The following is a 171,870-nucleotide window of genomic DNA, read 5'->3' on the forward strand; positions in this document are numbered from 1 at the left end:
CCTGCGCATTTGCTTCGGGAGGCGGATATTCATTTTTAAAAGCGTATTCTTGATGCCGTCCGTTTCCGGCCGTGAATCTCCCGCCCCTGAAAATTCGGGCGTTCCTCCCTTTTTTTTTGCCCTCTCTCAACCTTTTTTCACTGATGCCCGGCATTTGAGCGCTTGAACCGTGACAATCCATTGATTTTTCGAAACCGGGAAGTTTTTCACTGATGATAATGTTAATAGAATGTTAAGATAAGACCTATTGACAAAAATCCATATAATGAATATTTCATTTTTCAGAAAGGAGCAAAGAAGGAGAGCTGATGAAAAGAATTTTACTTAATGTCATCATTATCGTAGCAATGGTCTTACTAATAAGATGTGCTCATTATGCGTCAGACCCTGATCCCTCGAATTCTTCTGATACATACACAGATTTTAAAGATCTGGCTGAACATGAAGACCCCGATGATTATCATATATCGTACAATAAGCGAAAGGGGAGCCCCGTATTGATCATGTCGCCGCACGGAGGGAGAATTGAGGGCGGGGTGAGCGAGATCGTCCGCTCTTTCAGGGATGATTATTCAACCTACCTGTTTGAGGGATTAAAAGCGCATGATAACCAGACTCTTCATATTACGAGCACCAAGTTCGATGAGCCTTCAGCAGTCGAAAGCATTAAGCAGCACCATTATGTTATCGCAGTTCACGGTTATAAAGGCGACGAGAAAAATACTCTTGTCGGAGGAAGCGACCGGAAGCGGGCGAAAAAATTGGTGAGAGCTCTCAAACGAAACGGATTTCCTGCAGAATTGGCAACCTCAAAAACCGGTCTGGCCGGGGTTGACACCGAAAATATCAATAACCAGGCTCAAACCGGGCTTAGTATACAGCTTGAGATCAGCAGAGAACAGCGGGAAGCGTTTTTTGATAATTTTGATTACCGCGAAAGGGAATTCACAAAAACGGAGGAATTTTACCGGTTTGTCCGTACGATAAAAAGAGTGATCAATCAAGAGTATTCGTGAGCTTAAAAAAAGACAAACCAGTGAAAGGTGAGTAAACTGAAAAAAAAGGAGGTTTGTCCCTTGGCAAAACATCACTTTTATTTAAAAGCAAATTGGCCCGGAAATCGCAATGACGTCGGCGATATTAAAAGCGGCCGGCTGGAAACGGCTGTGTCCATTCCTAAGGAAATGGACGGACCCGGAGAAGGCACAAATCCTGATGAAATGCTGCTTGGAGCGGCCGCGACCTGTTATATTATAACGCTTGCGGCGATGATGGAAAGAAGCGGTCTGGATAAAGAAGATCTACATATGGAATCTGAAGGAATTGTAGACGTCACGAACGGTGTGTTCACGTACCAGAAAATCATTCACCGCCCGTTTATATTATTAAAGCCGGATGCAGCCGAAACGGACTTTACGCTCGCCAGGAAGTTAGCGCAAAAAGCGGAGTCCTCCTGTATGATTTCACGAGCGATCCAAGGAAACGTGGAGATGGAGCTTGAGGTTGAAGTAAAAGCTGCCCGCGCTTGACGAGTTCAAACGGTCAGCTCCGGGCCGTTTGATTTTTTTTAGCTATTTGAGACTTGGAACGGTTCAGCAGGATGACGCCTGTGATGACAAAAATAAGCCCGATCATCATTTTGGCTGTCATGGCTTCCTTAAAAACAAAAAAGCCGACAATTGCCGTTAAAGCCGTGCCGACACCTGACCATGTCGCGTATGCGGCGGATAAATCAAGGCTTTTCAAAGAGAAGCTCAAAAACATAAAAGAGGCTCCGATTCCGGCAATGACGCCGAGAGCGGGCCATAAGTGCGTAAAACCGTCCGACAGCTTCAGCATCGTGCTTCCGAACACTTCTGATACAATGGCTAATGCCAGGCAGAGTAATCCTTTCATATCATGCTTCTCCTTTCTACCAATTCATCAGAATGACACCGGCTAATAAGAATACAAGTCCGATGACGGCCTGCTTGTCCAGTTTTTCATGAAACCATTTCGCTCCGATAATGGATGCGAGCACCGTTCCGGCTCCGCTCCATGTTGCATAGGATAAGCTGAGCGGAATGAGATTCAGTGTCAGTGAAAGCATATAAAAGGCCAATGAATAGCCTGCCACTACAAGCGCGCTCGGCAAAAACCGCGTAAATCCGCGGGAGACCTTCAGCATGGCCGCGCCGATTGACTCTGATAAAATAGCAATTGTGAGGAAGATATAACCCAGAATCATATCAAATCCCCCTCTCATCATAATCCTTATGCCTTTTGTTTAAGGCAGTAAAATAAAATAATATCCGAACTTTGCCCGCCAAGTCAAGACATTAGGCCTATATAAAAAGGCCCCTGAAAGGAGCCCTTTTTGATTGTCTTAGTAGTAATACGGATAGTAAGGGTAGCCGTAACCTCCGTACAAATACGGATTGAACAAAGCGCTTCCGACAAGCCCCCCGACAAGCCCTCCGACAAACGGTCCGCCGTAAAAACCAAACGGCCGTCCGAACCCGCCAAACCAAGGGCGGCCAAACCAAGGCCGGCCAAAACCAAAACCCGGCCGCCCGAAGCCGAATCCGAATCCGGGACGCCCGAACCCGAAGCCCGGCCGTCCAAACCCAAATCCGGGCCGTCCAAACTGTCTCATATCACTATCTGCTTCGTATGTGTATTCTTCATTCATAATTTAGGTACCTCCAAGAATAAATTTGAGATGATAACAGAGTATTCAGCCCACCAATTTTTGATTGGGCGTTTATCAAAAAATAAAGGAGTGAGCTTTTGTGGGCCTGTATCAGTCCGATTGGTCAAAAAAACCTCCGCACACACACGCATACCGGGCTGTTACGGATGTAGTGCAGGGGCATTACCATGTGATCGAAGGCTTTTCGCAGCCGGAGAACGGCAGCAATACAGATGAGCATACACATTTCTATACGGGCATCACCTCGTTTGAAAACGGCCATTTTCATAGGTATTACGGCATTTCCGGCCCTGCCATCCCGAGGGTTGACGGAACACATTACCATGAGCTTTCAGAGACCACCTTTGCCGCCTACAATGAGCCGATTCAGATCCAGCACGGCGGCGTCGTTTACGATCCGCGGGAGAAAGGACGGAAAACGCACCGCCATACGCTCAAAGGAAAAACGAGAGAGGTTGTCGGAAACGAGCCGATCGGGTGGTAGCGGATGTTTAGCGCTCAGGAAAAAGGGCAAAATGGATAGGTGCCTGAAGAAATGAATGCTATAATTAGGGGGAGATTTATAAAAGAGAGTGATACATATTGAAAAATAAAAAACAGCCTGTCGTCATACTCGTCGGACCGACGGCAGTCGGAAAAACAAAACTAAGCATCGGACTCGCGAAAATGCTGAATGCGGAAATCATCAGCGGAGATTCCATGCAGGTATATAAAGGGATGGACATCGGAACGGCCAAAGTCACCGAAGAAGAGACAGAAGGCGTGCCGCATCACCTGATTGATATTTTGGAGCCGTCCGACACTTTTTCAACGGCGGATTATCAGAAAATGGTAAGGGGAAAAATCACCGAGATTGCCGGTAGAGGAAAGCTGCCGATGATTGTCGGGGGGACGGGTCTGTACATTCAGTCCGTGCTGTATGACTATACGTTCACGGAAAACTCCGGCGACCCTGTATTCCGGGAGCGCATGGAGAAACTGGCGGCTGAAGAAGGGGCGGAAGCGCTTCATGCCAAGCTTGCGGCAGCCGACCCGGAAGCGGCGGCAGCCATTCATCAAAACAATACGCGAAGAGTCATCCGCGCGCTCGAAATCCTGCATGTATCGGGAAAAACAATGTCAGAGCATCTTAAAACCCAAAAACGGGAGCTGCTTTACAATGCGGTTCTTATCGGTCTTACAATGGACAGAGAAGTGCTGTACGGCCGGATTAACGAGCGCGTTGACCTGATGCTGGAAACCGGCCTTCTTGACGAAGTAAAGCGGCTGTATGATATGAATATCCGGGACAGCCAATCGATTCAGGCAATCGGCTATAAAGAGCTGTATGAATATCTTGATGGAAAAGTGCCGCTCCCTCAGGCTGTGGAGCAATTAAAACAAAATTCAAGGCGATATGCGAAACGCCAGCTGACCTGGTTTCGCAATAAAATGCCCGTTTCATGGACAGATATGACGCCGCCTGTTGATATTGAGCAGAAAAAAAAGGAAATTTTCGAGTGCATAGCAGGAAAACTGGAAATTTAATCGAAACAGTATTGTATTGAGAACCAAGGAGGACGAAACATGAAACCGATTAATATTCAAGATCAGTTTTTGAATCAAATCCGAAAAGACAATACGTTCGTCACGGTGTTTTTACTCAACGGCTTTCAGCTTCGCGGCCAGGTAAAAGGCTTTGACAACTTTACCGTTTTGCTCGAAACGGAGGGGAAGCAGCAGCTTATTTATAAACATGCCATCTCCACGTTCGCCCCGCAAAAAAACGTCCAGCTTGAGCTTGAATAGACTTTTTGACAAAGACCATGAACAATGGTCTTTTTCTATGCGCGTCTGTATATTGCAGGCCGTATATCGGAAAGATAAAAGGGGGTACGGAAAATCGTGTTCGAAAGTGAAAATGAACTGAGAAGAATCAGGATTACGCTCGTTTGGATCGCTGTTTTTTTGCTGTTTGGAGCTTGCAGCAATCACGAGACGGTGGTGACGGATGATGACGGCGGCTTGGCGGATGCCGAACCGCAGACAGAAGGCGTGGTGCAGCTGGAACATAATCGTTTCGGCATTGTCGAGGACGGTTACTTAAAAATATACCGCTATGATGAAAAAACGGATAAAATCGAACTGAAAAAAGAAACGGCGCTGGATGAGCTTGAATAAATTTCACAAGCGTTCGAATTTACAAAGCGGGCCGCACAAGCTACACTAAGTACTGACATTGATCATGCAGAGGGTGAGACGATTGAAACACAAGGTGATAATCAACCATTGGGAAGAAACTTGTGAAGATGATTCCTGCTATGAATATGGAACCAGCATCATCGTTGACGGCAAAGAACTGATCAGAGAGGCTTCCATCACAAGCGCTCTGAAAGCCGTACTGAAAGAAATCGGTGCTGATGTGGAGATTGAAGAAACCGTTGAAAGCGAAAAAAAATGTGATTCTTACAAAAAATAAGAATAAAAGTCTAGACTACTAAGCAGTTTTTTTTCATGTTATGATAGACATCGGCTTACACATGACACCTTGAGTAGGATGAGAGATGATTCTCGTTCTGCTCTCTTTTTTGGGCGTTAATCGGGCCGGAGCCAAAGTCCGCTCTTTCAAAAATATGAATTTTTTATAAATCGATCTCAATATGTTGTGTTTTTCTGAGAGGTTAGTATACTATATATAGTGTTAAGAGATTCATTATTTTTGATAGGTCGTGATAAGGATGGTTCAAATCATATTTGATTCAAAGACAGGGAATGTTCAGCGTTTTGTGAATAAAACAGACTTTCAGCTGATCCGCAAGGTGGACGAAACGGACCACGTGGACACTCCGTTTGTTTTGGTCACCTACACGACAAACTTCGGTCAGGTACCGGCATCAACACAATCATTTCTCGAAAAATACGCCCATCTCTTATTAGGAGTCGCTGCGAGCGGCAACAAAGTATGGGGCGATAACTTTGCAAAAAGCGCCGATACCATCTCTAGACAATATCAGGTGCCGATCTTGCACAAATTTGAACTCAGCGGCACATCTAAAGACGTTGAATTGTTTACTCAGGAGGTAGAAAGAGTTGTCACAAAATCAAGTGCCAAAATGGATCCAGTTAAATAACGAAATCATGATCCAACAAGATGGAAAATTCCAGTTTGATAAAGATAAAGAGGCTGTACATAGCTATTTTGTAGACTATATCAATCAAAACACAGTTTTCTTTCACGATTTAAAAGAGAAGCTGGATTATTTGATTGAAAACCAATACTACGAAGAGGAATTCTTAAGCCTTTATTCTTTTGAAGACATTAAAGAAGTGTTTAAGACAGCTTACGCTAAGAAGTTTCGTTTTCCTTCCTTCATGAGTGCGTTTAAATTCTATAATGACTATGCTTTGAAAACGAATGACAAGAAAAAAATCCTCGAGCGTTATGAGGACCGGATCTCAATTGTTGCGCTGTTCTTCGCAAACGGCGACACTGAGAAAGCAAAAGAATATGTGAATCTGATGATCAATCAGGAATATCAGCCGAGCACACCGACATTTTTGAATGCCGGCAGAAAACGCCGCGGAGAACTTGTGAGCTGTTTCTTGCTCGAAGTCAATGATTCCTTAAACGACATTTCAAGAGCGATCGATATTTCCATGCAGCTGTCTAAACTGGGCGGCGGGGTTTCTCTTAATCTGTCCAAGCTTCGCGCGAAAGGTGAAGCGATTAAAGATGTTGAAAACGCCACAAAAGGTGTTGTAGGCGTCATGAAGCTTCTTGATAATGCGTTCCGTTATGCTGACCAAATGGGGCAAAGACAAGGCTCTGGCGCGGCGTACTTAAACATTTTCCACCGCGATATCAATGACTTTCTTGATACGAAAAAGATTTCTGCGGATGAAGATGTGCGTGTCAAAACGCTTTCTATCGGTGTCGTCATTCCGGATAAGTTCGTTGAGCTTGCACGTGAGGACAAAGCGGCTTATGTATTCTATCCGCACACGATTTATAAAGAATACGGCCAGCATATGGATGAGATGGACATGACGGCGATGTATGAGGAGCTTGTCGACAACCCGCGTGTCAAAAAAGAAAAAGTGAATGCGCGCAAATTGCTTGAAAAGCTTGCCGTTCTCCGTTCTGAGTCAGGTTATCCGTACATTATGTTCCAGGATAACGTAAACAAAGAGCATGCGAATAACCACGTATCAAAAGTGAAATTCTCGAACCTTTGCTCTGAAGTGCTTCAGGCGTCACAGGTTTCGGCTTACACAGATTATGACGAGGAAGACGAAATCGGCCTGGACATTTCCTGCAACCTTGGTTCATTAAATATTTTGAATGTCATGAAACATAAATCGATTGAGCGCACGGTGAAACTCGCGACGGATTCCCTGACTCATGTATCTGAGACGACGGATATCCGCAACGCGCCGGCAGTCAGACGCGCGAACAAAGCGATGAAGTCGATCGGTTTAGGCGCCATGAACCTTCACGGCTACCTGGCCCAAAACGGCATCGCTTATGAAAGCCCGGAAGCAAGAGATTTCGCGAATACGTTCTTTATGATGGTGAACTTTTATTCCATCCAGCGTTCTGCTGAGCTTGCGAAAGAAAAAGGCGAAACGTTTGAGCATTATGAAGGCTCCACTTATGCAACGGGAGAATATTTCAATAAATACATCGAAAAAGAGTTCTCACCGGCATACGAAAAAATCGCTGCGCTCTTTGAAGGCATGCACATCCCGACAATCGAAGACTGGAAAGAGCTGAAGGCGTTTGTCGCTGAAAACGGCATGTACCACAGCTACAGACTGTGCATCGCGCCGACAGGCTCCATTTCCTATGTCCAATCCAGCACGGCGTCCGTTATGCCGATCATGGAACGGATCGAAGAAAGAACATACGGAAATTCAAAAACGTATTACCCGATGCCGGGGTTAGCGTCTAATAACTGGTTCTTCTACAAAGAAGCTTATGATATGGACATGTTCAAAGTGGTGGATATGATCGCGACAATCCAGCAGCATATCGATCAGGGAATCAGCTTTACCCTGTTTTTGAAAGATACGATGACAACTCGTGATCTGAACCGTATTGATCTGTATGCCCACCATAGAGGCATCAAAACCATTTACTATGCAAGAACGAAAGATACCGGGCAGGACAGCTGTCTTTCTTGTGTCGTTTGATTAAAGGAGAGTTAACAGTGACAAAAATTTATGACGCAGCAAACTGGTCAAAGCATGAAGATGATTTCACCCAAATGTTTTACAACCAAAACGTAAAGCAGTTTTGGCTTCCGGAAGAGATCGCATTAAACGGCGATCTTCTTACTTGGAAGTATTTGGGTAAAAATGAGCAGGATACGTACATGAAGGTGCTCGCCGGCCTGACACTGCTTGATACAGAGCAGGGGAACACGGGCATGCCGATTGTGGCCGAGCACGTCGAGGGCCATCAGCGAAAAGCGGTTCTTAATTTCATGGCGATGATGGAAAACGCGGTGCACGCAAAATCATATTCAAATATTTTTATGACGCTTGCTCCGACTGAAACGATCAACGAAGTATTTGAATGGGTTAAACAAAATAAATATTTGCAGAAAAAAGCGCAAATGATTGTCGGGCTTTACAAAGCCATTCAAAAAGATGATGAAATTTCACTGTTTAAAGCGATGGTCGCATCGGTTTACTTAGAAAGCTTCCTTTTCTACAGCGGTTTCTATTATCCGTTATATTTCTACGGACAGGGAAAACTGATGCAAAGCGGCGAGATCATCAACCTGATTCTTCGTGATGAAGCGATCCACGGTGTATATGTCGGACTGCTGGCACAGGAAATATACAATAAACAAACAGAAGCGAAAAAAGCGGAACTTCGCGAATTTGCGGTTGAGCTTTTAGAAGAGCTTTATCACAATGAGCTTGAATATACAGAGGATCTCTACGACCAAGTCGGGCTGTCTCATGACGTAAAGAAATTCATCCGCTATAACGCCAATAAAGCTTTGATGAACTTAGGGTTCGATCCTTACTTTGAAGAAGAGGATATTAATCCGATCGTATTAAACGGATTAAACACCAAAACAAAATCACATGATTTCTTCTCCATGAAAGGGAACGGCTACAAAAAGGCGACGGTAGAACCGATTAAGGACGAAGATTTTTATTTTGGCCAAGATGAAGAGCAGATATAATATCTGCTCTTTTGGCTTGAGTGGAGAGGTAAGACAGGAGGAACGGGCATGAATAAAATGGATGAAATCATCTTGGCTGCACCGCGGAGTGACGTCTTTCAAAACGAAATGCTGACATTTCAGGGAGTCAACAGCCAGGATGAACGTATCATAAAAATTATGGCTCAGATTGAGGCGCATTTTTTTGAAATCAGAAGAGGCGACGCGGAAGAGGACCCGCGATTTAAACAGCCGATTCCGTATGTCGTCATCCGCCGTGATGATGAGGTATTTGTGTATGAGCGGCTCGCGGGCGGAGGGGAATCGCGCCTCCATAATAAGCTTTCTCTCGGCTTCGGCGGACACATGAACCCTATGGAAGGGGCGGCTTCATTTTCGGAAGTGCTGAAACAGAACACCGACCGGGAGCTGGCGGAAGAACTGTACATTCGCGAGGAGGACAAACAAAACATTGTCACACTCGGCCTGATCAATGATGATGAAAACGATGTAGGGAAGGTGCATATCGGCATCCTTTCTGCGCTCCAGTTAGCGTCTGCAGCACAAGTCGAAGTGAAAGAAAAAGATCAAATCGCCGGGTGCTGGATGAAACTGAGCGAACTGAAAGAGGAAAATGTGTATCAGCGTCTTGAAGCTTGGTCTCAGTTTGTCGCCGATATACTTCAATAACAAAAAACCCCCGTTCGTCCCAAAAAAGGGAGAGCAGGGGTTTTTTCATTTAGTCTTGCACAATGAAGGCATCAAATCCGGCTTTTTCGGCCCGCGCTGCCAACGCTTCAGCATAATCTCTGGAAGAGAATGCGCCGATCTGCACTTTGAATAAGCCGCCTTTTGGAAGCACAATCGCGTCAAAACCTTTAGACACCGCATCGGCGGCAAGCGCATCAGCATTTGCTTTCACTTTGAATGCGCCGATTTGCACTTTATATAAGTCAGCCTTTTTTTTTAGACCGAAAGCTTGCTCCAAGCCCTTGGCATGTCCTCTTGCAAGGCTTTCAATAAAACTGGCTGTTTTCAGTTTGTTTGCATCAGCTGACGTATCAACAAAACCATTCTCCGTCAAAATCGCCGGCATACTTGTCTCCCGCAGCACATGGAAGTTGGCTGTTTTTTTTCCGCGGTCATTAAAACCCGATGCTTGAATTACTTGCGTGTGGACGGCTGATTGGTAAGTCGAGGTCGGCGCTCCGACACCGGGGTAAATATAGCTTTCGAATCCGGTTCCGCCTCCTGAGTTAATATGAATGGATAAAAAATAATCTGCGCCCCAGCTGTTGGCGGCATCCGTTCTTTCCGTCAGGCTGACCGTCTTATCGCTTGTCCTGCTCATCGTGACAGAAACTCCTTCATACTCATTCGTCAGAATCGTGCGCAAAGCCAGCGCGATCTCCAGCGTGACCGCTTTTTCCTGAAGTCCGTTTCCGGTTGCACCTGAATCAGTTCCGCCATGACCGGGGTCTATAAAAATTTTAACCATTCTCCATCACCTCATTACAGCATATGATGATATTCAAAAGGTGCTTGTACGGCTGTCATTCATGAAAAAAATGAGAAATACACCCAACATTTCCCGGAAAATAAAAATAAATGGTTTGTCCTCCCGTTTTTGCTGAATACAATAAGAAATGAAAAATATTTCTCGGGAAAGCGCAGGATTCAACATCATTCCCGAAGAGAACGGAAAAAGTGACAGATAAAGAGGAAAACGGGCCTCATGATGATAGGCGGATGTCACAGAACCGCTTCATCATGAGTAAGATAAAGAGAGAACAGAGAGGTGAGCATGTTGGAGCGCGCTGTAACCTATAAAAATAACGGACAAATTAACATCATTCTTAATGGCCAAAAGCAAGTGCTGACAAATGCAGAAGCTGAGGCGGAATATCAGGCCGCCCTGCAAAAAAATGAAGCCAAGCACAGCATTCTGAAAGAAATTGAAAAAGAAATGAACACATTAGTGGGTATGGAAGAAATGAAACGCAACATTAAAGAAATTTACGCGTGGATATTCGTCAACCAAAAACGGGCCGAACAAGGGCTGAAAGTCGGAAAACAAGCTCTTCATATGATGTTCAAAGGGAACCCCGGCACCGGGAAAACCACCGTCGCGAGACTGATCGGCAAGCTTTTCTTCGAGATGAACGTTCTTTCCAAAGGACATCTGATCGAAGCGGAACGTGCCGATCTCGTCGGTGAATACATCGGACACACGGCGCAAAAAACGAGAGATCTGATTAAAAAATCGCTTGGGGGCATTTTATTCATTGATGAAGCATACTCACTTGCAAGAGGCGGAGAAAAGGATTTCGGTAAAGAGGCGATTGATACGCTTGTCAAACATATGGAAGACAAACAGCATGAATTTATTCTGATCCTGGCAGGGTACTCGAGAGAAATGACACATTTCCTGTCATTAAATCCCGGTCTGCAATCGCGCTTCCCTATCAGCATCGATTTTCCGGATTACTCTGTCACTCAGCTGATGGACATCGCAAAGCGCATGATAGCAGAGCGGGAGTATCAATTAAGCCAGGAAGCCGAGTGGAAGTTAAAAGATTACTTAATGACAGTGAAAAGCACGACAAGCCCCATTAAATTCAGCAACGGGCGCTTTGTCAGAAACGTGATTGAAAAATCAATCCGCGCTCAGGCCATGAGACTTTTAATGGGAGACCAATACTTAAAAAACGATTTAATGACGATCAAGAGCCAGGATTTACTTATAAAAGATGAGGCGGCAGCTCACGAATAGACCTCTCAGCCGGTTTGAGGGGTCTCTTTTTTATTTCTCTCTTTAAAACCCGCCGGATGTGTGGTATACGCCCTGCGGGTTTGGTATGATAGTACTACTGCCCAATACGACACAGAAAGGAACATCCATTTGAACGAACAGGAAGGAAAAATAGAAACGGTCATTTTGGTCGGCTGCCAGCTTCCGCACATGACAGATGAGCACTTTGAACATTCCATGGAAGAGCTTGCTTCATTGACAAAAACGGCTGACGGAACGGTGCTGACCCGGATTACGCAAAAACGGAACAGAGCGGATGCCGCTACATACATAGGCAAGGGGAAAGTAGACGAGCTGAAGGCGCTGTGTGAAGAGCTTGAAGCGGATCTGGTTATTTTTAATGATGAACTGTCACCGAGCCAGCTTAAATCACTCGCCACTGCAATTGAAGCGAAGATCATCGATCGCACGCAGCTTATTTTGGATATATTCGCAAAAAGGGCGAAGACGAGAGAAGGAAAGCTTCAGATCGAATTGGCCCAGCTTCAATACGCGCTGCCGCGTCTGAGCGGACAAGGAATCAATCTCTCAAGACAAGGCGGCGGAATCGGGACGAGAGGGCCCGGTGAGACAAAGCTTGAAACAGACCGGCGCCACATTAGAAACCGCATACACGAAATTAACGTGCAGCTGTCAACGGTTATCCGCCACAGAAGCCGTTATCGGGAGAGACGCAAAAAGAACGGCGTGCTTCAGGCTGCACTCGTCGGTTATACCAATGCAGGAAAATCAACGTGGTTCAATCAATTAACAAGCTCAGACAGCTATGAAGAAGATCTGCTGTTTGCAACACTTGATCCGATGACGAGAAAGATGGCGCTCCCAAGCGGCTACAGCGTCCTTTTGTCTGATACGGTCGGTTTCATTCAGGATCTGCCGACGACGCTGATTGCCGCTTTCCGTTCAACGCTTGAGGAAGTGAAGGAAGCAGACTTGATCATTCATGTCATTGATTCATCCAATGAAGATTATGCCGGGCATGAACAGACTGTCCTCGGTCTGTTAAAAGAGCTTGAGGCAGATGATATTCCGGTGCTGACCGCTTATAACAAACGTGACGAGACACTTCCTGACTTCATCCCGACAGCGGGAGAAGGCCACATCATGATCAGCGCCAGAATCGCCGGGGATGAAGCAAAACTAAAAGCGGAAATCGAAGCTTATTTGCGCCGAGAGCTGATGATGCCGTATGAAGTTCATGTGCCTGCCGCTGAAGGCAAATTGATGTCACGCATCAAATCAGAGACCATGATCGACAGCCTTTATTTTAATGAAGAAAATGAACGCTACGAAGTCTCAGGTTATGTACAGGAAGAACAAAGCATACTCGGAGAATTGAAGAAATTCATGTAAGGAAGGTATACACAACATGTTTGACACACTGACCCACGGCGCTCTTTTACAAAAAACCGCCGAAGAAACAGAAGCGGAAATCTCCGCCGTTCATAAAAGAATAGAAGAAATCAGTGAACGGAATGAATGGAGAGTCCTGCAAAGCTACAGAAAACATAAAGTAAGCGATACGCATTTTACGCCTTCAACCGGATACGGTTATGATGACGTCGGACGAGATACACTGGAGAAGATCTATGCTGATGTGTTCGGAGGAGAGGCGGGACTTGTGCGGCCGCAAATCATTTCGGGTACGCATGCGATTTCAATCGCGCTCTTCGGTGTGCTGAGACCCGGGGACGAATTGCTTTATATCACAGGCAAGCCTTACGATACACTCGAGGAAATCGTCGGAGTAAGAGGCGGGGAGTATTCAGGCTCGCTTAAGGAATTTCAAATCGGATACAATGCAGTCGATTTAACATCAGAAGGCAGAGTGGACTTTGAAGCAGTCCGGGCTGCAATCCAACCGAATACAAAAGTGATCGGCATCCAGCGTTCAAAAGGATACGCGAATCGTCCGTCTTTCAGAATAAATGAAATTGAAGAGATGATTCGTTTCGTAAAGGAAATCAAAGAAGATGTCATTGTTTTTGTGGACAATTGCTACGGAGAATTTGCAGAAGAGCGGGAACCCTGCCACGTCGGAGCGGATCTTATGGCCGGCTCCCTGATTAAAAACCCGGGCGGCGGCCTTGCTAAAACGGGCGGCTATCTTGTAGGGAAAGCCAAGTGGATTGAGGCCTGCTCTTACCGGATGACCTCCCCGGGAATCGGAAGTGAAGCCGGGGCTTCGCTTTATTCACTGCAGGAAATGTATCAAGGTTTCTTTCTCGCTCCGCATGTAGTGGCGCAAAGCTTGAAGGGAGCGGTATTTACCGCCCGTTTTCTTGAAAAGCTCGGCTTTACGTCAAACCCTGCATGGAATGCGCCGAGAACGGATCTGATTCAATCAGTTGAGTTTCAGGACCCTGATAAGATGATCGCTTTTTGCCAGGCGATACAATATGCTTCACCGATTAATGCGCATGTGACGCCTTATCCGAGCTATATGCCGGGATATGAAGACGATGTCATTATGGCAGCGGGCACTTTCGTACAGGGAGCAAGCATTGAATTATCAGCAGATGGACCTATCAGACCGCCTTATGTCGCGTATGTCCAAGGAGGATTAACCTACGCGCACGTGAAAAATGCGATTTGCAGCGCCGTAAATGCTTTAATGGAAAAAGAGCTGATTTAGGCCGGTTGCAATTTTCAAAGAATTTGATGTTAAGATTCCTTACATTGTATTGACACAAAATATAACATCACCTATAATGAGACTAAGATAAGAAAAGGAGGAAATTGAGATGAGTGATAACATTCGCCGCTCAATGCCTTTATTTCCAATTGGAATTGTCATGCAGTTAACAGAACTTTCTGCCCGGCAAATTCGATATTATGAGGAAAATGGATTGATATTTCCAGCGAGAAGCGAAGGAAATAGACGATTATTTTCATTCCATGATGTAGATAAACTGTTAGAAATCAAAAATCTGATTGAACAAGGCGTCAATATGGCGGGGATCAAACAAATTCTGGATAAGGCATCTGCCGAACCGGAAGAAAAATCCGAAAAAACCGCCAAACCGATGAAGCACAATCTGTCTGATGACGAACTCAGAAAGCTTCTGAAAAACGAACTGATGCAGGCAGGCCGTTTCCAGCGGGGAAATACTTTCCGCCAAGGTGACATGTCCCGATTCTTTCATTAATCCGTTAGCAACTGTTTTGCTATATACATTTACCTTTTAGAGGAGGAGTTTTACGAAATGGCAAAGTACACAAGAGAAGACATCGTAAAATTAGTAAATGAGGAAAACGTAAAGTATATCCGCCTTCAATTCACAGACATTCTCGGAACGATTAAAAACGTGGAAATTCCTGTGAGCCAGCTTGAAAAAGCACTTGATAATAAATGCATGTTCGACGGTTCTTCCATCGAAGGTTTCGTCCGTATCGAAGAGTCTGATATGTACTTATATCCTGATCTGAACACTTTTGTAATCTTCCCGTGGACGGCTGAAAAAGGTAAAGTAGCACGCTTCATCTGTGACATTTACAATCCGGACGGCACGCCGTTCGAAGGTGACCCGCGTAACAACCTCAAACGGATTCTGAAAGAAATGAAAGAACTCGGTTTCAGCGATTTCAATCTTGGACCTGAGCCTGAATTCTTCCTGTTTAAATTAGATGAAAAAGGCGAACCGACGCTTGAATTGAACGATAAAGGCGGATACTTCGACCTGGCTCCGACTGACTTGGGAGAAAACTGCCGCCGCGATATCGTGCTTGAGCTTGAAGAAATGGGCTTTGAAATCGAAGCATCTCACCATGAAGTTGCTCCGGGTCAGCACGAAATCGATTTTAAATATGCCGGTGCCATCCGTTCTTGTGACGACATCCAAACTTTCAAACTGGTTGTCAAAACGATCGCCCGCAAACACGGTCTGCATGCGACATTCATGCCAAAACCGCTGTTCGGCGTAAACGGTTCCGGTATGCACTGCAACCTATCACTCTTTAAAGATAACGTTAACGCATTCTTTGATAAAGACGCTGATCTTCAGCTGAGTGAAACAGCAAAACATTTCATTGCCGGTATCGTAAAACACGCGACAAGCTTTACGGCTGTCACAAACCCGACAGTGAACTCTTACAAACGCCTTGTTCCGGGCTATGAAGCACCTTGCTACGTGGCATGGAGCGCGCAAAACAGAAGCCCGCTGATCCGTATCCCGGCTTCCCGCGGCATCAGCACGCGTGTTGAAGTCCGCAGCGTAGACCCGGCGGCAAACCCGTACTTGGCGTTAAGCGTATTGCTTGCAGCAGGCCTTGACGGAATCAAAAACAAACTTGAAGCACCGGCTCCGATTGACCGCAACATCTACGTCATGAGCAAAGAAGAGCGCATGGAAAACGGCATCGTAGATCTTCCGGCGACACTGGCGGAAGCTCTCGACGAATTCAAATCAAACGAAGTCATGGTTGCAGCGCTCGGCGAGCACCTGTTCGAACACTTCATCGAAGCAAAAGAAATCGAATGGGATATGTTCCGCACGCAAGTTCACCCTTGGGAGCGCGAACAATACATGTCTCAGTATTAATCTCTCAATCCCTTGGCACTATTGGTGTCAGGGGATTTTTTGATTTTGTCATAAGATTAAGAGGTCGATATTTTGGTCCTTGACCAAAATATGACCAAAAAAAATTGAAGTTATGAATCTAACTCCATAATTGAGGACACGTATTTATTGTAATCCCTTATTCGGTTTAGGATGAAGGCTACATGAAGCCAATTATGCTCTAAAATGAACCGGCCATTTTTATTTTCAATAGGAAGGAGCAGGAAATTCATCAATTTTGATACGAAGTAAACTATAAGGTTTCTGTCGTAAGTCTTCTCCATAATGAAATCTAGCCTGCCGATGTAATTGGTTCACGATGACGTATAAGTATCCATCCGGACCAATCGAAAAAGTATCCGGCCATAAAATTCTCGGATCATGTGCGATGGTTTCCATTGTGCCATTCGGCAGCATCTTTCGAATACTATTGTTCTCGTAATCTCCGGCATAAACGGCTCCTTTTGCATCTGTAATCATTCCATCAGACGCGCCTTTTTCTCCCCAATACGCCACATGATAAAGTAAATCCATGTCCGATATATTTCTATCTCTCAGGGCTTCTGTTGAGATAGAGAACAAATGGCGGCTGGTCAGGGGACAAAAAAATAATACCTTTCCGTCGGGAGAGATCGCAATACCGTCGGATGCCAGCCTAAATGGGGAAGTTGAACCATCCTTGTTACGATTCATCAAAATTTTGCCTTCTACTTTCGGTACAAAAGAGGAATCCGGTGAAGTTGGATTTGCTCCATTTAACCGTCTAAATGCGTTTCCGGTTTCTAAATTAACGACGATAATAGCTCCTGGTCCTTTGGAAGAAGAATCCGTTATATAGGCATAACCTGCAGTTCCGACACGAAAATCAAATCGGACATCATTCAGGTAAGTTGTTGGAAGGACAACATCTTCTGTAAAGGTATACACTCTTCTGATTGTATTGGTTTTTAAATCAACAGCGACTAATTTTGCCCCGCCTTTAATTGGTTCAGAAAAATTGGGTGCCGCTGTATCTAGTATCCAAATCGTTCCTCTTCCATCAGCAACTACACTTTGGACACTGATGAAAGTCATTTTGATATTCTCAAGGTTAACCAAATTGGTTTGTAAATCAGGATAAGGCTGCAATTTATCCCCAATTATTTCCGCAACCGTAAATTTAACATCGTCTCCCCATTTCGGAAAACAAATGAATATACGACCGGTTTCTGAGACAGTAACACCGGTAGGCATAGCTCCATAAAATGCATAAACCAGTTCTAAATCACCAAAATATTTTTCAAAAGGCAGCATAGGTTTCATAATATCCTCCTCAACCAATTAAACGGGATATCACTTATATATGATTCGCATTTTTTCAAGTGCATGTTTCTTAATAAGTTTTACTAAACAAAAAATGATGGAAGTGCTTATCATTTAATAAATCAGTCAGGTGACACATGGGGTTTTTACTTAACGTCTGTCGAAGGAGCCGGCAATTACAACATGGTATGTCCTTTGATCGGTTTTAAATTTTCTGAAAAAAGAGTTGAAAAAGCAGAAAAGATTTTATAATATGAAATCAAGTTAGTTTGTTCGATCAACAAACTAATAAACCACTTTAATTGTCCTTCATGTAAAGGTCTTAAATGGAAGGGGGATAAGAGGCTCAATTTAATTGGAGGTATATATAAAACGAAAGCCAAGCTTTTATTCTGTTCACTATGATGAAAATGCTCTGTGAAAGTAAACCGCTATCATTTTTTTGAAAGCGCTTTTATAAAGCCTTCACTGGCCGATAAAATTGAAGAAATGTTATACCATTCATCATGTTCCTTATGTAAAGGATCGAAAAGGGGAGGAAATCATGCTCAGTGAAAATGTAAAGAAGATCAGCATGGTTGAAAAAGTTGGATATGCGTCTGGAGATTTTGCATGTAATTTAATTTATGCAACAGTGTCTACTTATCTTTTGTTCTTCTATACAGATATATTTGGTTTACCGGCAGCAACAGCCGGTACGATGTTTTTAGTGGTTAGAATCATCGACGCTCTCGCTGATCCTTTTATCGGAACGATAGTAGACAGAACAAATAGCAGGTTTGGACGCTTCAGACCGTATCTTTTATTCGGTGCTTTTCCATTTGTCATATTGGCAATACTCTGTTTTACAACCCCGGATTTTTCGGATATGGGGAAATTAATATATGCCTATATCACCTATGTCGGCTTGTCGCTTACATACACAATGATAAACGTGCCATATGGCGCGTTAACATCTGCAATGACCCGAAATAATCAAGAAGTTGTTAGTATAACGTCTGTCCGTATGTTATTTGCGAATCTTGGGGGACTTGTCGTTGCATTTTTTGTTCCCTTACTGGCTGCTTATTTAAGCGATACTTTCGGCAGCGAATCTCTTGGCTGGCAGCTAACCATGGGTATTATGGGAGTTATAGGCGGGTGCCTTTTAATCTTTTGTTTTAAAAGCACAAAAGAGCGTGTCACGCTTCAAAAATCTGAAGAAAAAATTAAATTATCGGATATATTTGAGCAATTTCGTGTTAATCGGCCTCTAGTTGTATTAAGTATTTTCTTTATTATTATTTTTGGAGTGAATTCAATCAGTAATTCGGTTGGCATCTATTACGTAACGTATAATTTAGAAAGAGCGGATTTAGTGAAGTGGTACGGTTTGTTGGGAAGTTTGCCTGCTTTGGTCATTTTACCGTTTATTCCAAAGCTTCATCAATTATTAGGGAAGAAGAAATTACTAAACTATGCATTATTACTGAATATGATCGGCCTCTTAGCTTTACTGTTTGTTCCGCCAAGTAATGTATTCCTGATACTTTCCTTTCGATTGCTGGCCGCTGCAGGAAGTCTCACTGCCGGGGGATATATGTGGGCGCTTATTCCTGAAACAATCGAATATGGAGAGTATAAGACCGGGAAAAGAATGGGCGGTCTCATATACGCTATTATCGGATTTTTCTTTAAATTCGGCATGGCCTTGGGAGGGGTTGTACCGGGTTTGGTTCTAGATCAGTTTGGATATGTGGCAAATCAGGTGCAAACGCCGGAGGCATTGACGGGAATTTTAATTACAGCAACCATTATTCCCGTGTTCTTACTGGTTCTGGCCATGATTGATATTAATTTCTATAACTTAGATGAGAAAAAATATAAAAACATGGTGCGAGAATTAGAGAATAGAGACAAAGTTTATTTAGATCATATCGATGACTTTAAAGCTTAAAAAATGATGAGTCAAAATAAACTGCTGAGGAGGAGTTCAAAATGAAGATTATCAATCCAGTACTTAAAGGATTCAACCCCGATCCGAGTATTTGCAGGGTGGGAGAGGATTATTATATCGCTGTATCTACATTTGAGTGGTTTCCGGGAGTCCAGATACACCACTCAAAAGATTTAGTCAATTGGCACTTAGTTGCACATCCATTACAGAGAGTTTCGCAATTAGACATGAAAGGAAATCCTAATTCAGGCGGGGTCTGGGCACCATGTTTAAGTTACAGTGACGGAAAGTTTTGGCTGATCTATACGGATGTTAAGGTCGTAGATGGCGCCTGGAAAGATTGCCACAATTATTTAGTGACTTGTGACACGATTGATGGTGATTGGGGGGAGCCGATCACATTAAACAGCTCGGGGTTTGATGCTTCTTTGTTCCACGATACGGATGGGAAAAAATATTTATTAAATATGTTATGGGATCAGCGTATTGATCGGCACTCCTTTGGAGGCATTGTCATGCAGGAATATTCTGATAAGGAGCAAAAACTGATCGGTAAACCGAAAGTGATATTTAAAGGAACTGAAAGAAAGCTGACGGAAGCGCCGCATCTTTATCATATCGGGAACTATTATTATTTATTAACCGCAGAAGGAGGAACGCGGTTCGAACATGCTGCTACAATTGCCCGTTCTGCAAATATCGAGGGTCCATATGAAGTTCATCCCGATAACCCAATCTTAACGTCATGGCATGCGCCGGAAAACCCATTGCAAAAATGCGGGCATGCATCTATTGTTTACACACATACAGATGAGTGGTATTTAGCTCATTTAACGGGACGTCCCATTCATCCGGACGATGATTCAATTTTTCAGCAGAGAGGATATTGTCCTTTGGGCAGAGAAACAGCTATTCAAAAGCTCTATTGGAAAGATGGCTGGCCTTATGTAGAAGGCGGAAAAGAAGGGAGCTTGGAGGTGGATGCGCCTTCTATACCTGAAACCATATTTGAAGACACGTATCCGGAAGTTGATGAATTTGAGGATGCAGCATTAAATATTAATTTTCAAACGTTAAGAATCCCTTTTACGGAGAAATTAGGTTCATTAACTCAAGCGCCAAATCATTTACGATTATACGGCCATGAATCCTTAACTTCGACATTTACTCAGGCATTTGTAGCCAGACGCTGGCAAAGTCTCCATTTTGAAGCGGAAACGGCTGTTGCGTTTTATCCGGAAAATTTTCAGCAAGCCGCTGGTTTGGTGAACTATTACAATACAGAGAACTGGACGGCTCTTCAAGTCACGCATGATGAAGAACTTGGCCGTATTATTGAATTAACGATATGTGATAACTTTTCTTTTTCACAACCGTTAAAAAATAAAATTGTGATTCCCCGTGAAGTCAAGTATATCTATTTAAAAGTGAATATTGAAAACGAAAAATATTATTATTTCTATTCATTTAACAAAGAAGATTGGCACAAAATCGACATTGCATTGGAATCGAAAAAATTATCAGATGATTACATCCGCGGCGGGGGATTCTTTACAGGAGCTTTTGTAGGGATGCAATGCCAAGATACGAGCGGTCATCATATTCCGGCCGACTTCAGATATTTCCGTTATAAAGAAAAATGAATGTCCGCATGAAAAAGGAGCTTTCTATTTTGGAACTCCTTTTTCATATTAGAATGTGCCTGTGTGGAAAAACACGTCAGATATGCTCCCATTCAGGATGAAAATAACAAAACAAAAAACCCATCTTTAAAGATGAGCGTAAAACATAGAAGTTTATACATTTCAGTTATGAACCATGTCGAGAAAATGATCAATAACAATAGAGGACATTCCTAAAGCGGGTGCATTTTTTCCTAAGAAAGATGGTAATAGTTCATAGCTATTGTCTAGGTGGGAATAAACCCTGGACGACACTTCGCTTTTAATTGAATGTAAAACCATAGGATGCGATTCAATGATGCTGTTTCTTAAAATGATGGCTTGCGGATTGAATGTATTCAAAATATTGGTCAGGCCTATTCCTAAATAGAAACCAAAATTCTGTAATGCATGTAAAGTTCCAATATCTTTCAGATGGGCGAGGTCTATGATATCTTGAGTGGACACTTTTTTCTCCTTAGTTTGAAGAGATTTTATTAAAGCCTTTTCTGAAGCATACAATTCCCAGCAGCCTCGGTTTCCGCAACTGCATTTCGGACCATTAAAGTCTATTGTCATATGTCCCATTTCTCCAGAGAATCCGCCAACCCCTCTGTATAAATCATTGTTTATAATAACGCCGATTCCTATCCCTGTACCGATACTTGCATAAATCATGTTATCGTGATTTATGGCAGCACCAAATACTTTTTCTCCATATGCGCCGGCATTTGCTTCATTTTCAATAAAAACGGGCACATTGAACTTCTTTTGGATGAAAGATTTTAAGTCAATATCTCTCCAGTTGGAGTTCGGAGCGAAAACAATTTTTTGATTTTTATCAATTAACCCGGGAACGCATATGCCTATACCAATAAGCCCGTACGGAGATTGCGGCATATTTGCAATAAAGTGATGAATCATCTCAATTAAAATATCTTTAGTGATTTCTGGAGAATTGCATTCCAAATGGTGGTGTTGGTCAAGGACGATCGTCCCTTCAAGATCTGTTAAAATGCCATTAATATAATCCACGCCAACATCTATTCCTACGGAGTATCCTGCTTTTTTATTAAAAACAAGCATGACTGGTCTTCTGCCGCCGCTTGATTGTCCCTGACCTATTTCAAATACGAGGTTTTCTTTCATTAATGTGTTTACCTGTGACGAAACAGTTGATTTATTTAATCCGGTCATTTCAGATAATTTTGCTCTTGAAATAGGAGAATTCTTAAGTATTTCGTTTAGTAATAACTTTTGGTTAACTTTTTTGACAAAGGCTTGATCAGCGATATCCACTTCATCCACTCCATTTGTATAATCTTTAAATTAAGTTGAACGTTCTGTGTTATCGTGCGAAACGCAGTACATAGCGAATCCAACCTTTATTATATCTAATGTGTTCGTAAAAAACTAAAAAAAATATTGAAAATACTGATGAGGTTATATAAGATGAAAATAAGTTAGTTTGTTTAGGCAACAAACTAATATATAACATGACATAAAAGCATCTGTATTTGAATGATCATGTTTAGAATTTATTTTTAAGGGGGAAATCACACGTGGCTCAGTCTCATTCTGGTTCAGTCGGCTATTTTGAAAGCGTAAACAAAGTGATTTACGAAGGGAAAGATTCCACTAATCCTTTGGCATTTAAATATTATAATCCTCAAGAAGTAATCGGCGGAAAGACAATGAAAGAGCATTTGCGATTTTCTATTGCCTATTGGCATACATTTACCGCTGACGGCACAGACATGTTTGGCGCAGCTACGATGCAGAGACCGTGGGATCACTATAAAGGCATGGATCTGGCGAGAGCGAGGGTAGATGCAGCGTTTGAGATGTTTGAAAAACTGGATGCGCCATTTTTTGCTTTTCATGACCGGGATATCGCACCGGAAGGAAGTACGTTAAAAGAGACGAATCAAAATCTGGATATAATCGTGGACATGATAAAAGACTACATGAGAACAAGCGGCGTTAAGCTATTATGGAATACTGCAAATATGTTCACGAATCCCCGTTTCGTCCATGGTGCCGCGACTTCTTGTAATGCAGATGTATTTGCGTATGCCGCAGCCCAAGTAAAAAAAGGATTAGAAACAGCAAAAGAGCTTGGCGCTGAGAACTATGTATTTTGGGGCGGACGTGAAGGGTACGAAACTTTGTTAAATACAGATTTAAAATTTGAGCTTGATAATATGGCCAGATTTATGCATATGGCAGTGGATTATGCGAAGGAAATCGGGTATACAGGGCAGTTTTTGATTGAACCAAAACCAAAAGAGCCGACCACCCATCAATATGATACGGACGCAGCAACAACCATTGCCTTTTTAAAGCAATACGGCTTAGACAATCATTTTAAATTAAATCTCGAAGCCAATCATGCCACATTAGCCGGGCATACATTCGAACATGAATTACGCATGGCGAGAGTGCATGGCCTTCTCGGCTCTGTTGACGCGAATCAGGGTGATCCGCTTTTAGGCTGGGACACAGATGAATTTCCGACAGATTTATATTCTGCGACATTAGCAATGTACGAAATCCTGCAAAATGGCGGTCTTGGAAGCGGAGGATTAAACTTTGACGCAAAGGTCAGGAGATCTTCTTTTGAGCCTGATGATTTACTATATGCCCATGTTGCAGGGATGGATACATTTGCAAGAGGATTGAAAGTCGTACACAAGTTAATCGAAGATCGTGTGTTTGAAGATGTGATTCAACACCGTTACCGCAGCTTTACTGAAGGGATTGGTCTTGAAATTGCAGAAGGAAGAGCTGATTTTAAGACACTTGAGCAATATGCGCTGAACAATCAGCCAATTAAAAACGAATCAGGGAGACAGGAACGGCTAAAAGCGATATTAAACCAATACATTTTACAGGTATAACCAAATGAAAAAAGAAGCTCCAGATCCCGCTGTAAAAAGATGCAGGCAGCCAAGTTCCCAATTGCCCGTCATGAAGTTACTGTTATGGCGGGTCATTTCAATGGGGATCTATTTAGAGAGGAAGGAGTGAAAAAATGAAGTATGTCATTGGAATAGACCTTGGAACGAGTGCCGTTAAAACCATTTTAGTCAATCAAAACGGCAAGGTTTGTGCAGAAGCGTCCAAAAGTTATCCGCTCATCCAAGAGAAGGCGGGATATAGTGAGCAAAATCCTGAAGACTGGGTGCAGCAAACGATTCATGCATTGGCTGAGTTGGTTTCTAAATCCAACGTTCAAGCTAAGGATATTGACGGAATAAGCTATTCAGGACAAATGCATGGGTTAGTCCTGCTTGACCAAGATCGGCAGGTGCTGCGTCATGCGATTCTTTGGAATGATACCAGAACGGCGCCTCAATGCAGCAGGATAACCGAGACATTTGGCGATCATCTGCTTGATATCACAAAAAATCGTGTCCTTGAAGGGTTTACATTACCTAAAATGTTATGGGTAAAGGAACATGAGCCTGAATTTTTTAACAAAACCGCTGTTTTTCTGCTTCCGAAAGACTATGTGAGATTCCGCATGACCGGCGCCGTTCACACCGAATACTCCGATGCGGCAGGAACGTTACTTTTACATATGACCCGCAAAGAGTGGAGCGATGAGATTTGCAATCAATTTGGTATTTCAGCAGAAATTTGTCCTCCGCTGGTTGAATCCCATGACTGTGTAGGATCGCTGCTTCCGAGCGTTGCGGCGAAGACAGGGCTGCTCGAAAAAACAAAAGTATACGCTGGGGGAGCAGATAATGCTTGCGGTGCTGTCGGAGCCGGTATTCTTTCTTCGGGAAAAACATTATGCAGTATCGGGACGTCAGGAGTCATACTTTCCTGTGAAGAAGACAAAGAAAGGGACTTTAAAGGGAAAGTGCACTTTTTTAATCATGGAAAGAAGGATTCTTTTTATACGATGGGAGTTACGCTCGCTGCAGGGTACAGTTTGGACTGGTTTAAAAGAACGTTTGCGCCGAACGAATCGTTTGAACAATTATTGCAGGGCGTGGAATCTGTTCCGATAGGAGCAAATGGACTGCTGTACACTCCTTACTTGGTCGGTGAAAGAACTCCGCATGCTGATTCATCTATTCGGGGAAGCTTGATCGGAATGGACGGAGCCCATAAAAGAGAGCACTTTTTGAGGGCGATAATGGAAGGCATCACATTCTCTTTATATGAATCAATTGAGCTATTCCGCGAAGCGGGAAAATCAGTTGATACGGTTGTCTCTATTGGCGGGGGAGCTAAAAATGAAACGTGGCTTCAAATGCAGGCTGATATTTTCAATACGAGGGTGGTTAAGTTAGAAAATGAACAAGGTCCGGCCATGGGGGCTGCGATGTTAGCCGCCTTCGGAAGCGGGTGGTTTGACTCTCTTGAAGAATGTGCAGAGCAGTTCATTCATGAAGCAGCTGAATTTTATCCAAAAGAACAAAATGTTCAAAAATATAAAACATTATTCGAGTTGTATAAGAACATTTACGCTCACACAAAAGATCTCAATACAGCTTTAAAGAGCTTTCGACAAACCTAATTTTCAGGAGGTCAGTTGAGGGATATCAAAGCAACGGCAGCGCTAATGTAACTTCAAATGTGTTAGCTATTGAAGGAAACTGATAAGCATTCTTGTAAGTTGTGACTGCATCAGTCTAAACTCATATGACGATGAATTGAGAAGTATACACACAAATAATCCCCTCACATTGCGTGAAGGGACTCAACTTCAGGAGTTCCTTAGAAAATGAAGAAAGAACCTCGCCAAATTGGCCAGGTTCTTTTTATATTGCACAAAAACAGACACGGTGATATAATCAGAACACGCACGCTTTTTGTGTGAAAGGTCATAGTTATCCATCTTATATTATGATTATATCATGCTGAAAAGCTCTTGTCAAATTTTTTTGAAGGGGAGATATAGAATGAGTTCTTTGGTTCTCGGCATTCACGAAATTGAAAAAACACAGCCTTTGCTCATTGGAGGAAAAGGGTTACATTTAGGGGAATTATCAAAAATTCAAGGAATACAAGTACCGGAAGGATTTTGTGTCACAACCGCAGGATATCAAAAAGCCATTGAACAAAACGAAACGTTACAAGCGCTGTTGGATCAACTGACCATGCTGAAAGCGGAGAATCGCAATCAAATTAGTGAAGTCAGCAAAAAAATCCGGCAAACCATTATGGAAGCAGAAATTCCTTCAGATGTAGTCAAAGCAGTCGCTTGCCATCTCTCCCGGTTCGGCGAAGAACATGCCTATGCCGTACGTTCCAGTGCGACAGCTGAGGATTTACCGCATGCCTCTTTTGCCGGTCAACAAGACACCTATTTAAATATTACCGGCCTCGATGCGATCTTGCAGCATATCAGTAAATGTTGGGCGTCCCTATTTACGGATCGCGCGGTCATTTACCGTATGCAAAATGGATTTGATCACAGCCAAGTTTATTTATCCGTTATCATCCAAAGGATGGTGTTCCCTCAGGCTTCGGGGATTTTATTTACCGCTGATCCGATGACCGGAAACCGAAAGCTGCTATCCATTGATGCCGGTTTTGGACTTGGTGAAGCACTTGTCTCCGGCTTAGTCTCTGCCGATTGTTATAAAGTACAGGACGGGCAAATCGTCGATAAGAGAATAGAAACTAAAAAATTGGCTATCTATGGACGAAAAGAAGGCGGAACGGAAACACAGGAGATCGCTCTTGATCAGCAAAAGATTCAAACACTGACTGATGAACAAATTTTACAGCTGGCACGTATCGGGAGACAGATCGAAGCTCATTTCGGCCAGCCGCAAGATATCGAATGGTGTTTGGACCGCGATACTTTTTATATTGTCCAAAGTCGTCCGATCACAACGTTATACCCCGTTCCTGAAGCGCACGATCAAGAAAATCACGTCTATATCTCTGTCGGTCATCAGCAAATGATGACGGATCCCATAAAACCCCTTGGATTGTCTTTTTTTCTGTTGACGACTGCTGCACCCATGCGTAAAGCCGGCGGAAGGCTATTTGTCGATGTCACACATCAACTGGCATCCCCTAATGTCAGAGAAGTTTTCTTAAAAGGTATGGGGCAGCACGATCCGCTCTTAAAAGACGCACTTATGACCATAATAGAGCGGCATGATTTCATTAAGCCGATACATGATAAAACGGCGCCGATTCCCGGCAAAGGCAATGCAGATATGCCGGATCAAGCTGAAAACGATCCTGCAATTGTTTCTGATTTGATTAAGAGCAGTCAGGCATCGATAGAAGAGTTAAATCAAAACATCCAGACGAAATCAGGATCTGATTTATTTCGTTTTATTTTGGAAGATATCCAGGAATTAAAGAATATTTTATTTAATCCAAAAAGTTCGGTGCTGATTCGAACTGCAATGGATGCTTCATCATGGATTAACGAAAAAATGAACGAGTGGTTAGGTGAAAAAAACGCAGCAGATACGCTTTCTCAATCTGTACCCCATAATATTACTTCAGAAATGGGGCTTGCGCTATTGGACGTCGCCGATGTGATCCGTCCTTATCCAGAAGTAATTGCCTATTTAGAGAATGTAAAAGATGATCACTTTTTGGATGGGCTGGTGAAGTTTGAAGGCGGGCGGGAAACCCATGACGCTATCTATGCTTATCTCAACAAGTACGGAATGCGATGTGCCGGAGAAATTGATATCACAAGAACTCGATGGAGCGAAAAACCAATTGCACTTGTCCCTATGATTCTTAATAATCTCAAAAACTTTGAGCCAAATGCCAGCCAGCGGAAATTTGAGCAGGGGCGGCAGGAGGCGTTGAAGAAAGAACAAGAGTTATTAGACCGATTGAAGCAATTACCGGACGGTGAACAAAAAGCCAGAGAAACTAAACGAATGATCCAAATCATCCGGAACTTCAGCGGATTCAGAGAATATCCAAAATACGGCATGATCAGCCGCTACTTCGTTTATAAGCAGGCTTTACTGAAAGAAGCCGAACAACTCGCAAAAGCGGGGGTTATTCATGAAAAAGAAGACATATACTATCTCACTTTTGAAGAACTTCAGGAAGTCGTACGCACAAATAAATTGGATTACCAAATCATCAGCACACGAAAAGGCGAGTACAAAGTATATGAAAAACTATCTCCGCCGCGTGTTATCACGTCTGACGGTGAAATCGTTACAGGCGAGTACAAACGAGAAAATCTCCCGGCCGGAGCGATTGCCGGGCTGCCCGTTTCCTCGGGAGTCATAGAGGGCCGGGCACGGGTTATTTTAAACATGGAAGATGCCGATTTGGAAGATGGGGATATATTAGTTACCCCCTATACTGATCCCAGCTGGACACCATTGTTTGTGTCCATAAAAGGCCTGGTCACTGAAGTTGGCGGACTGATGACCCATGGAGCGGTTATCGCGCGTGAATACGGCTTACCTGCAGTTGTTGGAGTTGAAAATGCAACCCAATTGATAAAAGATGGGCAGCGAATCCGCGTTCATGGAACAGAAGGCTCTATTGAAATATTATAATAGCGAGTGTGTGCACGTCACCAGCTATTTCCCGCATATTAACTGACAAATACCGAACAAAAAGAAAAGCCGGAACCTTTCAGAAGAGGAATCCGGTTTTTTATGTGAAAATGATTTAATGTGAGAACACCGCATTTTGTGGGCGGACCCTTACAAAAAAGATTCAGTGACTAAATCTAACGATGACAATTTTATAAAGGTGAGTAATATCCTTTTTAAGTTCACAGCCTCTGTAATCCTGATGAATTAAAAATGCCTTAGTTTTTTAACAACTATTTAGGGGTTTTGTTCATGAACAAGTCTTTATTCTGAATTGAATTGTTCGCCTTATTCTTCATAGCGGCAATATTGGCGCAGGCAGGGGAGAAAACTCTCCCGCTTACCAGAGTGAAAATAAAAAATGTTTATCTTAGATAGATTTTTTTAAAAAGTAAAAACGCCATAAAACTTCTTATGGCGTCTGTCCGAACTAAGGGATGCAATGTTTGGGAGACGAATATAAATCGTCAATGTGCTAGAAAAGGAATGCAGCACCTACAATGATTAACAAAATGAACAGCACAACGATCAATACGAAAGAACTTCCACCGTAATTTCCACCGTAGTTCCCCATATTATTGCCACCTCCTGTTGTTAGGATAGTACATAATATGCCGGACGATAAATTTCGACATAGATTTAAGTCTAAATAAGAAAAAATGGATATTAAGCCTAAAATGAAGAGCTTCTAAGAATATGAAATAATGGAAAGAGAGAAATGGATGGGACGGGTTGCTGTTTAAAGAGGAGGGATATGGCTCAACATGCAATAAAACTGTGTATGAAAGTGGTGAGCCATGAAGTTACTTCATCATGCAGAGCCACATACGAAGAGGTACAGGGAAATTATAGTTAACGAAAATATTCATCATTTCCCGGGCAAGCGCAGTATACGACAAATCAAAACAAATCACAAAGGGACAGAAGGTACGATACAAGGAGGCTGCTTGCGGGTTTGTGGTGCAGATAAAGTTTCCGTTTCAAAAAGGTCATATGTTTATTCGACACTTTACTTTTATTTCTGCAGAATGCTTGGAAAAGAAAGTCGGCAAAACTGCCGACTTTCCTAACGGAATTTAGATCTCAACAGATCTAAAGAAACCATCGACACTATCACCGGTGCCGCTATCATATTTCAGGATGTATTCTCCTTTTTGGTTAACGCTGAATTCTTGAATGAACGTTTTCCCCGCATTTAGTGTCGTAGAGGATAAGAGTGTATTCCCATTAGGATAATTAATGGTGAATTTGAAAGATTTGCTGCCGTCATTCGCTACAAAAACTCTGATTTTTCCTGGAGAGCTGCCTTGATAGTTGAATGAAATCTTACCGGTACCGCCAGAAAAAGGCTGACACGCAATATACGGAGCGTCACATGACCAACCGGCAGGTTTCATGACTTTATCTTGATTCGGCAAAGATTTTGCAGAAACATCTGCAGCCCCCATTAGCGGAATTAACCCAAAAGCAAGAGCGCCGGCAATAATTTTCTTTTTCATTCGTATTCCTCCTCTTAATAGTGAATGTGATACAGCTATAAATTTACAATATTTATAAAACAATTCCTTCTTTTTCAAGCTGAAAGAAGAAGAAAAAATTTAAAGAGGACAAATAAATGTAACAAATTAACAATTCATACACTGCAGTAAACTGGTCAATGCATGAAGATGATTTTACGCTAATGTTTTACAAGGCGATCTTCTCACTGTGAGTTAAAGAACAAGACGATTGTTAACCCTGTGCGGGTACGTAACAACTGGAAGAAAGTAAATTCCCGGGCAAGGAGTATTTCTTTAACCCGAAACTTTTATAAAGCATTAACGTATTACTTTATAAAGGTAAATAAGGAGGCTTCTGAATGGGATTAAAAAATTTCTTTAATACTGAGTTAAAATGCTCTATCTGCGGAAAAACATTAAAATCAGGGGATGAGATAACAGCTTATCTTACACTTCCGAGTGAGAAGAAGATGCCTGTGGGGAGAATGGACAAAGTGTTAAGCAAACACTCTGATAAGGTCTGCTGTAAAAAGTGCAGTGAGTAGGTTTTTAGTGTTATGAGGAACCTCTGGCGGGTTTCCTCATAACAAATATCAACCAATTAAATTAGAAAAAAGCGAAATTGTGATGATTAAAGTAGATAAAGAACTGAGGGATACCAAAGGGATCATTTTTCGTTTACTTTGCTTTTTTGAAGGTTTGTTTAGCTCGTGGATCACTGCACCCCATAAAAGCGTGGATGCTAAAATGATAAGACTCATATGTAACAACACTCCCTTGTTTTTAAGAATTTTACCATATTTATCATAAGGATGTCGATAGAACGAACATCTCTATAAAAAGAAGATTTTTATCTAAAATTGTTGAGAGATTCAGTGAACTATTATGTAGATTAAATTGAGCCTCAAATTACTCAGTGAAGAGAACAGGCGTTTTATTGAATATCAGATGAAGCGATAGAAGGGTTTATCAGGGTCACAAAGTATATGGTAATTCGCGTATTATGCGGTTGGGTGGAAAAATTAAGCTTTCTGCGTGGTATCTTGAAGTGACAGGAGGTGAACGGCATAAATGTGTCAGAGTAAAAAGAGCACTTCCAACCCTAATAAGGAAAGGAATTGAGAATTGAAATTAGAACGTTTGTTATCAATCATTTTCAAGCTCTTACATAATGAAATTTTATCTGCTTCCAGTTTAGCTGATGAATTTCAAGTATCAACGCGGACAATTTATAGAGACATCGAAGCGATTTGTGCAGCTGGAATACCAGTCGTTTCATACCAAGGGGCTAACGGCGGTTTTGGGATAATGAGAGGATACAAATTTGATAAAAGTTTAATCGGTTCTCATGATGTATTGAATTTAATTACAGTATTAAGCAGTTTGTCGAGTGTTTTTGAAGATAAAGAAGTTGAACACACGATAGATAGATTAAAATCTCTGGATACAAGCGAAAACAGCGGGACTTTGTATGTTAACTTGGAAAGCCTTAGAACAGAACCGAATTCATTAATCCGGCTGCGAAAAGCTATACAGGAAAAAAAGGCAGTACGCTTTGATTATGTCAGTAATAAAAATGAATTTACATCACGTGAAGTAGAACCTATCCACCTTCATTATAAGTTTCGTAATTGGTATGTATATGGCTTCTGCAGAGAACGTCAAGATGATAGAGAATTTAGAGTATCACGTATGATGAATATAACGCTTACTCAAGAAGAGTTTTTGCGCAGTCACAAAGTGAAAGATGAACCATCTTATTCAGAATCCGACCTAGGAGGGTTTGCGGATGTAGTCATTTGGGTTAATCCTAATTCCATAGCTAAAGTATTAGATCAATTTCAGAACGCTTCAAAAGTCATGAACAGAGATGGAAGTATGACGTTTACAATCTCTGTGTATCGGCCTCAGCATGCCGGATGGCTTAAATCAATTCTTTTGAGCTTTGGCAGTGGCGCTAAAATTATAAAACCGCTGGAACTGCAATCAATTTTAATGGATGAAGCCGAAAAAATAATGAAAATTTATAAAGATGTATGACAATCTGCTGTCATATATCTTTTTTTATAATCACAAGTATCAACTTTAAAGGAGAGATGTTAAATGAACCATGCGAAAAATATGTATCAGTATCATGTGTGGGCGAATAAAGCGTTATTAGAAAGAATAAAGGAATTACCAAGTAATGTCCTTTATGAAGAGGTTCACAGTTCATATCCTACAATTGCTCAAACGTTCAGTCACATCTGCGCGGTGGATGTTATGTGGCTGCAAGTGCTTAAAGGAATAGACATGCAGGAAGCATTGGAAGGTTCTGTGGCTTATGCGGAAAGAGCTCATTTATATTCTGCAGATGAATTTGCGGCGTCTTATGAAGAACTGGCTTCACAGTTTGAAGAATGGATGAATAGCCAAACAGATTTAGAACAAAAAATGAACTTAAATAATCCTTGGTTAGGTTACAGAGAAACTGCTTACTCAGAAATTTTATTCCATGTTGCCAATCACGGAACTTATCATCGGGGCAGCATAACAACTATGTTAAGACAGCAGGGCTACGCTTCGGCAATGAATGACCTTGCATTATATTGGTATCAGGGTTAGTTCAGAGAGTACTTGCAAAATGAATAACCGCTGAATGGTCTGTAGAGCTTCTTTTCTGAACTAAATGACAAAGTCTCATTCAGTCTGGGTGGGGCGCAGAGCAAGAATAGAGATTAAAGGCTGCCGTATCATTCCCGGCAGCCTTAATGATTAGGAAGTAAAATCGATAACCATGCGGCCGGTCACTTTACCTTGCTCCATTTCTTCAAAAATATCATTCACATCTTCGATCGGGCGTTTTGTCACTTTAGGTACAACTTTACCGTCCGCAGCAAATTGAAAAGCTTCCTTCAGGTCTTCTCTGGTACCCACTAATGAACCTACTACCTGAATTCCATCTAACACGAGACGGGGAATATCTAAATCCATTTTGTCCACCGGTAAACCGACGGCGACTACGCGAGCTCCTGCTTTTACAACATCAATCGCTTGATTGAAAGGGGTTTTAGAGACAGCCGTGATGACCACTGCATCAAGCCCTAAATCGTTAGTCACTTCTTTTGCTTTAGCGACGGGGTCTTCGTTTAAACTGTTTACAACCGCATCAGCGCCTAAGCTCTTAGCAAAATTCAATTTTTCATCGCTAATGTCGAAAGCAATCACTTTAGCGTTAAAGACGTTTTTTGCATATTGAACAGCCAGGTTGCCTAAACCGCCGACTCCAAATACACCGATCCATTGACCTGGTTTAATTTCACTGACTTTAACCGCTTTATAAGTTGTTACACCTGCACAAGTAATGCTGCTTGCTGCTGCAGGATCCAAATTTTCCGGCACCTTTATTGCATAATCGACCGCTACGATTGCTTCTTCAGCCATTGCGCCGTCAACTGTATAGCCGGCATTTTTTACATCACGGCACAAGGTTTCACGGCCTGTTAAGCAATATTCGCAGCGGCCGCAGCTTTCAAACATCCAGGCAATAGAGACGCGGTCGCCCTTTTTCAGGCTTGTTACGCCTTCACCAATCTCAGTCACAATGCCTATTCCCTCATGACCTAAAGTGACGCCGGTAACATCCCCGAAATCAGCATTTTTAACATGCAAGTCAGTATGACATACACCGCAGTATTCCATCTTAACTTTGGCTTCACCATGTCGCAAAGGACGTAATTCTTTTTGTACGATCGCTATACTTTTGTCTTTTGTTGCTACTACAGCTTTCAAATCATACACCCCTTTCAAATATTAGCAGAAAATTTTTACTTATCTTACAATTTAGCATACTGCTCTTATTTTGAAAACCCTTACATTTTTGCAGGCAAGTGTCTCTACAAAAATTGAGGGAGCTATGAAGGGAGGATTCTATGGATGATTTGTCATCTCCAAATGCACAGAATGCTTTGCTTTTGTGGTCATAATCTTTCTATAGATATTTGACTTGCACTGCAGAGAATTACACTGGCAGGATATGAGTTTACCTTTAGTGAAAAGAATTTCACGGGTAATCATTTGAACTTGAGCTCGGCTGATAAGGTGAATGGTGATGCAAACAGAAATCATTACTTATTGATCACAAAAGAAGCAGGCTGCGGAGACGTGTGGATTAAAGGCTTTTACGGATCCGAACACGATGAGCCGGATGCAGATTGGTGAGCGATACACAGTCAAGGTATTTCCTTGACCTTTTTTATGGGTATACTGATAATTAAAAGTAATCATAGTATACTAAAGTTACAATAAAAGTAACGAAATACAAATTTTAAGGAGTTGCATAAAATCATTCTTTTAAAGAGAAGGGGATCAGGTTGGATCAGTTAATAAATCCTACGAAACATTCTTTTTATTTTAGGCTAAGTAAACATGACTGTTATAAAGTTAGAACAGGAAAGTGCTCCTTAGATTTAACTGATAAGGAATTTAATCCTTTAGAAGGCGAAGAGCATGAATATGCATTAAAATGCAGAAGATTGGCTGCGCACTACATAAAACCGGACATGCATAAAAAACATTCAGGAATATATGCAAGCGTAAATGCTTGCGGTCATATTTCGTTTAGTGATGGTCAGCACAGGATGTGTATCTGCAAAAGGTCAGGTGTCGATAAATTACTTATTCATTTATCAAACAACGGAGATTATATATGTCATATATGCCAGGACAAAAACAAAAAATTAACAGTTAAAGAAAAATTGAAGCAAAGGTTTTTTAAAAAGGATTCGAATAAACTTGCAAGAGAAAATGATTTTATTGATGATGAGTTTTTTGATTAAACCAATCTTTTATTTCAAATGGAGGGGTACATTTGGGTATACTCAACTTTTTCAAGAACAAAGTTAAAAATGAACAAAATGAGAATAAAAATAATAATATGAACACTGTTGGCGTTAATAACGAAACAGAGATGGTATCGAAAAAAGAAAATTTCCCAATCTTGATTCAAGAGACAGGCTTCTCAAGGAAATATGAAGAAAAGTCTGCATTTTTCGAGTATATAGACTTTAAGGTTGCAGGAACATCACACTATCAAAAAGATATTAAGAAAGCCATCAAGACTGAGGATGAAGACAGCTTTTTCTTCGATGAAAAATATGATGGTATGACAAATAAAGAGATTCTAGAATCAACTTTTGATGAGCCGATATTTATTTATCATAATTCCCTTTTCTCAAATTGTGAATTGCGGTTAGAAGAGAACAACAAGTACGATCCGGAAGCTATAGCTGTCTATGTAAATGATTGCAAAGTAGGACATGTTCCTCGAAAGAATTTTCAAGAAGGCAAGAAATACATTTACGATCAGTTAAAGAGTGGTATAAGGCACCCGATATCAGCAAGTTTGTATGGAGGGAAATATAAAGTTAACCGCGATGATACAAAGATTGAAACAGGAGAAACAGATTATAAAATTGAATGTCAAATAGTGATTAAAACAGACAAATAGACAATAAAACTACGATAATTGTAAGTGCGAAGTAAATGAACGGGGCGGTGACTTGAAGCTGAATTCAACAAGATTAAAGAGCTATACCTACACATTGGCTTTTTCAAGTTTGTCGTATGGTTTGATTTTCGGGCTATATATGTTTGTATACTCGGGTTTTATGCCAATTGCATTGGTTACTGTAGTTATCATTGCTTTTTACGCATTCATTACTTACTTTTTGTTTGCTGTTCCTGTGCAACTATGGCTAAGAAAGAAGCCTAAAAAGTTTAGTTTGGTTCATCTTTTCATTTATACCGCAGTCGCTTTTTTAGCTGTGTTCTTGTTCTGGCACATAGGTAATCCGTCAATTGATTTCACGGTTTTCAGAAGTTTCATTTATTACATAATGAGCATTGCTGCTGCGTTCATATATTGGTACTGGGACTCTATATTTCTGAGAAATTACAATGTTCACCGGAAGTAAAGCTGATGTTCCCAAAAGAAAGCGGGTGAGGAAAAATGGAATACATTGAGTTGACTAGGGACAATATTGATGACAATCATATTTGCTGTGCGTTAGGTACGAAACAATATGAGGATGCGGTAAATGAAAAGAAGAGCTGGCTCAAAGATCGGATGAGTGATGGCTTGGTGTTCTACCGCCTAAACGAACGGGCCAAAATTTTTATTGAATATTTACCTGCAGAAGAAGCGTGGGTCCCGGTAAGCGCACCTAATTTTATGTTTATTAATTGCCTTTGGGTCTCAGGTAAATATAAGAATAACGGACATGCGAAACACTTGTTAGAAAAATGTGTGTCAGATGCAAAATCCCGCGGTATGGATGGGATAGTTCATATAGTGGGGAAGAAAAAACTCCCTTATTTAAGTGATAAGCATTTCTTCGAGCATATGGGATTTGCTGTGCAAGATGAAGCAGAACCCTATTTTCAGTTGGTGTCACTGACGTGGAAGGAACATGCACATCCTCCTGTATTTAAAAAACAGGTGAAAAGTAATTCCGTTAATGATGAGGGAATCATAATATTTTATACAGCTCAATGCCCATTTGCAGTCGGAGTGTTAAAGGATTTAAAGGAACTGACTGAAAAGAAAGGGCTTCATTTTCAGGCCCTGAGAATAACGTCAAAAGATATGGCGCAAAAATCCCCGGCAGTTTGGACGACTTTCAGCGTGTTTTATAATGGGACATTTCTCACTCATGAGATGATGAGCGTAAATAAGTTTGAAAAAATACTGAATAAGCTTTTAATGGCTTAACTTTGTTTTATTACTATTGCTCGTTTCTATATTCGATACTGAGGGTTTTTCAGGAAAATTGTTCAGTACTTTACATTGCGGGCGGCAAATGAATGATTATTGTTTTTGACAAAGATGATAACACCCATCATTATAGTAAAAATAGATTGTGATAAGTTCTTCAACAAACGAAGAAGTTCTTTTCAAAGGTCGATAACAATGAAACAGGAGACTGCAAATGCAAAAAATTGAAACCCATCGCTTAATTTTAAGAAATTTTACCGAGAAAGATGCGCAAGGTCTGTTGGAATATTCGGCACATCCGAGAGTGAATTGCTTTCTTGATGACAGAATATCTACGTTAGAAGAAGCTGCCGTAAACGTTCAAAAAAGAAGCCGAGATGACTCTTATATTGCAGTTTGTTTAAAAGACAGTAATGATCTAGTCGGAGAACTATTTTATTTAAAAGAAGAGCCAGATACCTATTCCGTTTGTTGGAATTTTAATGCCCGTTTTGAAGGGATGGGATACGCAAGTGAAAGTGCGAAGGCTTTCTTTGAGTATCTCTTTATGCAAAAAGAAGCAAGAAGGCTTTATGCATATGTTGAAGATGATAACTGCAGGTCACAAAAACTATGTGAGAGATTAGGAATGCGTAAAGAAGGTTATTTTCTTGAGTTTATTTCATTTACTGCCCACGAGGATGGAACACCTAAATATTAAAACACTTACCAATACGCATTGCTAAAGAAAGAATGGTTAAAACAAAAACATAGTTAATAGAATTTGTGGGGAAATAACCTCTCCTTTACTGAAAAAACCCTGCTGAAAGCAGGTTTTTTTGTATTTAGGTTACCTAGTAACGATCAAAAAGATTCAGCTTGAAGGTTGGGAAAAACATGAAAATCATTATAGCAATGTTGTAAAATTATAGAGAGGATGATTGTGATGGACATTTTGCAGTTTAGCGACAGAAGGTGCAGGAAGTAATTCGAATCAGCAATGTTCAATTCATTTTGATGAATTTAAAGAAGCGCTTGAGAATGGAAAAGTGGTTGATAATCAAAATGTGAAAAGCAGGTCAGAGGCAACCTATTTTACGGTGAGACCGGAAATATTCTCTTCATCTTCTGATGCTGTTCAAAGCTGACACCTCTTGATGCTTATGTATAAGAAAATAATACCATTGAAATATATGTAACATCAATGAATAAGGTTGGAAACGGAGGGGTTCAAAGTTGGTGCGATCTTGTGTAAAAGAAAGGATCAGGATGAATGTGACCAGCATCCACCCTGACCAATGGGGTTCACAGTGTTCTATTTCATTGTATTCCAATCGGAATAATATTACAAGGGTGAAAAAGAAATAAGCGGAATGTTTTCGGCTTCTTCTGTCTCTGGAGCGGGAAACGGAAAGTGAGATGTTTGAATGAAAATAAATGATTATCTGAAGGAAAGGTTTCCGACTTTAAAATTAGTGCCCGGCATTTATCATCAATGGGACGTGGGAATTCATTTTTCTCTCGGCGGCAATATGTATCAATTTAATGAAAGCGGTGCTTTGAATCTTGAGTATTTTCAGCTTGTTCATCATCAAACCGCCGCACTTTTCAATGAGCTGTTTGAACATAGTGATGACATGTTCCTTGTTGCCAACATATATAAGCATAAAACTCAAGGTAATCACGCGAGAAAATTAAAGGTTTATCAGCCGTTTCTGAAGTGTAAGGATGATTTATATCGGATTCAGGTGAAGACCTGCCCCTGTCCGTTTGAAGAAGATGATGCAGAAGAATATGAAATGCAGCAGTTTTCTTTATTATGTAAACGGAAAGATCTGCGTATTCCCCAATTACTTAAGGCAGCCGTCCACGAAGATTTTCCGCTGAAGCCAAGGTTCGGGGGCTGTTCCGTTAGGTATCCCGATGTTTTCTTTGTGAATATGACAAAAGATATTATTTTCTTTCTGTATGATGACAGAGGGTGTGAAGTCATCGCTCTTGATGCCGGAAGAATACGAAAGCTTTATGATCAATATCACGATTGGATTGAATTGGACTGAAAACGAACACATGAATTCGAATCCGCTTGTGCCGGCTTTGTTCTTGCCTAGTACGGCTGCATGAGTATAATGGGCAGAATTGAAGGGCGCCGGAAACTTTTTTTCCTCTTATACCGGCCTTCTGCATGTTAAGCTTCTGTATTTATTTTGAATGAATTCCTATTTATAAAACGGCTGAATAGAATAACATAAAAGCTTTTTTACACAGTGCAGGAGGAGAGAAATGTGAGGGCTGAACACCGTGATTGTATGGAAATTGGAATTTATTCATTTGCAGAATTATATCCCGATCCTCTGACAGGGAAAACAGTCAGCGCAAAGCAGCGGATAGATGAATTGATAAAGCTGGCGAAACTGGCTGACGACGCAGGGCTTGATGTATTCGGTGTAGGCGAGCATCATCGTCTTGATTATGCGGTATCTTCGCCGCCGGCCATCTTATCAGCGATTTCACAGATCACTGAAAATATTAAGCTGACCAGTGCCACGACTGTATTATCCACCGCAGATCCCGTCCGTTTATTTGAGGATTTTGCAACGCTTGATTTGATTTCAGACGGCCGGGCGGAAATCATTGCGGGACGGGGCGCATTTTTAGACTCGTTTCCTCTTTTCGGTTATGATGTAGGCCATTATAAAGAACTGTTTGAAGAACACATTAACCTTTTTTTAAAACTAAATTCCGGGGAAGAATCGGTTACCTGGAAAGGACGTTACCGACCGCCGCTGCGCGAGGCAGAAATTTCTCCTCGGCCTTTTCGCGGAAGCATTCCGCTATGGTTAGGTGTTTCGGGGACTCCGGAAAGCGCAGAACGAGCCGGGCGTGCAGGTGCGGGTTTGGCATTAGCTGTACTGAGCGGTGATCCGATGTCATCTAAGCCGCTTGTTGACAAATACCGAGAAGCGGCTTTTAAAGCCGGTCATCCTCCGGAAAATGTGAAGGTTGCCGTAACCGGACATATGTTCATTTCAAAAACGAATGAACAGGCAATACAAGAATTTTACCCGTATCATTCAAATTACTGGTCTCACGTTCATTCATATCACGGGATCGATGAGCCTTTAACGAAGGAAGATTTTGAGCGGGCGTCCGGAAAAGAAACAGCTTTATTTGTGGGAAGTTCACAGCAGATCATTGAAAAAATCATGCATCAATATGAGTTGTTCGGGCATCAGCGATTTCTCGCGCAAATCGATATAGGAGGTATGCCGTTTAAAAAAGCCGCGGAAAACATCGAACGATTAGCAGCGGAAGTAGCACCGGTTATCCGAAAAGAAACCGGCAAATCCAGCGAATGAAGTTCTGAGCAAAAGGGGCGGGCCGGTTTTTGGCAATCGCGGATTCGACAACAGAATCGGCCCGGCTTTTTCTTTATGATTATAAAAAACAAAGGGGAAAGCGCGAACCTCATTGCTTTTTTCTATCAAGAAAAGGAAGGTCATTTCATCCTCTATCGTGAAGTGTATATACCGAAAGGTTTTTATTAACAAAAGAGGGAGGATGATGCAGTAATGAAGGGTTTAGTCAAAGCTGCAGTTTTAACTGTTACTCTTGGGATTGGAGGCGCTTTCTATTCAAGTGATGCATCTGCGCACGGGTATATAAAAGAGCCCGTCAGCAGAGCGTACATGGGAGCTTTAGAGAAACAAACATTGGGCTGGACGGCCGCTGGGCAGAAATATGGCTCCGTCATTGATAATCCTCAGTCTGTAGAAGGGCCGAAAGGATTTCCGGCTGCAGGTCCGCCGGATGGAAGAATTGCGTCTGCAAATGGGGGATCGGGACAAATTGACTTCGGTTTAGACAAGCAGACTGCAGATTATTGGGTAAAACAAAACATCCGCGGCGGTTTTAACACCTTTACTTGGTACTACACGGCTCCTCATGCGACATCAAAGTGGCACTATTATATCACCAAGAAAAACTGGAATCCGAATAAACCTTTGTCAAGAGATGAATTTGAATTAATCGGAACGGTAAACCACGACGGTTCCAAGGCAGATACGAATCTGACTCATAAGATTTTTGTGCCGACTGATCGAAGCGGGTATCATGTCATTTTGGGGGTATGGGACGTTGCGGATACTTCCAATGCCTTCTATAACGTCATCGATGTAAATCTTACACAATAATCTATGAATTACTGATCGGCTGCATGTTGATTCATCGGCCGATCTTTTTAGTTTTAATGTGTGAAGGAAAGGGGAAAAACAGCAGAGCGCCATAAACATTTCATTTATGGCGCCGTACGATCATGGAGGTGCTGCTGACATGGATGCGGAGGTAAGAGGATTCTTAATAACCGCCGAGGAAAGAAGCCCCAACGATGATTAATAAAATGAATAGCACCACGATTAACGCAAAGGAGCTACCATAACCACCTGAGAATCCCATATAATCTCACCTCCTAAAGAGGATTAATACATACTATGCCGAAATGAAAAGTTTGATAGGGATGCTAGTTTACTTTTTGAAAAAAGGTTTTTTAGTCTATATTTCCTCCACATGGCCATCCGTTAAAATGAGTAAAAGCAGGAATCGTACTGCTTCCTGTAATAGAAACGGATAGGCTCATATATTGAGCAGTTGCGAAGAGGATGCGCAGTTGGCTTGTTTTTTTAAAAATGAAAATGTAACACACGCTATTAGGATTGGACCCTTTTGATTCAACGGAACAGGCTGAAGAAATGATTGGTTGGTTTCAAGAGCAGTAGCATGAAAAGAGGGAATGTGATGAGGAATAGAGAAAAAAGATGCGAAGGGCATAATCGGAACCATGTATCAAAACGGACTGCCTGATAATATACGCGTATACTCCATTCAGAATGGGAACGTTAACGATCTAAATAGAAGAACTTCAAGTGTTCTGCGGTAAATAAAAAAAGCCGATGAAGGCTTAAAATTGATTAGACGCTGTAAAGCATTCTTTTTGCTGTGCTTTCTGCAGACGGAGTTTGATTGTAAGAAACGATTCCGATCATCACTAACAAGATGATGAACACCAATATGCTCCACAACATTATTTTTAAAGACTTTGACATGGCATACCCTCACTTTGAAAGACTTACCGGGGCTGCGATCGGAGCCCGCACTTCAAGTATAGTCGTTATAACGGTGAAAAATGTGCAGTATCCCGTTATTAAAATAAAAACTTGCGGGCGCTGCCGCAAGTTTTCTCTGTATTAAGGTCTGTGGAATTCAATATGCTGATTATCACGATCGAACCATCCTCTGAATGCCCAATTGATCCAGCCCCCGTCTCCTTTGTTATCAAAGGAACCGTCTTCGAAGACCCAGATTCCGTAAGTAATGCCGTCATAAACGGCTGATCCGTAAAATTGAACGCCGTTAAAGCGGTCTTCATATTCTTGATTTAAATTGAACACCATGACGTTGTACTTCTGTCCTGATGCGTAAAATGTTGTTTCCATGACATTTTTTACCCAGCCGGTTCGGTTTTGATCTGACTTAACCGCTTCAGCAATGCGATCTGAAATTCCGAGAACATCTACGTTTACGTTCAGCCCGGCATCAACACCTGCTGCTTTTACGTTTTGGCCTGCTGTTTGGGGTAATTTACTTTCTAACGGATTTGCAACGGGTGAAACGTGAGGCGCGTTTGCATGTTCAGACTGACTGGCTGCTGAGGCACTGGCTGTGAAAGGAATTGTTAGAGATAAAGCTAAGCATGATCCGACTATTGTTCTGGCGATTTTCATGTCTATGACCTCCTGAGGAAATTTTTAAAAATTGTTGCAAATTCATGGTATCGCAGAGAAATTGACCAAGCAAAGAGTAGATTTTCTCAAAAGTCATGTCATTCTATTTGTGTTGTTTTCTGTAAATGAAATACTTTTCATTAGGCGAAAAGGGAAGAAAATAATAGAGTCTTTTTATGTATTGTGATAGGATGACCGGATTTTGGGTGAAAATAGCCCGGAGAAACGCCATAATAAGAAAAACACCCGGGGTTTACCGGGTGTAAAAAGTGTTGATATGTCAAGTCAGCAGCATTTTTTACATTTATTGCATTTTCTTTTATAAACAACGATGTAATCATAATCAAGATGCTTTTTATCTTGTTTCTTCTTTTGTTTAGGCTGCTTTGGCTGGTGATCATAATGTCCGTTCATACCCATATCCATACCCATATCCATACTCATATTCCTCCTTTTTTCATCTGACGGTAGTATTCTATGACAGAAAGCATGGATGGCTTGGACAAATGAAACGGTATGCTGAAAAAGAGGCATCTCATTCGGTATAAAAAACAGGATCATACCCGCCCGATAGAAAAGAGAGGAGATGATCCTGATATTGAGACCCTATTTGATAACCGCAATTGCAATGCCGTACCCTTTTTCAGCACTGTATAAGGCCGTCAGTTTCAATACCTTCCAGCCTTCCGCGGCTTTAGTCCCGATTCCGTTATGAGCCGTGATATAATCTCCCGGGCTGACCGTACTGTCGACCCGTACGTAATGCCGGCCGTTGAGTCCGACAATATGCCATTCGTCTCTGGCCGCGCGTGCTTCATAGTCAGCTTCAAGAGCCGGACTGCAGTCCGGGTTTTGTTTCGGTACGCGTACCGTTTCTCCTGTTTCTTCGTCAGTCACATTTTCGTATATGAAACCGCCGAACTCATTTGTCAAAAAGCGGCTTTGCCATCCGAAGCTTGCGGCTCCTGAGATAAAAGCGGCTGTTTCTGAAATGACGCCGAGCATATAATCTCCGACGTGAGCCGGTTCAATTTTTTCGCCTTTCACTGTGACGATCGTCCCGGCGGGAATCGTCTGGCCGGTTACACTTTCAAAATATTCTCCGTACCCTGACAGGGAAGAGGTGACAGCTCCGGCGAACGTACCGTGGCCGCCCGCTGAATCCAGTTTCCATTTGATGGACTGATGCCCTCCGGCAACCGTGTATGGTTCTTCCAATGTAATGCTTTCTGATGACAGAATCGTTCTGGAGACTTTGCCGCCTGTAATATGGACATTGTTTGAAGCGGCGATAAATGCCCTTGAACCTTCAGAACTTGAACCTCCGGAAGAGCTGATGATCGCATTTCTGTCACCCCTGGCCGTAATATCGCCTGTTCCCGCAATAACGGCGCTTGTCGGGTTGAATGCAAAACCGGAGCTGGTCGCGAGCTGTGCGCCTCCCTTTAAATTGACAGGGATCTGCTCATAAGTCTGTCCTTTTATAGATGCGGCCGCGCTGTAACCTTCCGCTTGCACCCCGAGAATGACAGCCTGACTGTTAGGGGACGTAATTCCGACGGAACCGCCGTCTCCGATCATTGTACCGTTCATAATATTTACGTTATATTGGCCTCCGCCGATTGAGATGCCTTTAGGAGAAGACTTGTATATATCAAAATTTAAAATTTTAACATAATCGGTTTTATTAGATCCGCCGGATATATTGATGTCAACCCCGGCTTGTGTAAAGCCGCGTATTTTAATGCCGTTGATCGTAATATTTTGACTGCGGTATTGAAGAGCCACGACTGGATTCCCGCCATAGTCGTATGAGGGATCACCAATAGCTGTGAATCCGTTTACATTAACGTTTTTATAGGCAGAGATGACCAGCGCCCTCGGGGTCACACCGTCATAGAGAGCATTGAATACCGGTTCAATCGCGGTGCAATCGGTTAAAGTAACATCATAAGCCGTCGTGCTTTCGGGATCTGAGGCCTGATGATGGCCGATATGACGAATATCAAATGAACGTACATCACGATACGAAACATGACCGATAATATGAACATTTTGAGAAGCCGGCCACAGGCTGTGCGCCTTTACCTCAATCCCGCGGATATTTCCGCTCGTATAGTTATTTAAAAGCCACACATGTTTAGAGCCGTCGTCAATTTCAATGCCGTTCGAGTTTGCGCTGCCCTCAGCATGCTCTGTGCCGCGGGGGTTTCCGGAATGGCAGTTGGAAATGAAAATATATTCGCTGTAATGGGTGGTAATGCCGTCGTCTCCGGCGCCGTATGCCACACAGTTATCAATCCATATATAACGGCAGCCGTCTTTCGTCCATTCTGTTTCAGGCAAATGATCGTAAGTCGGAGATGTAATATCTATACCATGCAGACCCGCGTTAACCGTTTCAACATTCTTAATCCAGCCGTATTGCACATTAGCAAACGTTAAACAGCTGGAAAACTGTCCTCCGGGGTTCCTGACTCCGCATTGACGATCAGGATTCCAGTCTAAAGTCATGTTCTGGACAAAAATATTACGGTTTCCATTTTCGTAATCATCGTTAGTAACGACCCATTCGTATGCGGGAGTGTCCTCATGAAGCTTAAGCACGGTAATCCCTTGTCCCTCACCGGAAATGGTAGTCCAGGAGGGGAGTTTTATCCCTTGAACCAAAAATTCTCCTGCGGGAACATTTACTTTGACCCGGCCGTTCCCGATCGCTCTCCGAAAGGCTTCCGTATTGTCCCGGCCGTCAGGGACCGCTCCGTAATCCTCCACATTCACTTCCCGGGTGATTTTATTCATAAGCATTTCGTATTCTGTATCAAGCCGTTCTTTTAAAAGTGAGGTGACCATTCCTTCCGCCGTCACCCGGGCATCTGCGACCTCAAGATTATCATCCGTTGCGGAATGCTTAATAAAATTCTGCATCCTTGCTTTGAGATGCTCCAATTCAGAGGGATGTGCAGGGCGAGACTGCAATGGGGCGTTTAAAGACGGATCAGGAAAGTTTTTAAATTGAACCATTCTAAAGACACCTCTTTCTTTTGATATAAGCGCCTGAGGAAAGGGACAGAAAAGAATCGCGCGCCCTTTAAGCGCTTATTCTTCAAATTCTTTATTCAGAACGAAATTCCTTTTGAAACCAAGGTGAAATTTAAAAAAAGCTCTGTTGAAAGAAGGATATAAAGCTTTACATTATTGCAATTGAAACTGTCATGTGAAAATGGAGGAAAAAACTGATAGGAGGGGTCCTCATTTTAGGTTTATTCTCATTGTCTTCGCCGTGCTTCCTCTTCGGCTGCATATACACCAAAATCAACATTCTTATCAGTTAAATGGTATAATGGGGCACGGATTGGTCATCAATACGACTGAAATAGGGAAGCAAAAGGAGCAGCGAACATGACTTTACAAATCAAAATTAAATATTCAGATGATACGCAAACGAGAATCAGTAAAATTGAACAGGGCGATTGGATTGACCTGCGGGCAGCTGAAGATATAACATTCAAAAAAGGTGAATTCAAACTTATCCCGCTTGGAGTTGCGATGGAACTGCCGGAAGGATACGAGGCGCATGTCGTTCCGCGTTCAAGTACATATAAGCATTTCGGTATCATTCAGACAAATTCAATGGGAGTCATTGATGAATCATATAAAGGCGACAATGACTTCTGGTTTTTTCCTGCATTCGCTCTTCGGGATACCGACATTTCCAAGGGGGAGCGGATCTGCCAATTCAGAATCATGAAGAAAATGCCTGAAGTGGAGCTGATCGAAGTAGACAAACTCGGAAACAATGACCGGGGCGGACTGGGATCAACAGGCACGAAATAAAACGAAAAAAAAGACTGCTTAACAGCAGTCTTTTTTTATGGAAACAACAGTTACATTCAATTTGTTTCGGGGATTCTTAAATTGGGAAATCAAACAAAACTAAGGAGAAGGGTTTCATTTTTATCATTTAAGCTTTCCGTCTCTTTGAACAGAAAGACTTTCTTAGGTTAAAGGATAGAGGTTGTTTTGATGTTTTTATTCTTCAAGATGAACGGAGGTTTTGTCCAACGTATATAATATTGTGACAAAAGTGTAAACAAAAGAAAGGATGATGTTATGGAAAAAAGGGTTAGAAGAGTAGACCGTAAAGCAGCTGGCAAAGAGGCAGAGCAGAAGAAACCGTCCAAAGTCACCCTGTTCTGCCGTTCGCTTCAAAGGCTGAAGCATTTGTATTGTAACATAAACATACAAATGCCATCAATAACCAAAAAAGGAATTTTAGTTTTAATTTTACCGTTTTTGCTTCTGCCGTTCTTTCGGGCTGATGCCGCTTCAGATATTTACGGCAGTTTCGAGGAATTAAAGCTGAATGAAGATCCTTCCGATTTTTCCATTTCAACGCGGGAGCATGACCCTTCTGTCCTCATATTAGCTATACACGGCGGAGGCATAGAGCCGGGGACCAGTGAGTTAGCCAGAGAAATTGCCGAAAACCGGAGTTTATATTTATTTGAAGGGTTAAAATCAGCCGGTAATGCGGCTCTGCATTTGACAAGTTCGCATTTCGATGAACCTAAGGCCGTGCAAATGGTGAAAGAGCACTCTAATGTCATTTCATTGCACGGTTACGGCAGTGATGATAAAAAGATAAAAATCGGCGGTACAGACAGAGAACGAGCCGAACTTTTGACCGATGTGCTGAAACGGCACGGGTATCCTGCCGTTCTTCTTGGTATAAATGATAAATATGCAGGCGTCAGTCCGAACAACCTTGCCAATCAATCTTCATCCGGATTGAGTATCCAAATCGAAATGAGCACCGGCTTCAGAACATCACTATTTGACACTTTTACGCTGAAAAGCAGAGCATCCACACAAAATAAGACCTTTTATCAATTCACAAAAACGATTTCTGATTTTATCAGTGACAATTATTAATAAGCACGCCTATTTTGTCGGCGGGGCTTTTTCTTTTGAAATTTATGAAACTTTAAGTTCTTAAGATCGTATACATAATTGACAGGATGAAAGAAAAGAGGTGGGCAAATGAAAGTGATGATCGGGTCTATCATTCTTCTTGTCATCATCGGATTCGGTTTATGGCTGATGCTTAGTCCAATCTTTAAACAAGTGGGAAGCGGAGCCAAAAAATTAAAAAAGTCATGGGAGGAAGAAGATCAGCATGAGCGAAAATAAGCGCGGAAACACAAAAAAAATTCTCGGCGGTGTGATTATAGGTGCAGCCCTTTTAATTGCGGGCGTCACAGCGTCACTATTCATTGAAAAAATACCGAACGGTTATGTCGGGGTTGTATACTCACCGAATGGCGGGGTAAAATCCGACACATTGGACCAAGGCTGGCACTTAGTCGGATTATTTAATAAAGTAACGGAATACCCGGTGCGTATGCAGACAGTGAATAATGAAAATATAAAAGTGGCAACCTCTGACGGTAAAAATATTGAAATGGATATCGCTTACAACTATGTCGTGCAGCCTGATAAAGTAGTCGATCTGTTTAACAAATTCGGGGCGGTAGATGTGGAAACGATCGAAAATACATATTTAAAAACAAGGCTGTGGGATGCGGCGCGAAAATCAATCAGCAAATACTCGGTTATTGACACATACGGGCAAAAATCTGCAGAAGCCGCTGCCGATGTTCAAAAGAGATTTGCTGATGATATGAAGAGTCTTGGATTTTTAATTGATGATCTGACGCTTGGCGTACCAAAGCCGGATAAAGCCACACAGGAAGCCATCGATGCAAGGGTGAAGTCTTCACAGGAACTTGAACGGACACAAACTGAAATTAAAATAGCCGAAGCCGAAGCGAAAAAGAAAAAAATTGAAGCGGAAGGGATCGCTGACTATAACGAAATCATAAAGAAATCAATGTCCGATGAAATGATCAAATATAAATGGATTGAAAAATGGGACGGAAAAACGCCGAAAGCGACAGGCACAGACTCACTGCTGCAGCTGCCGCTGGACGATCAGAAGCAAAAGTAAATAGAGAAGGAGGCGATTGCCTCCTTTTTATGTTTTTTCCTGAGGGTCTTTTTCCGGCACTAATTCTTCAGACGCCTCGGTTTGATAGCTCCATAGCGTGCTATCCGTCTCTGTTGTGTCCTGGTAATCTTCGGGGAGTACATATTGCTGCAAATACCGGTGAAAAAATGCCTCAAAAACAGAAATGCAAAGTGCAGAGATAACCGATGCCGCGGCAGGAGAGACATTAAACCCGCCAATGTTCATCAGGAATATCCATAATATAATGAATGAAATTCCGAAATCAGCTGCAACGGCTGTGAAATTGCTTGTTCTCGGCAGAATCATGCAATCACCCGCAAAATAAGTGATTAAACTTAAGATCACTGTAATAAACAGAACGTTTAAAAAGGTTACTTGGTACATAAGATCCAGAACAATGTACAGTAAAGCAAGTGTGAGCGCCGTTTTAGAAGCGAAAGCAATTACGTGTTTCATTTGAACCACCTTCGTTATTTCGTTTAGTCTTCATTGTAAGCAATCCGCAAATTTTTAAACTGGTATATAGTGGTTATAAAGTAAAATGTGAATAGACATCACAGGATTCACAAGTTAAAATATGTAAAAAGGGGGATGCAAATGAAAAAATATTGGATATGTATTGCTGTTTTTTTATTATGTTTTAGCGGAATACACTCAGCTAAAGCGGCTACCACTGAATTCGGATCAAAAACAAGCTTCACTTTGGAGGGAAACGCAAAAGAGTTTCATATTGAAAATCCGGGGACTGTAGCTGCCGACGATTATTTTTTAGGCTATAAGTTCACCATAATGAACAACTCTTCGTGCGGTTTAAGCATGAAACTCCAGCGGATGGCGCTGAACGGAAATTTTTATACATTAAGTTCTAAAAACTACAGCGGCAGCTGGCTAAACCTCAGTGCCCAGGATAAAAAATCAATTGATCCGTATCACAAATACAGGATTCTGGTTGAAAGTTCTTCAAACGTCTGTGGTCCCGTCTATATTAAAGGGTTTTACGGTGTAGAATATTATCATTTTGATTGAAAATAGATACTCGCTAAAGGCAGCGGGTTTTTTTATATTTATATTTAACTTATTGCACTATGTACTAAATATTCATAGTTGAATTTTTGACGTACCTGCCCAAAGAAAAGATAAAAAATCAAATTCATCACGCACAAATATATAAAAAGTTGAAAAATGGATGAAAAGTTTCTTGAGGGAAACATTATTAGTTGACTTCAAAAGTGTGATGTCGGATAATAAGAATGTAAGTTTTTCCTCCTTAGCAGATTCGTTTCTTAAGCCAGGGCGAATCTGCTTTTTTTATGCAAAAAAACCCCTCTGTAAGGGGTTTTTTACGATAAATGAAGTTTAATAGAATTAATGGACGGCTCTGAATACGCCGATCACTTTTCCCAAAATGCTTACGTTTTGCAGGATAATCGGCTCCATCGTCGGATTTTCCGGCTGCAGCCGAACATAATTGTCTTCTTTATAGAAGCGCTTAACCGTCGCTTCATCATCTTCGGTCATAGCTACGACGATTTCTCCGTTATTGGCCGTGTTCTGCTGTTTGACAATGACGTAATCTTTGTCAAAAATGCCGGCGTCAATCATACTTTCTCCCATGATTTCTAACATAAAGACATGTTCGCCCGGAGGAACCATCCGGTCAGGAAGCGGAAAATACTCGTCGATATTTTCAACAGCCGTAATCGGAATACCCGCCGTCACTTTCCCGATGACCGGAACGTTTACGACCTGGCTTTTCGGAATATGGACTTCTTCTTCATCCAATACCTCAATCGCCCTCGGTTTAGTAGGGTCCCGTCTGATCAGGCCTTTTGTCTCCAGCCGCGCCAAATGGCCGTGCACGGTTGAACTGGAAGCCAGTCCTACTGCTTCTCCTATCTCTCTTACAGAAGGCGGATATCCTTTCGTTTTTACCTCTTCTTTAATAAAACGCAGGATATCAAGCTGCCTTTTTGATAGCTTCGTCATATTTCGCACCTCAAAACGTCGATTTTTAAGTAGATTATAGCATGATTTTCCTGACAGTACAAACATAGGTTCGAAAAAAACGATTGACAGAAACATTTGTTCGTATATACTGAAAGATATAAAAAGCGAACAAACATTCTTATCGGAGGTTATTTACATGGCGAAAGAATCTATCATATTTGTCGGGCTGTTTACTGCGATTTTAAGTGCCGCTATTTTACTTGTCTCATGTGCGGGAAATGATCAGTCCCTCAGCCAATATGTTAAAATAAAGGTTCAGGACGGCGATACACTCTGGTCACTTGCGGATCATGTAGCAGAAAAGAAACACATTAATAAAGAAGATTTCATTGAGTGGGTGACGGAGAATAATCATCTCCAAACTGCTGATATAAAGCCCGGAGACGAACTTATTCTTCCGGTTAAGAAGAAGCATCCGGCCGTATATCAGCTGGCCATTGTCAATTAGAGAGGAAAGAGAGAAATGAAGGCGCTCATTTATGCCCGCGTAAGCACAAACAAAGAACAGCAGCAAACGTCATTAAAAAGACAGGAAGAAGAGCTCAGTGAGATCGCTGCTGCAAACGGCATGGAAGTCGTGAAAGTCATTTCTGAGAAAGCCAGCGGTTATGAAATGGATCGCGACGGAGTATTTGAAATGCTTGATGAAATTAAAAAATCACATATTGACGCGATATTGGTGCAGGACGAAACGAGATTGGGAAGAGGAAACGCCAAGATTGCGCTTTTGCATTGTATTTACAGGGAGAACGTAAAGATATATACGACGGCTCATAAAGGTGAACTGGAGCTTTCCGAAGCTGATTCGATGGTACTTGAAATCGTCAGTATTGTTGAGGAATATCAAAGGAAAATTCACAATATGAAAATCCGGCGGGGAATGAAAAGAGCCGTGAAAAACGGCTACAAACCTGAACGGAATCTGAAAAACAGACATGAAAACAGCGGAAAAGAAAAAAAAGAGGTTCCGGTTTCGGAAATTATCAGGCTGAGAGCCAACAAGCTTACCTTTGCAGAAATCGCAGCGACCCTAAGAGGATTCGGCTATGACGTGTCCAAAGCCACGGTTCACCGGCGGTTTCAGGAATATACCGCAGACACAGAAGGCAGCTGACGCGCATCAGTTGTAAAAAAGACTGCGTTTTAGTAGTATATAATCAACACGCACCAAAGGAGCTTATTATGATTTCTAAAGAAAAAATCGCAAGAATTAACGAATTGGCTCAAAAAGCTAAATCAAACACGATAACGGATGAGGAAAAAGCTGAACAGCAAAAGCTTCGCCAGGAGTATTTGAAAGGATTCCGCTCCTCAATGAAAAATACGTTAAAGAGCGTAAAAGTGATTGATCCGGAAGGCAACGATGTCACCCCTGAAAAATTAAAAAGAGAACAACAGAAAAATAATCTTCACTAAACAGAAAGAATACGGCAATACGTATTCTTTTTTCGTATATACTAATATCAGGATGTGCTTTACGACAATTTTCAACAAGTTTATCTCAAATTTAAGCTGAAAGAGTTGAGAAAAAGTCAGCATCGCTTTATGATGAAAAGGTACAACAATAAGGAAGGGGATTATAATGGATACAATTGAAAAGAAATCAGTTGCCACCATTCGTACACTATCTATAGACGCAATTGAAAAAGCGAATTCCGGACACCCGGGCATGCCGATGGGAGCCGCTCCGATGGCATACACGCTGTGGACGAAATTTATGAATGTAAATCCGCAGAATCCGGGCTGGTTTAACCGCGACCGCTTTGTTTTATCAGCAGGCCACGGTTCAATGCTTTTATACAGCATGCTGCATTTAAGCGGATATGACCTCAGCATTGAAGACTTGAAACAGTTCCGTCAATGGGGAAGCAAAACACCGGGACATCCGGAGTTCGGGCATACAGCCGGAGTAGACGCAACGACCGGGCCGCTTGGACAGGGTATTGCAATGGCAGTGGGAATGGCAATTGCAGAACGCCATCTGGCTGAGACATATAACCGTGATTCATTCAACGTAGTTGATCATTATACATACAGTATTTGCGGAGACGGCGATTTAATGGAAGGCATTTCTTCCGAAGCCGCTTCTCTTGCAGGCCATCTTGAATTAGGCCGCCTGATCGTATTATACGATTCTAATGACATTTCCTTAGACGGCGATTTAGACCGCTCTTTCTCTGAAAATGTAAAGCAGCGTTTTGAAGCAATGAACTGGGAAGTTCTTTATGTTGAGGACGGAAACAACATCGCTGAATTGACGGCTGCCATTGAAAAAGCGCGCCAGAATGATAAAAAACCGACTTTGATTGAAGTGAAAACCACGATCGGTTTCGGTTCTCCAAACCGCGCGGGCACATCCGGCGTCCACGGTGCTCCGTTAGGACTAGAAGAGAGCAAGCTGACAAAAGAAGCGTATGCTTGGACGTTTGAAGAAGATTTTTATGTTCCGGAAGAAGTATACGGGCATTTCAATCAAGCTGTAAAAGAAGCCGGCTCGAAAAAAGAACAGGAATGGAATGAACTGTTCGCGGCTTATAAAGAAAAATATCCTGAACTTGCTGAACAGCTGTCACTCGGCATAAAAGGCGAGCTTCCTAAAGACTGGGATCAGGAAGTTCCCGTTTATGAAAAAGGCAGCAGCCTTGCTTCCCGCGCATCTTCAGGTGAGGTGCTGAACGGGATCGCCAAGAAAATTCCTTTCTTTGTCGGGGGATCTGCTGACCTTGCGGGTTCAAATAAAACGACAATCAAAAATGGAGGAGACTTCACGGCCAAAGACTACGCCGGGAAAAACTTCTGGTTCGGTGTCCGTGAATTTGCGATGGGCGCTGCATTAAACGGAATGGCGCTTCACGGCGGCCTCCGCGTATTTGGCGGCACATTCTTTGTATTCTCTGATTATTTAAGACCTGCCATTCGTCTGGCATCATTGATGGGACTCCCTGTCACTTATGTATTCACGCATGACAGTATTGCCGTAGGAGAAGACGGGCCGACTCACGAACCGATTGAGCAGCTTGCTTCTTTACGCGCACTTCCTAACCTATCTGTGATCAGACCTGCTGACGGAAATGAAACCGCAGCTGCATGGAAGGTTGCCGTTCAAAGCCAAGATCATCCGACAGCTCTTGTATTGACACGCCAAAACCTGCCGACGATTGATCAGCAGGCTGAAGAAGCGTATGCGGGCGTGGAAAAAGGGGCTTATATCGTTTCCAAAGCCCAAACGGAATCACCGGCCGCTCTTCTTTTAGCGACAGGTTCTGAAGTCGGACTTGCGATCGAAGCTCAAGCGAAACTGGCTGAAGAAAACATTCACGTATCTGTAGTCAGCATGCCGAGCTGGGACCGCTTTGAAAAACAATCGGCTGAGTACAAAAACAGCGTGCTTCCTCCGAATGTGACGAAACGTCTTGCGATCGAAATGGGTTCAAGCTTCGGATGGGGCAAATTTACCGGTCTTGAAGGAGACGTTCTCGCAATTGACCGTTTCGGTGCTTCAGCTCCGGGAGAAACAATTATGAAAGAATACGGGTTTACTGCAGAAAACGTAGTTGACCGCGTGAAAAAACTTCTAAACAAATAACGAGACAAAAGAGGATGAGTCAAATCATCCTCTTTTTCCTGTTTATGCGACAAAAATAGAAGGGGCGGCGTAACAGTAATAGACAATTCTTTCTTTTCTCCTTTTGTATAATAGAAAGCAATAACGAAGCGCTCTAAAAGGGGATGAGGAAATGGAACGTCATTACTATACGCACCTGATAAAGGATGAGTTTGCGAACCACTACTTCGGGCGGGAAACGGCTATGTTTGAGTTGTTTCGAGACTATCATTGGACAGATCTGACACCCCAGGAATATCAAATGACAGAAAAGCAAGTTCAATATATAACGGAACCGATTCCGGTGATACATATGCATCAGCGGCTCCAGCTGCATTTAAACCGAATGAGTTACAGCCGTTTGGATTCCATTTACCGGCTTACACTGCCCGGAGAAAAGGGCCGCGCCACCTTCATGATGAAAGACAGTTTAATTGAGATTGCGGCTTCGGGAGATTATGAGGCGGAAACGATTTTCTTTGAGATTCTGCGTAAAATCAGCCCCTGTTTTCTTGCAATGGATTTCAAGACACGGCGCTACGGGTGGTTAAATCCGGTCAGAGAAAGAAATTTTGTCTAAAAACGAGGAAAAAGAGATGTAAATGTTGTATAATAGCCTTTGGTTTAGTACACTTTAAACTAGACAACATGAAGGAGGAAATAAAATGACTTTATGGGTTGGCATCCTAGTGGGCGTTGTCGCATTGCTCATAGGTGTTGCACTCGGGTTTTTTATTGCTCGTAAATATATGATGAGCTATTTGAAAAAGAATCCGCCTATTAATGAACAAATGTTACGCATGATGATGATGCAAATGGGAATGAAACCTTCTCAAAAGAAAATTAATCAAATGATGAAAGCCATGAATAATCAAGCGAAATAATACGTACAGATTATGATATAGAGATACATGGTTATAAAAATAAAAAACCCGGAGAGGGTTTTTTATTTTGGCGTCATGTTTCACCCCAACTGCCGGTGTGCAGTTCTTTTTGGTATTGTATGAGAAGGTGGTCAAGCTCCTGGCTGAGTTCTATCGTAATGTTTGATGTCATTCCGTTTGTCATGACGATTTTAAGCAGCTCTGCCCGTTTTTTTTCAATTTCATTTAATAGATGCTCTCTAATCACAGGGATATATCCTTTCATACATAAATCTTTCACCTGAGTCGCTATTATTATATCCACATTTATACTGTTTTTCAAATAAGAAGGAGTATAATATCTCGATGTCAAATTAAATTATATAAGCTTTTTCTATAAAAAGTAATCCTTCTCGGGAAAGTGTTAAAAAAATGAAATGATTTTGTCATAACTCGAAGGGAGTGTGTCATCGTGAGTTTTAATTACTTTCTGACGTTTGGGGCCGGATTTCTGTCTTTCATTTCTCCATGCTGTCTGCCGCTGTACCCCGCCTTTTTATCTTACATAACTGGTGTCAGTATGGACGAGGTGAAAACAGAAAAGGTGATGCTGCAAAAGCGTGGCCTCGTGCATACACTTTGTTTTTTGCTTGGTTTCTCCGTGATTTTTATCGCATTGGGATATGGAACTTCGTTTATCGGCAGTTTTTTTACCCAATATCATGAAGCAATCCGCCAGTTTGGCGCTATCATGCTGATCCTTTTCGGGCTGATTACTGCTGGCGTGTTTCAGCCGAAATTCATGATGAAAGAGCGGCGCATTCACTTTAAGCGCCGTCCGGAGGGGTTTATCGGTTCGGTTCTGATCGGTCTTGCGTTTGCAGCCGGATGGTCGCCGTGCAGCGGGCCTATTTTAGGAGCCGTGTTTTCGCTGGCAAATACAAATCCTTCTTCAGCAGTGCCGTATATGTTTTTATATGTTCTCGGATTTGCGATTCCTTTTCTTGTTCTTTCATTTTTTATTACCAGAATGAATTGGATTCGCAAGCATCAGCTGCTGATCATGAAAATCGGCGGCATTCTTATGATTCTGATCGGAGTTATGCTGTTTTTTAACTGGATGAGCTACATTCTGATCGTTCTGTCAAATCTTTTCGGAGGATTTACGGGTCTGTAACGGATTAATAACTTTTGAACTATTATATACCCTTTCGTTTTTGGTACAATAAGACTAGTTAATGTTAAATATGTGGAGGGGAATATGACACGAGTTTTAGTTGTAGATGACGCCAAGTTCATGAGGGTGAAAATCAGAGAGATTCTGGAATCGGCAAATTACACAGTGGCCGGGGAAGCGGCTGACGGGGAGGAAGCCCTGGCAGTATATCAAAAAATCCGTCCCGACCTGGTGACAATGGATATTACCATGCCGGTCAAAAACGGTATACAGGCGCTGCAGGATATTTTAGCTTTTGACCCGAAAGCCCGGATCATCATGTGCACCGCCATGCGGCAGCAGCGGATCGTTCTGGAAGCGATTGAATTAGGCGCTAAAGACTTTATCGTTAAACCGTTTGAAGCATCTAAAGTGCTGGAGGCCGTAGGCCGGGTAACGGGAACGTAAACGTGTTCTCTTTTCAAATTGGTTTTTTTTATGTTTTTGGAGTATAGTATATAGTATCAAACTCCGTGCAAGCAAAGGAATGATAAAGATGATGATTATAATTTCATCCGTTATTGCAGCGGCCATGGCAATTTCCGTGATGATCGTCAGGATTAAAGCCTCCGACAAGCCCGCTTCACCTAAAAAAATAATTCTCCCGCCGATTTTCATGAGTACGGGAGCGCTTATGTTCCTTTTTCCGATTTTCAGAGTGACGGGCGAAGAATTTTTGGAGGCCATTACGCTGGGCGTGATCTTCTCTATTTTTCTGATTAAAACATCTAAATTTGAGATTAAAAATAATGAAATCTATTTAAAACGGTCAAAAGCGTTTGTGTTTATCCTGATTGGTTTGCTGGTTATCAGAATCGCTATGAAATCCATTTTGAGCACGACGATTGATTACGGAGCTTTAAGCGGAATGTTTTGGATTCTGGCTTTCGGAATGATTGTCCCGTGGCGCATCGCGATGTTTATGTCTTACCGCAAACTTTCTAATGAACTGAAGACCGCTGATATTCAGATGAATTAAAACCTTTCCGGCGGACGGAAAGGTTTTTTATTTGAGCAGGGCTTGATAAGGAGTAAGATCAATCTGTTTTTCGCGGAGATGCTTTTTTAAAAATTGATGATCACGCTTAGGAGTGGCGAGTATGTAACCCCTGATGATTAAATCACGGTTTATTTGTTCAGCTTCCTCCGCTAAGGAAAGTTCACCGATTTTTCCGGCGATTTTCGCTTTGGCTACATCCCGAAAGAGCTCCGGTACGGGAGCGACCAATTCATCCAAAAACGCCTTGTCACCCGCATTCCATAAGTGCCTGCTTTTTTCAATATAATAGTCCTGCCAATCCAGTTCTGACCGGCCGTCTTCTTTCGGTAAGCGTTTTAAAAATTTTCGAAACATAAAAAACCCGCCGATAGACAGCAATCCGATCATCACGATGACCCAAAATAAAATAAACCACATAAACCAGCCTTCTAGCATTGTTCTATCTCCTCCTTACTTTAACCATATTGTAAACGAAGACAGAATAGAAGAACACATGAAAAAAAGAATAGAAAAAATGATAGATGTCCAGTCATTCCGGTTGCTAGAACATATTCTATCGTATAGTGATTCTGCTATTTGGCCATGGGAGATTCACTTTGAGGGTATATGACTGATATGACCGGACAAAAAAGCCGCTTTCATTGAGGGATGAAAGCGGCTTTTTTATGTTATAGAGGAAATTGAAAGGAAAATGAGGCAGGAGTCTCATTTGGCTCCTTGTTCATGGAGACGGTCAGAATTTGGTTGGTGAAATCAGTGAAAATATGTTTGTCATTCAGATAAAAAGGAAGCACCATTTGTTTGTTTAACGTCCGTTCAAGCGTTTTAACAGAGAGCATAAACTCATTTCCCGAAAGGGTGACGGTGATCGCCTGCACCTGCTTCAGCGCCGTCAGGTCGGCTTCAATGATATATTGACGGCTTGTTTCATATAGATCGATCGGCAGCGTCTCGTCATACCAAGCATACGGGTCCTCGTAAAACTGCCGCAGCCATTCTTCCGTATCATCAAATTCTTCAGCGTTTTTTGAGTGATTCATGGAAGCATTCCTCCATATTAAAAAGCCTTGCTATAACGTATGCAGAAGCTTTGAATGGGTGAATGGCACAAAAAAACAGACACCGGGGTCTGTTTTACATATCGTGGCTTGTATTATGTTTTTGTCTTGTATGGTTGCGGTTTTTCACTTTTTTGCTTCCGCTCAGCGGTTCCGGCTGGCCGGGGTTATGGCCCTTCGGAGCATTTTTATGCATATCTTTACTTGTGTTTTTATTTGTCATGTTAAAGCCTCCTTTTTAAGGTGTTCCGGCTATTGGTTTGTTTTTCTTTTTTTATTGTTCTGCCGTTCTTCTTCCGTCAGGACGAGCTGGTCATTTTCTATATAACCCGCGCCTTTGCCTTGGCTTTTCGCATCATTCATGCCGTTAATTACATGATTGGCTTTCCGTTTTACCATGATCATCACCTCAACATTAATATGGCTCTTTACAGCCCGTTGTATGAGGCGGAAAATCGGACAAAATTTACCGAAAATCATGCTGATAAGACGATCTTATTGTATTTAATAAAAACATTGATATTTACTTATGTATGATTTTATACTAAGATGAAATTGTGAGAAAATTGTGATGGAATGTGAACATTCATCTAAAGAACGATCTTGATCATTGAAGGGGGATTTTGGAGAATGACAAATCAGCAAAAAGTCGCAACACAAGACGTTTTCCAAGCAAGAAAAACATTTTCTTCAAATGGGAAAACATATAACTACTATTCATTAAAAGCATTGGAAGACGCAGGGGTCGGCAATGTTTCAAAACTTCCTTATTCTATTAAGGTTCTTTTGGAATCCGTTTTGCGTCAGGTAGACGGACGCGTCATTACAAAAGAACATGTTGAAAATTTAGCAAGATGGGGTACTGCTGAATTAAAAGATATCGATGTGCCGTTTAAACCGTCACGGGTTATTCTGCAGGACTTTACCGGCGTTCCGGCCGTAGTTGACCTGGCATCTTTAAGAAAAGCCATGGCCTCTGTCGGCGGAGACCCTGATAAAATCAATCCTGAAATTCCGGTTGACCTGGTCATTGACCACTCCGTACAAGTTGACAAAGCCGGTACGGAAGATGCGTTAGCCATTAATATGGACTTAGAATTCGAAAGAAATGCAGAACGTTATAAATTTTTAAGCTGGGCAAAGAAAGCGTTTAACAATTATCAGGCCGTTCCGCCTGCAACAGGTATCGTTCACCAGGTAAACCTTGAGTTTTTGGCAAGTGTTGTCCATACGAAAGAGGAAGACGGAGAACTTGTGACATATCCTGATACTTTGGTGGGAACAGATTCCCATACAACAATGATTAACGGAATCGGCGTCCTCGGCTGGGGTGTCGGCGGTATTGAGGCGGAAGCGGGAATGCTCGGCCAGCCTTCATATTTCCCTGTTCCTGAGGTCATCGGCGCGAAACTTGTCGGGAAATTGCCTAACGGAACGACGGCGACTGACTTGGCGCTGAAAGTCACTCAAGTGCTGCGTGAAAAAGGCGTAGTCAATAAATTTGTTGAATTCTTCGGTCCTGGTGTTGCTGAGCTTCCGCTTGCGGATCGGGCGACTATTGCCAATATGGCGCCGGAATACGGAGCGACTTGCGGATTCTTCCCGGTTGACGAGGAAGCACTTTCTTACTTGCGTCTGACCGGCCGTGAAGAAGAGCAGATCGATATTGTGGAAGCATACTGCCGCAACAACGGTTTATTCTATACGCCTGACGCGGAAGAGCCGATTTTTACAGACGTTGTGGAAATTGATCTGTCTAAAATCGAAGCGAACCTTTCAGGCCCGAAACGTCCGCAGGATTTAATCCCGCTTTCCGTTATGCAGGAAACGTTTAAAAAACATCTTGTCAGCCCGGCCGGAAACCAAGGATTCGGAGCGGATGCTGCTGAAGAGAACAAAGAAATTTCTTTTAAACTTAACAGCGGCGAAGAAGCGGTTATGAAAACAGGGGCGATTGCAATCGCCGCTATTACAAGCTGTACGAATACATCAAACCCTTATGTATTAATCGGTGCCGGATTGGTAGCCAAAAAAGCGGTAGAATTAGGATTGAAAGTGCCGAATTATGTGAAAACTTCACTTGCACCGGGGTCTAAGGTTGTTACTGGATACTTAGTCAACTCAGGCCTGCTTCCTTACATGAAGGAGCTCGGCTTTAACCTTGTAGGGTATGGCTGTACGACATGTATCGGGAACTCCGGCCCGCTTTCTCCAGAGATTGAAGAAGCGGTTGCTAAAAATGATCTCCTGATCACTTCTGTCCTGTCGGGTAACAGAAACTTTGAAGGCCGGATCCATCCGCTTGTCAAAGGAAACTACCTTGCGTCACCGCCGCTTGTTGTCGCATATGCATTGGCAGGAACTGTAAACATCAACCTGAAAACGGATCCGATCGGTGTCGGAAATGACGGACAAAATGTTTATTTCGATGACATCTGGCCGTCCATGGATGAAATCAATTCTCTCGTCAAACAGACTGTTACGCCGGAATTATTCCGCAAAGAGTATGAAACGGTATTTGACGACAACCAGCGCTGGAACGAAATCGAAACGACGGATGAAGCGCTGTATAAGTGGGACCAGGATTCCACTTACATTCAAAACCCGCCGTTCTTTGAGGAAATGTCTGTAGAGCCGGGAAAAGTTGAGCCTTTAAGAGGACTTCGCGTTGTCGGCAAATTCGGAGATTCCGTGACGACTGACCACATTTCTCCGGCCGGAGCGATCGGAAAAGACACACCGGCGGGCAAATACCTGCAGGAAAAAGGCGTTTCTCCTCGTGACTTTAACTCTTACGGCTCACGCCGCGGAAACCATGAAGTCATGATGAGAGGAACATTCGCCAATATCCGAATTAAAAACCAAATCGCACCGGGTACAGAAGGCGGATACACAACACATTGGCCTACCGGGGAAGTGACATCTATTTATGATGCCTGCATGCGGTATAAAGAAGATAAAACGGGTCTTGTCGTTCTGGCCGGAAAAGATTACGGAATGGGCTCTTCACGTGACTGGGCTGCAAAAGGAACAAACCTGCTCGGCATCAGAACAGTCATTGCCGAAAGCTTTGAAAGAATTCACAGAAGCAACCTCGTCTTCATGGGTGTGCTGCCGCTCCAGTTCAAACAGGGTGAAAACGCGGATACACTCGGCTTAACCGGTAAGGAAGTCATTGAGGTGGATGTTGATGAATCTGTACGTCCGCGCGACTTGCTGACTGTCAGAGCAATCAGTGAAGACGGTACGGTAAAAACGTTTGAAGTCGTTGTCCGTTTTGACAGTGAAGTGGAAATTGATTACTATCGCCACGGCGGCATTTTACAAATGGTGCTTCGCGATAAAATGAAACAGTAGCAGAATGAACAAAGGAGAGAAAGCAGTCTGCTTTCTCTCTTTTTATGCGGGAGGCCTTAAGATGCTTGCGAAATGGCTGGGCGGAATGTTACTTATCGGGTTGTTAGTGTATGCGGGCTGGAATATTTATTCTGTGCAAAAAAGTCCGAAAGAAGGGACAGAAGAAGGGATGAAAGCCCCTGACTTTACACTTGATACATTGTCAGGAAAAAGTATCTCCCTTTCTGATTATAAAGGAAAAAAAGTGCTCCTCAATTTCTGGGCGACGTGGTGCAAGCCGTGCAGAATGGAAATGCCCGATATGCAGGAGCTGCAGAAAGAATATCCTGATATTGCGGTAGCAGCCGTTAATTTTACATCCTCTGAAAAAAATATACAGGCTGTGAAATCATTTGCTGATCATTATCAGCTGACCTTTCCTATTCTGATTGACAAAAGCGGAATTAACGGGGATTTCAACGTGCTTTCTTATCCGACAACATACATATTAGACGAAAAAGGAACCATTCAGCACATTCGCGTAGGCACGATGACAAAAAAAGAAATGAAAGAAAAACTGGATCTCAAATAGAGGTTCAGTTTTTTTATTGTAAAGGGCTTAGGTTTTGAAAAATTGGAAAAAATGAATGAAAACACGGAGGTGAGAAGATTGAAAAAAATGCGAAAACGTTCTTTTCATGAATTGGTTATGGAAAATAAACGTGAGCTGATGACCAATACGGAATATTTGAATCAGCTTGAAGAAAAGCTGGAGCAGCGGTTCAAACAAAAATAACCTTTAATTTGCAGTCATGTTTACACCTCCTTTTGCAAAATATACTCTTAAGGAGGGATGAACATGGGCATAAACAAGAAAGACGGCCAGCCGCAATACGCTCCGAGCCACTTAGGGACAAAACCCGTTAAATATAAACGCAATAAAGGGGAAAAGTTTCATGACAAGTCAAACGGACATCCGATTGTCATGCAGACGAAAGGCGAATAACATCATCAAAGGAGAGCAGACATTATGACAAACAATGATCAAAAACCGAATCCGGATGACCGTTCCGATAACGTTGAAAAGCTGCAGGATATGGTGCAGAATACAATTGAAAATATAGAAGAAGCGAAAGAATCAATGGAATTTGCGACAGATGAGGAAAAACAGCGCATTCAAGAGAAGAATGCCAGACGCAATGAAAGCATTGAATCGTTCCGCAGTGAAATTCAGGATGAATCGGCTGCAAGAGAAAACGGCTATCAATCATAATAAAAACCAGGGAAACCTGGTTTTTTTCTCTTTCCGGCTCGTTGTGATAAAATGGGGCTAATCTGATAAAAAGGGAGCAGAGAACGTTGCGTGTGTCAAAAAAAGAAATAGAAGTGCGTTATGCGGAAACAGATCAAATGGGCATCGTCTATCATGCCAATTACTTAGTCTGGATGGAGGTCGGCAGAACGGCGCTGATTAAGGAACTCGGATTCCTTTACAAAGATATGGAAGATAGAGGAGTGCTGTCCCCTGTATTGGATATCAGCATTTCTTATAAAAAGCCGCTCCGCTACGGAGAAACGGCTGTCGTACATACTTGGATTGAAGAATATAACGGATTTAAAACCGTTTACGGCTACCACATCTATAATCCGGATCAAGAACTTGCCATCAAAGCGACATCCTCTCATATATGCGTTGATAAAGAGAGCTTCAAACCGATTCAGTTTCGCAAGGCTTTTCCTGATTGGCATGCCGCTTACGAAAAGGCAAAAAAATAAGGAGCGGCTGCAGTTATGGCATTTGGAATTACGCGTAAGGAACTGGAAAGATGGAAGCGGGATGTATCGGAAGGTAAAATCGCTTTTTTAACGCATTACTGGCTGGACGACCGCTTTCCGGAGGCTAAGACCGTGACGAAGGCCGGTTCAAGCGATCTCAATAAACTGATCAGATGGGGAGCGGAGTACGGGCTGAAGCCGGAGTGGATTCACCATAAAAATGAATTTCCCCACTTTGACCTGCTCGGTGATACGCAAAGAAGCATATTAGAAAAAGAACGTCTGACTGATCATCTCAAAAGGTTCAGGCTGTAAAAAAAAGAACGCATCCGCTGCGTTCTTTTTTTTACACGTAATCAAATACCGGCTCTTCTGCCTGATCTGAATATGTGACTGACAAATCGTGATTATCAAAGTACCATAAGTCGCTTTCTTCAATAAAAAAGGTAATGCCTTCAACTTCCGTGCTGGTGCCGATGTTCATCGGCCGGTCTTTTAAAATGCCGAGAGAAAAGCCTTTCTGAACGTTGCTGCATCCCCCGTAACGGACAAAGAAACGGACATGGTCGCCTGTTTCCAGATCGAGCTCTTCTTTGTACCAATCCAGCGCGCCTTTCGTTACTTTCATGTTCATCCGGAACACTCCCTTTTTGTTTCTCATATAAAGAAATTATCTCTATTATAAACGCATATGGCATTTTGATGTCAAAATTGAAGTTTCATCAAAACCATTTGATCTTCGGTTCTGTTTTGTTTATAATCCGTTTGATGTTTGCCCTGTGTCTGTAGATAACAAACGCGGTCAAGAGCGTCACTACGATTAATAAATAAGGGTCTTTTACAAACAGACAGTAAATAATCGTATAAATCCCTGTTAACATTGAAGACAGAGAAACAAATTTCGTAAGGAATAAAAATACGAAAAATACTGCAACCATCGTAACGAATAACAGCGGAGCATAAAACAGCAGGACGCCCCCTGATGTGGCTACGGCTTTGCCTCCTTTAAACTTTGCGAACACCGGGAATACATGGCCGATCACTGCTGCCACCCCTGCGAGAAGAGGATGAATGGGGACGTGCAGTAAATATGGGAGCGCTGCGGCCAGGGTGCCTTTTAAAATATCGGCTGCGACGACGACAGATCCCGCTTTAACGCCAAGCGTGCGAAAAGCATTTGTAGCGCCCAAATTGCCGCTTCCGTGTTCTCTAATATCGATCCCTTTCGCAAGTTTGCCTACGACTAAACCTGACGGGATGCTGCCTATTACATAGGCCAAAATAATCAATAAAGCAATCAACATCTACATTTCTCCTTTTCAATGTCCCTTCACTCTATTTTAACACGAGTTGTTACCGTCTGATGACAAGTTTTTTGAGAATTAAGCTGACAAAGCGCTTTTTTTGATTCCGGCGAAGCGGTCATGTACAATATATCAAAAGGAGATGGTAAAGATGCAAAATCCTTCAAAATCAGAGATTAAAGAAATTCTGGACCGGAGCAAACGGATCGCAGTCGTCGGGCTGTCAGACCGTCCCGATCGGACTTCTTACATGGTTTCCAAAGCGATGCAGGATGAAGGGTATGAAATTATTCCCGTCAACCCAACGATTGATGAGGCGCTTGGCGTTAAAGCCGTTGCTTCATTAAAAGACGTGGAGGGGCCGATTGATATCGTGAATGTGTTCAGACGCTCTGAGCAGCTTCCCGGCGTTGCTGAAGAATTTTTACAGACGGACGCTCCCGTTTTTTGGGCGCAGCAGGGCCTTGCAAATGAAGAAGCGTATCGCATGATTACAGACAAAGGACGGACGGCTGTTATGGATTTATGTATAAAAGTCGCCCGCGCTGTTATAAAATAGGAACAAAAAAGGCAAAAATCCTTGGCAAATCAGGGGTTTTTGCTTTTTTATTGAAAGAATACTCTTTGCGTATGATGATGAAACAGATACAATAAAGCATGAACAGCTTTTTTAGAAACCCCTTTATACAGGGGTTTGCAGTCTGTTTGCGATGGCCGGCATAAAGCTATATAATAGAAAGCGAACTCATGTTCTTATCTGCCGAAAAGGGCACCAAAAAGATGAAAAGCCGTTCGAATGTATGTCTTGCGGCCTAAAAAAACGAGCCATTCGCTTAAATATGTTGCGAAATCAAGCATATTGGTTATAATTGTGAGTCCGAGGAGAATTGGACCGAAGCTTGCGCATACTAAAAAACAAAGACATGAAATCATTTAAAAAAGAGAATGATTAAGAGCAGGTTTTTTGAAAGGGGTTTGTACGTTTGGCTAGAAAACAGCAATTTGATTACAACGAAGATGCCATACAGGTGCTTGAAGGCCTGGAAGCCGTCAGAAAACGACCGGGAATGTACATCGGTTCGACGGACGCACGCGGCCTGCACCATCTGGTATATGAGATCGTCGACAATTCCGTCGATGAAGTTCTTGCCGGCTACGGAGATCATATTATCGTAACGATACATAAGGACAACAGCATCTCTGTACAGGACAGAGGACGCGGAATGCCGACCGGGATGCATAAGCTCGGAAAGCCGACGCCGGAAGTTATTTTCACCGTGCTGCATGCCGGGGGGAAATTCGGACAGGGCGGCTATAAAACAAGCGGCGGTCTGCATGGTGTCGGCGCATCTGTCGTAAACGCATTATCGGAGTGGCTGACAGTTACTATTGAGCGTGACGGATATGTTTATAAACAGCGGTTTGAAAACGGCGGCAAGCCCGTGACTTCACTTGAAAAAATCGGAACGACCAAAAAAACGGGAACGCTTACCCATTTTAAACCTGATCCGTCAATGTTCAGCGCAACGGTTTATAATTTTGACACGCTGTCAGAACGTCTGCGCGAATCGGCTTTCTTGTTAAAAGGTTTGAAAATAGAATTAATTGATGAACGGAACGGCGTAAAAGAAGTATTTTATTATGAGAACGGAATTGAAGCATTTGTCGCTTATTTAAACGAGGAAAAAGACGCTTTATGCGAAGTCGTTTCCTTTGAAGGCGAGCATCATGATATTGAAGTCGATTTCGCGTTTCAGTTTAATGACGGGTATTCAGAAAATATGCTGTCATTCGTTAATAACGTCAGAACAAAGGACGGCGGCACCCACGAATCAGGAGCCAAAACGGCAATGACAAGAGCGTTTAACGAGTATGCGCGAAAGGTCGCCCTTTTAAAAGAGAAAGACAAGAACCTTGAAGGCGCCGATATCAGGGAAGGTTTGTCCGCAATCATTTCCGTGCGTATCCCGGAGGAACTGCTGCAATTTGAAGGCCAGACGAAAGGGAAGCTCGGCACAAGTGAGGCGAGATCCGCCGCGGATGCCGTCATTTCTGAGAATCTTGCTTATTTCTTGGAAGAAAACCGCGATACGGCAACCCTGCTTGTCAAAAAAGCGATTAAAGCAAGTCAGGCCCGTGAAGCGGCCCGTAAAGCGAGAGAAGAAGCGAGAAGCGGCAAAAAGCGCAAAAAATCAGAAGCGACGCTGAGCGGAAAACTTACACCGGCCGGTTCCAGAAATCCGGCGAAGAATGAATTGTATCTTGTGGAGGGAGACTCTGCGGGAGGTTCTGCAAAACAGGGAAGAGACCGGAAATTCCAAGCCGTGCTGCCCCTTCGCGGAAAGGTCATCAATACAGAGAAAGCAAAGCTTGCAGACATCTTCAAAAATGAAGAAATCAATACGATTATTCATGCGATCGGCGGCGGTGTCGGCGCAGATTTTGATATAGACGACATCAACTATGACAAGATCATCATCATGACGGACGCGGATACCGACGGCGCGCACATTCAAGTCTTGCTGTTAACGTTTTTCTACCGCTATATGAAACCTTTAATCGAGCATGGAAAAGTCTTCATCGCCCTTCCGCCTCTTTACAAAGTGAGCAAAGGAAGCGGCAAGAAAGAGATTATTGAATATGCTTGGTCCGACGAAGAAATGGACGGCGTTTTAAAGAAAGTCGGCAAAGGGTATACCATCCAGCGCTATAAAGGTCTGGGAGAAATGAACGCAGACCAGCTCTGGGAAACGACGATGAATCCCGAATCGCGAACGCTCGTCAGAGTCAAAATCGACGATGCGGCACGGGTAGAGCGCCGTGTAACGACATTAATGGGAGACAAAGTAGAACCGAGAAGAAAATGGATTGAAAAGAATGTTGCCTTCGGATTAGATGAGGAAAGCAATATTTTGGAAAATGAAAACTTGTCGGTCGCTGAGGAGGTTTAATAGTGGCACAGCCAGAATTATTTCATGATTTACCGTTAGAAGAAGTAATCGGCGACCGTTTCGGACGCTACAGTAAATACATTATTCAAGACAGGGCGCTGCCCGACGCTCGTGACGGTTTAAAGCCGGTGCAGCGGAGAATTTTATACGCCATGCACGCAGACGGAAATACATTCGATAAAAATTTCCGTAAAGCGGCGAAAACGGTCGGAAACGTTATCGGTAATTATCATCCGCACGGTGACAGCTCCGTTTATGAAGCGATGGTGCGGATGAGCCAGGATTGGAAAGTGCGGAATGTGCTGATTGAGATGCACGGCAACAATGGAAGCATTGACGGTGATCCGCCGGCTGCCATGCGTTATACGGAAGCGAGATTATCTTCTATCGCGTCAGAGCTTTTGCGTGATATTGATAAAAATACGGTTGAATTCGTTCCGAACTTTGATGACACCAGTAAAGAGCCGGTTGTTTTGCCCGCCATGTTCCCTAACTTGCTTGTCAACGGATCCACCGGGATTTCAGCGGGCTATGCGACTGATATTCCCCCTCATCATCTGGGTGAGGTCATTGATGCCGTCATTAAACGGATTGAATCTCCGGATTGCACCGTCGATGACTTGATGCAGGTGATTAAAGGGCCTGACTTTCCGACAGGAGGCATTATTCAAGGAGTCGACGGCATTCGGAAGGCTTATGAAACCGGTAAAGGCAAAATTATTATCCGCGGCAAGGCTGAAGTGGAATCCGTAAGAGGCGGACGGGAGCAAATCGTCATTACAGAAATTCCGTTTGAAGTAAACAAAGCCAATCTCGTTAAGAAAATGGACGAATACCGCATAGACAAAAAAGTCGAAGGCATTTCTGAAGTCAGGGATGAAACTGACCGCACGGGGCTCCGGGTGGTCGTTGAGTTAAAGAAAGAAGCCGATGCAAAAGGCATCCTGAATTTCTTATATAAAAACACTGATCTGCAGACAACATATAACTTTAATATGGTCGCCATACATAACCGCCGGCCGATGCTGATGAGTCTTACGGCCATCCTGGATGCGTATATTTCCCATCAGAAGGAAGTGGTGACAAACCGCTCCGTCTTTGAATTACAAAAAGCAAAAGAGCGGCATCACATCGTTGAAGGACTGATGAAGGCGCTGTCTGTGTTAGATGAGGTCATAGCGGTCATCCGGGCAAGCAGCGACAAGAAAGATGCGAAACAAAACTTAATTTCTAAATTCGCATTTACGGAGCCGCAGGCCGAAGCGATCGTATCCTTGCAACTGTATCGTCTGACAAACACGGATATTACGGCGCTAAAAGAGGAAGCGGAAGAGCTCAGCAAGAAAATTCAGGAGCTCGAAGCCATTTTAAGTCATGATAAAAAGCTGTTAAAAGTCATTACAAGCAGCCTGAAAAAATTGAAAAAGACCTATGCTGACAGCAGACGGTCTGTCATTGAAGAAAAGATTGAGGAAATTAAAATCAATCTTGAAGTCATGGTTGCCTCTGAGGACGTATATGTGACAGTCACAAAAGACGGCTATGTAAAACGAACAAGCCAGCGGTCATTTGCCGCTTCTAACGGCCAGGATTTCGGTATGAAGGATACTGACAGACTGATTCACCAATTTGAAATGAATACAACGGATGTTCTCCTGCTCTTTACCAATAAGGGAAGCTATGTTTATTGCCCGGTTCACCAGCTTCCCGATATCAGGTGGAAAGACATGGGGCAGCACGTAACGAACATCATCACGATTGACCGTGATGAAACCATCGTGAAAGCTATACCGGTAAAAGAATTTGATCCATCTTCATATTTATTGTTCATGACGAAAAACGGCATGGTGAAAAGAACTGAAATGACGCATTACAAAGCGCAGCGTTACTCGAAAGCGCTTGTTGCCCTTAACCTTAAAGGGGATGATGAGCTGATTGATGTTCATGTCACAGACGGCGGCAGCCAGCTGTTTATCGCCACCCGCCTCGGGTACGGTTTATGGTTCGGTGAAGATGAAGTAAATGTAGTCGGTGCCCGTGCGGCCGGCGTAAAGGGCATAAATTTAAAAGACGGTGATACCGTCGTATCAGGGCAAATTCTGCATGAAACAGATTCGCTCGTCCTCGTCACACAGCGGGGAGCGATCAAACGGATGAACCTATCTGAATTCGAAAAAACATCCAGGGCGAAACGCGGTGTCATCATGCTGCGTGAGCTTAAAAAGAACCCGCATCGGGCAGTCGGCGTATTCGCGTGCGCTTTAGCCGACATGATCGCTGCGGAAACAGAAAAAGGCGAGAGAATCGAAATCGCCGTGAAGTCCTTGCGGTCGAATGACCGATACAGCAACGGCTCCTTCTTTACCGATGAAGATGAGACAGGGCCGGTAACAGATGTATGGCGTATCCCTGCATACGATGTTTAAGAGTAAAAATAAAAAACCTCCGCTCATTGAGCGGAGGTTTTACTATTTAGCTTTCATGGCTGCCGAATAAGTCAGTGATAGCGTGAATGACTTCGATTCCCTGCCATACAAATAAATTCAACGCAGTGAATGAAAACAACCCTAAAATCACCATTCGTAAGATAAACAACATGTTTAACAACCTCCTCATTTTATGTTACATAGATAGGCGATGTTGAACATGAAGCTCATCGAAATACGAGGACTGATAAAATTTAGCGATTAAAAAGCTTTTCTTTCGCTGTCTTCTCCAGGAGGCGGGGCGTCTCCTGTCTGATATCACGATCAGTGAGACAGAAGCGGCAAAAAGCGCCGTCAAGATATATGAGCCCGTCAGCGATTTTTTCTCATCATCAGCATTTTGGCCGGCCTTCATTTCGTGCATTTCCTGCTGGTCGGCTACCGCTTTAAAATGATGAGCGGTATCAAACGCATGGGGAATGGAGAGCAAATGAAAGCTTGCAATCGCTAAAAATAAAATAGAGGCTTTTAAAAACAAGATTTTTTTCAAATGTTCTCCTCCCTTCATAAGTCTGAATATTTTTATTATAATACCCTAATTTAAATGTAAAGTAAACACATTTATTAAATTTAAAAAATTATTATCCTGGTTAAGTATATACCATTCCATCCATCTTTTCATCTCTTTTTTCTTAAAGACCTATTTGTTATGATATGCACGCATTCCTTATAACGTGACAACATTTTTCAGGCTGTAAGATAAAAAACGGGGCATGACAGCAAAAGATGTGATGAAGAAACCGAAACATTTTCTTAAAAAAACTTCTCAACCACTGTTGTTGTGATATAATAATACCCGTTGTGTTAAAAGATCTAACATATGCAGCAAAAATGACAGTAAAAGATATGTAAAAGGGAGGTTAAACATGGAGGCTTTCATCAGTGAAATCATAAATGTTCCAAATGATTTTATTTGGAAGTATCTTGTTTATATTTTAGTCGGGATCGGATTGTACTTTACGTTCCGTTTTCGCTTTATTCAATTCCAGTACTTTTTTGAAATGTTCAGAATCGTCGGGGAGAAGCCGCAAGGAAATAAAGGAGTGTCTTCAATGCAGGCATTCTTTATCTCAGCCGCTTCTCGTGTCGGAACCGGAAACTTGACCGGCGTCGCGCTGGCGATTGCAACAGGCGGTCCCGGCGCAGTATTTTGGATGTGGATCGTAGCGATTGTCGGTATGGCTTCCAGCTTTGTGGAAAGCACTTTGGCGCAGCTGTATAAAGTGCGTTCCGGTGACGAATTCCGCGGCGGTCCGGCATATTACATGGCAAAGGGTCTGGGCGCCCGCTGGCTCGGTATTTTATTCGCCGTATTGATTACCGTTTCTTTCGGACTTATCTTTAACGCCGTGCAGTCAAATACGATTTCTGTGGCGTTTGACGAAGCGTTCCATGTGAATAAAACAGTTATCGCAATCATTTTAGCTGTATTAACGGCTTTCATTATATTCGGCGGTCTGAAGCGTGTTGTTTCCGTCTCGCAATTAATCGTTCCGGTTATGGCGGGAATGTATATTCTGATCGCGCTGTATGTCGTGATTGTAAATATCTCGGCGGTACCTGAGCTGCTTGTTACGATTGTGAAAAATGCGTTCGGTTTTGAGCAGATCGTCGGCGGAAGCTTAGGAAGCATCATTATTATCGGAGCGCAGCGCGGCCTGTTTTCAAACGAAGCGGGAATGGGAAGCGCGCCGAATGCGGCAGCAGCTGCACATGTGTCGCATCCGGCTAAGCAGGGATTAATTCAGACCCTCGGCGTGTTCTTTGATACGTTTATCGTTTGTACATCGACTGCTTTTATCATTTTATTGTACAGCTTTACGCCTAAAGGCGACGGCATCCAAGTGACGCAAGCCGCACTGCAGCACCATCTCGGCGGATGGGCGCCGACATTTATTGCGATTGCGATGTTTTTATTCGCATTCAGCTCAGTCGTCGGCAACTATTACTATGGTGAAACGAATATCGAATTTATTAAAACAAGCAAAACATGGCTTAATATTTACCGCGTATTCGTCGTAGTGATGGTGGTATACGGATGTTTGGCTGACTTCCAGATCGTCTGGGACATGGCAAACTTGTTTATGGGACTCTTGGCTCTCATTAACTTAGTGGCAATCTTACTGCTGAGTAATGTAGCCTACAAGATCTATAAGGATTATGCCGCTCAGCGCAAAAAAGGTCTTGATCCTGTATTCAAAGCCGAGAATACCCCGGAGCTCCAGCATATTGAAACATGGGCGGAAGAAGAAGGTACAAGCCCTGAACGTAAGACTGCTAACTGAGGAAACATGCATACAATTTTCAAAAAAACCCCTTACATTTTGTTGTGAGGGGTTTTTTATGTGAAAAACCGGGTTATTTTTACTGAAAACAGATTTTTTTGAATTTATTGTATTTTTCTCTTGTGTATGTAAGGGCTTTCATATAAAGTTTAACTAAACCGGTTTACCAAACCGATTTAGTCTTAAAGGAAAGGAGTATTGATGTGGCTTCTGATTATGGCATTTTTACGATCGGTGATGCGATGATCACCTTAAATCCCGCAAGCACAGGACCTTTGCGTTTTGTTACCCATTTTGAACGAAAAGCAGGAGGAGCTGAACTGAATTTTGCGATTGCATGCGCCAGATTGAACCTGCACTCAAAGTGGGTCAGCAGACTGGGGAAGGATGAGTTCGGCAGAGTGATTTATCAGTTTGCCAAAGGAGAAGGAATTGATGTGACTGACGTCTCCTATGTTGAAGGCTTTCCTACATCTTTAAATGTCAAAGAGATCAGAAATGACGGTTCAGGCAAGACGTTTTACTATCGTTTCAATTCACCAATTCTGACTCTTGCACCGGAAGATATAACAGAGAATATGTTTGCCGGCATTCACATCGTTCATCTTACCGGTGTGTTCCTCGCACTTGATAAGAAAAATCTTGAAATTGCTGAAAGAGTGCTTTCCATCGCCAAAGCAAGAAAGATTCCCGTATCTTTTGATCCGAATATCAGGCTGAAGCTGTGGACGATTGAGGAGGCGCGTGCGGCATTTCATCAAATCTTTCCGCATACTGATATTCTTCTGGCGGGCCGGGACGAAATGAAACAGCTGACAGGTATAGGAGAAAATGAAGCATTAGCCCGGTTTGCAGAGAGCTATTCAATCAGTCAGCTTGTTATAAAAGACGGTGAAGCAGGTTCTGCGCTGTATCATGATCATAAGTGGGTTCACAAAGAGGCTTTCCTGGTTGCGCCTGTTGACACGGTAGGAGCGGGTGACGGCTTTAATGCCGGCTACCTGTACAGTTATTTGCATGGTTTTGAACCGGAAAAACGTCTGGAGTTTGCAAATGCAGTCGGTGCGCTCGTCACCACAGTTTCCGGTGACAATGAAGGGCTTCCCTGCCTAGAAGAGGTTTTGTCATTTGTAAACAAAGAGACTGTGATTGAACGGTAGCAAGCACAACTTAAAAAGCGGGTGAAAAAATGAAAGCGGTTCAAGTACGGAAAGCATTTGATCTGAGGGTGACGGAATGTGAGAAACCGTCTGTTGTCCACGCGGATGATGTTCTTGTCAAGGTGAAGCGGGTCGGAATTTGCGGATCAGATTTGCATATTTATCATGGGACAAATCCGTTAGCTTCCCTGCCGAGAGTAATCGGACATGAAGTCACAGGGGAAGTCGCAAAGACCGGTTCTCATGTCCGGCGTTTCAAGCCGGGTGACCGGGTAGTGATTGAACCGATATCTTATTGCGGAACATGCTATGCCTGCCGGAAAGGACGTCCGAACGTCTGCAAAGCGCTTTCGGTGTTCGGCGTTCATGAAGATGGCGGGATGCGGGAATATATCGTGCTTCCGGAAAAGCTGCTGCATGCTGTTTCGCCCGATCTGCCTTGGGAGGAAGCGGTCATGGCAGAACCATATACGATCGGCGCCCAGGCCGTTTGGAGAGGCCGTGTCGAGAAGGAAGATACCGTTTTGATTCAAGGAGCGGGACCAATCGGAATCTGCATATTAAAAATGGCAAAGTTCAAAGGCGCTTCCGTCATGATAACCGACTTGAATGATGAACGCTTAGCATTCGCTGAAAAAAACGGTGCGGACGTTACTGTCAACGCGCAAAAAGAAGATCCCGTTTTGCGGGTGAACGAATGGACAAAAAATGAAGGCGCCAATGTCGTCATTGATGCTGTCTGTCTCCCCTCAACGTTTGAAACGTCCATTGACGCGGTGTCTCCGGCCGGTCATGTGGTTGTGCTAGGTTTTGATGAGAGGACTGCCGGCATTTCTCAGCTTCCGATCACAAAAAAGGAAGTCACGATCACCGGTTCAAGATTGCAGACGAATCAGTTTCCGTACATTACAGACTTACTGAATAAAGGCCTGTTAACGCATGGCGGTCTTATTACACATACATTTTCAGCAGATGACGTCCATCAAGCATTTCAGTTGATCGAACAGCACCCGGGCAAGGTGGGAAAAGCAATCATTACGTTTGATTAAAGGAGGAGCGAGAATGCTGCCTAAGTACGCCATTTACGAAAAACTTCTGCATGCACAAGTGGTGGCTGTCATAAGGGGACAAAACAGCCAAGAGGCGCTTGAAGTTTCAAAAGCGGCCATTTCAGGAGGTATCAGCGCCATTGAGCTTACATACACAACTCCTGAAGTGGAAGATGTCTTTAAGGAACTCCGGCATCAAGATATTCTTCTTGGAGCCGGTTCTGTAATGGATACCGAAACAGCGAGACACGCCATTTTATCAGGCGCCTCATTTATCGTCAGCTCTCATTTTGTAAAAGAGATAGCATCTCTATGCAACCAGTACAGCGTACCGTATCTTCCGGGATGCATGAGCGTGTCTGATATGGCTTTGGCGCTCGAAGCCGGATGTGATGTGGTAAAGCTGTTCCCCGCTAATTCGTTTAATCCCTCATTTATCAAGTCGGTCAACGGCCCTCTGCCGAATGTCCGCATTATGCCGACCGGGGGTATCTCATTAAACAGCATGAATGACTGGCTTTCTGCCGGAGCGGTCGCGGTCGGAGTGGGAAGTGACTTGATAAAAGCATATCAAAAGGGCGGCTATGAAGCTGCCGTATCCCTCAGCAAAGAATACGTCTGCCGAAAAAACGAATATACGGGGGTGTAACATGAATATCACGTTTCGCTGGTATGGCCAAGGTAATGATACGGTGACTCTTGAACATGTCAGACAAATTCCCGGGGTCAAAGGCATCGTCTGGGCTCTTCACCAGAAGCCCGCGGGCGAAGTATGGGAAAAGGAGGACATTGAAGCGGAAGTCAGATTCATTCAATCCTATGGGTTTCATGCAGAGGTCGTGGAAAGCGTGAATGTTCATGAAGCCATTAAACTCGGCCATGAAGAACGCGGACAATATATCGAACACTATAAACAGACCATTCGCAATCTGTCCGAATTCGGCGTGAAAGTCATCTGTTACAATTTCATGCCGATATTTGACTGGACGCGTACCGATATGTTCCGCGCGCTGGAGGATGGGTCAACCGCTTTGTTTTTTGAAAAAGCGAAAGTGGAAAGTCTGCCTCCGGAGGAACTGATCCGCACGGTTGAGAAATCTTCTGATTTGACGCTTCCCGGGTGGGAGCCGGAGAAAATGGCCCGGATCAAGGAACTGTTTGAGGCCTATCAAACGGTCGGTGAAAAACAGCTTTGGGCCAATCTAGAATTCTTTTTACATGAAATCCTTCCTGTAGCGGAGGAACACGGCATTCAAATGGCCATTCATCCGGATGATCCGCCCTGGTCAATTTTTGGCCTGCCCCGTATTATCACCGGTGAGAAAAGTTATGAAAAGCTGCGAGAGATTTCAGATTCACCCGCCAACTGTATTACGTTGTGCACGGGTTCGATGGGAGCGGATCCCGCCAATGATATGGTGAAGATCGCCAAACACTATGCGGGAGCTGCGCCGTTTGCCCATATACGAAATGTGAAAATCTATGATAACGGTGATTTTACGGAAACTTCGCATCTTACCAGTGATGGGTCCATTGATATTACCGGTGTGGTAAAAGAATTGCACGGCCAAGGCTACAAAGGATATGTACGGCCTGATCACGGCCGTCATATCTGGGGCGAACAATGCCGGCCGGGCTATGGTTTATATGATCGTGCCTTAGGAATTATGTACTTGAACGGACTGTGGGATGCGTTCTCGTCTCATGAGAAAGAGGTGGAAGGATGAGACCGATTCATGAACGTTTATCAGGAAGAACCGCTGTCATAACAGGCGGGAGCGGTGTTCTCTGTTCAGCAATGGCAAAGGAGCTTTCACGGCAGGGGATGAAAATTGCGATCGTCAGCCGGAATGCTGATAAAGCAGAGCGTGCGGCGGGCGAGATTGCTGACGCTGGAGGAACCGCGGTTTCTGTACCGGCTGATGTTTCAGCCCGTGATTCGCTCGAAAAGGCAAAAGACGAGATTATCAGCCGGTTCGGTTCTGTCAATCTTTTAATTAACGGAGCCGGGGGAAACCACCCGGATGCGATCACTGCCAATGAGACGTATGAAGAGGATGAGCAGAGCCCATCATTTTTTGATATGGACGAAACGGGATTTTCCAGCGTATTTTCAAGCAACTTTACCGGTGCATTTCTGGCATCGCAAGTGTTTGGAAAAGACCTTTTGAAGGCGGAATGTCCCGCGATTATTAATATTTCTTCTATGAGCGCGTATACACCGATGACAAAGGTGCCTGCCTACAGCGCGGCTAAGGCGGCGGTTCAGAATTTTACGATGTGGATGGCTGTTCATTTCGCAAAAAAAGGGCTGCGGGTGAATGCCATCGCTCCGGGTTTCTTTTTGACTGCGCAAAACCGTGAGTTGTTATTACAGGAAGATGGAAGTCTGACAGACCGATCCAATAAGATTATGGCACATACACCGATGAAACGTTTCGGGAAACCGGAAGACCTTCTGGGAACGCTCCTGTGGCTTTCGGATGATTCATGCTCAGGCTTTGTCACCGGGGTCACCGTTCCCGTCGACGGAGGTTTTATGGCTTATTCCGGAGTGTGACAGAATCCATGTCCCTGTCAGATTGTAAACGATTTACTTCTGTCTTATACTAGTGAAAAATGAAGACAGACGGGGATGAGTCTATGAAAACCATTACAATTTCTGATGTGGCGAAATATGCAAACGTATCTAAAAGCACCGTATCTCAATTTTTAAATCAGCGCTATGACTATATGAGCGAGAAAACGAAACAAAAAATAGAAGCGGCCATTCAAGAGCTGAACTATCAGCCGAATTTCGTCGCCCGCAGCTTAAAACAGAAATCAACATTTACGGTAGGTGTGGTGGTGGCTAATATTCTTCACACCTTTTCCACTCAGGTCATCAGGGCGGTTGAAGACTATTTTCATGAACAAGGATTTCATATTATTGTCTGCAATGCGGATGATGAACCGGAAAAAGAAAAGAAATATATTGAAATGCTCAGGGCCAAGCAGGTGGACGGAATTATTATTTTTCCGACGGGCGAAAATCTCTCTTTATATGAAAAGATGAAACGCGATACGTTTCCGGTTGTGTTTATGGACAGAACCATTGAAGAACTCGGGATTCCGACAGTGATGCTTGATAACCATCATGCAGCCGGTCTTGCCGTTGACCGGTTTATCGAGAGCGGCATTAAGAGAATCGCGATTATTACGACGTCCATTATTCGGGAAATCAGTCCGAGGGTAGAGCGGATTGAAGGGTATAAAAAGGCGCTTGACCGCCACGGAATGATGGTGCGGAATGAATATATCAAAACAGCCGATGCGGCTGATATTTCCAATATTTTGTCAGAGCTGTTCTCACTTCAGGAGCCTCCGAAAGCGATATTGGCGGCAAACGATATTGTTCTTGTTGAGGTGCTGAAGTATATGAAGGAGCATGATATGACAATTCCTGATAAGGCAGCCGTCATCGGAATTGATGAAGTTCCTTTTGCGGGTTTTTTTACTCCGCCGATTACGACGATCGTCCAGCCTGCGGCAGAAATGGCTCGAAAAGCGGGAAGCCTTCTTCTTCGCCAGATACAAGAAAAAGATAGCGGTGAAAAACGGATTCACCGCTATAAACCGGCGCTTCTCGCAAGGCAATCCGGATAACCGGTTTCATTGCATTGCATAAACCGGTTTACTCCGGCAATTTAAATATCTGAATATTATGAAATAAGAGGGAGGGATTTTATGTTCTCAAAGGATAGATTCCCTATTATTCTTCTTTTATTTTCAGCCGGGGTGATTAACTATTTAGACCGCTCAGCGCTGTCTATTGCAGCGCCGTTCATACAGCAGGATCTCACATTGTCTGCAACCCAAATGGGGCTGATTTTCAGCAGTTTTTCTGTCGGATACGCTGTGTTTAACTTTCTCGGCGGTGTTGCATCTGACCGGTACGGGGCTAAATTGACATTGTGTACGGCGATGATCGTTTGGTCTCTTTTCAGCGGGGCGGTTGCGCTTGCTTTCGGATTTGTAAGTCTTTTGATTATCCGTGTTTTATTCGGTATGGGCGAGGGGCCGCTGTCGGCTGCCATAAGCAAAATGGTCAACAATTGGTTTCCTCCGTCTCAGCGCGCCACGGTCATCGGCCTGACAAACAGCGGCACGCCGCTCGGCGGAGCGATTTCCGGCCCGATTGTCGGGATGATTGCTGTGGCATTCAGCTGGAAGGTTTCCTTTGTCCTGATCATGATCGTGGGTTTAGTCTGGGCGTTTATCTGGTTTAAATTTGTCAAAGAACGGCCGGCACAGACGGAAGACGCCCCGGCAATGAAAGCGGCGATTCAATCGCATGAGCAGCATATCCCGATGACCTTTTATTTGAAACAAAAAACGGTTCTCTTCACGGCTTTTGCCTTTTTCGCCTACAATTACATCTTATTTTTCTTCTTAACATGGTTTCCGAGCTATCTGGTGAAAGAACGCGGTTTAAGTGTTGAATTTATGAGCGTGGTGACTGTTATTCCCTGGATTCTTGGATTTATCGGTTTGGCGGCAGGCGGAATGATTTCTGATTATGTATACAAAAAAACCGCCGGAAAAGGGGTTTTGTTCTCACGGAAAGTCATTCTTGTCACTTGCCTGTTCGCTTCCGCTGTACTGATCGGATTTGCCGGACTTGTTACCACTACCGTAAGTGCCGTTATTCTCGTTGCTTTATCAGTCTTCTTTTTATATATAACGGGCTCTATCTATTGGGCGGTGATTCACGATGTGGTTGATCAAAGGAATGTCGGGTCAGTCGGCGGCTTTATGCATTTTCTTGCAAACACGGCCGGTATTATCGGGCCTGCTTTAACCGGCTTTATCGCGGATAAAAGCGGATCATTCTCAGGGGCGTTTTTGCTTGCAGGCGGATTAGCCGTTTTGGCCTCGGCTGCGGTAATCCGTTTCGTGCGCCCGATTATCATTCAAACCGCTTCTGAAGATAAAAAAGATACGATACCTTATTCGTAAGTCATCAAAGCCACTGAGGCTGTCCTGCCGATAACGGGATGGCCTTTTCGTTCTGCCGCTTGATCTGTTCCTATGATAATATAGGAATTGTTTACAAAAGAAGGGAAGAGGAGGGGGCATGAAACAGAAGCCGATATATGTCGAAATCAATATTGCATCTGATATAGAAACGCTTTGGGAATATACGCAAAACCCGCATCTTCATAAGGAATGGGATCTGCGTTTTTCTGACATTACATATCTTCATAGGCTGCCAGATGAACCGCAGAGATTTCTATATGAAACACGAATCGGTTTTGGGCTGAAGGTATCCGGCACAGGCGAATCAATAGGTGACATAAGGCCTCGCTCGTCAGAAAGAGTGTCTTCGCTCGCTTTTGTCTCTGATCATCCGCTGTCACTTATAAAAGAAGGCAGGGGCTACTGGAAGTATATAGAGCGGGATAACGGACAAACCTCATTTTTGACTCAATATCAATATGAAACGGCCCGCGGTCTGCCGGGAAGTTGGATAGACCGGTTTTTATTTCGTCCTCTGCTAAGCTGGGCTACCGCATGGAGCTTTGATGCGTTGCGGCTTTGGATAGAACAAAACAGACATCCAAAGATATCAGTCCGTTTCGGATTTGTCTATGTCTGTATGTGCCTCGTATTCAGTCTGTATTGGTTTTTTCAAGGCTTTCATGATGGCTGTGCCGATGCAGAGATCGTGAGGGGAGCGCTGGAGACAGGGTTAGGGGTATTATGGCTGCTTCCCATGCGGAGAAAGTGGCTGATTCACGCCGGGCAGTCAGTCTTCTTTTGTGTAACGGCACTGTTATATTCCGGCGGCGGATTCTTGATCTCTTTAGGAGTCCTTACGATAGCCGGCATGATTCTTAAGCTCAAGCTGCCGAGCGCCTGGCATACAAAACGAAAGAGAGAAGTGAAATGACGGATTCAATGTATGAAAAAGCGATTACTCATTATCAATCACTGCACCCGATGCTGCAGAAACGGTACAGATTTGACGGATCACGCACGTTTTGCGGAGAAGGCGTTATGTCAGAAATAAAGGGAGGTTCTTTTCTTGTCAGAATGCTTTTAAAGACCGGTGTTTTTTTCAGATGTTTTTTCTCAGAGAGGGGAAACGATATCCCTTTCACTATTGAAAACAAAAACAGGCAAAATGGCGTGGAATGGAATCGTACCTTTTTCTTTAAAGGCAAAACGCGTTTTTTTGATGCGGTCATGGAATATGATGAGCGGGAAAACAGAATTCTTGATTACTTCGGCAAACCTCACATCCTACTGTCTGAACTGCATTTAGAAGCGTCTTCAGACGGAGGGCTTGTTATTACATCCGGAAGGCAGTGGCTCCTGATAGGCGGAAAGAAAATCCCGCTTCCGGCATGGCTGTGCGGGAATTCAACCGTTTATGAGGCTTATGATGAGGAAATGAATTGCTTCAGCATAAAGGTTCATGTGAAAAACCGGATACTCGGCACGCTTTTCTCTTACCGGGGGACTTTCCGGGAAACAGAGGGAGAAACATGCTGAAGCGTCATCTCATGGTCAGTGTGATTTGCTTTTTTGGATTTGCGGCGGCTGAAGCTCCGCATATATCAGCTGCTGAGACGTTTGTTTTATTTTCCGTACTTTTTTTCGTTCCCGCTGTATTCTGCTTTGCTTTTCGGCCGTCAAAGACCTTAGAGAATGTGTTGTTACGGAGTTATCCTGTTGCCGCTTTATGTGCGGTGCTTGCGTTTGTCACAGGCTTCAGTTTTTTTGCCTTTGTGTGGCTCATTTATACGCTTGGACTGGCACTGTATGCTGTCCGGCGGCTGATGAAAACAAATATTCACAGAACAGAAGAGATGTCTGTTATGGCGGGTTTCATTTATTTGGCCGGGGGCGGATTCTGGTTCTTCGCATATGTCCTTGAGATTCCCGTCATGAATTTCGGCCCGCTTATCGTTCTGCTGACGGCGGTGCACTTTCACTATTCCGCTTTTCTCATTCCGATCTTTAACGGATTGCTCGGCAGGATCATACGGGAGAAACGCGTACTTTACCGGTGGAGCACGGTCATTATTTTGATTTCGCCGCTCCTTATTGCCTTGGGGATTACATTTTCAAAGACACTTGATGTGATTGCTGTCGCTCTGTACCTGGCGGGTCTGTATGTAAATGCATATCTCGTCTTTAAGGCGCCGTTTGTTACGAAAACAGGCAGGATCTTGATCAGGAGTTCTTCGGCTGTGTTAATGATCACAATTGCTTTTTCTTTGATATATTCGTACGGTGTCTACCGCGAGGAGGCAACGCTCACGATCAGCCAGATGATTTGGATTCATGGGGCCGTCAATGCATTCGGTGTTATCCTGCCGGCTTTGGCGGGGTGGAGAATAGAAAATCCTAGACCGTTCGATGAGAACAGTGAAAGAACGTTCAGCAGAATTTACGGGAAGGGACCGATAGGCAAAGATTTTTTGACTGACATTCATGCAGCAAATGACATCCATTATACCGGCCTTCAGGATCAGCTGAGAGAACTGCATTCTGAAGACTTTTCAACTGAAAAGCTGGCGCCGGCCGTTATTTCCTTTTATGAAAAGACAATTGATTATGACATCATGGCAAAAGTGACGTGGAGCGGATGGTTTCGCCCGTTCGCGCGCGTGTACGAGCCGTTCAGCAGAAGAGCGGGGCAGATTCATCTGTCCATGAATCCGGATTGGTATATCATGCACAGTGATATTATAGGAGTTGACTCTGACAAAGACGGCAGAAAAAATGTCCGGGCGTGGATCAGAACAAATGAAAAGCAGGAAACCGTTTTTACTGCGCTGTATTCAGCGTACAGGGCAAAAGGGGAAGGATACATGAATATCTCTCTTCCGCTGCCGTACGGCCAAATGACGGGCATTTTAAAGCCTTATGCGCGTAAGCAGAATCTTGTTTTGACAAGCAGACGGCGAAAAAGCGGAGCGGGTGATGAAGGGATTTATCTCCAGACGAAATGGGGGACGTGTCATCTCCCGCTGGCAGAGACATTTCTTATTTCAGCCCAGAGCGAAACAAGCCTGAAGGCCGTTCATCATATGTGGCTGTTCGGACTGAAATTTTTAACTGTGCATTATCGGATCACTCATGCTTCCGCAGGTAACCGAAGCAAATAACAAGCTGCAGAGCCGTCTGTTCATCAGGCGGTTTTTTCTCATGCAAAGATTCCTACATTGAGCGGCATGATGATGGCAGCCGGGCAGATGTCCCTGCTGAAAATCTTGTTTTTGTCCATTTTAGCCCATGGCATGATTTTTACGGCAATGTTTGGCTTCACGACGGCATATTGGAATGTCGATTGAGTCTGTTCCGGCGGGCATGAGAGCAACATCGATGGGGCATACCAGGCGCTTTATGCACTCGGTATTTTCGGGGGACCTTGGTTGCGGGATTTTTTAATGATTGGCTGGGCTCAGAGCCGGATTTTATTTCGCGGCAGTGCTCTGGCTGGCGGCTGTTCAAGCTTGCTTTTGCGTTAGGTTTTTCAGCTGAATCAAAACTAACGCTGTAAACATTTTTATACGTGTAACTGCAATAACACAATGTGCGATTATTGCAGTTATAAATTTCTCTTCTTTGTCTCAATAACTAAAGTATACTTGATTTATGAGACTTATAATTCATTCCTCTTCATAACTTCCTAGAATATATATTATGTAAACTAGAAATTGTGAAGAGAATATAAAAGTGGATACATATTCTAACAGCATCCCCTTTTTTGTAAGGTAATATTAAAAAACCTCTACGTCCTTAATAAATTAAATTCGTCATAAAGGTTTTTCAGTTTGAGTATTTTCATCGGTTATGTCACTTGTTGCTGGTCTTAAGTTCACGCCATCGTATGCCAGACTTTCCACACTTGCAGCTTTCTGCAGGATGTAATGATCAAAAAAGTTCTTCGTATAGTCTGTAACAAGATTTCGCATCTCCGTGGCATCCCGTTCGCCTCTAAGTTCCTCATTCACACTGGTAAACACGATGTCACAGTAATCTAAATGCGCAGCACGATCAACAGAGAAATAATAGGTATCCATGCTATTGTTAGCGCCAATGATCGCATTCATGTTATAGTTCGGTTCAGAAAACAGCAGCAAAAAGGGTTTCTTAAGGTCGCTGCCCTGAAGGCCGAACGCTCCGCTGTCCAATCCAATCCCGCAGGCAAACCGGTCGTCGTCCCGGCAAACAATCGCCGTCGTAGCTCCGCCATAAGAATGTCCGACTATGCCCATGCCGATGTCAAGCAACAATCTGTCCTTAAAGATGGAATTCAGCTCTCCAGAGTCCAGTTTGACAAGATAATCGGCTGCATACCTTACATCTTCCGCCTGCAATTCACAATACTTTGTTAACTTGCCAAGAATCGGCAGTGTAAACACGTTATGGCACATCTCAATGGCAGTTTCATCGTCAGGACGCATCTCCATCTTACCAGCCAACGCCAGCATCTCCGGATCTTCAGAAAACGCCAAAATGGCATCAGAAAAATCCTTTGATACATTAAACAGGCGCCCATCTTTACGCTTATACATCGTGCTATTCTGATGGCCGATGCTTACCGCCACATATCCCATGCTTGCCAAGTCTGTACAGATCACTGTGCCCCATTCTGGAGAACCGCCTCCGCCGCAAACATAGAATAACACCGGATAACGCTTTTCTTTCCCGGAGAGAGCAAGGTCGTCGTAACATTGGGTCTTGATATCTATAGAGTAAGCATCCTTCAACGCAGTGAGAATCGGCTGCTCATCAAGCATTTCGCAGACTTCAGAAAACATGTACGTTGATGTAGTCTTTCCTTCGCTGCTGTCGGACGGATAGTACACAAACGCCGTCAGTTCTCTTTTTGTATGATCTGATGCCGTGTACTCAAAATCCATTTGGGTGCGGCCGACAGTATAGCCGCCAATTGGCTCTGGAAATGCGTCATACCTTTTCATTCTCTTGTTCCCCCTTAAGTAATAAAAGTGGCGGATGTGAAATACATACATTGCGCGACAAACGCTTTTCAAAACTGTGAAACGATTACATTATATGTTCAGTGAATCATATCTACTCCTTCACGTAAACCTCCATGTATTGCTGTTTAAGATGATAAAAGCGGACATCGTTGCTGATGTCCGCCTAAAGCTTAACTAATGGGGTTCTGTTCCCCAAATCAGTTTTCCTTGATGATATGTGGTATTCCCGTTATTTTTTATGTGAAGCTGCGGGCGGATTTGGTTGCTGTTCACACTCCCATCCCCTGCTTTGTATTGTACGGAAATGCCTTTTTCCTGTGCGGGGTTATCTTGTGCTGGCGTTTCAGGGGCGTCCTTCGTTGAATCTTTGCTGCCGCGAATGTTTTCTCTTACGAATGTTCCTGAAGCAGTTAAATCTGTAAGCGGCCAGCCGCCTGTTTTAGATGCTCCCGGCTTTAAAGCCGAAGATGATTCCTGCTTATCAGAAAGATTCCAGTTCACCCAGCTGATGTTCTTGCTTTCGAGATAATTCAGCCATTCCCGCGACTGGTCAAGGAATACACCGCCATTTCCAGACGCGTCGCTTGTTCCCCATTCCGTCACGAAAATAGGCGCTCCTTTGCTGAGTGCATAGTTTGCTTTATCCCGTAAAGATTGGCCGTGTGTGCCGGCATAAAAATGAAGCGCGTACATGACGTTTGCATCTTTTAGCTGGTCATCGGCAGCATCATTCACATCTTGGCTCCATGTACCGGTTCCGACAATGATGATGTTGTCTGGATCATTTTTGCGGATAGCGGAAATCACTTCTTCCGCATACGGTTTAATATCACGCTTCCAGTTCACGTCACCGTTTGGTTCGTTTGCAATTTCATAAATGACGTTTGGCGTGTTTCCGTAAAGACTTGACATTTCCTTAAAAAAATCTTTTGCCTTCTCTTTATTTTGGTTTGGGTTGCCGTCATTTAAGATATGCCAGTCAATGATGACATATATCCCAAGTTCTTTTGCCGCTTCAACCGCTTCTTTTACTTTATTTTTCACGGAAGGGTTGTCAATATAACCGCCATCTGCGGTATACATCGCCGCGCGGAAAACGGTTATGCCCCAATCGTCTCTCAGCCATTTTAAGCTGTCTTTATTGACAAAATCGCCATACCATTGCAATCCATGTGAACTGATCCCTTTCAATTGTACCGCTTTGCCGTCCCGGTTTACGAGCTGTGTTCCTTTTATGCTAAGCTGCCCATTCTTGGCTGCTGGCGTTTTTGTCCCTGCTGCAGATGCCGGCGAAGCCTGCAAGCCGCCCATTGTCAATACCGTAATCAATAAACACGTAATAAAAATAGAAATTGACCGTTTCATATCTGATCTTTTCCTCCTTCGCATCATTTTGGCTCTTCACTTCTTATGAGCTCGAACTCATTGTAAAAATCTTTCTCATGATTGTCTATCAACCTAATTTCTTGTTTTTGGGAGGTTTAAAAGCCTGTCAATTTGCTCTAACTCTATTGAATAAGACACACCTGACACATATAGAACAAAGAAAACTGGACTGAATCGGGACTTTACACGTTATTTTTCAATCGAATCGAAAAATTAAATGTATTTCCGACGTAGACGCGCTAAATGTGATGAGTCTCAATATGGCATTGAATCTTATGATTGTAATAAGACGAGCCCTTGCCCGTCCTTGTTAATTTAAGGTTGATGTAAGGTTCGGATTAATACGGGTTAAGGTTGGAGTTGTACAATAAGATTGTACTTCAGTGTGGGATTCAGCCAGAAGAATTCCCCCTTCAATAAATCATAGAGGTGAAAAGGTTTGAGAGAAAATAAAATTTTGTCTTCATTATGTTACTTCAGTATATTTTTTGCGCCGTTTCTGTTTCCGATTATCGTCTATTTCTTAAGCCGGGACGATGTGAAAGAACATGCGAAAAAATCTTTATGGACGCATCTGATTCCTTATTTGATTTTTGGAATTGGCATCATCGCTTCAGGTCTACTCGGTATGAATGATATCAGACATGCCGGGCCTTTCCTGCTTGCGACTTATGCTGTTACATTCCTTGTGGCGATCTATTTTTTCATTTGGAACATTGTCAAAGGAATCAAAGTGTTTTCGGAATAATAGGAAAAAACGGTTCTGTTATTAATCAGCAGAACCGTTTTTTGTATAGCTATTATGATAATTGTATATCTATCGTTGTCCCTTCTCCCGCGGTGCTGTGAATGGTGATGTCCCCTCCGTGCTTTTGGATAATATCCTTTGCTATGGCCATTCCAAGACCAGAGCCTGCATGCGTCGTTCCTGTATTTGTCCCCCTGTAATAGCGATCAAACACTTTTTCCAGCTCCTCTTCTTCTATCCCTTTGCCGTTGTCCTTAATTGTCACATGAGTTCGTTCTTTTTGTTCAAGCTGTACAACGATCTTCACATCGGGATCATTGTGAACGAGGGCATTTAAAATGAGATTCGTGACCGCTCTCCGAATCAATATCGCATCAAGGCTCAGCATCAGCTTTTCCAGGTTCGTTTGAAGCTCAATGGACTTATCCGCATATCTGGAATCGTTTAAAATATCAATTAACGTTTCCCGCAGAAGCGATACAAGGTTTACCCGTTCTTTATTTAACATCACATCGTTGTTTTTCAGCCTTGTCGTTAAATTTAAATCTTCCATCACATCTTTCATATAGAGGGATTTACTCTCAATGATCCGGGCGTAATCTCTGATCTGTTCGACTGTGAGATGATAATTCGGATCTTTGATGATTTCTGCATAGCCTTGAATAGATGCTAATGGTGTTTTAATGTCATGAGAAATATGACTGATCCACTCTTCACGCATTTGCTCTAATTTATCTTTTTCTTTTTTGCTTAAAGATAGTTGTTCCGATAAGTGATTGACATTATAGAACACATCTTTATAAATGCCTTTGGATTTCATTTTGATCGTATAATCTCCATTAGCTAACCGCTGGATTCCTTGAATGACACGGCCGAGCGGTTTTGTGAGCTGCCGGCTGAATAGATAGCCAATGAGTAACGCGATTAATGCATCTATTGATAATAATATGATGGTTCCTGCATTGAACTTCGTCACAAATTCCTTGGTATCATATGAGAGGACAAATTTTCCGAGAGAGGGATTTTTAAACCCTATAAAGTAACTGTACTCCTTGCCGTTTACTTTTTTTCCGCCGGCGTAAATGGTTGATAATAATTGTTTATCCTTATATTTATGTAAATTTACAATTTCAATAGGCGTATATTTTTTCTTCAGTCCTTTAGGTTCTCTATCATGATAAACATCCTGTCCGTTTTCATCTAATATTTGAATCCATGCATTCTGCTCTTTTAAAGCTTTTTGGCCCTCTTTGTTTACTGTGATACCATTGTTCGATAACGTGACATATTGTCGGAATGATCTTGTGAAAGTTTCCGGTGTACTTTCTTCATCATGTTGGGTGTTCGCCTGGAAAACGAGCCAAAACATAAAAATAAATAAATTAATGAAGACTGTAATGATGGTCACTATGATGACAGATACCATGTATCTGCCTGTTAATCGCCAATTCATCCTTACGCATCCTTTACAACAAATTTGTAGCCTAACCCTTTCACAGTGACGAGAAAGACTGGTTTTGATGGGATGTTTTCTATTTTCTCACGGAGCCTGCGTATATGAACCATCACCGTGTTGTCAGAACCGAAAAAGTCTTCTCCCCATACAGCTTGATAGAGTGTTTCTTTACTGATCACCCGATTGGGATGCTGCAGAAAATAGGTCATAAGCATAAGTTCTTTAGGTGTTAACTCAATAGCCGCTCCATTTTTGGTGAGCTCGGCTTGTTGTTGGTTTAATTCAAATGTCCCTTTTTTTATCACGGTTCCGGTTTGAGAAGGCTGTAAGTAAGAGACCCGTCTCAGCTGCGCTTTGACCCGGTATGCGACTTCTTTAGGGCTGAAAGGTTTTGTAATGTAGTCGTCCCCGCCGATGGCAAGTCCTACAATTTTATCCGTTTCCTCCCCCTTTGCAGACAAAAAGATGATAGGAATGTGTGAAATGTCCCTTATTTGCTTGCAGATATCATAGCCTTCACCGTCTGGCAGCATGATATCCAATATCACAAGATCGGGATTTTCTTGATGAAATTGAGCCAATCCGTCACGGGCAGTTGAAGCGGTCACTACGCGATCAATGCCTTCTCTTATTAATACGGTTTTGATCAGTTCCAAAATTTCTTTTTCATCGTCTATGATTAATACTTTGCTGTGAAGCCGTGACATATATTGATCACTCCTTGAAGTCATTGTCATTATTATACCCAATGTCCGTGTATCGTTAAAAAACCAACACTTCTCTTCCACAGAAAATAAGCCAATTTTCTTTTTCGAGTAAGAAAATTGGCTTATTGCGATGCTGATGTCTCTAACGCTTTACAACAAATGTTGTCACGCTTTGAGCCGGCAGATGGGCCCAAAAATGATTATCCGTTACTTTGAGATCCGTTCCAGGTTGAAGATTGCTGCTGCTGCTCGTGATCCATCTGGATACTTGCGAAGCAGATCCATTCTGCAACACGAAGTTTTGGTTGACCCCTGTGTTATTTTTATTAATGGCAACAATCACAACTTTATTGTCTCCTTTATAGGCTGACACATAAACATTCGGCTCAGGATTTTTCGTTGCATCAATCCTTACATAGCCAGGGCGCACAAATTTTGAGAAATGAGCCATATTGTATCCGCGTTTGCTGATCATCCCATCTTCTTTCATCGGGCCGTATGATCTGCGGATGTACCACCACACATAAGCTTGAAAATCTCCCTCTACCATTGAATGATGAATATGCTCTGAAACACCTAAAGCCTCAGGCCATCGATCTGCCGAGTTGTTATCACTGTTCGGATAGTATACTTCCGTCATCCAAAGGTCCTTCCCCGCTCCTTTTTGTTTGAAAAGAGGATAAGGAAACTGACTGACCTGAGTGCCGTACAGGTGGGTTCCGAGGATATCCATATTCCTAAGCGCCTGCGGATCGTTCAAAATGGGGTCCGATATATTTTTCAGGTATTGAAATGATTCCGGCGCAATCACACGGGCATTAATGGAACCGGCATTCTCTCTCATGAAACGCAGGATTTCTTGAGGCGTCCACCATGTCCATTCGTGAGCGTAATCAGGCTCGTTCTGCATAGAAATCGCATACAGATTCACACCATTACTCTTCATGAAATTAACGAAATCGTTAAGATGCTGCGCGTATGCAGCGTACTTATCGTATCTCAGCCGCTTAGCTGATGTGTCACCATTATGATTGAAAGTCTCAACCATATCGTTTGGCGGATTCCAAGGGGAAGCAAAAACGATTGCTCCATGTTTGATCGCACTCTTTGCAGTCTCCACTTCTTTGTACCAATTATTTCTATTTTCATCTACATGAATTCTTAAGACCGAAAAACCTAACTGATTCTGCCCATTGCCAAAAGCGGTCTCCCGTTGAGCCGCAGTCAAGTCTCCAATCCAAGCCGGGTGGTTCATTCCTCCAAAACCGCGAATCACTTGTCTTTCTGCAGATATATTAACTGTTGCATCACTTGCTGCTGAAACTTCAGTAACTCCCGGTCCTAACAGCATGACGGACAGCATTGTGAAACATACAAATAATACACAAATTAGGTTTTTTATGCTCGGCATCATTTTTTCCTCTCCTTCATTTGTCTTTTATGGACTTAGAAAACGTACCTTTGCTTATCTTTGTGTAAACTGCCAGTAATCAACATTAAACAAGTTTCCTGTACCAGTTCCGGTAAATACAAAGAATACGTTGTGAACACCGGATGCGCCGCTTACCGCAGTTTCTATTTCTCTCCAGGATTGCGTTCCGCCTGTGGAAGGGACATTCAAGGTTCCGACAAGCTTACCGTTTGCACTGTCTAGTCGCACTTCTATTTTTCCGCCAAGAGCGGACGCTACATTTGCTTTAAACGTCCTTGCACCGCCTGACCCGAAGTCTGCATTTCCAACAGCAATCCAGTCTCCGTTATGAATGTTTGTGACATGTTGATTATTGACCGGCCCGCCGGGTGCAGAGGAATTCTCGGTCAAAATCCGTCCGTTCCAGGCAAACGTTTCCGCTTCTACCCGGTGATATGGATTCAAGTTGGATAGCTGTTTGACACCTGCAAAATTTGCCGCTACCTCTTGCAGGGAGCCATCAGGATTATGCACAAGCTTATTTATATGGGGAGAACGGTATCCTTTGCCGGCCCCGTAAAGAGCGGAGCTGACAGTTTGAGTATGATACACCACATACCACTCGTTTTTAAAATTGAAAACAGCATGGTGATTGTTTCCGCCGCCTCCGAAAAATGCTCCCGGATTTTTCAGAAAGTGCCCTCTATACGAAAAAGAATTCATAGGACTTGAGCTGGTCATGTAGCCGATCTCACCTGGAGGTTTATCGGCCGGGTGCGCGCCCCCGAAATTGATACAATAGGAATAGTAATATTTTCCGTTATACTTATGCATTCCCGAATCTTCAAACATAAAAGGCGCATCAATCGCAGATGCACTTCCGGCAACACTGGTCATATCAGGCCCTAATTTCATGACTCTTGCTGTTTTAGGATTGGCCCATTGTCCCTGCGTTGGATTTGAACCGCCCGGAACGCCTCCGCCGGCATATAGGTAACCGGTACCGTCATCATCTACGAATACTGCCGGATCAAAAAGCCATACAACACCGGACATTCCTGGTGTACTTGGCGTCACCAGCGGTTTTCCGATCGGATCTGTCCATGGGCCGGTCGGGCTGTCTGCGGTGAGAACCCCGATACCCCCGCCGCCGTTTGCGAAATAAAGGAAAAATTTATCCTTACCGTTGATCTTTTTCACCGCGGCTGACGGGGCCCATGATGCTCCTGCCCATTTGGCAATCCCCCGGCCGCCATTCACCCCATTGGCACCCGCTGCGGGAATCGCTCCGTGATCTGTCCAGTTCACCATATCCGCTGAAGATATGACGGATATTTTATTCAAATTGGCAAATGAATTATCCTTAATCGTTCCGTCGCTATTATATTCATAGTCATCGCTTGACATATAGATGTAGACTCTTCCGTTATAGGTCAGCGCAAACGGATCCGCGCCCAGATGATGGTCGATAAGCGGATTTGAATTCCCAACATGTTTTGCAATTGGAGTGCTTACCGCATTCGCATATTCCCCAGGTAAACAGCTCAATAATAAAGCAAGAACAAATAAACATACGCTGCACTTTTTCATCAGCTTAACATCCTCCTGTTTCCGCATATTAGGTTTTTAAAAAATATGATAACAACAGGTCATGAAGAATGCGTAAAATGAATGATTTTCAGAGTGAAAACGTTGCAAATATCTGACCCTCTTTTATGAAAAATGCCGCCGATTGCAGTCAGCGGCATTTTGCCCTGAATCACTTACATTTTGTCAAACTTCGTGTCGCCAGCAAACGATCCTATTGACAGTTGTTCTTCAAGAACAAGTCCGTGATGATGCCGTTCTTCAATCCTTTTGATAAGAGATCGAATTGTATCCGTATTTTCTTCAATATTGTGAGGGTCAAAGATCGTCACATGGTCTCCTTTTAATTTGTACTCAAGGTAATGCTGTGCGGTTGATTGCTTCCATCCTCTATCGGTCAACTCGCCGCATAGAAAATGATGAATGTTGGCGTTCACCGCGCCGGAATTGATCAGTTTATTGTGATATGTGAGATAGCTTCTGATTTTATCCTTAATGGAAGGAATGGTTAATAATTCTCTGTAATAATCCGGAATGATATCCAGATTCCGATGAATGATCTCTTCGGTTTCCTCTTCCGAAAAATAATTCACCGAAACGGCTCTTTTAGAATCAAGCATCATAATGTCCGATACGATGCGTCCGCGCTTCTCCAAGGCTTTGGCAACCTCAAAAGCCAAATTCGATCCCGAGGAGTAACCGAGTAAAACAAAAGGCCCTTGTTCCTGAATGCCTATCATGCTTTCTGCATACCGGTCGACGATCTCTTGCTCGTAAGACGGCTCTTCTAAGAAATCAGCGGCATAGACGGTGCAGCGGCCGTCTAGTCTTTTCGCCATTTCATTATAGACCAGCCCGTACCCGATTAAAGGCGGGAAACAGAACAAAGGGATTGAACCGTTCTGATTCATCTTGACGAATACGTTATCCGTCTTGGACTCGAAAACTGCCGCTTGAATGGCGCGTGCCATTGTTTCGATGGTAGGAAAATCGTATACGGCTTGATAATGCATTTTGATTCCCATACGGTCGTTGATTTGATGAATAACTTGCAATACTTTGAGCGAATGGCCGCCAACGTCAAAGAAGTTATCTTTAATTCCCGGGTCACTGAGAGCTAAAATGTTCTTCCATATCTCGGCCAGCTGCTTTTCAATTAACGTTCCGGGCGCTTCGTATTCGGTTCCGGTGAGCCTATTTCCCTCAGGAGCCGGCAAAGCTTTTCGATCGATTTTTCCATTTGCGGTTATCGGCATCTTCTCCATTTGAACAAAGTAAGCCGGTATCATATAAGCGGGCAGTTTGTTCAGTAAATGACGCTTCAGCTGCGCCGTATTTAATGAATCGTCTCCTGACAAGTAGGCGCACAGCTGCTTTGAGCCCTCTTCTTCAATCGCGATGACGACCGCTTCTTTGACAGATTCCGATTGCAATAAAGCCGCTTCGACCTCGCCAATTTCAATCCGGTAGCCCCGGATTTTCACCTGATGATCAATTCTTCCCAAATACTCGATATTGCCGTCAGGCAGCCACCGGGCGACATCTCCCGTTTTGTACATTTTTTCGCCTGCGGCAAACGGGTGTTCAACAAATTTCTCAGCCGTTAATTCCGGGCGGTTCAAATATCCTCTGGCCAGTCCCTCTCCTGCCACATAGAGCTCGCCCGGTATGCCCATTATCTGAATGCGTTGATATTCGTCCAAAATATACGCTTGCAGAGTAGGAATAGGTTGTCCGATGTTGCTTCTGCCCTCGTTGATTTCCCGTTCCGTGATTTCTTTATATGTGACATGAACGGTGGTTTCGGTGATGCCGTACATATTGATTAATTCTGTTAAAGGATATTTAAGCTTCCAGTCTTTCAAGAAGGATGGATTTAACGCCTCTCCGCCAAATATGATTTTTCGGATGTTTAAATTGGATTGGGGATCTGCTCTCTCCTCCTGCATCAGTTGATAAAAATAACTTGGCGTTTGATTTAAAATGGTCACAGCTTCCGATTTTAACAATTGTAAATACCTTTCCGGGTTTTTGGCTATTTGTTTCGGAACAATCACTAATTTGCCTCCATACAGCAGCGCTCCGTACATTTCCCATACTGAAAAATCAAAGCAGAAGGAATGAAACAAAGTCCAAGTGTCCGATGTGTTAAAATCAAAAACATTTTTGTTGTTAAATAACAGACGAACCACGTTTTTATGTTCAATGAGCGTGCCTTTCGGATTCCCCGTAGTTCCTGATGTATAAATCACGTAGGCTAATTGATTTGGCATCACGCTCAGATTGAGATTAGATGGTTCGGCGTCGTATGATGACGGATCGTCAAGGAAGACAGTATGACTTTGATAATCGGTACCTTCCAGAAGATGATGTTGCAATAATAAGATAGAGACGTTAGAATCCTCAAGCATATAATGGATGCGTTCTTTCGGATAATCCGGATCGATCGGTACGTAAACGCCCCCGGCTTTCAAAATAGCAAGGATGCCTATCACCATCTCCGGTGAACGCTCCGCCATAATGCCGACAAGCTCCTCGGCCTGAAGTCCTTTGGCAACCAAGGTTCGGGCCAGCTGATTGGCGCGTTCATTTACTACCCGATATGTCAGCTTCTTATCTTCAAAAACAATCGCTGCTTGCTCCGGCGTTCGCTTCGCTTGTTCTTCAAACAATTGATGAATCGTCTTTTCCTTTGGATACTCAGCCGCCGTATCGTTGAACTTATCTATCAGAAGCGATCGCTCATCCGCTGTTACGATATCTAGGTCTTGTACGCGAACTTTCTGATCGTCCGCCATTTGCTTCATGATTTGCATGAAATGCGTCTGCATCCGTTCGACACTTGCTTGATCATAAACATCGCGGTTGTATACAAAACGAATGTCAATTTCTCCATTCGGCATCACGATAAAAGTAAAGTCGTAATGTGTATGTTCTTCCATATGAAAATCGAGAATGTCTAATGCGTTGTCATCCTCCTTCATATGTTCTATTTGTTTCTCAACCGGGTAATTCTCAAATACCATAATATGATTGATCAACTGCTGCTTTTGCTCAGTTTGAGCCTGAATGTCATACAACGGAAATGTATCATATTTTTGAGAAGCCAGTGCCCGCTCCTGGTTCACTTTCAATACTTGTGCAGCTGTCATTTCAGGCTGCGTATGAATACGTACGGGAATGGTATTGATAAATAAACCGACCATGGTTTCAATTCCCGGAATTTCTGCCGGTCTGCCGGATACGACCGTGCCGAAGACGACATCCTGACTCCCATTGTATCTTTGCAGCAATAAGCCCCATGCTGTTTGTATCCATGTATTGACGGTGACTTGCTGGCGGCTTGCGGCCCGTTTGATTTCGTCTGAGAGCTGCTTTCCTAAATGAAACGTATGCTCTCCTTTTTCGTATCCTTTCGTCTGGTTCGTCTGGCCGGAAGGTTGTTCTTGTAACAAAACAGTTTGCCCTTCATAACCTTCCAAGTAATTACGCCAATAGGCTGACGCCTGTTTGTGATCTTGTTGATCGAGCCATTCGATATATCGGCTGTATGGAGTGACGGCTCCCCGCTTCGGCTGCGGCTGCCTTTGTTCGAGTATCGCATAATAGGTTTCAAACACTTCTTTCGTAACAAGAGGCAAACACCAGCCATCCATTAAAATATGATGAAAGCTCCATATCAATCGCGCTTGGTCTTCCTCTGTCCGCAGGATCGATACGCGCATTAAAGCATCCCGGGTGAGATTGAATCCCCGCGCCTTATCTCTTCTAGCAAAATCGGCAATAAACTCGCTGCGCTGATGACTGTTCATGCTGCGAATATCTTCAACAGCCGTTTCAATCGGCTTTTGCCGGAATACAATCTGCAAAGGCTGATCTTTCCATTCTGTATAAAAAAGAGTCCGAAGAATGTCATATTTTTCGGCCAGATGCGCTAAACTCATCCTGAATGCATCGATATCCAAGAAACCTTTCAGATCAAAAGCGGCTTGTTCAAAGTAAGCTTCGGAAGCCGAATCGATCAAGCTGTGGAATAACATTCCTTTCTGCATCGGGGTTAATGGGTATATATTTTCAATGTCACCGTCACCGAGATGACTCGTTTGCTGCACAAATTGATCCAGTTCACCGATCGTTATACCTTTTAACGAAATGTCGCTTGGCGTCAGGTGAATTTGATCTTGAGCATCACAATGTGCGATGACTTGCTGCAGGCTGCTTTTTAAGAGATCGGCACAGGCTTCCATTGTTTCTCTTTGATATTGTTTACCGCTATAGCTGATGGCCAGCGACAATCGGCCTTCTGAAATCATGCCGTTGATATCAAGTGTATAGGTCAAGGGACGATTGTCACTGGCTGTTTTCCCGCTTGAGTAAGGGGATACCTCCATCTTGCCGTTCCGGACATCTTGATCAAATTGACCCAAATAATTGAAACGTATTTCCGGATGTCTGGTCCATTCATGTGCCTTCGGGTGATCGGACAAATATTTGATCAGGCCGTAACCTATTCCTTTTTGGGGGATCTGACGCAAATTTTCTTTCACTGTTTTAATCCGCTCCGGGATATCCTGATCAGCTTTGATTTGAAGCGAAACCGGATATAGGCTTGTGAACCATCCCACTGTACGCGAAATATCGAGATCCGGAATGATAGACTCTCTGCCGTGTCCTTCAAGGTGAATGAGAATGTCTTCATATCCGGTCCAACGATGAACAGCAATTCCCAGACCGGTCAGTAATAAATCGTTCATATCGGTCGAATAAGCCCTGTGAGCGTTTTTTAATAAACGTTCGGTTTCCTCGACGGTCCATTGAACAATGACCGTTTCCTTGTCTTTGGCCAGACCGGTCTCCTGTCCATTGTCCTTTGGCAATGTATGTTGCGGATTATGTTTCTGTCTGAACCAGTATTGATTTTCCGCTTCGAATTCCTGACTTTCTGCATAACGATTCAACTGTTCAGCCCATAACAGGTAAGAGTCCGTTTTCTTCGGAAGCCGGATCGCTTCTCCGTTTTGAAGCTGCTCATAAGCTGCCGCTATATCCTCAAGTAAAATCCTCCACGATACGCCGTCGATGACCAGATGATGAACCGCAATCAGCAAATGATCTCCCTCTTGACACCGGAACAATCCCAGTTTCATGAGCGGTCCTTCCGCTAAATGAATGGATTGCTGAATCTCATTTGAAATGGTTTCTATCGTCTGGGACACATTTTTTTCTTCGCGTAATGAGATCACTTCAAGGCTGAACAGATCACCTTCTTCGATCCCCCGATTTCGGGCTTCATATCCATCTTCTGTCGGAACATAGACCATGCGCAAAGCATCGTGATGCTCTGTGATCTTCTTCATGACTTCCCGAAGCTTGGATTCATCCAGTCCCTCTTTCCAATAAAGCATAATCGCTTGATTGTAATGGTGTAATTCCGGGTATTTCTGGTCGAAAAACCAATGCTGAATCGGTGTCAGCAGTGCACGGCCTTTGATTTCTCCTTGTTCTGCGATTCGGGTTACCGGCTCTACGTATGGAACAAGCTCGGAGATGGTTGGGTATTTAAACAAGTGTTTGATTTCAAACTTATACCCGGCTTGGTATAATCTTGAGGACACTTGAATCGACTTAATGGAATCGCCCCCCAATTCGAAGAAATGATCTGAGATTCCGACCCGTTCTAAGCCTAAGACCGACTCCCACACCGCGGCCAGTATTTTTTCCAGTTCTGTTCGAGGAGCTTCATAGTTCATGCCTGTAAGATTCTCTCTTGGAGAAGGAAGGGATTTACGGTCTATTTTCCCGTTGAAAGTAAGCGGCATCTCTTCCAGCTGAACGAAATACGCAGGTATCATATAGGATGGAAGCTGCCGGGACAGCTCTTCACGGAGCTCGCCTGCAGTTAAAGCATGTTGTGCGGTATAATAGGCGCACAAGGATGTTTCCCCATCGATTTCCCGGGCGATGACGATGGCTTCTTTGATCGCCGGCAGCTGAAAAAAAGCGCCTTCGACTTCGCCGATTTCAATGCGGTAACCGCGGATTTTCACCTGGTGATCAATCCGGCCCAAATACTCGATATTGCCGTCCGGCAGCCATCTTGCCAAGTCTCCCGTCCGGTATATCCGTTCTCCTGATGCAATCGGATGGTTTACAAACTTCTCGGCCGTCAGTTCGGGACGATTCAAGTAGCCCCTTGCAAGCCCATCGCCCGCTATGCACAGTTCTCCCGCCACACCGATCGGCTGCATATGTTCCAAATCAGCATGTAATATATACAATTGAATGTTGGAAATCGGTTTGCCTATCGGAATCGTTGCATATGTTTCTTCCGTCTGGCAATCAAAGTATGATACATCAATTGTTGCCTCAGTCGGTCCGTACAAGTTGATGATTTGAGCCTGGCTCACCGACGTGATGATGCGTTTGAAGCCTGCGACATGTACAGGCTTCAAAGCCTCACCGCTTGCAAACACATGTCTTAATGACGCTAATTTTTGTTTCAACATCCCGCTTGGCTTCTGATCCATGGATTCCAGGAAGGCATGCAGCATCGCCGGTACAAAATGCAGTGTGCTGACGCCTTTTTGTGCAATTGTATCTAAAATCAGCTCGGGATTCTTTTCTCCTCCGCTTGGCAGCAGCACCAGTTTAGAACCTGCCATTGTCCACCAGAACAGTTCCCACACTGATACATCAAAGGTGATCGCAGTTTTTTGCAGAATCGCATCCCGCTCATCCAGAGGGTATTTTTCCTGCATCCACACCAGCCGATTGATGACCGACCGGTGCTCAACCATAACCCCTTTCGGCTTGCCCGTTGAACCCGATGTATAAATAACATAGGCCAGATGATCCGGACCAGCAGCCGGCTCTACATTCGACCCGTCTTCACAAAAGTTTTGGGGATCTTTCATATCCAGCACTTTTCCCGTAAAAGGTACTCTCTCTTGCGAGTGATTCTGCACCAGTAACAACTTCGTATCCGAATCCTCCAATATGTATCGAACCCGTTCCTCGGGATAGCCCGGGTCAATCGGTACATACGCCCCGCCGGCTTTCAAGATCCCGAAGATCCCTACAATCATATCCAGGGAGCGTTCGGCCATAATCCCGACCGGCTGATCCGGCTGCACGCCTTCAGATTGCAGTGTCCGAGCGAGTTGATTCGCCTTTTCATTCAATTCCCGGTACGTCAGACGGCTATCCTCGTAGACAACAGCCGTTTGATCAGGGGTGCGTTCCGCTTGTTCCTCCAAAAATTGATGAATCGTTTTTTCTCTTGGATACTCTGCAGCCGTTTGATTATAGGCGATGAGTTGATTTGTCTCTGAGTCTGACAGAATATTAAGCTGTCGGATCATAAGGTCGGGTTGGAATAACAAACTTGAAAAAACCCGGTTTACATGTTCGATCACTTGCATCATATACTGGCGATCATAAGCTTGTTCATTATAAGTTAACTTTAAATGAATCGAATCATTTTCGATGGAAAACTGAAATAACGTATCAGCAGCAGCCGTTTCTATAAAACGAATGGGATGAAGCTGATCTAGTGATACGATCGTATGGATCATTGGCAAATGATTTGAATCGTAGTTCAGATTTAATGGACCGGCCATTTTATCGAAAGGAACGTGCTGATTTAAGATGGCTCCGTTCAGCGTATGCTTGAATTCATTAAATATGGATTTAAATGTGCTGTCCGCATTTATGTTTTGTTTGATTAACATGACTTGATCTAAACGAAGGTCTTCATCGGTTTCGTCTTCAAAGGTCGGTACACCTACAATAACGCCCTCTTCCCCCGTATATTTGTACAAAAGACACTCGATTCCGACCAGGAGAACCATATAAACGGCCATTGGCGATTTATTCGTCATCTTCATGATGCGCAGGGATACATCGGAGCTCAATGAACTGTGAATACGGTTGGGTGCACTCGGCGCATCGTGCTCTATTGTTGAGTCCGACATTTGAAACGAAGGGATTGCACTGGGACGATCTTCCGCATCGAACATGCTGCTCCAGAACAACTCCTGTTGCTTGAATTCTGACATTAATATCCCTCCAGTGAGTTTTAGCCGGCTGACCGCTGTCCCCGTAAAAACATCATGCCGGGGACAGCCGGTACCGGCCGTTTTTAGAAATTCAATTCGATTTCGTTTGCAAAGTGTTCACTTTTATTTACTTTCTCACTTAATTGAATTTCTTTTAAAGGAATCGATGGGTCTTTTATGATCGCCGACAGAATCATGGCGTAATCCTTGCTCAGCGTAGCGATGGTTTTCTGTTTAAACAGCTTCGTGCAGTACTCAAAGCTTCCTTGAATCTCGTGCGGATTCATCACGAAAGTCAGCTGTAAATCAAATTTGGCCGCCGTATTTGTTTGTTCATATGGTCTGACCGCGAGAGAGTCCAATTCGATATCCGTTTGTTCCGTATTTTGCAGAACAAACATCGTATCGAATAACGGATTACGGCTTAAGTCCCGTTTCACTCCCAGTTTCTCAACTAATTCTTCAAAAGGATATTCTTGATTTTCATAAGCTTTCAGCATCGTTTCTTTTGTTTCCGTTACATAGTCCATAAAGGTCTTTTCTCCAGCCGGGGCAGTACGGATGGCCAGCGTATTCACAAACATCCCGATAATATGCTGTAAATCTTCATGCATTCTTCCCGCAATAGGCGTACCGACGACGATATCTTCCTGACCGCTGTATTTGGCCAGCAGTATGTTATAGGCTGACAGCAAGATCATGTAAGCGGTCGATCCGGTCAATTCTTCCATCTGTTTAATCCCCTGGACCACAGTCTCATCGAGAGCGAAATTGTATCGCTTGCCTTCAAAGCTTCGAATTCGCGGTCTGGCAAAATCTTTCGGCAGCTCAAATGGCGGGAGTTCCTCATGAAATACATTCAGCCAATAGTTCTCCTGCCTTTTGATGCGTGCCCTCTGCTCCGCCTGCTGCTGCCATACAGTGTAATCTTTGTATTGAATCCGGAGCGGGGTTAATTCTTTGCCGTCATACAATTGAATCAGTTCTTCAACAAAAATATTCATAGAAGCGCCGTCTGAAACGATATGATGCATGTCAAACATGAAAACATGTCTGTCCTGTTCTAATTCGATGAGTCCGGCCCGAAGCAATGGAGCCTGACTGAGATCGAAAGGCCGCACGAAATTGCGGAACAGCTCCTCGACCTGCTTATCAGCTGCTTTGTACCTTTCTATAGAGAAATCCGCCTGCGGCTTGATCACCTGCACCAGCTCTCCCCGGACCATTTCAAATCCGGTTCGTAGCGATTCATGGCGCTGGATCAGACTTTGGAACGCAGATTGTAAACGATTCATGTCCATCCTGCCTTCCAATGTCAAAATCCCCGGCATGTTGTAACTTAGTTCTCCGCCTTCAATTTGTGTAGACAGGTAAACCATCTTTTGTACGGAAGATACAGGATAAACATCTTTGGCTTCTGCAACAGGGATTTCATCCGGTCCGCTGGTTTCCGCGCCTGCAATGACCCTCGCCATTTCTTCAACCGTCGGGTATTGAAACACTTCTCTCAATGAAATGCTTTTGCCGAATTGCTTATGGATCTTGGTAACGAGCGTCATCCCCCGTAACGAATGCCCGCCGAGATCGAAAAAGTTATCTTTGACGCCGACTTGTTCTAACTTCAATACTTCTTTCCAGATGTGAACCAGCTGCTCTTCCGGTTTTGTCCTTGGAGCAACATAGTCAATCCCGGTCTGCAAGCCTGCTTCAGGCAGCGGTAACGCGCTGCGATTCACTTTTCCATTGGAGGTTAACGGCATTTGTTCCAGTTGCATCAGGTATGAAGGAACCATGTAGCCTGGTATTTGATCGGAGAGTTTTTCTTTAAGCTGATTGATCGGCAGTGACTTCTCCCCTGTAAAATAGGCATATAAATCGCTTTGTCCCTCTGCATTTTCTCTTGCCAGGATCACCGCTTCTTGTACATGCTCGATGTTGAGAAGAGCGGCTTCCACCTCGCCAAGTTCGATCCGGTAACCGCGAATTTTGACCTGATGATCCTTTCTTCCGGCATATTCAATGTTTCCATCCGGCAGGTAACGGGCAAGATCGCCTGTTTTATACATCCGCTCTCCGATTACAAACGGATCGGCCACAAACTTTTCACCCGTTAATTCAGGCAAGTTCAGATACCCTCGTCCTACTCCGTCTCCGGCGATGCACAGCTCGCCCTTTACACCTATAGGCAGCATCCGGTCATGGGAATCAACAATATACACACGGTTGTTGCCCAGCGGCTTGCCGATCGGCACGTAACCGCCGTCGTCAGCGGATGCCAATGTCTCCGGTACGATATGGAAGACCGATGCATCCACGCAGGTTTCCGTCGGACCGTATACATTGGTTATGAGCGGCATTGATGACCCGTTCGAAGCGAACAATTCAAGCAATTGCGCCACCGTCGCCTGCGGGAGCGCTTCTCCTCCAATAAGCATGTGCCGGATCGTTACCCCATGAAGGCTGTCTGCAGCGATAAGCAATTGCAAATGTGACGGTGTTCCGTCTGTTACGTCAATGCGGTGGGTGCGATAATAGTTTGACAAGGCATAACCGTCTGATACTGATGCTTTAGGGACGATATACAGTGCATGTCCCCCTAACAGTGCCGCGAAAATTTGCTTGACCGATGCGTCGAAATAGTACGGTGCCAACAGAGACACACGCAATCCCGAATCATAAGCACCGTACACTTGTCCGCGCAGCCCCTCCATCAAATGAAGTACCTGGCGATGCTCAATCAGCGTGCCTTTTGGCTTGCCGGTTGTGCCTGATGTGTAAATCACATACGCCAAGTGATCCGGTCCGGCTGCCGTCACCAGATTCGAGCCATCCCCGCTGTTCATTCGTTCGTCGTTCAGCAGTAAAATTTCTCCGGCAAAGGATACACGATCTTGTAAATGGGGCTGTGCCAGCAGAACCTTTGCTCCTGAATCCTCCAGAATATAGCGGATGCGTTCCTGCGGGCTGTCCGGATCCATCGGCACATACGCGCCCCCGGCTTTCAGGATCGCCATAATCCCCACGATCATTTCCAGAGAACGTTCTGCCAGAATACCCACAGGCTGGTCAGGCTGCACGCCTTCGCTTCTTAAAATCCGCGCCAGGCGGTTGGCCCGCTCATTCAGCTCACGGTATGTGAATCGGCTTTTCTCGTAAACTGCGGCCGTAAGTTCCGGCGTACGCTCCGCCTGCTCCTCGAACAATTGGTGAATTGTTTTGTCCCTTGGGCAGTCTATTGCCGGTTGGCCCCATCTCTCCACAATCTGCTCTTTCTCCTTCGCGGTGATCATCTCCAGCGATGAAAGCGGCGCCTGCGGATCATTGGCAATCGCCTCGATCAATTGGATAAAGTGCTTTGCCATGCGTTCCGCAGTTTCCTGCTTGTACAGCGCTGCCGCGTAACTGATCATACCTGTAATTCCGTCTTCATTTTCTGCCGCTTGGAACGTCAGGTCGAACTTCGCCATCGCATGGTTGTCCGGATAAGGGGTAAAACGCACATCATCGAGGCTCAATTCTCCACGTTCTGTGTTTTGCCATATGAACATCGTGTCAAACAGCGGATGGCGGCTGAAATCCCGGGACACATTCAGCTTGTCCACCAGTTCGTCGAATGGATACTCCTGATTTTCGTACGCTTTTAATGTATGCTCTTTGACTTCCTGCACGTACTCCCGGAATGTTTTTTCCCCAATCGGTTTCGTTCGTATCGCCAGCGTGCCCACGAACATGCCGATTAAGCTTTCCAAATCCGAATGGGTTCTTCCGGCAATCGGGCTGCCTACTACGATGTCTTCTTGCCCGCTGTATTTGGCAAGCATGGTCGTATAAGCAGCCAGCAGCACCATGTACAGTGTGCTTTCGCTCTTCACCGCCAAGCCTTTCAGCTGTTCCGTCAGCTCCGGTCCGATAACAAACTCGATTTGTCCTCCTTCAAAGCTCCGCGCAGCCGGTCTTCCGTAGTCGGTTGGCATATCCAGCACCGGAACCTCTCCGCTGAACACATCCAGCCAATACGCTTCCTGTTTCTTCATCCGTTCGCTTTGCATATCCGCCAGCTGCCACGCCGCATAATCTTTATATTGAATCCGCAATGGCGGCAACTCTTTTCCTTCATATAATGAAACGAACTCTTCAATCAAATTCTTGATAGATACGCCGTCTGAAATGATATGATGCATGTCAAACAGCAGCAAATGGCGGTCTTTTGCAAGCTCGATCAGTCCTACCCGCAGCAGCGGTGCTTTCTCCAAGTCAAATGCCCGCACAAACCCATGAACGAGGGCTTCCGCCTGTTCTTCTTTCGCCTGAGTGAATTCCACTGCAAATCGGACGTCGTCATAGATCCGCTGCACCGGTTCTCCATCTATCAGTTCAAAGCCGGTACGCAGCGTTTCATGGCGCTGAATCAGCTTGCAGATCGCCTTCTCGACAAGTTCCCGATCCAGAGCTCCATCGGCCCTCATGACACTCGGCATGTTGTAGCTCAGCTCTCCGCCTTTCAGCTGATTCAAAATGTACAGCCGTTTTTGCGCCGAGGAGACGGCATAGTATTCTTTTGCGTCAACGGCCGGGATAGATGTATATGCTGTGTGTTTCATTCCGGTAATCGTTTCTGCCATTTCTTCAATTGTTGGCGACCGGAACACTTCCCGCAGCGGCAGGCTGACCCCCATCTCTTTGTGCAGCTTCGCCGTCAGAGTCGTTGCCCGCAGCGAGTGACCGCCGATGTCGAAGAAGTTATCTTTCACGCCGATACGCGGAAGTCCAAGCACCTCTTTCCAGATATGCGCCACCTGCGCTTCCGCCGCTGTACGGGGAGCAACGTATTCGCCCCCTGTTTGCACGCCTCCTTCTGGTGCTGGCAATGCTTTGCGGTCGACTTTTCCGTTTGCCGTGAGCGGCAAACGCTCTAGTTGGATAAAGTACGACGGGATCATATACCCCGGCAGTTCCTGCGACAGCGCTATTCGCAGCTCGCTCACCATCAGCTCGGTGTTCGCTGAAAAGTATGCGCATAGCTGCTTTTCTCCGGCTCCGTCTTCAAGAGCGGTGACTACTGCTTCCTGTACATACTCTATCTTTAAGAGCTGAGCTTCCACCTCGCCGAGTTCGATCCTGTATCCTCGAATTTTCACCTGATGATCGATCCGGCCCAAATATTCGATGTTACCGTCCGGCAGCCATCTCGCCAGATCGCCCGTCCGGTACATCCGTTTGCCGGGTTCGAACGGATGATCCACGAACTTCTCCGCAGTCAGCTCCGGACGGTTCAGGTACCCCCTCGCCAGTCCGTCGCCTGCGATGCAAAGCTCTCCCGGTACTCCGACTGGCTGTAGACGCATTGATCCCGGTGCCATCATATACAGCTGTATATTCGAGATCGGCTTGCCGATCGGCACCGATGCATACGCTTGGTTCGCTTCGCAGTTGAAGTACGACACATCGACCGTTGCTTCCGTCGGGCCGTACAGGTTGATCAGTCGGGCGCCGTTCATAGGCGTAATAAGGCTATGGAATCTTGCCGTATGTGCCGGCATTAAAGCCTCGCCGCTTGCAAACACTTGCCGCAACGTACGCAGCTTGCTTGTCTGTACGCTCGCCGTCTGTGCTTCCGCAAACTTCAGGAAGGCGTGCAGCATCGCCGGGACGAAATGCATTGTCGTGATACTTTGCTCTTCTATTGTGTTCCAAATCACTTCGGGGTCTTTCTCTCCGCCGAGCGGAAGCAGGCACACCTTCGCACCGGTCAAAGCCCACCAGAACAGCTCCCATACCGAGACGTCGAAGGTGATCGCTGTCTTTTGTAAAATCGTATCGCCGCTGCCGATCGGATAAGCCTTTTGCATCCACATCAACCGGTTTATAACCGGACGATGTTCAACCATAACCCCCTTGGGCTTGCCGGTCGATCCGGACGTGTAAATTACATATGCCCTATCGTCCGCACGGGACAGCGGCTCCAAGTTAGAAACGTCATCATCGTAAACGGAAGTATCATCGAGATCGATGACCGTTCCTGCAAAAGCAACCCGTTCTTTCACGTGACGCTGTGACAGCAGCAGGGTCGCTCCTGAATCTTCAAGGATGTAGCGGATGCGTTCCTCTGGGTAATCTGGGTCGATTGGCACATAAGCGCCTCCCGCTTTCAGGATTGCATAAATCCCGACCATCATTTCTAGAGAACGCTCAGTCATGATCGCAACAAGCTGGTCGGCCTGTAGGCCTTCAGCTCGTAAAGTGCGTGCTAGTTGATTGGCCCGTTCATTTAACTCAAGGTATGTCATACGCTGCTCCTCGAATATAACCGCCTCATGGTCCGGCGTCCGGAGTGTTTGTTCCTCGAACAGCTGATGAATCGTTTGTTCACGTGGGTAATGCATTTCGTTAGACTGAAAACGGCCGTGCAGCTGTTCTTTTTCTTGCTGCGTCAGAAGTTCCATTTCTTCTATTTTGACAGACGGCTGCTGCAAAATTTGGTGAATGAGCTGTTCAAAATGTCCGCGAATCCGCTCTGCCTCTGATTGTCCATATTCATTTTGGTTGAAATCAAAATGAACGGTGAGTTGTTCGCCAGGGATGACAACTACATTAAAATCGTAATGGGTATGTTCTTCTATATGGAAATTCACGATATTTAAATCCGCAGCATCATGGCCCTTTTCGACTTGCTGCTCTATCGGATAATTTTCAAAGATCAGTATATGATCAATTAAGTTTTGCTTTTGTTCCGTTTGGGCCTGAATTTCGTATAAAGGATAGGTATCGTATGCTTGGGAAGCCAGAGCGTTTTGTTGAACCATTTGCATCGTATCAGCAAAAGTGCAGTCCTCATCGCAGCGGATGCGAACCGGAATGGTATTGATGAACAGGCCGATCATCTGTTCTACATCAGGAATTTCCGCCGGCCTTCCCGACACGACACTGCCAAAGACAACGTCTGCTGACCCGCTGTATTTCTGTAATAAAACTCCCCATAACGTTTGGATCAACGTGTTTAATGTAACCTGATGCTGATTTGCGATCTGCTGTAATTGTTTTGTCTGTTCGTGATCAAATCGGCAGATCACATTGGCATAGGCGTATTCTTTTTGTTCATGCTGCTCTATTTTATGAAGAAGCGTGGTTTCACCTGTATATCCTTCAAGATACCCGCTCCAGTACCGCTTTGCCGCTCCCTGATCTTGGCGGTCAAGCCACTCGATATAGTCGCTGTAAGGAGCTGCCGATGACGGTTCTGGTTCCCTGCCTTCCTGTAAGGCGCGATAATGATCAAACACTTCCTTCGTGATAAGAGACAGGCACCAGCCATCCATCACAATATGATGGAAGCTCCAAATCAAATGATATTTGCGGTCTTCCATACGGAAAATCGCTATACGCATCAGCGGACCCCGAGCCAAGTCAAATCCTTTTGCCTTATCTTCTCTTTGATAGGCTGCGATTGCATCCTCTCTCAGGTGCTCCTCTATATCACGCAAATCTGCAAAATGAATTTGCGGTGTTTGCGTTTTATAGACAATTTGTAAAGGAGTATCGTTCCAGCCGCTGTAAAAACGGGTTCTGAGCACGGCGTATGTTTCAAATAATTGTTTAAGGCTTGCTTTAAACCAATCAATCTTTAATTCTCCCTGCAAATCGAACGATGCTTGTTCAAAATAAGAACTTGAGGCCTCGTCCAGCAGGCTGTGGAAGAGCATTCCTTTCTGCATCGGAGTGAGCGGATACACGTTTTCAACCTCACCTGCATGCGGCAGTTGAATGAGGAGCTGATCCAATTCGTCAATGGACATGCCTTTTAACAAAATATCGCTTGGCGTCAGTTCCGATTGTTCTTTATGAACGCAATGCGTAATGATTGTCCGCAGGCGGCTTTGAATCGTTTCCGATAACCGCATGATCGTTTCTTTTGCGTACTGTTTGCTGCTGTAGCTGATCGTAAGCTTCAGCCGGCCGTCGGTGATCATTCCGTTTATATTCAATACATACGGTCTTTCTTGATTTCCGCTTGAGTCTGAACCGCAAGAATAAGAAGATAATTGAACCCCATGCTGCTGTAAATCTTGGTCAAACTGTCCAAGGTAGTTAAAGCTGATCTCAGGATTGAGTTTCGATGGCATTCCGCCGCTTAAGTACCTTGCTATTCCATATCCGATCCCTTTATGCGGAATTTGGCGCAATCCTTCTTTGGTCGTCTTGATATAATCAGAGATCTCTTTGCCCGGATACGCGTGCAGCACAACCGGATACAGACTTGTAAACCACCCGACCGTGCGGGAGATATCTATATCTTGTATAATCTGTTCTCGGCCGTGTCCCTCTAAATGAATCGGAATTTGTTCCAGTCCTGACCAATGCGATATGGAAAGACCGAGAGAAGTTAAGAGCAAATCGTTTATTTCCGTGTTATAAGCGCGATTCGCTTGTTTTAATAGCAGCTCCGTTTCCACTTTCGTCCATTCCACAGTTGCTGTTTCACTGTCTTTTGCAGTTGTATGGGTTTCATGAAAATCTTTAGGCAGCTGTTTGACTTCGGTTTGTTCGATCTTTGTCCAATATTCCTGTTCCTGTTTTATGGTTTCACTTTTCGCATATTCTGAAAGTCTCTTAGCCCATAATTGGAAAGAGTCTGTTTTTTGCGGCAGTTGAATCACTCGCCCATTCTCTGCTTGCTTGTAGCCGCTAACGATATCTTCCAGTAAAATGCGCCATGAAATCCCGTCTATAATCAAATGATGGATGGCGATGAGCAGATGATCTCCATTTGCGCATTGAAACAACCCGGCTTTCATTAACGGCCCATCACTTAAACGCATACTGCTTTGTATCTCATCAGCTTTGGCTTCAATTGTCCGTCCCGGATCGGAATCTTCTTTCAGATTCAGGACTTCTAAGCGGTACAGTCCGCTTTGGGCGATTTCTTCATTCTGTGCCTCGCAGCCATTTTCCGTAGTCCGGAACGTCATGCGGAGCGCATCGTGATGTTCAGCAAGTTTTTGCAGGGTTTGACGAAGCTGCGTTTCCTGAAAACCTTCCGGCGCATGCAGCATGACGGCTTGATTATAATAATGCTGATCTGTCGTTATTTGTTCGAAAAACCAATGCTGAATAGGAGTCAGGCTGACTTTTCCTTTGACCTCACCTTGATCGGCTATACGCAGATTCTGCTTGATATGCGGACTCAATTCTGCAATTGTTGCATATTGAAACAAGTCTTTGATTTCCATTTTGTATCCTTGCTGATTTAATCTGGAGGATACTTGAATGGATTTAATGGAATCTCCGCCAAGGTCAAAGAAATTATCAAGAATACTGACGTTTTCAGCGCCTAATACCGATTCCCAGGCAGAAACTAATATTTCTTCCGCTTTTGTTCGGGGAGCTTTATACTCTGCTCTGTCCTGCAGCTCGAAATCCGGAGCCGGCAGCCCTTTTTTGTTTATTTTTCCGTTAGAAGTTAAAGGCATTTCATCAAGCTCGATAAAATAAGCCGGAACCATATAACTTGCAAGGGTATGAGACAATTGTTTCCGGAGCCGGGCAGCCGTTGTTTGCCCGCCGCTTACGTAATATGCACACAATTGTTTAAACCCGTGGACATCCTCTCTGGCTGTAACGACAGCTTCCTTGATCGCTTCTTCTTGAAGCAGTGCCGCCTCGATCTCGCCTAATTCGATACGATAGCCTCTGATTTTCACTTGTTCATCTATTCTGCCCGCATATTCAATGTTTCCGTCCGCCAGCCACTTCGCCAAATCTCCGGTCTTATACATCTTCGCTCCGGGTTCAAACGGGTCATCGACAAATTTCTCTGCCGTTAATTCGGGACGATTCAAATATCCTCTTGCCACACCGGCGCCGCTGATATAGATTTCTCCCGGCACTCCGATCGGTGCGGGTTTCATATTCTCATCAAGAACGTAAATGCTCGTGTTTGCCGCAGCGGTTCCGATCGGTACCGATTCCCGTCTGTCCTTTGCGGCATCATAACGGTAAATCATGCAGCCGACAACGGTTTCCGTCGGTCCGTACTCATTGCATATTTCAACCCGGCCTTCGAACTGTTCATGAATGCTGCGGGCTAACCGGGTGCTTAAGTTTTCCCCGCCCACAATCATTCTTCGGACAGCCGTTTGATCGGCAATGTTCATTTCTTTCAAAACCTGCAAATGGGCCGGAGTCAATTTAATGATATCCACCCTCGGGTCCCGCACAATCGATTCAAGCAGAGCTGTTTTATCTTCTCCGTCATAGACGATGATTGCATTTCCTGTGACAAGCGGCGTGAAAATAGAAGTCACCGTCAGATCAAAAGAAATTGACGAATACAATGGGAAGTTGGCTTTCTCGCCTTTTACATAAACCTCTTTCGCCCACCAAATATAATTGGTCAAGCCTCGGTGCTCGATTAGTACGCCTTTTGGCCGGCCTGTGGAACCTGACGTATAAATGACATAGGCCAAATGGCTCACATCATTTATCGGAGCAAGGTCAGAGCCATCTTGGTGATAAGAACTTTCATCATCAAGTAAAACCGTGACGCCTTCATAGGCAAGCTGTTTCCTGACGTCCTGCTGCATTAAAACGATTCCGGCTTGGGAGTCATCCAGCATATACCGGATGCGGTCTTGCGGATATTCCGGATCTATAGGGACATAGGCTCCCCCTGATTTTAAAACGGCAAGGATTCCGACCACCGATTCGATGCTGTTTCTCGTGATGATGGCTACAGGCTGATCCGTCTGGACTCCTTTCGCTCTTAACGTTCGCGCCAGTCGGTTGGCCCGCTTATTGAGCTCTCCGTACGTGAGCTGCCTGTCCTTATCAATGACGGCTGCTTGATCGGGCGTACGCTGCGATTGCTCTTCAAATAATTGATGAACCGGCGTCTGCGGAAACGGCGCGGCCGTGTCGTTAAGTGTCTGCAGAAGGGTTCTTCTTTCGCCTTCCGTTAACAATTCCGCTTGATCCACCCGGATATCCGCATTTGTCACGACTTGTTGCAGGATTTGCATGAAATGTTCCCGAACCCGCTCTATGCTTGCCCGATCATACACATTTGCATTGTATTCAAAAGAGATATTCATCTCGTCGCCCGGTATAACGGTCAAATTAAAATCGTAGTTGGTCTGTTCTTCCATTTGCACGTTGGAAATTTTGATGGATGTTCCGTTTTGGCGGCCTATGCTTTCCATATACTGATCAACCGGATAATTTTCGAATATCATTAAATGTGTAATTAAATCTTGCTTTTGCGTTGTACGCGCTTGAATATCGTACAGCGGGTGCGTCTCAAATTGTTGAGACGCTACAGCCCTTTCTTGCGCCTCTTTCATAAGCTCGGCAAACGTTGTCCCGGTTTCACACCGGAATCGGACGGGAATGGTGTTAATCAATAAGCCGATCATGGTTTCCACGTTTGGAATTCCAGCAGGTCTTCCGGATACAACACTTCCAAACACAACGTCCCGGCTGCGGTTATATTTCTGCAGCAAAACCGCCCATGCCGTCTGCAGCAGCGTGTTCAGCGTGACATGATGCTGGCCTGCCGTCCGCTTCATTTTCGAAGTGAGATCGGAGCTTATGTCACACGTCACTTTTTCAGGAACGTATCGTCCGTCTTCCGCTGCATGGTGATCCTTAGGAAGGCCGGTTTGCTCCTCATATCCCTCCAAGTATTGATCCCAATAAGCCGTGGCCTTTTTCGCATCTTGCCGGCCGAGCCATTCAATATATTGACTGTACGGAGTAATTGATGATTGTTCAGGCTGCTTTTGCTGAAGCAAGGCAAAGTAATTCTCGAATATTTCTTTTGTAATCAGCGGCAGGCACCAGCCGTCCATCAAAATATGGTGGAAGCTCCAGATAAAACGGTATGTCTTTTCATCCGTACGAAGGATGAATAGCCGCATTAACGCGCCTTTTTCTAAGTCGAACCCCCGCATCTTATCTTCTCTGGCATACTGCTGAATCATCGCTTCTTTTTGTGATTCCTTCATCTCTCGTATGTCATTGAATTGAAAACCGATTTTTTTCGTTTTGAATATAATTTGGAGCGGCTGATCCTTCCAGCCTCTGTAAAAATTCGTGCGGAAAATATCATATTTTTGCGATAAGCCGTCCAAGCTTTTTGAAAATGAATCAATCTCCAGATCTCCATGCAGATCAAACATCGTTTGCTGAAAATAAGCACCTGAATTCGGATCAAATAAGCTGTGAAACAGCATGCCCTTCTGCATCGGCGTTAATGGATAAATATTTTCCGCTTCGCCTAATTCACGCGTCTGCTCCAAAAGCTGTTCCAGTTCGTCGATTGAGATATCTTTTAACAGGATGTCACTTGGTGTGAGAGAAGTCTGCTGCCGGCTTATGCAATGCGCAATGACTTCTTGCAGACTTTCTTTCAACCCCCGGGCAAATTGCTCCATAGTAGATCTTTCGTATTGTTTGCTGCTGTAGCTCAGTGTCAGTGATAATGTCCCTTCGGTAATCATGCCGTTCAAATCAAGCACAGCCGTTCTCTCTTGGTTTTCGTTCATCGATAACCCTGTGGAATATGGCGATATGCGCAAAGCCTGATGCTTCAGGTCTTGGTCAAATTGTCCCAAATAGTTAAACGATATCTCCGGATTCAGCTGCAGGCTGTCGGCTTCCGGGTGCCCGGATATATATTTGATGATGCTGTAATTCATTCCTTTATCAGGGATGCGGCGCAGCCCTTCTTTTACGATCTTGATCCGCTGCGACAGATCTTTTCCGGCTTCCATCCTCAGGACGACAGGGTACTGGCTTGTGAACCATCCTATCGTGCGGGAAATGTCAGCATCCGGAATAATCGGTTCTCTCCCGTGGCCTTCCAAATTCACGACAATGTCTTCCGTGCCTGTCCACTTGTGAACGGCCAGCCCTAACGAAGTCAGCAGCAGATCGTTGATATCCGTGTTGTAGGCGCGGTTCGCTTGTTTTAATAATTGCTCCGTTTCCTCTTTTGTCCATTGAATCGTCACTTCTTCGCTGTCACTTAATAACGATCCTTCGCTGATAGTGTCCTTAGGCAATGGCTGAGGCTTTATGCTTGAAAGCTCAGTCCAATAAGCAATCTCCTCTTTCATGTCGGTTTCCGCTGCATGCTTGGACAATTGATCGGCCCAGAATGGAAACGAATCTGTTTTTTGCGGGAGCTGGATCGTTTGTCCGCGTTCTGCCTGCTCATAACCGCTTGCAAAATCTTCGAGCAAAATACGCCAGGATACTCCGTCAATCAGCAAATGATGAATTGCAATCAGCAAATGATCTCCGTCCGGACATTGGAACAAACCGAGCTTCATCAATGGCCCTTTGTCTAATACCATGCTGCTTTGAATCTCATTCGCTTTATCAGCAATCGCTTGAGCCGGATCGGTTTTCCCTTTATAATTCATCACTTCCAGATGGTATAGTTCACTTTCATCTGTTCCTGTAATTCGCGGAGCGTATCCATCCGGCGTTTTTTCAAAAATCATCCTCAAGGCATCGTGATGCGACGCGATCTGTTCCATCGTCCGGCGAAGAGGAGCCTCTTTAAAGCATTCCGCCGAATATAACATGACGGCCTGATTGTAATGGTGTGCATGCGGCATGTTTTGTTCAAAAAACCAATGCTGAATCGGGGTCAGCTTGGTTCCGCCATTCACTTCTCCTTGATCAGCCACCCTGCTGACCGGCGCTACAAACTGACTAAGTTCAGCAATCGAGGGGTGTTTAAACAAATGCTTCATATCAACCTTGTATCCGGCTTGATACAATCTGGATGACACCTGAATTGACTTAATCGAATCTCCGCCAAAATCAAAGAAATTATCCAGAATTCCTATACGTTCTGCCCCTAATACTTCTTGCCAGATAGACGCCAGCAGTTCTTCTATTGTGTTCCGCGGGGCTATGTATTCGTATTCCGCCCGCGTATTTTCGTCAGCAGCAGGCAAAGCTTTCAGATCAATCTTCCCATTGGAAGTGAGCGGAATGCGTTCCAATGGGATAAAGCGGGAGGGAATCATATAATTCGGCAGTTCCCGGGATAATTCTTTTCTGAACTGCGCAGCGGTCAAAGAAGGCTCGCCGACATAATAGGCATACAATTGTTTGGCCCCGTCTGCGTCTTCCCGCGCGGCGACTGCGGCTTCATGAACGTTTTCCAGATTGAACATGGCTGCCTCTACCTCGCCGATCTCAATCCGGTAGCCGCGAATTTTCACTTGATGATCAATCCGCCCTAAATATTCGATTCTTCCATCCGGCAGCCATCTGGCGAGATCCCCAGTTTTATACATCTTTTGACCAGGGACATGCAGATGCTCCACAAATTTTTCCTCCGTCAATTCAGGACGATTGAGGTAGCCGCGGGCCACTCCCGCTCCTCCGACATACAGCTCTCCCGGTACGCCGATCGGCTGGATTTGATGGTGCGCTCCTAAAATATAAGCTTGATGGTTGGCCACCGGGCTGCCGATTGTAATCTGTTCATCAGCGGACTGAACAGGGTGAAATGTAGATACCACGCTGTTTTCTGTCGGTCCGTATTCATTATTGATCCGAATGCGAGGCTGCAGAGAATGCAGCTTCTCAACCGTATCTGTTTCCAGCTGCTCACCGCCTACAACAACATGCTGAACATGGATGAAGTCCTCTGTGTTCATCTGTTCGATCATCGTTTTCAGAAGACGGGGAGAAGTTGAGAAATGAGTAATTCTCTCTTGTTTTATGGCATTTTGAATGGCGAAAGTTTCTTTATTCTCTTCATTAGGCAATAGGTGCAAAGTTGCCCCTGAGATGAGCGGGCCGAAGAAATTTAAAATGAACGCATCAAAAACATACGGGTACAAGACAAGCACGCGATCCGCCGGAGAATGCTTAAAAAACGCCTTCTTCCATTGGAGCGAATTCACAATGCCGCCGTGTTCAACCATGACTCCTTTCGGCTTTCCTGTTGTACCCGACGTATAAATGACATAGGCTAAATGGCTGTGTCCCGCTACTGGTGATAACAATGAGCTATCGGCATGGTATGATGTTTCATCATTCAAATCAATCACCGGGCCGTCAAAGGTGAGACTGTTTTTTAAATGACGCTGAACAAGGAGAACGTCTGCATCCGCATCATGAAGCAAATATTGAAGCCGCTCTTTTGGATATTCAGGATCCAGGGGCACATAAGCGCCCCCTGCCTTCCAAACGGCTATAATGGATACGATCATCTCTAATGAACGATCGGCGAGAATGGCGACTAACGTATCAGGTTGAACCCCGCAATTACGCAATGTTCTTGCCAAACGGTTCGCCTTCTCATTCAGTTCCCTGTACGTCAAATGGTCGTTTTTAAACTTGACGGCCGCATGCTCAGGTGTTCTTTCTGTTTGCTCTTCAAATAATTGATAGACTGTTCTGCTCCCGGAGAAATCTCTGACGGTATCGTTAAAATCAAACAATAGCTTCTGTTTTTCCGCTTCCGGTAAGATCTCTGCCGTATGGATCGCGGCTTGAGGCTGAAACAGGATCACAGACAGCAGCTGATCCAAATGGGATACAATTTGATTGATATAGCGCTCATCGTACAGGTTGCCGTTATAAAAAAGCTTCAAATGAATCCCGTTGTTCTCCAAATCAAAGTGAAACAGCGTATCGGCTGCAGTATCTTCTTTAAATTGCAAGGAATGAATTTCGTTAAGTGAAACGACGGTATGAATGAACGGCAGATGCTCGTCATTGTATTGCACGCTCAGATGCTGAACCATTTTTCTAAACGGCAGGTTTTGATTTTTCAGAGAATCATTAACGGCTTCTTTCAGCTGTCCGAATACGGTTTTAAATGTACTCTCGTTTGAAAGCGTATTTTTTAAGAGGACAATGTTGTTAACGGCTGACTGGCCGGCTTTTTGCTTCGATACCGTCGGAATGCCAAGAATCAGGCTCGTTTGATCCGTATATTTATATAACAAGCATTCAATACCCGCCAATAAAATCAGATAGGCCGCCATATCGGAATGATTCGCCATTGTCATGATTCTTTGAGATACTTCCGGAGATAAGGAACGGCAGATGCATTTTTCCTGGTAGCCGGTACGGGCCAACGACGCTTTATCCGCTGCTTTAAAGTAAGGGAATGCGCTTAGTCCGTCTTCTTCATCAAACAGGTTTTCCCAGTACGTTTCTTGGTTTTTAAATACCGACATTGGAGCACCTCATTTTATATAATTTAAAGAAATAATGCTTTTCCCTAAAAGTTCAATTGAATAGAATCAAGCGCGTTCTCTTCTTCCTCATTGCTGCCGCTCAATCCGATATGTTCGATTAGAATGCTTGGCTGTTCCAAAATCGCCGATAGGATGTGTAAGTAGTCGTTTGATAAAACCTCGATTCTGCTTTTCTTAAACAGTTTTTTCGAATATTCAAACAGTCCGTGATAGTTGTCGCGGTCCGCCTGAATCGACAAGGTCAAATCGAATTTCGCAACCGGATGATGAAATGGATACGGCTTGAGTTGAAGAGAATCGAAAGTCAATTCAGCATGATCGAGATTTTGCAGCACAAACATCGTATCGAATAAAGGATTGCGGCTTGAATCTTTTGGAAGATGCAGATGCTGAATTAATTCTTCCAACGGATAGTCTTGATTTTTATAGGCGTTCAGCATGTTTTCTTTTACTTCGTTTAAGTAGGCATCAAATGTTTTACGGCCCGCCGGGTGATTGCGAATGACTAACGTATTGACGAACATTCCCACGACCGGCTCTACATCCAAATGAGTCCGCCCGGCAGATGGCGTTCCTACGATAATATCTTCTTGTCCGCTGTATTTGGATAAAAGAATCGTATAGGCTGCCAATAAAATCATATACAGTGTTGCTCCTGTGTCTTCTTCCATTTGGCTTAAACGCTGTTTCAAGTGTTCTGGTATAAGAAATTCAAATGATTCGCCTTCGTAATCGCGTATGGCAGGTCTCTCATAATCCGCAGGCATATCCAGTACAGGAATATCACCGTGAAACTGATCCAGCCAATACGCTTCCTGGCTCTTGATGTTCCGTTTCTGAATGTCCGATTGCTGCCAAACTGCAAAGTCTTTATATTGAATAGAGAGCGGGTCCGGTTCGTTCCCCTCGTAGATTCGGCTTAAATCTTTCATCAGAATATTGACGGACACGCCGTCAGAAATGATATGATGCATATCAACCACAAGCACGTGCCGCGCAGGTTCAATTTCAATCAGTCCGGCCCGCATCAGCGGCGGTTTGGCTAAGTCAAACGCTTTGATGAAATCCAGCACACGGTCTTCCGCTTCTTCTTCGCTTGCTTGAATCCGTTCTATCGTAAAGTCGACGTTCTGATGAATACGCTGTGCCGGCTCGCCTTCATATAAATCAAAGCTGGTCCGCAACGCTTCATGACGCGCGATTAATTTTCGGAAAGCGGCGTTTAACCGTTCGGGATCGATCGTCCCTTCCACATTCATGGCACCCGTCATATTGTAAGTCAGCTCGCCGCCTTCTGTGTGACTTAACAAATACATCCGCCTCTGAGCTGAAGAAACCGGATAATATGGCATTTCCTTTGCAGCCGGAATCGGTACATATCGATTTTTGTCCATGTGTAACGCCTTGTCAGCCAATTGTTCAATGGTAGGAAACTTGAATATGTCTTTGAGAGACAGATTCACATCCAGCTCTTTGTGAATTCTGGCGGCTAAGGCAGCCGCTCGAATGGAGTTGCCTCCGAGATCAAAGAAATTATGTTTGATCCCCGCATGGCTTATTCCGAGCACTTCCTTCCATAAATCTGTCAGTTTGGATTCCGTCTCATTACCCGGCGGAACATATTCAGCTGTCAGCTGAAGACTCGCTTCTGGTGCTGGCAGTGCCTTGCGGTTTATTTTCCCATTGGACGTTAACGGCATATGCTCCAGATGGACAAAATAGGACGGAACCATGTAGTCTGGAAGCTCCGATGACAATTGTTCCCTAAGCTGCGCAGCCGCTATAGGCTTGTCGCTTACGTAATACGCGCATAATTGTTTTAAGCCGTCTTCTTCTTCTTTCACCGTAACTGCGGCTTTTTGCACCGCTTCCGCGTTATGCATTGCTGCTTCAATTTCACCAAGCTCGATTCGGTATCCCCTGATTTTGACTTGTTCATCAACGCGTCCGATATATACAAGATTTCCGTCCTTCAACCGCTTAGCCAAATCCCCTGATTTGTATATCTTCGCTCCCGGGACATACGGGTTTTCAACAAATTTCTCTGCCGTTAAATCCGGACGGTTCCAATACCCTCTGGCAACACCCGGTCCGCTGATATATATTTCGCCGATTACCCCGATCGGAACCAGGTTTCTGCTTGCATCGGCCACATAAATATCCGTGTTGGCAGCCGGAGTGCCGATCGGTACAAATTCCCGCTTGTCCCGTTCTGCGTCGAAGTGATAAATCATACATCCGACGACAGCTTCCGTCGGTCCGTATTCATTGAAAATGTCCAGCCGGCCTTTAAACTGCTCGCTGACACTTTTGGCCAGACGGGTGCTTAAATTTTCTCCGCCGACAATCATTTTCCGTATTGCCGTGCCGCCAGCGATATTCATCTCCTTGATGACGTGCAGATGTGCCGGGGTCAATTTGATCATGTCTATTCTTGAGTCCCGCATAATCTCAGAAAGCACAGCGCTTTTGTCTTCGCCGTCAAAGACAATGATGGTATTTCCCGTAACCAGCGGTGTAAATATCGAGGTCACAGTCAGATCGAAAGAGATGGAAGAGTATAATGGGAAGTTGGTTTTCTCACCTCTTACATAAACCTCTTTCGCCCACCAAATATAATCAGCCAGTCCCTGATGCTCAATGAGGACACCTTTTGGATTTCCCGTGGAACCTGACGTATAGATCATGTAGGCCAAATCATGCGCATCGCTGTCCGATTCAAGATTCGAGTGATCCTCATGGTATGAGTTTTCCTCATCCAAAAGCACAACGTCACCATCATACGGTAATTGATCCAGCAGGCTGCGCTGTGTCAACACAACCTCCGCCCTTGAATCTCTCAGCATATATTGGATCCGATCTTCCGGATATTCAGGATCAATGGGCACGTATGCGCCGCCGGCTTTCAGAACAGCCAAAATTCCGACAATCAGTTCGATCCGATGCGGGCAGATGATGGCAACGAATTGATCCGCTTGTACGCCTTTTGTCCGTAACGTCCGCGCCAATCGGTTCGCCCGTTCATTGAGCTGTCTGTACGTATACCGCTCATTGCCAAAAATAACGGCTTTATGATCGGGACTCTGTTCCGCTTGCATTTCAAACCATCGGGTTACTGTTTCGTTATGCGGATACGGCGTCTTTGTGCCATTACACTCCGTCAGCAGTTGATGCCGTTCGGTTTCAGACAGCATAGGAACGGAAGACAATGTCATCTCCGGCTGCTCAACAAGACTGTTTAAAATGGCAGTATAGTGTTTGGTGATCTGTTCAATGGTGTCTTTTGTGAATCGTCCCGGTTTATAATCAAAATGCATCTCTATCTGTTGACCGGCATCTTCGATCGTGAGCATCAAATCATACAAAGAGACCCCTGGATTTCGTTCTTTCACTTTAAATGTACATTCATTGTGCCGGATTTCATGAAATTCAATGTTTTGAAACACAAACATCGTGTTAAACATAGACTGTCCGGTTGTTTCCCGTTGCACATTTAATTTCTCCACAAGCCGATCGAATGGATAGTCTTGGTTTTCGAAAGCGTCAAGCGTCTGCCGCTTTACTTCTTCCAGATAATCCGTAAACGTTCTATTGGCGTGCGGCTTCGTCCGGATTCCAATGGTTTGTATGAAAATACCGATGATCTTTTCGATATCCGGATGATTTCTTCCTGAAGCAGGCGTGCCAACGACAATGTCTTCTTGTCCCGTATATTTATGAAGCAGCACATTATAGGCGGCCAGAAGCACCGTATAGAGAGTGGTTTCCGCCTTTTGCGCCAAATCTTGAAGCGAGCGGATGACATCCGGCTGTAAGGAGCATGTCACACGCTGTCCCTCAGAAGACCGTTCTGCCGCTTTTGAGCCGTCTGTCGGCAGGTCAAGGATGGGAATTTCGTCTTGAAATTGTTCCAGCCAATATGTCTCCTGCCGCTTCATGGCATCCTCATTCAGCCGTTGGTTTTGCCATTCTGCGAAATCTTTATATTCAAATTCAATGTCTGGTAATGGTTTCTGATGATATAAAGCCAGCAATTCATTTGTAAGGATGTTGACGGAATAACCGTCCGAAATGATATGATGCATATCGATGAGCAGTTCGGCCTGCTCGTTTTCAATCTTGATCAGCTCCGCACGAACTAACGGAGCTTGGTCCAGGCGGAACGGTTTTACAAACCGGTCTGAATAGGCATCAAATTCGTCCCGGCTCATTGTCCGGACATGAACGTTAAAATCAACTTCGTTTTCAAGTTTCTGAACGATATCGCCATCTATAATGTCGAAATACGTGCGAAACGCTTCGTGCCGCTGCATCACTTGTTGAAGAGATGAGATCAGGGCTTGCTCATCGTACTTCCCTGTTATTGATATTTGGCCGAACATATTTTGCGCCAGCTGATCCGGTTCCAGCTGGTGCAGGAAATATACTCTTTGCTGCGCCGGCGATGTCGGGTAATACGCTTTTTTCTCGGCAGCCTTCATCGGGAGGTGCACGACTTTTGTTTCGTTCTGAATGAAATGTGCTAATTCTTTAACAGTCTGGTGATTGAAAAATTGTCCGATGGAAACCTTTTGATGAAATGTCTTCTGAACTTTGGAAAGCATAAGCGTCGCCTGGAGCGAGTTTCCTCCCAGAGCCAGGAAGCGATCTGATCTGCCGACCCGTTCAAGGCCGAAAAGTTCCTCCCAAATCCGCGCCAGCTGCCGCTCCGTTTCATTTACCGGCGCCTCATAGGCTTCAGTGAAATTTGCTGTATTGCTTCCTATTGAAGAGACCCGCTTCTGGTGTTCGGCATAAAGTGCTTGTAAATCATACTGTTCTTCATCGGAAAACAGCATCATGGCGTCAAGAGGGATTGAATCTCCCTCAACCATTTTTTGCAGCAATTTTGTAAAACCCGCTCCCCACTTTTTCATGATTTCCGGACTGATGACGTTCGTATTAAAGTCGAAATCAAGAACATATTCTTGATGCGCGTCTGTTATGTTAAGAAATAAATCGTACAGGGTGCATTTTACCGGGTATGCAACGGGCTCCGCTTCCGCCTTTCCGAAATGCAGCTTTCGAAAAGGCCTGTCTAAATTAAAGATAATACGCATATCCGGCACTTGATCGTGCGGAAGCTCTCTGGCCACCAGTGTCATCGGGACGGCTTGGTGCCGCATTGCAAGATTCACGCTTTCTTTCATACTGCCAAGATAACCGGATAAAGTGCTTTCTGAAGAAGACGTGTTCTTCACCGGAATCATATTGACGCAATTTCCAACCAGATCATGCTGTTTCATATGCGATTGACCTGCAGCGGGGATCCCGATCACAAGGCCTGACTGTTTGGTAAGCCGGTGCAGAAAAAGATGAAATGCACCCAGCATCGTCACAAATACGCTATTTTTCATCTGAATGCTTAATGACCTTAAAGCCTCGCTCAATGGCCGTCCAAGCCTGACGGTACACCGGTCTCCCTCATACCCCTTCGGATAACGGACAGAACCTGCGCTCGGCAGAATTGGCTGCTGTATCGGTTCAGAGAAATGACGCCGCCAATACCGGACCCCTTCTTCATAATGGCCGCTGTCAATCTGTGCCTGCTGCCAGTCTAAGTATTGGTGAAACGAAACATCTGCCTCTTTCGGTGAAATCGGCTTTCCTTGTACAATTGCCGCGTAGTTGCTCTCCAGTTCTTGAACAAAAACGGCGATTGACCATCCATCGGCAATGATATGATGGAACGTGAGCACAATCAGATGTTCATTGTGAGCCGCAGTAAGCACATGGATTCTAAACAAAGGCTTTTGTTCATGGAAATGAAACGGCCGCTTGGCATCTTCTGTCAGCCATTTTTGAATTTCCGACTCCCGATGTTCATGCGGGTGACCGGTAAAATCAATGACTGGTATTTCTATATTCATCCGTTCCTGCACTTGCTGTACCTCGTCATCGGGATGAATCACTGTACGTAAAGCTTCATGACGGTCAACGATATGCCGGACGGCTTGTTTTAATGGCGTATGCTGCAGTTCGCCCTCCACTTTCAGCATAATGGACTGGTTTAAAGCGGCGGAAGCTTCATTCCCGTAATGGGATGCCATAACCAACTGCTTTTGTTCAGGTGAAAGCTCGCGCGTCCCGGACTTTTTACGGCCTCCGCCATCAGGGGAGTCCGGGCCTTCCGGAATAAATCCGCCTCGGCGAAGATCCTCCACCGTGTCTTTCACCGCTTGAATAATATTTTCGATATCATCTGCGGTATGCGCGACGGACAAGAAGCAGTTACGTCCTTCCCACACATAGACACCTTTATAGTTGAGATGGTAAAAGAACAAGTCATTATCAAGCGATGAGACAAACCGGAATAAAGAACCGAATCGAACCATGCGGATAGGCACTTGCGCTTGTTCGAAGCAGCGATTCAGCTCATCGACCAAGTAGGCTGTTTTTTGATTAAGCTGCTCATACAGATGTTCTCCCTCGGTTTGTAAATGGCGAAGGACGGCTAATGACATCCTCATGGTAAGCGGGTGAGTATTGAAGGTGCCGGCCACAAACGTGCGTTTCGCCTCGTCTTGCGGGTAGGAATCGTCCCCATACTGCCAGGTACCCCCGTCGATCGCATTCATGAACTCAGCTTTTCCGGCAACTACCCCTAACGGCTGTCCGCCGCCGATGATTTTTCCGTAGGTCACTAAATCAGCCTGAATGCCGAACCATTCCTGTGCGCCGCCGAGACCGATCCGAAATCCGGTAATAATTTCATCCATAATCAGAGCTGTTCCGGATTGCTGCGTGATCGCCCGCAATTCTTTCAAAAATGCCCGCGGCTGCAAATCCGGTCTGCGGCTTTGTACCGGTTCCACCAGTACGGCTGCCAATTCATCACCAAGACTGCGGATCACGTCCAGCGAATCGGGATTGTTGTAATGTAAAATAATCAAATCATCCATAAAGCTTTGCAGTATACCCGGAGCCAGCGGATTCGCAGACGCAGCTCCGCCTTTTGTGCCGGCAACCCCTAATACGCCGTCAAACGTGCCGTGATAAGATCCCGAGAACGCCACGACTTTCTTTCTTCCTGTTGCCGCCCGCGCCAAACGCAGGGCAACCATGACGGCCTCTGTTCCGGAATTATAGAAAGCGACCCTTTCCACCCCGGTACATGTGCGGATCCGGTCGGCAACTTCACCGGCGACATCTGACATCGGGCCGAGCGGAGGCAATGATGAACGGGTTGAATCATCGATAACCTGTGTAATAAAGGAAGGATGATGCCCGAAAAGGTTAACTCCGAACCCCATGGTGATATCGATATATTCATTTCCGTCAATATCCCACATTTTAGAACCGTCAGATCGTTCGGCGATAATCGGGTATACGATTTCCTTCCAATACGAACGGAAGCTGGACAAGTTGCGGTTGTTTGCATGAGCAAATCGGGTGTTGTCCGTATATTGTTTGGAACCTTTCGTTTTATCTGCGTATTTCTTGATGAAATCTTCTAAGTATTGTTTTTGCCGTGCGGTATAGTGTCCCTGATCATGCAGGTTCTGAGGCTGGAAAGGAACATAGGGTTTCGCTTCTTGAGCCGCTTTCTTTTCTGCAGTGACGGCCGGAGGCCCCTGCTTGACAGAAGGAATTGATTTCTCTTGCGCTTTAGCGTATTCTTTCTCATCGGAATGATGTCCGCTGTTTCTCAACAAATTAAAGCTATTTAATTGAGCTTGCAAGGTATCCTGAATTAATTGATTCTGAGAAGCGATTATTTTTTCGAGCATATGCTCTTGATGACCTTCTCTGCGATCCGATTCAGACTGTGCTTCTGAAATGACCTGTATTTCCTGCGCCGGAACATTCTCTTGAGGCGGAGCGGATGCAAAGGACGATGGAACGGTCTCAGCCAAGTAATCTATGACACTTTGAAGGTTGTTCATCGTATCAAAAAAACGATCCATCGGGATGTCTGCCCCAAATTCGTCCGCGATGGCTTTTTTGACCTGTGACAGCATGATGGAATCCATCCCGAGCCCGATAAAATGAGCATTCAGATCGAGTTCCTCCGCTCTGATCCCCGAAGCATTGCTGATTACAGATTTCAGGAAGGATTCAATGTGCGCCTTCGATTGATTGATATTCAATGCCGCTTCTCCTCTCTTTTCGTCCTCGTTTAAGCGCAATTGGTCAGCTTCAGCCCAGCATCGGCTCCGTTCAAACGGATACAGGGGCAATGGCGTCTTTTGTACAGTTTCACCGGAATAAAGCGCGCGCCAATCGATAACGGCTCCTTGCACAAATAATTCGGCGGCGCGATGCAGCCATGTGATCCGTTCATCTTGCGTACGTAAACGCTGCTTAATCAGTGCGGCTGCTTGTTTATTCAGCTCTTCTTTATGAGCGGGCAGCATTTCCTTCATATTCTTGTAGCCGATGTATACACCGGGAAGGTTTCTGTCTCCCTGAATCAGGCGGGTCAGCTTATCCGATAGTTCTTGTTTACCGGATACAATCATGGCAATGCCATGATCCAAATGAGCCCTGCCCGTACTGGCTGTATAGCAAATGGACTTTAATGAAGCTTGGCTGTCATCCCATACATATTGCCGGTACTGCTGAGTGAGTTCATAGAGTGATTTTTCAGTATGAGCGGATAAAACAAATAGGTGCGGCCCATGTTCATCCTCGGGCGCATACTCACTTTGAGAAATATATTCTTCCAATACCACATGAGCGTTTGTTCCGCTAAAGCCAAATGAGCTGACTCCGCCTCGCAGCGGCTCATCACCGGATGTGAACGCTGCAGCTTCCTGGTTTACGTAAAATGGTGAAGAGTGAAAATGAATGAGCGGATTAGGTTCATTAAAGTGCACTAATGGCGGATTTTTCTTGTGATTCAGCATGAGGACAGATTTGATCAGCCCGACGATGCCTGCCGCTTCAAACAAATGACCGATGTTCGATTTAACAGAACCAATCGCACAAAATTGTTTTTTTGCCGTATACTTTTCAAACGCTTTACAAAGCCCGTTAAATTCAACCGGATCGCCGAGCTTCGTTCCGGTGCCATGCGCTTCGATGAAAGACAGTGTTTCAGGGGCAATGCCCGCGTCTTTCCAGGCCGTCTCAATGACCTCAGTCTGAGCTGCCGGATTCGGTGCTGTAATCCCGGCGGTTGTTCCGTCTTGATTCATCGCGCTTCCCTTGATTACGCCGTAAATATGGTCTCCGTCGCGAACAGCATCCTGCAAAGGTTTCAGCAGGACTGCGGCCGCGCCTTCACCTGTGCCAGTACCGTCTGAATCTTTGCTGAACGTTTTCGTGTACCTGTCCGAAGATTCCATATCAAGTCCGATACAGATCGGCAAGAGCGATGTCCGGATACCGCCGGCAAGAGCCATTTCACAATCGCCGGATATTAAAGATTTACATGCCATATGAACCGCGGCAAGCGATGAGGAGCATGCCGTATCCACTGTGACCGCTGGCCCTTTTAAATTTAGGAAATAAGCGATTCGGCTGGCTAACACGGAAGGGAGATTGCCCACGATATATTGATGAAGCTCCTCCGGATAATTCGCAGAAAGGAGACGTTCATAATCGTAGCCCACCTTCGAGTACCCTGCATATACCCCGACACGGCTCCCGTTCATGCTGCCGCCGGCATAGCCCGCATCTTCAATCGCATGCCATACAGACTGCAAAAACAGTCTTTGGTTAGGGTCCATAAACTGAGCCGTTTTAGGAGCTAAACCGAAAAACGAGTAATCAAAGCGGTCGATTTCATCTAAATAGCCGCCCTTCACAAACTGATTCTCATTGATTTCGCTTTGGATGGACTTTAAATAATCCGCCGCATCTTTCAGCCGGGATGCAGGGTATTCTCGAATGCTGTGCTCACCTTTTTCAAGCAGATTCCAAAAATCACTTTTCGTTGATGCTCCTGGGACATTGAGCGACATCCCGATAATGGCGATATCTTTCGGCGTCACATGGCTTGGTTTCGCTGCCGCGTCCTGCTTGATTTCAGCCCGGCTTTCAGACAGATATGCCGCTAAATCAGTGATAGAAGGATACGTAAAGAGATCTGAAACGGCAAGCTCGCGTCCGAATTTCTGTTCTATGCGCTCGGCAATCTGCGATAACTGTAATGAATTTGCTCCCATATCAAAATAACTGTCAGCGAGGTGAACCTTTTTCCCATTGAGCACATCGGAAAAGATAGACAGTAATTCCGTTTCAATTTCATGAATGGGAGTCTGTCCGGATGTTTCCGGGCTGCTCTCCAAACATTCATTGATAGCGGCAGACTCTGTTGAAAAATTCCCTGCCTCATACTGTCTGGCAAGTTCGTAGCGTTTAACCTTTCCGCTGGTTGTTTTAGGGAGTTTTCTGATCGGAAGGACTTCTTTTATGCTCCAGCCGCCCCGCTTGAGCAAATGCTTTTTTATCTCTTTGACAAGCGGTGCGAATTTTTCAGGTGATTTTTTGTAAACAACAAAGAGCACGATTTCTCCGCTTTGTGTCTTTTGATCATATACACCGCAGGCGGCAACTCTTCCTAAGTCAACCTCTTCCATTTCAATCGCGACCCGTTCAATATCGTGCGGGTAGATATTTTTTCCGTTCACGAAAATAATGTCCTTTTCTCTTCCGGTTACGACTAAGTTACCACTTTCACTAATGAATCCGAGGTCTCCCGTTTTTACCCAGCCGTCAGAAGTCAGCGCTTTTTCCGTACTCTCGGGGTTGTTATAATACCCTTGGGTCACATTGTCTCCTTTGATCTGGATATGGCCGATGATTCCGTCTTCTACTCTTTCATTTGCTCCATCGGAGATCCGAAGCTGACAATAGTCAATAGGTTGTCCCACTTCGACGAATGAAGCGCAATTTTGATCCTCTTTGCTTACTTTTACAGCTCTTTCACCAAGATTTAAATAGTCACGATGCAAATAAACGGGAACGAATTCTTTACCTAATTTAGAGAATGCTGCGCCGACCGACGCTTCCGCTAAACCGTAAACATTCAAAATGGCGGATCTTTTCAGATTGAATGCTGCGCATCTTTTCAAAAATTCGTCACATAGCTCCGGCAATATCGGTTCTGCACCGTTTGCGATGACCTTGATGTGGGATAAATCCCAGTCTGGTTCGTTTTTCAGAAATTTAAGGAAGTAGTTGTACCCGAAATTTGGAGAGGATAGAATACTGGCTTTATGTTCATGAGCTTTTTTCATCCAAAGAATAGGTCTGCGAATAAATAATTCTGTAGGCATCAGATTTTGATTGATTCCGGTTATGAAGGGAACAAGGTGGCAGGCGATGAGCCCCATATCATGCGTTAAAGGCATCCATGATAAGAAAGAGTCTTTCGAATGAACGGCTAGGGCATTCCCAATGGCGCACGTGTTATGTATTAAGTTGTGATGCGTTAACATGACTCCTTTTGGATCTCCTGTCGATCCTGAAGAAAATTGGATAAAGGCGAGTTCATCCGCATCAGGTTCATAAAACGAAGCGGGGTAATCGTAGGTTTGATCTTGAATGATGTCAGATTTTTCGTTTAATTGGTGATGGAAATCCTGTAAATCGTGTTCTGCAGCGTATTTCTTTATTTTGTCCAATACTTTTTCAGAGGCAATCAGAAACGGATGATTTAATATATTCCAAATGCGCCAGACCTTCAGCTTATGGTCATCATCTTCTCCGATACTGACCGGCACCGGGATCATTCCTCCTAATATACAAGCCCAAAAAGCAACGACAAATGATTTGTTTTCTTGGATTTGAAATACAATTTCCTGCTTCGGCTTAATGCCGAGATGCTGTAAATAGCCAAGATACCCTTGCGCCTCTTCAAACAATTGGCGATAAGAGACAACCGTCTCGTTTTTATCGGATTCGATAAAACGGATCCCGCGATCAGAGATATTGCTTCTTTCCCGAATGACTTCTACTAAGGTTTGGAATTGACTGGTATACATAGGTCCCCTCCTGGGCGCTTTATTTTAAAATCCGCAATTCTTCCCAAGCCGGAAGCTGTTTAGCCTCGCAAATTAATTTGCATAAATGGATCGAATGTTCGAGCTCTTGTTCTGAGAGCTCATTTTCATGTCTTTCCATTCTCTCTTTCAGCTCTTGGATTTGCGTAAATAATGCCGTCGTCATATTGGAATAAGCCGCTGAATCCTTGTTGTAATTTCGCGCAATGACGGATTGAATCATCAATTTATTCAGTTGTTTTTTGCGTAAACGGACAATATGTTTCTTTCTTTCCGCTGAATTGGAAAGCAAGTGAACATCAGATGTCTGTCCTAAGGGATAAGGTACAATGTGATTCGTTGTTTTTCTCAGCAGACCGGCTAAGACATTGTTCGGACCCATTTCGATGACTTCCGTCACTCCGTGTAAAAGCAAGTAATGCATCGATTCCGTCCATCTTACCGGCATCGTCATGTGCTGCTTGAGATGTTCGCTGATCGAATTTCCGCTGCTGTAAGGGCGTGCGGTGACATTTGAAATGATCGGCCATGCGGCATCCCGGAAGGAATACCGGTGTAATACAGTCTGGAATTGTTCAGATGCTGATCGTATCATCGGACTGTGAAAAGGCGCACTGACATTCAAATAAGTGTATGCCGCTCCCTTTTCCTCCGCCATCTTGATGACACGTTCCACAGCTTGCCGGTGTCCGGAAATCACATGCTGCTGTTCTGAATTCATGCAGGCTACTCCTGCCGGAAAGTCTTCCGTCGACACTTTCGAACATATTTCCTGCAACGTTTGAAGAGAGAGGTGAGTCACGGCGGCCATCGTCCCCTGCTGCTGAGGATCCGCATTTTGCATAAGAATTCCCCGCTGCCTTACAAGTGTAACGGCATCCTGAAAAGAAAGGGCGCCGGCACAGACAAGCGCTGAATATTCGCCTAAGCTATGGCCTGCCAGGAAGCGGGGCTTCACCCCTATTTCCTGCATATACACTTGAAAAGCAATAACACTGACCGTTAAAATAGCGGGCTGCGCGTTCATTGTCTTTGTCAATTCATTCATATCTCCGTTAAAACACAGTTTTTTTACATCCAAGGAGATCGCATCGCTCGCTTCTTCAAACAATCTCTTTGCGAGCACAAAATCATTCCAAAATTGTTTGCCCATTCCTACAAATTGAGACCCTTGTCCAGGAAATAAAAAGGCAAGATTGTTCATGAGATTCCTCCGATCATATTGAACAGAAATACAATATCCTACAAATTATCCCTTTATCTAACATCCTAGCATGATTATAACAAATGTGTATAGAATACTTTCGGAGGAGTTATTGTTCGATTTTACAAACGAATTAGATATATTTATTCATAAAATAAAACATGAGGGTTTCACCGAAAATCAGTCTTAAAGAGAGATGATGAAAAGCCGGAGTGGAGCCTGTTACCGGCTCTTCTTCACTTAGGACGAGCTCTTCATGTTTCATATGTTTTAGGGCTATTGGCATTATTGTGTCAGAAATTACATATTTTCTGTTTATTGTAAAAATTCATTTGTATATCTGTGAAGGATTGTAAACTGATGGCGTTTGATTATAAATGCGGTGCAAGAGATGGATCTGGTGAGGAAAATCTGCAAGGACAAAATACGCCGCAGAACATGTGAATGACCCAGCCCGGATACCGATTGACGCAGTAAATCGGCCTATTGAGTGAACAAGGTTTTCAGGCATAAAAAAACAGCCGTTCAGAGCGGCTGTTTTTTAAATAGTACAAGAACTATTGAGCGGTATACCCGCCGTCCATGACTACGGCCTGACCTGTGACCCCTTTTGCTTTGTCGCTGGCCAAAAATACGGCGTAATCAGCGATTTCCTTCACTGACAGCAGCCGTTTTTGGGGAACGAGCGGAAAGATGACGTCCTCAAGCACCCGCTCGTACGGTACATTCCTTGTTGCGGAAATGTCCTTTAACTGATTGCGGACAAGCTGAGTGTCCACATATCCCGGACAAAGCGCATTGACGGTAATGCCGTCAGCCGCGCCTTCAAGTGCACCGACTTTCGTTAAACCGATGACGCCGTGCTTGGCGCTGTTATATGCCGCTTTCCCGTGAAAACCGATCAGCCCGTTGACAGACGCCATATTAATGATTCGACCGAATTGCTGTTTTTTCATAATGGGGAATGCATGCTTCATTGCGATAAATGGCGCAGTCAGCATGACACGAATGAGCCGTTCAAACTGTTCGGTGGGAAATTCCTCGATGGGCGCGACATGCTGAATGCCCGCATTATTCACAAGGATATCGAGACGTCCGAATTGTTTCTCGACCGTCTGCAGCATGTCGGCCACTTGCTTTTCATTTGTTACATCGCATGTGATGCTGACTGCTTCACAGCCTTCATCTTTAAGTCCTGCCGCCGCTTCTTTCCCCGCTTGTTCGTTTACATCAGAGATGATGACGGCTGCTCCTTCACGGGCGAATTCTCTTGCAATTTCAAGCCCGATTCCTCCGGCTGCTCCTGTTACAACGGCTGTTTTTTCAATAAGCAATGAATCCATGGCGGCACCTCCTCATTTTGGTCTGACCCCGTTTTTTAACGACTGGCTGACAGTAAAATGACCTTCTGTTTTCTCAAAGACCTCCTCCATTGTTACACCTTCCTGCAGTTCGGTGAGCGTCATACGGCCATCATGAAAATCGAATACAGCCAAATCTGTGATCAGCCGATCGACCACCTGCCTGCCGGTTAAAGGCAGCGTACATTCCGTTCTCACTTTAGATTCCCCATATTTATTAACATGCTCCATAATGACAATAATCCGTTTTGCTCCGTGCACCAGGTCCATGGCGCCGCCCATTCCTTTGATCATTTTTCCGGGGATCATCCAGTTCGCCAAATCTCCCCGTTCGGACACTTCCATCCCGCCGAGAATCGCTACATCAATGTGGCCGCCGCGAATCATGGCAAAGGATTCGGCACTGTCAAAATACGAGGCTCCCTTTACCTCGGTAATGGTTTCTTTTCCCGCATTGATCAGATCGGGGTCCTCCGTTCCTTCCGCCGGATAAGGCCCGATCCCGAGCAAGCCGTTTTCAGACTGAAGCAGGACGTTATAATCATTCGGTATCTCATTGGCTACAAGCGTCGGCATCCCTATCCCCAAGTTCACATTCATTCCGTCCTTTATTTCCTTTACAGCCCGTTTGATCATTCGTTTTCTGCTATCTCTCATTCTGTCAGCCTCCTTTATCATGCTTGCCGGACGGTGCGGCGTTCAATCCGTTTTTCATGAATCCCGCCAAGCAGCACATGCTGCACAAAAATACCCGGCGTATGAATTTGATCCGGATCAAGCTCTCCGGCATCGACGATTTCTTCAGCCTCTGCAATCGTCACTTTGCCTGCCATTGCAGCGAGCGGATTGAAATTTCTCGCCGTCTTTCTGAACATCAGGTTGCCCAGAGGATCGGCTTTCCAGGCCTTTATGATGGCGGCGTTCCCTGTAATCCCTTTCTCCAGAAGATAGGTGCGCCCGTCAAATGTCTTATGTTCTTTTCCCTCGGCTACTGATGTTCCGACGCCCGCAGGTGTATAAAACGCCGGAATGCCCGCCCCTCCCGCGCGAATTCTTTCTGCGAGCGTTCCTTGGGGCACCAATTCGACTTCCAGCTCCCCGCTTAAAAACTGCCGTTCAAAGGTTTTGTTTTCTCCGACATAGGATGCGACCATTTTTTTGATCTGCCGGTTTGCAAGCAAGAGGCCTAACCCCCAATCATCAACACCGCAGTTATTACTGACAACGGTCAAGTTTTTCACGCCGCTGTCCCTGATCGCGAGAATTAATTGTTCCGGAATGCCGCACAGGCCGAAGCCTCCTGCGATGAGGGTGTCTCCATCCTTGATCAGTGCAGCAGCATCTTTATAAGAGTCCATCACTTTTCCTTTTCCCATATTCGTTTCCCCTTTCTGTTTTGGCTACACAAGGCCCGTCAGACTGTAAATGGCGATGATGACAAACACAGCTGCTGTTTTAATGACGGTAATGGCAAAGATATCCCTGTAGGATTGGCGGTGGGTCAACCCGGTGACCGCGAGCAGCGTAATGACGGCGCCATTATGCGGAAGAGTGTCCATTCCGCCGGAGGCCATCGAAATCACTCGGTGCATGACCTCCGGCGGAATGTGGAATGTATTGATTGCTTCTGTATATGCTGCTGACATCGTGCTTAAAGCGATGCCCATTCCTCCTGATGCCGATCCTGTAATCCCGGCAAGCGCAGTGGTCGTCACCGCTCCGTTGACGAGCGGATCAGTAAACGTCTGCGATATGCCGCTGCTGACCATTTTAAAGCCGGGAAGCGCCGCAATGATGCCGCCAAATCCGTATTCGGCTCCTGTATTCATCGACGCCAGCAAGGCACCCCCGATGCCCTCATTCAGTCCTTCTTTCAAATTGAAGAGCACTTTTTTCCAATCGAACAAAATCGTTGTCATGATTCCGATGAACAGGGCGAGTTCTACTGACCAGATCGCAGTGACGGAGGAAAGGTCAATCTTCCCGAACGCTTCTAAACCGAGCTGCGCAAAATCAAATCCGTCAGGGTACCAATGCGGGAGCCACATCGTGAAGCATTTGTTCATGACTCCCACAAGGATAAGCGGAACAAAGGCGAGCACTTGCCGCGCGGGGCTGGGTTCTGCCTCCTGCGGTAAAACAGGCGTATGTTTTTCATTAGCCAGACCTGAGGATTCCTCTGCAGCGGAAACTTCAGATTGAAATCCAGCATAGCCTTCTCCGGCATTGGCCGCTTTTTTGCGCCGGGATTCTAAATAAATCATTCCGGCCGTAAGCACAAATGCTGCACCAATCAGTCCGAGCCAGGGAGCGGCATAAATGTTTGTTTTAAAAAAAGCTGTCGGAATGACATTTTGAATTTGCGGTGTGCCGGGAAGCGCATCCATTGTAAATGTAAAGGCGCCCAATGCAATCGTACCGGGTATCAGACGCTTGGGAATATCAGCTTTAATAAATAGGTTTTTAGCAAACGGATAAATGGCAAACACCGCTACGAAGAGACTGACGCCGCTGTACGTTAAAATCGCACCCATTAAGACGATGGCGAGAATGGCTCTTTTTGCTCCCACAAGCCTGACGATTGTTTTTGCAATCGACTCGGCGAGCCCGGATATTTCAACAACCTTGCCAAAAACGGCCCCTAAAAGAAATACGGGAAAATACAGCTTAATAAATCCTACCATCTTCTCCATAAATATATTCGAGAAGAAAGGAAGTACGAAGCTTGGATCTGTAAGAAGCACGGCAAACAGCGCACAAATCGGGGCGAATAAAATGACTGAAAAGCCCCGGTAAGCCGCAAACATCAGCATGCCTAATGCCAATAAAATAATAACAATGTCCACAAATCCCCCTCTTTTCTGCTCAAAATTAGTAAGCGCTTACAAAAATCGAGAAAATAAAGCAAAAAACATGCCGGTTTTGCACAGTTTCTGAGGCTGAAAAAATGTGCATCACGGTGAATTTTCCGTTTTGGCGAAAAAAAGGAGACCCTTGCTTCATGATATTGATTGGCTGAGCAGTGAGTTTTTTTAGGGATAGTGAGATGGATCAGAGAGGATTTTTGCTTTATAAATATGTATTCTTTTTTCTTTCATTTATTTCCTGCAAGAGGAACCGATAAAATCCGGCCCTCCTGCATGGTCATTCAGCCAAGGACAACCGGAAGCTCTTTGAGCGACCTAAAACCAATGAGCTTGCGGTATTCAAGGCGGTGTGCGGCCAGCCGAAGCTTAGGCATCCGCTCAAACAGTGTGAGAATTGCAATTTGTGCTTCGATGCGCGCTAATGAGGAGCCTATGCAAAAATGGGCGTTCTTTCCGAATGCAAGATGCGGATTCGGTTTTCTTTGGATGTCCATTTTATGAGGCTGATCGAATATGCTTGGATCGCGATTGGCTGCCCCTAAAAGGATGTATACCTGCTCTCCTTTTTTTATGGTTTTTCCATTTATTTCACAGTCTTCTGAAGCGGTGCGTGCCGTCAGCTGCGCGGGGCTGTCGTAGCGCAGACATTCCTCGACAGCAGTTTCAATAAGCGAGGGGTTTTCTCTCAGTGCGCTAAGCTGTTCAGGGTGTTTCAATAAAGTAAACACACCGTTGCTCATGAGGTTTACCGTCGTCTCGTGTCCGGCTATGACAAGTAAGATACATGTCGCGAGCACTTCGTCTTTTGAAAGCTGTTTCCCCATGATAAACCTGCTGATTAAGTCTTCCTGAGGATGTGCTTTCCGCTCGTGAATCAAATCTCTGAAATATGCAGTCAGCCTGCCTGCGGTGTCGCTTGCTCTGACTAACGTCTTTCTTGACCGGGTAAGATCAATGGCCTGAATGACGTCTGCCGTCCATTGTCTGAATTGATATCTCTCCTCTTTCGGCACTCCGAGTATCTCCGCAATGATGAGGCTTGCCAATGGAAAGGCAAACTCTGAAACAAGGTCTGCGGTTTTTTTGTTTTGGATTTGATCCAACAAGTCATGAACCGTTTCTTTTATACAGGGGCGAAGTGATTCCGCCGTCTTTGCGGTAAATTCTTTACCTATAAGCATCCGCATCCGCTTATGGTCTGATTGATTTTTAAATAACAGCATATCGTGCTGGATATGCGATAGATTTTGATATTTCGTTGAAGCTTCCGGAAGAGGAATGCGGTTTTTAAATCGGGTGTCTTTCAGAATCGATGCCGCCTCTTTGTACCCGGTGACATACCAGCCCGGATGTTTTAATACGGTTCCTTTATAAACAGGATCAATGGATCGCAGTTTTTCATAAAACGGGTAAGGGTCATTCCAAAAATCCGAATCCGCATGGAGAGACGGATGTGCACTTGATAGGCCAGCCGTCATCTTATACCTCCGTATTGCAGGCGGATTGCAGGCCGGCTTTCATTTCTTCAACGGATTCGACTTCAAACCCTAAATCATGGAGCATTTGATGATCCTCTGTTTCATGCTGCCCTGCTGTCGTTAAGTAATCTCCGACGAAAATCGAATTTGCGGCGTAAAGTCCCAGCGGCTGCAGCGAACGAAGGTTGACTTCCCGGCCTCCTGAGATACGGATTTCTTTTGACGGATTGATAAAACGGAACAAGGCCAGCACTTTCAGGCAATACACCGGATGTAATTCGCTTACCCCTTCTAACGGAGTTCCGTCAATCGCATGCAGAAAATTAACCGGGATGCTGTCGGCGTCAAGCGCTTTTAAGCTGTTCGCCATATCAATGACGTCCTGTTTCGTTTCTTTCATGCCGACGATGACACCCGAACAAGGCGACATCCCCGATTGTTTCGCCGTTTCCACTGTATTGACCCTGTCGTCATACGTGTGGGAAGTCGTAATGTTTGAATGATTCCTTTGTGATGTATTGATGTTATGATTGTACCGGTCTACTCCTGCCTGTTTAAGCCGCTCTGCCTGTTCCGGCTTCAGCAGACCGAGGCATGCGCAGATTTTTAAACCGTACGTTTCTTTAATTTCTTTGACAGCATCAACAACTTGATCTACTTCTCTGTTTGACGGTCCCCGCCCGCTGGCGACGATGCAGTATGTCCCTATATTCAAGTCATGGGCGCGTTTTGCCCCCTTAAGCAATATATGCTTATCCACCATCCGATAAGACTTGATCGGCGCTTTTGATATTGAAGATTGTGAACAGTACCCGCAATTTTCCGGACACAGGCCTGATTTTGCATTCATAATCATATTCAGCTTTACTTTTTTTCCGTAAAATCGTTTTCTGATATGAAAAGCGGCATGCATCAGCAATAAAAGATCCTCATCAGGACAATTTAAAATGGCCAGCGCTTCTTGATTCGTTACTTCCGCCCCGTCCAGCACTCTCTCTGCAAGATCCATCCATTGATTCATGTTTATCTCCCCATTTGTGTCAGATTCATGAAAGAGGAAACATCTATATGTTTCTCAATCATGTGTTGAATGTTTTCCGGTGAAACGAGATCCAGCTTCGGTGTGATTCCCAAAATCGGAACTTTGCATAATGTTTCAATCATGCTCGGGTTTGTCTTCTCGTCCAGCCCCGGCCGGCTCTTTACGCCGTTGATCATAATGCCGAGAACCTCTATTCCCATGTTTTTCGCATATTCAACGGTTAAATATGTGTGATTGATGGTTCCGAGATCAGGCCTGGCGACAATCACTGCCGGTAATTCCAAGGCTTTTATCAAATCACTGACTAAGTAATTTTCACCAAGCGGAACGGAAATGCCGCCTGCCCCCTCGACGATGAAACACTCATGACGATTTTTGATCTTACTCCAGTGGGCCATGACTTCATCCATGCTCACGGATTTCCCCTCAAGCATGGCGGCCGTGTACGGCGCAAGCGGCTCTTTCCATTCAAATGGCGTGATTTCTTCATGAGACAGTGCGGTTTGTGACATGTTTTTCAACAGCGAGGTGTCACTTTCCGGATGAGTCCGCGGCACGCCGCTTAAAAACGGCTTAAACACTCCGATATCCGCCTGTTTCTGCCTGAATGCCGCGGCAAGTCCGCAAGAAACGATGGTTTTTCCGACGCCGGTATCTGTTCCTGTGACAAAAAAACTTCTCATTTGTTTATATTCAGCTCTTTTCTAATGGAATCAAATGCTTCTGTCAGCTCGTCTATGTCCTGTAAGCTGCGATCCGCCGTAACGGTCAGCCTGATTCTGCTTTCGCCTTCCGGAACGGCGGGCGGGCGGATGGCCGGGGCGCAGATTCCCTTTTTCTCAAGCAGCGCAGCGGCTGAAACCGCTGTTTTTGCATCACCGATGATAACGGGGATAATCGGTGTATCCCCGCCTCTTACGATAAAGCCCATATCGGCCAGACGCGTTTTTATCTTTTTGACAGACGACTGCAGCTCACGGCGCGTATCGTGCATATCTGATATGAGGTCAAATGCCGTATGCGAAGCCGCACAAATTGACGGAGGGAGGGCCGTCTGAAAAATAAACGTCCTCGCCTGATTCAGCAAAAAATCAATGAAAATGTTTGATCCCGCGGCAAAACCGCCTTCCGTTCCGACTGCTTTGCTTAATGTGCCGATGACAACATCAGGACAAACACCGAAATAGTCACTGGTTCCCCCGCCGTTTTCTCCGAGTACACCGGTTGCATGCGCGTCATCTGCTATCACAAATGCCTGGTACTGCTTTGCAAGCGCCATTATGCGGTCAAGAGGCGCAATTGTGCCGTCCATGCTGAAAACGCCGTCTGTGACGATAAAGCGGCGGTTCCGCGTCTGGACGGAGGCAAGTTTTTTCTCAAGATCATCCATATCAATATGGCGGTACACGATGGTTTCCGCTTTTGATAAACGGCAGCCGTCAACAATGCTCGCATGGTTCAGTTGATCGCTTAAAATGACATCGCCTTTTTGAGGCAGTGAGGCAAGCACGCCGATATTCGCCAAGTAACCGCTTGAAAACAATAAAGCCGCTTCCGTCTGTTTAAAATCCGCGATTGTTTGTTCAAGTTTTTCGTGCCACACAGTATTTCCTGTCGTTAACCGTGAGCCGCCGCTTCCCGCTCCGAACCGGCTCAGCGCTGTTTGCGCGGCTGTGATCAGCCGTTCATCTTTTGACAGACCTAAATAGTCATTGGACGCCCAGGTCTGCCGCTTTTGCCCTTTGGTTTTAAGAGCGGTTTCCTGTGTTCGCAGCGTCCGATACAGCCCGTCTCTTTTCACCGCATCGAGCCTTCCGAGGAGCCATCCGTCAAAATCCACGGCCGGTCACCTCGGCTATCGCTTCTTTCATAATGGATATCATGGCTTGTAACTGGTCGGTTGTGCTGGCGAGCGGCGGCAGAAAGGCGATGACGTCACCGAGCGGCCGTGTCAGCATACCCAGCTCTCTCATTTTCAAGGACACCTTGTATCCCATCCGCTTTTCAGGCGGATAAGGCTGTTTTGTCCCCTTATCCTGCACAAGCTCTATGCCGCACATCAAACCGAGCTGGCGGACATCGCCGACATGAGGAAGCTGCTTCAGATCATGAAGAAATTTCGCAGCCGTTTTTGATTTTTCGGCGACTCGTTCAACGATGCGCTCTGATTCGAATAAACGCAGATTTTCAATTGCCGCGGCACAGCCAAGCTGATTTCCTGTATAGGAATGGCCGTGGAAAAATGTTTTCATTTTGTCGTAGTCATCGTAGAAGGCTTCATAAATGGCTTCTGTGGCAAACGTCACAGCGATCGGCAAATAGCCTCCCGTAATGCCTTTCCCTGCCGCCATCAAGTCCGGCTGGACATTTTCATGCTCGCAGGCAAACATTTTTCCGGTGCGGCCGAACCCCGTCGCCACTTCGTCAACGATCATTAACACATCATATGCCGTACACAGCTTTCGTACGCCTGCCAGAAAGCCTTCAGGCATGACGATCATCCCGGATGCGCCTTGCACCATCGATTCAATCGTAAGTGCGGCAATCTCTTCGTGGTGCTTTGCAAGCAGCTGTTCGAGCGCGTGAAGGCATTCATCCCGGCACTGTATGGGGTCGCCGCTTTCAGATCTGTATACATAAGGAATCGGGGCTTTGTAGCTTTCAAACATCAGCGGGCCGTACACATGGTGGAAGAGTTCAATGGAGCCGACGCTGACGGCTCCGATCGTATCGCCGTGATAGCCGTTCTGCATCGAAATAAACGTCTGCTTCTTAGGTCTCCCTACGTTTTTCCAGTATTGAAAGGCCATTTTCAGAGCGATTTCCATTGCTTCCGCTCCGCTGTCGGAGTAAAAAACGCGCGTCAGCTTTTCCGGTGTGATGCCCGTCAGCATCTCCGCAAGTTCTGTTGCGGGAACGTTCGTCATACCCAGCAAAGTCGAATGAGCGATTTTTTCAAGCTGTTTTTGAATCGCTTCATCCATTTCTTTTTTGCGGTGGCCGTGTACATTGAGCCATACTGAAGAAAAGCCGTCATAATATTCTTTGCCGCTGATGTCTTTCAGCATGATCCCGTTTCCGCTTTCAATGATTAACGGATCTTCATCGTAATCTTTCATTTGTGTGAAAGGCAGCCAAAGATGCTGTTTGCTTTTTTCAATCATTGATTGTTTCATATGTTCCCCTCCCGCTGAATGAATACAGGCTGCTTCTCTAAAAAATGGATAAAGCTCTCCGTATCTATGGAGCCATCTGTAAAGAAAATCCGGCATCCGCTTTCATCTCCGGCATTCTTCATCTTGGCAATCCGCTGATATCCCAGCTTCTTTGCGGCAACGTAGCCTGTTATGTAATCAGGGTCATCTGACCAGCACAATTCGGCAATAATTCCCGGATGTGCGCAAACTTTTGCCGCGATGGCATGTGCTTCTTTTATTCGTGAATTTTCCGGCATGTTGTGAGTAAAAGCCCATTTTTGAAAATCATGTGACGGCCAATCCACTCGGGATACCCGCACACCTCTATTTCCTCTGCCGTCAATGCGTTTTCCTGCCCGGATATCAAACAGGACCGCTCCTCTTGCTTCTGCATATTCCGTAATGTTTTCGTACGCTTTCTCTATCATGTGCGGAGGAATCCCCGCCTTTTGCAGAAGCTTGCGGGCAATTGCTTGTCCTTTTTCCGGCGTGTCTGTTTGATGGAGGGCAACCGGCAAAGGGCGGATCGTTTCGATCGGTTCATGAACGCTTTCAAGCTGAATCTGCATAAAATCAGGTATCCCTCTTGAATGTGAGAAGCCTTTATGTAATAAGCCATCTACCGCTTCCTGTAAACCGCTGTAAGTGATGAGCCGTTCTCCGCCGGAAATATGTTTTCCGCCCTGCTCATGGGGGGCGTTTCGGGAAGCTCTCATTCTGACGCTGTAATAGGTCTCTTCCCGCATGAAAATTTCCCTCCTTTCTTTTATTTCGAAATTTAATGTTAACCAAAATAATAAAAGGTTAACACTCATACAGAATATTAGTGTCTTGCACGTAATATGTCAACCTAAACTATAAAACTGTTAACTTAATGGGTTTTACAAAGCCTCATTACGTTTTCATGTTTTGTTCATATTTTAGTAATTGTTTATTCAACACTGTCCGCTAAAGTAATCCATATCAACAAATAGGACAGCGATCCGCATCTTACTTATGAAGGGAGGTCAAAACCGGATGCCGTTATGCTGAAAGAAAAAGTAAAGACAGCAGGCCGTTTTTGCACCGTGGGCGCCGGCAATACGCTGATCGATTTTGGTGTCTTCTTTCTTCTCACCGCTTGCCATGTCCCCTATCTGCCGGCGCAGATCTGCTCCTATTCGGCAGGGATCATCAACAGCTATGTGTGGAACCGGAAGTGGACGTTTCGTGTAAAGCGCAAGGCTGGCGGGAAAGAGATCGTGCGCTTTCTCATCATTAATCTTGCCGCGTCGGGAATCACCTTTTTGCTGCTGTACGCGTTTCAAAAAGGCGGCTGTTCGCTTTTGGTGAGTAAGCTCGCCGCCACTATCGGCGGAATGATGATGAATTTTATCGGAAACCGAATCTGGGTATTTGGAGATTCGCTGAAAAACATACAGGATCAGGAGTGAAGATGGATGAGAAAAAAAGTGAGAAAAGCGGTCATCCCCGCAGCGGGTTTAGGAACGAGATTTCTGCCGGCGACAAAGGCGCAGCCGAAAGAAATGCTGCCGATCGTCGACAAACCGGCAATCCAATATATTGTCGAAGAGGCCGCAGCGTCAGGAATTGAAGATATACTGATTATTACAGGGAGAAACAAACGCTCGATTGAAGATCATTTTGACCGGTCGGCGGAGTTGGAATTCAATCTTGAGGAAAAAGGCAAGTCAGAGACGCTGAAGGAAATGCAGCGGATTGCCGATTTGGCCAATATTCATTACATCCGTCAGAAAGAACCGCTCGGACTAGGCCATGCGGTGCTGTGTGCGGAGCATTTTATCGGAGATGAGCCTTTTGCCGTTCTCTTAGGTGATGATATTATGGTATCTGACACTCCCGCTCTTTCACAGCTCATAGACGTCTATAACCAACACGGCACAGAAACGATCGGCGTACAGCCCGTCGATCCTGCTGATGTCAGCAAATATGGTATTATACAGACGGGGCGGCAGAGCGGTCATGTGTACCGGGTTGAGGATCTGATTGAGAAACCGGCCGTTGAAAAGGCGCCCTCTCATATTGCCGTGTTGGGTCGTTACATATTAACCCCTGCCATTTTTAAAGCGCTGAAGACGATCGGAAGAGGCGCGGGCAGCGAAATCCAATTGACAGACGCGCTGCGCGAAGTATGCCGCACCCGAAGCATTTACGCGCGGGAGCTTGAAGGAAGCCGGTTTGATATAGGAGATAAGTTCGGCTGTTTTAAGGCCGGCACGGAGATCGGGCTTCTGCGGGAAGAAATGAGACCGAAACTTTTAGCTTATTTAGAAGAGGTGTTAAAAAGAGAATCTGAAGAAATCGTGCGTTAAAAAATAATTTGTAACCATTTTGCTTGTCAATCAGTCATATAATTGGGTAAAAAGATAAAGAGGTTGTGAACAGTGTGGGCAATTTTATTAATGAAATATTATCCTGGCTGACAAGTATGGGCTATTTAGGGATTGCGCTCGGATTAATGATCGAAATCATTCCGAGTGAAATCGTTCTGGCTTACGGAGGCTATATGGTGTCAGAAGGCACGATCAGCTTTATCGGCGCCATTGTCGCCGGTGTGATCGGGGGAACGATCGCGCAGTGCTTTATTTACTGGATCGCCCGTTATGGGGGACGGCCGTTTTTGGACAAGTACGGCAAGTACTTACTTCTGAAAAAGCATCATGTTGATGTTGCGGAAAACTGGTTTCGCCGTTACGGCGCCGGCGTTGTGTTCTCGGCGCGTTTTATCCCGGTCGTCAGACATGCGATCTCCATCCCGGCCGGCCTTGCGAAAATGCCTCTTTCCAAGTTTGTCATATTGACGACGCTTGCCATTATTCCGTGGTCTGTCATTTTCGTTTATCTCGGGTATCAGCTCGGGGGACAGTGGAAAGACGTAGACAGCTATGCCGGAATGTATACAACTCCGATCATTATATTGGCTCTCGTATTTATTGTTGTTTATTTTGTTGTGAAGAAAATGAGATCAAGACTGTGAAAAAAGACTGCATAAGAACGGCTGCCGAGCCGGATCTATGCAGTCTTTTTTTATTTATACCGGGTATACGGGGTGTTTCCGGTGTGTGAATGTCAGTTGTTTGGACATGTAAGCAGTGAGGCGTTTATTGAGTTCTTCCCGCAAGGAATCAGCAGGAACAATGCCGTCAATCACCATTTCAGAGGCAAGCCGGTAAAGGTTAATGTCTTCCTTATATTCATCACGCTTTTCTTGAATAAAAGCCGGCCTTTCTTCAGGGGCCAGCTCGCTGATTTTGTTTGCGTAGACCGCATTCACCGCTGCTTCAGGACCCATTACGGCAATTTGCGCAGTCGGAAGCGCTAAACAGCAGTCCGGTTCAAAAGCAGGCCCCGCCATCGCGTATAATCCGGCACCGTAGGCTTTTCTGACGATAACGGAAAGCTTCGGAACAGTCGCTTCCGCCATTGCGGAGATCATTTTTGCGCCATGCCTGATGATGCCCGCCTGCTCAACCTTCGTTCCGATCATGAATCCGGGAATGTCTGCTAAAAACAGAAGCGGAATATGGAATGCGTCGCACAAAGCGATAAATTTTGCGGCTTTATCCGCCGAATCGAGAAATAAAACTCCGCCTTTGACACGCGGCTGATTGGCGATAATGCCGACCGGCTGTCCGTGAATCCGCGCAAGCCCCGTTATTAATTCCTGCGCAAATAACGGTTTGATCTCAAAAAATGAGTCTTCATCAATAACACGTTCAATTAAATCCATCATGTTGAACGGTGCGTTTTGATGTGCCGGGATGACATCTGAGAGCGGTTTTTCAAAAGCTTTCGGGTTCTTAGATTTGTTGACGGGCGCTTTTTCAGTATAATTTGCCGGAAAGTAGCTGAGATATGTCTGCGCCATCAAGATTGCTTCCTGTTCCGTCGGGGCGAGGAGATCACCGCAGCCTGATACGGAACAATGCATACGGGCGCCGCCCATTTCTTCAAGCGATACTTTCTCGCCGATCACCATTTCTGCCATGCGCGGGGAACCTAAGTACATGGATGCATTGCCTTCGACCATAATGACAATGTCGCAAAAGGCCGGAATGTAAGCGCCGCCTGCAGCGGAAGGACCGAACAATAAACAGATTTGCGGAATGCGGCCCGACAGCTTTACTTGATTATAAAAGATGCGGCCGGCTCCCCTTCTGCCCGGGAACATGTCAACCTGATCCGTAATTCTCGCACCTGCGGAATCGACTAAGTACAAGAGCGGACACTGAAGCTTCTCCGCCGTCTCCTGAATGCGGATGATTTTTTCCACCGTTTTCGCGCCCCACGAGCCCGCCTTTACGGTTGAGTCGTTTGCCATCACACAAACGGTTCTGCCGCCGATGGTTCCGATCCCGGTAACGACCCCGTCAGCCGGCAGTCCGTCTGACATGCACTCGGCGAAAAAAGCGTCTTCAACGGATATGCCGTCATCGAATAAAAGCTTCAGCCTGTCTCTTACAAAAAGTTTTCCCTTCTTTTCGTTGCTTGCATGATATTTCGCGGCTCCTCCCTTTTCAATCGTTTTGCTGCGTGTCTGCCGTTCTTTTTCGTAATCCATCCGAGTCCCTCCATGTTTTATTTTCCTTTGTATTCAGGGGGTCTTTTTTCTTTAAAAGCGCGCAGGCCCTCTTCTCTGTCAAGTGTAGGGATGACTTGTTCATATGCTTTTCGTTCGATTTCGAGCCCTGTATTGAGATCTGTCTCCAGACCCTTGTTTATCGCGGATTTTGCTTGTCTGACGGCGATCGGTCCATTAGCGGCGATGCGGCCGGCCAGTGCTTTTGCTTTTTCCATAAGTTCATCGGCTTCACAAACATGCTCGATCAGTTTCATGTCTTTTCCCTCTTCGGCAGAAAGCCTTCGGCCGGTATAGATCAATTCTTTTGCCGCGCCGGGACCGATAAGCCGGGGCAGTCTCTGCGTTCCGCCCGCCCCGGGAATGATTGCAAGCCCTGTTTCAGGAAGGCCGAGGCCCGCCCGGCTGACGGCTGTTCTGATATCGCAGGCGAGAGCGAGTTCAAGGCCTCCTCCGACAGCGGTTCCGTTCAGCGCTGCAATGACCGGCTGCGGGAGAGCTTCAATGAATGCAGCCGTTTCACCGATACGCCTGACGCTTTGCTTAACTTGTTCATGATTCATCCCCGCTCTCTCTTTTAAATCAGCGCCGGCGCAAAATGTGTTTCCGGAGCCGGTGAGAATGACACAGCGAATGGATGGCGAGTTTTTGATGTCTTCAATCACACGCTGTAAATGATCAATCATTTCTGATGACAGTGAGTTGGCCGCATGCGGGCGGTTCAGCGTGATCAGACCGATCGTTTCTTGACAGACGGAATACAAGACGCAATCTCCCATGGCTTCTCCTTTCTCATTTCGTTCTGAATGCCTGCAGGTTTCTGCTTGGCAGATCTTTGCCTATTTTATCCGCGATCCAGCCGGCGGCATAAAGAAGTTTATTCATGTCCGTCCCGGTATCAATCCCCATTTGTTCGAGCATATAAATGACGTCTTCTGTGGCGGCGTTTCCTGCTGATCCCGGAGCATACGGACAGCCGCCAAGCCCGCCTGAGGAAGTATCGAAGGATGTAATCCCCATATCAAGAGCGGGAATGATATTCGCTAGAGCCGTTCCTCTTGTATCATGGAAATGGAGTGCGATTTTTGAGGCGGGAATTCTCGGCAAAAGGGCTTCAAGCACGGCTATGACCTGCAAGGGGTTTGCCGCGCCGATTGTGTCGCCGAGCGATATTTCATCAACATCCATTTCGAGCAGGGTGTCTGACAGGCGGATGACTTGTTCGACCGGCACGTTCTGTTCGTACGGACAGCCGAACACAGTGGACAGATAAGCTCTCGTCTCCATTTTTTCAGCTTTTGCTTCAGTAATAACCCGCCTGAGCTCTTGAACGGTCCGGTCAATCGGTTTGTTTACGTTTTTTTGGTTATGGGTTTCGCTTGCAGATAAAAATACACATGCCTGATCGATTCCGCCTTCTGCAGCATGCTCCAGTCCGATGAGGTTCGGAACGAGAGCCGCGTAGACCGTATGTTCAGATCTGGCAATGCCTTTTGCGACGTCCAGGCTGTCACGAAGAGCCGGAATCCATCTCGGATGCACGAATGATGTCACTTCGATATAGGGAAGTCCTGTTTTTGACAGCATATTGATCCACTCAATCTTATCTTCTGTTTCCACCCACGCCGATTCATTCTGCAAGCCGTCACGCGGTCCTACTTCATTGATGCGGACATGTTTCGGACAGTTCATGCTGCACCTCCCGTTTTATTGAAGTTCAATCAGGACCTCTCCTTCATCAGTGAAATCACCTTCTGATTTTTTCACTTCTTTCACCGTACCCGCTGCATCAGCGATAATCGGAATTTCCATTTTCATAGATTCCAAGATGGCCACTTCCTGTCCTTCTTCAATGACATCACCGGGCTTCACATGAATTTTCCACAGGTTTCCCGCCATCTGAATTTTTATGACGTTCATTTTGACGCCCCCTCGTTCATTGTTTGTAAAAAACCGGTTGTTGCCTCACCCTTTTCAAACACTTCTGAATGGGCAATTTTTGTCAGCAGCGGAATGTTGGTTTTAATCCCTTCTACATGATATTCGCCAAGGGCGGTTTTCAGTTGTTCAATGGCTTGTTTTCTCGTATTCGCCGTGACGATCATTTTAGCAATCATCGGATCGTAAAACGGAGAAATGACGCTTCCCTTTTCGACGGCGCATTCGTGTCGCACTGACGGGTGTCTTAAAACGGAAAAAGACGAGATGGTACCGGGTGACGGGTAAAAGGTGACCGGATCTTCCGCATAGATCCGCACTTCTATCGCATGACCGCGGTGGTTGATATCTTTCTGCGAGAAAGTCAGCGCCTGCCCGGCGGCGATTTTCAGCTGTTCTTCCACAAGATCCAGTCCTGTAATTTCTTCTGTCACCGGATGCTCCACCTGCAGTCTTGTGTTCATCTCTAAAAAATAGATTTGTTTCTTTTGGTCGACGAGAAATTCTATTGTGCCTGCATTTTGGTAGCCGATCGATTTAGCGGCTTTAACGGCGGTTTCACCGAGTCTTTGTCTTAATTCATCGTCAACAAACGGCGACGGCGCTTCTTCTATCACTTTTTGGTGGCGCCTTTGTACTGAACAGTCACGTTCAAACAGATGAACGGTGTTTCCGAAAGAATCTGCGAGAATCTGAATTTCAATATGACGGGCATTTTCAATGACCTTTTCCATATACATTGCGCCGTCTCCAAAAAAGGACGCGGCCCGCTTTTGATTGCCTTCGAACGCTTTGGCCAGCTCTTCTTCTGAATGTACGATCTGCATGCCGATTCCGCCGCCTCCAGCGGACGCTTTCAGCATGACCGGAAAGCCGATGGCGCGGGCCTCGGCTAAGGCCGAGTGTACATCGGGCAACGGTTCTGAAACACCGGGAACGATCGGGACCTTTGCTTTTTGCATCGTTTTTCGGGCCTCTATCTTGCTGCCCATCTTGGCGATGATATCACCGGGCGGGCCGATAAATGTGATTTGTTCCTTCCGGCAGCGTTCGGCGAACAGGCTGTTTTCTGACAGCAGCCCGTAGCCCGGATGAATGGCGTCCGCTCCGGCGGATTTGGCGGCTTCTATGATTCTGTCGATATGTAAATAGCTTTCATTTACTCTCGATTTACCGATCGGATAGGCCTCATCAGCCGCTTTTACATGCAGCGCGTCCCGGTCGGCTTCTGAATACACAGCTGCCGAGGGGATGCCGAGGCGTTTGCAGGTGCGGATAATTCTTAAGGCGATTTCTCCTCTGTTGGCAATCAGGACTTTTTTAAACAAATGTGAAGCACTCCTTTTTCATTAAGTTAACTTGAGCTCTTCAATCGTTTTTTCCCGCAGCTTGAATTTCTGAATTTTTCCTGAGGCTGTCATTGGATATTCATCTGTAAACAAAACATACCTGGGGACTTTATAGCGGGCGATATGTTCTTTGCAAAAGGTTCTGATGTCTTCTGCGGAAGCGGTTTGTCCGTCTTTGAGCCTGACCCACGCCGCGGCCTCTTCTCCGTATTTCGGATCAGGCACGCCGACGACCTGAACGTCTGCCACTGCGGGATGCCGATATAACATTTCCTCAATTTCGCGCGGATAGATATTTTCGCCGCCCCTGATCAGCATGTCTTTCAGACGGCCCGTGATTTTGCAGTACCCGTCCTCGTCCATGACAGCCAAATCACCGGTATGCAGCCAGCCGTCCTTGTCTATCGCTTCTTCGGTCGCTTCTTGATTTTTATAATAGCCTTTCATGACATGATATCCGCGGGTGCAGAGCTCTCCTTGTTCACCCCGGTCGGCTTCTTGGGATGTTCCGGGCCGAACGATTCTGACTTCGATATGGGGAAGCGCGCGCCCCGCTGTTTCCACTCTTCTTTCAAATGAATCATCCGTTCTTGTCTGCGTAATGACAGGTGATGCTTCGGTCTGTCCGTAGGCAATGGTAATGCCGGTCATTCCCATTTTGCCGATCACTTCCCTCATGACTTCCGCCGGACATGGCGAGCCTGCCATAATCCCGGTTCGGACGTGGGAAAGATCATATTCAGAAAAACGGCTGTCATTTAGGAGGGCGATAAACATCGTCGGTACACCGTGCAGAGCCGTGCAGGCTTCTTGCTCCACCGTTTTCAGAACGGCCGGCGGAGAAAACTGTTCGATCGGAATCATCGCCGCACCCGCGGAAACACATGCCAGCACGCCGAGCACACACCCGAAGCAGTGGAAAAACGGCACGGGAATACATAAACGGTCACTTGAAGTAAGCTTCATGCATTCTGCGATATTGGCCGCGTTATTTACGATATTAAAATGTGAGAGCATGACGCCTTTCGGAAATCCGGTCGTACCTGATGTATATTGCATATGAATGCAATCATCCTTTTTCAGGCTGTCCATCCTTCCGTCAAGCGCTGCATCCGTTAAAGCTTCGCCTTCCTTCAGCAAAGAATCCCAGCGGTGCATCCCGGGCGGGCTTTTATCACCGATATATAACACCGTCCGTAAAAAGGGGTAACGTTTCGAACGCAGCCTGCCGTGCTCACAAGTTTTCAGCTCCGGAATCAGCTTATTCACCATCTCAACATAAGATGTCTGCCGGTAGGAATCCATGATTATCAGGGCCGAGACGTCTGAATGTGCCAGCAGGTAATCGAGTTCTGCGATTTGAAAATTTGTATTGATGGTGACCAGAACGGCGCCGATTTTCGCCGTTGCAAATTGCGCCGCGAGCCATTCCGGTATGTTGGATGCCCATATGGCCACATGATCTCCTTTTTTAACTCCCAGCTTCATCAGCCCTTTTGCGGTTTGCCGGCATAACCGGTCAAACTCGGCATACGTATAACGAAGGCCGCGCTCAGGGTAAACAACCGCTTCGTGATCCGGAAAAAGCTCCGCGGTCCGCTCAAGCAGCTTTCCGGCTGTTAAATGGATAAGTTCAGCCATATGACCTGCCCCCTTCCATCCCTGTCTTAGTAAACGTTTTCATTTCACTTCAAAAGCTGTCTTGCGATGACCATTCTTTGAATTTCTGACGTTCCTTCGCCAATCTCCATCAGCTTTGCGTCACGAAGCATACGTTCGACACCGCATTCTTTCATATAACCGGAACCGCCATGAATTTGGATGGCCTGAAGGCATGTTCTGACGGCCATTTCTGAAGCATAAAGCTTGGCGAATGCCGCTTCTTTCGTAAATGGCAGATTTTGATCCTTCAGCCATGCCGCTTTAAGCACCATTTGTCTGGCAAGGTCAATTTCCATCGCCATATCGGCCAGCTTAAATTGAATGGCTTGAAATGACGATATCGGACTGCCGAACTGCTTGCGTTCCTTCGCATATGACAGCGACGCCTCCAGTGCGCCTTGAGCGATACCGACAGCCAGTGCCGCAATCGAGATCCGCCCGCCGTCTAATGTATATAAAAATTGTTTAAAACCTTTTTCAGGATCACCGAGCAGGTTATCGGCAGGCACCCTGACATCCTCCAGCACAAGCTCGGCCGTATCCGAGCCTCTCACACCCATCTTGTCGTACGGATTTGTGATCGTAAATCCCGGTGTGTCTGTCGGGACGATGAGAGCTGAAATGATCGGTTTTCCGGCGGAGTTCTTTCCCGTAACGGCGGTGACAATGACCGTGCGGGCGTAATTTGCGTTTGTGATCCAGCATTTTTCTCCGTTTATCACATAGTCATGGTCCTTTTTCTCGGCTTTTGTCTGGGTACCGCCGGCATCTGAACCGGCATTCGGCTCTGTCAGCCCGAATGATCCGAGCGCTTTTCCCGAAGCAAGCGGAATAAGATGTTCTTGCTTTTGCTGTTCAGTACCGAAATAGTATAATGGGCTTGCGCCGAGTGACACGGCTGCCGCGTAGCTCAGCCCCGTGCTGCCGCAGGCTTTTCCGATTTCTTCAACCGCTGCTGCATATGAAATGGTGTCACCGCCCGCCCCGCCGTATTCTTCCGGAAACGGAATTCCGAGCAGCCCGAGTTCGCCTATTTTTTTAAATGTGTCTATCGGGAAGACGGCTGATTGATCAACCTCATGGGCTTTCGGGGCAATTTCATTTTTGGCGAAATCTCTGACCATTTCGCGCACCATCTGTTGTTCTTTTGTCAGTTGAAAATTCATTAACCTTCCTCCTTCTGCTGCTTTCTACATTTTATTAATGGGGGTCTTTATTCATTCCATCCAAATAAAGTCTGAACATTCGGACTCATCCATCGCAAAAAAACTGACAGCGCGGCAACTGTCAGTTTTATTAATAATGGCTATTTAATCGTCCGTTTTGCGGAGGGACGGCTCTCATGGTGAAGCCTGTCAACGGAAGTAACGATATAGGTGCAGGCTTCTTTCGCCCGAATATCAGTATCTGAAAATGTCTGAGTCCGTGACGATGTTTTTCTGACTGTATCCACTAAATAAGGCTGCTTTCCCTTTTCTGCGCGGTAAATGGCGTAATAAGCCGTTTTTTTACCGTTGGATTTCGCATCTTCGATATAGAGTGTATGGCCTGAAGCATTCTTCTCCGCCCGTTTGACAGCCGGTTTTTTTAAAGCGGAATGTCCGAGCCAAGGCATCTCGGGAATTAATGCGGGCCGGCTGTACATGTCATTGATCAAACGGTTTTTCACATCGAGCGGATTACGGTTTAAATCCTTTAAACTGAAATGCATGCTGCCTTTTATCCATGCTGATCCTCTGTTTAGAGTAATCTGTCTTCCGTATTCCCCCGGGTCGGCCCAGACCGGATCAGTATTGTTGTTGATTTTATAAGCAGCCTGCCCGATATATAAATGCACCGGCCGATTGTTCACTTCTTTTCCCCACCAATCCGCTAAGACGTCATATGCCGCCGCTTTAAATCCGATACTCCAGTAAATTTGCGGTGCGATGTAATCAATGTATCCTTTTTGGATCCATTCTCTTGTATCAGCATATAAGTCATCGTAGTTCCGCACCCCGGCGGCCGTTTCGGAGCCTGTCGGATCATCTGCGGCATTTCTCCATACGCCGAACGGGCTGATTCCGAATTTGACATAAGGTTTTTCTCGTTTGATGGTTTCGTTGATTTCTTTTACAAGCCGGTTGACGTTATCCCTGCGCCAGTCATCAATTGATGCAAAGTGAGCTTTTCCGTACCGTTCGTATTCCGCCTGATCGGGGAATTCCTGTCCGGCAATTTTATAAGGATAAAAATAATCATCCATATGAACCGCATCAATGTCATAACGGCTGACCACCTCTTTGATTCCATCCGTTATAAATTGTCTTACTTCCGGAATTCCAGGATTATAGTACAGCTGTTTTCCGTATGCAGCGACCCAGTCCGGATGGGAACGCGCGGGATGATCGTCTGAAAGCGCATTCAAATTTGTGTGATTCATCGTGATCCGGTAAGGATTGAACCAAGCGTGAAATTCAAGATTCCGTTTATGTGTCTCTTCAACTAAAAAAGCAAGCGGGTCGTAGCCGGGATTTTTGCCTTGTGTTCCTGTCAGATACTCTGACCAAGGCCCGTAATCTGATGGATAAAAAGCATCAGCCGCAGGCTTAATTTGGACGATAACGGCGTTCATCCCCATCTCCTGAACGTCATCCAGCAGCTTGCTGTATTCTCTTTTTTGCTCTTCCGGTGACAGCCCTTTTTTAGAGGGCCAGTCGATATTAGTGACAGACGCGATCCAGACGGCTCTCATTTCTCTCTCCGGCTGAGTGCCGCTTGCTTGTGCGGATGCTGAGAACGTAAAGATGCCGGCTGTCAGTACAACGGCCAAAAACCATATCATGCTAAAACGGCAGCTTTTCATGTTTTTCCCCCTCTCTGCTTTACGGTATTCCGAAGCATTCCGGGCGGTGAATCAGAAAGCCTGCTTTGCTCCTCTCAGCCTAAAAGGGAAAGAAAAAAGTCCTAAAGCGAATCAACACGCTTCAGGACTTTTTATGTTTTATGGCGGCGAGCACGTCAATGACCTTCGTTCCGACGCCGACGCATGTTTCAAGAATGGCCTGCGCTCCGGCAATGGACAAAATGAAAATAACCGGATGTGCATAGCGGGGCCAGACCAAATAGCAGATGCCAATTAATATGGCGCACCAGATGCCCGCACACCAATAACATTGCAGCATATAACCGAATGCGGAGGAAGGGACTTTTTTTTGGACGGCGCGCCCGTTTTGATCGACGGTTTTTTCTTGCTTTATAAAGGGTTTTCTTATGAATTCCGTAATCTTATCAAATACGATCAAATGGGTCAGCCGGTAGCTGGCAAGAATAATCATTACATACGTAAGCCAAGATAGGTTCGTCATCTCAAAGCCTCCAAAAAAACTGAGTTTGATTCCCCTATCTTGCCCTTTGTCTTCTTCAGTCATTCTGCCGGATGTTACAGATTCCGCGCCAAGCGTCTTCCGCTGTTTGCAATGATGTCCAGTATGACCTCAGCATTTTGCTGTGCAAAGGCGGGTTCAAACATATCTTTATGGGCTCCCTCGCCTTGATATTCCTGGTAGAGTCCCATTGTGGCGCCTTCCCATTTCTTCGGCTCAGGCTCAGCATTGTGCTCTTCCTTTAAGCCGGCCTCGATAAAATGGAGGTTTGCCGCAATTTGGCCGTCATTTATCAGTTCCGCCCAGTACGTTTGATAGCGCTCTGTTTTTCTGATGACCGCTTCCCTGACGGCTTCCGGGACATTTTCGGCTGTTGCGTTTGTTGGCTGCTGCGGCAGTGCGTCAAGCTTTCTGTACGCGTCTGCGATAATGACGTCGCTGATTTCTAAGCCGCGCTTTTCCATCGCTTTTGCAGCCTCGAATGCCGTATTGCCGCCCGCTGAATATCCGAAGAGGATATAAGGGCCTTCCGGCTGGATTTCCAGCATTTTATCAATGTATTGTTCCATTCTGCTGTCTTCTTCAATAAAGTTAAAACCGTACACAGCAGCCCGTCCATTTAATGCCGCCGCCAGATCTTTAAAGAAAATGCCGAAACCTGAGATAGGCGGAAAACAGAAAAGATTGCGGCCTTTCGGCTGATTCAGTCTGCTGATATGCTGTTCGGCAGCTTCTGACAGTGTGTTTGAATACAGCTTTTCAGCCAATTGTTCAATTGTCGGATATTCAAATATCATTTCAATCGGGATGTCCATCTGCTGCCTGGTCTTCAGCTGATGAATCACTTGCAATGCTTTCAAAGAATGGCCGCCCAGCTCAAAGAAGTCATCCTGTATGCCCAGCTCCCCGCAGCCGAGGATCGGCGTCCAAATGTCGATCAGCTCACGCTCTACCCAGTTTCGTGGCGGAACGGCTTTTGATGAAGCTTTTTTCCGTTCCGGCGCAGGCAGCCCGCGGCGGTCCACTTTGCCGTTTGCGGTAAGCGGCATACGGTCAAGCTTCATCACATACTGCGGAATCATATAGTCGGGAAGCGACCTGGCCAATAGGGATCGAATGGCTCTTTCTTCAGCATGTGCGCCTGTATAATACGCACAAAGGGTTGCTTCTTGTCCTTCGTCTGACACGATGACTGCCGCTTCCCTGATTCCATCAATTTCAGTCAGCCGCGCTTCGATTTCGGCCGGCTCGATACGCTTCCCGCGAATCTTGAATTGACGGTCGATACGGCTGATGTATCCGATGCTTCCATCAGGCAGCCAGTGTGCCAAATCCCCTGTTCTGTAGATCTTTTCTTCAGGATGAACCGGGTGGCTGACAAATGCTTCACTTGTTAAGTCAGGCCTGTTTAAATAGCCTTTGGCAACCCCGTCCCCGCCGACACAAAGCTCACCGGGCACGCCGATCGGCGCAAGTCCGCCATTTTTATCAATGATATGCGCGGTTGAATTGCTGATCGGTTTTCCGATTGGGATCGGCTGAGAAAAATCGTGCCTGATTTCGTAAAAGGTGGAAAATGTCGTATTTTCCGTCGGTCCGTATATGTTATAAAGGCTGAGATTCGGACAGCGGTGTCTGACCTTATTGATGAGCGCCGGGGACAATGCTTCTCCGCCGACATATAAGGTGTGCAATCCGGAAAACATCTCCGGATCCGCCTGGGCAAACTGGTTAAAAAGCGCCGTCGTCAAAAACAGAATCGTAATACGGTTGGAAGAAAGATAATTGCCGAACCTCTCAGGGGCAAGCATTGTCGTACGGTCAACCACATGGAGGCACGCTCCGTTCAATAGCGCTCCGAAGATTTCAAACGTCACTGCGTCAAAACCGATGGATCCTGTCAGAATGAGACGGTCCGTCGTGCCGGCTGACGTGTAATTACTGTTTGACACGAGCGATACGACGTTGCGGTTGGAAATCATCACGCCCTTCGGTTTTCCTGTTGAACCGGATGTATACATAATATAGGCAAGGTCACCAGGTGACGTAACGGTATTCAGTTTACCCGCCTCAGCGGTTTGTTTTTCAGCTGCAGCCGGGATAGAGATGATGTGAGAAAAGTCAATGTCAGTCTCAATCCCTTTTTGTACCGTTAACAGCTGTGCTCCGCTCTCAGTGAGCATTTCGGCGATCCTGTCGGATGGCAGTTCTGCATCGAGCGGAAGGTACGTCCCTCCCGCTTTCAATACAGCGAGAACAGCGATGATAAATTCCGGTGAGCGTTCGGCAAGAATCCCGGCAATTCCTTTTGGCGCCAAACCGTTTTCCAGCAGGATGCGGGCGAACGCAGTTGACCGTTCATCGAGCTCCCGGTACGTCATCGTCAGCCCGCCGGCGTGAAGCGCCTGATGGTCCGGGGTTTTCTTCACCTGTCGGCTGAACAGGCTGATGATGCTTTCGTCTCTTTCATAAATTGTTTTCGTGTCATTAAATTCGCCGATTATTCTTGATTTTTCCTTTTGTCCGAGCATCGGAAGCCGATCAGCGGGAACATCGGGATTGAAGGCGGCGCCGCGCAGCGCCTCTTCCAAGTGTCCTTTTACGCTCTCTATCCATACTTCGTCATAAACGTTCGCATTGTAGCTGAATTTGATGATCAGCTCATCGCCGGGCGCTATGATGAGGTTAAAATCGTAGCCCGATTGTTCCGAAACATTGACATTCCCGATCCGGAACGGTGCATCCGATTCCTTTTCCGCGTCTCTCATCTGCTGCTGAATCGGATAATTTTCAAACACGATGATATGGTCGATTAAATCCTGTTTCAGCTCAGTCTGAGATTGGATGTCAGCAAGCGGATGATAACTGAACGCCTCTGAATCAAGCATTTCTTTCTGGCAGCGGCCCAGCAGTTCTCTAAAGCTTTCGTCACCCGTTTTAATGCGTACCGGCACAGTATTGATAAACAGCCCGATCATGCTTTCCACGCCGTCAATGACGGAAGGCCGCCCTGATACGACGGCGCCGAATACGGCATCGTCCGTCCGGTTGTAGCGCTGCAGCATCAGGCCCCATACAGTCTGCATAAGAACCGCGAGCGTAGCGCCCTCTTCTTTGGCGATGGTTTTCAGTCTGTCTGTCAGATTTTGATCTAAAGAAAACAGGAGCTCTTTCTTACGGTAGCCTTTTTCCTGGGGACGGGCCGATATTTTCGGGAGTCCTGAGGGTGTCTCGCAGCCTGCTAAATATCCTTTCCAATACTCAGAAGCCGCGTCTTTGTCCTGATCAGTCAGCCATGTAATATACGTGCTGTAAGGCTTTGCGGGCGCCAGTGTGACGGGTGAGCCTGATTCAATCGCCCGGTACATATGCATGAATTCCTGAAGGACGATGCCGAGGCACCAGCCGTCCATAAGGATGTGATGGTGGCTCCAGACGCATACATATTTTTCGTCAGCCGTTTTAAACAAAGACACACGCATCAGCATATCCTTTTGCAAGTCAAAGCCTTTTAAGCGGTCACGTTCCTTAAATCGCTGTAAGTAGGCGCTCTGTTCCGCTTCATCCAAATGTGTAAGATCTTCGCGGTGCAGCCGGAATTCCCGCTCACGCAGCACGACTTGGCGGGGGCCGTTCAGCTGAGCGACATGAGGTAAAAAAACCGTTCTGAAAATATCGTGACGGCTGATGACAGACTGTACGCTTTGCTCAAACAATTCCGGACGAAGCCGGCCTTTTATGGTGAAGACGGATTGCTCGATATATGCAGCCCCCTCCTTTTGCAGAAAGGAATGAAAAAGCATTCCTTCCTGCATTCGGCTGAGGGGATAAATATTTTGGATATTTTTTGTTTTGTCCATGTGTTCCTCCCGCTCGGTTTAGTGGAAGCTGAGTAAGTCGGCAATATCCTGCAATGCTTCCTCAGTCAGCTCCCGATCATCAAAATCACTGACGGTCTTCTCCGTATCGGTTTTGCTGAGGCAGTGTTCCGACAGTTTCAGGAGATAATACCGGCAGCTTTCGGACAGCCGTTCGATCGTACCTTGCCGGAAGCGTTCCGTTTCATAGGAAATGCTGACGGTCATCCGGCCTTTTGCCGCAATCGCGCTGATTTCAAGTGACTGCTCCCGTTTCCATGTATCTGTGACATCATCTCCGCCTCCCAAAGGAGAAAACTGAAACGCGTCAGGCTGTTCCGTTTCTGCCGAATTCCGGCCGGGCGCATCGAATTGTCCGAGATAATTAAAGCTGATCTCCGGTGCTTTCCCGAAAGTCATCCCGGCAAGCTTCGGCGGTGTTAAATATTTGAGGACGCCGTATCCGTTCCCTTTATCCGGAATGCGCCGCAATGTGTCTTTAACGGTTTTCAATGTGCGAATTTCATATTCTTCAAGAGGTTCATAAACTCCGCTCCGGACAAGCACCGGGTAAATGGAAGTGAACCACCCCACTGTCCTGCTGATGTCCGCACCTGCCTGCTCCGATTGGCGTCCGTGTCCTTCAAGGGCGATTTTCAAAGCGTGCCGCGGCGACCACTTTTGAACGGCAAGCACGGCGGAAGCCAACAGCACATCTTGCGTATCCGTATTGTAGGCGCTGTGCACATCTTTCAACAGGGCGTCCGTTTCACTTTCTGTCAGAGTGAAGGATACCGTGTTCCGTTTTTTTGCAGGAGTTTGAGATAGATCTGCCTGCTCGTAAGGAAGACTTTCTGTTTCATAGTGTTCAATCTCCCGCCAATACTCCGCCTGCTGAAGAAGCTGTCTGCTTTCGGCATAATCGGCCAGCTGCTCCGTATATGTTTTGAATGACATGGTTTTCGGAGGGAGTTTGATTTCCTGACCAGAGGCGGCCTGCTCATAAGCAGAAGCCAAGTCTTCCAATAAAATCCGCCATGATATCCCGTCGACAGCGAGATGATGGACGGTCAGAAACAAGTAATCTTCTGCTTCAGAGCGGAACAGCCCCGCCTGTACCAGCGGCCCGTTCTCCAAATCCATGTTTCTCTGAAGGTCTGCGACGCGGCGTTTTATAACACGTTCCTTCTCATGCTCATCGCCTTCCGTTTCTAATATGGTCAGGTTGTAAAGCTGCTCATCTGCGAGGTCAGCCGGTCTGTTGAAGAGGAGAAGACCTTTCTCTTCGTCTTTTTTGCAGACAAGGCGCAAGGCATCATGATGAACGGTAATGGCTTTTAACGTTTTCCTGAGAGCCTCTTCATCTATTGAATTTGTTCTCGTCAGCATGACGGACTGGTTAAAATGATTTGCTTCCTTCATGTCTTGTGTGAAGAACCATTTGTGAACCGGCGACCACTTCACTTCTCCTTCTGCGGGAGCTTGGCTGACCGGCTGCCGCTCTGTACGGACATAAGGAGCCAGCTCTCTAATTGTCGGCCGGCTGAAAATATCTTTTACGGCGATCTGTTTTCCTGCCTGATGTAATCGGGCTGATACTTGCAGGGCTTTGATGGAATCGCCGCCCAGTTCAAAAAATGATTGATCCGCGGCAATGTTTTCAGTTCCGAGCACTTCGCTCCAAATCGCGGAAAGCTCTTTTTCCAAGTCGCTTTCAGGCTCCGTAAATGCCCGTCCGGTGTGCGCTTTTTTCCGCGGCTCAGGAAGCGCGCGGCGGTCAAGCTTCCCGTTCGGTGTGACAGGCAGGGCTTCAAGTGTTTCAAAGAACGCCGGCACCATATAAGCGGGCATTTCATTTCTGAGCGCCTGCTGCACGGTTTCACTTTCTGTTCCTTCTTCTGTCACGATATAAGCGCATAGTTCCGTTTGGCCTGCTGATGCGGACAGAGCGGTAACGGCTGCTTCCTTGACACCTTTTATGCCTGTTAAGGCCGATTCAATTTCTTTCAGTTCCACCCGGTAGCCTCTGATTTTGACTTGCTCGTCCATTCGGCCGATATATTGCAGCGTGCCGTCCGGCAGCCATTTTGCCAGATCGCCCGTGCGGTACATGCGCCGGTTCTTGTGGAACGGATCTTGGACAAAGGCTTGGGCCGTTTGCTTAGGAAGATTGCGGTACCCTCTTGCAAGGCCGGAACCCGAAATGCAAAGTTCTCCCGTTACACCGATCGGCTGCGGGTGATCCCCGTTTAAAATATAAACGTGTGAATGCTCAATCGGACGGCCGATCGTAATGTTCTCACTTTGTTCTATATGTCTTGCCGCTGTAGTGGCGACGCTGTTTTCCGTCGGGCCGTACTCATTGGCAAGCTCCGTGTGAGGACAAACTGATAAACTGCGGCTGATAATGTTTTGGTCGACAGCCTCTCCAGCTAATGTGACAATTCTGAGAGACTCTGCATCCCCCGGCTCCAGTACGTCAAGCAGTGTACGGTACAGTACGGGAACAATGATCATGTGAGTGATGCGGTAAGATGCAAGATAGTGTTTAATGGCAAGAATATCTCTTGCTTCATCTTCAGCTGGAACGGCCGCCTTCGCACCTGAAATCAGCGGTGTGAACATACTTGTTACAAAACCGTCAAAGGAAAATGAAAAAAGCTGAAGAACCGTATCTTTCTCATTCAGATCATAAAATCCGCTTCGCCATTGAAGGGTTTGGCTGACGGAACGATGTTCGACCATAACCCCTTTCGGCCTGCCTGTCGTCCCGGACGTGTAAATGATGTAAGCCAAATCTTCCGGTGCTGATAATGGCTGAACCGGTGATGCGTCTTGTTCTTGGATATCCTCCAGTGCGAGCACTTCACCTTTAAAATGATCAGGCACTTGATCTATTGCGCCGTGTACGGTAAGAAGAAGCGCTGTGCCGCTGTCTGAGATGATATATTGCTTGCGTTCCTCCGGATATTCAGGATCTATCGGGACGTAGGCGCCCCCGGCTTTCCAAACCCCGAAGACTGCCGCGACTTGTTCCGGTGATCTTGGTATCACAATGCCGACGGCGGCATCCGGTCCGATCTGCCGTTTTTGCAGAGCTCTGGCGATTTTATTCGACCATTCATCTAATTCTTTATATGTGACCAACGTTTCCCCGCTGATAAGGGCTGCCGCATCCGGTGTTTTTCGCGCCTGGGTGATGAACAGTTCATGAACTGTTTTTTCAGGCAGCTGTTTATCCGCCGTGCCGTTAAAGTCCGAAAGAATTCGGTCCCGTTCCGGAGCAGTCAGCATGCTGATCGCTTGTATAGAAGTTTCCGGTTCACGGACAATGTGTTCAAGCATCGTCATAAAGTGGGAAGCCCAGCGCTGCATCGTTTCTTTCCGGAATAAAGACGCCGCATATTCAAACAGAAAATGAATCTGTCCCCCGTCTTCAGAAGCCTGCAAAGTGACATCAAATTTGGAAACCGGACGGGACACGTCCGCAGGCTGAATATGCAAACCGTCCAACAGCAGTTCCTCATGCTCCATATTCTGAACGACAAGCATGGCGTCAAACAGCGGATTGCGGCTTGTGTCCCGCTGCACGCCGAGCCGTTCCACCAGCTCTTCAAACGGGTAGTCCTGATGTTCATACGCTTCAAGCGCCGCCTGGCGGACTTCCGCCAAGTAATCGGTAAACCGTTTGTCTCCTTTCGGCTCCGTTCTGATGGCAAGCGTGTTGACGAACATGCCGAGAATCGGTTCAAGGTCTTTGTGCGGACGCCCGGCAATCGGCGAGCCGACGATGATGTCTTCCTGCCCGCTCAACCGCGCGAGCAGCGTATTGTACGCGGCGAGAAGAACCATATACAAAGTGGAGCCGTGATCGCGTGCGATGCGGTGAAGGCCGGATGCCGTGTCAGCGTCAAGCGTGCACGATACGCTGCCGCCCGCAAAGCTTCTGACAGCCGGACGGGGCTTGTCAGCCGGAAGCTCAAGCACCGGAAGCTCTCCTTCGAGCCGTTTTAGCCAATACGCTTCCTGCTTCTGATACCCTTCTTTCTGCTGAAACGACCGCTGCCAGACGGCATAGTCTTTATATTGAAGGCGCATCGGCGCAAGCGAACGGCCTGCGTACAGCTCGCCGAATTCTTTTATCAAGGTGTTGACGGACACACCATCGGAAATAATATGATGCATATCCGTTAATAAAAGATGGCGTTCGTCCGATTCTTTCACGAGGGCCGCACGGAAGAGCGGCGCTTCCTCCAGACAAAACGGCCGGACGAATGCGTCAGCTGACTCGGCCTCATCGAGCTGAAACGGCACGCTGTCATGGATGCGCTGCACCGGTTCGCCGTCAGGCCCCGTTTCAAAGGACGTTCTGAGCGACTCGTGCCGCTCCACAAGCTGCCGGAACGTCTCCTCCAGCCGGACACGGTCAAGCGGGCCCGTCAGTTCTAGCACAGCCGGCATATTGTAGCCGACACCGCCGTCTTCAAGCTGCTGGAGCACATACATCCGTTTCTGCGCTGAAGACACCGGATAAGTGTCCTGTGTTTGCGCCGGCTGAATCGCTTCATACGGGCTCTCTTCCAAGTCCTGAATAACCGAAGCGAGCTCTTCCACCGTCGGCCGGGCGAAGATGTCCTGTAACGGCACCTGAACACCGAACTCCTTGGCGATGCGGGATACGAGAGCCGTCGCTTTTAACGAATGGCCGCCCCGCTCAAAAAAGTGATCCCGGATGCCGACGGGTCCGTTTTTCAGCACCTCTTCCCAAAGGGCGCAAAGCTTCATTTCCGTGACGTTCCGCGGTGCGGTGTACGCCCGTCTGTCTGCCGTTCCGCCGGGAGCCGGCAGCGCGCGGCGGTCAAGCTTTCCGCTCGGCGTGACCGGCCATTCGTTCATCTCTATAAACTGAGCCGGCATCATGTAGGCCGGAAGGCGTGCCGCAAGCTCCGCCCGCACGTCATCGCTTTTTCGTCCTTCAATATAGGCGTAAAGTGCGGTTTCGCCGTGTTCGGTCCGGGCGGTGACTGCCGCCTCACGAATGCCGTCGATGCGCCGGATCGCCGCTTCGATCTCCCCCGGTTCAATCCGGTAGCCGCGGACTTTCACCTGTCCGTCTGACCGGCCGAGCCATTCGACAAGCCCGTCTTCAGTCCAGCGTGCGATATCGCCCGTCTGATACATGCGTTCTCCCGGGTAAAACGGATCATCGAGAAAGCGCTCCTCCGTCAGCTCAGGCCGGTTCAGGTAGCCCCGGGCCACTCCTGTCCCCGCGATATACAGCTCTCCGATACAGCCCGGCGGCAGAAGCTGTCTCTTTTGATTTAAAATATACAGCCGCATGTTATGTCCGGAAATGCCGATCGGAACATTGTGAAATTCCTTTCCTTGCGGCAAATCAAAGTACGCCGCTTCTACCGTCGCTTCCGTCGGACCGTAGGAATTTGTCAATTCCGTTCCCGGCAGAAGGTCATAAAAACGGGAAACCAAGTGTGGGCCCAATTGTTCGCCGCCGGCAAAAACCCTTTTCAAGCAGGTCTTTTTGATCGGCTGTTTTCTGGAATTTATATATTCCAAGAAAGCATGAAGCATAGATGGCACAAAATGAGCTGCCGTTATGCGGTTTTTCTCTAATGCGTTCAGTATCATTTCAGGGTCTTTCTCGCCGCCTTGCGGAAGGAGAAAAACAGAAGCTCCCGCGATCGGCCACCAAAACAGCTCCCAAATCGAAGCATCGAAAGAGTATGATGTTTTATGCAGAATGGTGTCGGAATCCTTTAATCCATAACGCGTTTGCAGCGAGTATAAAAAGTTTACGGCTGACTGATGTTCAACCTGCACGCCTTTTGGGCGTCCCGTAGAACCGGATGTATAGATGATATAAGCCAATGAATCAGGTTTTACCGGAACATTGGGGTTGGCCGCAGCTTCCGGGTTTCCTGTTTGCCCGCTTTTCAGAGAGATCGTTTCTCCCTCAAAAAGATCTGGTGCGAAAAGTTCTGGTTCTGCCAGTAAGAATTTCACGCCGCTGTCTTTCAGTAAAAAGCGAATCCGCTCTTCCGGATAATCCGGATCAATCGGAAGATATGCACCGCCTGCTTTTAAGACAGCGTAAATGCCGATCAGCATGTCAGGAGAACGCCGGCCCATAATGGCAGTTTTATCCTCCAGCCTTATTCCCCGCTTGATCAGCCGGTGCGCAAGCTCATTCGCTCTTTCGTTCAGCTCCTGATACGTAATCGAAATGTCATCAGTTAAAATCGCCGGACGGTCCGGCGTTTTTTCCGCCTGTTGTTCCAGCAGCTCATGAAGAGACTGATGAAGCGGAAACGCTGTTTTCTGCAAGGGGCTGAAAGCGTGAAGCAGAGATACTTCTTCTTTTTCTGACAAAACAGAAATATCGTCTAATTCCAAACCCGGATCAGCTGCGGCGTTTTCGGCAAGTGTCGTGAAAAATTCCGCCCATTTTTGAATCGTTTTTCTCTCAAACAAATCGGTGCTGTATTCAAACTGGCAGTACAATTCACCGGCGTTTTCGGAGATGTACAGCGATAAGTCAAATTTAGAAATCGGCAGGCTGACGTCTGCCGGCTGCAGTTCAAGTCCGGCTGCCCTAAGCTTCTGCTGTTCCATATTTTGCAGCGCAAATGTTGTGTCAAACAGCGGATTTCGGGACATGTCCCGCGGCACACCGAGCTTATCGACGAGCTCTTCTAACGGGTAATCCTGATGTTCGTAAGCCTCAAGCGCTGTTTGGCGAATTTCCTTTAAATATTCTTTGAACGTCATGCTTCCGTCGGGACGCGTCCTGAAAGCGAGCGTATTGACAAACATGCCCAGAACGGCGTCAAGGTCGGCATGAGGCCTTCCTGCAATCGGAGACCCGACAATCATATCTTCCTGTCCGCTTAAACGGGCTAACAGAACCGTGTACACACCGAGCAGCGTCATATAAAGTGTGCATTTGTTTTCTTTCGCCAGCTTTTTCAACTGTGCTGTATGTTTTTCGCTGATGACAAATGACACCCGGTCACCGGAAAAGCTCCGCACCGGGGGACGCGGCTTATCAGCCGGCAATTCAAGCACGGGAATCTCCCCGGCAAGCCGGTTCAGCCAGTATTCCTCTTGTTTCCGATATGCGGCGCCCGCCTTAAATGATTGCTGCCAGACGGCATAATCTTTGTATTGAATCCGTAACGGCGGCAGACTTCTCTCAGCATACAGCTCACTGAATTCACGTATCAAAAGATTGACGGATACGCCGTCTGAAATAATATGATGCATGTCAGCTAAAAGCAGATGCCGGTCTTTTTCTATTTGGACAAATCCCGCCCGGAAAAGAGGCGCTTTGCCGAGATCGAACGGCCGGATAAACGCTTCGGCTGATTGTTCTTTTGTAAATGCAAACGGCACTTCGTCATGAATCCTCTGCACAGGCCGGCCGTTTATTTCTTCAAAGGACGTTCTGAGCGGTTCATGCCGCCGGATCAGCTCCTTGAACACGGCTTCCATCCTGTCTCGGTCAAACGGCCCCTTCACCTCTAAAACGGCTGGAATGTTATAGCTGACACCGCCATTTTCAAGCTGGTGAAGGACATACATCCGTTTTTGAGCGGATGAGACAGGATAAGTTTCTTTTGTTTCTGTCTTTTCTATGGATGCGAACGGATTCTCTTCTGCTTCACCGATGATTTTGGCGAGTTCTTCTACAGTCGGATAGCTGAAGACATCACTCAGCGGGATTTGCACGCTGCACTCTTTAGCTATTTTTGCAACGAGTGCCGTCGCCTTTAATGAATGGCCGCCAAGCTCGAAAAAGTGATCGTGAACGCCGATCGGGCCGGTTTGAAGCACTTCTTCCCATATGCGGGTAAGCTTCAGTTCGGTCACATTCCGGGGAGCTGTATATCGACGGCCCGCTGCGTACGCCGAAGCTTCCGGAAGGGCCCGCTGATCGACTTTGCCGTTCGCAGTGAGCGGAATCGCGTCAACGAAAGCCCATTTGACCGGAATCATATAATCAGGTAGCTCTTTGGCCAAATCACTTCGCAGCTGAGAAGGATCAGTCGCTTGTGAGACGCTGCAGTAGGCGCATAATTCATTTTCGCCCGACTCATTTGTTTGAATCAGCACGGCAGCTTCTTTCACGGCATGATGATTTGCCAGGACGGTTTCAATTTCCTTCGGTTCAATCCGGTACCCTCTGATCTTCACTTGATCATCTGTCCGGCCGATGTATTCCATTTGGCCGTCTGCACGCAGTCTTGCCAAATCTCCGGTCCGGTACATGACGGCGCCCTTTCTGAACGGATCCGGCAAAAATTTCTCTTCGGTCAGCGCCGGATTGTTCACATAGCCTCTTCCTGTATTCACTCCGGAAATATACAATTCTCCCGCAATTCCGAGAGGCTGAAGCTGTCTGTTTTTGCTGAGAATATACATCTTGTTATGATGGATCGGTTTCCCGATCGGCGGATGTTCAGGTATGTCATCTCCCGCAGAAATCGTATACGTTGAAACCACGTGGGTTTCTGACGGGCCGTAATGATTATGCAGCTGCATACCGTGTAAACGGAGCGTCTGCCTGAACAAACGTGAGATAGTCAGCTGCTCCCCGGCCGTAATGACATGCTTCACACAGCGGGGAAAAGACTGTGCATAACCTTCTTCATTGAAAAGCATCTTGACAAACGCAGTCGGGAAAAACACCACTTCCGTTTTGTGCTGATCGATAAACGAATACAGCTGAGAAACATCCCGTTTGATAGATTCGGGCACGATACAAAGGGTGCCGCCGCTCAAGAGTACTGAAAATAACTCCTGATAGCAGACGTCAAACGCCAAAGATGCGTACTGCAGCACATTTGTGCAAAAATCAATGTCTGTGTTCGTCAATTGGTCAGAAAGAAGGTTGGCCATATTTTTATGTTCGAGCAGCACGCCCTTCGGTTTCCCTGTCGTACCGGATGTATAAATCATATAAAGGAGGTCGTCCGCCGTATTAATGGATTGCACATTGCTTCCGTCCGCTTCCGTCCCGGCCTCTTCTATATATGTAACCTGCAGCGTTAGTTCCGCGGGGAGTGACTGATGCCGCTCTGTTACAACATGGATGCAGCCGCTGTTTTCAATAACATATCGGATACGCTCCTTTGGACTGCCGGGATCTATCGGGACAAAGGCGCCGCCTGCTTTTAAAATACCGAGAACGGCCGCCGCTAAAGAAGGGGAACGGCCGAGCATGACGCCTACCGGCTCCTCCCGCTTTAATCCGCGTTTTTGCAGCAGACGGGCCAGCTTATTAGCTGATTCATTCAGCTCTTTGTACGTCACTGACCCGCCTTCATACCGGATCGCGATTTGATCCGGCGTTTGTGCGGCCTGCCGTTCAAACATCGCATGAATCGTGTCATACTCAGGCTTTTCAGTTTCTTCAGAAATCTGAGCAAGCAGCTGCTCTTTTTCCTCAGGAGTGATGATTACAAGCTTATCCGGCGTGATATCAGGTTTGTCGAGAATCTGGGAAACGATATGTGTCAAATGACCTTTGATATTTTCGATAAATTGGCGGTCATACACGCTTGAATCGTATCTCATTTTCAAATGAATCTCGTCACCCGGCGCCACCATAAGATAAAAACTGTAATTGGTTTCGTCTTCCATGCTGAAATCATGGATGTGAAAAAGGTCTTTCGTGTCCCCCTTGCTGTTCAGTACATCAAGCTCCTGTTCAACCGGATAATTCTCAAAGACGAGAATATGGTCAATTAAGCCTTGTTTTACCTGTGAATTCGCCTGTATATCATAAAGCGGATGATAGCTGTATGCCTGTCCTTTCAAAGCGTCCTTTTGCACGTTTTTGATCAGCTTTTGAAACGGGATATCCGCCCCGCTGATCCGGACAGGCACGGTATTAATGAACAGGCCGATCATTCGCTCGATGCCTTCGATTTCAGACGGCCTTCCGGAAATAACAGAACCAAAAACCGCATCTTCTGTCTGGTTATACGCCTGAAGCAAAATGCCCCAGAGCGTGTGGAAAATGGTGCTCAGCGTGACCTCTTCTTTCACGGCCAGATCTTTCAGCTTAGCCGTGTCCTCTTTTGAAAAGGAAAACGTCACTTCCTCTTGTCTGCTTTCGCCGGCTTTTTTCTGCTTCGGCAGAACAGTCTGCTGCTCAAAGCCTTCAAGGTATCGCTCCCAGTACGAAGCGGCTTTTTCTTTATCTTGCTCCATCAGCCACTTGATGTAGGTCCCGTACGGCACAGCAGGCTCAAGCGTTAACGGTGTCCGGCGAAGCCGCGAGGCGTATATCTGGAAGAACTCTTTCAGCACGATCCCGAGACACCAGCCATCCATAATAATGTGATGAAAACTCCAAATGCACGTATATTCACATTCTCCGGTTTGAAGCAGCGTCACCCGCATCAGCATGTCTTTTTGCAGGTGAAATCCTTTCTTTCGGTCTCTTCGTTTGGCTTCTTCAATATGCTTGATTTGATCAGCCTTGTTTAAATTGGTGAGATTTTCCTCAATGATGCTGACGTTCCGCTCTTTTAATACGACCTGCTGCGGCACTGACACGTTCTGGCTGATAAAGATCGTTCTGAAAATATCATGTCTTTCGAAAAGGGCATGAACGCTCTCTTCAAACACGCGGGTGTCAACCTTCCCTGTTATTGAAAAGGAGGCCTGCTCGGCGTAAGCCTGTGATTCCTTTTGCAGGAGGGAATGAAAAAGCATTCCTTCCTGCATATAAGACAGCGGATAAATATCCTGAATTGCATTCTTTTTTGTCATGTTATAATCTCCCCGTCGCCTTTTTCTACAGTTCCTCGACAAAACTCGCTATGCTGTCCAAATCATCAGATGTTAACGTTTTGCTGCTAAAATCACTAACGGTTTTTTCTGCTTCCTCTTTGCCTGTGCAGTGCGCCATAATATCACGCAAATATTGCTGTAAAGTTTGCAGCAGCTGTTCCATCGTTTCTTTGCGGAAGCGGCTCGGCGGATAGCTCAAACTGAAGTGCAGTTTATGTTGTGCAGCCATCGCGCTCATTTCCACCGCTTGTTCCCGCTGCCATGTCGGCGTGATGTCGTGTCCGCTCGCAAGACCGGATAAACTGAATGTGTGCTGATCTTCTGTATCATTGAATTGCCCTAAATAGTTAAAGCTGATTTCAGGCGCTTGTCTGAAGCGGATTGTTTTTTGTTCAGATGGTGTCATGTATTTTAAAATGCCGTAGCCTATTCCTTTATCCGGTATTCTTCCGAGTGTGTCTTTGACCGTTTTTACAGCCGTTCCAAGCTCAGCGCCTGCTGTGTTCAAGTCAATGAGCACCGGGTACATGGAGGTAAACCAGCCTACGGTGCGGCTGATGTCGAGCTCCGGCATGATGTGCTCTCTCCCGTGCCCTTCCATCGCGATGCGCAGTCTGCCGCCCCCTGTCCAGTCCCGTAAAGCCAAAGCAGCGGCAGTCAGAAGAATATCTTGCGTATCGGTATGGTAGGCCCGGTTGACCTGCTGAAGCAAAACGGACGTTTCTTCTTCTGTAAGCGTAAAGCTTACCGTTTGCCGAACGCTGTCGGCTCCCGTCTGATACTGCGGTTTTTCATAAGGAAGTTCGGCGGCTGTTTCTTCTTCAATAAAACGCCAATATTCTTCTTCACGCATCAGCTTGCTGCTTTTTGCGTATTCTGAAAGCCTTACGGCGTATTGCTTAAACGAATCGGTCTTTGGCGGAAGCTGGACCGGCTGACCTTTTACGGCTTGAGTGTAAGCGGCAGATAAATCCTCCAGCAGAATACGCCATGACACTCCGTCAACCGCCAGGTGATGTACGGTGATGAATAAATAATCCCCTGACCGGGTTTTGAACCAGCCGGCTTTTAATAACGGTCCTTTTTCAATATCCATCCGCTGTTGGAGCGCAGCCACTTCATCTTCTATTTCTCTTTCCCAAGTATCTGTCTCAGACAGATCCCAAATGTCCAAGCTGTACAGTTCATCTTTTTGAATACCGTGATTGATTTGTCTGATACTTTCGTTTTCTGAACTGACGGTGATACGGAGTGCATCATGATGAATGACAAGATGCTCCAAGGCTTGTTTGAGCGGCTGTTTATGCAATGCGTCAGAGCTGAACATCATGACGGACTGATTGAAATGATTTCTGTTTTCCATCCGCTGTGATAAAAACCAGTGCTGAACGGGTGTCCAAGGTATGTCTCCTTCCACCGGCCGCTGATCGATGACTCTTTCCGCTTTCCGGATAAGAGGCGCGAGTTCCTTAATGGACGGATGCCGGAATAAGTCACTTGCCGTCATTTTCCACCCGTAGCGTCCGAGCCGTGCGGCAACTTGCAGCGCTTTGATTGAATCGCCGCCCAACTCAAAAAATGAGTCTTCAATCCCGACTTGTTTTGTGCCGAGCACTTCCTGCCAGATCACGGAAAGCTGTTCTTCAAGCTCATTGCGGGGAGCTGTGTATGCGGTTTGAAGCGCGAGCTCCGGTTCGGGCAGATTTTTCCGATCCAATTTACCGTTCGGCGTAAGCGGCAGCTTCTCAAGTTCCATCATATAGGCCGGAACCATGTAATTCGGCAGTTGCTTAGAAAGTGAAGAACGCACTTTTTCTGTATCCATGTCCGCCTGCAGACTCATATATGCGATCAGTTCTTTATTGCCGGACTGCCCGGTTCTGACTGACACGGCAGCTTCTTTCACGCCGTCCAGGCTCCTTAGTGCGGCTTCAATCTCTCCCAGCTCGACCCGATAACCGCGGATTTTCACTTGATCATCCATCCGTCCGGCATATTCAATCGTTCCGTCCGGCAGCCAGCGGGCTAAATCCCCGGTGCGGTACATCCGTTCTCCGGGAACAAAAGGATTAGGGACAAATTTTTCTTCCGTCAGCTCAGGGCGGCCGAAATATCCTCTTGCCACACCGTCTCCGCCTGTGCATAATTCACCGATGACGCCGATCGGCTGCGGTGTTCCCCTGCTGTTTATGATATATGCGGTTGAATTTCCGACAGGGCGGCCGATCGGGATTGAATGATCGTATGATTGTTCAATCAAAAAGCAAGTCGAGAACGTCGTGTTTTCAGTCGGCCCGTATCCATTCCATACCGAGAGATACGGCAGCGCATTCCGAACCCGGTTTACATGACTTGGGGACAGTGCTTCCCCGCCGATAATCAATCGGGATAATCCGGAAAACACGTATTCATTTTGTTCTGATAGATGATTGAACAAAGACGATGTCAGCCACAGTGTCGTAATGCCGTTTTGCTGTATAAATGTTTCCAGAACATCAGAGTCGAGATAGGTTTCCTGGTCACTTACATATAAAGAAGCGCCGTTTAAAAGCGGACCGAATATTTCAAATGTCGTTACATCAAATCCTAATGATGAAGTAAACAACAGTCTGTCTTCCGGCGTAAAATCAATATAATTGCTGTTTTTCACAAGGCGGATCACGCTTCGCTGTTCAATCATGACGCCTTTTGGCGCACCTGTTGACCCGGACGTATAAATCATGTAGGCCAACGATTCAGGTCCGCCGAGCGGTTCGGGATTTTCCGAACTCAAGCCGGCCTTTGTTTGAATATCCTCTATGAATAAACGTTTTCCTGAAAGCGGCAGACCGTCAAGTTTATCAGATTGGAGAAGAATATCAGCTTTACAGTCTTTAAGCATCCATTCACCCCGTTCCCGAGGCACATCGTCACCGATAGGCAAGTAGGCGCCTCCCGCTTTTAATATTCCGAGGATTCCGGAAGCAAGCTCTGTTGTGCGTCCGGTTAATAAGGCGACAACACTTTCCGGACCGACGCCATTTGATCGGAGAGCCGCCGCTATTCTGTTAGCCCGTTCGTTCAGCTCACGGTATGTCAAGATTTGTCCATCATAAACAACTGCCCGGGCATCGGGGGTTTCTTCAGCCTGACGCTCAAATAAACGGCTGATGGTTTCGTGTCTTGGGTAATCGCTTTTCGTCTGATTAAACTGATAAATGACGCGATTTGTTTCAGCATCATCCAGTACGTGAATGTCACCAAGCGGTATTGTTTGGTCTTCAATTACTTTTGTAAGAATTCGGGTAAAGTAAGAAAGCCATTTTTCGATTGTCTGTTTTTGATAGATATCTGTATTGAATTCAAAATCAAAGCTGATGGAACCGTCAGACCCTTCCGCCGCGTAAAGCGTGGCATCAAACTTTGCGGTTTTATGACTTGTACCCGCAGCTTGAGTCAAATGCAGCTCATTTAAATTCAGGGATTCACGCTCCATATTTTGGAGCACAAACATCACGTCAAACAGCGGATTACGGCTTGTGTCCCGCTGCACGCCGAGCCGTTCCACCAGCTCTTCAAACGGATAGTCCTGATGTTCATACGCTTCCAGTGCGGCCTGGCGGACTTCCGCCAAATAATCGGTAAACCGTTTGTCCCCCTTCGGCTCCGTTCTGATGGCCAGCGTGTTGACGAACATGCCGAGAATCGGTTCAAGGTCTTTGTGCGGACGCCCGGCAATCGGCGAGCCGACGATGATGTCTTCCTGCCCGCTCAATCGCGCGAGTAACGTATTGTACGCGGCGAGAAGAACCATATACAAAGTGGAGCCGTGATCCCGGGCGATGCGGTGAAGGCCGGATGCCGTTTCAGCGTCAAGCGTGCACGATACGCTGCCGCCCGCAAAGCTTCTGACAGCCGGACGGGGCTTGTCAGCCGGAAGCTCAAGCACCGGAAGCTCTCCTTCGAGCCGTTTCAGCCAATAGTCTTCCTGTTTCTGATACCCTTCTTTCTCCTGAAACGACCGCTGCCAGACGGCATAGTCTTTATATTGAAGGCGCATCGGCGCAAGCGAACGGCCTGCGTACAGCTCGCCGAATTCTTTTATCAAGGTGTTGACGGACACACCATCGGAAATAATATGATGCATATCCGTTAATAAAAGATGGCGTTCGTCCGATTCTTTCACGAGGGCCGCACGGAAGAGCGGCGCTTCCTCCAGACAAAACGGCCGGACGAATGCGTCAGCTGACTCTGCCTCATCGAGCTGAAACGGTACGCTGTCATGGATGCGCTGCACCGGTTCGCCGTCAGGCCCCGTTTCAAAGGACGTTCTGAGCGACTCGTGCCGCTCCACAAGCTGCCGGAACGTCTCCTCCAGCCGGCTGCGGTCAAGCGGGCCCGTCAGTTCCAGCACAGCCGGCATATTGTAGCCAACACCGCCGTCTTCAAGCTGTTGGAGCACATACATCCGTTTCTGCGCCGAAGACACCGGGTAGGTATCTTGTGTTTGCGCAGGCTGAATCGCTTCATACGGGCTCTTTTCCAAGTCCTGAATAACCGAAGCGAGCTCTTCCACCGTCGGCCGGGCGAAGATGTCCTGTAACGGCACCTGAACACCGAATTCTTTGGCGATGCGGGAGACGAGAGCCGTCGCTTTTAACGAATGGCCGCCCCGCTCAAAAAAGTGATCCCGGATGCCGACGGGTCCGTTTTTCAGCACCTCTTCCCAAAGGGCGCAAAGCTTCATTTCCGTGACGTTCCGCGGGG

At 45.5% G+C, this 171,870-nt stretch carries 128 protein-coding genes and 1 pseudogene (1 of these 129 running past the window's edge); 73 read left to right on the forward strand and 56 right to left on the reverse strand.

The genetic code is table 11. From position 1 onward, the window contains the following. From ACWJJX_RS04260 to ACWJJX_RS04270, 3 genes are all read left to right on the forward strand, one after another. Positions 1-53: the 3' portion of a hypothetical protein gene (locus ACWJJX_RS04260; RefSeq protein ID WP_326355222.1), read on the forward strand. The gene continues 181 nt to the left of window position 1, outside the view; the window shows 53 of its 234 coding nt (coding positions 182-234); its start codon lies off the left edge, out of view; the stop codon is at positions 51-53. Positions 54-308: 255 nt separating this feature from the next. Beyond that, positions 309-1,016 (forward strand): poly-gamma-glutamate hydrolase family protein, encoded by a 708-nt coding sequence (locus ACWJJX_RS04265; RefSeq protein WP_003154076.1) that lies wholly within the window; start codon positions 309-311, stop codon positions 1,014-1,016. A 60-nt stretch (positions 1,017-1,076) separates the two neighbouring features. Beyond that, the gene (locus ACWJJX_RS04270; protein WP_070081858.1) at positions 1,077-1,529 is read left to right on the forward strand and encodes an OsmC family protein; all 453 of its coding nucleotides are present in this window, start codon (positions 1,077-1,079) and stop codon (positions 1,527-1,529) included. Positions 1,530-1,542: 13 nt separating this feature from the next. Here the strand turns inward: ACWJJX_RS04270 and erbB are convergent, their stop codons facing one another. The 3 genes from erbB to ACWJJX_RS04285 all read right to left on the reverse strand — a co-directional run bounded on the left by erbB (position 1,543) and on the right by ACWJJX_RS04285 (position 2,671). Next, positions 1,543-1,896: an SMR family multidrug efflux transporter EbrB gene (gene erbB, locus ACWJJX_RS04275; protein WP_454022757.1), complete on the reverse strand. Its 354-nt coding sequence runs from the start codon at positions 1,894-1,896 to the stop codon at positions 1,543-1,545. 16 nt (positions 1,897-1,912) lie between these two features. Continuing rightward, positions 1,913-2,227 carry an SMR family multidrug efflux transporter EbrA gene (gene erbA / locus ACWJJX_RS04280; RefSeq protein WP_003154071.1) on the reverse strand — a complete coding sequence of 105 codons (315 nt, stop codon included), beginning with the start codon at positions 2,225-2,227 and terminating at the stop codon, positions 1,913-1,915. Positions 2,228-2,365: 138 nt separating this feature from the next. Next, on the reverse strand, positions 2,366-2,671 hold the full coding sequence (locus tag ACWJJX_RS04285; RefSeq protein WP_015239898.1) for a hypothetical protein: 306 nt from the start codon (positions 2,669-2,671) through the stop codon (positions 2,366-2,368). Positions 2,672-2,771: 100 nt separating this feature from the next. Here ACWJJX_RS04285 and ACWJJX_RS04290 point away from each other — a divergent pair, with 100 nt between their 5' ends. The 9 genes from ACWJJX_RS04290 (at position 2,772) to ACWJJX_RS04330 (ending at position 9,540) form a co-directional block, all read left to right on the forward strand. Next, entirely contained in the window at positions 2,772-3,176 is a 405-nt protein-coding gene (locus tag ACWJJX_RS04290; protein WP_070081859.1) for a YmaF family protein, read from the forward strand. 98 nt (positions 3,177-3,274) lie between these two features. Then, positions 3,275-4,219: a tRNA (adenosine(37)-N6)-dimethylallyltransferase MiaA gene (gene miaA / locus ACWJJX_RS04295; protein WP_015388203.1), complete on the forward strand. Its 945-nt coding sequence runs from the start codon at positions 3,275-3,277 to the stop codon at positions 4,217-4,219. Between the two features lie 39 nt (positions 4,220-4,258). Next, complete coding sequence (hfq, locus tag ACWJJX_RS04300) at positions 4,259-4,480, forward strand: RNA chaperone Hfq (protein ID WP_003154064.1); 222 nt, start codon at positions 4,259-4,261, stop codon at positions 4,478-4,480. Between the two features lie 96 nt (positions 4,481-4,576). After that, a complete protein-coding gene (locus ACWJJX_RS04305; RefSeq protein WP_071391798.1) occupies positions 4,577-4,852 on the forward strand; it encodes a YmzC family protein in 276 nt (91 codons plus the stop codon). A gap of 82 nt (positions 4,853-4,934) precedes the next feature. Then, entirely contained in the window at positions 4,935-5,150 is a 216-nt protein-coding gene (locus ACWJJX_RS04310) for a hypothetical protein (protein ID WP_003154062.1), read from the forward strand. A 259-nt stretch (positions 5,151-5,409) separates the two neighbouring features. Beyond that, the gene (gene nrdI, locus ACWJJX_RS04315) at positions 5,410-5,802 is read left to right on the forward strand and encodes a class Ib ribonucleoside-diphosphate reductase assembly flavoprotein NrdI (RefSeq protein ID WP_003154061.1); all 393 of its coding nucleotides are present in this window, start codon (positions 5,410-5,412) and stop codon (positions 5,800-5,802) included. Then, complete coding sequence (nrdE, locus tag ACWJJX_RS04320; RefSeq protein ID WP_003154060.1) at positions 5,762-7,864, forward strand: class 1b ribonucleoside-diphosphate reductase subunit alpha; 2,103 nt, start codon at positions 5,762-5,764, stop codon at positions 7,862-7,864. The genes nrdI and nrdE overlap by 41 nt, the downstream gene beginning before the upstream one ends. A gap of 17 nt (positions 7,865-7,881) precedes the next feature. Continuing rightward, positions 7,882-8,871, forward strand: a complete 990-nt coding sequence (gene nrdF / locus ACWJJX_RS04325; protein ID WP_024085331.1) for a class 1b ribonucleoside-diphosphate reductase subunit beta — start codon at positions 7,882-7,884, stop codon at positions 8,869-8,871. A gap of 48 nt (positions 8,872-8,919) precedes the next feature. Beyond that, positions 8,920-9,540 carry a hypothetical protein gene (locus tag ACWJJX_RS04330; protein ID WP_172614705.1) on the forward strand — a complete coding sequence of 207 codons (621 nt, stop codon included), beginning with the start codon at positions 8,920-8,922 and terminating at the stop codon, positions 9,538-9,540. A gap of 49 nt (positions 9,541-9,589) precedes the next feature. On the opposite strand, the gene ACWJJX_RS04335 is transcribed toward ACWJJX_RS04330, so the two are convergent. Then, positions 9,590-10,348 carry an N-acetylmuramoyl-L-alanine amidase gene (locus ACWJJX_RS04335; protein WP_015388201.1) on the reverse strand — a complete coding sequence of 253 codons (759 nt, stop codon included), beginning with the start codon at positions 10,346-10,348 and terminating at the stop codon, positions 9,590-9,592. A 306-nt stretch (positions 10,349-10,654) separates the two neighbouring features. On the opposite strand from ACWJJX_RS04335, the gene spoVK reads away from it, so the two are divergent. The 5 genes from spoVK to glnA all read left to right on the forward strand — a co-directional run bounded on the left by spoVK (position 10,655) and on the right by glnA (position 16,203). Continuing rightward, positions 10,655-11,623, forward strand: coding sequence for a stage V sporulation protein K (gene spoVK / locus ACWJJX_RS04340; protein ID WP_015417523.1), 969 nt, complete (start codon positions 10,655-10,657; stop codon positions 11,621-11,623). A gap of 129 nt (positions 11,624-11,752) precedes the next feature. After that, entirely contained in the window at positions 11,753-13,015 is a 1,263-nt protein-coding gene (hflX, locus tag ACWJJX_RS04345; protein WP_095318235.1) for a GTPase HflX, read from the forward strand. Positions 13,016-13,031: 16 nt separating this feature from the next. Further along, positions 13,032-14,297: a methionine gamma-lyase family protein gene (locus tag ACWJJX_RS04350; RefSeq protein ID WP_454022758.1), complete on the forward strand. Its 1,266-nt coding sequence runs from the start codon at positions 13,032-13,034 to the stop codon at positions 14,295-14,297. 109 nt (positions 14,298-14,406) lie between these two features. Further along, positions 14,407-14,811, forward strand: a complete 405-nt coding sequence (locus tag ACWJJX_RS04355) for a MerR family transcriptional regulator (RefSeq protein WP_007410366.1) — start codon at positions 14,407-14,409, stop codon at positions 14,809-14,811. A 57-nt stretch (positions 14,812-14,868) separates the two neighbouring features. After that, positions 14,869-16,203: a type I glutamate--ammonia ligase gene (gene glnA, locus ACWJJX_RS04360; protein ID WP_003154048.1), complete on the forward strand. Its 1,335-nt coding sequence runs from the start codon at positions 14,869-14,871 to the stop codon at positions 16,201-16,203. 225 nt (positions 16,204-16,428) lie between these two features. On the opposite strand, the gene ACWJJX_RS04365 is transcribed toward glnA, so the two are convergent. Then, the gene (locus ACWJJX_RS04365) at positions 16,429-17,523 is read right to left on the reverse strand and encodes an L-dopachrome tautomerase-related protein (RefSeq protein ID WP_146283498.1); all 1,095 of its coding nucleotides are present in this window, start codon (positions 17,521-17,523) and stop codon (positions 16,429-16,431) included. A gap of 544 nt (positions 17,524-18,067) precedes the next feature. On the opposite strand from ACWJJX_RS04365, the gene ACWJJX_RS04370 reads away from it, so the two are divergent. Further along, on the forward strand, positions 18,068-19,459 hold the full coding sequence (locus ACWJJX_RS04370; RefSeq protein ID WP_070081865.1) for an MFS transporter: 1,392 nt from the start codon (positions 18,068-18,070) through the stop codon (positions 19,457-19,459). A 41-nt stretch (positions 19,460-19,500) separates the two neighbouring features. After that, positions 19,501-21,102, forward strand: a complete 1,602-nt coding sequence (xynB, locus tag ACWJJX_RS04375; RefSeq protein ID WP_070081866.1) for a xylan 1,4-beta-xylosidase — start codon at positions 19,501-19,503, stop codon at positions 21,100-21,102. A gap of 162 nt (positions 21,103-21,264) precedes the next feature. Here xynB and xylR read toward each other — a convergent pair whose 3' ends face one another. After that, positions 21,265-22,419 (reverse strand): transcriptional repressor XylR, encoded by a 1,155-nt coding sequence (gene xylR / locus ACWJJX_RS04380; protein WP_070081867.1) that lies wholly within the window; start codon positions 22,417-22,419, stop codon positions 21,265-21,267. A 263-nt stretch (positions 22,420-22,682) separates the two neighbouring features. On the opposite strand from xylR, the gene xylA reads away from it, so the two are divergent. From xylA to ppsA, 3 genes are all read left to right on the forward strand, one after another. Beyond that, positions 22,683-24,020 (forward strand): xylose isomerase, encoded by a 1,338-nt coding sequence (gene xylA / locus ACWJJX_RS04385; protein WP_454022759.1) that lies wholly within the window; start codon positions 22,683-22,685, stop codon positions 24,018-24,020. Between the two features lie 134 nt (positions 24,021-24,154). Next, positions 24,155-25,654 (forward strand): xylulokinase, encoded by a 1,500-nt coding sequence (gene xylB / locus ACWJJX_RS04390; RefSeq protein WP_454022760.1) that lies wholly within the window; start codon positions 24,155-24,157, stop codon positions 25,652-25,654. Positions 25,655-26,039: 385 nt separating this feature from the next. Next, positions 26,040-28,637, forward strand: a complete 2,598-nt coding sequence (gene ppsA / locus ACWJJX_RS04395; protein WP_454022761.1) for a phosphoenolpyruvate synthase — start codon at positions 26,040-26,042, stop codon at positions 28,635-28,637. 514 nt (positions 28,638-29,151) lie between these two features. On the opposite strand, the gene ACWJJX_RS04400 is transcribed toward ppsA, so the two are convergent. After that, positions 29,152-29,250 (reverse strand): YjcZ family sporulation protein, encoded by a 99-nt coding sequence (locus tag ACWJJX_RS04400; protein WP_003154037.1) that lies wholly within the window; start codon positions 29,248-29,250, stop codon positions 29,152-29,154. 502 nt (positions 29,251-29,752) lie between these two features. Further along, a complete protein-coding gene (locus tag ACWJJX_RS04405; RefSeq protein WP_003154036.1) occupies positions 29,753-30,175 on the reverse strand; it encodes a hypothetical protein in 423 nt (140 codons plus the stop codon). 359 nt (positions 30,176-30,534) lie between these two features. Between ACWJJX_RS04405 and ACWJJX_RS04410 the strand changes: the two genes are divergently transcribed. From ACWJJX_RS04410 to ACWJJX_RS04420, 3 genes are all read left to right on the forward strand, one after another. Next, positions 30,535-30,720: a hypothetical protein gene (locus ACWJJX_RS04410; protein ID WP_003154035.1), complete on the forward strand. Its 186-nt coding sequence runs from the start codon at positions 30,535-30,537 to the stop codon at positions 30,718-30,720. Positions 30,721-31,300: 580 nt separating this feature from the next. Beyond that, positions 31,301-32,215, forward strand: coding sequence for a helix-turn-helix transcriptional regulator (locus ACWJJX_RS04415; RefSeq protein ID WP_014305054.1), 915 nt, complete (start codon positions 31,301-31,303; stop codon positions 32,213-32,215). A gap of 63 nt (positions 32,216-32,278) precedes the next feature. Next, a complete protein-coding gene (locus ACWJJX_RS04420) occupies positions 32,279-32,779 on the forward strand; it encodes a DinB family protein (RefSeq protein ID WP_014305055.1) in 501 nt (166 codons plus the stop codon). Positions 32,780-32,929: 150 nt separating this feature from the next. On the opposite strand, the gene adhP is transcribed toward ACWJJX_RS04420, so the two are convergent. Next, complete coding sequence (gene adhP, locus ACWJJX_RS04425; protein WP_079004854.1) at positions 32,930-33,946, reverse strand: alcohol dehydrogenase AdhP; 1,017 nt, start codon at positions 33,944-33,946, stop codon at positions 32,930-32,932. Positions 33,947-34,231: 285 nt separating this feature from the next. Between adhP and ACWJJX_RS04430 the strand changes: the two genes are divergently transcribed. The 9 genes from ACWJJX_RS04430 to ACWJJX_RS04470 all read left to right on the forward strand — a co-directional run bounded on the left by ACWJJX_RS04430 (position 34,232) and on the right by ACWJJX_RS04470 (position 41,101). Next, positions 34,232-34,375, forward strand: coding sequence for a hypothetical protein (locus ACWJJX_RS04430; protein ID WP_416406348.1), 144 nt, complete (start codon positions 34,232-34,234; stop codon positions 34,373-34,375). Positions 34,376-34,527: 152 nt separating this feature from the next. Continuing rightward, positions 34,528-34,992, forward strand: coding sequence for a hypothetical protein (locus ACWJJX_RS04435; RefSeq protein ID WP_416406349.1), 465 nt, complete (start codon positions 34,528-34,530; stop codon positions 34,990-34,992). A gap of 32 nt (positions 34,993-35,024) precedes the next feature. Next, positions 35,025-35,663: an HIRAN domain-containing protein gene (locus ACWJJX_RS04440; RefSeq protein WP_015388191.1), complete on the forward strand. Its 639-nt coding sequence runs from the start codon at positions 35,025-35,027 to the stop codon at positions 35,661-35,663. 52 nt (positions 35,664-35,715) lie between these two features. After that, a complete protein-coding gene (locus tag ACWJJX_RS04445) occupies positions 35,716-36,129 on the forward strand; it encodes a UPF0715 family protein (RefSeq protein WP_326361202.1) in 414 nt (137 codons plus the stop codon). A gap of 35 nt (positions 36,130-36,164) precedes the next feature. Then, positions 36,165-36,926: an N-acetyltransferase gene (locus ACWJJX_RS04450; protein WP_153986661.1), complete on the forward strand. Its 762-nt coding sequence runs from the start codon at positions 36,165-36,167 to the stop codon at positions 36,924-36,926. Positions 36,927-37,143: 217 nt separating this feature from the next. Further along, the gene (locus ACWJJX_RS04455; protein WP_454022762.1) at positions 37,144-37,629 is read left to right on the forward strand and encodes a GNAT family N-acetyltransferase; all 486 of its coding nucleotides are present in this window, start codon (positions 37,144-37,146) and stop codon (positions 37,627-37,629) included. A 706-nt stretch (positions 37,630-38,335) separates the two neighbouring features. After that, positions 38,336-38,968, forward strand: coding sequence for a DUF3885 domain-containing protein (locus ACWJJX_RS04460; RefSeq protein ID WP_454022763.1), 633 nt, complete (start codon positions 38,336-38,338; stop codon positions 38,966-38,968). Positions 38,969-39,193: 225 nt separating this feature from the next. Then, entirely contained in the window at positions 39,194-40,267 is a 1,074-nt protein-coding gene (locus ACWJJX_RS04465) for an LLM class flavin-dependent oxidoreductase (protein WP_454022764.1), read from the forward strand. A gap of 213 nt (positions 40,268-40,480) precedes the next feature. Next, positions 40,481-41,101, forward strand: a complete 621-nt coding sequence (locus tag ACWJJX_RS04470; RefSeq protein WP_454022765.1) for a lytic polysaccharide monooxygenase auxiliary activity family 9 protein — start codon at positions 40,481-40,483, stop codon at positions 41,099-41,101. A 163-nt stretch (positions 41,102-41,264) separates the two neighbouring features. Here ACWJJX_RS04470 and ACWJJX_RS04475 read toward each other — a convergent pair whose 3' ends face one another. From ACWJJX_RS04475 to ACWJJX_RS04490, 4 genes are all read right to left on the reverse strand, one after another. Then, positions 41,265-41,363: a YjcZ family sporulation protein gene (locus tag ACWJJX_RS04475; RefSeq protein ID WP_003154022.1), complete on the reverse strand. Its 99-nt coding sequence runs from the start codon at positions 41,361-41,363 to the stop codon at positions 41,265-41,267. Positions 41,364-42,151: 788 nt separating this feature from the next. Then, the gene (locus ACWJJX_RS04480) at positions 42,152-42,688 is read right to left on the reverse strand and encodes a hypothetical protein (RefSeq protein ID WP_017417867.1); all 537 of its coding nucleotides are present in this window, start codon (positions 42,686-42,688) and stop codon (positions 42,152-42,154) included. A gap of 285 nt (positions 42,689-42,973) precedes the next feature. Continuing rightward, complete coding sequence (locus ACWJJX_RS04485) at positions 42,974-43,126, reverse strand: hypothetical protein (RefSeq protein WP_180992965.1); 153 nt, start codon at positions 43,124-43,126, stop codon at positions 42,974-42,976. Positions 43,127-43,294: 168 nt separating this feature from the next. Next, positions 43,295-45,712 (reverse strand): peptidase G2 autoproteolytic cleavage domain-containing protein, encoded by a 2,418-nt coding sequence (locus ACWJJX_RS04490; RefSeq protein WP_102422680.1) that lies wholly within the window; start codon positions 45,710-45,712, stop codon positions 43,295-43,297. Between the two features lie 378 nt (positions 45,713-46,090). On the opposite strand from ACWJJX_RS04490, the gene ACWJJX_RS04495 reads away from it, so the two are divergent. The 4 genes from ACWJJX_RS04495 (at position 46,091) to ACWJJX_RS04510 (ending at position 48,698) form a co-directional block, all read left to right on the forward strand. Beyond that, complete coding sequence (locus ACWJJX_RS04495; RefSeq protein WP_102422679.1) at positions 46,091-46,525, forward strand: dUTP diphosphatase; 435 nt, start codon at positions 46,091-46,093, stop codon at positions 46,523-46,525. 276 nt (positions 46,526-46,801) lie between these two features. Further along, positions 46,802-47,623 (forward strand): poly-gamma-glutamate hydrolase family protein, encoded by an 822-nt coding sequence (locus ACWJJX_RS04500; protein WP_102422678.1) that lies wholly within the window; start codon positions 46,802-46,804, stop codon positions 47,621-47,623. Positions 47,624-47,731: 108 nt separating this feature from the next. Then, positions 47,732-47,881 carry a hypothetical protein gene (locus ACWJJX_RS04505; RefSeq protein ID WP_003154013.1) on the forward strand — a complete coding sequence of 50 codons (150 nt, stop codon included), beginning with the start codon at positions 47,732-47,734 and terminating at the stop codon, positions 47,879-47,881. After that, the gene (locus ACWJJX_RS04510) at positions 47,868-48,698 is read left to right on the forward strand and encodes a prohibitin family protein (RefSeq protein WP_003154011.1); all 831 of its coding nucleotides are present in this window, start codon (positions 47,868-47,870) and stop codon (positions 48,696-48,698) included. The genes ACWJJX_RS04505 and ACWJJX_RS04510 overlap by 14 nt, the downstream gene beginning before the upstream one ends. 27 nt (positions 48,699-48,725) lie before the next feature. On the opposite strand, the gene ACWJJX_RS04515 is transcribed toward ACWJJX_RS04510, so the two are convergent. After that, positions 48,726-49,175, reverse strand: coding sequence for a YndM family protein (locus tag ACWJJX_RS04515; RefSeq protein WP_003154009.1), 450 nt, complete (start codon positions 49,173-49,175; stop codon positions 48,726-48,728). Between the two features lie 141 nt (positions 49,176-49,316). Here ACWJJX_RS04515 and ACWJJX_RS04520 point away from each other — a divergent pair, with 141 nt between their 5' ends. Further along, entirely contained in the window at positions 49,317-49,745 is a 429-nt protein-coding gene (locus ACWJJX_RS04520) for a hypothetical protein (RefSeq protein WP_070081879.1), read from the forward strand. A gap of 339 nt (positions 49,746-50,084) precedes the next feature. Here the strand turns inward: ACWJJX_RS04520 and lexA are convergent, their stop codons facing one another. Beyond that, on the reverse strand, positions 50,085-50,705 hold the full coding sequence (lexA, locus tag ACWJJX_RS04525; RefSeq protein WP_003154004.1) for a transcriptional repressor LexA: 621 nt from the start codon (positions 50,703-50,705) through the stop codon (positions 50,085-50,087). Positions 50,706-50,862: 157 nt separating this feature from the next. On the opposite strand from lexA, the gene yneA reads away from it, so the two are divergent. From yneA to ACWJJX_RS04555, 6 genes are all read left to right on the forward strand, one after another. After that, on the forward strand, positions 50,863-51,174 hold the full coding sequence (yneA, locus tag ACWJJX_RS04530) for a cell division suppressor protein YneA (RefSeq protein ID WP_003154001.1): 312 nt from the start codon (positions 50,863-50,865) through the stop codon (positions 51,172-51,174). A gap of 15 nt (positions 51,175-51,189) precedes the next feature. Next, the gene (locus ACWJJX_RS04535) at positions 51,190-51,840 is read left to right on the forward strand and encodes a YneB family resolvase-like protein (protein ID WP_003153998.1); all 651 of its coding nucleotides are present in this window, start codon (positions 51,190-51,192) and stop codon (positions 51,838-51,840) included. A 68-nt stretch (positions 51,841-51,908) separates the two neighbouring features. Continuing rightward, positions 51,909-52,142, forward strand: a complete 234-nt coding sequence (locus ACWJJX_RS04540) for a DUF896 domain-containing protein (protein ID WP_003153997.1) — start codon at positions 51,909-51,911, stop codon at positions 52,140-52,142. A gap of 166 nt (positions 52,143-52,308) precedes the next feature. Further along, positions 52,309-54,312 (forward strand): transketolase, encoded by a 2,004-nt coding sequence (gene tkt, locus ACWJJX_RS04545; protein ID WP_101563055.1) that lies wholly within the window; start codon positions 52,309-52,311, stop codon positions 54,310-54,312. Positions 54,313-54,463: 151 nt separating this feature from the next. Then, positions 54,464-54,910, forward strand: coding sequence for a sporulation inhibitor of replication protein SirA (gene sirA / locus ACWJJX_RS04550; RefSeq protein ID WP_003153995.1), 447 nt, complete (start codon positions 54,464-54,466; stop codon positions 54,908-54,910). An 85-nt stretch (positions 54,911-54,995) separates the two neighbouring features. Beyond that, a complete protein-coding gene (locus tag ACWJJX_RS04555; RefSeq protein WP_003153994.1) occupies positions 54,996-55,214 on the forward strand; it encodes a YneF family protein in 219 nt (72 codons plus the stop codon). Positions 55,215-55,287: 73 nt separating this feature from the next. Here the strand turns inward: ACWJJX_RS04555 and ACWJJX_RS04560 are convergent, their stop codons facing one another. Beyond that, entirely contained in the window at positions 55,288-55,461 is a 174-nt protein-coding gene (locus ACWJJX_RS04560) for an aspartyl-phosphate phosphatase Spo0E family protein (protein WP_012117647.1), read from the reverse strand. 201 nt (positions 55,462-55,662) lie between these two features. On the opposite strand from ACWJJX_RS04560, the gene ACWJJX_RS04565 reads away from it, so the two are divergent. The 3 genes from ACWJJX_RS04565 to ACWJJX_RS04575 all read left to right on the forward strand — a co-directional run bounded on the left by ACWJJX_RS04565 (position 55,663) and on the right by ACWJJX_RS04575 (position 57,388). Beyond that, on the forward strand, positions 55,663-56,370 hold the full coding sequence (locus tag ACWJJX_RS04565; RefSeq protein WP_088056486.1) for a cytochrome c biogenesis protein CcdA: 708 nt from the start codon (positions 55,663-55,665) through the stop codon (positions 56,368-56,370). 84 nt (positions 56,371-56,454) lie between these two features. Further along, a complete protein-coding gene (locus tag ACWJJX_RS04570; RefSeq protein ID WP_007410327.1) occupies positions 56,455-56,817 on the forward strand; it encodes a response regulator in 363 nt (120 codons plus the stop codon). Positions 56,818-56,896: 79 nt separating this feature from the next. Continuing rightward, on the forward strand, positions 56,897-57,388 hold the full coding sequence (locus tag ACWJJX_RS04575; RefSeq protein ID WP_088005392.1) for a CcdC family protein: 492 nt from the start codon (positions 56,897-56,899) through the stop codon (positions 57,386-57,388). Between the two features lie 27 nt (positions 57,389-57,415). Here the strand turns inward: ACWJJX_RS04575 and ACWJJX_RS04580 are convergent, their stop codons facing one another. From ACWJJX_RS04580 to sspO, 4 genes are all read right to left on the reverse strand, one after another. Then, a complete protein-coding gene (locus ACWJJX_RS04580; protein ID WP_003153987.1) occupies positions 57,416-57,844 on the reverse strand; it encodes a DUF2621 domain-containing protein in 429 nt (142 codons plus the stop codon). A 233-nt stretch (positions 57,845-58,077) separates the two neighbouring features. Further along, entirely contained in the window at positions 58,078-58,449 is a 372-nt protein-coding gene (locus ACWJJX_RS04585; RefSeq protein WP_454022766.1) for an Hsp20/alpha crystallin family protein, read from the reverse strand. 94 nt (positions 58,450-58,543) lie between these two features. Continuing rightward, a complete protein-coding gene (locus ACWJJX_RS04590) occupies positions 58,544-58,690 on the reverse strand; it encodes a small acid-soluble spore protein P (protein ID WP_003153984.1) in 147 nt (48 codons plus the stop codon). Positions 58,691-58,719: 29 nt separating this feature from the next. Then, the gene (sspO, locus tag ACWJJX_RS04595; protein WP_003153982.1) at positions 58,720-58,866 is read right to left on the reverse strand and encodes an acid-soluble spore protein SspO; all 147 of its coding nucleotides are present in this window, start codon (positions 58,864-58,866) and stop codon (positions 58,720-58,722) included. Positions 58,867-59,097: 231 nt separating this feature from the next. Here sspO and acnA point away from each other — a divergent pair, with 231 nt between their 5' ends. The 7 genes from acnA (at position 59,098) to ACWJJX_RS04630 (ending at position 63,894) form a co-directional block, all read left to right on the forward strand. Next, positions 59,098-61,824 carry an aconitate hydratase AcnA gene (gene acnA / locus ACWJJX_RS04600; protein WP_070081882.1) on the forward strand — a complete coding sequence of 909 codons (2,727 nt, stop codon included), beginning with the start codon at positions 59,098-59,100 and terminating at the stop codon, positions 61,822-61,824. Between the two features lie 61 nt (positions 61,825-61,885). Beyond that, positions 61,886-62,395, forward strand: a complete 510-nt coding sequence (locus ACWJJX_RS04605) for a TlpA family protein disulfide reductase (protein ID WP_003153980.1) — start codon at positions 61,886-61,888, stop codon at positions 62,393-62,395. Between the two features lie 78 nt (positions 62,396-62,473). Beyond that, a complete protein-coding gene (locus ACWJJX_RS04610; RefSeq protein WP_012117651.1) occupies positions 62,474-62,599 on the forward strand; it encodes an FbpB family small basic protein in 126 nt (41 codons plus the stop codon). 63 nt (positions 62,600-62,662) lie between these two features. Next, the gene (locus ACWJJX_RS04615; protein ID WP_003153977.1) at positions 62,663-62,809 is read left to right on the forward strand and encodes an acid-soluble spore protein N; all 147 of its coding nucleotides are present in this window, start codon (positions 62,663-62,665) and stop codon (positions 62,807-62,809) included. 24 nt (positions 62,810-62,833) lie between these two features. After that, positions 62,834-63,076 carry a small acid-soluble spore protein Tlp gene (gene tlp, locus ACWJJX_RS04620; protein ID WP_003153975.1) on the forward strand — a complete coding sequence of 81 codons (243 nt, stop codon included), beginning with the start codon at positions 62,834-62,836 and terminating at the stop codon, positions 63,074-63,076. An 86-nt stretch (positions 63,077-63,162) separates the two neighbouring features. After that, complete coding sequence (locus ACWJJX_RS04625; protein ID WP_077722385.1) at positions 63,163-63,579, forward strand: YbgC/FadM family acyl-CoA thioesterase; 417 nt, start codon at positions 63,163-63,165, stop codon at positions 63,577-63,579. A 15-nt stretch (positions 63,580-63,594) separates the two neighbouring features. After that, positions 63,595-63,894: a hypothetical protein gene (locus tag ACWJJX_RS04630; RefSeq protein ID WP_007611759.1), complete on the forward strand. Its 300-nt coding sequence runs from the start codon at positions 63,595-63,597 to the stop codon at positions 63,892-63,894. Between the two features lie 31 nt (positions 63,895-63,925). Here the strand turns inward: ACWJJX_RS04630 and ACWJJX_RS04635 are convergent, their stop codons facing one another. Both ACWJJX_RS04635 and plsY read right to left on the reverse strand, forming a co-directional pair. After that, a complete protein-coding gene (locus ACWJJX_RS04635; protein WP_007410318.1) occupies positions 63,926-64,213 on the reverse strand; it encodes a HesB/YadR/YfhF family protein in 288 nt (95 codons plus the stop codon). A gap of 88 nt (positions 64,214-64,301) precedes the next feature. Continuing rightward, positions 64,302-64,883 (reverse strand): glycerol-3-phosphate 1-O-acyltransferase PlsY, encoded by a 582-nt coding sequence (gene plsY / locus ACWJJX_RS04640; RefSeq protein WP_065180807.1) that lies wholly within the window; start codon positions 64,881-64,883, stop codon positions 64,302-64,304. 151 nt (positions 64,884-65,034) lie between these two features. Here plsY and ACWJJX_RS04645 point away from each other — a divergent pair, with 151 nt between their 5' ends. The 3 genes from ACWJJX_RS04645 (at position 65,035) to parC (ending at position 70,260) form a co-directional block, all read left to right on the forward strand. After that, positions 65,035-65,442 (forward strand): CoA-binding protein, encoded by a 408-nt coding sequence (locus ACWJJX_RS04645; RefSeq protein WP_007410316.1) that lies wholly within the window; start codon positions 65,035-65,037, stop codon positions 65,440-65,442. A 424-nt stretch (positions 65,443-65,866) separates the two neighbouring features. Then, complete coding sequence (gene parE, locus ACWJJX_RS04650) at positions 65,867-67,834, forward strand: DNA topoisomerase IV subunit B (protein ID WP_014305073.1); 1,968 nt, start codon at positions 65,867-65,869, stop codon at positions 67,832-67,834. A 2-nt stretch (positions 67,835-67,836) separates the two neighbouring features. Further along, positions 67,837-70,260, forward strand: coding sequence for a DNA topoisomerase IV subunit A (gene parC, locus ACWJJX_RS04655; protein WP_077722388.1), 2,424 nt, complete (start codon positions 67,837-67,839; stop codon positions 70,258-70,260). A 46-nt stretch (positions 70,261-70,306) separates the two neighbouring features. On the opposite strand, the gene ACWJJX_RS04660 is transcribed toward parC, so the two are convergent. Both ACWJJX_RS04660 and ACWJJX_RS04665 read right to left on the reverse strand, forming a co-directional pair. Continuing rightward, a complete protein-coding gene (locus ACWJJX_RS04660) occupies positions 70,307-70,432 on the reverse strand; it encodes a hypothetical protein (RefSeq protein WP_003153957.1) in 126 nt (41 codons plus the stop codon). A gap of 24 nt (positions 70,433-70,456) precedes the next feature. Next, the gene (locus ACWJJX_RS04665; protein ID WP_102422674.1) at positions 70,457-70,810 is read right to left on the reverse strand and encodes a hypothetical protein; all 354 of its coding nucleotides are present in this window, start codon (positions 70,808-70,810) and stop codon (positions 70,457-70,459) included. Between the two features lie 376 nt (positions 70,811-71,186). Here ACWJJX_RS04665 and ACWJJX_RS04670 point away from each other — a divergent pair, with 376 nt between their 5' ends. From ACWJJX_RS04670 to ACWJJX_RS04720, 11 genes are all read left to right on the forward strand, one after another. Then, the gene (locus ACWJJX_RS04670; RefSeq protein ID WP_071391774.1) at positions 71,187-72,605 is read left to right on the forward strand and encodes an alanine/glycine:cation symporter family protein; all 1,419 of its coding nucleotides are present in this window, start codon (positions 71,187-71,189) and stop codon (positions 72,603-72,605) included. Positions 72,606-72,808: 203 nt separating this feature from the next. Further along, complete coding sequence (locus ACWJJX_RS04675; protein ID WP_454022767.1) at positions 72,809-73,765, forward strand: sugar kinase; 957 nt, start codon at positions 72,809-72,811, stop codon at positions 73,763-73,765. 29 nt (positions 73,766-73,794) lie between these two features. Next, positions 73,795-74,814, forward strand: coding sequence for a zinc-binding alcohol dehydrogenase family protein (locus tag ACWJJX_RS04680; protein WP_176283342.1), 1,020 nt, complete (start codon positions 73,795-73,797; stop codon positions 74,812-74,814). Positions 74,815-74,827: 13 nt separating this feature from the next. Beyond that, positions 74,828-75,463: a bifunctional 2-keto-4-hydroxyglutarate aldolase/2-keto-3-deoxy-6-phosphogluconate aldolase gene (locus ACWJJX_RS04685; RefSeq protein WP_076851242.1), complete on the forward strand. Its 636-nt coding sequence runs from the start codon at positions 74,828-74,830 to the stop codon at positions 75,461-75,463. 1 nt (position 75,464) lies between these two features. Next, positions 75,465-76,541: a mannonate dehydratase gene (gene uxuA / locus ACWJJX_RS04690; RefSeq protein ID WP_454022768.1), complete on the forward strand. Its 1,077-nt coding sequence runs from the start codon at positions 75,465-75,467 to the stop codon at positions 76,539-76,541. Continuing rightward, positions 76,538-77,374, forward strand: coding sequence for an SDR family oxidoreductase (locus ACWJJX_RS04695; protein WP_454022769.1), 837 nt, complete (start codon positions 76,538-76,540; stop codon positions 77,372-77,374). The genes uxuA and ACWJJX_RS04695 overlap by 4 nt, the downstream gene beginning before the upstream one ends. An 83-nt stretch (positions 77,375-77,457) precedes the next feature. After that, the gene (locus ACWJJX_RS04700; RefSeq protein WP_069013578.1) at positions 77,458-78,459 is read left to right on the forward strand and encodes a substrate-binding domain-containing protein; all 1,002 of its coding nucleotides are present in this window, start codon (positions 77,458-77,460) and stop codon (positions 78,457-78,459) included. A gap of 81 nt (positions 78,460-78,540) precedes the next feature. Further along, the gene (locus tag ACWJJX_RS04705; protein WP_454022770.1) at positions 78,541-79,812 is read left to right on the forward strand and encodes an MFS transporter; all 1,272 of its coding nucleotides are present in this window, start codon (positions 78,541-78,543) and stop codon (positions 79,810-79,812) included. A gap of 118 nt (positions 79,813-79,930) precedes the next feature. Beyond that, positions 79,931-80,746: a hypothetical protein gene (locus tag ACWJJX_RS04710; RefSeq protein ID WP_168984955.1), complete on the forward strand. Its 816-nt coding sequence runs from the start codon at positions 79,931-79,933 to the stop codon at positions 80,744-80,746. Beyond that, the gene (locus ACWJJX_RS04715) at positions 80,743-81,351 is read left to right on the forward strand and encodes a DUF4166 domain-containing protein (protein WP_128574570.1); all 609 of its coding nucleotides are present in this window, start codon (positions 80,743-80,745) and stop codon (positions 81,349-81,351) included. Before ACWJJX_RS04710 ends, ACWJJX_RS04715 begins: the two co-directional genes overlap by 4 nt. Next, a complete protein-coding gene (locus tag ACWJJX_RS04720) occupies positions 81,345-82,973 on the forward strand; it encodes a YndJ family protein (RefSeq protein WP_454022771.1) in 1,629 nt (542 codons plus the stop codon). The genes ACWJJX_RS04715 and ACWJJX_RS04720 overlap by 7 nt, the downstream gene beginning before the upstream one ends. 651 nt (positions 82,974-83,624) lie before the next feature. Here the strand turns inward: ACWJJX_RS04720 and ACWJJX_RS04725 are convergent. Together ACWJJX_RS04725 and ACWJJX_RS04730 are read right to left on the reverse strand one after the other, a co-directional pair. After that, the gene (locus ACWJJX_RS04725; RefSeq protein WP_454022772.1) at positions 83,625-84,794 is read right to left on the reverse strand and encodes an alpha/beta hydrolase; all 1,170 of its coding nucleotides are present in this window, start codon (positions 84,792-84,794) and stop codon (positions 83,625-83,627) included. A 237-nt stretch (positions 84,795-85,031) separates the two neighbouring features. Further along, positions 85,032-86,180: pseudogene (locus ACWJJX_RS04730) on the reverse strand (cellulase family glycosylhydrolase); the annotation flags it as partial. A 460-nt stretch (positions 86,181-86,640) separates the two neighbouring features. Between ACWJJX_RS04730 and ACWJJX_RS04735 the strand changes: the two are divergent. Beyond that, positions 86,641-86,949 carry a DUF4870 domain-containing protein gene (locus ACWJJX_RS04735; protein ID WP_326254948.1) on the forward strand — a complete coding sequence of 103 codons (309 nt, stop codon included), beginning with the start codon at positions 86,641-86,643 and terminating at the stop codon, positions 86,947-86,949. 52 nt (positions 86,950-87,001) lie between these two features. Here ACWJJX_RS04735 and ACWJJX_RS04740 read toward each other — a convergent pair whose 3' ends face one another. The 18 genes from ACWJJX_RS04740 to ACWJJX_RS04825 all read right to left on the reverse strand — a co-directional run bounded on the left by ACWJJX_RS04740 (position 87,002) and on the right by ACWJJX_RS04825 (position 140,281). Next, the gene (locus tag ACWJJX_RS04740; RefSeq protein WP_454022773.1) at positions 87,002-88,402 is read right to left on the reverse strand and encodes an ATP-binding protein; all 1,401 of its coding nucleotides are present in this window, start codon (positions 88,400-88,402) and stop codon (positions 87,002-87,004) included. A 2-nt stretch (positions 88,403-88,404) separates the two neighbouring features. Then, positions 88,405-89,112, reverse strand: coding sequence for a response regulator transcription factor (locus ACWJJX_RS04745; RefSeq protein ID WP_454022774.1), 708 nt, complete (start codon positions 89,110-89,112; stop codon positions 88,405-88,407). A 142-nt stretch (positions 89,113-89,254) separates the two neighbouring features. After that, the gene (locus ACWJJX_RS04750) at positions 89,255-90,526 is read right to left on the reverse strand and encodes a glycoside hydrolase (RefSeq protein ID WP_077722401.1); all 1,272 of its coding nucleotides are present in this window, start codon (positions 90,524-90,526) and stop codon (positions 89,255-89,257) included. A gap of 51 nt (positions 90,527-90,577) precedes the next feature. Next, the gene (locus tag ACWJJX_RS04755; protein WP_326998201.1) at positions 90,578-92,116 is read right to left on the reverse strand and encodes a glycoside hydrolase family 43 protein; all 1,539 of its coding nucleotides are present in this window, start codon (positions 92,114-92,116) and stop codon (positions 90,578-90,580) included. 170 nt (positions 92,117-92,286) lie between these two features. Beyond that, complete coding sequence (gene bamC / locus ACWJJX_RS04760; protein ID WP_454022775.1) at positions 92,287-100,167, reverse strand: bacillomycin D non-ribosomal peptide synthetase BamC; 7,881 nt, start codon at positions 100,165-100,167, stop codon at positions 92,287-92,289. 83 nt (positions 100,168-100,250) lie between these two features. Next, on the reverse strand, positions 100,251-116,375 hold the full coding sequence (locus ACWJJX_RS04765; RefSeq protein ID WP_454022776.1) for a non-ribosomal peptide synthase/polyketide synthase: 16,125 nt from the start codon (positions 116,373-116,375) through the stop codon (positions 100,251-100,253). Positions 116,376-116,419: 44 nt separating this feature from the next. Beyond that, on the reverse strand, positions 116,420-128,368 hold the full coding sequence (gene bamA / locus ACWJJX_RS04770; protein ID WP_454022777.1) for a bacillomycin D hybrid PKS/NRPS BamA: 11,949 nt from the start codon (positions 128,366-128,368) through the stop codon (positions 116,420-116,422). A gap of 19 nt (positions 128,369-128,387) precedes the next feature. Beyond that, the gene (gene bamD, locus ACWJJX_RS04775; RefSeq protein WP_167860178.1) at positions 128,388-129,590 is read right to left on the reverse strand and encodes a bacillomycin D biosynthesis malonyl-CoA transacylase BamD; all 1,203 of its coding nucleotides are present in this window, start codon (positions 129,588-129,590) and stop codon (positions 128,388-128,390) included. Between the two features lie 557 nt (positions 129,591-130,147). Beyond that, positions 130,148-130,933, reverse strand: a complete 786-nt coding sequence (locus ACWJJX_RS04780; RefSeq protein WP_070081905.1) for a 3-hydroxybutyrate dehydrogenase — start codon at positions 130,931-130,933, stop codon at positions 130,148-130,150. Between the two features lie 12 nt (positions 130,934-130,945). Beyond that, positions 130,946-131,608, reverse strand: a complete 663-nt coding sequence (locus ACWJJX_RS04785; RefSeq protein ID WP_007410136.1) for a CoA transferase subunit B — start codon at positions 131,606-131,608, stop codon at positions 130,946-130,948. Between the two features lie 17 nt (positions 131,609-131,625). After that, positions 131,626-132,327, reverse strand: coding sequence for a CoA transferase subunit A (locus ACWJJX_RS04790; RefSeq protein ID WP_079004867.1), 702 nt, complete (start codon positions 132,325-132,327; stop codon positions 131,626-131,628). 24 nt (positions 132,328-132,351) lie between these two features. Next, complete coding sequence (locus ACWJJX_RS04795; protein ID WP_101563069.1) at positions 132,352-133,797, reverse strand: GntP family permease; 1,446 nt, start codon at positions 133,795-133,797, stop codon at positions 132,352-132,354. Positions 133,798-134,099: 302 nt separating this feature from the next. Further along, the gene (locus ACWJJX_RS04800; protein ID WP_454022778.1) at positions 134,100-135,296 is read right to left on the reverse strand and encodes a cytochrome P450; all 1,197 of its coding nucleotides are present in this window, start codon (positions 135,294-135,296) and stop codon (positions 134,100-134,102) included. A 1-nt stretch (position 135,297) separates the two neighbouring features. Beyond that, a complete protein-coding gene (gene bioB, locus ACWJJX_RS04805) occupies positions 135,298-136,317 on the reverse strand; it encodes a biotin synthase BioB (RefSeq protein WP_454022779.1) in 1,020 nt (339 codons plus the stop codon). Positions 136,318-136,319: 2 nt separating this feature from the next. Then, positions 136,320-137,021, reverse strand: coding sequence for a dethiobiotin synthase (gene bioD / locus ACWJJX_RS04810; RefSeq protein WP_146276882.1), 702 nt, complete (start codon positions 137,019-137,021; stop codon positions 136,320-136,322). Further along, positions 137,018-138,178, reverse strand: a complete 1,161-nt coding sequence (bioF, locus tag ACWJJX_RS04815; RefSeq protein WP_094246884.1) for an 8-amino-7-oxononanoate synthase — start codon at positions 138,176-138,178, stop codon at positions 137,018-137,020. The genes bioD and bioF overlap by 4 nt, the downstream gene beginning before the upstream one ends. After that, entirely contained in the window at positions 138,168-139,514 is a 1,347-nt protein-coding gene (gene bioA / locus ACWJJX_RS04820; RefSeq protein ID WP_317461499.1) for an adenosylmethionine--8-amino-7-oxononanoate transaminase, read from the reverse strand. Before bioA ends, bioF begins: the two co-directional genes overlap by 11 nt. Next, the gene (locus tag ACWJJX_RS04825) at positions 139,511-140,281 is read right to left on the reverse strand and encodes a 6-carboxyhexanoate--CoA ligase (protein WP_454022780.1); all 771 of its coding nucleotides are present in this window, start codon (positions 140,279-140,281) and stop codon (positions 139,511-139,513) included. Before ACWJJX_RS04825 ends, bioA begins: the two co-directional genes overlap by 4 nt. 279 nt (positions 140,282-140,560) lie before the next feature. On the opposite strand from ACWJJX_RS04825, the gene ACWJJX_RS04830 reads away from it, so the two are divergent. The 3 genes from ACWJJX_RS04830 (at position 140,561) to ACWJJX_RS04840 (ending at position 142,533) form a co-directional block, all read left to right on the forward strand. Next, the gene (locus tag ACWJJX_RS04830; protein ID WP_102422655.1) at positions 140,561-140,968 is read left to right on the forward strand and encodes a GtrA family protein; all 408 of its coding nucleotides are present in this window, start codon (positions 140,561-140,563) and stop codon (positions 140,966-140,968) included. Positions 140,969-140,974: 6 nt separating this feature from the next. Continuing rightward, on the forward strand, positions 140,975-141,868 hold the full coding sequence (gene galU, locus ACWJJX_RS04835) for a UTP--glucose-1-phosphate uridylyltransferase GalU (RefSeq protein ID WP_146276890.1): 894 nt from the start codon (positions 140,975-140,977) through the stop codon (positions 141,866-141,868). 74 nt (positions 141,869-141,942) lie between these two features. Then, on the forward strand, positions 141,943-142,533 hold the full coding sequence (locus ACWJJX_RS04840) for a DedA family protein (protein WP_003153904.1): 591 nt from the start codon (positions 141,943-141,945) through the stop codon (positions 142,531-142,533). A gap of 54 nt (positions 142,534-142,587) precedes the next feature. Here the strand turns inward: ACWJJX_RS04840 and ACWJJX_RS04845 are convergent, their stop codons facing one another. From ACWJJX_RS04845 to ACWJJX_RS04900, 12 genes are all read right to left on the reverse strand, one after another. Beyond that, entirely contained in the window at positions 142,588-144,117 is a 1,530-nt protein-coding gene (locus ACWJJX_RS04845; protein ID WP_058906071.1) for an acyl-CoA carboxylase subunit beta, read from the reverse strand. A 17-nt stretch (positions 144,118-144,134) separates the two neighbouring features. After that, positions 144,135-144,914, reverse strand: coding sequence for an enoyl-CoA hydratase (locus ACWJJX_RS04850; RefSeq protein WP_077722414.1), 780 nt, complete (start codon positions 144,912-144,914; stop codon positions 144,135-144,137). Between the two features lie 13 nt (positions 144,915-144,927). Further along, positions 144,928-145,827 carry a hydroxymethylglutaryl-CoA lyase gene (locus tag ACWJJX_RS04855; protein WP_003153901.1) on the reverse strand — a complete coding sequence of 300 codons (900 nt, stop codon included), beginning with the start codon at positions 145,825-145,827 and terminating at the stop codon, positions 144,928-144,930. A gap of 15 nt (positions 145,828-145,842) precedes the next feature. Further along, complete coding sequence (locus ACWJJX_RS04860; protein WP_003153900.1) at positions 145,843-146,055, reverse strand: acetyl-CoA carboxylase biotin carboxyl carrier protein subunit; 213 nt, start codon at positions 146,053-146,055, stop codon at positions 145,843-145,845. Further along, positions 146,052-147,401 carry an acetyl-CoA carboxylase biotin carboxylase subunit gene (locus ACWJJX_RS04865; RefSeq protein WP_021493381.1) on the reverse strand — a complete coding sequence of 450 codons (1,350 nt, stop codon included), beginning with the start codon at positions 147,399-147,401 and terminating at the stop codon, positions 146,052-146,054. The genes ACWJJX_RS04860 and ACWJJX_RS04865 overlap by 4 nt, the downstream gene beginning before the upstream one ends. A 21-nt stretch (positions 147,402-147,422) precedes the next feature. Next, positions 147,423-149,063, reverse strand: a complete 1,641-nt coding sequence (locus tag ACWJJX_RS04870) for an AMP-binding protein (RefSeq protein WP_454022781.1) — start codon at positions 149,061-149,063, stop codon at positions 147,423-147,425. Positions 149,064-149,107: 44 nt separating this feature from the next. Continuing rightward, positions 149,108-150,250, reverse strand: coding sequence for an acyl-CoA dehydrogenase family protein (locus ACWJJX_RS04875; RefSeq protein ID WP_058906076.1), 1,143 nt, complete (start codon positions 150,248-150,250; stop codon positions 149,108-149,110). A 140-nt stretch (positions 150,251-150,390) separates the two neighbouring features. Next, a complete protein-coding gene (locus ACWJJX_RS04880; RefSeq protein WP_454022782.1) occupies positions 150,391-151,929 on the reverse strand; it encodes a glycoside hydrolase family 10 protein in 1,539 nt (512 codons plus the stop codon). 121 nt (positions 151,930-152,050) lie between these two features. After that, the gene (locus ACWJJX_RS04885) at positions 152,051-152,431 is read right to left on the reverse strand and encodes a DUF1360 domain-containing protein (RefSeq protein WP_058906078.1); all 381 of its coding nucleotides are present in this window, start codon (positions 152,429-152,431) and stop codon (positions 152,051-152,053) included. Between the two features lie 74 nt (positions 152,432-152,505). Continuing rightward, entirely contained in the window at positions 152,506-156,309 is a 3,804-nt protein-coding gene (locus ACWJJX_RS04890) for a non-ribosomal peptide synthetase (RefSeq protein ID WP_454022783.1), read from the reverse strand. A gap of 18 nt (positions 156,310-156,327) precedes the next feature. Then, complete coding sequence (locus ACWJJX_RS04895) at positions 156,328-167,103, reverse strand: amino acid adenylation domain-containing protein (RefSeq protein WP_454022784.1); 10,776 nt, start codon at positions 167,101-167,103, stop codon at positions 156,328-156,330. 25 nt (positions 167,104-167,128) lie between these two features. After that, positions 167,129-171,870 (reverse strand): amino acid adenylation domain-containing protein (locus ACWJJX_RS04900; protein ID WP_454022785.1); only part of this gene is annotated, 4,742 nt, incomplete at its 5' end.

This window comes from Bacillus sp. YH3-2-B2, from assembly GCF_053663335.1.

What these genes read in the sequence shown, in the direction of transcription:
- ACWJJX_RS04265 (WP_003154076.1), top strand. Translation starts at nt 309, where the DNA reads ATGAAAAGAATTTTACTTAATGTCATCATTATCGTAGCAATGGTCTTA.
- erbB (WP_454022757.1), bottom strand. Translation starts at nt 1,896, where the DNA reads ATGAAAGGATTACTCTGCCTGGCATTAGCCATTGTATCAGAAGTGTTC.
- erbA (WP_003154071.1), bottom strand. Translation starts at nt 2,227, where the DNA reads ATGATTCTGGGTTATATCTTCCTCACAATTGCTATTTTATCAGAGTCA.
- ACWJJX_RS04285 (WP_015239898.1), bottom strand. Translation starts at nt 2,671, where the DNA reads ATGAATGAAGAATACACATACGAAGCAGATAGTGATATGAGACAGTTT.
- hfq (WP_003154064.1), top strand. Translation starts at nt 4,259, where the DNA reads ATGAAACCGATTAATATTCAAGATCAGTTTTTGAATCAAATCCGAAAA.
- nrdI (WP_003154061.1), top strand. Translation starts at nt 5,410, where the DNA reads ATGGTTCAAATCATATTTGATTCAAAGACAGGGAATGTTCAGCGTTTT.
- ACWJJX_RS04330 (WP_172614705.1), top strand. Translation starts at nt 8,920, where the DNA reads ATGAATAAAATGGATGAAATCATCTTGGCTGCACCGCGGAGTGACGTC.
- ACWJJX_RS04335 (WP_015388201.1), bottom strand. Translation starts at nt 10,348, where the DNA reads ATGGTTAAAATTTTTATAGACCCCGGTCATGGCGGAACTGATTCAGGT.
- spoVK (WP_015417523.1), top strand. Translation starts at nt 10,655, where the DNA reads ATGTTGGAGCGCGCTGTAACCTATAAAAATAACGGACAAATTAACATC.
- ACWJJX_RS04350 (WP_454022758.1), top strand. Translation starts at nt 13,032, where the DNA reads ATGTTTGACACACTGACCCACGGCGCTCTTTTACAAAAAACCGCCGAA.
- ACWJJX_RS04355 (WP_007410366.1), top strand. Translation starts at nt 14,407, where the DNA reads ATGAGTGATAACATTCGCCGCTCAATGCCTTTATTTCCAATTGGAATT.
- glnA (WP_003154048.1), top strand. Translation starts at nt 14,869, where the DNA reads ATGGCAAAGTACACAAGAGAAGACATCGTAAAATTAGTAAATGAGGAA.
- ACWJJX_RS04365 (WP_146283498.1), bottom strand. Translation starts at nt 17,523, where the DNA reads ATGAAACCTATGCTGCCTTTTGAAAAATATTTTGGTGATTTAGAACTG.
- ACWJJX_RS04370 (WP_070081865.1), top strand. Translation starts at nt 18,068, where the DNA reads ATGCTCAGTGAAAATGTAAAGAAGATCAGCATGGTTGAAAAAGTTGGA.
- xynB (WP_070081866.1), top strand. Translation starts at nt 19,501, where the DNA reads ATGAAGATTATCAATCCAGTACTTAAAGGATTCAACCCCGATCCGAGT.
- xylB (WP_454022760.1), top strand. Translation starts at nt 24,155, where the DNA reads ATGAAGTATGTCATTGGAATAGACCTTGGAACGAGTGCCGTTAAAACC.
- ppsA (WP_454022761.1), top strand. Translation starts at nt 26,040, where the DNA reads ATGAGTTCTTTGGTTCTCGGCATTCACGAAATTGAAAAAACACAGCCT.
- ACWJJX_RS04400 (WP_003154037.1), bottom strand. Translation starts at nt 29,250, where the DNA reads ATGGGGAACTACGGTGGAAATTACGGTGGAAGTTCTTTCGTATTGATC.
- ACWJJX_RS04405 (WP_003154036.1), bottom strand. Translation starts at nt 30,175, where the DNA reads ATGAAAAAGAAAATTATTGCCGGCGCTCTTGCTTTTGGGTTAATTCCG.
- ACWJJX_RS04410 (WP_003154035.1), top strand. Translation starts at nt 30,535, where the DNA reads ATGGGATTAAAAAATTTCTTTAATACTGAGTTAAAATGCTCTATCTGC.
- ACWJJX_RS04420 (WP_014305055.1), top strand. Translation starts at nt 32,279, where the DNA reads ATGAACCATGCGAAAAATATGTATCAGTATCATGTGTGGGCGAATAAA.
- ACWJJX_RS04450 (WP_153986661.1), top strand. Translation starts at nt 36,165, where the DNA reads ATGGAATACATTGAGTTGACTAGGGACAATATTGATGACAATCATATT.
- ACWJJX_RS04455 (WP_454022762.1), top strand. Translation starts at nt 37,144, where the DNA reads ATGCAAAAAATTGAAACCCATCGCTTAATTTTAAGAAATTTTACCGAG.
- ACWJJX_RS04460 (WP_454022763.1), top strand. Translation starts at nt 38,336, where the DNA reads ATGAAAATAAATGATTATCTGAAGGAAAGGTTTCCGACTTTAAAATTA.
- ACWJJX_RS04470 (WP_454022765.1), top strand. Translation starts at nt 40,481, where the DNA reads ATGAAGGGTTTAGTCAAAGCTGCAGTTTTAACTGTTACTCTTGGGATT.
- ACWJJX_RS04475 (WP_003154022.1), bottom strand. Translation starts at nt 41,363, where the DNA reads ATGGGATTCTCAGGTGGTTATGGTAGCTCCTTTGCGTTAATCGTGGTG.
- ACWJJX_RS04480 (WP_017417867.1), bottom strand. Translation starts at nt 42,688, where the DNA reads ATGAAAATCGCCAGAACAATAGTCGGATCATGCTTAGCTTTATCTCTA.
- ACWJJX_RS04485 (WP_180992965.1), bottom strand. Translation starts at nt 43,126, where the DNA reads ATGGATATGGGTATGGATATGGGTATGAACGGACATTATGATCACCAG.
- ACWJJX_RS04490 (WP_102422680.1), bottom strand. Translation starts at nt 45,712, where the DNA reads ATGGTTCAATTTAAAAACTTTCCTGATCCGTCTTTAAACGCCCCATTG.
- ACWJJX_RS04495 (WP_102422679.1), top strand. Translation starts at nt 46,091, where the DNA reads ATGACTTTACAAATCAAAATTAAATATTCAGATGATACGCAAACGAGA.
- ACWJJX_RS04500 (WP_102422678.1), top strand. Translation starts at nt 46,802, where the DNA reads ATGGAAAAAAGGGTTAGAAGAGTAGACCGTAAAGCAGCTGGCAAAGAG.
- ACWJJX_RS04505 (WP_003154013.1), top strand. Translation starts at nt 47,732, where the DNA reads ATGAAAGTGATGATCGGGTCTATCATTCTTCTTGTCATCATCGGATTC.
- ACWJJX_RS04510 (WP_003154011.1), top strand. Translation starts at nt 47,868, where the DNA reads ATGAGCGAAAATAAGCGCGGAAACACAAAAAAAATTCTCGGCGGTGTG.
- ACWJJX_RS04515 (WP_003154009.1), bottom strand. Translation starts at nt 49,175, where the DNA reads ATGAAACACGTAATTGCTTTCGCTTCTAAAACGGCGCTCACACTTGCT.
- ACWJJX_RS04520 (WP_070081879.1), top strand. Translation starts at nt 49,317, where the DNA reads ATGAAAAAATATTGGATATGTATTGCTGTTTTTTTATTATGTTTTAGC.
- lexA (WP_003154004.1), bottom strand. Translation starts at nt 50,705, where the DNA reads ATGACGAAGCTATCAAAAAGGCAGCTTGATATCCTGCGTTTTATTAAA.
- yneA (WP_003154001.1), top strand. Translation starts at nt 50,863, where the DNA reads ATGGCGAAAGAATCTATCATATTTGTCGGGCTGTTTACTGCGATTTTA.
- ACWJJX_RS04535 (WP_003153998.1), top strand. Translation starts at nt 51,190, where the DNA reads ATGAAGGCGCTCATTTATGCCCGCGTAAGCACAAACAAAGAACAGCAG.
- ACWJJX_RS04540 (WP_003153997.1), top strand. Translation starts at nt 51,909, where the DNA reads ATGATTTCTAAAGAAAAAATCGCAAGAATTAACGAATTGGCTCAAAAA.
- tkt (WP_101563055.1), top strand. Translation starts at nt 52,309, where the DNA reads ATGGATACAATTGAAAAGAAATCAGTTGCCACCATTCGTACACTATCT.
- sirA (WP_003153995.1), top strand. Translation starts at nt 54,464, where the DNA reads ATGGAACGTCATTACTATACGCACCTGATAAAGGATGAGTTTGCGAAC.
- ACWJJX_RS04555 (WP_003153994.1), top strand. Translation starts at nt 54,996, where the DNA reads ATGACTTTATGGGTTGGCATCCTAGTGGGCGTTGTCGCATTGCTCATA.
- ACWJJX_RS04570 (WP_007410327.1), top strand. Translation starts at nt 56,455, where the DNA reads ATGACACGAGTTTTAGTTGTAGATGACGCCAAGTTCATGAGGGTGAAA.
- ACWJJX_RS04575 (WP_088005392.1), top strand. Translation starts at nt 56,897, where the DNA reads ATGATAAAGATGATGATTATAATTTCATCCGTTATTGCAGCGGCCATG.
- ACWJJX_RS04580 (WP_003153987.1), bottom strand. Translation starts at nt 57,844, where the DNA reads ATGCTAGAAGGCTGGTTTATGTGGTTTATTTTATTTTGGGTCATCGTG.
- ACWJJX_RS04585 (WP_454022766.1), bottom strand. Translation starts at nt 58,449, where the DNA reads ATGAATCACTCAAAAAACGCTGAAGAATTTGATGATACGGAAGAATGG.
- ACWJJX_RS04590 (WP_003153984.1), bottom strand. Translation starts at nt 58,690, where the DNA reads ATGACAAATAAAAACACAAGTAAAGATATGCATAAAAATGCTCCGAAG.
- sspO (WP_003153982.1), bottom strand. Translation starts at nt 58,866, where the DNA reads ATGGTAAAACGGAAAGCCAATCATGTAATTAACGGCATGAATGATGCG.
- acnA (WP_070081882.1), top strand. Translation starts at nt 59,098, where the DNA reads ATGACAAATCAGCAAAAAGTCGCAACACAAGACGTTTTCCAAGCAAGA.
- ACWJJX_RS04605 (WP_003153980.1), top strand. Translation starts at nt 61,886, where the DNA reads ATGCTTGCGAAATGGCTGGGCGGAATGTTACTTATCGGGTTGTTAGTG.
- ACWJJX_RS04615 (WP_003153977.1), top strand. Translation starts at nt 62,663, where the DNA reads ATGGGCATAAACAAGAAAGACGGCCAGCCGCAATACGCTCCGAGCCAC.
- tlp (WP_003153975.1), top strand. Translation starts at nt 62,834, where the DNA reads ATGACAAACAATGATCAAAAACCGAATCCGGATGACCGTTCCGATAAC.
- ACWJJX_RS04630 (WP_007611759.1), top strand. Translation starts at nt 63,595, where the DNA reads ATGGCATTTGGAATTACGCGTAAGGAACTGGAAAGATGGAAGCGGGAT.
- ACWJJX_RS04635 (WP_007410318.1), bottom strand. Translation starts at nt 64,213, where the DNA reads ATGAACATGAAAGTAACGAAAGGCGCGCTGGATTGGTACAAAGAAGAG.
- plsY (WP_065180807.1), bottom strand. Translation starts at nt 64,883, where the DNA reads ATGTTGATTGCTTTATTGATTATTTTGGCCTATGTAATAGGCAGCATC.
- ACWJJX_RS04645 (WP_007410316.1), top strand. Translation starts at nt 65,035, where the DNA reads ATGCAAAATCCTTCAAAATCAGAGATTAAAGAAATTCTGGACCGGAGC.
- ACWJJX_RS04660 (WP_003153957.1), bottom strand. Translation starts at nt 70,432, where the DNA reads ATGTTGTTTATCTTACGAATGGTGATTTTAGGGTTGTTTTCATTCACT.
- ACWJJX_RS04670 (WP_071391774.1), top strand. Translation starts at nt 71,187, where the DNA reads ATGGAGGCTTTCATCAGTGAAATCATAAATGTTCCAAATGATTTTATT.
- ACWJJX_RS04680 (WP_176283342.1), top strand. Translation starts at nt 73,795, where the DNA reads ATGAAAGCGGTTCAAGTACGGAAAGCATTTGATCTGAGGGTGACGGAA.
- ACWJJX_RS04685 (WP_076851242.1), top strand. Translation starts at nt 74,828, where the DNA reads ATGCTGCCTAAGTACGCCATTTACGAAAAACTTCTGCATGCACAAGTG.
- uxuA (WP_454022768.1), top strand. Translation starts at nt 75,465, where the DNA reads ATGAATATCACGTTTCGCTGGTATGGCCAAGGTAATGATACGGTGACT.
- ACWJJX_RS04695 (WP_454022769.1), top strand. Translation starts at nt 76,538, where the DNA reads ATGAGACCGATTCATGAACGTTTATCAGGAAGAACCGCTGTCATAACA.
- ACWJJX_RS04700 (WP_069013578.1), top strand. Translation starts at nt 77,458, where the DNA reads ATGAAAACCATTACAATTTCTGATGTGGCGAAATATGCAAACGTATCT.
- ACWJJX_RS04705 (WP_454022770.1), top strand. Translation starts at nt 78,541, where the DNA reads ATGTTCTCAAAGGATAGATTCCCTATTATTCTTCTTTTATTTTCAGCC.
- ACWJJX_RS04710 (WP_168984955.1), top strand. Translation starts at nt 79,931, where the DNA reads ATGAAACAGAAGCCGATATATGTCGAAATCAATATTGCATCTGATATA.
- ACWJJX_RS04715 (WP_128574570.1), top strand. Translation starts at nt 80,743, where the DNA reads ATGACGGATTCAATGTATGAAAAAGCGATTACTCATTATCAATCACTG.
- ACWJJX_RS04720 (WP_454022771.1), top strand. Translation starts at nt 81,345, where the DNA reads ATGCTGAAGCGTCATCTCATGGTCAGTGTGATTTGCTTTTTTGGATTT.
- ACWJJX_RS04725 (WP_454022772.1), bottom strand. Translation starts at nt 84,794, where the DNA reads ATGAAAAGGTATGACGCATTTCCAGAGCCAATTGGCGGCTATACTGTC.
- ACWJJX_RS04740 (WP_454022773.1), bottom strand. Translation starts at nt 88,402, where the DNA reads ATGAATTGGCGATTAACAGGCAGATACATGGTATCTGTCATCATAGTG.
- ACWJJX_RS04745 (WP_454022774.1), bottom strand. Translation starts at nt 89,112, where the DNA reads ATGTCACGGCTTCACAGCAAAGTATTAATCATAGACGATGAAAAAGAA.
- ACWJJX_RS04750 (WP_077722401.1), bottom strand. Translation starts at nt 90,526, where the DNA reads ATGATGCCGAGCATAAAAAACCTAATTTGTGTATTATTTGTATGTTTC.
- bamC (WP_454022775.1), bottom strand. Translation starts at nt 100,167, where the DNA reads ATGTCAGAATTCAAGCAACAGGAGTTGTTCTGGAGCAGCATGTTCGAT.
- ACWJJX_RS04765 (WP_454022776.1), bottom strand. Translation starts at nt 116,375, where the DNA reads ATGTCGGTATTTAAAAACCAAGAAACGTACTGGGAAAACCTGTTTGAT.
- bamA (WP_454022777.1), bottom strand. Translation starts at nt 128,368, where the DNA reads ATGTATACCAGTCAATTCCAAACCTTAGTAGAAGTCATTCGGGAAAGA.
- bamD (WP_167860178.1), bottom strand. Translation starts at nt 129,590, where the DNA reads ATGAACAATCTTGCCTTTTTATTTCCTGGACAAGGGTCTCAATTTGTA.
- ACWJJX_RS04780 (WP_070081905.1), bottom strand. Translation starts at nt 130,933, where the DNA reads ATGGATTCATTGCTTATTGAAAAAACAGCCGTTGTAACAGGAGCAGCC.
- ACWJJX_RS04785 (WP_007410136.1), bottom strand. Translation starts at nt 131,608, where the DNA reads ATGAGAGATAGCAGAAAACGAATGATCAAACGGGCTGTAAAGGAAATA.
- ACWJJX_RS04790 (WP_079004867.1), bottom strand. Translation starts at nt 132,327, where the DNA reads ATGGGAAAAGGAAAAGTGATGGACTCTTATAAAGATGCTGCTGCACTG.
- ACWJJX_RS04800 (WP_454022778.1), bottom strand. Translation starts at nt 135,296, where the DNA reads ATGACGGCTGGCCTATCAAGTGCACATCCGTCTCTCCATGCGGATTCG.
- bioB (WP_454022779.1), bottom strand. Translation starts at nt 136,317, where the DNA reads ATGAATCAATGGATGGATCTTGCAGAGAGAGTGCTGGACGGGGCGGAA.
- bioD (WP_146276882.1), bottom strand. Translation starts at nt 137,021, where the DNA reads ATGAGAAGTTTTTTTGTCACAGGAACAGATACCGGCGTCGGAAAAACC.
- bioA (WP_317461499.1), bottom strand. Translation starts at nt 139,514, where the DNA reads ATGAAACAATCAATGATTGAAAAAAGCAAACAGCATCTTTGGCTGCCT.
- ACWJJX_RS04825 (WP_454022780.1), bottom strand. Translation starts at nt 140,281, where the DNA reads ATGCGGGAAGAGACCTATTACAGCGTCAGAATGAGAGCTTCCCGAAAC.
- ACWJJX_RS04830 (WP_102422655.1), top strand. Translation starts at nt 140,561, where the DNA reads ATGCTGAAAGAAAAAGTAAAGACAGCAGGCCGTTTTTGCACCGTGGGC.
- galU (WP_146276890.1), top strand. Translation starts at nt 140,975, where the DNA reads ATGAGAAAAAAAGTGAGAAAAGCGGTCATCCCCGCAGCGGGTTTAGGA.
- ACWJJX_RS04845 (WP_058906071.1), bottom strand. Translation starts at nt 144,117, where the DNA reads ATGGATTACGAAAAAGAACGGCAGACACGCAGCAAAACGATTGAAAAG.
- ACWJJX_RS04850 (WP_077722414.1), bottom strand. Translation starts at nt 144,914, where the DNA reads ATGGGAGATTGCGTCTTGTATTCCGTCTGTCAAGAAACGATCGGTCTG.
- ACWJJX_RS04855 (WP_003153901.1), bottom strand. Translation starts at nt 145,827, where the DNA reads ATGAACTGTCCGAAACATGTCCGCATCAATGAAGTAGGACCGCGTGAC.
- ACWJJX_RS04860 (WP_003153900.1), bottom strand. Translation starts at nt 146,055, where the DNA reads ATGAACGTCATAAAAATTCAGATGGCGGGAAACCTGTGGAAAATTCAT.
- ACWJJX_RS04870 (WP_454022781.1), bottom strand. Translation starts at nt 149,063, where the DNA reads ATGGCTGAACTTATCCATTTAACAGCCGGAAAGCTGCTTGAGCGGACC.
- ACWJJX_RS04875 (WP_058906076.1), bottom strand. Translation starts at nt 150,250, where the DNA reads ATGAATTTTCAACTGACAAAAGAACAACAGATGGTGCGCGAAATGGTC.
- ACWJJX_RS04880 (WP_454022782.1), bottom strand. Translation starts at nt 151,929, where the DNA reads ATGAAAAGCTGCCGTTTTAGCATGATATGGTTTTTGGCCGTTGTACTG.
- ACWJJX_RS04885 (WP_058906078.1), bottom strand. Translation starts at nt 152,431, where the DNA reads ATGACGAACCTATCTTGGCTTACGTATGTAATGATTATTCTTGCCAGC.
- ACWJJX_RS04890 (WP_454022783.1), bottom strand. Translation starts at nt 156,309, where the DNA reads ATGGACAAAACAAAAAATATCCAAAATATTTATCCCCTCAGCCGAATG.
- ACWJJX_RS04895 (WP_454022784.1), bottom strand. Translation starts at nt 167,103, where the DNA reads ATGACAAAAAAGAATGCAATTCAGGATATTTATCCGCTGTCTTATATG.